Source organism: Actibacterium sp. D185-2, from assembly GCF_054954595.1.
On the sequence record NZ_JBPWNX010000001.1, the window covers coordinates 497,205 to 699,180 of the forward strand.

Here is a 201,976-nt window from a genome sequence, read left to right on the forward strand (position 1 = left end):
GAAGCTTTTGACCTTCCAGCCCGGCTCGAACCCGTAGTCTGCCATGAAGGGCAGTGAATCGCGGTTCGGATAGACCTCGAAGCTTTCGGGTTGCGGCAGGGGTGCGGTATAGCTGCTGATCGCATCCCAGGGCCGCGCCACATCCAGCGTCGAAAAATCCCGGATCGAGCGCGAGGCGGAGCGCAGCGCCTTCAGCACGCCCAGCGGCGACCAGCTGAACTTGTAGCGGAACGGGTTCGGTTCTTTCGGCACCCCGCCGCAATACGAAATGAATTCATATTCATTGGCGGCATTATAGCTGCCCGAGGCGCGGTAATCGGCCATCAGCCAATGCGCCATGACATGGTCAATGCCGGGGTCCAGCCCGACCTCGTTGACCAGCGCCACACCTGCCGCGCGCGCGGCATCGTCCAGCGCGCGCATCTCGGGCGCGATATAGCTGGAGGATACGAAATGCGCGCCCTTGGCGATCGCCAGTTCGGCCAGCGGCACATGCCATTCGGCGGGCAGCATGGACACCACCACATCGCCCTTGGCCAATGCCTCGGCCAGATCGTCGATGGCGAAGATGCGGATGTCGGCGGTCAGGTCGCCCACTGCCGCCTGCGCCTTGTCGCGCGTGCGGTTCCAGACGGTCACATCATGGCCCGCTTCGATCAGCCGCCGCAGGCCGGGAATGGCGGAAAGGCCGGTGCCGCACCAATGGATTGTCATTGTGTTGTCCTTTATGCCGTCACTTATAGATCAGTTTGGCCAGAACGATCGCCCCGACCAGAAGAACCGAGATCACATTAGCAATGATCAGCGGCCAGGAGGCCAGCAGAATGCCATAGGCAAGCCAAAGGCTGACCGTCATCAAAATCAGCAGATTGGTCCAGAGCGAAAGGTCCCTGGTCGCTTTGGTCTTCCAGGTTCTGAAGGCCTGCGGCAACCAGCAGATCGTGCCCAGCCCAGCCGCTGCAAAGCCGATGACATCGGTGGTGTTGGCCATGTGACCTTCCTCAGACATTTTTGACATGCATGTCGAACTCGGCCTTGGCCCGACCCCAGAGACCTGTGTCCAGAGTGTCGAGCGTCAGCAGCGAAGGCAAGAGCTGCCCGGCGTAATCTTGCGACGATTCGACCGGCAGCATCGACGGCAGGTTGTCGATCGCCATCACATCCAGCACCGGGTCGGTGGCCACGCGCAGAACGGGGGCTTCCCATGTGGTGGCGCGGTCATAGACGGGGACCGGGTTATAATCGCTGTCGGGGTCGCAGGCGACATCGCCGATGGCGGTCAGCCTGCGCTCGGCCGTCAGGGCCGAGGCGGGCACGAAAACGGGCGTGCCGGGGCGCGCGAAGATGCAATTGAGGAACAGGTCATGGGTCAGCAGCTCGGGGAAGGGGCCACCGCTGGCGGTTTCGGCCATGTCCCATTTGGTAACGGCGACGCCCATTGCTTCGCACAGATCCGCAGCCCCCGTGCCGACGCGCCCCAGCGCGCCGATGACGATGGCCCTGGGGCGGGCGGCGTCGCCGAGATCCATGGCCAGATCGGCCAGCAGGGCCTCTTTGCCGGGATAGGCACCGACCGGGCCGCAGATTGCGCCGCGCTGCTGGGCGGCCCAGGCCTTCAGCGTGACCGCAGCACCGGCATAGCCCGCCCAATAGCCGAAGGCGGCGACGCGGCGCCCGGCCTCGTCCACCAGATATTCCAGATCATACAGGGTGCCGCCGCCGGCCTTGAACCGCTGCAACAGCGCCTTGCCCGAATGCTGCCCCTTGTAGGCGTGGCCGAACATGATGTGGCGGTGCGGCAGGGGGGTGCCATCCTCGGGCAGTTCTTTCAGGCCAAAGATGATCGCGTCCTGCGGCGCGTCGGGCCAGGCGTTTTCGGGGGCGATGCCGCAGCCTGCGGCGCGGTAGCCGTCGATCGGGATCGCGCGGGTTGCGCTTTGCTCGACCGTCACGCGAATACCCTTGTCCAGCAGCGCCCTGGCCCCATCGGGGGTCAGGCCCACACGTTCCTCATGCGGGCGCTGTTCGGCCCGGACCCACAGATGCGTCATCGGCTGTCTCCTTCGTCTTCACATCCTCCCTAGGCCATTGATCGGGCGGGGCCAAGGGTTGGCGTTTCGTGCGCGTGGCTGTTAGGTCTGGGCGCAGACCCTTCCCCGACCGCAGGTGTGCCATGACCCCCGATCCCGACCGTTTCCTTGCCAGTCTGCACGCCTTGCGCCGGATCGGCGCGGTGGGCGACGGCGTGGTGCGCCCGGCCTATTCCGACAGCGATATCGCGGCCCGAAAATGGCTGGCGGATCAGTTCGCCGCGGCCGGGCTGACACCGTATTTCGATCCCGTGGGCAACCTGTTCGGGTTGGCCGATGGACCCGGCCTGCTGATAGGCTCGCACAGCGACACGCAGCCCGAAGGCGGCTGGCTGGACGGTGCTTATGGCGTGATGGCGGCGCTGGAGATCGCCCGCACCGCGCGGGCGGCCGGCGGGCCGCCGGTTTCGGTCGTCAGCTTTCAGGACGAAGAGGGCCGGTATGGTGTGACCACCGGCAGTACCGTCTGGGCCGGCGGGCGGACATTGGCCGAGGCCGATACGCTGATCGCGCCCGATGGCAGCAACTTTGCCGCGGGGCGGGCCCGGATGGCCGATCTGGTGACGGGCGATTTCATATCCCCCGCGCGGTTCACCGGGTTCATTGAGGCGCATATCGAACAGGGCCCCTATCTGGACACGGCGGGCGCGGCGATCGGCGTCGTGCGGTCGATCGTCGGGATCCGCGACATGCGGATCACGTTCGAGGGCCAGCAGAACCATGCCGGCACCACGCCCATGCATCTGCGCCGCGATGCGTTTCAGGGGTTGGTGGCGTTCAACGCGCGGATCAACGCGCGGTTCAGGAATGTCGTTTTGCCCGAAACCGTCTGGACCATTGGCCATGTCACCCTGTCGCCCAACGGCGCCTCGGCGGTGCCGGGCAAGGCGGTGTTTTCGATGCAGTGGCGCGACGGCGACAGCGACCGCCTGACCCGGATGGAGGCGATCATCCGCGACAGCGCGGCAGAGGTGGCCGCCGAGCGCGGGTTGAGCCTGAGCTTTGGTCCGATGCTGGGGCTGGAGCCGGTGGCGATGGATGCGCGGCTGGCGGGTGCGCTGGCGGAGGCGGCCGAGGCCGAGGTGCCGGGCCGCTGGCGGCACATGCCGTCGGGCGCGCTGCACGACACCACCAACCTGGCGCGGCACATGCCGGTGGCGATGCTGTTCGTGCCGTCGATCGGCGGGGTGAGCCACAGTTTCGACGAGGATACGAAAGAGGCTGATCTGGTGACCGGGCTGAAGGTGCTGGCCGGGGCGGTGGCGCGGCTGGGCTGACCGGATCGACGCCCTGCGGGCGACGCCTTTGCATGCCGCGCGCGGGCGCGCGGGACAGGGGGCTTCTGCCCCCTCAGGCCCTGCCGGGCCTTTCACCCCCGAGGATACTTGTACGAAAAAGAAGCGGGGTCAGGTCCAGGCGACATCGCCCAGAAACAGATAGCCCGCGCCGTAGATCGTTTTGATCAGGCGGGGGTTGCGCGGGTCTTCGTCCAGCTTGGTCCGCAGACGCGAGATGCGCACATCCATCGCCCGGTCAAAGCTTTCGCCGGCCGCGCCGCCCAGCGATTCCTGCATCTGCGCGCGCGAGATCAGGCGTTTGGGGCTTTCGAGGAAGAGGCGCAGCACCTCGCCCTCGGCGTGGGAGAAGGGCACGTCGCGCCCGTCGGGCGCGGTCAGCACATAGCGGTCGAAATGCGCGGTCCAGCCTTCGAACCGGGCGGTGGCGGCGGTGGGGCCGGTCTCGCGCCCCTTGCGCAGGCGGGCGCGGACGCGGGCCACGACCTCGGCCGGATCGAACGGTTTGATGATGTAGTCGTCGGCGCCCAGTTCCAGTCCTGTCACCCGGTCCTGCACCTGCGCGCGGCCCGAGATGATGATGATCGCGGCACCGGATTCGAGGGCCAGCCGGTGTACCAGCGCCAGCCCGTCGCGGTCGGGCAGGCCGAGATCGACAAGGCAGACATCGGGCGCGGTGCGGGGCAGGGCGGCCTCGAATTCCGTGGCGCGGGCGAAGCTTGCGGTGCGAAAGCCCGCATCGCCCAACGCTTCGGACAGCATCTGCCGGATTTGCGGCTCGTCGTCCAGAATCGCGATCATCGGGGCGGTGGTCATGTGGTGGGCTCCGGGGACAGGAAGCGGGCCAGTTCCTGTGCGCTGAAGGGTTTGGCGATCAGCGGATGCCGCGTGGCGGCGGCGCGGCGCAGGCTGTCGGCGGCGGGCAGCGCGCTCATCAGCAGGCGCTGGGCTGGGTGATCCTTGGCCGCCAGCGCATCGAGCAAGGCCGCGCCGGTCCGCCCGCCGCCCAGCATGATATCCGACAGCACCAGATCGATGCCGGGCAGATCGGCCAGCGCCTCGGCTTCGTCGGCGCGGGCGGCTTCGATCACCGCATGGCCCAGCCCGATCAGCATCTCGCGCACGGTTTCGCGGATTTCCGGCGAATCCTCGACCAGCAGCACCAGTTTCGGGTCGGCGCCTTCGACCGCCAGGCGCAGCGGCAGGCGCAGGGTGACGCAGGCGCCGGCCGGGCCGTTGCCCAGCGTGATGCGCCCGCCGCACAGTTTGGTCAGGTCATAGACCACCGACAGGCCCAGGCCGGTGCCGTCCTGCCCCTTGGTGGAAAAGAACGGATCGAGCGCATGGATCAGCGCTGCGTCGCTGAAACCGGGGCCGGTATCGGTGACGGTGATTTCGGCCCAGGTATCGCCCAGCGCGCGGGCGGTCAGGCTGATCTGGCCGGGCCCTGTGCCGATCGCGTCGCGGGCGTTCAGGATCAGGTTCAGCAGCGCGTCCTGCAGCGCACCCGCGTCAAGCATCAGGGGGCCAGGGAATGGACCGGTTTCGATATGCAGGGCCATGCCGTCGGGCAGGGCGGGGGCGGCAAGGGTGTGCAGATCGGCCAGAAAGACGGCCAGGTCGGTGGGTTCGGGGCGCATCTGCCGCTGGCCCGAGATCGACGCGATCCGGTCGAGCAGCGTGCCGCCGCGCCGGGCCGCGGCCTGGGTGGCGGCGATCAGCTCTTGCGCGCGGGGGGCGGGCGCGACCCGTTCCAGCCGGCTTTGCAGTCCCAGGATGATGGTCAGAAGATTGGCGAAATCATGCGCCATCCCCGAGGTCAGATGCGCGGCCAGTTCGCGCTTGTGGGTCTGGGTCAGGGCGGCGCGGGCCTGGGTTTCTTCGGTGACGTCCATCGACAGGATATAGACCCCGTTCACCGCCCCGTCGGGGCCGAGTTCGGGGGTGAAGGCCGCGCGGATGCGGCGGCCGCTTTCCTCGTGGTTGAATTCGAACACGCTGGGTTCGGCGGCCAGGGCGCGTTGCAGGTGCGGGGCGATCTTGGCGAAGGCCTCGTCGCCCAGGGCCTGGGCCGCGTGCAGCCCGACGATATCGTTGGGGCGGCTGGGCATCACCATGCCAAGGCGGCGGTTAGAATAGGTGTAATGCCCGTCGGTGCCCAGATGGGCGATATGGGCGGGCATCATTTCGGTGACCATCCGGGTGCGCGCCTCCATCTCGGTCAGCTGGCGCTTGGCCTCTTCAAGCGCGGCATTGGTGGCGGCCAGTTCGCGGTTGGTCTGGGCCAGTTGTTCGGCATGGGACAAAAGCTGATCCGACAGCTCCTCTGACCGGGTACGCAGCAGTTGTTCCTGACGCTTGATCCCGGTGATGTCGGTATAGACCGTGACCCAGCCACCCTGCGGTAGCGGGCTGCCCTCGACGCTGATGGTGCGGCCGTTGGCGCGGGTGCGTTCCATGTAATGGGCCTGAAAGGCGCGGGCCTGATCGACCCGGTCCGCAACAAAGGTGGCGGGGTCGTCGACCTCGCCGTATTCGCCGCGTTCGACCAGAAAGCGGATCGTATCCCGGAAACCGGCGCCGGGGGTGACCAGGGCGCTGGGCAGGTCGAACATTTCGCGGAACATGCGGTTGCAGACCGCCAGCCGCAGATCGGCGTCATAGATCGACAGCGCCTGCTGAATCAGGTTCAGCCCGGCCTCTGTCATACGCGCGCGGTCTTTTGCGACTGTCTGCATCCTGTTGTCCTCCCGCCCCTTGGCTAGCATCGCGGCGAGGGCGCGAAAAGCAAATCCGCGTGCTGTTACAATTCGTAAGAATTGCGCAAAAGTCAGGAAAAGTTTGACCGTCACTCAGAAACAGTCACGCTAAGTGGACGCAAGAATCGCAACGAAATGCGATCGGCGCCGCCGGAACCTCGGCGCAGGGAGGAGAAGTCTTGACCACGCAAACAGCGCCTTCGGGCGAATTGTGTTCCGTGCCCGCATTGCTGGCGCGCAACGCCCGTATCCACGGTGCAAGCCCCGCCTACCGGGAAAAGGAATTCGGGATCTGGCAAAGCTGGACCTGGATCGAAGCGGCCGAAGAAATCCGCGCGATGGCGCTGGGCTTTCTGGCGCTGGGGATGGACCGCGGGGATTACGTGGCGATCATCGGCCGCAACCGGCCCGCGCATTACTGGGCGATGGTGGCGGCGCAGATGTGCGGTGCGGTGCCCGTTCCGCTGTATCAGGATGCCGTGGCCGAAGAGATGGCCTATGTGCTGGACAATTGCGGCGCGCGCTTCGTGGTGTGCGGCGATCAGGAGCAGGTCGACAAGGTCATCGACGTGCAGGACCAGATCCACCATATCGAGCAAGTTTTATATAACGACAAGCGTGGGATGCGGAAATACGACCATACCCATCTGAACTGGTTGCACGACATCCAGGCCGAGGGGCGCGCCGCCCACACCCGGCTGGAGGCGGAGCTGGACGCGCGCATCGCCGAGCTGACCTGGGATCATACCTGCGTGATGCTTTACACCTCGGGCACCACGGGTAAGCCGAAAGGCGTGGTCCTGTCGAACCGCAACATCATCGAGACCTCGAAAAACACCGCTGAATTCGACCATCTGACCCACACGGACGAGGTGTTGGCCTATCTGCCGATGGCCTGGGTCGGCGATTTCATCTTTTCCGTCGGTCAGGCGATGTGGACGGGGTTTTGCGTCAACTGCCCCGAAAGCCCCGACACGATGATGACCGATCTGCGCGAGATCGGGCCGACCTATTATTTCGCCCCGCCGCGCATCTTCGAGACCCAGCTGACCAATGTGATGATCCGGATGGAGGATGCGGGCGCCTTCAAGAAACGGCTGTTCGACAGGTACATGGCAGTGGCGCGCAGGGTCGGCCCCGCCATTCTGGACGGCAGGCCGGTGGGCGGGCTGGACCGGCTGCGCTATTGGCTGGGCAATTTTTTCGTTTACGGGCCGCTGAAGAACACGCTGGGTTTTTCGCGGGTCCGGGTGGGCTATACTGCGGGCGAGGCGATCGGCCCCGAGATTTTCGAGTTTTACCGCAGCCTCGGGATCAATCTGAAACAGCTTTACGGTCAGACCGAGGCCAGCGTGTTCATCACCCAGCAGCCCGACGGCCAGGTGCGCCCCGATACGGTCGGTGTGCCCAGCCCCGGCGTCGAGGTGAAGATCGGCGAGAATGGCGAGGTATACTATCGCAGCCCCGGCACCTTCGTTGAATATTTCAACAACCCCGAAAGTACGGCGGACACCAAGGATGCCGAAGGCTGGGTCGCCACGGGCGATGCGGGATTCTTCGAGGAAGGCACCGGCCACCTGCGGATCATCGACCGCGCCAAGGATGTGGGCAAGATGGCCGATGGCAGCCTGTTCGCGCCGAAATATGTAGAGAACAAGCTGAAATTCTATCCCGATATCCTGGAGGCCGTGGTTTTCGGCAATGGCCGCGAGATGTGCATCGCCTTCATCAATATCGACCTTACGGCGGTCGGCAACTGGGCCGAGCGTAACAATATCGCCTATGCGTCCTATCAGGAACTGGCCGGTCATCCGCGGGTGCTGGACACGGTCCAGGCCCATGTCGAAGAGGTGAACCGCAGCGTGGCCGAAGATACGATGCTGTCGGGTTGTCAGATCCACCGCTTTCTGGTGCTGCACAAGGAACTGGACGCCGATGACGGCGAGCTGACCCGCACCCGCAAGGTTCGCCGCACCATCATCGCCGAGAAATACGCAGACCTCATTGCGGCGCTCTATGACGGGTCGGCCAGCGTCCATACCAAAACCGAAGTGACGTATGAGGACGGGCGCAAGGGCGCGATCACCGCAACGCTGGAGCTGCGCGACGCGGCTGTGGCCGAGCCTCAGCACAAGAGGATGGCGGCGGAATGAAAGACATGACCGAAGGGTACACCACTGCAGATGGCCGCAAGATCGGCGGCGTTCTGATGGAGATGCGCAATATCACCCTGCGTTTTGGCGGGGTGGTGGCGATCAAGGACATCTCCTTCGACATCCGCGAAGGCGAGATCCGCGCGATCATCGGCCCCAATGGTGCGGGCAAGTCGTCGATGCTGAACGTGATTTCGGGCTTCTATGTGCCAAGCGAGGGCGAGGTCTGGTTCCACGGGCAGCGCCGCCCGCAGATGAAGCCCTATCAGGTGGCGCGTCAGGGCATTGCCCGCACGTTCCAGAACATCGCGCTGTTCAAGGGCATGAGCACGCTGGACAACATCATGACCGGGCGCATGACGCTGATGAAAACCGGGATGGCGGCACAGGCGCTGTGGTGGGGCCGCGCCCAGCGCGAGGAAAGCGAGCACCGCGAGAAGGTCGAAAAGATCATCGACTTTCTGGAAATTCAGACGATCCGCAAGACGCCGGTGGGTCGTCTGCCGTACGGGCTGCAAAAACGGGTCGAACTGGGCCGCGCGCTGGCCGCCGAACCGCGGCTGTTGCTGCTGGACGAACCCATGGCCGGCATGAACGTCGAGGAGAAAGAGGATATGAGCCGCTTCATCCTGGATGTGAACGACGAATTCGGCACCACCATCGCCCTGATCGAGCATGACATGGGCGTGGTGATGGATTTGTCCGACCGGGTGGTGGTGATGGATTACGGCAAGAAGATCGGCGACGGCACCCCGGCCGAGGTGCGCGGCAATCAGGACGTGATCGACGCCTATCTGGGGGTAAGCCATGACTGACGGCACATATCCCGGCCCGGTGGAACACCTGACAAGGGGGGCACGACATGCCTGAGCAACTTCTTTTCGCGATAGAGGTCACGCTGAACGGCCTGATGGCGGGTGTGATGTATGCGCTGGTGGCGCTTGGCTTCGTTCTGATCTTCAAGGCAAGCGGCATTTTCAACTATGCACAGGGCGTGCTGGCGCTGTTCGCGGCGCTGACGCTGGTCGGGCTGCAACAGGGCCAGGTGCCGTTCGCGCATCTGATCAACGCGATCTTCGGCACCGATGTGCATCACTTCGGCTGGCACCTGCCGGGGCTGGTGGCGATCGTGCTGACCGTGGGGGTGATGGTGCTGCTGGCGATTGCCATCAACAAGTTCATCCTGCGGCATCTGGTCAACCAGGAACCGATCATCCTGTTCATGGCCACGATCGGTCTGGCCTATTTTCTGGAAGGTTTCGGCGACATCATGTGGGGGGCCGAGATCAAGAAGCTGGATGTCGGGCTGCCGCAGGGCATGTCGGAAATCATCGACAACGTGACCTATAACATCTTCGGTTACGGGTTCTTCATCGACCGGCTGGATATCGTGGCCACGGTGATCGCCGCGCTTCTGGTCGTGTCGCTGACGCTGTTTTCGCAATACTCGAAACAGGGCCGGGCGTTGCGCGCGGTGGCCGACGACCATCAGGCGGCGCTGTCGGTCGGCATCTCGCTGCGCTTCATCTGGGTGCTGGTCTGGTCCATCGCCGGGTTCGTGGCGCTGGTGGCGGGCATCATGTGGGGCACGAAATCGGGGGTGCAGTTTTCACTGTCGCTGATCGCGCTGAAGGCGCTGCCGGTGTTGATGCTGGGCGGCTTCACCTCGATCCCAGGCGCGATTGTCGGCGGGCTGATCATCGGGGTGGGCGAAAAGCTGTTTGAATTCACCATCGGCCCGATGATGGGCGGCGCGACCGAGAACTGGTTCGCCTATGTGCTGGCGCTTCTGTTTCTCGTCTTCCGGCCGCAGGGCCTGTTCGGCGAAAAGATCATCGAGAGGGTGTAAGCCATGTTCTATCGCGAAGCAGGTGACTTCAAGACGTCCTACGCTGAGGACAGCCAGACCTTTCCGATCAAGTTCGACCGGATGCGCTATTACGTCGTGCTGGCGGTGGCTTTCGGGATCATTCCCTTTGTCATCAACGACTATTGGGCCAATGCGGTTCTGCTGCCGTTTCTGATCTATTCGATCGCCGCAATCGGGCTGAACATCCTGACCGGCTATTGCGGGCAGGTCAGCCTTGGCACCGGCGGTTTCATGGCGGTGGGGGCCTATGCCTGCTACAAGCTGATGACGGCCTTTCCCGACATCAGCATCTTTATCCATGTGCTGCTGGCGGGCGGTGTCACGGCGCTGGTCGGGGTGGCGTTCGGGTTGCCCAGCCTGCGGATCAAGGGGTTCTATCTGGCGGTTGCGACGCTGGCCGCGCAGTTCTTTCTGGTGTGGCTGTTCAACAAGGTGCCGTGGTTTTACAATTATTCGGCCTCGGGCCAGATCAATTCGCCCGAACGCACATTGCTGGGCGTGGCGATCACCGGCCCCAATGCCACCGCCATGGCGAAATACCTGTTCTGTCTGGTGATCCTGGTGGCGCTGGCCTGGGTGGCGCGCAACCTGACGCGCGGTACGGTCGGGCGCAGCTGGATGGCGATCCGCGACATGGACATCGCGGCGGAAATCATCGGGGTGAACCCGCTGAAGGCCAAGCTGACCGCCTTTGCGGTATCATCCTTCTTTGTCGGTGTCGCGGGTGCGCTGTTCTTCAGCGTCTATCTGGGCGCGGTCGAGGTGGGCGAGGCCTTCGGCATCCAGAAATCGTTCCTGATCCTGTTCATGGTGATCATCGGCGGGCTTGGGTCCATCTTCGGCAGCTTTGCGGGCGCGGCGTTTCTGGTGCTGCTGCCGGTGCTGCTGAAGAACGTCTTCGTCGGCGCACTGGGCTGGCCCATCGATCTGGCCGCACATCTGGAACTGATGATCCTGGGCGCGCTGATCATCGTCTTTCTGATCGCCGAGCCGCACGGGCTGGCCCAACTGTGGCGCGTGGCGAAAGAGAAGCTGAGACTTTGGCCCTTTCCGCATTAGGGCGGGGCCGGAATTGGGCAGAGCGCCGGGAACAGGCGCCTGTCACCCCCGCGAAACGGGGCATATCGGACAACCCAATGGGAGGAGAAAACCGATGAAGATGAAACTGGCAACTATGGCGTTCGGGGCGGTCATGGCCGCGGCACCGGCGATGGCGGATCTGGTGTTTCCGTCGCTCAGCTATCGCACCGGGGCCTATGCGGCGGGGGGCATCCCCTATGCCGACGGCTATGCCGACTATTTCACCCTGGTCAACGAGCGTGACGGCGGTATCGGCGGGGTCAAGGCGAAGGTCATCGAATGCGAGACCGCCTATAACACCGAAAAAGGCGTGGAGTGTTACGAGGCCACCAAGGGCGAGGGCGCGCTGGTCTATAACCCGCTGTCGACCGGGATCACCTATCAGCTGATCCCGAAGGTCACGGCGGATGGCATTTCGCTGTACACGCCGGGTTACGGGCGCACCTCGGCCGCCAATGGCAAGGTGTTTTCCAACGTGTTCAACTTTCCGGCCAACTACTGGAACGGCGCGTCGCTGGTCGTCAACCACCTGCTGGATATCAACGGCGGTGACATCAACGGCAAGAAGATCGCGCTGATCTATCACAACTCGGCCTATGGCAAAGAGCCGATCCGCACGCTGGAGGAGCTGTCGGCCAAGCACGGGTTCGACCTGACCACCATCGCGGTGGATCATCCGGGCCAGGAGCAAAAGTCGCAGTGGCTGCAGATCCGGCGCGAGCGGCCCGATTACGTGGTCATGTGGGGCTGGGGCGTGATGAACCAGGTCGCGGTGCAGGAGGCCGCCAATATCCGCTTTCCGATGGAAAACTTCATCGGCGTGTGGTGGTCGGGTGCCGAGCATGACGTGATGCCGGCGGGCGACAAGGCCGATGGCTACAAGGCGGTGACCTTCCACAATGTGGGCGCCGATTTCCCGGTCTTCGACGATGTGCAGACCTATGTCGTGGACAAGGGGCTGGCCGCCGGCGCGGGCAACAATATCGGCACCGCGGTCTACAACCGGGGCTTCTATGCCGCGATGCTGATGACCGAGGCCGCCCGCAAGGCGCAGGAGATTCACGGCACGCCGAATATCGACGCGGCGATGATGCGCGACGGGATCGAGGCGCTGGAGATCACCGAAGAGCGGATGACCGAGCTGGGCATGCCGAATTTCGGTCCGGCCTTCAAGGTGAGCTGCGAAAACCACGGCGGCCCCGGCACCGGCGCGATCCAGCAATGGGACGCGAAGGCGCAAAGCTGGTCGCTGATTTCGGACTTCGGGCCGTCGGACATGGCGGTGATCCAACCCCTGATCGACGCCGACAGCCAGGCCTATGCCGCCGAAAACGGCATCGCCGAGCGCTGCAACTAAGCGCTTTTTCCCGGCCGCCGCATTGCGTGGCGGCCGGGGATTTCGAGTATTTTTGCCGAGAAGAAGAGGGGGCGTCGGGCCTGTCCGACGACCGCCGCAACAAGGTGACAGACCATGCTGGATGCCGCACAGACCGACGAGACCCTTTTGGAGGTCAACAATATCGAGGTGATCTATAATCACGTGATCCTTGTGCTGAAAGGGGTCAGCCTGAGCGTGCCCAAGGGTGGAATTACCGCGCTTTTGGGGGGCAACGGGGCGGGCAAGACCACCACGCTGAAGGCGATTTCCAACCTGCTGCGGTCGGAGCGGGGCGAGGTCACCAAGGGGTCGATCATCTATCGCGGCGAGGGCGTGCAGGATCTGGCGCCGTCCGATCTGGTAAAGAAGGGCGTCATCCAGGTGATGGAAGGGCGGCATTGTTTCGAGCATCTGACGGTCGAGGAAAACCTGCTGACCGGCGCCTATACCCGGACCGGGGGCAAGGGTGCGATCGCCGCGGATCTGGAGATGGTTTACGATTACTTCCCGCGTCTCAAAGAGCGGCGCAAGAGTCAGGCGGGCTATACCTCTGGCGGCGAGCAGCAGATGTGCGCCATTGGCCGCGCGCTGATGAGCCGGCCCGAGATGATCCTGCTGGACGAGCCCAGCATGGGGCTGGCGCCGCAACTGGTCGAGCAGATCTTCGAGATCGTGAAATCGGTGAACGAGAAAGAGGGCGTCAGTTTCCTGCTGGCCGAGCAGAACACCAACGTGGCGCTGCGTTATGCCCACTACGGCTATATTCTGGAATCCGGGCGCATCGTGATGGACGGCCCGGCGAAGGAACTGCGCGAGAACCCGGATGTGAAGGAATTCTATCTCGGCATGTCCGATGAGGGACGCAAAAGTTTCCGCGATGTGCGCAGCTATCGGCGGCGCAAGCGGTGGTTGAGTTGAGAGGGGGCGGGCGCATGGCCTATTTCGACGATCTGGAAACCCGTTCGGCCGATCAGCGCGCCGCCGATCTGGCCCGCGTGCTGCCCCGGCAGATCGCCCGTGCGATGGGTGCGCCGGGGATCGCGGCCCTGTTGGGCGATGTGGAACCGGAGGCCATCACCGATATAGGGGCGCTGGCGGCGCTGCCGGTGATCCGCAAGTCGGAACTGAGCGCGGCGCAGGCGGCGAATGCGCCCTTTGGCGGATTCACCACCGCACCGGCGGCGGGCTTCGATCATATCTTTCAGTCGCCGGGGCCGATCTATGAGCCCGGCCGGGTCAGCGACGACTGGTGGCGGATGGGCCGGTTTCTGAACGCCTGCGGCATCGGTCGGGGCGATATCGTGCAGAACTGTTTCGGCTATCATCTGACGCCTGCCGGGATGATATTCGAGAATGGCGCACGGGCGGTGGGGGCTGCGGTGCTGCCCGCGGGCACCGGGCAGACCGAGTTGCAGGTCCGCGCGGCGCATGACGTGGGGGTGACCGCCTATGCCGGAACGCCGGATTACCTGAAGGTGATCCTGGACAAGGCCGATGCGATGGGGCTGAATCTGTCGCGTCTGACGCGGGCGGCGGTGGGTGGCGGCGCGCTGTTCCCCAGTCTGCGGCAGGAATACGCGGATCGCGGCATTGCCTGTCTGCAATCCTATGCCACCGCCGATCTGGGCAATATCGCTTATGAAAGCCCGGCGATGGAGGGGATGATTGTCGACGAGGGCGTGATCGTCGAGATCGTGACCCCCGGCACCGGCACCCCGGTGGCCCCCGGCGAGGTGGGCGAGGTTCTGGTGACCACGCTGAACCCCGACTATCCGCTGATCCGCTTCGCCACCGGCGATCTGTCGGCGGTGATGGGCGGGCAAAGCCCCTGCGGACGCACCAATATGCGCATCAGGGGCTGGATGGGCCGGGCCGATCAGACCACCAAGATCAAGGGCATGTTCGTGCGTCCCGAACAGGTGGCGGCCTTCGTCGCGCGCCATGCCGAGGTGGCCCGCGCCCGCGTTATCGCCACCCGCGAGGGCGAGATGGATGTGATGACCGTGCAGGTGGAAACCGATGCCAGCGATCCCGCGCCCTATGCCGCCTCGGTGTCAGAGGTTCTGAAGCTGAAGGGCCGGGTTGAGATCATGGGCCGGGGCAGCCTGCCCAATGACGGCAAGGTGATCGACGACCAGCGCGATTACCGCAAATAGGCGGATGGATTTCGGGCCCTGCTTTTCGCGCAAAGCAGGGCCCGAATATGGTATTTCACGACGACCCGCCCTCTGACTGGCGGGGGCCTATTTCTGATAGATATAAGTGCCCGGCGCATCGTCCATCGGCGGCAGGCCCATATCGGGCGCACCCATCGCGGGCGGCGTGACATTTTCCCCGTTGTTCTTGCTGTGCAGCCATGCGCCCCAGTCTTCCCACCAGGAACCGGGTTTCTTTTCATGCTGGCTGATCCAGGTGTCGGGATCCATATAAAGCTTGCCCGCCGTGCGGTGGCCGATCCGGTAGTGCCGGCCCCTGTGCCCCGGCTCGCTCAGGATGCCGCCATTGTGGCCGCCCTTGGTCAGCACGAAGGTCAGTTCGCTGTCGGTGAACAGCGCGGTTTTATAAACCGAATGCCAGGGCGCGATATGATCCTTTTCGGTGCCCACCACGAAGAAGGGCGCGGTGATGTCCTTCAGCGCGATCACCCGACCCTCGACCGCGAACCGGCCCGAGGTCAGGCGATTTTCCAGAAACAGTCCGCGCAGATATTCCGAATGCATCCGATAGGGCATCCGCGTGGCGTCGGCATTCCAGACCGAGATGTCGAATTCCTCGTCTTCGGCACCCAGCAGGTAACGGCGCACCGCGCGGGTCCAGATCAGATCCTCGGCCCGCAGGGCACGGAAGGTGCCGGCCATCTGCTCTTGCTTCAAAAAGCCCTGATCCCACATCATGTCTTCCAGAAAGGCGATCTGGCTTTCATCGAGGAACATCATCAGTTCGCCCGCTTCGGTGAAATCGGTCTGGGCCGCCAGCAGCGTGATCGAGGCCAGCCGGTCGTCGTGGTTGCGCGCCATGGTGGCCGCCGCGATCGACAGGATGGTGCCGCCCAGGCAATAGCCGCAGGCATGGACCTTTTGGTCGGGGATGATTTTCGTCACCGCGTCCAAGGCCGCCATCACCCCGTCTTCGCGGTAATCGTCCAGCGACAGTTCACGTTGATCGGCGGTGGGGTTGCACCACGAAATCATGAAGACGGTAAAACCCTGCCCGACCAGATAGCGCACAAGCGAGTTTTCCGGGCTGAGGTCAAGAATGTAGTATTTCATGATCCAGGCCGGCACGATCAGAACCGGCTCGGCCCGGACGGTCTCGGTCTGCGGGCTGTACTGGATCAGCTCGAACAGCTCGTTGCGGTAAACCACCTTGCCCGGGGTGCAGGCCAGGTTTTCGCCCACCTGATAGGTGCTCGAAGCGGTTGGCGGTTCATGGGTGATTTCGCGCATCATATCTTCGACGAAGTTGCGGCTGCCTTCCAGCAGGTTCCGGCCGCCGGTTTCCATCGTCTTTTCGATGATTTCGGGGTTTTGCAGCGGCGAGTTCGAGGGCGAGACCACATCGAGCATCTGCCGCGCCATGAAGGCCACGCGATCTGCGCTTTGCTTGCGGGTGCCGCGGACCTGTTCGGTGGCGCTGCCCCACCAGTCCTGAGTGGCCAGGAAGGACTGTTTCCAGAAGCAGAATGGCGGCTTGTCCCATCCGACGTGGTCGAAGCGGTGGTCATCGGGATGCGGATCGAAGGGCGGTGATTCCAGGTCGCTGCCCGGCATCCCGAGCGTATAGGCAAACAGTTTCCACAGGTTGGTCTGGGCGCGTTCGGCCAGTTCGATCTGGCGGCCCGGGGCGCGCGACAGGTGCAGCAGCCAGTCGGACAAAGCGGCGCTCGAGGCGTGGACCGACACGCCGTTGGTCACCCGCGCGGTCATTGCCCGCGCGGCGCGATCCAGCGTGTCCATCGGATGCGGATTGCCGGGGACGGGGTTTGGGCGCGGCAGTTTGTGCTTGGTCACCACAGCGGGGAGTTTCGGGACTTCGATGGTGGTGGGGGCGGTCTCGGCAGGATCGGAGGTGCTCATGGGTCACTCTCGGCATGGAATGGGGACTTGCCTTTATCAGATGGGAAAAGCATCTCACTTTTGCGACGGGCACACCTTGAGATGGCGCAAGTTTTCGCCTGGGCCGTGAAGATAAGTCGCAGGTGACCGGCGGGCCGGCGCTAGCCTTGCAGCACCAGCGCGGGCGGCGTCACCGCCAGGCCCAGTGCCGCGCCGACGGCGGCATAGGTCAGCTTGCCCGCATGGGTGTTGAGCCCGGCCAGAAGATGCGGATCGTCGGCGCAGGCCTGTCGCCAGCCCTTGTCGGCCAGCGCCAGCAGGAAGGGCATGGTGGCGTTGCCAAGCGCGATGGTCGCGGTGCGCGCCACCGCACCCGGCATGTTGGCCACGCAGTAATGCAGGATGCCGTCCACCGCATAGATCGGGTCTTCGTGGGTGGTGGCGTGCGAGGTTTCGAAACAACCACCCTGATCAATAGCCACATCGACGACCGCCGCGCCGGGCTTCATCGTTTTCAGATGCGCGCGGGTCACCAGCTTGGGCGCCGCCGCGCCGGGGACCAGCACCGCGCCCACCACCAGATCGGCCTCGGCCACCAGATCGGCCAGCGCCCCGGCCGAGGAATAGCGGGTGGCGATCTGCCCGCCGAACACATCATCCAGATAGCGCAGCCGCGGCAGCGAACGGTCCAGCACCGTCACGTCCGCGCCCATCCCGGCGGCCACCCGCGCGGCATGGGTGCCGACCACGCCGCCGCCGATCACCAGTACGCTGGCCGGGCCGACGCCGGGCACACCGCCCAGCAGCACGCCGCGCCCGCCATTGGCCTTTTGCAGGGTCCAGGCGCCGACCTGCGGCGCCAGCCGCCCGGCCACCTCGGACATCGGCGCCAGCAGTGGCAGCCCGCCCTGCGCGTCGGTCACGGTTTCATAGGCTATCGCGGTCACGCCGCTGTCCAGCAGGTCGCGGGTCTGATCGGGATCGGGGGCAAGGTGCAGATAGGTGAACAGAACCTGACCTTCGCGCAGGCGCTTGCGTTCGACGGCTTGCGGCTCCTTCACCTTCACGATCATGTCGGCGCGGGCAAAGACCGCCTCGGCGGTGTCGACAATTTCGGCCCCGGCGGCGATATACGCCTCGTCACCAAAGCCCGACCCGGCGCCGGCCCCGGTCTCGATCAGCACGGTGTGGCCGTGGCTGACGGCCTCGGTCGCCGCATGGGGCGTCATGCCGACGCGGTATTCCTGCGGTTTGATTTCCTTCGGGCATCCGATAATCATTCTGCGTCTCCCTGCATATGGATTCATCCTGCGCTTCTGCGTGTCGAATTCCATTGTTATTTGCAGGCTGCCCCTTGCTGGCGGCGTGAAGATTCGTGCATTCTATGGCGAATTAATCGAAGGATCATGCGTGCAGATGGAACTGGACGAGACGGACCACCGGATTCTGGCCGTGCTGCAAAAGGCCGGGCGCATTTCCAACGCCGAGTTGTCGGAGCGGGTGAACCTGTCGCCCTCGGCCTGTCACCGGCGGGTGCACCGGCTGGAAGCGGCGGGCTTTATCCGCGATTATGTGGCCTTGCTGGATGCGCGCAAGATGGGCCGCCCCACCACCGTGTTCGTCGAGATCACCCTGTCAAGTCAGGCCGACGATCTGCTGGACCGGTTCGAGCGCGAGGTGGCGCTGATCCCCGACGTTCTGGAATGCCACCTGATGGCGGGCAGTTTCGACTATCTGCTGAAGGTGGTGGCCAAGGACAGCGAGGATTTCGCGCGCATCCACCGCCGCTATCTGACCCGGCTGCCCGGCGTGGCCCAGATGCATTCGGGGTTTGCGCTGAAAACCGTGTTCAAGACCACCGCCCTGCCGATCTGAGCCCTTACCAGCGCCAGAAACGCGGCATCAACAGCACGAAGACCGACAGCAGCCCCAGCCGCCCCATCAGCATCGCCAGCACCATCAGCCATTTCGCCGGCGCCGGGAAATCCACCATGGTGCCGGTGCGCTGTACCAGCGGCCCGAAGCCGAAGCCGATATTGCCGATCGAGGTCCAGATCGCGAAAAGCGCCGATTCCTCGTCGACGCCGACCATGTCCATCCCGATGGTCAGCACGCCCAGCGTCAGGATATAGCCGCCGACATACAGCACCAGCGCATCCAGCACGTCGCGCTCGACCTGGCGTCCGTCATATTTGATGATACGGATCGCAGAGGGGGCATATAGCTGCGCCAGCCGGGTGCGGATTTCCAGAAAGGTCAGCTGCCAGCGGAACACGCTGATACTGGCCGAACTGGACGAGGTGCAGCCGCCGATCATCCCGACCAGAAAGGCGATGACGACCGGAAAGGCGCCCCAGGCCGCCACATTGGCCGATCCGAACCCGGTGCCCGAAAAGATCGACACGATGTTGAACAGGCTTTCGCGCAGCACCGTCTCGAACGGATCCTTGCCTGTGGCGACGCGAAACGCCACGACCGCGCCCACCGCATAAAGCAGCCAGCGCAGATAGGCCCGCACCTGCGGGTCGCGCAGCAGCGGCCGGGCCGAGCCGGACAAAAGCTGCACGAAGCGGATATAGGGCAGGCTGGCCAGGATCATGAACAACGCGCCCACATATTCCGCCGGGCCGCTGTATTTGCCAAAGGACGCGTCCGAGGTGGAAAAGCCGCCGGTCGAAATCGTGGCGAAGGCGTTAACCACTGCGTCCAGCGGCGTCATGCCGACCAGCAGATAGGCCAGCACGGCCGCGCAGGTCAGCCCGGCATAGATGATTACCAGCATCCGGGCGATATCCTTGGCCCGCGGCAGCACCTTGCCCAGCGTGTCGAATCCTTCGGTGCGGAAGAACTGCATGCCGCCGACCCGCATCACCGGCAGAAAGATCATCGCGACGAAGGCGATGCCAAGCCCGCCGATCCAGTTCAGCATACCGCGCCACAGCAGCACGCCCACCGGCAGCGTATCGAGCCCGGTAAAGACCGAAGAGCCGGTGGTGGTGATGCCCGAGACCGCCTCGAAATAGGCATTGGTGAAACTGGCATGGGGCGCGCCTTCCATGAAGGGCAACGCGCCGAAGACCGGCATGACGGTCCAGATGCCGGCGGTCAGCACGAAGGCCTGGCGCAGCGACAGGCTTTGGCCCAATCCGTTGCGGCAGGCCATGGCCAGCACAGAGCCCGCCAGCAGGGTCTGGATCGCGGTTTCCAGAAAAGTCTGCCAGTTCGGATCGCCCATGGCCAGATTCAGCGCCATGGGAAGCAGCATCAGCCCGCCGAGCGCAACGAGCAATTGACCGATGACATATCCGACCGGGCGCAGATCAAGCATGATGCGCAACGCATGAGCGCATCCCCGGACCAAGTCAAGCGATGTCGGATCGTGGCGCGGTTGGCGGGGGCTGCCCTTCGGACCGGTTTTCTGACACAAAATGTTCAAACCGGGCTGCTAGCGACGACTCGGACCCCATACAGCGCCCGCATCCGTGGCAGCGAACCCAGGAGAGACCCAGAATGGACAGGCCGGAAGAGGACACGACACGAGACTGGCTTGAAGCCGAGCTGGAAGACACGCTGGACGAAGATTTCGAGATCGAGTTCAACGAGCCGATGCTGTCGATGGAGATCCGCAAGATCTATAACAAGCAGCACCCCGAAATGCTGGACCGCAAGGTGTATTTCCGCAACCTGCTGCGGCTTCAGGCCGAGCTGATCAAGTTGCAGGACTGGGTGCAGCACACCAACGCCAAGGTCCTGGTGATCATGGAGGGGCGCGATTCGGCCGGCAAGGGCGGTGTGATCAAGCGCATCACCCAGCGGCTGAACCCGCGCGTGGCGCGTGTGGTGGCCCTGCCGGCGCCGTCCCGGCGCGAGCAGAGCCAGTGGTATTTCCAGCGCTACGTGCCGCACCTGCCCGCCGGCGGCGAGATCGTTCTGTTCGACCGTTCATGGTACAACCGCGCCGGGGTGGAACGGGTGATGGGCTTCGCCACCGACGATCAGGTCGAAACCTTTTTTCAGGACGTTCCCGAATTTGAGCGGATGTTGGTGCGGTCTGGCGTGATCGTGCTGAAATACTGGTTCTCGATCACCGACGAGGAACAGCAGCTTCGCTTCCTGATGCGGATCCACGATCCGATGAAACAGTGGAAACTGTCGCCGATGGATCTGCAAAGCCGGGTCCGGTGGGAGCAGTACACCAAGGCCAAGGAAGATATGTTCCTGCGCACCAACATCCCCGAGGCGCCGTGGTACATCGTCGAAGGCAATGACAAGAAGCGCGAGCGGCTGAACTGCATCGAGCATCTTTTGTCGAAGATTCCGTATGAGGAGGTCCCCTCCGAAAAGGTCGCGCTGCCCGAACGGGTGTTCAACCCGGACTATGAGCGCAAGGTGCTGCCCGACGAGCTGTATGTGCCGAAGGTGTATTGAGGGGCGGTCGGAAAACGGGCGAACCCCGGCGGGTTTCGGCCGCAGTTCGTGTCGGGCGGCTATGGGGAGGGGCGGAGCGGGCTTTGGTATGCGGCTTCAAGTGCTGTCGGCCCATGCGGCCATTGTGGGGATGTTCTGGTTTTGCGTCGCGAAACCCTGAACCGGCCATTCACACGCTGGCGCGGAAAAGCCGGTTCATAAATTAGGCTCGGTGGCCCGAAGTATCCGTGCAGTGACATTGGGTATCTGTTGTCCTCGGATCGCCGCTCCGTTCACTTGTCAGATCCGGTTGAAACGGATCAGACAAGCCTGTGGCCCCCATCGACGACAAGGGAAATGCCATTCACGAACCCGTTGTCGATCAGGAATGCCACCGATTTGGCGATGTCTTGCGCAGTGCCGATGCGTTTGACCGGCAGCGCGCCCGCGATATCGTTTTTCACGGCTTCGGCCATCTCATCGCCCATAATTCCTTCCCACACGCCGGTGTCGATCACGCCGGGGACAATCGTATTCACGCGAATCGGGGCCAGTTCGAAGGCGAAGATCCGGGCCGCGGCCTCTGTTGCGGCTCCGGCGGCCGCGAACATTGTGCTACCGGCAAGGGGTTTTTGCGTAACCGTGCCAGAGAACAATGTCATCGAACCCGTTTCGCTGATCTGTTTCACGCCGTGATGGACGCACAGCATCTGGCCCCATTGCTTGCTGTCCACCAAGGCGTGCGCCGCGGTCCAGTCCATGTCGCGGATCGGCGCGAACATCCCTGTTGCGGCCGGGGTGACGAGGTGGTCGAAGGCGCCGACGGTGGCGAAAAATGCGGCGACCTCGTCCGGTTTCGTGACGTCCATGACATGGCCGGAAATCTTCCCCTCCAAGGGCGCAATGGCAGTATCCAGCTTGTCTTGCGAACGGGCCGAGACGACGACCTCGGCGCCCTGCGACAGAAGCAACCTGGCGGTTTCCTGCGCGATGCCTCCCGTGATGCCCGTGATGATAATCTTCTGTGACGTAAGATCGGTGATCATTTTCATACTTTCTTTAGGTGTTGTGTTGGGCGGCTCCGGTGGCGACGTCGCCGTAACCGGAAAGGGTCAGACCGCAGGGGGCAGGGCGAAGGGCTTTACGGGCCCGTCAAGTTCGGTATGGGCAAGGGCATTGGTGAAGTTCGACAGGGTCTTGGCCGCGATCCCGACAAGCACCTCAAGCGCCTGCTTCTTGCTGTATCCGGCATCGAGAAACGCCTTGAGGGCGCCGTCACCGATGTGACCCCGCTTTTCGACCAGGTTCTTGGTGTAGACGCGCAGCGCCTCCAGTGCGGGATCCGCAAGGGCACGACCGTCCCGCAGCGCATCAATCGTCTCTTGCGGGGTCTTTGCCATCGTCAGCATCATCGAATGGGCTGCGGTGCAGTAGTGGCATTCATTGATGACGTTGACGGTCATCATCACCACCTGCTGTTCCAGACTGGAAAATTCCGATTGTTCGGTGAAGAGCCGATACGTCTCCTGATATGCCTCGTAGATAATCGGCGCCTCGGCCATCACCCGGTGCAGCATCGGGTGGAAGCCATAGACCTTCTTGGATTGTTCCAGCAGCGGCACAGAGGCTTCGGGGGCGGTTTCAGGGGTATGGTAGTCAAACATGATTTCGCTTTCCAACTGGTTGCGGGGCCGCTGACTGCCTCAGTGGCGAGCGGTATCTTTGCAGGCCCGTAGAGTTTTGTTCATTTATGTATAAAATGGAGTTCAGCGTTTTGTCCACACATGGATAAAACCTTTGAAATCACAAGGCAGTGATGCGGATGCCGCCGCTCTGGCTGGCCGTCGATCACGAAGGCAAGGCGCAGGAACCCAATGTCACGAAGCGATGAGATCGCAACGTGGCGTTGAGTTTCTTAAGGAAATTAATGAAAGGATATGGTCGGATGCATGCCATCGTGACCGACAGGTTTGGGCCTTGCAGCGTCGCGGTGAAGGTCATCGTCAACGTCGACGAGCTGGAAACCGGCCGCCGGTTGAACATTCGCTTCGAAAAAATCTGGCTGCACGACCAAGTACTGCGGCGAAAGTCAGACTGCCGCCCACCGATGATCAACGCACCATCCTCCGCCGCACATGCGCGTCGTGGATAAATCACCCCAACCGGCACCCCAAAAACAACAAACCCCCGGGCATTCGCACGGGGGTCGTCGCAACGAAGGCCGAAGCCTCGGTTCGCCTTGTCGAAAAGGGGCCTTAAAGACCGTTCTCGCGCTGGGCCTTTTTACGGGCGAGCTTGCGGGCACGGCGGATGGCCTCGGCCTTCTCGCGTGCTTTCTTCTCGGACGGCTTCTCGAAATGTTGCTTGAGCTTCATCTCGCGAAACACACCCTCGCGTTGCAGCTTCTTCTTCAGGGCGCGAAGCGCCTGATCGACATTGTTGTCGCGAACACTAACCTGCATGTGGTTTTCACCACCTTTCTAGTCTGGAGTTTCGGTAAATTGCAGGAGGTGGCCGTATAGCAAAGCGATGCTAGCTTGTCTACACTCAAGCTGTAAATGAAGTGAGGCCGACATGACCCCGCACACCCCCGACCCCAAACAGCAGCTTCTAAAGGCCGCGCTGACCCATGTGCCGTTCGACGGCTGGGGCGCGGCCACGTTCCGCGCCGCCGTGGCCGATACCGGGCTTGACCCCGCGCTGGCCGATGCGGTTTGCCCGCGCGGGGCGGTCGATCTGGCGCTGGCCTATCACCGTCAGGGCGACGTGGCGATGGCGGCGCGGTTGAACGCGACCGATCTGTCGGCGCTGCGGTTTCGCGACCGGATCGCCATGGCCATCCGGTTCCGGCTGGAGGCCGCAGGCGACCGCGAACTGGTGCGCCGGGGCACGACGCTGCTGTCCCTGCCGCATCACGCCGCCGACGGGGCCAGGGCGATCTGGGACACGGCCGATCTGATCTGGACCACGCTGGGCGATACCTCGGGGGATGCGAACTGGTACACCAAGCGCATGTCGCTGTCGGGGGTCTACGCGTCCACCGTGCTGTTCTGGCTGGGCGATGACAGCCCCGGCTATGAAAAGACCTGGGCCTTTCTGGACCGGCGCATCGGCGATGTGATGGCGTTTGAAAAGCTCAAGGGCCGGGTGCGTGCCAACCCCCTGCTGAAACCTTTCCTTGCCCTGCCCGAACGCGCGCTCGGCCGGATCAGGCCCCCGGCGCGGACCCCGCGCACGGATTTGCCCGGAACCCTGACCGCCGAAGGGGCCCAGCACCCATGACCCTGCCTCAAACCATGCGCGCCGTCGAAATTTCCGAACCCGGCGGTCCGGCGGTTCTGCGCCTGACCAGTCGCCCGGTGCCCGTGCCCGCACCCGGCGAGATCGTGATCCGGCTGGCCTATGCCGGGGTGAACCGGCCCGACGCGTTGCAGCGTGCGGGATCCTATGCGCCGCCGCGCTGGGCGTCGGACCTGCCGGGGCTGGAAGGCGCGGGTACGGTGGCGGCGCTGGGTGCCGGGGTACACGGCTGGGCCGTGGGCGATCAGGTCTGCGCCTTGCTGCCCGGCGGCGGTTACGGCGAATACGTGGCGACGCCCGCGGCCCATGCCCTGCCGGTGCCCGACGGCATGACGCTGAAACAGGCCGCCTGCCTGCCTGAAACCTTCTTTACCGTCTGGTCCAATGTGTTCATGCGCGGCGGGTTGCGGGCAGGCGAGCGGTTCCTGGTGCATGGCGGCTCAAGCGGCATCGGTACCACGGCGATCCAACTGGCCAACGCCTTCGGCGCGCGGGTCTTCACCACCGCCGGATCGGCCGCCAAATGCAAGGCCTGCCTGCGGCTGGGCGCGGAACGGGCGATTAATTACCGCGACGCGGATTTCGTCAAGGTGTTGCGCGACGAAGGCGGCGCCGATCTGATTCTCGACATGGTCGGGGGCGACTATATCCCGCGCAATATCAGGGCACTGGCCGATGATGGCCGACTGGTGAACATTGCCTTCCTGTCCGGCCCGAAGGCCGAGCTGAACTTCGCCCAGATCATGGCGCGGCGGCTGACGGTCACCGGCTCCACCCTGCGCCCGCAATCGAACCTGGCCAAGGCGGGGATCGCCGACGCGCTGCGCGAACAGGTCTGGCCGCTGTTGGCGGCCGGGCGCGTGGCCCCGGTGATGGATTCCGAATTTCCGCTCGATCAGGCCGCCGCCGCCCATGCCCGCATGGAAAGCTCGGCCCATATCGGCAAGATCGTGCTGAAAATTACCTGATCGCTTCTTCTCGGCGCAAATACTCGAACCTGAGACGCCGAAGGCGGCGAGGTGAAAAAATGACCGCCCCATCGGGGCGGTCTCCGCTTTGAAAAAACTCCGGCGCTCCTAACGGATTTCCTCCAGCAACGCGTCCGTCATCCGGCAATCGTTTACCACACCGCTGCCACAGTCGCGGATCTCCAGATCCCGGGTCAGGCAGACCCGCGCCTCCTGTATCCGCCCGGATTTGCAGGTGATCGTCACCATGTCGGGGGTCCAGCCGGGGTTGGCTTGCAGAAACGCCTCCTCGACCACGGCGGCGGGCAGTTTCACCGGCCCGGTCAGTTTGCGGAATACTTCGGGCCGGGTGACCGCCTCATAGGCGCGGCGGGCCGTGTCGAAATACGCCTCGGCCGACAGGCCCGAGCAGCGGCCATGCTTTTTCCACTGATACCAGGCCAATCCGCTGGTCCCCATGATATCGGCCATCGCAGTGGTCAGGCCGCGCGGCGGGTCCCGTTGCACCGTTCGGCAATAGCTGGGATAGCCATAGTTATATTGCGGCCACAGCCCGTGCAGGACCCAGCCGAAATCCTGTGCCGGATCACATTGCGGTGAGCTGCGGGCGTCCCCCTCCAGGGCGCACCATGTGGGCGACCAGGACAGCGACAGCACGTAATAGTCGAAATCCCCGGCCCGTTCACCATCGGCCAGCGCCAGCCGCGTGGACAGAAGCAGGATCAGAAACCAGCGCATTTTCTCTTTTCTCCGGGGCAAGGCGTGCTTATATACGGGCCAAACCTCCCCGAAAACGAGGATAAGGTCCAGCCGGACCAGCCGTTTTCCCGGCGCGGGAGAGATTTGTGTAAAGGAGTAGGTCCATGGACAAACCGATCATGGCGAAGGCCACCGCCGTCTGGCTGGTGGACAACACGACGCTGACCTTCCGGCAGGTCGCAGATTTCTGCGGTCTGCACGAGCTAGAGGTACAGGGCATCGCCGATGGTGATGTGGCCGCCGGCGTCAAGGGGTTCGACCCGATCGCCAACAACCAGCTGACCCAGGAAGAGATCGACAAGGCCGAGGCCGATCCGCTGCACAAGCTGAAGCTGAAATTCAACGCCGCCGCCGTGGGCGAGGAAAAGCGCCGCGGCCCGCGGTATACGCCGCTGTCGAAACGCCAGGACCGTCCGGCCTCGATCCTGTGGCTGGTCAAGTTCCACCCGGAACTGTCCGATGGCCAGATTTCCAAACTGGTGGGCACCACCAAGCCGACCATTCAGGCGATCCGTGAACGCACCCACTGGAACATTTCCAACATTCAGCCGATCGATCCGGTTGCGCTGGGCCTGTGCAAACAGTCCGAACTGGATGCTGCCGTGCAGAAGGCCGGCGCCAAGAAGGCCGCCGACGGTGCCGCGATGAGCGATGACGAGCGCCGCAAGCTGCTGTCGACCGAGCAATCGCTGGGGATGGAGGCAGAGGCGCGGATGCCCACCGCGATTTCCGGGCTGGAGACCTTCTCGCTGTCCAGCAACGACGAGGACGAAAAAGAAGCGCCGCTGCCCGATGCCGACAGCTTCTTCAACCTGCCCGATAATGACGAAGACGACGAAGACGACGACGCATAGCCCGCAGGTTCCGCACTACGCGCACGAAAGCCCGGCTTGAATGCCGGGTTTTCTTTTTGTCCGTACGCCTCGGGCTTTGCTTTTGTGCCGCCCGCTTTTAGGCTTGGGCGGAATTTGCGAAAGGTGGCGGTATGGCGATTGCGGTTCTGGGGCGCGGGCTGATCGGGTCGGCGGCGGCGCGGCATTTGGCCTGTGCGGGCGAAGAGGTGGTGCTGATCGGCCCGTCCGAGCCCGCCGACAAGACCAGCCACACCGGCGTTTTTGCCAGCCATTACGACGAGGGCCGGATCACCCGCGCGTTGGACCCCTGGCGGTTCTGGAGCAAGGTCAGCCGCGCCTCGATCGCCCGCTATGCGCAGATCGAGGCCGACAGCGGCGTGCGGTTCTTTTCGGATGTGGGCGCGATGATGGCGGGCCCGGCGCGGGGCGATTTCATTCGTCAGGTCGATACGGTGCGGGCCGAGGCGGGGATCGTCGCCGAACGCTATGGCGGCGCGGCGCTGGCGGCGCGGTTTCCCTATTTCGATTTCCCCGAAGGTACGCTTGCGCTGTATGAGCCCTCGGGGGCGGGCTATATCTCGCCGCGCAATCTGGTGCGGGCGCAGGGCGTGGCGGCGCAGCGCGCGGGCGCGCGGATCATTGATGCCACCGCGACCGGGATCACCGAGGATGCGGCGGGCGTGACGGTCCAGACCGATGCGGGGCCGGTTGTCGCCGATCGGGTTCTGGCGGCGGCGGGCGGCTTCACCAACATGATCCTGTCCCGGCCGCTGCCGCTGCGGGTCTATGCCCGCACCGTGGCCCTGTTCGAGATCGACGCCCAGGAAGAGGCGCGGCTGGCCGGGATGCCGTCGCTGATCTATCTGAAACCCAATGGCGAAGATCCTTATCTGCTGCCGCCGATCCGCTATCCCGATGGCAAGACCTATCTGAAACTGGGGGGCGACCCCGCAGATGTGCCGCTGGCCGATGCGGCGGCGGTGAAGGCCTGGTTTCGCAGCGGCGGTTCTGCGGACGTGGCTGAACGGCTGACGGCGCAGATGCGCGAACGGATGCCGGGGCTGGCGATCCGGTCGGTGCAGCGCGCGGCCTGCGTGACCACCTATACCGACCGCGACGTGCCGCTGATCGACCGGCTGTCGGATCGGGTGGCGGTGGCCGTGGCGGGGTGCGGGCGCGGGGCCAAATGCTCGGACGAGCTGGGCCGGCTGGGGGCCGAGGCCGTGCTGGGCCGCTGCGACCCGGAGCTCAGCCTTTAGGGCGTATCAGAAGCTTTTGCGCGCCTTCAGCGCGGCGCTGATCGTGCCGTCATCCAGATAATCCAGCTCTCCGCCGATCGGCACGCCCTGCGCCAGCGAGGTGACGGACACACCGCGCCCGTCCAGCTGATCGGCGATGTAATGGGCGGTGGTCTGGCCGTCGACGGTGGCGTTCAGCGCCAGGATCACCTCGGTGATACTTTCGGCGGCGATCCGGTCCAGCAGTTTGGGGATGCGCAACTCGTCCGGGCCGATGGCGTCCAGCGCCGACAGCGTTCCGCCCAGAACGTGATAGCGCCCCTTGAACGCCTGCCCGCGTTCCATCGCCCAGAGGTCGGCCACGTCTTCGACCACGCAGATCTGGCCGGTGGCGCGCTTTTCGCTGGCGCAGATGTCGCAAATCTCTGACGTGCCGATATTGCCGCAGTTCAGGCATTCGCGCGCCGTGGCGGCGACCTGATGCATCATATCGGCCAGCGGCGTCATCAGCACTGCACGTTTCTTGATCAGGTGCAGCACCGCGCGACGGGCCGAGCGGGGCCCGAGCCCCGGCAGCCGGGCCATCATGTCGATCAGGTTTTCAATGTCGCGGGTGGCGTCGTCGGACATGGGGGGCCTTGTGTGGCGGTTCCCCGCTTTCGCGGGGAATGGCAGGCGATAGGTTTCAGGGGGGGGCGACACTGACCCGCCGCGCAAGCGGAGGTCAGAACGGCAGGTTCATATCCGCCGGCAGGCCCAGGGCCTCGGCGATCTTAGACATTTCTTCCTTGGCGCGGTCGCTGGCCTTGGATTGCGCATCCTTGATGGCGGCCAGGATCAGGTCTTCGACCACCTCCTTGTCGTCCCCGGAAAAGATCGACGGGTCGATATCCAGGCTCAGCAATTCGCCCTTGGCGGTGGCCACGGCCTTGACCAGCCCGGCACCGCTTTCGCCGATGACGTGGATGTTGTGCAGGTCTTCCTGCATGGTCGCCATCTTGCCTTGCATTTCCTGCGCGGCTTTCATCATCTTGGCCATGTCGCCAAGGCCGCCAAGTCCTTTGAGCATGTCTTTCTCCTTACTCTTCCTCGAACGGATCCCATTCATCCTCGACCTCTGGCAGCGCGTCTTGCGCGGCGGATTGGGCCAGGTCTTCGGGGGTTCGGATTTCGATAATTTTTGCCGTGGGGAAGGCCGCGAAAACGGCCTGAACCAGCGGGTGTTGCTTGGCCTGCGCCTCCAGCGCCAGCTGGTCGGCGTCGCGCTCTTCGGCGATCGTCTTGCCGCCGCCGGTGCCGGTGACGGACACTGCCCAGCGTGCGCCGGTCCAGACCTGCAGGCGGCTGCCCAGCCGCGCGGCCAGATCGCGGGGCGCGTCGGCGGTGGGTTCGAATTCGATCCGGCCGGGGGAATAGCTGACCAGCCGCAGGGTGGTTTCCACCTCGACCAGCAATTTCACGTCGCGGTTGGTGCGGATCAGTTCGACCACCTGATCGAAGCGGGCATAGCGGGCCAGCGCGCTTTCGGGGACCTGCGCCAGCGCAGCCACCGGGCCGCCGCCGCTGGGTGCCCCGCTGGCGCGGCCGGTGGCATAGGCGGTGGCGCCGCCCTGCGACGGGGCGGGCGCAGGTGCGCCGGGGCCGGGGCTGGGCGGTAGTGGCGGCGGGGTGTCTTGCAGCTTGCGCACCAGATCCTCGGGCGCGGGCAGGGTAGAGACGTGGGTCAGCCGGATGATCGACATCTCGGCCGCCATCATCGCGTTCGGGGCCTGCGCCACCTCTTCCAGCGCTTTCAGCAGCATCTGCCACATTCGCGTCATGGCCCGCATCGGCAGCTTTTCGGCCATGGTCAGTCCGCGCGCGCGTTCATCGGGCGAAACGGTGGGGTCCTCGGCCGCTTCGGGGGTGATCTTGATCACGCTGACCCAATGGGTGATCTCGGCCAGATCGCGCAGCACGGCCATCGGATCGGCGCCATCGGCATATTGCGCCGACAGCTCGTTCAGCGCGCCGGCCGCGTCGCCGGCCATGATCATGTCGAACAGGTCCAGCACCCGGCCCCGGTCGGCCAGACCCAGCATGGCGCGGACCTGTTCGGCGGTGGTTTCGCCCGCGCCGTGGCTGATCGCCTGATCCAGCAGGCTCATCGCGTCGCGGACCGACCCTTCGGCGGCACGGGTGATCAGCGCCAGCGCGTCCTCGGCGATCTGGGCGTTCTCCTTTGCCGCGATGCCCTGCAGATGGGCGATCATCACCTCGGGCTCGATCCGGCGCAGATCGAACCGCTGACAGCGTGACAGGACGGTGACCGGCACCTTGCGGATTTCGGTGGTGGCGAAGATGAATTTGACGTGGGCGGGGGGCTCTTCCAGCGTCTTGAGCAGCGCGTTGAACGCGCTGGTGGACAGCATGTGAACCTCGTCGATGATGTAGATCTTATAACGCGCCGAGGCCGCCCGGTAATGCACCGAATCGATGATTTCGCGAATGTCGCCCACCCCGGTGCGCGATGCGGCGTCCATTTCCATCACGTCCACATGGCGGCCTTCGGCGATGGCTACGCAATGCTCGCACACGCCACAGGGATCGGTCGTCGGCCCGCCGGTGCCATCCGGCCCGATACAGTTCATTCCCTTGGAGATGATCCGCGCGGTGGTGGTTTTGCCGGTGCCGCGAATGCCGGTCATGATAAACGCCTGCGCGATGCGGTCGGCGGCGAAGGCGTTGCGCAGGGTGCGCACCATCGGCTCCTGCCCGATCAGATCGGCGAAGGTCGCGGGGCGGTATTTACGGGCGAGCACCTGATAGCCGGTGCCGGGGGTGTCGGACATGGGGCCTCTCGGATTCGAAGCAAGTGGCAGAGTAGGCGCTGGCTTGTCCGGCGTCCAGCGCTGGGCTATGGTATCAGTGGCCGTACGGGGTTCGGCCACCTGATCCGCGGAAAGCCGTATCGGCACCCCTTTCGACGAACCGACCACATCTTTCGGTTTTGCTCAGGCCCGGGCAGCGGATTATCGGGCGTTCTGATGAGGAAGCCGATGACACTTTCCCTGGAAAGACTGCGCCGTTCTGCGAAGGCGCTGAAACTGGACTATGAGGCCGGCGCCCCCGCCGCCGCCGCCCGTCTCCGCATGCACCCGCCCCGGCCCGCCGGTACGCCGTTGCGCCATGCCGATTTTCTGCATGTCGTGGCGCGCGAAAACGGGTTCGAAAGCTGGCCGCGCCTGAAATTCGCGGCCGAAACCGTGGGGCTGGACCGCGCGGCGAAACAGCAGCGGTTGAAGATCGCGCTTTTTCACGGACAGAATTGGGTGGTCGAGCAACTGCTGGCCGATACGCCCGATCTGGCGCAGGGGCTGCTGGGGTTGCAGGTGGCGCTGTATGACCGCGCGGCGGTCGCGGCGGCGCTGGCGGTCGATCCGGGGGCGGCCATCCGCGACTACGGGCCGCGCCGCCCGATCCTGCATCTGGCGTTTTCGCGCTATATCCATGCGCGCCCCGATCTGCGTGACGACATGCTGGCCATTGCCGACATGCTGGTGGCGCATGGGGCGGATGTGAACGACGGCTATCCGGCCAGCCCCGGCGATGATCATATGCTTTCGGCGCTGTATGGCGCCATTGGCCATGCCGACAACATGGTGCTGGCGCGGTGGCTGCTGGAGCAGGGGGCCAACCCGAATGACGGTGAATCCCTGTATCACGCGACAGAGCTGGGACATCACGAGGGGCTGAAGCTGTTGCTGGATCATGGCGCCGACCCGCGCGGCACCAATGCGTTGTTGCGGGCGCTGGATTTCAACGATCACGGCGCGGTGCGGATGCTGCTGGACGCGGGCGGGCTGGCCGACGAATTCAACGGCGCGCCCGTGGGCGGGGAACGCCCCTGGGTGCTGCCCGCGCTGCATCAGGCGGCGCGGCGGATGTGCGACGACGAGATGGTCGCGCTGTTGCTGGACGCAGGCGCCGATCCGGCACGGGTGTATGACAGGGCGACGGCCTATGGCTTTGCCCGCGTGTTCGGAAACGATGCGCTGGCCCGCGCGATCGCGGTGCGCGGAACCCCGCCCGCGCTGAGCGCGGAGGAGGAGGCCCTGGCGCTGGCCGCCGATGGGGTGGATACGGCGGGGCGGTTCATCGATCCAGGAAAGCTGCCCGACAGCTATCGCAATATCCTGCGCATGATCGTGCACCTTCCCGGCAAGCTGGATCATATGAAACGGCTGGTGGCGCTTGGCGTGGAATACGACCGCCCCGATGCCGAAGGTCTGACGCCGGTGCAGGTCGCCGGGTGGGAAGGCTTGCCCGCGGTGATGGCCTGGCTGCTGTCGCTGCGGCCCGATCTGAGCCATGTGAACGGATATGGCGGCACGCTGCTGTCCACCATCATTCACGGGTCGGAAAACTGCCCGGCGCGGGCTGGGCGCGATCATGTGGAATGTGCCCGCCTGGCGCTGGAACAGGGCGTGGCTCTGCCGCGCCGGGCGCCGGATCAGGCCGGGCAATCCGACATGGCCGCGTTTCTGGCCGATTGGGCGGATCGCTATCCGGGGCAGGTGGTCGATGGCAGCGTCTGAGCCGCGCTTGCCGCCGGGGGCCGGGCTGGCGGGGATGGGTCCGCTGCCCGGCCGGGGGGTTATTCCCATTCCATCTGGCTGAAGACTTCCTGCGCGTTGCGGCGCGACAGCATCTCGAAATCCTGAAGATAGGCGAACGCCTGCTGGTCGACCCCGACCGCGCCGATGATGTCGCCGCCCGCGTCGATATGCGCGGCCATGCGGGCGCGCAGGTTCACGAGGTAGTCATAGGTGTCATGGGTCGCCGTGGCCAGATCGGTGGCGGGGCCGTGGCCGGGAACCACATGGGCGGGCTGATGGGCCGCCATCGCGGCGAAACTGTCCACCCAGTCGGCGGAGGAGGAATATTCCATCACCCCAAGGATCCGCCCGACATAGACGATATCGCCGGTGAACATGACCGACGCGGCGGGCAGCCATACGAAACTGTCGCCGGACGTGTGGGCGGGGCCGGGATGGGTGATGTCCAGCACCACCCCGCCAAGGGTCAGCTCATAGTGGTCCGCGAAGGTGATATCGGCGAAGGCAGGCTCGGTGCCCGCCACGCCGTCGCCCACAAGCTGGGTCAGCATCGTCAGTTGCATCGACGCGCGCGCCGCCTGATCGGCCACCGCCGCGTCCGAGGCGATGACCGTGGCGCCCTGTTGCTTCCAATAGCCGTTACCAAGCCAGCGATGATCCTGCCCGCCGGTATTGATGACAAAGCGCACCGGTTGATCGGTCACAGACTGCACAGCCATATCCAGCGTTTTGGCCCCGGCCCATGTGCCGCCGGTGTCGATCAGCACCGCGCCTGCGTCGGTCACGACCAGCCCGAAGGTGGCGTTGTTGCCCAGATTGTCCGGGTCGCGCTGGCCGAAGGGGCCGGTGATGGCGAATACACCCGGCGTGACCTGCGTGACGGCAAGCGGCGCCTCGGCGCGGGCGAATGTGGCACTGATGGTCAGGGCCAGAATGGCCAGAATGATACGCATGATGTCCTCCCGACGGATGGCCAAACATAGGGCGCGGGCGCGGCGGCGCATAGGCTGCGATATGTCGCGCCGCATCGCGGGATATGATAATGTGGCGCCATGAACGAGCCCCCGACCACCCGCACCCCCCTGACGATCTGGATCGCACTGGCCCTGTGGGCCGGGGCGTTCACCTATTCCTTCTGGATATTCCAGACCACGCAGCCGCTGGGCGACGGGTTTACCCGTGGCATGAACCGGATCACCGGATTTCTGGGCTGGCAGGTTTTGTCGACGGTGTTGGCGCTGATGGTGTTCGGGCTGGGGCGGCGGTTGCCTGCGGGACCCCAACGCCGGATGAGCGCGCTGCCGCTGGTGCTGGCCGGGCTGCTGGCCGCGGGGATCGCGGCGCTGATGCTGTGGGCGGCGCTGGCCCATCCGTAAGGGGAAAGGGTGAGAGGCTGGACAACGACCCAAGCGGGGCTCGTTACGGCTGCTTCCTTCCGGACCTGACCGGGTTGGCGAGGTGCCTGCCCGCGCCAACCTCTCGATCCGTTACATAGGCCCCGCGCGCCGGATTCGCAAGAGCGGCCGGAACCAGGGCGCGGCGCGGCCGTTGACAGGGGGACAGCACTGAAAAAGGGGGCGGTTATGGCACCGTATTTTCGTTTCATGGCAATGATCGCGACATCGACTGCGGTGATGCTGGGTCTGATGTATCTGAATACCTATGCGCCGGATCATGTGTATTGGAGCGAAACCCGGTTCTACATGGCGCTTCTGATGGGCGCGGTCATGGCGGTGGTGATGCTGACGTTCATGCGCGATATGTACCGGAACCGTGCGGTGAATCGGGGCATCTATATTCTCAGCATCGCGGTTTTCGCGGTGTCGCTGTATCTGGTGCGCAGTCAGCGGACGGTTCAGGATATGGCATGGATGAAGGCGATGATCCCGCACCATTCCATCGCTATCCTGACCAGCGAGCGGGCCAAAATCACGGATCCGCGTGTGCGCGATCTGGCCAACGGAATCATCGCGACCCAGCGTCGTGAGATTGCCGAGATGAAGTCGTTGATCGCCGATCTGGACGACTGACGCGGCTTATTGCGCGGGCCGTTCGGCCCAGCCGGCAAAGACTTTCTCCAACACGACGACGATATAGTAAAGTACGATCCCCAGAAACGCGAGTGCCAGAAGCACCGCGAACATCAGCGGATAGTCGGCGCTGATCTTGCCACTGTCGAACAACGCGCCCAGGCCCCGGCCATGCGGGCTGACGATCTCCATCAGGTTGGTGCCGATGAAGGCCAGCGTGACCGCCACTTTCAGCGCGCCGAAGAATTCCGGCAGGGTCTTGGGCAGGGCGATCTTCCAGAACACGGTCAGTTGCGACGCGCCGAGCGACCGCAGGATGTCGCGATATTCGGGCTCCAGCGTCGACAGGCCGATCGAGACCGACACCGCGATCGGAAAGAACGAGATCATGAAGGCGACCAGGATCGTGTTCAGATTATGCTGACCCACGAACATCAGCGCCAGGATCGGCACCACGGTGGCCTTTGGAATGGCGTTGAACCCCACCAGAAGCGGATACAGCGCGTCACGCATCAGGCGCGAAAAGCCCATGATCATGCCCAGAAAGGTGCCGACGACAATCGCCAGCAGCAGCCCGGCCACGGTGCGCCACAGTGTCTGCCAGCCATATTCGAGAAACAATCCGCGGAATTTCCAGAACGCCGGAACGATGTCCGAGGGCGACGCCATCTTGTAATTGGGCCAGCCGTTGACCCAGACGATCCATTCCCAGAACGCCAGGAATAATACAACGGCAGTCAGCGGCACGGTGATCTGGCCCAGCTTGCGGCGCATCACGCGGCCCCCAGGCTGGCCGGGGCACGGCCCTGGGCGATCTGGATCTGGTGGCGCAGCGTGGCCAGGTATTCCACCGCGCGGGCGGTATAGAGCACCTCCAGCGCGCGGGGGCCGGGCAGTTGCACATCCAGCACGAATTGCGCGGTGGCGGGGCGGCCCGACAGCACCACCACCTCGTCGGCCAGATAGACGCTTTCGCGCAGGTCATGGGTGATCAGCAGCGTGGTAAAGGGTTCCTCGGCGCGCAGGGCGTGCATGGTCTGCCACAGATCCTCGCGCGTGAAGGCATCAAGCGCGCCGAAGGGTTCATCCAGGATCAGCACATCGGGCTTGTGCACGATGGCGCGGCACAACGAGGCGCGCTGGCGCATCCCGCCCGACAGCTCGGACGGGCGCTTGTCCTCGAACCCTTCAAGGCCGACCAGTGTCAGCAGTTCCTCGGCGCGGGCGATCCGGTCGCGCTTGGGCATGGTGGGGGCGACAATCTCCAGCGGCAGGATCACGTTTTGCAGGATCGTGCGCCATTCCAGCAGCACCGGGTTCTGAAACGCCATGCCCACTGTCTTGCGCGGCGAGGTCACCTGTTTGCCATGCAGCCAGACCTCGCCCTGATCGGGGCGCATCAGCCCGGCGATCAGGCGGGTCAGCGTGGACTTGCCGCAGCCCGACGGGCCGACGACGGCGGTAAAGGTGCCTTCGGGAATGGCGATGTTCAGATCCGCCAGAACCGGCAGCGGGCCGGATGCGGTCTTGTAGGCGTGGGTGACGCCCTTGATGTCGATAAGCTGTGTCATGGGATCGCCAGAAAGGGGCGCGGGCGGGGGTGTCGGCCCGCCCGCGCCGGGCCTTAGTTCAGGGGAAAGTTGCCGTCCGGCAGATAGGCGTCGGTGAAATAGAGCGCCGCGTCGGGGGCGGTCTTGAACTCATAGGTTTCGGCGATCTGTTCCAGCGCCTTGGCCATGCGGTCGGGGTCGATATTGCCCATGCCGTTGGCCCGCGTGTAATCGGTCACCACATTGGTGTCGATCACCAGTTGCAACCGGCGGGTTTCCAGCGCCAGATCGGCGGCCGGGTTGCGCTTCATCACCATTTCGGCACCCGCCTCGGGGTCGGCGATGGCATAGGTCCACCCCTTGGCGACGGCGGCCAGGAAGCCCTTGACCAGATCGGGGTTGGCGGCGGCGAAATCGGTATTGACGATGATCGCGTTGCCATAAAGCGCAAGGCCGTAATCGGCCATCAGGATGGTGCTGACGTCCTCTTCCGGTACGCCCAGACGTCCGAGATTGAGAACGGAGGAGAAGGCATAGCCGGTCACGGCGTCCACCTTGCCCTCGGCCAGCATCGGTTCACGGGTGGGAAAGCCCACGGGTTCGACCGTGATCTTGCTCATGTCCAGGCCGTTGGCGCCGGCAAATACCGGGAACTGCGCCCAGGCGCCATCGGGGGGCGGGGCGCCCAGGATCTTGCCTTCCAGATCCTTGGGGGCGTTGATGCCCAGCGATTTGCGGCCGATCACGGCGAAGGGCGGCTTGTCATAGGTCATCATGACCGCGATCACCGGCGCGCCGGGGTTCTGATCCAGGAACTTGACCAGCGAGTTGATGTCGGCAAAGCCGATCGGATAGGCACCGGTCGCCACTTTCGGGATCGCATCAAGCGAGCCCTGACCGGCGGTCACCTCGACCTCCAGCCCGGCATCGGCAAAGTAACCTTCGTCGATGGCGGCGAAATAGGGGGCGGCGGGGCCTTCGAATTTCCAGTCCAGCGCGAAGGGCACTTTCGTGTCCGCCAGCGCGGCGGTGGCACCAAGGGCCAGCGCGGCAAGAGTTGCCAGTGATTTTTGCAGCATGTGAGTCGTCCTTGCGTGAAGTCCGACCTATTTCTGCCCACAGGCGCGCGGCTGCGCGAGATATCGCGGGGATCGCGCACACGCGGTGCGGGAAATGCCACAAATCCAGCCGTTTGGATCGACTGGTGCCTGCCGTTTAGGCGAACCGCGCGAGAAGTCCACAGGCCCGCGCCCCGTCCATCAGGGTGTCGGCGCGAAAATGAGCGTGATCGGTGGCGGGCGGCAGCATATCCGGCACCTGCACCACGGTCATGCCTGCGGCCACGGCGGCGCGCACGCCGGTGTCGCTGTCCTCGAACGCCAGACAGCGCGCGGGATCGGCATCCAGCAGGGCGGCGGCGCGCAGGTACGGGTCGGGTGCGGGTTTGGGGCTGGCGATGCAGTCCATGCTCACCACGAAGGTGAACCTGTCGGCCAGCCCGGCGGCCTGTAGTTTGCTTTGTGCGCTGGCGCGGCGGCTGGAGGTCGCGATCGCGCGCGGCAGGCTCATCACATCCAGCAGGTCCAGCAACTCGGTCACGCCGGGCTTCAGCGGGATGCCTTGCGCAAACAGCGGCGCACAGGCCTTGTCCCAGGCGGCATTGATCGCCTCGGCCTCCAGCGCCACGCCCAGATGCGCGGACAGAAGGGCGGCGCTGGTGGTGTCGTCGATACCGACCAGCGTGTGAAAGAATTCCGGCGCGACCTCATGACCCAGGGTACGGCAGGCCGCGACCCCGGCGGCGATCGCGATGCTTTCGGTATCCAGCAGCAGCCCGTCCAGATCGAAAACGACGGCGTCGAACATCCCTAATCCCCTTGCATGTGAAAGGCGGCCCGGACCCCGGGCCGCCGCCAGCGCGTTGCGCCGGATCAAAGCGCGATGCGGAAGCGCGCGAACCCGTCCGGCCCGTCGCCGGCCGGTGTGATCTGCATTCCCGGCACCTTGTCGGCATAGGCCGCAGCCTTCGGTCCGGTGTCGAACAGCACCGACGTCCCCGGCATCGGGGCAAAGCGCCAGTTGGCATCGGCCGTCGGGTTGATGGTGCTCTGCTCGACGATATAGCGCACGATCACGTCGCGGTTGGTATCGGGCGCCTCGAACACGGTGGTGGAGCCATCGGCGCCGGGGAAATGCCCGCCGCCACCCGCGCGGTAGTTGTTGGTGGCGACGATGAAGTCCTGCGCGGGGTCCACCGGCTGCCCCTGCCAGGTCAGGTTTTTGATCCGGTTCGCGTCGGGGTTTACCACCTCGCCGGTGCTGGAATGGTATTTCGAGGGCTGGCTCAGGTCGATTTCGTACTGCACACCGTCGATCACGTCGAAATTGTAACTGGGAAAATCGGGGTTCAGCAGAACCTGATCGTCCTGCCCCGGCGTGATCTGGTTGAACATGCCGGCACTGCGTTCCAGCCATTCCTTGACCTGCGCGCCGGTCACCCGGACTGCCCGCACGGTGTTGGGGTACAGATACAGGTCGGCCACGTTCTTGATCGCCACATCGCCCACCGGCACGTCGGTGTAATAATCCGCCCCGCCCCGGCCCCCGGCCTTGAAGGGGGCAGCGGCCGACAGGATCGGCAGACCCTCATGCGCGGTGCCCTTCATCATCTGCTCAATATACCATTTCTGCGCGATCGAGACGATCTGCACCGACGGATCATCGGCCACCAGCGCGAAATAGGAATGCAGCGGCGCGGCCGTCTTGCCCACCGCGCGGCGGACATAGGCCAGGGTTTCGCCATGCTCCTTGGCGACAGCGTTCAGCACATATTGCTGGCTTTCGACCAGCGGGGTGATCTTGCGATCCTCGCCGCGCTGATAGATCGGCCGCACCTCGGAGCCGTGGCTGACGATCTTCCATGCATTGCCCGAGCGTTCGAGCATCAGATCGATCAGCCCCATATGCGAGCCCCAGAACCCGCCCATGACGGCGGGTTTGCCGTGGATCGTGCCGGCGGCCACATCGACGGCGGCATAGCCGTCGTAGGTCGAAGAGGGGAACACCAGGTGGCTGTGTCCGGTCAGAACGGCGTCAATCCCGTCGATCGCGGCCAGCGGGACAGAGGCGTTTTCCATTCCCTCGGTCAGGGTGGCCGACCCGATGCCGGAATGCGACAGCGCGATGATGATATCGGCGCCTTCTTCCTTCATCTGCGGGACATAGGCGCGCGCGGTTTCAACGATATCGCGGGCGGTGACCTTGCCTTCCAGATGGCGACGGTCCCAGTTCATGATCTGCGGCGGCACGAAGCCGATCAGCCCCACGTTGATCGGGTGGGCCTGGCCCGCGCCGTCGGTCAGCTCCCGCCGAAGGATGATGTAGGGCTTGACCAGCGTGACATCCCCGGTGGGATCGGCCCCGCGCTCCTTGACCACATTGGACGACAGGACCGGGAAATCGGCCCCGGCCAGCGATTTCATCAAGAAGTCGAGCCCATAGTTGAATTCGTGGTTGCCCAGCGTCGAGGCATCGAACCCGACCGCGTTCATCGCGGCGATGACCGGGTGCATGTCGCCCTCTTTCATGCCGCGTTCATAGGCGATGTAATCGCCCATCGGATTGCCCTGCAGGAAATCGCCATTGTCGAGCAGCATAGAGTTCGTGGCCTCGTCGCGGATCGCCTTGATATGGCTGGCGGTGCGGGCCAGGCCGACCGTGTCGACGGGTTTATCGGAGTAATAGTCGTAGGGGTAGACATGCACATGCAGGTCGGTGGTTTCCATCAGGCGCAGATGCGCCTGGTTCGCGGCCGCCCGGGCCGAAAATGGATGCAGCGCGATCAAGGACGCCCCCGCGACAGTGCCGGCAAGAAATCCCCGGCGGTTCATATTGAACGTCCGATGGTGGGTCATGATAGCCTCCGATGCATGGGATACAGCTTGGCTAGGATACCACCGTGACGGCATCATGACACTAGGGCGGTTTTCGTCGCAGGGCGAGGCTCAATTCATCTTTAAGGCGAGTTTTCCGGCATTGCTTAGACGGGCGGCGCGTGGCACTCACGCTCGCAAACGAAAGGGCGGGCGATGCAGGATGCGGAACAGGTGACATTCGGCGGTTCAGGGCTGGACCGGGCGGCGCATCTGCGTGGCGACGGGGCGGCGCTGGCGCGGCTTTGGGCCGGGGATGCGGCACGGGTGCTGCCGCTGTGGCGCGGCAAGCCGTTGTTTCGCGGGCCGGATCGCGACCGGCTGGGCTGGTTGGCGGCGGCGCATCCGGTGATCGCGGGCCGCGTCGGGGATGCGGTGTTTTTGGGGCAGGAGGAGGACGGCGCAGCCAGATTCGCGGTGGATCTGTCCGGCTGGCAGCCCGATGTGGCGCCCGAGGCGCTGAACAGCTTTCTGGACGACAGCGAACAGCGGCACCCCGACCTGCCCGCCGACACCGCCTTTGCCGAGCTGCGGTTGGTGATGACGCGGCTGACCCCGCGCGACGCCGAACTGGCCGCCACCGCCAAGGCGATCCTGGGCTGGCATCGCACCCATGGGTTCTGTTCGCGCTGCGGCGCACAATCGGCGCTGTCGATGGCGGGGTGGCAAAGCACCTGCCCGGCCTGCGGCAGCCACCATTTTCCGCGCACCGACCCGGTGGTGATCATGCTGATCACCCACGGCAATTCGGTACTGATGGGCCGCTCGCCGGGGTGGCCCGAGGGGATGTATTCGCTGCTGGCGGGGTTTGTCGAACCGGGCGAGACGATCGAGGCGGCGGTGCGGCGCGAAGTGTTCGAAGAGGCCGGTGTGCGGGTGGGCGAGGTCGGCTATCTGGCGTCCCAGCCCTGGCCGTTTCCGGCCTCGCTGATGATCGGGTGCCGGGGCCGGGCGCTGACCCGCGAGATCCAGATCGACCCGACCGAGATAGAGGAGGCCCGCTGGCTGAGCCGGGAAGAGATGCTGGCGGTCTTTGCCGGCGGCCATGATGGTGTGCTGCCCGCCCGGCCCGGCGCAATTGCACGGTTTTTGCTGGAGAACTGGCTTGCGGATCGTCTGGATTGACGCATAAAGGAACGCGGCGGGGCAGACGGCTGGACATATGAAATTTTCGACCAGAGAAGACATCGCAGCGCCCATGAGCCAGGTTTTCGCGGCGGTTTCTGATTTCGACGTGTTCGAGCGCGCCATCCTGCGCCGCGGCGTCGAATTGTCGCGCACCGACATGTTGCCCGGCCCCGGCCCCGGCATGACCTGGAAAAGCCGCTTCACCTATCGCGGACGACCGCGCGAACTGACCGCGGAACTGACGCATTATCAGACGCCGGAACTGTTGGTCATGAAGTCCCACAGCGCCGGGCTGGACGGTGCGCTGACGGTCGAGCTGTTGCAGCTGTCGCCGCGTCAGACGCGCATGGCGGTTGCGCTGGATCTGAAGCCCAACACGATCACCGCGCGCCTGTTCCTGCAATCGCTGCGGCTGGCCAAATCCAGCCTGACCCGGCGCTACAAGAAAAGCGTGCACATCTTCGCCCGCGATCTGGAGACACGGCTTGGCGCGGGCCCGCGACCGGGCTGAGGGTCAGCGCCGCCGCGGATCGGCCGGATAGACGCCGAGCAGCGCCACATGCGACGTGAAGTAATCCAGCTCTTCCAGCGCAAGTTGTACGTTGCGGTCGTCGGGATGGCCTTCGATATCGGCATAGAACTGAGTCGCGGTGAATGACCCGTCCACCATGTAGCTTTCCAGCTTGGTCATGTTGACGCCGTTGGTCGCGAACCCGCCCATCGCCTTGTACAGCGCGGCGGGGATGTTGCGCACCCGGAACATGAAGGTGGTCATCATCCCGGCGCTGCCCCGGCGTTTCAGGTCCATTTCGCGCGACATGATCAGGAACCGGGTGGTGTTCTTGTCGTGATCCTCGATATGGCGGGCCAGCACGTTCAGCCCGTAAATCTCGCCCGCCAGTTCGGATGCCAGCGCGGCCCGGCTGGCGATGCCCTCCTCGGCCACATGCTGGGCGGATCCGGCGGTATCGGCGCCGGTGACAGCCTCGATCCCGTGTTCGCGCAGAAAGCTGCGGCACTGGCCCAGCAGCACGGTATGGCTTTGCGCGGTGGTGATTTCCTCCAGCCGTGCGCCGGGCACCCCGAGCAGGTTGATATGCACCCGCACGAAGGCTTCGTCGATGATATGCAGGCCGGATTCGGGCAGCAGGCGGTGGATGTCGGCGACCCGGCCATAGGTCGAATTCTCAATCGGCAGCATCGCCAGATCCGCGGTGCCCTTGCGCACCGCCTCGATTGCGTCCTCGAAGGTCTTGCACGGCAGCGCCTCCATGTCGGGGCGGGCTTCGTGACAGGCCTGGTGGGAATAGGCGCCGGGCTCGCCCTGAAAGGCGATCCGCCCTGTGATCCGATCATTCATGTGTTTTCTTCACTTCTTGCCGACTGTTGGCGGTAACTACACCTTGCATCATGGCGATGGAAGCGCATAGATACGCGGCAAAACGGGACGGAACGGGAGCGCGTCATGTTCGACACAATGACCATTACTAAGATCGTTGGCGGGTTCTGTGGCGCCCTGCTGATTTTCCTGCTGGGGAGCTGGGCCGGGGATGCGCTGTACAGCACCGGCGGCGGCCATGGCGACGAGGGTCATCAGGCCTATGTGATCGATACCGGGGAAGACGAAGGCGGCGCCGAAGAAGCCGTGGCCGAAGTGCCCTTCGCGGACGTTCTGGCATCGGCCGACGTGGCCAAGGGCGAAAAGGTCTTTTCCAAATGCAAGGCCTGTCACAAGATCGACGGCACCAACGCCACCGGCCCGCATCTGGACGGTGTCGTCGGGCGCCCGGCGGGTGCGGTCGAGGGGTTCGGCTATTCCGGCGCACTGACCGCGGTGGTCGATGTCTGGACGCCCGAGCATATCAGCGATTTCCTGATCAACCCAAAATCTTTTGCGCCGGGCACCAAGATGTCCTTCGCCGGCCTGAAGAAGGTCGAGGATCGCGCCAACCTGATCGCCTATCTGGAAACTCTTGGCGGCTGATCCGCTATCACCGCATGGATTTCAGGGCCGCCCCGAAAGGGTGGCCCTTTTTCATGGGCGATCACCGGCGTTCACGGAATCTCAACTTGAACAAGCTGCGGCAGGCCCGTTAGCGTGTGTGACAACGGCGTGACCGCGCCCGGCCCCACGACACGACCCGCCCAGACAGGAGGACCTTGATGACCAAGACCCATGCCGTCCACGCCGTTTCGCTTTGCCCGACGCGCCGGACGACGACGCACCTGGCGCTGGTTGCAACAGTCTTCATGCTTGCCTTGCTGTGGTCGGCGCTGTTCGCACGCGCCGAGGAGCACATCATAAAGTCGCATGGGTATTCGACCTTCGGCGAGCTGAAATACGGGCCCGATTTCACGCATCTCGACTATGTGAACGCCGATGCGCCGAAGGGCGGAGAGATCTCGATCTGGGCGCCGGGCACGTTCGACAGTTTCAATCCGTTTTCGCGCAAGGGCCGTGCCGGGCAGCTTTCCAGCATCTCGATCGAACGGCTGATGATCGATGTGGCGGATGAGCCGGGCACCTCTTATGGCCTGGTCGCGGAAACCCTGGAATACCCCGAAAGTCAGGATTGGGTCATTTTCAATCTTCGCCCCGAGGCGCGGTTTTCCGACGGCACGCCGATCACCGCAGAGGATGTGAAGTTCACCTTTGATCTGCTGCTGGAACAGGCGTTTCCGTCTTACCGGGAAGCGATCAAGAAACTGGTGGAATCGGCCGAGGTACTGGGGCCGCACCGGGTGAAATTCACCTTCCGGCCGGACGTTCCGCGCGACGGGCTGATCAGCCAGATGGGGTCCAATCCCGTGATGTCGAAAAAGTGGTTCGAGGACACCGGCGCGCGGCTGGACGAAAGCAGCCTGGATCAGGTGATGGGATCGGGCCCGTACCTTCTTGACAGCTATGAAATCAACCGGCGGATCGTCTATCGCCGCAATCCCGACTATTGGGGCAACGATCTGCCCATCAACCGGGGCCGCAACAATTTCGACCGGATCCGGGTCGAGTATTTCAGCGACAGCATCGCCGCGCTGGAAGGGTTCAAGGCCGGGGCCTATACCTTGCGGGTCGAGGACAGTTCGAAAACCTGGGCGACGGGCTATGATTTTCCGCTGGTCCAGAAAGGACTGGTGATCAAGACCGAGTTGCCCGACGGCAATCTGCCCCCGGCGGCCGGCTTCATCTTCAATCTGGAACAGGAAAAATTTCAGGATGTTCGGGTGCGTGAGGCCCTGAGCCTGATGTACAATTTCGAATGGACCAACAAGACCCTGCAGTTCGGCCTGTTCCAGCAGCGGAACTCGTTCTGGGAAAACAGCGATCTGGGGGCCGAAGGCGTGCCGGAAGGGGCCGAGCTGGAGTTGCTGAAATCGCTGGGCGATCTGATCGATCCGTCGCTTCTGACCGAACCGGTGGTGATGGCGCATACATCCGGCGACCGACAGCTTGACCGGCGCAACCTGCGGCGCGCCGGCGATCTGCTGGACGAGGCAGGCTGGATAGCTGGCGAGGACGGGTTGCGCCGCAATGCCCGGAACGAGGTGCTGAGCGTCGAGATCCTTGACGAAAGCCCGGTCGTGAAACGTATCGCGCTGCCCTATGTCGACAATCTGAAGCGGCTTGGCGTCGACGCCTCGTTCAGCCAGGTGGATTCGTCGCAGTTCACCAACCGCCAGCGCGCCCGCGATTATGACATGATCCTTGATCAGTATGGCACCAACCTTGTGCCCGGCCTGGGAATGGAACAGCGGTTCGGATCGGCCGATGCCGCCTATAGCCTGTTCAACCCGGCCGGGTTTGCGAACGAGGCGGCGGACAAGCTGATGAAAAAGCTGATCGCCGCCAAGACGCGCGAGGATTTCAAGGTGACCACCAAGGCGCTGGACCGGTTGTTCCGGGCCGAACGCTTTGTCGTGCCGACCTGGTACAAGGCGAATTACTGGGTCGCGTATTACGATATGTATGAATACCCCGATCCGTTGCCCCCATATGATCTGGGGTATCTGGATTTTTGGTGGTACAACGCCGACAAGGCAGAAAAGCTGAAGACCGCCGGGGCCTTCTGAAAGAAACGAGCAGCGAATACCTTATGGGCGCCTATATTTTCCGGCGATTGTTGCTGATCATCCCCACGCTTCTGGGGATCATGATCATCAATTTCGCGTTGACGCAATTCGTGCCCGGCGGGCCGATCGAGCAGATCATCGCCCAGATGCAGGGCGGGGGCGATGTGTTCGAGGGGTTCGCCGGATCAGGCAGCGATGTGGCCCAGAGCAGCCAGGAGGAACGCTATCTGGGCGCGCGCGGCCTGCCGCCTGAGTTTCTGGACCAGCTTGAAATCGAGATGGGCTTTGCCCGGATCGTCTGTGCCGAAGGCTATACCGGCCCCCCCGACATCGAAGCGCCGGGGTGCGAAAAACAGCCGATCGGCATGGTCGAGCGCTTTTTGATCCTGATCGGCAACTATGCCACCTTCGATTTCGGCGAAAGCTACTTCCGCTCGGTGTCCGTCATCGATCTGGTGCTTGAAAAGATGCCGGTGTCGATCACGCTGGGCCTGTGGTCGACGTTGATCGCCTATCTGATCTCGATCCCGCTGGGCATTCGCAAGGCAGTCAAGGACGGGTCGAGCTTCGACACCTGGACCAGCGGCGCGATCATCGTGGGCTATGCGATCCCCGGCTTTCTGTTTGCGGTGCTGCTGCTCGTGCTGTTCGCCGGCGGGTCCTATTTCAAATGGTTCCCGCTGCGCGGCCTGACCTCGGACGGGTGGCAGGATTTGAGCCTGTTGGGCAAGATCGCCGACTATTTCTGGCACATCACCCTGCCGGTGGCCGCCTCGACCATTTCCAGCTTTGCCACGCTGACGCTGCTGACCAAGAACTCGTTCCTGGACGAGATCAAGAAGCAATATGTCATCACCGCCCGCGCCAAGGGGCTGAGCGAAAAGGCCGTGCTGTACGGCCATGTGTTCCGCAACGCGATGCTGATCGTCATCGCGGGGTTTCCGGGCCTGTTCATTTCCGTCTTCTTCGGCTCGTCGATCATCATCGAGACGATCTTTTCGCTGGACGGTCTTGGCCGGTTGGGGTTCGAGGCCGCGGTGGCGCGCGATTACCCGGTGATCTTCGCCACGCTGTATGTTTTCGGGCTGATCGGGCTTCTGGTCGGGCTTTTGTCGGATCTGATGTATGTGCTGGTCGATCCGCGGATCGACTTTGAAAGCCGGGAGACCTGACAATGCCTGTCCTGTCCCCGCTCAATCAACGCCGCTGGCGCAACTTCACCCGCAACCGCCGGGCCTATTGGTCGCTGATCATCTTCGCGGTGCTGTTCGGCCTGTCGCTGTTCGCCGAAGTGTTGGCCAACGACAAGCCGATCTTCGTGCGGTATCGCGGCGAGAGCTTCTTTCCGGTCTATAATTTCTATCCCGAAACCACCTTTGGCGGCGATCTGCGGACCGAGGCGGTGTATCGCGACATCGAGGTGAAGTGCCTGATCGTGACCGGCGGCCTGCCAGAGTGCTGGGACGACCCCGAGGCGCTGATCGAGGATGCCGGGGACGGTGTGATCGACGGCACGGCAATCGAAAAGGGCTTCGCGCTTTGGCCGCCGATCCCCTACAGCTATGGCACGATCAACGATATCGGCGGCACCGCACCCTCGGCCCCTGACGGCGATCACCTGCTGGGCACCGACGACACCGCGCGCGATGTGCTGGCGCGGGTGATCTATGGCTTTCGGCTGTCGATCCTGTTCACCATCATCGTGACCAGCGTGGCCTCGGCCATCGGCATCGTCGCGGGCGCGGTGCAGGGGTTTTTCGGTGGCTGGGTCGATCTGATCTTTCAGCGGATCATCGAGATCTGGACCTCGACCCCGCAGCTTTACATCATCATCATCCTGTTCGCGATCCTGGGGCGCAGTTTCTGGCTGCTGGCGTTTCTGACCGCGCTGTTCGGCTGGCCCGCGCTGGTGGGCGTGGTGCGCGCCGAATTCCTGCGCGCGCGCAACCTTGAATATGTCCGCGCGGCCCGCGCGCTTGGGGTCAACAACATCACGATCATGTTCCGCCACATGCTGCCCAATGCGATGGTGGCCACCCTGACCTTGTTGCCCTTCATCATCACCGGCACGATCGGCACGCTTGCGTCGCTTGATTATCTCGGGTTCGGGCTGCCCTCCTCGGCCCCCAGCCTGGGCGAGATGGCGTTGCAGGCCAAACAGAACCTTCAGGCGCCCTGGCTGGCCTTCACCGCGTTCTTCACCTTCGCGATCATGCTGTCGCTTCTGGTGTTCATCTTCGAGGGGGTGCGCGATGCGTTCGACCCCAGAAAGACGTTTCAATGAGCGGTGTGCTGGAGGTTCGGGATCTGGTGGTCAGCTTCCGCCAGGACGGCAAGGATCATGTCGCCGTCAACGGTGTCTCTTTCGATGTGGGGCAGGGCGAGACCGTGGCGCTGGTCGGCGAAAGCGGCTCGGGTAAGTCGGTCACGGCGTTGTCCACGGTGTCCTTGCTGCCCGAAAGCGCGACCGTGTCGGGGTCTGTCACCTATGGCGGCGCGCAGATGGTCGGCGCCGACAAGGCCACGCTGCGCAAGGTGCGCGGCAACGATATCAGCTTTATCTTTCAAGAGCCGATGACCTCGCTCAACCCGCTGCATACGCTGGAAAAGCAGTTGGCCGAAAGCATCCAGCTGCATCAGGGGCTGACCGGCCCGGCGGTGCGCGTACGGATTCTGGAGCTGCTGGAAAAGGTCGGTATTCGCGACCCCGAAAGCCGCCTTGGCGCCTATCCGCATCAGTTGTCGGGGGGGCAGCGGCAGCGGGTGATGATCGCCATGGCGCTGGCCAACGGGCCGGACCTGCTGATCGCTGACGAACCTACAACCGCGCTGGATGTGACCATCCAGGCGCAGATCCTGGCCCTGCTGGCCGATCTCAAACGCGAAGAGGGGATGAGCCTGCTGTTCATTACCCATGACCTTGGCATCGTGCGCAAGATCGCCGACCGGGTCTGCGTGATGAAGGATGGCGAGATCGTCGAGACCGGCCGGACCGACGCGATCTTTGCCAATCCGCAGCACCCCTATACCCAAAAGCTGTTGGCGGCCGAGGCCGCGGGCCTGCCCGATCCGGTGGCCGCACAGGCGCAGGAGGTCGTGCGCACCGATGCGCTGCGGGTCTGGTTTCCGATCCAGCGCGGGCTGATGCGGCGTGTGGTGGGCCATGTGAAGGCGGTGAACGAGGCCAGCATTTCGGTGCGCGCCGGCGAAACGCTGGGCATTGTCGGTGAAAGCGGATCGGGCAAGACCACGCTGGCACTGGCGATCATGCGGCTGATCTCTTCCACCGGCGGAATCCATTTCGCGGGCCACGATATTCAGGGTTGGAAGTCGCGCCAGCTGCGCCCGTTGCGGCGCGACATGCAGATCGTGTTTCAGGATCCTTACGGCTCTCTCTCGCCGCGGATGACTGTCGAGCAGGTGGTGGCCGAGGGGCTGGGCGTGCACGGGCTGGAACCGGGGCAGGACCGGCGCCAACTGGTGGCCGATATCCTGATCGAGGTGGGGCTGGACCCGTCGCTGATGCACCGCTATCCGCACGAGTTTTCCGGCGGCCAGCGCCAGCGCATCGCCATTGCGCGGGCGATGATTTTGCGGCCCAAGCTGCTGGTGCTGGACGAGCCCACCTCGGCACTGGATATGACGGTGCAGGTGCAGATCGTCGAATTGCTGCGCGATCTGCAGCGCCGACACGGGCTGGCCTATCTGTTCATCAGCCACGATCTGAAAGTGGTGCGCGCGCTGGCCCATAAGGTGATCGTGATGAAACAGGGCGATGTGGTCGAGACGGGCGACAGCGCCACGATTTTTACCAATCCGCAAAGCGACTATACCCGCACCCTGATGGAAGCGGCGTTCGACCTGAAACCGGGGCAGGCGCTGGGCACCTAGATCGCCGAACTGTGCCCCGCTTTCGACAGGGCATAGGCGTCGAAGCCGCGCGCGATCATCCGGGTCAGGGGGCGGTTATCGGACGGTATGGCGAACCCGTCCGATGACAGTTCGACCACGCCGGGAAATTTCGCGGCGACCTCGGCGAACAGGGATTGAAGTCTGTCGTCCGCGATGCCGAACCGCTCTTTCATCTCGGTGGCGTCAATGCGGAAATCGCACATCAGCGCCTCGATCATGCGGCCGCGCAGCTTGTCGTCTTCGGTGAAGACGTGGCCGCGCCCGGTAGCAAAGCTGCCCTCGCGGATCCGGGCGGTGTAATCCGACGTGGCCGACAGGTTCTGCGCATAGCCTTGCGGAAACTTCGAGATCGACGAGGCACCCAGCCCGATCAACACCTCGGCGGTGTCGTCGGTATAGCCCTGAAAGTTGCGGCGCAGATGCCCGCTGCGCTGCGCCACTTCCAGCCCATCACCCGCGCGCGCGAAATGGTCGATGCCGATTTCGTGGTAATCGTCCCACAGGAACAGCCGCCGGGCGGTTTCGAACAGTCTTAGCCGTTCTTCGGGGGTTGGCAGCGCGTCGGACGGGATCATCTGCTGGCGCTTGGCCATCCAGGGGACATGCGCATAGCCGTACAGCGCCACCCGGTCGGGCGACAGCGACAGCAGCTTTTGCACGCTTTCGGCGACCCGCTGATTGGTCTGATGCGGCAGGCCGAACAGGATGTCGGCATTCAGGCTTTCGACCCCGCGCTCGCGGATCATGTCGGCGGCTTTGCGGGTCACGTCATAGCTTTGGATCCGACCGATGACCGACTGGATTTCGGGGTTGAAATCCTGCACCCCGATCGAGGCGCGGTTCATCCCGGCGGCGGCCAGTGCGTCCAGCCGCTCGGCGTCGATTTCATTCGGGTCGATCTCGACCGAGAATTCGGCCCCTGCGCCCATCGGCACCACCGCGAAGATCGCGTCGGCCAACTCGCGCATCATGTCGGCGGACAGCAGCGTCGGCGTGCCACCCCCCCAGTGCAGCCGCGACAGCCGCACCCCGTCGGGCAAGGCGCGACCGAGTGCCGCAATCTCGGCCTTCAGCGTATCAAGGTAGGTCCGGACCACCGAATCCGACCGCGTTCCCTGTGTGCGACAGGCGCAAAACCAGCACAGCCGACGGCAAAACGGCACATGGATGTAAAGGGAAATGGGCGATCCTGGCGGAATCCGGTCGATCCAGCCTGAAAAGTCGGCAGTATCCACTGACACGGAAAAGTTTGGTGCCGTCGGGTAACTGGTGTACCTTGGCACACGCGCGTCAAATAGACCAAGCCGTGCGAGTTGCGATTCGTTGCTCATTGGCCTACGTCTACGGAGGAGTGGCGCGTTGAACTTTGATCGAAATCAAAAAAGAAGTCCGATATGGCTGTGCAGGATATGTCTTTGACCCATGTGGAATGCGGCAACTGCCCGATCCGCCACCGGGCCGTCTGTGCCCGCTGTGAGCAGGACGAACTGCAATTCCTTGAGGAAATGAAATATTACCGCAGCTTCGAGGCCGGGCAGACCGTGATCTGGTCGGGCGACAAGATGGATTTCGTGGCCTCTGTGGTCGAAGGTATCGCCACCCTGACCCAGGCAATGGAAGATGGCCGGACCCAGATGGTGGGACTGCTGCTGCCGTCGGATTTCGTGGGGCGCCCCGGGCGCGACCACGCCGCCTATGATGTGGTTGCGACGACCCGCCTGACGATGTGCTGTTTCCGGAAGAAACCGTTCGAAGAGCTGATGATCCGCACCCCGCATATCGGCCAGCGCCTGCTGGAAATGACGCTGGATGAACTGGACACCGCGCGCGAATGGATGTTGCTGCTGGGCCGCAAGACCGCGCGCGAGAAGATCGCCAGCCTTCTGGCCATCATCGCCCGGCGCGACGCGACGCTGAACCTGACCACGTCATCGGGAAAGATCGTGTTCAACCTGCCGCTGACGCGCGAAGCGATGGCCGATTATCTGGGCCTGACGCTGGAAACCGTCAGCCGCCAGATTTCGGCGTTGAAGCGCGACGGCGTGATCGAACTGGAGGGCAAGCGCCACGTGACCGTGCCCGACATGGACCGTCTGATGGACGAAACCGGCGACGACACCGACGGCGGCATCCTGACCTGACACCGCCGCCGACCCGTTTTTACCCGATCAATGCGCCATCAGCACCGGGACCGAGGTGTTTTCCAGCATGTTGCGGGTCGCGCCGCCCATGATCGACTCGCGGAAGCGCGAATGGCCGTAGGCCCCCATCACCACCATATCGGCGCTGATGTCCTTGACATGGCGGTCCAGAACATCCGCTACACGCGGCATGGTCTTGGCCAGCACCGAAATTTCCGCCTTCACGCCATGGCGCCCCAGCATCTGCGACACCAGCCCGCCGGGATCGGACCGATCGGGCCCGTGCTGCGGCGGGTCGATCACGGTGATGTTCACCATATCGGCAGCCTGCAACAGGGGAAGGGCCGACCGCACCGCCGTCAGCGCCTCGGTGCTTTGGTTCCAGGCGATCACCACGCGTTCGCCGATCGTGTTCACATCGGCTTTGTCGGGCATGATCAGCACCGGCACCTTGCCGTCGAACAGCGCCGCCTCGACCGCGGCTTCATCTTCGACCCCACGGCCTTCGCCGTAAGGTTTCGGCATCACCACCAGATCCGAGAAGCGGGCGCGCTGTGCCACCAGATGCGCCAGGCCGGCGATTTGCGCCACGACGGCCTCGGACGCCCAGCGTATCGTTTCCGACGCCATGCGCTTTGCCACGGCCGCTTCGGTCGCGGCGGCATCTTCCTGCGCCCGTTGCAGGGTTTCCTGCAACAGCATCGCATTCGCTCCGGCATAGTAATAGCCGGTCTGAGTGCGATCTACGCCAAGGCACAGAATATCGAGGTGGGCATCCTCACGCCCCGCCAGCGCAATCGCCGAGTCCAACGCCGCCTTGGTCAGGTCGGGACTGGTCACAATCGTAAGTATCGTTTTGTAAGCCACCGGAGAGCTCCTTTGGGTTCGCGTCGACATTAGGGGCATACTAGCCCTGCGACATGTCGACAGCTTTGACCAAGATCAAGCCTTGCGCATAGTGGCTTTGACATGGATCAAGGCGGTCACCAGACACGCCAGCCATACCGAAAACGTGAAAAATTGACTCATCCCGCAACGAATCGGGATGGGAACGGTGAAGGGATGCAGGATGTGGGACTATGCGAAAATGGTCGTATACGGTGTGATTGCGGTGCTTGCCGCGATTGCAGCGAACTACGCCCGTGATGTTGCCTATCAGGTTCACGCGATAATCGTGATGCTGGTAGCCGCCGGTCTGTTCGTATGGACAGTGCGCGGCACAGGGGAAGCAAAGGCCGTCGATACCGGCAGCTATCTGGACGGTGTCGTCCGGGCCGGCGTCATCGCGACGTGTTTCTGGGGGGTTATCGGTTTTGCGGTGGGGACGTTCATCGCGTTTCAGCTGGCCTTTCCGGTGCTCAACTTCGACTGGGCCGCGGGATATGCGAATTTCGGCCGGTTGCGGCCGCTGCACACTTCGGCGGTGATTTTCGCGTTCGGGGGCAACGCCCTGATCGCCACATCCTTCTACGTGGTCCAGCGTACCTCGGCGGCGCGGCTGTGGGGCGGCAACGCCGGCTGGTTCGTCTTCTGGGGCTATAACCTGTTCATCGTGCTGGCCGCCACCGGCTATCTGCTGGGCGCCACCCAATCCAAGGAATATGCCGAGCCCGAATGGTATGTGGACCTGTGGCTGACCATCGTCTGGGTGACGTATCTGATTGTTTTCCTTGGCACGATCTTCAAGCGTAAGGAAAAGCACATCTACGTGGCGAACTGGTTCTACCTGAGCTTCATCGTCACCATCGCCATGCTGCATGTGGTCAACAACCTGTCGATCCCGGTGTCGATCTTCGGCTCCAAGTCGGTACAGGTCTTTGCCGGGGTGCAGGACGCCATGACGCAGTGGTGGTACGGCCATAACGCCGTGGGCTTCTTCCTGACTGCGGGCTTCCTGGGGATGATGTATTACTTCGTGCCGAAACAGGCCGAACGCCCGGTTTATTCCTATAAACTGTCGATCATCCACTTCTGGGCGCTGATCTTCCTGTATATCTGGGCCGGTCCGCACCACCTGCATTACACAGCACTTCCCGACTGGGCCTCGACGCTGGGCATGGTGTTCTCGATCATGCTGTGGATGCCGTCCTGGGGGGGGATGATCAACGGTCTGATGACGCTGTCGGGCGCGTGGGACAAGCTGCGCACCGATCCGATCATCCGCATGATGGTGGTGTCCGTCGGCTTCTACGGCATGTCCACGTTCGAGGGCCCGATGATGTCGATCAAGGCGGTCAACAGCCTGTCGCACTACACCGACTGGACCATTGGCCACGTGCATTCCGGCGCGCTGGGCTGGAACGGCATGATCACCTTCGGCGCGCTTTACTTCCTGACCCCGCGCCTGTGGAACCGTGAGCGGCTGTACAGCCTGTCGCTGGTCTCGTGGCACTTCTGGCTCGCGACCATCGGCATCGTGCTCTACGCTTCGTCGATGTGGGTGTCGGGCATCATGGAAGGCCTGATGTGGCGCGAAGTCGATGCGCAGGGTTTCCTGGTGAACTCGTTCGCCGACACCGTGGCGGCCAAGTTCCCGATGTATGTGGTTCGCGCCCTGGGTGGTGTGCTCTACGTCACCGGCGGCCTGATCATGTGCTACAACCTGTGGAAAACCGTATCCGCGGCGCCGGCCAAGGCCGAAGCCCCGCTTGCGGCCCCGGCTGAGTAAGGAAGATAGCAATGGGTATCCTCGACAAACATAAAATCATCGAGAAGAACGCAACGCTGCTTCTGGTCTTCAGCTTTCTGGTTGTGACCATTGGCGGGATCGTGGAAATCGCGCCGCTCTTCTACCTCGAAAACACCATCGAAGAGGTCGAAGGCGTGCGGCCCTATTCGCCGCTGGAGCTGGAAGGGCGCAACATCTATGTGCGCGAAGGCTGCTATGTCTGCCACAGCCAGATGATCCGCCCGATGCGTGACGAGGTGGAGCGGTACGGCCATTACAGCCTGGCGGCCGAGTCGATGTATGATCATCCGTTCCAGTGGGGGTCCAAGCGGACCGGGCCGGATCTGGCCCGCGTCGGTGGCCGCTATTCGGACGAATGGCATGTGGACCATCTGCGCGACCCGCAGTCGGTGGTGCCGGAATCGGTGATGCCGAAATATGCGTTCCTGGAGCGCAAGATGATCGACGGCAAATACATCGAGGACACGATGCGCACCAACCGCATGGTCGGGGTGCCCTATACGGACGAGATGATGGAAAGCGCAGCGGCCGATTTTGCGGTGCAGATCGACCCTTGGGGCGATACCGACGGCCTGCTGGAACGCTATCCGGGCGCGCAGGTGCGCAATTTCGACGGTGCGCCGGGGATCTCCGAGATGGACGCGCTGATCGCCTATTTGCAAATGCTGGGCACGCTGGTCGATTTTTCGACCTTCGAGCCCGTGGCGAACCGATAAGGAGGGGAAGATGGATACCTATTCCCTGCTTCGCGAATTCGCCGACAGTTGGGCGTTGCTGGTTTTGTCGGTGTTCTTTGTCGGCGTGATTGTCTGGGCGTTCCGCCCCGGCAGCACGGCCGAGCACCTGGACAGCGCGAACATCCCGTTCCGCCATGAGAAGAAACCCGCCTGCGACGACGATGAAAACGGCGCGCATATCAAGGAGGCGCGGACATGAGCACCGAAAACAACAAAAAGCCGGGCGAGGTCGAAACCACCGGCCATTCCTGGGACGGGATCGAAGAGTTCAACAACCCGCTGCCGCGCTGGTGGCTGTGGACCTTCTATGCCTGCATCGTCTATGCGCTGCTTTACACGATCGCCTATCCGGCCTGGCCGCTGCTCAAGGCCGCAACGCCCGGCATCCTGGGTTATTCGACCCGCGCCAACGTGGCCGAGGAAATTCAGCACTTCGACGCGATCAATGCCCCGACCGAGGCCAAGCTGGTCAATGCCGAACTGACAGAGATCGCCGCCGACCCGGAACTGATGAACTATTCGGTCAATGCCGGGGCCGCCGTCTTTCAGACCTGGTGCGCCCAGTGCCACGGGTCGGGCGCGGCCGGGGTTCAGGCGTCGGGTTATCCCAACCTGCTGGACGATGACTGGCTGTGGGGCGGCACGATCGAAGACATCCACCTGACCATCACGCATGGCATCCGGAATGAGCAGGACGAAGACGCCCGCTATTCGGAAATGCCGAAATTCGGCGAAATCCTGGAGCCCGAGCAGATTCCGCAGGTGGTCAACTATGTGCGCAAGCTTTCGGGTCAGGACTTCGACGCCGCGCTGGTCACCGAAGGCGAGACTGTGTTCCTCGACAACTGCGCCGCCTGCCACATGGACGATGGCACCGGCGACCGTTTCCAGGGCGCGCCGGACCTGACGGATGCGATCTGGCTGTATGGCGGTGATGTCGATGCGCTGACCGAAACAGTTACAAATGCCCGCTTCGGCGTGATGCCCACTTGGCAGGCACGTCTGAGCGAGTCTGACATTCGCGCCGTGGCCACCTACGTCCACCAGCTTGGCGGCGGCGAGTAAAACGGCTTCCGGGGGCCCTGCAAGGCCCTTGGTTGAGAGCACCGGTCCCCATCCTGTTCGCGCGTTTCCAGGGGGCCGGTGCTTATTTTCTACGAAATCGAACCGTTTGCGTCCAGTGCAGAGATTTTCCCGTTCCGCGTCCCATTCGCGCCGTATCGGGATATTCCTGTATTTGTCAGATAGGTTTGATCCACGTCAAGGAAGCGCACCCCCCGCCCCTGCCACAAGGGCGTAATCTGCGAATAGGAAGCCGGAGTGATTCCGTGAGCTCGACCGAAGACCATCCCGAACAACTCTATGCCGCCCGCGAACCGATTTTCCCGCGTCGTGTCAGTGGTAAATTCCGCACCCTCAAGTGGTGGATCATGGCGCTGACGCTGGGCGTCTATTACCTGATGCCGTGGATCCGATGGGATCGTGGCCCCAACCTGCCGGATCAGGCGGTTCTGATTGACCTGGCGAACCGGCGCTTCTTCATGTTCTGGATCGAAATCTGGCCGCACGAATTCTATTTCGTGGCCGGGCTGCTGATCATGGCGGGCTTGGGGCTGTTCCTGTTCACCTCGGCGCTGGGCCGGGTCTGGTGCGGTTATACCTGCCCACAGACGGTCTGGACCGATCTTTTCATTCTGGTCGAACGCTGGATCGAGGGCGACCGCAACAAGCGCGTGAAGCTGTGGAACGCGCCGTGGAGCGCGCGCAAGGCGCGGTTGCGGATCACCAAATGGGTGCTGTGGCTGCTGATCGCGGTGGCCACCGGCGGTGCCTGGGTATTCTACTTTGCCGACGCGCCGACCCTGTTGAAGGATCTGGCGACCTTCAGTGCCGATCCCGTGGCCTATGGCACGGTGCTGGTGCTGACGCTGACCACCTTCGTTTTCGGCGGCTTTATGCGCGAGCAGATCTGCATCTACATGTGCCCCTGGCCGCGGATTCAGGCCGCGATGATGGATGAGGACACGCTCACCGTCGCCTATCGCGACTGGCGCGGCGAACCGCGTGGCAAGCACCGCAAGGCCAATGATGCCGATCAGCTTGGCGATTGCATCGACTGCAACGCCTGCGTCAACGTCTGCCCGATGGGGATCGACATCCGCGACGGGCAGCAGCTTGCCTGTATCACCTGCGCGCTGTGTATCGACGCCTGCGACGACGTGATGGCCAAGATCGGAAAGCCGCGCGGGCTGATCGACTATATGGCCCTGACCGACGAGCCGCGCGAACGTGCCGGCATCGCGCCGAAATCGATCTGGAAGCATGTGTTCCGGGTCCGCACCATCCTGTACACTGCCCTGTGGTCGGCAGTGGGGATCGGCCTGTTGGTGGCGCTGTTCATCCGGTCTGACATCGACCTGACGGTGTCGCCGGTGCGCAACCCGACCTTCGTCACCCTGTCCGACGGCACGATCCGCAACACCTATGACGTGCGGTTGCGCAACAAACAGGGCGAGGATCGCGCATTCAGCATCAAGGTGACCGCCGATGCGCCATTCGGTGTGGCGTTGGAAGGATCGCAGGATCATACTGTTATCGTGCCCGCCGACGCGACCAAGCTGCAGCGGGTCTATATCACCGCCCCACCGCACAGCGATGCCGCGCAGGCGGCGCGCACCGAGCTGCGGCTTTGGGTCGAAGATCCGATCGCGCAGGAACGCGCCTATAGCGACACCGTTTTCAACGGGAGAGGACAATGAGCGACAAACCCCTGACCGGTCGCAAGGTTCTGTTCATCACGGTCTCTGCCTTTGCCGTGGTGATCGCGGTGAATCTGACCATGGCCTTCATGGCGGTGGACACCTTTCCGGGGCTTGAGGTCAAGAATTCCTATGTCGCCAGTCAGGAGTTCGACACCCGCCGGGACGCCCAGGAAGGGCTGGGCTGGGTGATCGACAGCGGCTATGCAGACGGCACGCTGACCGTTGCTTTCCGGCAGGAAAACGGCAGTCAGGTCACGCCAAAGGACTTTACCGTCCTTGTGGGGCGCACGACCGAGGCGCGCGATGACATCCGCCCCGAATTCACCGGCTATGCCGGGCACTACAGCGCCCCGGTCGAACTGGGGCGCGGAAAATGGATGATGCTGGTCGAGGCGGTGGCGGATGACGGCACGCCCTTCCGCCAGCGTCTGGAACTTTTCGTCAAGGGATAGCCATGACGGCAGCCTTTCCGCAACGACCTTCGGCCTGTCCGGCCTGCGCGGTGGCCCCCGCGGCCGAGGATCTGGCCCGGGCCAATGAACCGGTCGAGGCACGGCTGCTGCTGTCGCTTCCGACGATCCATTGCGCGGGCTGTATCTCGGCGGTGGAGCGCGGGCTGGCGGCTGAGCCTGGTGTGCGCGCGGCCCGGGTGAACCTGACGCTGAAGCGCGTCAGCGTCGAGGCCGACCCGGACGTGACCGCCGAGGCGCTGATCGGCGCGCTGGACCGGCTGGGATACGAGGCGCACGAGCTGGACGCCGGCGTGATTTCGGCCACCGCGACCGACCGGGCCGGGCGCGACATCCTGATGCGGCTGGCCGTGGCCGGGTTCGCGATGATGAACGTGATGCTGTTGTCGGTGGCGGTCTGGTCGGGGGCGGCAGATGCCACGCGCGATCTGTTCCACTGGGTTTCGGCGGCGATCGCGCTGCCCACCATCGCGTTTTCGGCGCAACCCTTCTTTCGCAATGCCTGGTCGGCGCTGCGGGCCGCGCGGTTGAACATGGATGTGCCGATCTCGCTGGCGATCCTGCTGGCCGGGGCCATGTCGCTGTATGAGACGATGCAATCGGGCGAACATGCCTATTTCGACGCGGCGCTGTCGCTGACCTTTTTCCTGTTGGCGGGGCGGTATCTGGATCACCGGACCCGCGCCGTGGCCCGTTCCGCCGCAGAAGAGCTGGCCGCGCTCGAAGTGCCGCGCGCGTTGCGCCTTGCTGCGGGCGGCGAAGAGGTCGTGGCGATTTCCGAACTGGCGGTGGGCGATATCGTGCGGGTCAAACCCGGTGCGCGGGTACCGGTGGACGGTGTGATCGTGGCGGGGCAGTCGGAAATCGACCGCTCGCTTCTGACCGGCGAAACCCTGCCCGCCTTCGCGGGCGAGGGCACGGCGGTCTGCGCGGGCGAGGTCAACCTGACCGGCCCGCTGGAGGTGCGGGTAACGGCGGCGGGCGAGGACAGTTCGCTGCACCGCATGGCCGATCTGGTGGCGATCGCCGAAAGTTCCAGGAACCGCTATACCTCGCTGGCCGACCGGGCCGCGCGGATTTATGCGCCGGGGGTACATCTGATCTCGCTGGCGGCCTTTATCGGCTGGCTGGTAATGTCTGGTGGCGACATGCGGCTGGCGTTGAATGTCGCGGTGGCGGTTCTGATCATCACCTGTCCCTGCGCGCTGGGGCTGGCGGTGCCTGCGGTCACCACCGCGGCGTCGGGCCGGTTGTTCAAGCGCGGGATGCTGATCAAGGACGGCACCGCGCTGGAACGTCTGGCCGAGGTCGATACCGTGGTGTTCGACAAGACCGGCACCTTGACCCTTGGCGCGCCCGAGCCCACAAATCTGGGCGACCATCCCCGCCGCGATCTGGAGGTGGCACTGGGGCTGGCCGCCGGATCGGCGCATCCGCTGGCCGTGGCGCTGACCACGGCCGCCCGCGCCGCCGGGATCAAACCTGCCCGTGTCACCGATGTGCATGAGGTGCCCGGCTATGGGGTCGAGGGCACGCTGGCGGGGAATACGGTGCGCTTTGGCCGCGCCACCTGGCTGAGCGCTGAAACCGGACGGACCACGGCGGCCTGGCTGCGTATCGGCGATGCGGTGCCCACCGAGTTCACCTTCGCCGACAGCCTGCGCCCCGGCGCGGAAACCGCCGTGGCCGCGCTGAAGGCGCAGGGTATGGCGGTGCACCTGGTGTCGGGCGACGCGCCTGGCCCGGTGGCCGATCTGGCCCGCCGGCTGGGCATTGACAATTGGGTGGCCGGGGCCCTGCCGCAGGACAAGGCGGCGTTCGTACAGGCGCAAAGCGATGCCGGGCGCCGCGTGCTGATGGTGGGTGACGGGTTGAACGATACCGCCGCGCTGGCCGCGGCGCATGTGTCGATCTCGCCCGCCACAGCGCTGGATGCGGCGCGGGTGGCGTCCGATATCGTGCTGCTGGGCAAGGATCTGGCGCCGCTGGGCGAGGCAACCGTAACTGCCCGCAAGGCCACCCGCCGGATCAAGGAAAACTTCACCATCGCCGCTGGTTACAACATGATCGCGGTGCCCATCGCCGTGATCGGGCTGGCCACGCCGCTGGCGGCGGCCTTGGCGATGTCGGCGTCTTCGATTACCGTCTCGCTCAACGCATTGCGGCTGAGGTAACCCCGATGGAAATGCTGGTCTATCTGATCCCGATCTCGCTGTTTCTGGGCGGGCTGGGGCTGGCGGCGTTCTTCTGGGCGTTGCGGAGCAAACAGTTCGACGACCCCGAAGGCGACAGCCAGCGCATCCTCAGCGACGATTGGGACGACAAGCCGAAACCCTGAGCCGGGGTCGGGGCCGGGCGTGCGGCTCAGGACGGGCCGAACGGGGTGCAGTCGGTGCCGGTTGCAGTCAGCCGCAGACAGGCCTGGGCCGCCTGATCCTGGGTCATCCCCACGAAATTCGCATCGAACCCGCGGCTGGTCGGGTTCACCTTGCGTAGCGCGTCATCCAGCGTGCCCAGTTCCTTGAGCGCGGTTTTCAGCAGCACCCGCTCGGCCTGATAGCGGGTATTGTAGCGCCCTACATTGATCCCCCAATGCCGCCCGCCAGAGGTCGAAACGCGGATCACGACCTCCTGTGCCGTGTCGCTGCCCTGCGGGAGCGAGGCAAGGGTCAGACCTTCGGGGCGCGGTTTGGGCAGCATCTTTTCGACGGGGCTGGGGGCCGCCGGGGCAGGAGCGGTCGCAACCGCGATGAGTTCGGGGGCGGGCTTCGGTGCGGGGGCGGCGTCGGGCGCGACCTTTTCTTCGGGGACTGCAATCGCCTGTTCCACGGCATCGCGGATATCGCTTTGCATTGCGACAAGCAGCTCTTCGGGCGGTGCGGCCGGGGTCAGACCGGGCCGCGGTCGCGGCCGCGCCGCAGGATTGACCGTCGTGACAAGGCGGATGGTCTTGCCCGCAGACGCCCCCCCGCCGCCCACATGGCCGGCATAGGCGGGGCGGTTCGGCGCGCGTGTCGCCACCCGGGTGGGCGCGCGGCTGAAGCCCAGATCCAGCAACTCGGCCACCTGAGCATTGCGCGAGGCAGAAGAGCGGCCGCCGAACACGGTTGCGATAATCCGTTCATTGCCGCGCTCGGCCGACGCCACGAGGTTGAAGCCGGCGGCGCGGGTATAGCCGGTCTTGATCCCGTCCGCGCCCTTGTAGCTGGACAGGAACCGCCGGTTCGAGCTGGCGACCGTCTTGATCCCGGCATCGGTGGTGACGCGCGAAAACAGATTGTAATACTCGGGGTAGTCGAAGAACAGGTGCCGGCCCAGCGTGGTCATGTCCCGCGCGGTCGACAGGTGGCCCTCTTCGGTCAGGCCATTGGCGTTCTTGAAGGTGGTGCGGCTCATGCCCAGGGCCGTGGCGGTGCGGTTCATGCGGCGGGCAAAGGCGGCCTCGCTGCCCTCGATCGCCTCGCCGATGGCGGTGGCCGCGTCATTGGCCGATTTCACCGCCGCCGCCCGGATCAGATAGCGCAGCTTTATCGTCTGCCCGGCGCGCAGGCCTAGTTTCGAGGGCGGCTCTGCCGCGGCCTTTTGGGAAATTCGCACGTCGGTATCAAGGGAAATCTCGCCATTCTCGACCGCCTCGAACGCGATATAGAGGGTCATCATCTTGGTCAGCGAGGCCGGATGCAGCCGGGTATCGGCATTGCGCGAATGCAGAACCTCGCCGGTGCGGGCGTCGATCACAATGGCCGCATAGGGCGCCGCCACAGCGCACATCGGCAGAGCCGTGGCCATCAATGCCAAAATGACGAATATCAGCCCATAACGGACGTAGTGCCGGAAAATCTGCACGGCGCTTGCCTTCTGTCTGCCTCATACCGCCCGGTTTTCCGGGTCGGCCTTTTTCGTTACGGACAGCGTAGCACAACCCAAGAGGTCAGAAAATACCCTAATTTCAAGGCGTTTAGCTGTGCTTCTTAAGGGTGGTCCATATGTAGGGATAGGGGGCCGAGCATCCACAACATGTCACCCCACGGCGCGCACCAGCGGCGGCAACGCGCCAAGGTCGGAAAGTTCGCGATAGCGGTTTTGCATAATTGGAGGTTCGGCATGTTCCAGCGCCCAGGTCAGGCCGTGCGGCACATAAATGCCCCAGGCGCCGGCCTCGATCGCGGGGATCACGTCGGACCGCAGCGAATTGCCGACCATCATCGCCCGCTGCGCGCCGTCGCCGTGGCGGCTGAAAATCTCGTCATAAACCGCGCGGGTCTTGTTGCTGACGATCTCGACCCCATCGAACAGCTCGCCCAGACCGGACTGCGCCAGCTTGCGTTCCTGATCCAGCAGATCGCCCTTGGTGATCAGAAGGATCCGATAGTCGCCGGCCAGTGCTTCCACTGCGTCGCGCGCATGGGGCAACAGTTCGATCGGGTGGCGCAGCATGTCCTGCCCGGCCGCCAGCAGCTGTCCGATGATGGCGGCGGGGACACGTTCATCGGTCACCTCGATCGCCGTCTCGATCATCGACAGGACAAAGCCCTTCACGCCGAATCCATAATGGCCCAGGTTGCGCTTCTCGGCCTCCAGCAGCCGTTCATGCAGGTGATCGGGCTCGGCGAAATCGGCCAGCAATTCGGCGAATCGCTCCTGGGTCATGCGGAAGAACTGTTCATTCTGCCACAGCGTGTCATCCGCATCGAAGCCGATTGTCGTCAGCTTTGGGGCCATTTGGGCGTTGCTCCTTGCCAGTTGGGGCCGATGGCGGGCCTTCGGCGTGCCCGCCCCCTTTTCAGAGGACCCGTGCGCCATATATATGTGGCGTCGAACCGAAACCATCCGAAACACGCGGAGCCCGTCTGTATTGACCTTCCGACCCGTCACCCTGTCCGACAAGAAGGACCAAAGCGATGATGACGCCAGCGTCATCACCAAGACGCGGCCAAAGACGCAGCGGCCGCCGCTTTACAAGGTTCTGATCCTGAACGACGACTACACGCCGATGGAATTCGTCGTGCATGTGCTGGAACGGTTCTTCGGGCTGAGCCACGCGCAGGCGTTCGAGCTGATGCTGACCGTGCACAAGAAGGGGCTGGCCGTGATCGGCGTGTTCTCCTTCGAGGTGGCCGAAACCAAAGTGGCCCAGGTGATGGATTTCGCCCGCCGCCACCAGCACCCGCTGCAATGCACGATGGAAAAGGAATAGGGCGCCGCCCGCCTGTATCATGCGTGAAAGCCGTCTCTCCCTTGCTGTGGAAACCGGGGCCGTCATCCTGCCGGATGCCGGGCCGATTGCCGTGTTCCGCCCCCGCGCCGATACCGACCTGTCGGCCCTGCCGAAAGAGCGGGTGCAGATCATTCAGGGCTTCAAGCCCGATCACGACGCCTGGGCCGCGCGCGGCTATCGCTGTTCGGTCGCGCCCGAGGAGGCCTTTGCCGCCGCGCTGATCTTTGTGCCCCGTGCCAAGGCCGAGGCCCGTGCGCTGGTGGCGCAGGCCGTGGCGCTGGTCGGGGGCGGGCCGGTTTTGCTGGACGGGCAAAAGACCGACGGGATCGACAGCCTGTTGAAAGAGTGCCGCGCGCGGGCCGATGTCGGCGCCCCCCTGTCAAAGGCGCATGGCAAGATTTTCGCCCTGACCGCCGCCCCCGGGGCATTCGCCGATTGGGCGGTCGGGGGCACGCAACTGCCGGGCGGGTTTTGCACCGCGCCGGGGGTGTTTTCCGCCGATGCGGTGGATCGGGGCTCGGCCTTGCTGGCCGACGCGCTGCCGGCCGCGATCAAGGGCCGGGTGGCCGATCTGGGCGCGGGCTGGGGCTATCTGGCGGCGCGGGCGCTGACCCGTGACGGCATCACCGAAATGCACCTGATCGAGGCCGAACATGCGGCACTGGACTGTGCGCGTGCCAATATCGACGATCCGCGCGCCCGGTTCCACTGGGCCGATGCCACCATGTTCACGCCCGAGCAGCCCTTTGACGTGATCGTGACGAACCCGCCGTTCCACACCAGCCGCGCCGCCGACCCGGCGCTTGGTGTGGCATTCCTGACGGCGGCCGCGCGGATGCTGACCCCGGCCGGGCAGCTTTGGCTTGTGGCAAACCGGCACCTGCCCTATGAGCGCAGCCTTGCGGCGCTGTTCCGCGATGTTGAAGAGGTGGCAGGCGATGCGGGGTTCAAGATCCTTCATGCGGCGCGCCCCCTTGCGGCGGGTCGCCGGACGCGCTGAAACGCTCTAACCTGTCCATTGAGAATCAGGAGCTTAGCCCATGAGTTTTTCGATCGCAGGCAAGACCGCCATCGTTACCGGTGCCGCGAATGGCGTGGGTCTGGCCATTGCCCGGCATTTCGCCGATCAGGGCGCGAATGTGATGTTCGCCGATATGGACGAGTCGCGGCTGCTGGATGAAGTGTCCGAAGAGGCCGCGACCGAAGGCAATATCCGCTATTTCGCCGGTGATCTGCGCGAACGTCTGACCATCGCCAATCTGCTGTCGGCCACGCTGGATGCGTTCGAGCGGGTCGATATCCTGGTCAATGCCAGCCGCCAGATGATCCCGTCCGATCCGCTGAACCCCGATGACGACGCGGTAGAGCAGTTGCTGGAGCAAAACCTGCTGACCAGCCTGCGGCTGAGCCAGTGTGTCGCCCGGCGGATGATCAAACAGGCCGAGGAGACCGGGCAGGAAGAGGGCACCGTGGGCGCCATCGTCAACCTGTCGTCGATCGCGGCACGGCGCACCCATTCCGATCTGCTGGGTTATTCGGTCAGTTGCGCCGCGCTGGATCAGATGACGCGCTCGCTGGCGGTGGCGCTGGCGCCGCATCGCATCCGGGTGAACGCGGTGGCCTTCGGCTCGGTGCTGAGCACCAGCCTGAACAGCGCGCTGAAGGAACATTCGGATTACCGCGCGGATATCAAGGATCACACCCCGCTGGCGCGGATCGCCGAGCCCGGCGAAGTGGCCGAGGCGGTGCAGTTCCTTGCCTCGGACGGCGCGCGGTTCATGACCGGGCAGATCATGACCGTGGATGGCGGGCGCACCTTGCTTGATCCGGTGGGCGCCCCGGCGCATTAACCTTCGGGGTATTTCGCGTCGCAGATCGCCAGCGCCTGAAGCGCCTGCTGCTTCAACTCGGTCCGCTTGGCCTGCAGCGCGGTCAGCTTCGCCTGCTCGGCGGCCACGTCGATCGCGACCGGCTTTTCCACCACATAGGTTTCGGTGGTGTTGCAAAAGACGATGCCGACGTGATCGTCATCCCGATGGTTCCCATAGCAGAACTGCACATGCGGCCGCTCGCGCACCTCGCGATCGATCGCATAGCCGCGGGCCAGATTCTGTTCGATTTCCACGATCAGGGCACTGACCACCTGCAGATCTTCGGTCGCGGCGCGTTCGCATTGCTGGCGCGGGGTGGCGCAGGCGGCAAGCGGCAAGAGCAGGGCAAGGGCAAGGCGGCGCATGGCGGGATCCTTTGACGGTTTGCGCCGACTATAGGGCCGCCGCCGCGCCGGCACAAATCCGATCGCTGGCTGCGGTGCAAGGCTGGCGAGGCTATGCCAAACCTGCTAGGCCCTTCGCCAAATGGACGGAGGACCCCGGATGAGCGATCAATTCGACGACCGCAAGGTGCGCGCGGCAGCCTGGTTTCGCGACTTGCGGAATCAGATCGTGGCCGCCTTCGAGGCGCTGGAGGACAGCCAGACCGAAGGCCCCTTTGCCGCCCTGCCCGCGGGCCGGTTCGAGGTGACGAATACCACCCGCACGTCCGAGGACGGATCGGATGCCGGCGGCGGGCTGATGAGTGTGATGCGCGGTGGCCGGGTGTTCGAAAAGGTGGGCGTGAATGTGTCCACGGTCTATGGCCGGCTTGGCGCGCGGGCGCAAAAGGCGATGGCCGCGCGGGGCATTCCCGGCATGGCCGACGATCCGCGCTTCTGGGCGTCGGGGATCAGCCTGGTGGCGCATATGCAGAACCCGCACTGCCCGGCGGTGCATATGAACACCCGGATGTTCTGGACGCCCCATGCCTGGTGGTTCGGCGGCGGGTCCGACCTGAACCCCTGCATCGAATATGATGCGGATACGGCCCATTTCCACGCGGTGCAGAAAGAGCATTGCGACCGCCACGATCCCGCCTATTACCCGCGCTTCAAGGCCTGGGCGGATGAGTATTTCTTCATTCCGCACCGGGGCCGGGCGCGCGGTGTGGGCGGCATCTTTCTGGACGATCACAACACCGGCGACTGGGAGGCGGATTTCGCCTTTATTCAGGATGTGGGCCGCGCGTTCCTGCCGGCCTTCCTGCCGATCACCGAAAAGCGGCGCAACATGCCGTGGACCGAGGCCGACAAAGAGGCGCAACTGATCCATCGCGGGCTCTATGCGGAATATAATCTGGTCTATGACCGGGGCACCAAGTTCGGGCTGGAAACCGGCCATGACGCCAATGCGGTGCTGATGAGCCTGCCGCCGCTGGCGAAATGGGTCTGAGTCGCGCCGGATAAAGCGGGGGCGGGCCCGGTCAGGTCACCGCCTCCAGCCGCTCTTTCGACAGTTCGCCGGGCACGATGGTCATCGGAATCGGCAGCGACCCCGCACTTTTCGTCAGTTGCGACACCAGCGGCCCCGGCCCCTTTTTGCCACTGCCCGCACCCAGCACCAGCACGCCGATAGCGGGGTCTTCACGCACCTGCGCCAGGATCTCCTCTACCGGCACGCCTTCGCGGATCACCAGTTCGGGCTCGATCTTGTGCTTGTCGCGCATCCACTTGGCGAAAACCTCGAAATGCGCCTCGATCCGCTCGCGGGCCTCTTCGCGCATGATATCCGCCACGCCGATCCAGTGATTGAATTCTTCCGGCGGGATGATCGACAGGATCAGCACGCCGCCGCCGGTATTCTCGGCGCGCATCGCGGCGAACCGCATCGCGTTCAGGCATTCGCGGCTGTCATCCAGCACAACCAGAAACTTACGCATCTTGGGCGCCCCCCTTGTCGTGGCCGATCTTGGCGGCAGGCCCGATCCGTTGCAAGTGTGGCGTCACTTGGTCGAATGCGCCCAGTCCCAGTAAAGGTCGCGCACCCGGCGGGTCATCGGGCCGATCTGATAGTTGGTCTCGTCGAAGGCGGTGACCGGCGTGACCTTCGACATGTTGCCTGACAGGAACACCTCGTCGGCCTGATGGAAATCGTCGAAGGTCAGCACGGTTTGATGCACCTTGATCCCGTCGGCGGCCAGATTGTCGATATGGCGCGCGCGGGTGATGCCGGCCAGAAAGGTGCCGTTGGCGACGGGGGTGAAGACCTCGCCGTCGCGGACCATGAACACATTGGCGCTGGCGCTTTCGGCGACATTGCCCAGGGCGTCGGCGACCAGCGCATTGCCAAAGCCCTTGGCGCGGGCCTCGGCCAGCATCCGGGCGTTGTTGGGGTAAAGGCACCCGGCCTTGGCGTTGATCACCGCATCCTCCATCACCGGACGGCGGAACCGGGTGGTGGTCAGCGTGGTGCCTGCGCTGGGCGGGGCCATCGGGATTTCTTCCAGACAGATGGCAAAGCCGGTGGCGTCGGGCTTCGGCATGATGCCGGCATGGCCGCCGTCCAGTGCCCAATACATCGGTCGGATATAGACGGCGGGTGTGCCGGCATAGGCGTTCAGCCCTTCCCACACGATCTGATACATATCCTCTGTGCTGACGGTGGGCGTGATCATCAGTGCCTCGGCCGAGCGATTGACACGGGCGCAATGGGCCATCAGATCGGGCGCTATGCCTTCGAAATAGCGCGCGCCGTCAAAGACGGTGGTGCCAAGCCAGCTGCCGTGATCGGCGGCCTTCATCACCGGCAGATCGCCGTCATGCCATGTGCCGTTGAAATACGTGCGGATATTTGTGCCGGTCGCCATCTCGTCCTCCGATGTTGGGCGCACGGTAGCCGAGGCAACCGGGCCGCACCACCCCCCTGAGGCGAAACGCCCCCAGCGGCAGGGCTGGGGGCGCTGGCGCTCGGGGTGGGGTAACCGCAGAGCAGCCGGATAGGCCGGGGGGTGGGCCGAAGAAACTCCGACCGCTCTTGGGGATGACGAGAGGCAGCCCCCGGGCAGGCCGTTGGACGTACGACCGGGCAAGACAGAGCGTATGAGGGCCCCGAATCCTTTTGGTGACGCTTGTGAAACGGTTTCGTGACGCTAGATGCGCCGTTCGGCCAGAAGTGCCGCAAGGTCAAGCGGTGCGTTGCGCATGGCCAGCGCGCCGTCGGCGGTTCGCGGCCAGTCCTGCGGCGCACGGTCGCGGTACAGCTCGACCCCGTTTCCGTCGGGATCGCGCAGATAGATCGCCTCGCTCACCCCGTGATCGGCGGCGCCGTCCAGCGGGATATTCGCGGCCATGACCCGGGCCAGCGCATCGGCCAGTTCGGCCCGGTCGGGATACAGGAACGCGGTGTGATACAGGCCGGAATGCCCCGGCGGCGGCGGGGTGCCGCCCCGGCTTTCCCAGGTGTTCAGGCCGATATGGTGGTGATAGCCGCCGGCGGACAGAAAGGCGGCCTGGCTGCCGTACCGTTGCTGCAGCTCAAAGCCCAGAACGCCGGCGTAAAAGCCGATGGCGCGGTCCAGGTCGGCGACTTTCAGATGCACATGCCCGATGCGGGCAGCGGGGTGGACGGGGGTGATCATTGGCGGGCTCCTATAGCGTTGCCGCCAAAGATACCCGGTGCGAAGAATGACAAAACCCCCGCGAATGCAGGGGTTTTGTGCAGAAATACAGGGGGTGTTACCGCGACCGCACCATCCCGACGATATCATAGGTCCGCTCCAGAATCGGGGCGGCAATCTCCTGCGCGCGTTCGGCGCCGCGGCCCAGGATGCGGTCGATCTCGGTCGGGTCCTGCATCAGCCGGGCCATTTCGCCGGAAATCGGCGCCAGCTTGGCCACCGCCAGATCGGCGAGCGAGGGCTTGAACGTGCCGAACTGCTGCCCCGCATGGTCGGCGATCACGGCTGCGGGGGTGGTGTCGGCAAGGGCCGCGTAGATGTTGACCAGATTGCGCGCCTCGGGGCGGCCTTCCAGCCCCTCGATGCTGTCGGGCAGCGGTTCGGGGTCGGTTTTGGCCTTGCGGATCTTCTTGGCGATCGTGTCGGCATCGTCGGTCAGGTTGATCCGCGACATATCCGAGGGATCGGATTTCGACATTTTCTTGGACCCGTCGCGCAGGCTCATCACCCGCGTGCCCGCGCCTTCGATCACCGGCTCGGGGATGGGGAAGAAATTGACACCGTAATCGTTGTTGAACTTGATCGCGATGTCGCGGGTCAGCTCGACATGCTGTTTTTGATCCTCGCCCACCGGAACGTGGGTGGCGTGATACAGCAGAATGTCGGCGGCCATCAGCGCCGGATAGGCAAAGAGGCCCAGCGAGGAATTCTCGGCATTCTTGCCGGCCTTGTCCTTGAACTGGGTCATCCGCTTCATCCAGCCCATGCGCGCGACGCAGTTGAAGATCCAGGCCAGTTGCGCGTGCTCGGGCACCTGGCTTTGGTTGAACAGGATGGATTTTTCCGGATCGACGCCGCTGGCGATGAAGCCCGCGCACAGCTCGCGCGTAGCGCGGCGCAGCTTGTCGGGATCCTGCCAGACGGTGATCGCGTGCAGATCGACCATGCAATAGATCGTCTGCGCGCCCCCTGCATCCTGGGTCTGGGCAAAGCGTTTGAGCGCGCCCAGATAGTTGCCAAGGGTCAGGCCGCCCGAGGGCTGGATGCCTGAAAAGACGCGCGGTGTGTGGACCACCTCCGTCATGATGCGTTCTCCGTCTGGAATTCCATGTCCTGCTCGCTTACCCATGCGGGGAAAGCCCGTCAACCAGAGGCCCCATATGACCCAGGATCCCAACGCCCCGCCGATCAATCCGCTGCCGCCGGTGGTGTGGCTGCTGGCATTGCCCATCGCGGCGGTCGAGCTGATCCTGAGCGCCGGCGCGCGCGGGCTGATCGGCGGCCCGGCGGCGCTGGGCTGGCGCACCGGCGCGATCGAGGATTACGGTTTCTTCAACGTCCTGTTTGACCGGATGCTGGCCACCGGCGATGTCACCGCCGGCGGGCTGCTGCGCCTTCTCAGCTATGCCTTCATCAATTACAGTTTTACGCAGACGATCTTTGTCATCGTGTTCATCCTGGCGCTGGGCAAGATGGTGGGCGAGGTGTTTTCCACCGCCGCCGTGGTGTTGATCTTTGCGGTATCGGCGATTGCGGGCGCGGTGGCCTATGGGCTGATCCTGAACGATCCGCATCCGCTGGTCGGCGGCTATCCGGCGGTTTACGGGCTGATTGGCGCGTTCACCTTTTTGCTGTGGGTCAATCTGGCGGCGCGGGGCGACAATCAGTATCGCGCCTTCATGCTGATCGGGTTCCTGCTGGGGATCCAGCTTTTGTTCCGGGTGCTGTTCGGCGGTAGCAACGACTGGCTGGCCGATGTCGCGGGGTTTGCCACCGGGTTTGTGCTGTCCTTCGTGGTCAGTCCCGGCGGCTGGGGCCGGGTGCGGGCGCGGATCAGGCGCCGTTAGCCCCGGCGCATCGCCCGGCGGAATTCCGACAGGCGAAACGCGCCGAGCAGGTGGCCCAGGCCGAAATAGCTGACCATTCCGAAGACCACCAGCAGCATCAGCGCCAGATAGCGTATCCGCCCCGCCGACAGCCACGGCGCCAGCACACCCGCCGCGCCGTACAGCAGCACACCCATCAGGGCCGAGGTTGCGATGATCCGCACGATTCGCCGCTTGAAGCGGTCATCCAGCACCGCCGCGTCGCCCATCCGGCGCGAACCACGCCAGAGCACAGCCACCATCGCCCAGGACGCCACCGTGGTGCCGCAGGCCGCCGCCAGATAGCCGATCATCGGCGCCAGCCCCACGGCCACGGCCACATTCACCACCAGCGAGATCAGCGCGTAATAGAACGGCCGGCGTGTGTCTTCGCGTGCGAAGAACAGCGGCTGCAACACCTTCTGGATCACAAAGGCAGGCAGGCCCAGCCCATAGATCGCGACCGCCGCCGCCGTGGCAGCCGTATCGCTGGCGTCAAACGCGCCACGCTGAAACAGCACACCGATCAGCGCGCCGGGAATGGCGATCAGCGCCACCGCCGCCGGGATTGTCAGCGCCAGCGACAGTTCGCCCGCGCGGTTGAACGCATCGCGGCCGCCCGCCGTGTCGCCCGCCCGCAGGCGGCGCGACAGATCGGGCAGCAGCACCACGCCGATGGCGATGCCGACCACGCCCAGCGGCAGCTGATACAGCCGGTCGGCATAGTTCAGCCAGGCAATCGCGCCGTCGAAAAAGCTGGCCACCTGACGCCCGACCAGCAGGTTCACCTGTACCACGCCCCCGGCCAGCGCGGCGGGGCCCGCGATGATCGCCAGCCGTTTCAGCTCGGGCGTCATGCGCGGGCGGCGCAGGGTCAGGCGGAACCCGGCGCGCGACGCGGCCACCCAGACCAGCGCCATCTGCGCCAGCCCCGCCACCGGAACCGTCCAGGCCAGCGTGTCGCCGATCGGCCAGCCCGCGAAGCTGGCCACGGTCATCGCCGAGATAAAGAGGATGTTCAGCAGCACCGGCGCGGCGGCGGCGGCCACGAAGCGCCCGACCGAATTCAGCACCCCCGACAGCAGCGCCGCCAGCGAGATGAACAGGATATAGGGGAACGCGATCCGCCCGAAGGTCACCGCCAGATCGAACCGCTCGTCAGCCAGAAACCCCGACGCCATGGCCAGCACCAGCCAGGGCATGAACAACTGCGCCAGCAGGGTAAAGACGATCAGGATGCTGGCCAGCCCGGTGAAGGCGTCGCGCGCGAAGCCGGTCGCATCCTCGCCGCCTTCCAGCTTTTTGGAAAACATCGGCACGAAGGCCATGTTGAACGCGCCTTCGGCAAAGAAGCGGCGGAACATGTTGGGCAGGGAAAAGGCGATCAGGAATGCCTCGGCCACCGGGCCCGAACCCAGATAGGCCGCGATCAGGATGTCGCGCACGAACCCCAGCACCCGGCTGAGAAGGGTCCACATGCCCACGGTCAGAAAGCCTGACACCAGACGGATCGGTTGCATCAGGCGCGCGCCCGTTCCGCGCCAGCCTCGATCGCCGCGCGCAGCTTCTTTTCCAGGCTTTTCTGACGGCTGTGGGAATAGAGTTTCAACCCGAACAGATCCTTCACATAGAACGTGTCGACCACCTGTGCGCCGTACGTCGCAATCATCGCCGAGGCAATGGAAATATTCGCATCCGCCAGGACCCGGGTCAGATCGAACAGCAGGCCGGGCCGGTCGCGGGTGTCGACCTCGATGATCGTGTAAATCTCGGAGCCGGAATTGTCGAAGGCGATGGCGGTCGGAAACTGAAAGCCACGCTCGCGTTTCGACAGCTTGTCGCGGTCGGCCAGCTTGTCGCGCGGCACCACTTCGCCCGCCAGAGTCTTCTTGATCATCTGGCGCAGGCGGGGCAGGCGGCTGGCCTCATAGGGCGCGCCTTCGGCGTCCTGGACCCAGAACACCGCGGTGGCATAGCCATCGGACGAGGTATAGGTGCGCGCATCGACCACATTCGCCCCCACCAGGGCCAGCGCCCCGGCAAGGCGCGAGAAGATGCCGTGGTGATCGGCCAGCGCGAAACAGGCGCGGGTGGCGTCGCGGCCTTCGTCCGGTTTCAGGTCGATGCGGATTTCATCGTTTGAAATTTCGCGCAGCAGCCCGGCGAAAATGACATGGGTGTCGGTTTGCAGCCCCTGCCAGTAGGGGCCGTAATGGCGCGCGGTTTCGGTGCGCAGATCCTTCTTGTCCCAATCGGCCAGCGCCTCGCGCAGCGCCTTCTTGGCCTCGGTCTCGCGGGTTTCGCGATTGAGCGCTTCCAGCCCGCTTTCCAGCGCGCTGGCGGTCTGCCGGTACAGCCCGCGCAAAAGCTGGGCCTTCCAGTTATTCCACACACCGGGTCCGACGCCGCGAATGTCGCAGACCGTCAGCACGGTCAGCAGATCCAGCCGCTTGCGCGTCTTCACCAGTTTGGCGAAATCGCGCACGGTGCGCGGATCGGAAATATCGCGTTTTTGCGCCGTGTCCGACATCAGCAGATGATAGCGGACCAGCCATTCCACGGTTTCGCATTCATCGGGTTTCAACCCCAGTCGCGGCGCGACCTTGCGCGCGATCTGCGCACCGAGGATCGAGTGATCCTCGGGCCGGCCCTTGCCGATGTCATGCAGCAGCAGCGCCACATACAGCACCTTGCGATTGACGCCTTCCTTCAGGATGCGGCTGACCACGGGCAGCGGTTCTATCAGTTCGTCCCGCTCAAGCTGCGCCAGAACCGATATGCACTGGATCGTGTGTTCGTCCACCGTGTAGTGGTGATAGACGTTGAACTGCATCATCGCCAGGATCGGCTCGAATTCCGGGATGAAGGCGGCCAGCGCGCCCAGCTCGTTCATCCGGCGCAGCGCCCGTTCGGGGTTGCCGTGTTTCAGCAGCAGGTCAAGGAAGATGCGCTGCGCTTCCTTGTCGTTGCGCATGTCGTCGTCGATCAGATGCAGATTGGCCGAGATCAGCCGCATGGCGTTCGGATGGATCAGCGTGCCGGTGCGCAGCGCTTCTTCGAAGATGCGCAGGATATTCAGCCGATCGTCGAAGAATGTGGCCTCGTCGGCCACGCTCAGGCGGTTCTGGACGATTTCATACCCCGCCTTCGCCTTCTTGCGGCGCCGGAACAGGCCGGTCAGCATCGGTTCGCTTTTCACATGGCGGGCTTCCATCGCGGTCAGGAAGATGCGCGTCAACTCGCCCACATGGGTGGCGTGGCGGAAGTAGTCCTGCATGAAATGCTCGACCGCGCGGCGCCCGCCATGGTCGGTATAACCCAGGCGCTCTGCCACCTCGACCTGCATGTCGAAGGTCAGCTGATCCATCGCCCGGCCCGCGATCAGGTGCAGGTGACAGCGCACCGCCCACAGGAAATTCTCCGCCAGCGCGAAATCGCGCAACTCGTCGGGGGTGAATACACCCAGGTCGACCAGCGCGGCGGTGTTTTCGACCTGGTGCACGTATTTCGCGATCCAGAACAGCGATTGCAGATCGCGCAGCCCGCCCTTGCCCTCTTTGACATTGGGTTCCAGCACATAGCGCTGGCCGCCCTGCTTGCGGTGTCGTTCCGACCGTTCGGCCAGCTTTGCCTCGACGAAATCCGATGCGGTCGAGCTGAACAGATCATCCCAAAGCCGTTGTTTCAACTCGTCGGCCAGGGGCGCGTGCCCGGCCAGAAAGCGATGTTCCAGCAGGGCGGTGCGAATGGTGTAATCCTCGCGGCCCAGGCGGATGCAATCCTTCACGGTGCGGCTGGAATGGCCGACCTTCAGATGCAGATCCCACAGCATGTAAAGCATCGATTCGATGACGCTTTCGGCCCAGGGGGTGATTTTGTAGGGGGTCAGGAACAGCAGATCGACATCGGAATGGGGCGCCATTTCCGCCCGGCCATAGCCGCCGACGGCAATGACCGCGATGCGCTCGCCCTCGGTCGGGTTTTGCAGCGGATGCAGGGTGGTGGTGGCCACGTCCAGTACGGCGCGCACGATGCAATCGGTCAGATAGGCATAGGAGCGCACGACCTGACGCGCGGCCAGAGGTTCGGCCGCGAAGGCGGCGGCGATGGCGGCATCGCCGGCCTTGCGCGCCTCCTGCAGCAGCCGCACGGTTGCCGCGCGGATGCCCGGCGGGGCGGTCTCTGTCGTCAGTGCATCGGCCAGCGCCCGGTCGAACGCGGCCTGGTTGAAAATAGCATTGGCCGGCAGGATCAACCCGCCCGCTTCAGTCTGTATCGGTTCGGGGCGGGCCGGGTCAGAAACCGGCGCCACCGAAGCTTCTTGGGGCAGGGTCAATCACAACCACCTGATTGTTGCGGATTTCAGCGACGGCAAGGCCGCGCTCGTTTGTGCCGTCGGGAAGAAGACGGAAGACACCGTTGACGCCGACAAAGCCTGCGCCCTGGGTCAGGGCGGATGCGGTCAACGCATTGGACTGGCCTTGCTTGACCAGCGCGCCGATCGCCGCGATCCCGTCATAGGACAGGCCCGCGATCGGGTGCGGCGATGTACCGAAGGCGGCTTGATAGCGGGACCGGAAATTCTGATTCAGATTGGGGTCGGGCAGTGCGAACCAGCCGCCCTGAACCCCGGGCAGTGCCAGGGTGGCGGGCGGAATGTCCCAGCGGGTCAGGCCAACGAACTTGACAACAGACGGGTCCACCCCGTTTTCCGGCAAAAGCTGCGCCAGAAGCGGCAGCGCACCGGCGGTGTCGGCGGTCAGGAACAGGGCCTGGGCGCCAGAGCCCTGTGCCGTGGCGGCGATGGTCGGCACGGCCTGAACGACCCCGTTTTGCGAAAATTCATAGGAGGCTTCGCCGACCAGATTGGCGCCGCTGCGGGCGACGGCCGTGCGGATGGCCTGGGCCCCGGCCTCGCCCGCCACGGTCTGATCGCGCACGATCATGATGTTCGGGCGGCCCTGTGCGGCGGCATAGCGCACCAGCCGGCTGGCGGTGTTGTCAAAGGTCGGGCCCAGCACGAAGACGTTGCCGCCGGCGATTTCGGGGTTGTTCGAGAAGCTCAGCACATTGACGTTGCGCCCGGCCACGGCGACGCCGACGGCATTCGCGGATTGGGCATAGACCGGGCCAAGGATGATCTTGGCGCCCTCGTTCACGGCCCGTGTGGCGGCGGATGCGGCCTGACCGGCATTGCCGGCGGTGTTGTAGACCCGCAGGTCGATCTGCACCCCGTCCAGATCCGCGATTGCCAGCCGCGCGGCATTTTCCAGGTTTCTGGCCAGTGCATCGTCGCCCGCCTGACCCGACCCGCCAGGCACCAGCAGCGCGACCGGCACAGGCGCGTCGGTGTTGATTCTGGGGCCGCCGCCCGCGGTGGTGATCGGCTGGCAGGCGGCCAGCATGGCCAAAGCCGCAAGGGCCAGGCACAGCCCTTGGATCGGCTTGCGTGCGGTCCTGAAAACGGCGAACATGGCGAAACCTCCTGAACTTCCGGACCGGGGCCCGCTATTGGCCCGGAGCCTAAGCGTTCCGGCGCCCCAAGTAAACGTCAGAGAAGGCTTGCCACCACCCGTGAAAATAGAGATAGCCCCCCTTTCGCCCGGCCTGTATTTCGTCGCGACGCCCATTGGGGCCGCACGCGATATCACGTTGCGCGCGCTCGATATCCTGGCCTCGGCAGATGTGATCGCGGCCGAGGATACCCGTACGGCGAAACACCTGATGCGCCTGCACGGGATCGCATTGGGCGACCGGCCGGTTGTCGCCTATCACGACCACAGTGGCCCCGCGATGCGCCAGAAGATCGTGCAGATGATCACGGACGGAAAATCGGTGGCCTATGCCAGCGAGGCGGGCACGCCGCTGGTGGCCGACCCCGGCTATCAGCTTGGCCGTGCGGTGATCGAGGCCGATCTGCCGGTGACGGCGGCGCCCGGCCCCTCGGCGCTGCTGGCGGCGCTGACCATTTCGGGACTGCCCAGCGACAGGTTTCTGTTCGCGGGTTTTCCGCCATCAACCGGCAGCGCGCGGCGCAAATGGCTGGCAGATCTTGCCGGAATCGGTGCGACGCTGGTGCTTTATGAATCACCCAGACGTGTTCAGGGATTGTTAGGGGATCTTGTGCAAAGCTTCGGAGGCGAGCGGGAAGCTGTGGTTTGCCGGGAACTGACAAAACGGTTCGAAGAGGTGGCGCGCGGCTCCCTTGCCGAACTGGAGGCGGCCTTTGCCGATCGCACGGTAAAAGGCGAAGTTGTGGTTCTGGTGGATCGTGCCGGTGCCGCAGTCGCGGATGACGCGATGCTTGAGGATGCGCTGCGGGCGGCCCTGGCGGAAAAATCCGTCAAGGACGCGGCGGCGGATGTGGCGGCGGCCCTGAACCTGCCCAAGCGGCAGGTCTATCAGGCGGCCCTGAAACTGGAGGATGAAACATGAGCGGTGTGGTTTCCTATCATGCGGGGCGCGTGGCCGAAGACAGTGTGGCGCACGATTATCAGCGCCGTGGGCTGGCCATTGCCGGGCGCCGCTGGCGTGGCGTGGGCGGCGAGATCGACCTGATCGCGCGGGATGGCGATGGCCTTATCTTTATCGAGGTGAAAAAAAGCCGCTCTTTCGCCAGTGCCGCGGCGCGGGTGTCACGCCGCCAGATGGGGCGGATCATGACTGCGGCATCGGAATTCGTGGCCGGTGAGCCGCGCGGGCAATTGACGGATATGCGGTTCGATGTGGCGCTGGTGAATGGGCACGGGCAAATCGAGATTCTGGAAAACGCATTCGCGGCCTGATGTGAAACCGTCATTGCATCGGGGCGCGTGGCGGGCCATGTAAACCCTGAAGCTTCGGAGGGGTTCTCATGCCGCTTAAGATCGCCATTCAGATGGACCCGATCGGTCTGATCAATATCGATGCCGACAGCACGTTCCGTCTGGCCGAAGAGGCCCAGAAGCGCGGGCATCAGTTGTTTTACTACACGCCAGACAAATTGTTCTGGAATGACGGTCGCGTGATGGCCCGGGGGTGGCCGCTGGAGGTGCGCCGGGTGAAAGGCGACCACTTCACGCTGGGCGAAGAGGTCGACGTGGATTTGGCAGACTGGGATGTGGTCTGGCTGCGCCAGGATCCGCCCTTCGACATGGGCTATATCACCACCACCCATCTGCTGGAGCGTATCCATCCGCGAACCCTTGTGGTGAATGATCCGTTCTGGGTGCGCAATTTTCCGGAAAAGCTGTTGGTGCTGCGATTCCCCGATTTGATTCCGCCGACCCTGATTGCCCGCGATCTGTTGACGATCCGGCAGTTCAAGGATGCGCATGGCGATATCATCCTGAAGCCGCTTTACGGCAATGGCGGAGCCGGGGTGTTCCGGCTGGATCCGAACGATCGCAACCTTGCTTCGTTGCACGAGATGTTCACCGGACTCAGCCGCGAGCCGCTGATCGCGCAGAAATTCCTGCCCGATGTCTCGAACGGCGACAAGCGGATCATTCTGGTGAACGGGGACCCCGTGGGCGCGATCAACCGGGTGCCCGCGCTGGGCGAGACGCGGTCGAACATGCATGTCGGCGGACGGCCTGAAAAGATCGGCCTGACCCCGCGCGATCTGGAAATCTGCGCGGCGATCGGCCCGACGCTGCGCGACCATGGTCAGATATTCGTCGGCATCGATGTAATCGGTGACTATCTGACCGAGATCAACGTGACCTCGCCCACAGGCATTCAGGAACTGGAACGCTTCGACGGCACCAATGTGGCCGAGAAGATCTGGCAGGTGATCGAGGCAAAGCGCGGGCTATGAGCCTGATGCGTCCAGTGCTGAACCGCTGGCTTGCACTGTTCGAGCGGCGGTTTCTGGCCAACATAACCGACCCGGCGGCGGCGCGCGCGGCGTTCGAGCGCAAGGCGCGGTTCTGGTTCCGGCCCCCGCGCGGCACCCGATTCGCGCCGGGTCAGCTGTGCGCGCCGGGCCGTCAGGTGCCGGTTCTGTGGGCGCGGGGGCAGGGCTGTCGCGACGATTGCGCGATTCTCTATTTTCACGGGGGCGGCTATTTCATGGGGTCGGCCCGGACCCACAGCGCGATGCTGGCGCATCTGTCGAACTTCGCCGGGGTGCCCGCCTGTCTGGTCGATTATCGCCTGGCGCCGGAACATCCGTTTCCCGCCGCATTCGACGACGCGATGCTGGCCTATCGGGGGTTGCTTGCGCAGGGCTATGCCGGGGATCGGATCATTCTGGGCGGCGACAGCGCCGGCGGCGGGTTGGTCCTGTCGCTGTTGTCGGCGATTTGTCGGGAAGGGCTGGATCAGCCGCTGATGACCTTTGCCTGGTCGCCGCTGACCGACATGACCCTGTCGGGCGCTTCGCACCGCTCCAATCTGCGCAGCGATGTCATGCTGCCTGGGGAGCGGATGCCCGAGGTGCGTGAACGCTATCTGCAGGGGGCCGATCCGAAGGATCCGCGCGCCTCGCCCCTGTTCGGGGGCTTTGGCGGGGCCGCGCCGGTGGTTTTGATGGCCAGCGATTCAGAGATTTTGTTGGATGACACCCGGGCGCTGGAAACCCTGCTGGCGGGGCAAGGGGTGCGGGTGGTCAGCCATATCGAGCCGGGCCTGCCGCATGTCTGGCCGATGTTCCACGGGCTGCTGCCCGAGGCGGTCGCGACGCTGAAGGAACTGGGGGCGCAGATCCGGGGCGCGCTCGGCGCTGCGGGGCTGCAAAACCGCTAACCGCCCACCGCCAGGCGGAAACTGGCGGCCTCGGCCACATGGGGTTTGTGCACACCGTCCGATCCGTCCAGATCGGCGATGGTGCGGGCCACGCGCAGCACCCGATGATAGCCGCGTGCGGACAGGCCGAACCGTTCAGCCACTTTTGCCAGCAATGCGCGGCCTTCGGCGTCGGGTGTGGCGATCTGTTCCAGCAGCCGACCCTCGGCATCGGAATTGCAGCGCATCCCGTCATGGTCCGCGAACCGCGCCGCCTGTATGGCCCGCGCCCCCGCCACGCGCGCGGCCACCTGTGCCGAGTTGTCACCCGATTCGGGCAGGTCAAGATCGGTATAGGCCACCGGCGGCACCTCGATGCGCAGATCGAACCGATCCATCAGAGGGCCGGAAATGCGGCCCAGATAATCCTCGCCGCAGGCGGGAACGCGGGCGCAGGCGCGGGCGGCGTCGGCCAGATAGCCGCATTTGCAGGGGTTGGCGGCGGCCATCAGCAGGAACCGGCAGGGATAGCGCATATGGGCGTTGGCGCGGGCGACCACGACCTCGCCGGTCTCGATGGGCTGGCGCAAGGTTTCCAGCACGGCGCGGGAGAATTCGGGGAATTCGTCCATGAACAGAACGCCGTTATGGGCCAGCGAAATCTCGCCCGGTTTGGCCCCGCGCCCGCCGCCGACGATGGCCGCCATCGAGGCTGTGTGATGTGGTTCGCGGAACGGCCTTGTCCGCGAAATCCCGCCCTCGTCCAGCAGACCCGACAGCGAATGGATCATCGAGGTTTCCAGCGCCTCGGCCGGGGTCAGGGGCGGCAGGATGCCGGGCATTCGGGCGGCCAGCATGGATTTGCCCGATCCCGGCGCGCCGACCATCAGCATGTGATGCCGCCCGGCGGCGGCGATTTCCAGCGCGCGCTTGGCGCGTTCCTGGCCTTTCACGTCGCGCAGGTCGCGGGCCTGGGGGCTGGTCGTCACCTCGCCCGGATCGGCGGGGGGCAGGGGGGCCTGTCCGGTGTAATGGCGCACCACGTCGCCCAGCGTGGCGGCGGCCAGTACCTGGGTGCCACCGACCCAGGCGGCCTCGGCCCCGCAGGCGTGCGGGCACAGCAGGGCGCGGTCGGCCTCGGCCGCGGCCATGGCGGCGGGCAGGGCGCCGATCACCGGCACCAGTGATCCGTCCAACGACATCTCGCCCAGGGCGACGGTGCGTTCCACCGCGTCGCGCGGAATGACATCCAGCGCGGCCAGCAGCGCCAGCGCAATCGGCAGGTCGAAATGCGAGCCCTCTTTGGGCAGGTCGGCGGGCGACAGGTTGACGGTGATGCGTTTGGAGGGCAGCGCCAGCGCCATCGCGGTCAGGGCGGCGCGCACCCGGTCGCGGGCTTCGCTGACGGCCTTGTCGGGCAGGCCGACGATGGAAAAGGCGGGCAAGCCGGCGGTGATGGCGCATTGCACCTCGACCAGCCGGGCCTCGACCCCCTCGAACGCCACCGTATAGGCCCGTGACACCATTCCCGCCGCCTCCGCTTTCATCTTGGTTAACGGCTACGGCGGGAAGGTTTACGATTGGTAAATTTCCATGAAGGCGGGATAGGCTGCCGGGTCATTTACCGTCTTGTCGCGGCAAAACGCGTTACAAAAACCGAAAATCCGATCGTCCAGATTCATGAAATGGGTCACCGGCTTGCCCGAATAGGGGCAGGTGACGTTTTCCGACGGGCCATTGGCCACCGCGCGGGCCGGCAGCGGCACGGGGCCGGGCCAGGCGCGCGGGGGCAGGTCCATCGCATAGGGTTCGGGGTCATAGGATTTCGTCAGCCCTTCGGCCCGCCAGCGCCGGAAGGCGGGATCGGCCAGATGCGCCGCGACATAGGCGGCAGCCGCATCGCCGACCGGCAGGCCGTACCCGGCGATCCGGGCCGCGACGGGGGCATAAAACACATCGGCCAGCGAATAGGCGCCGAACAGCCATGGCCCCGCGCCGCCGAAGCGGTCGCCTGCGGTGGACCAAAGCTGCTCGATCCGCGCCAGATCGGCCAGCACCGCGTCCCCGGGTTGAAACCCCTCATAGGCGCGTGCCAGATTCATCGGGCAGTCGCTGCGCAATGCGCCAAAGCCCGAGTGCATTTCCGCCGCCAGCCAGCGCGCCAGGATGCGTGCCGACGGGTCTGTGGGCCACAGCCCGGCCTGCGGGTGCCGCTCGGCCAGGGTTTCGGCAATGGCCAGCGTATCCTGCAGCGGATCGCCTTCCGGGGTGCGGATGACTGGCACCAGACGGGCCGGGGCCAGAGGCGCCAGATCCTGCGCCATTTTGCCGGAATAAAGCCCCACCATCGTGACACGGACGGGAAGGCCGAATTTTTCGAACATCAGCCAGCCGCGCAGCGACCAGCTGGAATAGGTTTTGTCGCCAAGGAAAAGATCATATGTCATGGCGGAAGGGTAAGTCGGCCCGCGCCATTTCCAAAATGAGGTTTTGTGCGCATCTGCATAAATCTTCGTGATGCGTGTGTGGCAGGGCACAACCACTGTGCGCAGATGTTCCGCGCCGGGCCTTAAGGTTTCAGCGAAAGTGCTGAAAATATTTCAATTTCCTTTGTAGAACAAATGGTTGCAATGGCGCTCTTGCCGGAATTTTGGGCAAATTCGCCATGTGTGGAACCCGTTTGGCCAATATTCGGCATATGCCGTGCAACTATTCGTGAACCTGCGATGTTGATCTTTCACAGACAGGCGCGAAGTTACACCATGAAGACGCCGACGCGAACAACCCAAGGGGGCGCCCATGGCACTTGATGGATATCCCGATCAATCCTTCACCCGCCGCGCGATGAAGGCCGAACTGCTGGATGCGGAAACGGAGCGGCAGTTGGCCTATGCGTGGCGCGATCAGCGTGACGAACAGGCGCTGCACCGCCTGATCACCGCCTATATGCGGCTGGCCATTTCCATGGCGGGCAAGTTCCGGCGCTATGGCGCGCCGATGAACGACCTGATCCAGGAGGCCAGCCTTGGCCTGATGAAAGCCGCCGACAAGTTCGACCCCGACCGCGGCGTGCGGTTTTCGACCTATGCGGTGTGGTGGATCAAGGCCTCGATCCAGGACTATGTGATGCGCAACTGGTCGATGGTGCGCACCGGGTCCACGTCGTCGCAGAAATCGCTGTTCTTCAACATGCGCCGGGTGCAGGCCCGGCTGGAGCGTGAGGCAAGCGCGCGCGGCGAAACGCTGGACGGGTATCAACTGCGCCAGATGATCGCGACCGAGGTCGGCGTTTCGCTGGGCGATGTCGAGATGATGGAGGGGCGGCTGTCGGGCTCTGACTTTTCGCTCAATGCCACGCAATCCTCTGACGAGGAGGGGCGCGAATGGATCGAAGCGCTGGAGGATGACAGCGCGCAGGCGGCCGAGTTGGTGGCGCAGGAACACGACGCCGAAGCGCTGCGCGGCTGGCTGGCCGAGGCGATGTCGCTCCTGAACGAGCGCGAGCGTTTCATCGTGCGTGAACGCAAGCTGCGCGACGTGCCCCGGACGCTGGAAAGCCTGGGCGGCGAGTTGGGCCTGTCGAAGGAACGGGTGCGGCAGTTGGAAGCGGCGGCCTTTGCCAAGATGCGCAAGAGCCTTGAAGCGCAAAGCAAGGAGGTGCATGAGTTCCTCTTGTGAGGCATTTCATGCACATATTTGCGGTTTGCGCCGCCATCGCGGCTGTGCCCGGCCGGGCCGGTGAAATTGCGCCGGATGCGCTGACCGATCTGCCCGCCGCCGATGTGATCGTGCTGGGCGAAGTGCACGACAACCCGATTCACCACGAAAACCAGGCCCGCGCGGTGGCGGCGCTGCATCCTGCGGCGCTGGTGTTCGAGATGCTGACGCCCGGCCTTGCCGCACGGGCGACGCCCGATCTGATGGGCGACGCGGCGGCGCTGGGCAAGGCGCTGCATTGGCAAGAGTCCGGCTGGCCGGATTTCACCTTCTACTATCCGATCTTCACCGCGGCCCCCGGCACCCCGATTTATGGCGGCGCGCTGCCGCGCGGCGATGTACGCCGCGCCATCGGCGCGGGGGCCGCGGCGGTGTTCGGCGACGGTGCTGCGGCCTATGGGCTGGCCGCCGCGCTGCCCGACGATGTTCAGGCCGCCCGCGAAGAGCTGCAACAGATCGCCCATTGCAATGCCCTGCCGCCCGAAATGCTGCCCGGAATGGTCGAGGCGCAGCGCCTGCGCGACGCCGCCCTGGCCCGCGCGGTGGCACAGGCGCTGGCGGAAACCGGCGGCCCGGTCGCCGTGATCACCGGCAACGGCCATGCGCGCAGGGATTGGGGGCTGGCCGCGGCACTGGCGCAGGCCGCGCCCGAGGTCACGCTGCTGTCGGTCGGGCAGTTCGAAGAGCCGCCCGAAGAGCCCGCGCCGTTCGATCTGTGGCTGGTGACCGCCCCGGCCGAACGCGAAGACCCCTGTGCGGGCTTCGCCACCAACTGAACTTGTCTCACCCGCCGGGCCGTCCTAGACAGGGGCGGGGACGTGAAAGGGGCGACCATGCTGGCAGGCAAACGCATCTTGTTGATCATCGGCGGCGGGATCGCGGCGTTCAAGTCGCTTGATCTGATCCGCCGGTTGCGCGAACGCGGCGCGACCGTGACGCCGGTGTTGACCCAGGCGGCCGAGCAGTTCGTGACCCCGCTTTCGGCCTCGGCCCTGTCGGCGCAGAAGGTGTACCGCGACCTGTTCGATCTGACCGATGAGGCCGAGATGGGCCATATCGAGCTGTCGCGCGCCGCCGATCTGGTGGTGGTGGCCCCGGCCACGGCGGATCTGATGGGCAAAATGGCGGGCGGGCTGGCCAACGATCTGGCCTCGACCCTGTTGATGGCCACCGACAAGCGTGTGTTGATCGCACCCGCAATGAATGTGCGGATGTGGCAGCACCCCGCGACCCAGCGCAATATCGCCACGCTGAAGGGCGACGGCATCCTGTTCGCCGGCCCGAACGAGGGCGACATGGCCTGCGGCGAATACGGCCCCGGCCGGATGGCCGAACCGCTGGAGATTGTCGCCGCGGTCGAGGCTGCACTGGCCGGTGGGCCGCTGAAGGGCAAGCGCGTCATCGTGACATCCGGCCCGACGCATGAACCGATCGACCCGGTACGTTATATCGCCAACCGATCTTCGGGCGCGCAGGGCACGGCGATTGCGCGGGCGCTGTCGGCGCTGGGGGCCGAGGTGGTGTTCATCACCGGCCCCGCCGATGTGCCGCCGCCCGCCGGGGTGGCGGTGGTACGGGTCGAAACCGCGCGCCAGATGCTGGACGCGGTGCAAGGCGTGCTGCCCGCCGATGCGGCGGTGTTTGCGGCGGCGGTGGCCGACTGGCGCGTGGCCAACAGCGCGGGCTCGAAAATGAAGAAGGACGGCAAGGGCAGCCTGCCCGCGCTGGAATTTGCCGAAAACCCCGACATTCTGGCCACGGTCGCGCAGATGGAAACCGGACGGCCCGCGCTGGTGGTGGGGTTTGCCGCCGAAACCGACGATGTGATCGCCCATGCCACCGCGAAACGCGCGCGCAAGGGATGCGACTGGATCGTGGCCAATGACGTCTCGCCCGCCACCGGCATCATGGGCGGCACGGAAAACGCGGTGACGCTGATCACCGACGCGGGTGCCGACAGCTGGCCGCGCATGGGCAAGGATCAGGTGGCCAGCCGTCTGGCGCAACTGATTGCGGAGGCGCTGACATGATCCCGACCATCCGCATCCTGTGGGACGAGGGGGCCGACACCACGCTGCCGCTGCCGGCGTATGAGACCGCGGGGGCGGCGGGGGCCGACCTGCGCGCCAACCTGCCGCCCGCGATCCGTGCGCAGGGCTTTACCCTGCACCCGATGGAACGCCGCATCGTGCCCACGGGCTTTCGCATGGAATTCCCGCATGGGTTCGAGGTGCAGATCCGGCCGCGTTCGGGGCTGTCCTTGAAACACGGGATCACCCTGCCCAACACGCCCGGCACCATCGACAGCGATTATCGCGGCCCGTTGGGGGTGCTGTTGGTGAACCTCGGGGATGTGCCCTATACCGTGCGCCACGGCGACCGCATCGCGCAGATGATCGTGGCGCCGGTGGTGCAGGCGGCGTTCGAGGTGGTTGGCGATTTGTCCGAAACCGGACGCGGCACGGGCGGGTTCGGCTCTACCGGACGGGGCTGATTGATGGGGCTGGTGCTGATCCTGGCGGGGGCGCTGTGGGGCATCGGCTATGTGCTGAATGTGCCGGTGCGTGCGCGGCTTTTGATGCTGGCGCTGCTGTACGTCGCCGTTCTGATCGTGCAGGTGGCGTTCCCCGAGGGCCACGCGCTGCGCCAGGCCACCGGCGGGTCGAAAGAGCTGTGGCTGGCCCTGGGGGTTCTGGGCGCGCTGGTGGCGGGGTATCGCGCGCTGCTGGTTGGGCTTCGGGCCCGTGCCCGCCCGCCGCAGGTTCAGGCAAAAGCCGGCAGTTTCAGCGATGCAGAGCTGGAACGCTACGCCCGCCACATCGTGCTGCGCGAGGTTGGCGGTCCGGGGCAGAAGCGGCTGAAAGAGGCGAAGGTTCTGGTGATCGGCGCGGGTGGGCTTGGTTCGCCCGCGCTGCTGTATCTGGCCGCTGCCGGGGTCGGGACCATCGGCGTGGTCGATGACGATGTGGTGGATGCCTCCAACCTGCAGCGGCAGGTGATCCACACCGACGCCCGGATCGGCATGCCCAAGGTGTTTTCCGCCGAAGCGGCAATGCGAGCCCTGAACCCTTTCATCACCGTGCGTCCCTATCGGTGCCGTCTGGCGGCCGACACGGCGGCAGAGCTGTTCGCGGGCTATGATCTGATCCTGGACGGCACCGACACTTTCGACACCCGCTATATGATCAACCGCGGGGCCGTGGCCACGGGCAAGCCGCTGATCGCGGCCGCGATCACCCAGTGGGAAGGGCAGATCAGCCTGTATCACCCGGCCTCTGGCGCGCCGTGCTATCAGTGCATCTTTCCGCAGGCCCCGGCGGCGGGGCTGGTGCCCGGCTGTGCCGAGACGGGCGTGATGGGCGCGCTGCCCGGCGTGGTGGGCGCGATGATGGCGGTCGAGGCGATCAAGGAGATCACCGGCGCGGGCCAGAGCCTGCGCGGGCGGCTGCAGCTTTACGATGCGCTTTACGGCGAGAACCGGCAGATCGCGCTGAAACCGCGCACCGATTGCCCGGTTTGTGGCGGCTGAGGCTGGACCTTGCCGCGCGCCGTGCCTAGCTTCTGTGCAAAGGAGTCCCCCATGACAAACCCGCTTTTGACCGACTGGTCCACGCCCTTTGAACTGCCCCCGTATGCCGTGATCGGGGACGCGGATTTCGCGCCTGCCTTCGATGCCGCGATGGCGCAGGCACGGGCCGAAATCGCGGCGATCGCCGACAACGCCGCGGCCCCCAGCTTCGCCAACACGATCGAGGCGCTGGAAGGGGCGGGCAAGCGGCTGGACCGGATGCTGGGTGTGTTCTATTCGCTGGCGGGTACCGATGCCAACGATGCGCGCGACGCGCTTCAGCGTGAATTCGCGCCGAAACTGTCGGCCTATTCGTCGGAAATCACCATGAACGCCACGCTGTTCCAGCGGATCGAGGAGTTGTGGCAGGCACGCGACAGCCTTGACCTGACAGAGGAGCAGGCCCGCGTTCTGATGCTGACCCGGCGCAGTTTCGTACGGGCGGGGGCGCTGTTGGAAGGCGCGGCGCGCGACCGGCTGACGGCGGTGAAATCACGGCTGGCGGTGCTGGGGACCGAGTTCAGCCAGAACCTGCTGGCTGATGAGCGTGACTGGTTCATGGAACTGGCCGAAGACGATCTGGACGGGCTGCCGGATTTCGTGATTGCCGCTGCCCGCGCGGCGGGGGCGGAAAAGGGCGTGGGGGGGGCGGTGGTGACGCTGTCGCGTTCGTTGATCGTGCCGTTTTTGCAATTCTCGCCCCGGCGCGAACTGCGTGCAAAGGCGTATGAGGCCTGGACCGCGCGCGGCGCCAATGGCGGGCCGACCGACAACCGCGCCATTGCCGCCGAGATCCTGCAATTGCGGCACGAACGTGCGCAACTGTTGGGTTACAAGGATTTCGCCAGCTACAAGCTGGAAACCGAAATGGCCAAGACGCCCGACCGGGTGCGCGCGCTGCTGATGGCGGTGTGGGAACCCGCCAAATCCGCCGCCACTGCCGATGCCGGGGTGCTGGAGGCAATGATGCACAAGGACGGCGTCAATGGCCGGCTGGAAGCCTGGGACTGGCGCTATTATTCCGAACAGCGCCGCAAGGCCGAGCATGATCTGGATGAGGCCGAACTGAAACCCTATCTGCAGCTCGACCGGATGATCGAGGCCGCGTTCGACGTGGCGCACCGGCTGTTCAATCTGGAATTTCGCCCGCTGGACGTGGCGCTTTACCATCCCGACGCCCGCGCGTGGGAGGTGACCCGCGACGGCGCGCATGTGGCGGTGTTCATCGGCGATTATTTCGCGCGCGGCTCGAAACGCTCGGGCGCGTGGTGTTCGGCCAGCCGGTCGCAGCACAAGCTGGGCGGCGCGGTGCAGCCCATCGTTCACAACGTGTGCAACTTCGCCAAACCGGCGGCGGGGGATCCCGCGCTGCTGTCCTATGACGATGCGCGCACTTTGTTCCACGAATTCGGCCACGCGCTGCACCAGATGCTGTCGGATGTGACCTATGAATCGATTTCGGGCACCTCGGTTGCGCGCGATTTCGTCGAGCTGCCCAGCCAGCTTTACGAGCATTGGCTGGAGGTGCCCGAGGTGCTGTCGCAATACGCCACCCATGCGAAAACCGGCGAACCGATGCCCCAGGACATGCTGGACCGGCTGCTGGCGGCGGCGAATTACGACATGGGGTTCCAGACGGTGGAATATGTGGCCTCGGCGCTGGTCGATCTGGCGTTTCACGAAGGCGAGCCGCCCGCCGATCCGATGGCCGCGCAGGGCGCGGTTCTGGATCGGCTGGGGATGCCGCATGCCATCCGGATGCGCCACGCCACGCCACATTTCGCGCATGTGTTTTCCGGTGACGGCTATTCCAGCGGCTATTACAGCTACATGTGGTCCGAGGTGATGGATGCCGACGCGTTCGAGGCGTTCCAGGAGGCCGGCAGCGCGTTTGATCCGGCGACTGCGGAAAATCTGGAACGGTTCATCCTGTCGGCGGGCGGCTCGCAAGAGGCCGAGGCGCTTTATACCCGGTTCCGGGGCCGCTTGCCGGGGGTCGAGGCGCTGTTGAAAGGGCGGGGATTGCTGGACGCGGCTTAACCCGCGTCGCGCACCGGATCCTTGTGGATGATGACCTGGGCCTGCGGATAGGCCCGGATGATCGCGTGTTTCAGCCCGGCGCCGATGTCGTGCGCCTCGGTCAGCGGCAGGGTGCCGTCAAGGTCGATATGCAGGTTCACGAACAGCTTGCTGCCCGCGGTGCGGGTCTGCAGGTCGTGATAGCCGTGCAGGCCAGGCCATTCGGCGGCGATCTTTTCGATACCGGCCACGATTTCGGGATCGGCGGCGCGGTCCATCAGCGCGTCCATCGCGCCCTTGCCGATATTCAGCGCGCCCACCGCCATCATCGCCGCCGCGCCCAGTGCCACCACGCTGTCCACCTGATTCAGCCCGAACCGGGCCGAGGCCCACAGCGCCAGGATCGCGCCCAGATTGGGCAGCAGATCACCCAGATAGTGCAGCGAATCGGCCTGAACCACGCGGCTGCCGGTTTTGCGCGCGACATAGCGCTGCCATAACAGCAGCAGCACCGTCAGCACCACGGAAATGGCCATTACCGCCATGCCGCGCCCTTCGGCGGCCAGATGCATCGGCGCATCCGACAGCAGGCGGCGCAGACCGGCCCAGAAGATCACGCAGGCGGAAATCAGGATGAACAGCGCCTGTCCCAGCGCGGCCAGATCCTCGGCCGAGGTGTGGCCGAAGGTGTGATCCTCGTCCGGGGGGCGCATCGCATAGATCAGCGCGCCCAGCGCGCCCAGCGACACCATCAGATCAAGCCCGCTATCGGCCAGCGAGGCGGCAACCGACAGCGACTGGGTTGCGCCCATCGCCCAGAGCTTGAGCAGCACCAGCGTCAGCGCCACACTGGCAGAGGCCAGCCCGGCCGAGATGTTCATTCTGTTCGGGTCGCGCGGCATTGGCGGGCGACGCTCCTGTTCGGTGGGATCGTCTGTCGCCTAGCGTAGCCGGGGGCGCGGGGCAAGGGGCGGTTAATCCAGAATTTCGTCGGGGAAGACACCCCAAAGCGCGGTTTTCGGAACCCAGCCGACCTGTCCGCCGGCGCTGATCCGGCACCAGTCGAGGGTGCATTTCTCCAGCCGGGCAACCACGCCCATTTCGGCATTGGCGGCGATCGGCGCATCGTGCTGGGGCGCGCGCCGCAACGCCAGCAGGTCGGCCTCGACCAGTACGGTCCGCACTCCTGACAGCAGCGAGTAATGCATCCAGCCGCCCGCCCCGTCATGATCGCGCACCCGGCGCCAGTGGCCGTATTCGCCGGTGACTTCCAGCGGCTGGTTGCGATGCTTGTAGACCCAGTCGATCCGGTGGGTCTTGCCCGGGCCGTGCCGCGCATAGCCTTCGCTGGCTTTCAGCGACACGAAACGCGGGATCGGCAGGTTGGTGACCGGCCCGCGCTCCTGTGCCATGGCCCCCGTGCCGGCCGTCGCCAGCATCAGCGCCAGTCTTATCAGAAACGCCCGCATGTTTGCCTCGATCGTCCCGCGCCGGGGACATATTGCCTCATTCGCGACGGGGTCTTGTGCATCGCCCCGTTCTCGGACAGTTTGCCATTACGAACGCGGTTTGGAAAGAATGGGGAGGCACCGGATGCCCGGTCAACGTCTGAGTGTTGTCGTCACGCGACGGTTGCCCGAGGTCGTTGAGACCCGGTTGAAGGAACTCTTCGACGTGGAACTGTCCGAGACCGACGAAAAGATGTCGCGCGAGGCATTGGTCGAGGCGATGCAGCGCGCAGATGTCCTGGTGCCCACGGTGACCGACACCATTGATCAGGGAATGCTGTCGCGCGCCGGCGACCGGCTGAAGCTGATCGCCAATTATGGCGCGGGCGTGGATCATCTGGATGTGCAGACCGCGCGGCAGCGGGGCATTCTGGTGGCGAACACGCCCGGCGTCGTGACCGAGGACACCGCCGACATGACCATGGCGCTGATGCTGGCGGTGCTGCGGCGCATCCCCGAGGGGCTGGCCATGATGCAGTCCGGCAAGTGGGAAGGCTGGGCCCCCACCGCGTTCATGGGCGGGCGCGTCGGCGGGCGGCGTCTGGGCATTCTTGGCCTGGGCCGGATCGGTCAGGCCGTGGCGCGCCGGGCCACGGCGTTCGGCATGCAGATCCACTATCACAACCGCCGCCGCCTGCACCCCGAGATCGAGCAGGAGCTGCAGGCGACCTATTGGGAAAGTCTGGATCAGATGGTGGCGCGGATGGATGTGATTTCGGTCAACTGCCCGCACACGCCCTCGACCTTCCATCTGATGAATGCGCGGCGGCTGAAGCTGATGAAGCCCGACGCGGTGATCGTGAATACCTCGCGCGGCGAGGTGATAGACGAGAATGCGCTGACGCGAATGCTGCGCGCGCGTGAAATTGCCGGCGCGGGCCTGGACGTGTTCGAACATGGCCATGAAATCAACCCGCGTCTGCGCGAATTGCCCAATGTGGTTCTGCTGCCGCATATGGGCTCGGCCACGGTCGAGGGGCGGATCGAGATGGGCGAGAAGGTGATCATCAACATCAAGACCTTCGCCGACGGTCACCGCCCACCCGATCTGGTTGTCCCGGCAATGCTGTGAGCCGCGCGGTGGCGATGGCCCCCTCGGCCCGCGACACCCGTCTGGCGCGGTATTTCCTGCTGATAGTCTTCGCCTATTTCGCCGCGCATACGGTGGTGCGGACGGTGCTGGGCGGCTCGTTCGAGGTGGACGAGGCCGAGATGCTGGTGCTGGGGCAGGATTTCCGGCTGGGCTATGGCCCGCAACTGCCGCTTTACAACTGGATGCAGGCGGCGTTCTTCAAGATCTTCGGGGTGAGCACCTTCGCGATTGCGTCGCTGAAGAACCTGTTGAACTTTGCCACCTATGCCCTGCTGTTTTGCGCCCTGCGCGTAGCGTTTCCGCTGCGGCTGGCGATTTTGGGCACGGTGTCGCTGATGCTGCTGCCCAATGTGGTGTGGGAGGCACAGCGCGCAGGCACCCATTCGACCGCAATGGCGGTGGCGATCTTCGGGTTTCTGGGCGCGTTCCTGCGGCTGCTGCGGGGCGGCGGGGGCTGGCGCGATCATGCGATGCTGGGGGTCTGGCTGGGGCTGGGGGCGCTGTCGAAATACAATTTCTGGTTCTTCGCCCTGCCGCTGTTTCTGTCGGCGCTCAGCTTCGCGCCACTGCGGGCGCGTCTGATGTCGTGGCGGTTGGTGGTGTCGGGGGTGATCGCGGCGGCGATGATCGCGGCGCCGGCCTGGTGGTTCATCCGCAATGCCCACGCGGCGCTGGCCTCGACCCAGAAGTTCTATGCGCAGGATATTGCGGGGATTGCCAATCCGCGGCTGGAAGGGCTGGCAGAGTTCGGGGCGAATCTCGTGGGCGGGATGCTGTTCGTGATCCTGTTCGCGCTGTTTTTGCGCTTTCCGCGCGGCGCGGTGCCCGGGGCGGTGCCCGGGATGGTGACCGAGGCGGATGAACGCCTTGTATCGCGCATGATGCTGCGCGCCTTCTGGATCTCTGCCGCGGCGCTTCTGGCCGGGTTGCTGGCGGCGGGTGTCAGCGACGTGCAGGGGCGGTGGCTGTTGCCGGCGTTTTTCCTGTGCACGCCGGTTCTGATCATCGAGGCCGGGCGCCATGCCGCACGCTGGAAGCACAGGGTGGTCTACGGGTTTGTCATCTTCCTTGGCCTGGCGGCGCTGGCGGCGATGGCGGATATCCGGCTGCGCGGGGCGGGCAACGATTCAATGCGGGTCGATGTTCTGGCAGATGAGTTGGACAAGCTGCTGCCGGGGCGCCCGGTGGTGATCAGCGGCTTCTATTTCACCGGCAATCTGAAATACCACCGGCCGGACTGGACCGTGCTGCCGCCGCAGCCCGCGGGCACCGGGGCGCTGGACAGTGACACGCTGGTGCTGATCGAGCCCGGCGACGATCAGTGGATCGCGGGCGTGCTGGCGGGGTACGGCGTGACGTTGCCCGATCTGAACGCGGCGATGACGCGCGGCCAGATCATCGTGCCCTACCGTTTCGAAGATGTCGAAACCGCGACCGTCCGCTATGCGATCATTCGCCTGCCGGATCCGCAGGGCTGACCGCCGAAAATACCGGGCAGGTCGGATTTGCGATACAGGAGGTCGGCGTTAACTGTCCGGCCCCGGTGCAAACGGGCATGTTTGGCGCAGCGGTAAGCAAAGAGAGTCGTGCCCGATGAAAACCCATGTCAAAGCTCTGGTCGTTGGTGGTGGTGCGGTGGGCACCTCGATTGCATATCATCTGGCCCGGGCGGGCTGGTCCGATGTGATGCTGCTGGAACGTGATGAGCTGACCTCGGGCTCGACCTGGCACGCGGCGGGGCTTTTGCCCTATTTCAACATGTCCTTTGCGACGACCCATATCCACGACTATTCGATCCGGTTCTACAAGACGCTTGAGGAAGAAACCGGCCTGATCGCGGGCTTTGCGGTGGTCGGCAATCTGCGCATGGCGCAGACGGATGCGCGCATGGACGAATACATGCTTTATGCCACCACTGCCGAAACCTGCGGCGTGCCCTATGAGTGGCTGACCCCCGCCCAGATCGAGGCGCGCTGGCCGCTGGTGCGCACCGAGGATCTGAAAGGCGCGATCTATCACCCCACCGATGGTTATACCAATCCGGCGGATGTGACCCAGGCCATGGCCAAGGGCGCCCGTCAGCGCGGCGTGGTGATCGAGCGTAAGTGGCAGGTGGACGGATACCGCTGGACCGGGTCGGACTGGATCGTGACCTGCACCAAAATGGCCGACAAGGGCGGTAATCTGGTGCCGTTGGACGAACGGATCGAGATCACCGCCGAGCATGTGGTGACCGCTACCGGCAACCACGCCCAACGTACCGCGCGTCTGCTGGGGCTGAAGATTCCCGCCATTCCGGTGGAGCATCAGTTCATCGTGACCGAGCCCGACCCGGCGCTGGTGGCGTACCGCAAGACCCACGGCGAACACCCGGTGCTGCGCGACGCCGATGCCAAATGGTATGTGCGCGAGGAACGCGGCGGCTGGATCCTGGGCCCCTATGAGCGCGGCGCGCCGGCGCGGTTCGAATACGGCTGCCCCGACACATTCCGCGCCGATCTGTTCCCGCTCGACCTGGACCGGATCGAGGAGGAATACCTGTCGATGATCCACCGGATTCCGTCGTCGGAAACCGTGGGGCTGAAGGACGATTTCAACGGCCCGATCTGCTATACGCCCGATGGCAACCCGTTGCTGGGTCCCGCGCCGGGACTGCGCAACATGTGGCTGGCCGAAGGTTTCAGCTTCGGCATCACCGCGGCGGGCGGGGCCGGTCACTATCTGGCGCAGCTGATGGTGGACGGCGAGGCCGAGATCGACATGGCCTCGCTCGATCCGAAACGCTTTGGCCCATGGATGACGACCGAATATGCCGCCCGCAAGAACGAAGAGGCGTATGAGCATGTCTATATCCTGCACCACCCGGACGAAGAGCGCCCCGCCTGCCGCCCGCTGAAAACGGCGCCCTGTTATGACCGCATGGCGTCGCACGGGGCGCAGTTCGGCTGCGTGAACGGGTGGGAGCGGCCGAATTATTTCGCCCCGCAAGGCTTCGACGATCACGCCGCGCGCAGTTTCCGCCGGGGCGGCTGGTGGGATTATGCGGTGGACGAGGCGCGCGCGATCCGCGACGGCGTGGGCCTGATCGACGCCACCGCGTTCACCAAGCATGTGGTCAAAGGCCCCGGGGCGACCGCGTTTCTGGACTGGTTCACCACCAACAAGCTGCCCAAGGTCGGCCGGATCAACCTGACCTATGCGCTGACCGGCGCGGGCACCACGCGCAGCGAATACACGATCGTGCGGCTGGGGGAGGATGAGTATTACCTGGTCTCGGCCGGGGCCTGGCAGGCCTATGACGCCGATTTCCTGCGCAAGGCGGCCGCGGACAAGGCGCCCGAATTCGGGTATATCGAGGTTCAGGACGTTACATCGCAATGGGGCGTCTTCGCGGTCGCGGGGCCGAAGGCGCGCGATGTGCTGAACGGGCTGGTCAAGGATGCCGCACCCGAAACCGTGTTGTCGAACAAACGCTTCCCGTGGCTGTCGATGCGCGGGATCGAGCTGGGCATGTGCCCGGTCCGCGCCATCCGCGTGGCCTATACCGGCGAGTTGGGGTGGGAACTGCACCATCCGATGGAGATGCAGAATTACCTGTTCGACCGGCTGATGACGGCGGGGGCTGCGCATGGGCTGAAACTGGTCGGCGCGCGGGCGCAAAACTGGCTGCGGCAGGAAAAATCCTATCGCGCCTTCGGCACCGAACTGGGCCGCGACGCGACCCCGCTGGAGGCCGGGCTGGACCGGTTCGTCGATCCGGGCAAAGAGTTTCACGGCAAGGCCGCGATGCTGGCCAAGGGGATCCGCAGCCAATGCGTCACCCTGCTGATCGACGGCCCCGCGGATGCCGACCCCTGGGGGCGCGAGGCGCTGTATAGTGGCGAGACGCGGGTGGGGCGGCTGACCTCGGGCGGCTATTCGGTGGCGTTCGGCAAAAGCATCGGCATGGGCTATGTCCGGCCCGATCTGGCCGTGCCGGGCACACGGTTGCAGGTGCGGATGTTCGACCGGCTGTGGCCGGCCGAGGTGACCGAAGACAGCCCCTATGACCCGGCCAACGCCACGATCCGCGTGGACGGATAGGGGCCGCTTCGGCCGTGCGGATCAGCCGCGCGGGCCGAAATCGTCGGTGGTCACGACCCCGTCGCCATTGCTGTCGATCATCGACAGCCAGTCGGCGGTATGGGCGATGAATTCATCCTGACTGACCTGCCCATCGCCATCGGTATCGTTGAAGATCAGCGACATGCCGTTCGCGGCCTGCTGCAGCGCCCGGTTGGCGCGGCCCTGGGCCATGGTCTGCATGTCATTGGCGCGGGCTTCGTCGAAGAACACATATTCCTCGGCCGAAAGCATGCCATCCTCATCCGCGTCGAAGGTATAGAACACATCGCCGCGCCGTTCCTCGGCCTCGGTCAGTGTCACCTGACCGTCGCCGTCCAGATCCCAGTTTTCGACGAAGTGAATCCCCGGCGCGCCCTGCGCCAGGGCGGGCGCGGATGCGAGGGCCGCAACCGCAACGGTCACAAACAGCGTCTTCATCGGACCCTCCCTATTCACCCTCTTTTTCCGCGACCAGTTCGTCATAGCATTCCATCGCCTTGGCGGCGTACATCATGGCCGGGCCGCCACCCATCTGCATCGCCATGGCCAGGACATCGCCGACCTCTTCGCGGCTGGCCCCGGCGCCGATCAGCGCCTCCATATGCAGCACGATGCAGGATTCGCAGCGCAGGGCGATGGCGATGCCAAGGGCCACGAATTCCTTTTCCTTGAAGTCCAGCGTTCCGCCCTCTTTCACCGCCTTGCCCAGCGCACCAAAGGCACGGGTGGCGTCGGGGATGGTTTTGTTGAGGCGGCGCAACTGGTTTTTGGTGTCGTCGCGTTTCTGGGTCCAGCTCATCTGATCACTCCTGTTCAATTCAGGGTCACCAAGATCAGCCCGTGGGCGATCCGGCCTTGATCCGGGTCAAAAAGATGAATGCGAACCTATGAATATTTCTTGCGGGCCAGAAATGTCAGGTTATTTGCCGGCATTTCAATCACATCGACGGGGGCAAAGCCCGCGCTGGCCAGGGCCGCCCGCACTGCGCCCACATCCTTGTAGCCTATATCGGGGTCCTGCGCGGCCAGTCTGGCGTGGAACGCCGCGTCGCCGTCCGACGCGAACCCGCTGTCGCGCCGGAACGGGCCATACAGAAACCACAGCCCGCCGGGGGCCAGCGCGCGGGCCGCTTCGGCCACGATCGCGTGCATTTCCTTTCCGCCGATCAGGTGCATCAGGTTGACCGTCACGATCAGGTCAAGCGGGCCATGCGTGGCGGCCCAGCCCGGTGCGGCGGCATCCATCAGCACCGGGGCGGCCAAGTTCGGCAGTGCGCCCTGGGCCGCCCAGGCGCGGATGCTGTCCATGTTTTCGGGGGCCAGATCGGTGGGTTGCCACATCAGGCCGGGGAATGCCGCGGCGAAGGCGCGGATATGCTGCCCGGTGCCCGAGGCGATTTCCAGCGCCCGGCCGGTTGCGGGGGCGTGTTGGTGCAACAAGTCCAGGATCGGGGCCAGGTTCCGCCCCGCCGAAGGGGCGAAGCGGCGGCCATCGCCGGTGATTTCGCTGGCCGCGACCGTATCGGGCAGGTGCAGCTTGCGCGGCGGCCGGGTCATCGGCGCAGCCGTGCGGGCGACAGCTGTGCCGCCAGATCGGCCCCCAGTTCGGGCGCGCGTCCGGCCACCAGATCGGCGGCAAGCTGGCTGGCGGCGGGGGCGGTCTGAAAGCCATAACCGCCCTGACCCGCGTGCCAGAAAAAGCCGGGGGTGTCAGGATCGAACCCGATCACCAGCGCCCGGTCCGGCGCGAAGGTCCGCAGCCCGGCCCAGCTTGTTTCCAGCCGGATGACGGGCTCGGTCACCATGGCCTCGTACCGCGCCAACCCCTCGGCCAGCACCATGTCGTCGGGCCAGGCGTCGAAGGGTTCCATCGGATCTTCCTCGGCGGGTGAGACCAGCAGCTTTCCGGCATCGGGCTTGGCGTACCAGCTTTCGCCGACGCCAAACATCATCGGCCAGTGCCGCAGATCGTGCCCGCCCGGCGCGGGCAGCCGCGCCATCGAGCGGCGGTACGGCGTGAAGCCCAGCGGCGCGACCCCGGCCATGGCCGCGATCTGATCGGCCCAGGCCCCGGCGGCGTTGACCAGAAGTGCCGCGCCGAACACGCCCTGCGTGGTCTGCACTTGCCAGTCCGCGCCTTGCCGCGTGATCGCGGTGACGCGCTGGCCGGTCAGCACCGCGCCGCCATTGTCCCGGATGTCCCGCGCGAAGTTCTGGATCAGACGGTCGGTGTCCAGATCCCAGGCATCGGATCTGTGCCCGGCCCGCGTCACGGTCTGCGGGTTCAGGATCGGCACCATGGCGCGCGCGTCGTCCAGCGACAGCTCGGCCAGTTCCATCTGGTCCAACTCGTCGGCGAATTGGGCATCCTGCCCGGCACCTGCCACCAGCATCAGCCCGCGCGGCGATGTCACGCCGCCGTTGGCGGTCATGTGATAGTCGCGGCTGGCGCGGTTCAGCGCGACGGTCGAGGGCAGGCCGTAGGTTTCCTCGAACATCGCGGCGGACCGGCCCGAGGCGTGGTAACCCAGCGCGGTTTCGCCCTCCAGCACGGTGACCTTGCCCAGATGCGACAGCCGGGCCCCGGCGGAAATGCCGGCGATCCCCCCGCCGATGACAATGATATCGCTCATAGGGTTTCCTCCAGCCGGTCGGTTGCGGGGGGCGGCGTTGGTGTCAGCGCGCTGACGCGGGCATACAGCGCCGCGTCCATGTCGAACCGCATCGCCGCCAGCGATGGGACAAGCTGCTCGACGTTGCGCGCCGACAGGATCGGGCCGGTGACGGCGGGGTTGTGCGCGACCCAGGCCACGGCCAGCGTCGCGGGGGCGATGCCCAGCTCGGCCCCCAGTGCGGCCAGCGCGGCGGCGGCGTCATGCATCCAGCCCTGACCGTAACGCGCCTTGTAACGGTCATCCTCTGCCAGGCGTCCCGCCCCGCCAGCGGCGTATTTCCCGGTCAGCAGCCCGCCACCCAGCGGTGAATAGGGCGCCACGTTGAACCCTTCGGAGGCGGCCATCGGCAGCAGCTCTACCTCGGCCTGACGTTTGACCAGATTATACATCGGCTGCAGGATCGAAACGCTCAGCCCGAACCCGGCGGCCACGCGCACGGCCTTCATCACCTGCCAGGCGGCAAAGTTGGACAGGCCGATATGGCCGATCTTGCCCGCGTCTTTCAGCGTGGCCAGCGCGGCGAAGCTTTCCTCCAGCGGGGTCGCGCCGTCCCAGCGGTGCAGATACAGGATATCGATGTAATCCATGCCCAGCCGGGTACGGCTTTCGTCGAATTCCCGCGCGATGGTGGTGCCGCCGCAGCCGCCCTGTTCCATCCCGGTCTTGGTGGCGATCACCAGCTTGTCGCGTTCAGGCGCCGCGAACTGGCCCAGCAGAGTTTCGGCGCGGCCTTCGTTATAGATATGGGCGGTGTCGAAAAAGCTGATCCCGGCATCGCGGCAGGCGTCATAAAGCGCGCGCGCGGTGGTTGCGTCGGCGGTGCCGCCGAATTGCATCGTGCCGAAGGAAAAGGCGCTGGCGGGGCTGCCGTCGGGGGCGGTCAGAGCGGGGGGGATGGGCATGGCGTACCTTCTGTGCGGATAGTCCAGACCTATCCGGCGTGGGGCGGCGGGGCAAGCGCGCGCCGGGCTGGGCAAACCGGATGTTTCTGGTACATCTGCGGGCATGACGGAATTGCCGGAGGGGCACATGCTTATCAAATCCATTCGCGACATCCTGGGCGGGCGGCCCCTGTTCCATGTCCCCACCGATACATCGGTGCGCGCGGCGTGCACGCTGATGGACGCCCGCAATATCGGCGCGGTGGCGGTGCTGGGCGCGGGCGGTGCGCTGGCCGGTATCCTGAGCGAGCGCGACGTGGTGCGCCGCGGCGTGGCACGGGGCCTGCCGCTGGACAGCACGCCGGTGGCGATGATCATGACGCCCGACCCGGTGACGGTGGATATCGACGAGGCCCTGAGCGAGGCGCTGGCCGCAAAGATCGGCGGCGCGTTCCGCCACCTGCCGGTAATGGACAACGGCGCGGTGGCGGGCATTCTATCGTTTCGCGAGATTCCCACCGAATACCGGATGATGTTCGAGCGGTTTCAGGACCTGACGCATTAGCGGGCCGAAGCCCGCGTTCCGATGCAAATCTTTGGGGAGAACGCTCTTGTCAGCGCCGAATGCCATTTACTGTAACAAACCCGAACCGCCCCATCCCGGTCTGGGCGCGGCCTTTCGGATCTGGGCGCGGGTGGGGCTGCTGAGTTTCGGCGGCCCGGCCGGTCAGATCGCCATGATGCACCGCATCCTTGTCGAAGAGCAGAAATGGCTGGGCGAGAAGCGGTTCCTGCACACGCTCAATTTCTGCATGCTTTTGCCGGGGCCCGAGGCGCAGCAGCTTGCCGTCTATATCGGCTGGCTGATGCACCGGACGCCGGGCGGGATCATCGCCGGGGTGCTGTTCGTTCTGCCGGGTTTGGTGACGATCATGGCGCTGAGCTGGGTCTATGCGCTTTATGGCGGCCTCGGCATCGTGGGCGCGCTGTTTTTCGGGCTGAAAGCGGCAGTGCTGGCCATCGTGCTGCAGGCGGTGATCCGGATCGGGGGCCGGGCGCTGCACAATCGGGTGATGCTGGGGATCGCTGCGGCCTCGTTCATTGCGATCTTTGGGTTCGATGTGCCCTTTCCGGCAATTATCGCCGCTGCGGGGCTGACTGGTTATCTTGGTGCGCGGGCGGGGCTGCGGGCGTTTCAGGGCAGCGGCGCGCACGGGGGCGTGGGCAAGGTGCAGGTCGCCGATGCCGACACGGTGTTGGGCGAGGAGGTCCCCGAGCATGTGCGCGTCAACCGCGCCTGGGTCTTTCGGATCGCGGCGATTTTCCTGACCCTTTGGCTGGCACCGACCGCGGTTTTGCTGCTGACGCTTGGCCCCGGCAACGTGTTTTCGGCCATCGCGCTGTTTTTCAGCAAGATGGCGGTGGTGACCTTTGGCGGGGCCTATGCGGTGCTGGCCTATGTCGGTCAGGAAGCCGTCAGCGGGTATGGCTGGCTTGCCCCGGGCGAGATGCTGGATGGGCTCGGCATGGCCGAGACGACGCCGGGGCCGCTGATCATCGTCACGCAATTCGTGGGGTTCATGGGCGCCTTTCGCGCACCCGGCGCGCTGTCGCCGCTGCTGGCGGGAACGCTGGGCGGTCTTTTGACCACATGGGTGACCTTCACGCCCTGTTTCCTGTGGATCTTCCTTGGTGCGCCTTTCATCGAACGGCTGCGCGACAACAGGGCGCTCAGTGCCGCGCTGGCTGCGATCACCGCTGCGGTGGTCGGGGTGATCCTGAACCTGGCGGTCTGGTTCGGGCTGCATGTGGTGTTCGATCAGGTCACGGGGGTTGCGGGTTACGGTCTGCAGATCGACCTGCCCGTGCTTGCCTCGGTCAATCCGGCTGCGGCCCTGCTGGTGGCGGCGGCAATCGTCGCGGTGTTCCGGTTCAGGCTGGGCACGGCCACCGTACTTGCCGGCTGCGCTGCTGCGGGGGTGCTGATCCATCTGGTCGGCGCGGCATGACCCCGGCGCGATATGGACCAAAAAAGCCGAGTGTCCCTAACAAAAAGGCCCGCGTGATGCGGGCCTTTGTCGTTTCGTGCCTGAACGCCGCGCTTATTGCGGGATGTCGCCGGTGATGCCTTCGACATAGAAGTTCATGCCGGCCAGCGTGCCGTCATCGGCCACTTCGCCTTCGGCCAGCCAGGGGGTGCCGTCCTGCTTGTTCAGCGGGCCGGTGAACGGGTGGTATTCCCCCGTTGCGATTGCGGTTTTCAGCGCCTCGGCCGCGGCGCGCACATCTTCGGGGATGACGCCGGAGAACGCACCGATGCCGACCATGCCGTCGCCGATGCCCTGCCAGGTGTTCACGCTTTCCCAGGTGCCGTCGATCACCGCCTGAACCCGGTCGATGTAATAGGGTGCCCATTCGTCGATGATCGACGAAATCCGCGGGGCGGGGGCGTATTCGGCCATGTCGGCCGCCTGGCCAAAGCCATAGCCGCCCGCCTTTTCAAGCACGGCCAGCGGCGCGGTGGAATCGGTATGGGCCAGAACCACGTCGACACCCTGATCCAGAAGCGCCTGCGTCGCGTCCGCCTCTTTCGCCGGGTCGAACCAGGTGTTGATCCAGATCACCGAAAGCTGAACATCCGGGTTGGCTTTTTTCGCATGGATATAGGTCGAATTGATGCCGCGAATGACCTCGGGGATGGGGAAGGAGGCGATATACCCGATCTTGTTCGATTTGGTCATCTTCCCGGCCAGGAACCCGGTCACGGCGCGGCCTTCGTAAAAGCGTGCCGAATAGACCGACACATTGTCGGCGGTCTTGTACCCGGTGGCGTGCTCGAACTTCACGTTGGGGAATTTCGACGCGACATTGATGGTGGGATCCATGTAGCCGAAGGAGGTGGTGAAAATCAGGTCGGCCCCGGACAGCGCCATCTGCGTCATCGTGCGTTCCGCGTCGGCACCTTCGGGCACGCTTTCCTGATAGACGAAATCGATCGCGTCGCCGAAATGCTCTTTCATCTTCAGCGCGGATTCGTGGTGGTGCTGGCTCCAGCCGCCATCGTTGCTCGGGCCGACATAGACGAAGCCGACCTTGATCTTGTCTTCGGCAAAGGCGGCACCGGCGGTCGCCAGGCCAAGCGCCATGGCCGAAGCGGCCAGCAGTGTTCTGCGTTTCATATGGTTTTCTCCCATGTAGGTGCGGGCGTTTCGCCCGGGTTGGCAGCTTTGCCTCTAGCTTGAGGCATGGAATACACGGCCCAGCGACGCAGGCGCGTTCAACGCGGTGCGGCTTCGGTCCGCGGACATGATGACCAGCACGATGATGGTTATCAGATAGGGGGACATCGACAAATACTCGGCCGGGATGGCCAGCCCGGCGGCCTGCAGGTTCAACTGCAGCACGGTGACCCCGCCGAACAGATAGGCGCCCAGCAGGACGCGCCCCGGCTTCCACGAGGCGAAGACGACGATGGCCAGCGCGATCCAGCCGGCCCCGGCGGTCATTCCGTTGGTCCACTGCGGCACCCGGATCAGCGACAGATAGGCCCCGCCCAGCCCGGCGCAGGCGCCGCCGAAGGCGATCGCCATCAGACGAATGCGGACAACCTTGTAGCCAAGCGCATGGGCCGCATCGTGGTTTTCCCCCACGGCGCGCAGGATCAGCCCCAGCCGCGAATAGCGCAGCATCGCCCAAAGCCCCGCCACCAGAACCAACGAGACATAGACGACCGGATCGTGCGAAAACAGCACCCGCCCCAATACCGGAATATCGGACAGCGGCCCCAGATCCAGCTTGGCGACGGGCGGCGGCTTCAGCCCGACATAGCCCTGGCCCAGCAGCGCCGACAGGCCCAGCCCGAACATGGTCAGCGCCAGCCCGGTTGCCACCTGATTGGACATCAGAACCTGGGTCAGAAAGCCGAAGACCAGCGAAATCAGTGCGCCCCCGGCCATGGCCGCCAGAAAGCCCAGCCCGGGGCTGCCGGTTTCCACAGCGATGGCAAAGCCGCAGATCGCGCCGGTGATCATCATCCCCTCGACGCCCAGATTCAGAACGCCGGCTTTTTCGACCACCAGCTCGCCCAGCGCGGCCAGCAGGATCGGCGTGGCCGCGACCATCAGCGAGGCGACAAGGATGACAGGGTTGATTGCGGACAGGTCCATCACGCGGCCTCCGATCTGCCGATGCGAATACGGAAATTGCTCAGCACATCCACGCCCAGCAGGAAAAACAGCAGCATCCCCTGAAACGCCTGAATGGCGGCGGCGGGCAGGCCCAGCATGAACTGTGCCAGATCGCCGCCGATATAGGTCAGCCCCATCAGCAGCCCGGCCAGCAGAATGCCCACCGGGTGCAGCCGGCCCAGAAAGGCCACGATGATCGCGGTAAAGCCGTATCCGGTATTGAAATCGATGCTGATCTGACCGGCCGGGCCGCTGACCTCGAACAGCCCCGCCAGCCCGGCCAGTGCCCCCGACGTGCCAAGGCAGAACAGGATCAGTGCATTCGGATTGACCCCGGCAAACCGCGCCGCGCGCGGGCTTTCGCCGGTCAGCCGGATCTGAAAGCCCAGAATATGCCGGTTTAGCAACACATAGGCCGCGATCACCGACACGAAGGCCGCAACCAGCCCCCAATGCATCCCCGTGCCCGCGATCAGTTCGGGATTCGCGGCGGTGGGATATTGCTGCAGATTGCGCGAGCCGGGAAAGCCGCCGCCCTCGGGGTTGCGCATCAGCCCCAGCGCCATCGAGGCCAGCAATTGCTCGGCCACATAGACCAGCAGCAACGACACCAGAATTTCATTGGTGCGAAAATGGGTCTTCAGCAGTGCGGGGATCATCGCCCAGGCCCAGCCGCCCAAAGCCCCGGCAAGCACCATCAGTGGAAACACATACCAGGCCTCAAGCGGATAGAAGGCCAGCCCGACGCCCGCGCCGCAGATCGCGCCGACGATATACTGCCCCTCGGCGCCGATGTTCCAGATGCCCGCGCGAAAGCCCAGCGACAGCCCGATCGCGATCAGGATCAGCGGCCCGGCCTTCACCAGAAGCTGCGGCCGCGAATAGCTGGCGAATTGCGCGTTGAACAGCGGATCCCAGAAAATCGTGCGGATCGCCTCGAACGGGTCCTTGCCCAGCAGGGCAAACAGCAAACCACCCGCCACCATGGTCAGGGCCACCGCCAGGATCGGGGTGGCCGCCGTCCAGAACCGCGATGGTGCGGGCCGTTTCTCCAGCCGGATCATCGCGCGCCCCCTGCTTGCGGCTTCTTTTTCGTGCAAATATCCCCGCCGGAGGCAAGAAAACTCTGTTCAGGTCTCGACATGGGCCACCTCCATGTCATGGGCGCCACCCATCATCAGGCCGATCTCTTCCATCGTCAGGCCGCGGCTGCGGCGGGCGGGCGACAGCCGCCCTTCGTTCAGCGCGGCGAAGCGGTCCGAAATCTCCATCAACTCGTCCAGATCCTGGCTGATCACGATCACCGCTGTGCCGTTTTCGGCCAGATCGAGGATCGATTGCCGGATTGCCGCGGCGGCGGCCGCATCGACGCCCCAGGTGGGCTGGTTCACCACCAGCACTTCGGGGCGCTGCAGCACCTCGCGCCCGATCACGAACTTCTGCAGATTGCCGCCCGAAAGTGAGCGCGCGGCATTGCCGGGGCCGGGGGTGCGCACGTCGAACTGGTGGATGATCTTTTCGGCAAAGGCCCGCGCGGCGGGCCATTTCAAAAAGCCGCGCGCGGCCAGCCCTTCGCGGATCGCGCCGGTCAGCAGGGCATTTTCGGTCAGGCTCATGTCGGGGGCGGCAGCATGACCCAGCCGTTCCTCGGGGGCGGTCAGCACGGCGATATGGCGGCGCGGGTTGGGGCCCATGTCGCCAATCGCCGCGCCGTGCAGTTTTATCGCACCCGCAGGCGCCAGCGCCTCGCCCGACAGGGCGGCCAGCAGCTCGTCCTGGCCGTTTCCGGCTACGCCACCGATGCCCAGAACCTCGCCCGAATGCAGGGTGAAACTAATATCCTTCAGCGAGGTGCCGAACGGATTGGCCGACCGGATCGACAGATCCATTACCTCCAGCACGACTTCGCCCGGGGCCGCCGCGGGCCGGCTGGGCGTGTGCAGCTTGCTGCCCACCATCATCTCGGCCAGTTCGGCGGCGGATTTTTCGCGTGGGCTGCAACTGTCGACCACGCGGCCCCGCCGCAGGATCGTGGCGTTGTCGCACAGCGCGCGGATTTCTTCCAGCTTGTGCGAGATATACAGGATCGCCGTCCCCTCGGCCGACAGTTTGCGCAGCGTGGTGAACAGGATTTCGACCTCCTGCGGGGTCAGAACGCTGGTCGGCTCGTCCATGATCAGCAGCTTGGGGTCCTGCAACAGGCAGCGGATGATTTCGACCCGCTGCCGCTCGCCCGCCGACAGATCGCCCACCATCCGGTCGGGATCAAGCGGCAGGCCATAGGTTTCGCTGACCGCGCGGATGCGCGCGGCAAGCTGGCGCTGCGGCGGCGGGTTTTCCATGCCCAGCGCGATGTTCTCGGCCACGTTCAGCGCGTCGAACAGTGAAAAATGCTGAAACACCATCGCCACGCCAGCGGCCCGGGCGGCGCGGGGTTCGGATGGCTCATAGGGCTGCCCGCGCAGCGTCATCCGGCCGCTGTCTGGCTTCACCAGCCCGTAGATCATCTTTACCAGTGTGGATTTTCCGGCGCCGTTTTCACCCAGCAGCGCGTGAACCTCGCCTTTGGAAATCTTGAAAGACACGTCATCATTGGCCACAACGCCGGGATAGGCCTTGGTCAGGCCCTCGATTGTTAAAAGAGTCGTCACCCCGCCGCGCCCCTTGCGCTTTTTGCCGCGTTTTCATGCGACAATAGCGTCGCGGCGACGCCCAGGGCAATGGCCTGGGGGTGTTTGCCAAGCTCAGGATGCCCAATCGGACAGCGGATGCACGAAATCCGGGCATCCGAATGGCCAAGCTGGGTCAGTCGTTTGCGGAACCGCGCCCATTTTGTGGTCGATCCGATCAGGCCCGCCCCCCCGAACCCATGGGTCAGAACCTGGTGGCACAGATCCAGGTCCAGCGCATGAGAATAGGTCAGGATCAGGTGCTGCGCGTCGACCGGGGCGAAGCGGACCAGATCGGCGGGGTTGGCCGCGATCAGGCGAGTAACATTATCGGGGACCGCATCGGGAAAGCGTTCGGGGCCGGTATCGACCCAGGTGATCGCGAAATCGGGCAGCGGCGACAGGGTGGCGACCAGCGCCCGACCCACATGCCCGGCACCATAGATCCAAAGCGGCGTGGCGGTGGGCATGACGGGTTCAATCATCCAGCCCTGCACAAGCTGCGGTCGGGGCGGCTGGCCTGCGTTGCGCAGGTCGGCCAGCGCCCGCCGGACCGGCAAGGGCGGCGTGGCGGGGCCGTCGATGTTGCGGGCAAAGACATGGTCCGGCACGGTGTTCAGCGTGGCGGCATCGAACACCTCGCTGACCAACGTCACCGCCCCACCGCAGCATTGCCCCATCGCGGGACCCAGCGCGATCCGGTCCAGCCGGGCGGCGCGCCTGTCGGCCAGCATCCCGCGTGCGGTTTTTGCGGCCTCGAATTCCAGGGCGCCGCCGCCGATCGTGCCCGATTGCCCGTCGGCCCAGACAAGCATCGCGGCGCCAACCTCGCGCGGGGCGGAACCGTCGACATGGGCCACGACCACACGCACAATGCGGTCCCGTGCCGCCACGGCCCGGGTCACGGCCTCGCGGTCAAAACTCACGCACGCACCATTTGAACGGCGTTCAAGATGCGCTCTGCCGTCGCGGGGGCATCCAGCGCGGGATAGGCCGGGCCACAGCCGGCGACCGCGTCCGACAGTGCCATCAGCGCCGAAATGCCCAGCATGAAGGGCGGCTCGCCCACCGCCTTGGAGCGATAGATCGTTTCCTCGACATTCCGGGCCTTGTCCCACAGCGCCACGTTGAAGATATCGGGCCGGTCGGAACAGGCGGGGATCTTGTAGGTCGAGGGCGCATGGGTGCGCAGCCGCCCCTTGGCGTCCCAGATCAGCTCTTCGGTGGTCAGCCAGCCCGCGCCCTGCACGAACCCGCCTTCGACCTGTCCGATATCCAGCGCCGGGTTCAACGAGGCGCCGGCGTCATGCAGGATATCGGTGCGCAGGATCCGGTTCTCGCCGGTCAGCGTGTCGATCACCACCTCGGTCACCGCCGCGCCATAGGCGAAATAGAAGAACGGCCGCCCGCGCCCGGCAATCCGGTCCCACGCCAGTTTCGGCGTCTTGTAGAAGCCGGTGGCCGACAGCGGCACCCGCGCCTGATAGGCGCTGGTCGCGGCGGCGGCGAATGTCATTTCGTCATCGCCGACGAATACCTTGCCGCCCTCGAAATGCACCCGGCGCGGGTCGGTCTGATGGGTCTGGGCCAGATGTTCGGCGATCCGGTCACGGATCGTGTCGCAGGCGGCCTTCACCGCCATTCCGTTCAGATCCGACCCCGAAGACGCCGCCGTGGCCGAGGTGTTGGGCACCTTGGCGGTATCGGTCGCGGTGATTTTTACCGTCTCGACCCCGACCCCGAAACAGGAGGCCGCGACCTGTGCCACCTTTTGAAACAGGCCTTGCCCCATCTCGGTGCCGCCATGGTTCAGGTGAATCGATCCGTCCTGATAGACATGCACCAGCGCGCCCGCCTGATTGAGATGGGTCAGCGTGAAGGAGATGCCGAACTTGACCGGGGTCAGCGCGATCCCCTTTTTCAAGATCGGGTTGGCGGCGTTCCAGTCCGCAATCGCGGCGCGGCGGGCGTGGTAATCGGCGGTGTCGATCAGCGCCTCGGTCATTTCGTCCAGCACGAAATCCTCGACCACCATGTGATAGGGTGTCTTTTGCCCGTTGCGGTAGAAATTCGCGCGCCGCACTTCAAGCGGGTCCTTGCCCAACTCATGCGCAATGTGGTCCAGCACCCGTTCGATTCCGACCATGCCTTGCGGTCCGCCGAAGCCGCGAAAGGCGGTGGCCGATTGGGTGTGGGTCTTCAGCCGGTGGCTTTCGATCCGGGCATGGGGCAGGTAATAGGCGTTGTCGGCATGCAGCATCGCCCGGTCCGCCACCGGCAGCGACAGGTCTTGCGACCAGCCGCAGCGGGCATATTGAACAAAGTTCACACCAGCAATCTTGCCATCCTGATCCACACCTGCGCGATAGGCGATGCGAAAATCGTGACGCTTTCCGGTGATGGTCATGTCGTCATCGCGGTCATAGCGCATCTTGACGGGGCGGCCTGTCATCCGTGCCACCACGGCGCAGGACACGGCCAGTGCGTTGCCCTGACTTTCCTTGCCGCCAAAGCCGCCGCCCATCCGCCGCACCTCTACCCGAACGGCGTTCATGGAAAGGTTCAGGGCCTCGGCCACCTTATGTTGAATCTCGGTCGGGTGCTGGGTCGAGGAATGCACCAGCATGTCGCCACCTTCCAGCGGCACCGCCATTGCCGCCTGGCTTTCGAGATAGAAATGCTCCTGTCCACCGATGTCTATCACGCCCTCGACGATATGGGGGGCGCCGGCGATTGCCGCGTCGGCATCGCCGGTCTGATAGATCCGCGGCCCTTCCTCGAACCGGCTGTCGGCGGCCAATGCGTCGTCGATGGTCAGCAGCGCGGGCTGTTCGTCATAGGTGATGTCGCCCAGCCGCGCGGCCTTGCGCGCCGCAAGGTGGCTTTCGGCGACCACCAGGAACAGCGGCTGGCCAAGATAGAACACCTCGCCCTCGGCCAGCATGGGTTCGTCATGCGCCGAGGGCGAGGTATCGTTGGCGCCCGGCAGGTCCCATGCGGTCAGCACCGCCACCACGCCCGGCGCCGCGCGCACCGCGTCCAGATCCATCGACAGGATCGTGCCGCGTGCGATTTCCGACAGGCCGAAGGCCAGATGCAGTGCCTGTCCCGGTGTCGGGATGTCGTCGACATAGCGTGCCTGGCCGGTCACATGCAGTTGCGCCGCGTCATGGGGCAGCGGTTTGGTCACGCTCATGGCGTCACCTCCAGCACCCGTGCGGGCGCGCCCCGGTCTTCCAGGAAATACCGGGTCAGCAGGGCGCGGGCGGTGTTCAGGCGATAGTCGGCCGAGGCGCGCATGTCGCTCATCGGGGTGAAATCGCACGCCCATTCGGGCGCTGCGCGCGTGATCGCGTCTTCGTGCCAGGGCTGTCCGATCAGCGCCGCCTCGACATGGGTGGCGCGTTTCGGGATGCCGGCCATGCCGCCAAAGGCGATACGGGCGTCTGTCACCACCCCGTCCGCGACGGTGATGTTGAAACAGCCGCAGACGGCGGAAATGTCCTGATCGAACCGTTTGGTCAGCTTGTAGCATTTCAGCCGGTCCGGTTGACGCGGGATGCTGACCGCCGTGACGAATTCACCGGGGGCGCGGTCCTGTTTGCCATATTCGAGGAAGAAATCCTCAAGCGCGATTGAACGACGTTCATCGCCTTTGCGCAGATGCAGTTGCGCGCCCAGTGCGATCAGCGCGGGCGGGCCGTCGCCGATGGGCGAGCCATTGGCGATATTGCCGCCGATCGTCGCCGCGTTGCGCACCTGAGTCGATCCGTAGCGGCGGATCAGTTCGGCGAAGTCGGGGTGGTGACCGGCCATCAGCGCCCCCAGATCGGTGATCGTGACCCCGGCGCCGATACGGATTTCGGTGTCGGTCACCAAGACCTGTTGCAAATCCATGCAGCCACCCAGAAACGCCACCGGCGACAGATCGCGCAACTCTTTCGTGACCCAAAGCCCCACATCCGTGGCGCCCGCGATCAGCGTGGCGCCAGGGTTCTGTTGATACCACGCGGCCAACTGGTCGCTGGTTTCGGGGCGGCAGATGTCGGCGCCGATGGGGGGCTGTCTGCCCCCCACACCCCCCGAGGATATTTGTGCGGAAAAGAAGGCAGGATCGGTTTCCCGTTTCAGCCAGTCCGGCACGGGCTGATCCGCGGCGGCCCGTGCCGCACGGATGATCGGGGCATAGCCGGTGCAACGACACAGGTTGCCGGCCAGTTGATCGTCGTAATTCGTGGCGCCGTTCAAATGCGCGGTTGCCATCGACGCGATGAAACCCGGTGTGCAGAATCCGCATTGCGAGCCGTGATGCTCGATCATGGCTTGCTGGACCGGATGCAATGCGCCGTCCGGCCCGGCGATGCCTTCGACCGTGCGAACGGCCTTGCCGTGAAGCTGCGGCAGGAACAGGATGCAGGCGTTCAGGGCGCGCGCGCCCTGCGCATCGCTGACCATGACCGTGCAGGCGCCGCAATCGCCTTCGTTGCAGCCTTCCTTGGTCCCGGTCAGGCCGCGGCACTCGCGCAGCCAGTCAAGCAGGGTGCGGGTGTGCGGCTCATCGTTCACGCACATGGTCTCTCCGTTCAGAAGAAACGCGATTTCCATTCACGAAACCCGCCGCTTTCTTTGCGTCAGCCCCAAAGCGCCCCTGCCCGATGCGGCAGAAAGCAGGTGCGCGGGTTTTAGATGCCCAGCAAAACGGCAAATCGCGCGATTGGCAAGGCCACGACCCGCCTGATTGCCGTGTTCTGCGCCGGGTGGTCAAGAATTGGGCGCTGTGGCCAGTGGCGGGGCTTTGTCTGGCGGCTGGTGTGGGGATAGGGTGTAGTCGACCGCATCTGGCACGAGGGATCGGAATGAAACTTGCCGCGCTTCATCATGTTCAGCTTGCCATGCCCGCCGGCAAAGAGGCCGCGGCGCGCCGTTTCTATGGCGATGTGCTAGGTCTGGCTGAGCGCGCCAAGCCCCCGGTTCTGGCGGCCCGCGGTGGCGCGTGGTTCGAGGCCGAGCCGGTGCGGCTGCATCTGGGGGTCGAGGCAGATTTCCGCCCCGCGACAAAGGCCCACCCGGCGCTGGTGGTTGACGGGCTGACGGCGCTGGCCGCGCGGCTGGGCGAAGCGGGCTTTCCGGTGGTCTGGGACGATGACCTGCCCGGCTTTCGGCGATTTTATACCGCCGATCCCTTCGGCAACCGGATCGAGATGCTGGAACCCGACGCCGTGCCCGGATAGTTTGGCCGGATGAGCAGCGCACCCCGATTCATCCACCTTCGCCTTCACACCGAATATTCGCTTCTTGAGGGGGCGGTTCGGGTCAAGAAACTGCCAGACATGTGCAAAGCCGCGGGGATGCCGGCGGTGGCAGTGACCGACACCAACAACATGTTCGCGGCGCTGGAATTTTCCGTGGGCGCCAGTGGTGTCGGCATTCAGCCGATCATCGGGTGCCAGGTGGATCTGGCCTATGACCCGCCCGCGCCGGGCGAAAAGCCGCGCGTACCCGCGCCTGTGGTTCTGCTGGCGCAGAATGAGGCGGGGTATATGAACCTGATGAAGCTGAACTCGTGTCTTTATCTCGACACGGGGGGGCAGTTGCCGCAGGTGGCGGTGGCGGAACTGGCGCAGTATTCGGACGGGCTGATCTGCCTGACCGGCGGCCCCGAGGGACCGGTGGGCAAGCTGTTGCAGGCCGGGCAGCGCCCGAAGGCCGAGGCGCTGATGACCCGGCTGGCGGCGATCTATCCCGCCCGCCTTTATGTCGAGTTGCAACGCCATCCCGGCGAGGGCGGGCAGGTGACCGAGGCCGAGCAGGCGACCGAGCGCGGCCATGTGGAAATGGCCTATGCGATGGATCTGCCGCTGGTGGCCACCAATGACGTCTATTTCCCCAAGACGGACATGTACGAGGCGCACGACGCGCTGATCTGCATCGCCGAGGGGGCCTATGTCGATCAACAGGCACCGCGCCGCCGCCTGACCGCGCAGCATTATTTCAAATCGCCCGAGGAAATGGCCGCGCTGTTCGCCGACCTGCCCGAAGCGCTGGAAAACACTGTGGAAATCGCCCGCCGCTGTGCGGTGAAATCTGAACGGCGCGATCCGATCCTGCCGAAATTCGCCGATGACGAGGTCGAGGAGCTGCGCCGTCAGGCCAAGGCCGGGCTGGCGGCGCGGCTGGCGGTGATCCCCCACGCGGCCCCGGTCGAGGAATACGAGGCGCGGCTGGAATTCGAACTGGGTATTATCGAGGGCATGGGTTTTCCCGGCTATTTCCTGATCGTGGCCGATTTCATCAAATGGGCCAAGGATCACGATATTCCGGTGGGGCCGGGGCGGGGGTCGGGTGCCGGTTCGCTGGTGGCCTATGCGCTGACCATCACTGACCTTGATCCGCTGCGCTACAGCCTGCTGTTCGAACGCTTCCTGAACCCCGAGCGGGTGTCGATGCCCGACTTCGACATCGACTTTTGCATGGATCGCCGTGAAGAGGTGATCCAGTATGTGCAGGAGAAATACGGCCGCGAAAAAGTGGCGCAGATCATCACCTTCGGCGCGCTGCTGTCCAAGGCCGCTGTGCGCGATGTGGGGCGGGTGTTGCAGATGCCTTATGGCCAGGTGGATCGGCTGTCGAAGCTGATCCCGGTCGAGGGGGTAAAGCCCGTTTCCATCGCGCAGGCGCTGATCGACGAGCCCCGGCTGCGCGAAGAGGCCCGGAACGAGGAAGTGGTCGAACGCCTGCTGACCTATGGCCAGCAGGTCGAGGGGCTGCTCCGCAACGCCTCGACCCATGCTGCCGGTGTGGTGATCGGCGACCGCCCGCTGGATGAACTGGTGCCGCTGTATCAAGACCCGCGCTCCGACATGCCCGCCACCCAGTTCAACATGAAGTGGGTCGAGCAGGCCGGTCTGGTGAAGTTCGACTTTCTCGGGCTGAAAACCCTGACCGTCGTGCAAGGGGCGCTGAACCTGCTGAAACAGCGCGGCATCGACATTGATATCGGTCTGATCCCGCTGGATGACGAGCCCACCTATCGTCTGTATGCCAGCGCGAAAACGGTCGCCGTGTTCCAGGTTGAAAGCTCGGGCATGATGGACGCGCTGCGCCAGATGAAGCCCACCTGCATCGAGGATATCGTGGCCCTTGTGGCGCTGTACCGCCCCGGCCCGATGGAGAATATCCCGACCTATTGTCAGGTGAAGAACGGGCAGAAGGCGCTGGAATCGATCCACCCGCTGATCGACCATATCCTTGAGGAAACCCAGGGCATCATCGTTTATCAGGAACAGGTGATGCAGATCGCGCAGGAAATGGCGGGCTACAGTCTGGGCGGCGCTGACCTGCTGCGCCGCGCGATGGGCAAGAAGATTCAGGAGGCGATGGACGCCGAGCGCCCGAAGTTCGAAAAAGGGGCCGCCGAAAACGGTGTCGACAAGAAGAAGGCGACCGAGGTTTTCGACCTGCTGGAGAAATTCGCCAATTACGGCTTCAACAAATCCCACGCCGCCGCCTATGCGGTGGTCAGCTATCAGACCGGATATCTGAAGGCGAACTATCCGGTGGAATTCATGGCCGCCGTCATGAACTGCGATATCCACCTGACCGACAAGCTGAACACCTATGCCGAAGAGGTGCGCCGCGGCCTTGATATCGAGATCATCCCGCCTTGCGTCAACCGCTCGGGCGCGCTGTTCGGCGTGTCCGAGGGGCGGTTGGTCTACGGGCTGGGCGCGCTGAAGAATGTCGGCGTCGATGCGATGCGCCTGATCGAGGAGGGGCGCGACGGCAAAGCTTTTGCCACGCTTTACGATTTCGCCCGCCGGGTCGATCTGAAACGGATCGGCAAACGCCCGATGGAAATGCTGGCGCGGGCCGGGGCGTTCGATCAGCTTGATGCCAACCGCCGCCGGGTGTTCGACAGCCTGGATGCGTTGGTGAACTATTCCGCCGCCATTCATGAACAGCGTTCGTCAAATCAGGTCTCGCTGTTCGGCGAGGCGGGCGATGACCTGCCGGAACCGCGCCTGTCGCCGGTGGCCGACTGGCTGCCGAATGAGCGGCTGGCCGAAGAGCACAAGGCGATCGGGTTCTATCTGTCGGGTCATCCGCTGGACGACTACATGACCGCGCTGAGGCGCAAGAAGGTGATGACGCTGGAAGAGGTCGCCGCCAAGGCGCAGAATGGTCCGTTCATCGGCAAGCTGGCGGGCTCGGTTGCGGGCAAGCAGGAACGCAAATCGGCCAAGGGCAACCGCTTTGCCTTTGCCCAGCTTTCGGATCCGACCGGGCTGTATGAGGTCACGCTGTTTTCCGATGTACTCGAGGCATCGCGCGATTACCTGGAAACCGGGTCCAACGTGGTGCTGACGGTGAAGGCCGAGCTGGAAAGCGATCAGCTCAAGCTGTTGGCGCAGGCGATTCAGCCGATTGACAGCGTGGTGGCCGACGCGGGTTCGATGGGGCTGAAGATCTTTGTCGATGACGCGGGCGCGGTCAGTGCCGTGGCCGGGTTGCTGGACCGGGCAAAGGGCGAAAGCGGGATGCGCGGGCGCGGGCCGGTGCAGTTCTGCCTGATGGCGTCCGATCTGCCTGGCGAGGTTGAGGTGGCGTTACCCGATGATTATCCGGTGAACCCGCAGATCAAGGGTGCGATCAAGTCGCTGCCGGGGGTGATGATGGTGGAAGAGGTCTGAGCCCGCAGAGCCCTTGGCGCGGCCTTCGGTGCGATGCAACGCTCTTGCCGGTTGCCCGGATTCAATAGATTGATGGCGCGGTGAGTCTCTGGTGAAAGGCCCCTGCGGTCGTGGAAGAGTTTCTGCTGTTTGTTCTTGTCGGCTTTGTCGCGCAGCTTGCGGATGGGGCGCTTGGCATGGGGTTCGGTGTCATATCCTCGGCCATCCTTTTGGGGCAGGGCGTTACGCCCGCGCTGGTTTCGGCCTCCGTGAATGCCGCGAAGATCCCGACCGGGACGGTGGCGGCGCTGTCGCATCAGGCCAACCGCAACACCGATTGGCCGATGGCGCGCCGGCTGGCGGTATCGGGCATCGTCGGGGGGCTGGTCGGGGCGCTGGTCCTGTCGAACCTGAAGGGCGATCTGCTGAACCTGATGATCGCCAGCTACCTGTTGCTGATCGGCACGCTGATCATTCTGCGCGGTCTGCGGGGATCGGCGCCAAGGGTTCTGGGCACCACGCGTCTTGGCCTGATCGGCGGGGCGGGCGGCCTGGTCGAGGGGATCGGCGGTAGCTGGGGGCCGATCGTCAGCTCTGCGCTGCTGGGGGCAGGCGTCAACCCGCGCAACGCGATCGGCAGTTCCGCCTTTGCCGAACTTATGGTCTCTTTCGCGGTGTTCCTGACGCTTGGCGCGACATTCGCGGGCGGTATGTGGGGCGAGAATACGGATTGGTCCGACGTGGGCAGTTCGGTCGCCGGGCTGGTCGTCGGGGGGCTGCCCGCCGCGCTGATCGGCGGGCTTCTGGCGCGCCGGGTGCCCAAACGGCCGCTGACGGTCGCTGTCGGCATTCTGGCCTTCGGGATCGGGGTCCGGCGGATGCTGCTTCAGTTCTGAGCCCTACCAGTGCGGCGGCTTCTGATCGGCCAGCGGCACGGTGCCGCCCTGATCGAATTCGCGCTCGGCCTCACGCTCCATCAGCATCCGCACGCGGTTGGTCAGCAGCGCGATTTCGGTCGCCTGTGCCGCGACCACATCCGACAGATCGTCCACCGCTGCGGTCAGATGCGCGATCCGCTCTTCCAGAAGGGTCAGCCGGTTGTCGCTCATTGCAGGCTCCGATATGCGTGTTTGTCATATGGGACTCATATCGAACTCTCATGGAAATCACATGCCTGAATTCAGCCCCGCCTTGCCCCGCCGGTTCCCATCCGCTATGCCCCGCGCGAACCCGACGGAAGGGACGAAAAGCGATGGCCAAGGACAAGAAACCCCGGCGCCCCAAGGCGGAAACGCCCAAAGGCTTCCGCGATTATTTCGGCGCGGACGTGACCGAGCGCAAGCAAATGCTCGACGCGATTGCCGAGGTCTATCATCGCTATGGCTTCGATCCGCTGGAAACCTCGGCTGTGGAAACGGTTGAGGCGCTGGGCAAATACTTGCCCGATGTGGACCGCCCGAATGCCGGTGTCTTCGCCTGGCAGGAGGAGGACGGCGACTGGCTGGCGCTGCGCTATGACATGACCGCGCCGCTGGCCCGGGTCGCGGCGCAGTTCCGCAACGATCTGCCCACGCCCTACCGGCGCTATACGATGGGGCCGGTCTGGCGCAACGAAAAGCCGGGGCCGGGGCGGTTTCGCCAGTTCTATCAATGCGATGCCGACACGGTGGGCAGCGCGTCGGTGGCCGCCGATGCCGAGATCTGCGCGATGCTGTCGGACACGCTGGAGGCCGTGGGCATCCCGCGCGGCGACTACATCGTGCGGGTCAACAACCGCAAGGTTCTGAACGGGGTGATGGAGGTGGCGGGCGTGCTGGACCCGTCCGATCCCGACAAGTTTGCCCATGAGCGCGGCATCGTGATGCGCGCCATAGACAAGCTGGACCGGCTGGGCGAGACGGGCGTGCGCGCGCTGTTGGGGGCGGGCCGCAAGGACGAGTCGGGCGACTTTACCGACGGCGCCAATCTGAGTGCCGAACAGGCCGAAACCATCATGGGCTTCATGGCCGCCAAACGCGACAGCGGCGCCGCGACCTGTGCGCGGCTGGGTGAGTTGGTGCAGGGCTCGGATGTCGGCGTCGAAGGCGTGCAGGAGCTGGAAACCATCGCCGAGTTGCTGGCGGCCCAGGGCTATGGCCCCGAGCGGATCGAGATCGACCCAAGCGTCGTGCGCGGCCTGGGGTATTATACAGGCCCAGTGTTCGAGGCCGAACTGACCTTCGAAATCCTTGATGAAAAGGGTCGTCCGCGCCAATTCGGATCGGTTGCGGGCGGCGGGCGTTATGACGATCTGGTCAAGCGTTTCACCGGGCAGACGGTGCCGGGCACGGGCGTGTCGATCGGGGTGGATCGCCTGTTGGCGGCGCTGCGCGCCAAGGGCCGGATCGGCGGCACGATCCATGGCCCCGTTGTGGTGACCGTGATGGATCGCGACCGGATGACCGAATATCAGGCGATGGTCGGTGAACTGCGTTCAGCGGGCATCCGTGCCGAGGTCTATCTGGGCAATCCGAAGAATTTCGGTAACCAGCTGAAATATGCCGACAAGCGCAATTCGCCGGTCGCGGTCATTCAGGGCAGCGACGAGGCCGCGCGCGGCGTGGTGCAGATCAAGGATCTGATCCTGGGCGCCAAGATCGCCCAAAGCGCCAGCCTGGAGGAATGGAAGTCCCAGCCCGCGCAGTTCGAAGTGGCGCGTGGCGATCTGGTGGCCGAGATCCGCAGGATCATTGACGGGGCAGCGGAATGAACGCAGCGTCGAAAGCGGCGATCCGGGCCCAGGCAGAACGCCTGCTGGGGTTCTTTCAGGCCGCCGGCGGCCTGCCGGTCGAGGCCGCGATTCTGCAACCCGCCGACACGCTGCTGGATCTCTATGGCGAGGATATTCGCGCGCGGGCCTATATGACCTCGGACCCGCTGCGCGGCGAGATGATGCTGCGCCCGGATTTTACCGTGCCGGTGGTGCAGATGCATATGGCGGACGGCGCCGAGCCCGCGCGCTATACCTATATGGGCGAGGTGTTCCGCAAACAGGAGCACGAGCTTGGCCGCGCCAGCGAATATTTTCAGGTCGGCTATGAGGTGTTCGACCGCGCGGATCCCGAAGCCGCCGATGCCGAGGTTTTCGCGCTGTTCGCCGAGGTTCTGTCGCCGCTCGGGCTGCATGCCGCGACCGGTGATATCGGTATCCTGCTGGCCGCGATCGAGGGGCTGACAACGACCGACCGGCGCAAGGCCGCGCTGAAACGGCACCTGTGGCGGCCGCGCCGGTTTCGGGCGCTGCTGGATCTGTTCGGCGGTCGCACCCCGATGCCCGAGACGCGGACACGGCTTTTGAACCAGGTTCAGAAAAACGGCGCCAAGGCTGTCCTGGATCAGGCGGGCCCCGAAATCGGTTTGCGCAGCCGGGCCGAAGTCGCGGCCCGCATCACAGCGCTGGAAGAATCCGCCGCGACGCCGCCGTTGACCGGGGCGGAACTGGAAATCCTCGACCATATTCTGGGGCTGCGCGAAACCTCGACCAACGCGCTGGAACATCTGCGCGATGTCGCGGTCGATCTGCCCGATATCCTGCCCGCCGTCACCCGGTTTGAACGTCGGCTGGATGCGCTGGCGGGGCAGGGGGTCGATGTGGCGGCGCTGGATTTCGAGGCCAGCTATGGCCGCACGACGATGGAATATTACGACGGCTTCGTATTCGGCTTCTATGCCGAGTCCCGGCCCGATCTGCCGCCGGTCGCCACCGGCGGGCGCTATGACGCGCTGACGCGGGTTCTGGGCCAGGGCCGGTCGATCCCGGCGGTGGGCGGTGTAGTGCGCCCCGCGCAGGTGCTGATGCTGACGACGGAGGCGGGGCAATGACGCTGAAACTGGGCGTGCCCTCCAAGGGGCGGTTGATGGAAAAGACCTTCGACTGGTTCGCCGATCACGGTATCAGCCTGCGCCGCACCGGATCGGAACGCGAATATGCGGGCGCGGTCGAGGGGGTCGACGGAATCGAACTGGTGCTGCTGTCGGCCGGGGAAATCCCGCGCGAACTGGCCGCCGGGCGGATTCAGATGGGCGTGACCGGATCGGATCTGGTGCGCGAAAAGATCGCCGACTGGGAAGACAAGCTGCGCGAGCTGGAACCGATGGGCTTTGGCCATGCGGACCTGATCATCGCAGTGCCGAAATGCTGGGTCGATGTGGATACGCTGGACGATCTGGATGGGGCGGCGGCGGCGTTTCGCGCCACGCACGGATTCCGCCTGCGGATTGCCACCAAGTATCACCGATTGGTGCGGGATTTCCTGCGCGAGGCCGGCGTGGCCGACTATCAACTGGTGGACAGCCAAGGCGCAACCGAGGGCACGGTCAAGAACCTGACTGCCGAGGCGGTGGCCGACATCACCTCGACCGGCGAGACGCTGCGCGCCAACCATCTGAAGGCCCTAACGGATGGTTGTGTGCATCAAAGCCAGGCCACATTATTCCGAAGCCGCCGGGACGGCTGGAGCGACGAGATGCGAGCCACCTATGCCGTGCTGACGGCCCGTCTGGGGATCGAGGATTAACGCCCCGATCGCGGACGCTGTACTGCGGACCTTGCCCCCACAACCCATGTCGCCGGGGGCAAGGCCGAAGATACGCCTTAGAAGGACATCAGATACATCAGCCGGAGCGACACCGCCTGATAGTCGGGTTTGTACAGATCGGCGGGCTTTTCGCCGGTGTTTCCGAAATCGTCATAGATCAACTCGTAACGCAGCTTGCCCTTTTGCATCATGTGCTGAAGGCCAAGGCTGACCGTGACGCCGCTATTCACGCCATTGTCGGTGCTGCCGTCACCGGCGACCGCGCCCTTGCCCCACATCACGCCGTAGCCAAGTGTGGCAAACCCTTCCAACTGCGGGGTGAGATCAGTGCCGATCACGCCGCGAAGACGCAGCGTCGCGTCATGTTCGCAGTAATAGGGCCCATTGGCGAAGCCGTCGCCGCATTCCGTGCCCTGATAATCGAGATTGCCGTCCAAGGACATGTCGGCGTCAATTTCGGCACCATAGAAGAAGCGATCAGCCTCGGCGCGGTAACCCGCCGTCAGGGCCACCATCGGCAAGGCACCTTCGGAAGTGCCACCGAATTCGGCCTGAGATTCCATATCTGTCAGGCCAAAACCAAAACCGGCATAGAACCCCTCTTCGGCGTTCGCGGCTCCGGTAAGAAACAGTGCTGCAATGCATGTGCAGGTCGCCAACTTGGTGATCATCGATCATACTCCTGTTGAACTTGAAACCTGCCTTTATTTTATACGATTTCCGCGTTGGCGGGTATCCGTCCGGGCAAATTTACCTGCGTCGTGGCTGATCTAGCACACGCCGATTTCGGCCAGCGCGGCCATCAGATCTGGGGGCAGATCGGTATCTTGCGCGCGCGCGCCGGACAGGTCGCGGGGGCTGTCCTCGGGGGTCAGATAGCGCCAGCCTTGAAACGGGCGGCGCGGGATGCCTTCGGTACGGATCACGACCGGATCCAGTACGATGCCGCAACGCAGGATGCCGTCGTCGCCCCGGACCTCTTCCAGTGCGACGACCCGCTGACGGGCCAGAATCATCCCCTTGAACACCCAATAGAGCGAGCCGCCATTCAGCAGTTCGTCGGCGCGTTTCGGCCGCATGCGGGTGACATGGCGCGGCGGCGCGCCAGTTTGCGCCTGACGCTGGGCCTGCCAGTCGATCAGGTCTTCGACCTTTTCGGCGCCAACGCAGAGCTTTACGAGGTTGATATGCGATGTGGTCACGAATCCCCCAAGATCGTGTTGAAGTAAAGTGAGCCTAGTCTAGGTGTTGCGAAAATCAAGGCGACGCCGTATCTTGTCCACCCCTCTCACCCGCGCCGAAGGACCCTCGAATGACCCGTTTCTCCGCCCCCATTGCCGAGCAGATCTGGGACATGAAATACCGCCTGAAACAGGCGGATGGCAGTCCCGTGGACCTGACGGTAGAGGACACCTGGCGCCGAATCGCCCGCGCCCTGGCCGCGCCCGAGAAACAGCCCGACGCGTGGGAGGATACGTTCTTTGCCGCGCTGGAGGATTTCAAATACCTGCCCGCGGGCCGGATCACCGCAGGGGCCGGTACGGCGCGGGCGGTGACGCTGTTCAACTGCTTCGTGATGGGCACGATCCCCGACAGCATGGGCGGCATTTTCGATATGCTGAAAGAGGCCGCGCTGACCATGCAGCAGGGCGGCGGCATCGGCTATGATTTTTCCACCATCCGGCCCAGGGGCGCGGATGTGAAGGGCGTGGCGGCGGATGCCTCTGGCCCGCTGTCGTTCATGGATGTGTGGGACGCGATGTGCCGCACGATCATGTCGGCGGGGTCGCGCCGAGGCGCGATGATGGCCACCATGCGCTGCGACCACCCCGATATCGAGGATTTCATCACCGCCAAGCAGGATCCGGCGCGGCTGCGCAATTTCAACCTGTCGGTGCTGGTGACGGATGATTTCATGGAGGCCGTGAAGGCCGACGGCAGTTGGGATCTGGTGTTCGATGACAAGATTTATCACACGGTCGAGGCGCGCGATTTGTGGAACCGGATCATGCGCGCGACCTATGATTATGCCGAACCCGGCGTGATCTTCATCGATCGCATCAACCAGATGAACAACCTGAGCTATTGCGAAACCATCGCCGCCACCAACCCCTGCGGCGAGCAGCCCCTGCCGCCCTATGGCGCCTGCCTTCTGGGCTCGATCAACCTGGCGCGGCTGGTGCGCAACCCGTTCGACGCCATCGCCGAGCTGGACGAGGCCGAACTGGATACACTGGTCGCCACCGCCGTGCGGATGATGGACAACGTGGTGGACGCCTCGCGCTTTCCGCTGCCGCAACAGGCCGAAGAGGCCGCGAACAAGCGCCGGATCGGGCTGGGGGTGACCGGGCTGGCCGATGCGCTGCTGATGGTCGGCCTGCGCTATGGGTCCGAGGAGGCCGCGCGCCAGACCGAACGCTGGCTGCACCGGATCGCGCGCGCCGCCTATCTGGCCTCGGTCGATCTGGCCAAGGAAAAGGGCCCGTTCCCCCTGTTCGACGCCGAGAAATACCTGGCCACCGGCCACATGATGCAGATGGACGCGGATGTGCGCGAGGCGATCCGCGAACACGGCATCCGCAACGCGCTGCTGACCTCGATCGCGCCCACCGGCACGATCAGCCTTTATGCGAGCAATGTCAGTTCGGGGATCGAGCCGGTCTTTGCCTATGCCTATACCCGCAAGGTGCTGCAAAAAGACGGCACCCGGACCGAGGAAGAGGTGGTCGATTGTGCGGTGCAGATGTGGCGCGAAAAGTTCGGGGACAAGGAATTGCCCGACTATTTCGTGAACGCCCAGACCCTGGCGCCGCTGGATCATGTGCGGATGCAGGCCGCCGCGCAGAAATGGGTGGATTCCAGCATCTCCAAGACGATCAATTGCCCCGAGGATATTTCCTTCGAGGCATTCAAGGACGTCTATATGGAAGCCTATGAGACGGGCTGTAAGGGCTGCACCACCTATCGGCCCAACGCTGTGACCGGCTCGGTCCTGTCGGTCTCGGAAAGCTCTGACAAAACGCCCGAGACTGATACCGGTGCCGAAGTCATCTATATGTCCGAACCGCTGGACCGGCCGCAGGCGCTGGAGGGCAATACCTACAAGCTGAAATGGCCCGATTCCGAGCACGCGATCTATATCACCATCAACGATGTGGTCATCAACGGCCACCGCCGCCCGTTCGAGGTGTTCATCAACTCCAAGAACATGGAGCATTTCGCCTGGACCGTGGCGCTGACCCGAATGATCAGCGCCGTGTTCCGGCGCGGCGGCGATGTGTCCTTCGTCGTGGAGGAGCTGAAAGCGGTGTTCGACCCGCGCGGTGGGGCCTGGATGCAGGGCAAATACATCCCCTCGATCCTGGCGGCCATCGGCGGGGTGATCGAGCGGCATCTCGTGACCATCGGCTTTATCGAGGGCGAAGGCATGGGCCTGAAAGCCGACCCCCAGGCAGAGGCGATGGCGGTGGGCGAACGCCCGCGCGGCCCGGCCTGCCCGGCCTGCGGCGCCTATGACATGCGGATGGTCGAGGGCTGCATGACCTGCGCCAGTTGCGGCCATTCGAAATGTCAGTGATCCGGGTTGGGTCTGTTTATTCTGACTACCAATTAATGGCCACCGGCCGGGTTAGAATGGCCATTTTGCAAGCATAAGAAGTCTATCGGGCGGAAACGCCCGATTTTCTTGTTTTTAGCCCCTGAAGCACGATGCCCAAGGTTCGAATCTGTCCCAAGGGATATGGTGCGGCAGGAATGCCGTCCAAAATCGATTAGAAGAAATTCCTGTCCAATCTGGAGTTTTCAAGAGCAGGGGGCAAACCCATTGCTCCTGGACGGAAGTGATGCTCTTGACGCCTGATCGGTGGACCGTCCGGAACAGTGTGGCTTCCATGAGAGCCACGTTTTGAATGGCGCGGTCGTGTCTGTTGACCAGGGCGATAGGTTGTCTCGAAGGGCAACTATACCCGGTGGGCCCCTTATCTGAGGTTCATGGCCTGAAACGCAAATGGGGCGGCCAGAAGCCACCCCATTGTCTATCAATTTATCTCTGGTCTACGTGAGGTTCGTTGTTCGTGCGCGCACCGCGGCTTCTATCCGTGCATAGGCAATGAGGATCTCGTGCTGCGAATGTCCGCCATCGGGTTCAAAGCTCATTGCTCCTTCGGCAGACATCAAGCGGTTGACGCCTATCCGGTGGGCCATCCAGAACACAGCGCGGCTTCCATGAGATGAAAACGTTGAAAGAGATGGTCGCGCCTGTTAGCCAAGCCCGCCGAACCGAGCCTTGTATTTGTAGAACGTCGCCGTGCTGACCCCATGCTTGCGGCAGACATTGGCCGTCGTCATTCCGGCCTCCTGCTCCTTCAGCATCCCGATGATCTGCTCTTCCGTGAACCTTGATCGCTTCATTGTCCGTCTCCTGGTTGGAGCGGACTCTACCTCAAAATGGAGGAAGAAACGGGTCTCAGGGCAATCGCTTGGCGGACTGGCTCCAGCCGTTTACGCCAATCTCAACCGCGCCACACGGCCTGCTTCGCTTGAGCTACGCAAGGGCTCCGCTCAGCAGGCCTTGACCGCAACCCTATCAACAGAAAGAAACAGGAACGGATTATACACCTGAACGGCCCGGAACAGGGGGCTGGGTCATGATGAACGAGATTTAGCCCGGCACTCCTGCCGGGCCGAAATATGACAGCATCACGCTTGTCGAATAATTGCCTTCAGGCTGTCGATGCCGACCACGAAGTTGGAAAAGCGTCGCTCGGGCTCTCCGGTGGTCTCGATGACCCACCCGCGCTTCAGGATCTCTTCCCACAGAACGCGAAGCTGAAGTTCGGCCATGCGGTTGCCCAGGCAGCGGTGGATACCAAACCCGAACGATACATGCTGGCGCGGGTTCTTGCGATCGATCTTGAACTCGTAAGGGTCTTCGATCACCTCGGGATCCCGGTTGCCCGAGCAATACCACATGATGACCTTGTCGCCCTTCTTGATCTGCTGGCCGTGAAACTCGATGTCTTCCAGCGCGGTGCGGCGCATATGCGCCACCGGGGTCACCCAGCGGATGATTTCCGGCACCATGCTTTCGACCAGCTCGGGGTTTTCGCGCAGCTTCTTGTATTCCTCGGGGAACTTGTTCAGCGCGTCCACGCCGCCGGAAATAGAGTTGCGCGTGGTGTCGTTGCCACCCACCATCAGCAGCACCAGCATGCCGACGAATTGCTGCGGCTCCATGTTCGCGGTCTCCTGCGAATGGGCCAGCATCGAGATCAGGTCGTTCTGCGGCGGCATGGCGGTGCGTTCGGCGAACAGTTCCTTGAACTTGATGATCATCGGCTTGAGCTTTTCAAGCTTGACGTATTCGTCCGTGATCTCGGTGCCGGCGTCGACATCGGTGTTCACGATGTCCGACCAGGTGGTCAGATCCATGCGTTCCTCGACCGGGAAGTCCATCAGCTCGCACAGAACACGGCCGGTCACCTCGACCGAAACGCGCTCCACCCAGTCGATCTCTTCGTTCAGCGGCAGATCGTCGAGCACCAGGGTAACGATGTCGCGGACTTTCTGCTCCATGTTGTGGAGGTTGGAGGGCGACACGATCGGGTTCACCACCTTGCGCTGCTGGTCATGCTCCGGCTGGTCGGCGGTCATGAAGCTTTTGCGGATGGTGTCCTTGGGCTGTTCCTTGATCCAGATGCCGCCATAGGCCGCATCGGAGGAAAACATCTTCGGGTTGGCTTCGACCTCGATGATGTCCTTGTACTTCGAGATCGACCAGAAGGGCCCGTACTGGGTGGTTTCGTGGAAATAAACCGGGGCTTCGGCACGCAGGCGGTCGAAGACCTCGAAGTGTTCACCGCTTTGAAAACGGGTTTGGACCGACGGGTCCAGATCGCTTAGCGGGATATCCTTGATGGCTGTCATGGCTTTCTCCTTCACGCGACAATCAGAATTGTTCGATCGGCAGGTGCACAACCAGGCCATCCAGCTCGTCGGTGATCTCGATCTGGCAGCCCAGGCGTGCGGTTTCGGCAATCTCGGGCAGGAAGGTCAGCATCGACTCTTCGTTTTCCGAACGGGCGCCGGTCTTGGCGAACCACTCCGGGTCAACGGTGATGTGGCAGGTTGCGCAGGCGCACATACCGCCGCAGTCGCCATCGATGCCCTGAATGTTGTTGTCGACCGCAGCCTGCATGACGTTGCTGCCCACCGAAGCTTCAACCTCGTGTTTGGTGCCGTCGTGGTCCACAAAAGTAATCTTAGCCATGTTTCCTCCTCCAAAGCTGCGGCGGTTTGATACCGCCTTGTCGGGTTGATCCGGTTGCTGCGGAACCCGATGTGATATTTGGCCTGATATACTAATGGCTGGACCATTATGTCAATTCAAGCCCCTGAGAGCCCCTGCGGCACAACCTTGCTGAAATGCCGCAGGAAAAGGGTGATTTTGGACTTTCCGACCCGGTCAGAAGGTCCAGCCGTAGGTGACGGCATAGGTGTCGATTCGGGTGTCCAGGTCGGTGCCTGTCGACAGGCCGGTGCCCGTCTGTTTGCGTGCGATGGCGCGGTTGAAGGCAAAGCTCCACTCGCGATCCTCGCGGGGTTTGTAGGTTGCGCCGATGGCGACGTGGGTGTCGGGCGTAACCGGGGTGAAATAGTTCAGGGCGTTATCGTCGGTTTCCCACAGGCGGCTTGATTTGCTGACGCCACCACGGACCGCCCACTGATCGTTCAGTTGGTACTGGGCGCCCAGTTTCAGGATGTGCTGTTCCTTCCAGCCGGTGCCGGGGCCGTCGGGCGCACCGAGAATGAAGCTGCCGGGAAAGGAATTGCCCAGCGGTTTGACATCGGCCCAGTTGATCCAGTGGTAGTCGGCCAGAAGGGTCAGTCGCGGGCTGGCATCGAAGGCCAGACCCAGGATCGCACGGGCCGGCAGGTCGATATCGGTTTCGTCCGCGAGGTGCCCTTCATACCCTTCCAGATCACCCATATGGATCTGGCTGAAATAGCTGGCGGAAACGCGAACCGTGTCAGTAAGCTGGCCCATATAGCCAATGCTGAAGCCCGCGCCGAAAGAACCTGTATCGCCGGGATCGCCAACGCCATAGGCCTGTAGCCCGGTCAGGTCGAAATACTGGCCCGCCAACAGCAGCGAAAAACCAACGGCGTGGTTCTCGTTCAGTCTATAGGCTGCCGAAGGGGCCAGGACGAGTTGCATCAACGTGGCGCCCGTGTCGGTGACGCCGGGGGCAGGCGGAATCGGTTCGCCATAATCCACCAGAACGCCCACGCCGTAGGTCGACAAACCAAAGGCCCACTTGTCGTTATACTGATACGAGACACTGGGCAGCACCGCCGGCAGCAGCGGGTCGTCATTGTAAGGCGCACCAAGGACGGTCGAATTGATGTCTACCGACAGCAGCGCGCCGGTGATGTCGACGCGGTTGCCGGTGAAGGCGAACCCGGCCGGGTTCACGGCGCCGATCTGCGAATCCGTAGGATTGGCGGCGCCCGCACCGGCCATGCCCAACGTGGTGGCGCTGTAGCCCGAGAACATAAGGCCGTCATTTGCCATCGCGCTGAGCGGCGAAAGCGTGATTAGTGCCGTGGTCAGCGCCAAGGCTTTTGCATGCGTGAATTTCATGAATTCCTCCCCTTCTTCCCAACGCATCCGGGCGGCTTCCTCCTCCGCCCGGATGCGCGTTCATTGTTTGTTACTGGCTAAAGAAAAGGCCGCCATCGACGATCAGGTTCTGGCCGGTGATGTAGCCGCCTTCGTCGCTGGCCAGGAAGGCCACGGCGTTGGCGATGTCCAGCGGCTCGGCCGAACGCTTGATCAGGCGCATCGAACTGGCCGTGCCTTCAAAGGCTTCGTGCTGTTCGGTATTGGCCTTGGCGTTTTCCGAGTGGGTGTAGCCGGGCGACACCGCGTTCACGAGGATGTTGCTTCCGGTCACAGCCATCTCGCGGGCCATGCCGCGGGTCATGGCGGCCACTGCGCCCTTCGAGCTGACGTAGTGCAGCATCATCGGAATACCCAGATGCGCGATCACCGAGGCGATGTTGACGATACGGCCATGTTCCGATTTGCGCAGCGCTGGCAGACAGGCCGAGGCACAGACCCACGGGCCCATGACGTTCACATCCATCAGCTTGCGCCAGTCGCTTTCCTCGATGGCTTCCATCGGGGTGTAGTTCAGGCCGGTGAAGATGCCCGCGTTGTTCACCAGGATGTCGATCCCGCCGAACTTTTCCTCGGCGGCTGCGGCTGCGGCGGTCATCGACTCCTTGCTGGTGACATTGGCTTCGACACCGATGGTGTTGCCACCCATCTCGGCCGCGGCTTCGGCGGCGCCTGCGATGTCGGCGATGACGACGTTGGCGCCCTCTTTCTGGAACAGTTCGGCGATGGCACGGCCGATGCCGGTGGCGGCGCCGGTGATCAGGGCGGTTCTACCTTGAAGTTTCATGTAGTCTTCTCTCCTTGGAATTCTGTGGTGTCTCAGCCGAACTGCTGGTCTTCCAGTGCTGCGACGACCGATTTGGTTTCGGTGTAAAGGCTGATGCCCTCTTCCGAGACTTCGCGGCCCCAGCCGGAAGACTTGAACCCGCCGAAGGGCATCGACGGATCGACGATGCCGTGGCAGTTGATCCAGACCGACCCCGCGTCCAGCTTGGCCGCGCTGGTATGGGCGGTGCGCAGATCGTTGGTCCAGATGTTGGCGGCCAAGCCATAGACCGAGTCGTTGGCTTCGGTGATGACGGCATCCATATCGTCGAACGGGGTGACAGACAGGACCGGGCCAAAGATCTCTTCCTTGACGATGGTCATGTCCTTGGTGGTGTTGCCGAAGATGGTGGGTTTGACGAAATAACCCTCGTCGCCCACGGTTTCGCCGCCGCAGATCAGATCGGCGCCTTCGGCCTTGCCCTTTTCGACAAAGCCCATCACGCGATCCTGCTGGGCTTTCGACACAAGCGGGCCGAGCATGGTGGTCGCCTCGCGGCCATTGCCCATCGGGAAGCTTTCCACCACTTGGGCCAAGCCGCCCACGACCGCGTCATAGACCGAGCGGTGCACATAGAGCCGGGTCGCGGCGAAACAGATTTGGCCGGAGTTGAAGAAACAGGCCAGCGCGGCGCCCGGGATGGCCTGCGCCAGATCGGCATCGGCGCAGATGATCGAGGGCGACTTGCCGCCCAATTCCAGGCTGACGCGCTTCATGTTGCCAAGGGCGGCGGTGGCGATCTTCTTGCCGGTGGCGGTCGAGCCGGTGAAGGCGATCTTGTCGACGCCTTCATGCGCGGCCATGGCCTGGCCGGCGATATGGCCAAAGCCGGTGACCACGTTGACCACACCCTCGGGCAGGCCGGCCTCGTGCATCAACTGAACCAGCCGCAGGGTCGACAGCGAGGTAACCTCGGACGGTTTCAGCACAACGGTACAACCGGCGGCCAGCGCCATGGCGAGTTTCCAGGATGCCATCGCCAGCGGATAGTTCCAGGGCGTGATCGCGCCGACAACGCCGACCGGCTGACGCAGGGTATAGGCGTGGAAGGCACGGCCATCGCCGCTGACCGGAATGGTCTTGCCGCCCAGTTTCGAACACCAGCCGCCCATGTAGCGGAAGATCTCGGCCGAGGCGGGCAGGTTGACCATCATCGCCATGCTGACCGGCATGCCGTTGTCATAGCTTTCCAGCAGGGCCAGTTCCTGTGCGTGCTCTTCGATCTTGCGCGCGATGTCTTCCAGCAGCTTGCCGCGGTCGATCGGGCGCATCCGGCTCCAGGCGGCACCTTCAAAGGCGGCGCGGGCGGCGGCGACGGCCCGGTCGACATCTTCTTCGGTCGCTGCGGCAAGCCGGGCGATCGTGGCGCCGTTCGACGGATCCTCGACAGGAATGGTTTCTTCCGATGCGGCGTTGACCCATTGGCCACCGATCAGCATTTGGCCGGTCGGCGTGTGGATCAGATCCTTGATGTCTGTCATGTTTCAGGTGCTCTCACAGGTAATGTTCCGTACCGTTCAGACACAGCTGGCCAATCCCCTGCATGTGATGAAGAGATCGGTTCGCGTGAATGGCGAAACAGGTGTTGGCCAACCCCTCGGGGTGACCGTCAGGTCAGATTTTCGGCGATTTGTTTGATTGTCGTCGCGCGCCGGTTCGAACCGGGTCGGTCATGATGGCTCCTCCCTCTTGTGGCTGCGTACCTGACATCCCGCGCGCCCTCCCTTGGCGTTTGATGGCGGGATGCACAGCTTGTGTACGCTGCTGTATCGGCGAGCAAGGTAGGCGGGGCAGGGCAATACTGTCAATAAAAATGCGTATCAGTAGAACGCAAACGATCCGTGCGCCATGGCCCGATGGGTTCCCAGCTTAAGGCAGATGTTTCCAACTTATTGAAATAAATTAGATATTTCTGTTTTGGTGAGTGATTCTGGTGTGGAATGTCTTTGAGAGCAGTGCTTTTTCTGGATTTATGGTGGCATGACGGGGGCTGTGCTGTCGTTTCCCGACACACCGAATCGGCCGATGCAGTACGACGATCATTTAAAGGATGATCCATAATCCATGAAGATTGAAGGGGCGGAACGCACGGTAAGATCCGGATCCGAAATATTGTAAGTGCAGCGAGCGTCGAAGCTAAATTCTTAAAAAGTAAATTAAAACAATAAGAAACCGTAATTCTGGCTTGGGTTTCGCGGCGTGCCGAAAGGGAGATCTGGCGGCAATATCCGCCGGGGATCAGGCCTGCCTGAAGAGGGCGCCAGGCCGAAAATACGGGAAAAGTTAAGCAGTATGTTGACGAAAGCCGATTTTGCCGCCTATTTTGCGTATATTGGATGCGCAAAATGGACAGGGAGGTCCAGCGCGTCGATGGGAGGAGAAATCATATGAATACCGCTACGAGTCTGAGCGGCGCCTGGCGGGCCAGGGGCCGGACGATCAGGTGAAGCCGTTGATTTCGCTTCTTGAGCTACCTGCAATCAGCGGTCGCCGCCTTCATCGGTGCGTGGCCTCTTCAGACATGGAGTTGAAATGTCTCAGACGATGATCCCCGCCGAGCTTGTGGCACCTTTGTTCAATCCGCTGACGTTTGGCATCGGCAAACGCGACCAGGCGCATGAAATCCTGAAAACTCTGCGCAAGGACTATCCGCTGGGCAAGGCCGAGGTGCCGGGTTTCGATCCGATGTGGATCGTGTCGCGCTACAGCGACGTGCGCGAGGTGCTGCGCAAGGACGACGTGTTCCGCTCGGCCATCGAATCCAAGACGCTGGTGCCGCAAAGCGGCAAGGAACTGGTGGCGCAATACACGGGTGGCAAAAAGAACATTCTGCGCACGCTGGTGCATATGGATGGTGAAGACCACATCAAGCACCGCAACCTGACCGCGCCGCAGTTCACCCCCGAGGGCCTGAGCAAGTTCAAACCGATGGTCGAAGAAAGCGCCGACCGCTGGATCAAGGTCATGGACGAGCAGGCGCCCGAGATTGACTTCGCCAAGGAGGTCGCGTTCCGCTACCCGCTCGAGGTCATGATGGATATCGTCGGGGTCGACCGCAAGGATCACCCGCGCATCCTGGAGCTGGTGCAGTGGTTCTTCAACTTTGCCGATCCCGATCTGATGCGCCCCGGCGCCGATCCGACCGACCCCACCGAGGTGGTGAAAACCTGGGATCTGGTCAACAACGAATTCGGCAAGATGTATTCCGAGGTGATCGCCGATCGCCGCGGCTGCCCGAAAGACGACGTCGCCACAATCCTGGCCAACAGCGACAAGCATGGCTGCCCGATGGATCCGAATACGATGATCTCGTATTTCCTGATCTTCTCGTCGGCGGGGCACGATTCGGCGGCGGCCACCACCGCCACCGGCATGTGGTATCTGGCCGAACATCCGGAGCTTCTGGCGGAGCTGAAGGCCGATCCCAAGCTGATTTCCGCCTTCGTGGAAGAAGCGATCCGCTGGACCTCGCCGGTGCAGCAGTTCATCCGCACCGCGAATGAGGATTACGAGCTGAGCGGCCAGAAGATCAAGAAGGGCGATCAGATGTATGTCTCGTACTTCTCTGCCAACTTCGACGAGGACATGTTCTCCGAGCCCTTCACGTTCAACATCCACCGCCGCCCGAACCGCCATATCACTTTCGGCGCTGGCAGCCACATCTGTGTGGGCGCCAACCTGGCGCGCATGGAACTGAAGGTCTTCTGGGAGAAGCTGATCCCGCGGCTCGAAAGCGTCGAGCTGGCCGGCGAGCCCAAAATGGCGAATTCAGAATTCGTCTGCGGGCCGAAAAGCGTGCCGATCCGGTACACGCTGACGGCCTGACCGGATTTCCCGGGCTTCGAAGAGGCCCGGGAGCCTTCTCGTCGGCGGTAGTGGCCGCCGGCGGATTTTTAAGGGCGCGTGACGCCCGTTCACGCGAACAGACAACGAGACACGACATGGAACGCTCGACCGAACAGAAAATCGTCATTCTTGGAGCAGGTCAGGCCGCAGGCACCGCCGTTGTGACGCTGCGCCAGATGGGGCACGACGGCCCGATCACCCTAGTGGGTGACGAACCCGCACCGCCCTATCAGCGCCCGCCGCTGTCCAAGGCCTATTTCAAGGGCGAGCTTCCCGAGGCGCGGCTCTATGTGAAACCTGCGGGCTTTTACGACGATCAGAATGTGACGCTGAAGCTGGGGCAAAGGGCGGTTTCGCTGGATCGCACCGGAAAGGCCGTGACGTTGGAAAGCGGTGAAGTGTTGCCCTATGACAAGCTGATCATCGCCACCGGGTCGCGCCCGCGCATGATCCCGGTTGCGGGGGCTGACCTCGACGGCGTCATGGTTCTGCGTACGCTTGAGGATGTCGACAAACTGCAACCGCTGGCCACCCGGGGCAAGCGCCTGGTGGTGGTCGGCGCCGGCTATATCGGGCTGGAGGCCGCCGCCGTCGCCCGCCAGCTCGGGCTGGAGGTGACCGTGCTCGAAGCGATGGACCGTGTGCTGGCCCGTGTGACCAGCCCGGTGATTTCCGAGTTTTATCAGGACGTGCATCGGAGCGCCGGGGTGGATGTGCGGCTTAACGCCCGGATGAAGGGCTTCGTCGGCGAAGACGGTCATCTGACCGGGGTCGAGATGGAGGATGGCGAGGTTATTCCCGCCGATATCGTGTTGGTCGGCATCGGGATTCTGCCGAACCAGGAACTGGCCGAAGAGGCCGGGCTGACCTGCGAGAACGGTATCAACACCGACGCGCAGGCGCGCACCACCGATCCCGATATCTATGCGATCGGTGACTGTGCGAACCGGGTCATCGTCCAATACGGTCATCGCGGGCGGCTGGAGAGCGTGCATAACGCCATCGAAACGGCCAAGATCGCGGCCGCGTCGATCTGCGGCAAACCGGCCCCGGCGCTGGATGCGCCCTGGTTCTGGTCGGATCAGTACGACATGAAATTGCAGACCGCGGGCCTGTTGACCGGGTTTGATCAGGCGGTGGTGCGCGGCGACATGAGTGCGCGCAAGTTCTCGGTCTGGTACCTCAGGGGCGGCGAGTTCCTGGCGCTGGACGCGGTGAACATGCCGGGCGAGTTCATGGCGGCCAAGCGACTGGTGGGCAAGGGTGTCAAGCTTGATGCCGAGGCGCTGAAAGACCCGTCTTCGGACCTCAAGCTCATGATTGCCGGCGCTATGGCCTGACCGGCCGGCACCTCCTCCCACGGCAATCATGCGCGGCGCCCTGACGGGCGCCGCGTTTTTATTCGGGTTTTCCGGGTGCTTCCGGGCCGATCTTCTTGAGGAAGCTCTTCAGGCGCAGCAGGCCGAAGAATTCCAGCATCAAGGACAGGGCCTGTTCCAGCATATCGACCGCCTTGTGCTCATCAATCCGGCCTTCGACGCGCTCACGGAAGAGGTGGGATTCATGGGTCGCGACATATTCCGCCGCGTGGCGGTAATAGCTGAGGATATCGGGTGAAAATCCATGCGCTTCGTCGAACCCCGCGGTGCGCATCTGCGACCATAGCTGAAGCATGCGCGCGTCAGACAGGCTGACCGTGGGCCCGTCCTTGCCGTTGATCATCGTCACGAGCCCGTGGTTGGCCATCAGATGCGCGTCGCTACGGGCCATCGGGTTCCGCTCGGCCAGACTATCGAGCGAGACGTTCCCGGTGCTGTCATATTCCACGCGCGTGGCAAGCAGCGTTTCAAGGTTCTGAAAGGCGCGCGCGTCCAGCCGGCGGTTCATTTGCTTGCCGCTCAGCACGTCGCGGATCTGTGGCAAGGTCATGCCGGATTGTTTTTGCAGATTGCGCACGGCGCGTATCGTCTCGACATGGGTTTCATCATAGTCGGCGACATTGCGCTTGGGGCGCGAGGGTTCTGGCAGCAAGCCGTGCCGGAAGTAGACTCGAATAGTCTCGCGGTTTACGCCAGTTTGGGCCTCGAGATCACGCATTTTCATAAGAGATATATATAAATTAACAGCGTACTGCGCCAGTCTTTTTCGCCTGTGCCGGCCCTGCAATGCCATCGCAATCTGCAAAGGGGATGCCATAGCTGCATGCGCATCCGATCGCTGTTCTTGTCCGGTAAATAGCGGTTTAGAGGTGGTATTTCCACTTGAGGCTCGTCTGAGGTTCAATGCCCCTGTGCCCGAGGGGCTGGGCCCTATCCGCGCTGCCATGGCGGGCCTGAAGGGTGGCCAGGCCGATAGGAATCGGCTGGATGCCCGAAGAATTTTCGGCTTGCGCCTCTCCGAGGCTGCCAGTTTCAGAAATTTTTACCTTAAATCAACGCCTTGTCGGATAGCGCCGATATGCCCGACGCGGATGAGCAAGGGGAATTGACATGCCTGCTCTGTTTTGTGTCTAATGGTCCGGCCATTAAAAAGAATGGGCCTTGGGAGGGGAAATGTCGGACACCCACTTTGATTATGTGGTGATTGGCGCCGGTTCGGCCGGCTGCGTGATCGCAAACCGTCTGTCGGCGGACCCGAACTTGCGCGTTGCGCTGATCGAGGCGGGGGAGTCCGACAAGCGTTTCCCTTTGAACCTGAAGGTCAAATTGCCGTTCGGAAACATCTTCCTGCTGCCCGATGATCGCTACAACTGGAAAGATGAATTCATCGCCTCCGAGGTGAACCCGGACAAGCGCATTCCATGCCCGCGCGGCAAGCTGGTGGGCGGATGTTCGGCCGTGAACGGAACCGTCTACATGCGCGGCCATTCGTCGGACTATGACGAATGGGAGGCACAGGGGAACCCCGGCTGGAGCTATGATGAGGTGCTGCCCGCCTTCATCGCGCATGAAAACTGGGGCCTCGACGTCAACGAAGGCTACCACGGCCACGGCGGCGAGTTGAACGTGGGCCCGGTGCCCACACCCAACGTGATTTCCGGCGCGATCATGGCGGCGGGCGAAGAGGCCGGCCACGCGGCCGTCGAAGATTTCAACGGGCCCGAGCAGGACGGGCTCGGCCTGTTTTCGGTGAACCAGAAAAACGGCATGCGGATGAGCAGCGCGCACGCGTTCCTGCATCCCGCCATGGGGCGGCGCAACCTGACGATCCTGGATCAGTCCCTGGTCGAGCGGATCAATGTTGAAAACGGTCGCGCCACGTCTCTGACCATTTCGCGCAAGGGCAAGCGCCAGACCGTTCGCGCCGCGCACGAGATCATCCTGTCGGCGGGAACCGTGAATTCCCCGCATTTGCTGATGCTCTCGGGTATCGGTCCGGCGGCCGAGTTGCAGAAACACGATATTCCGGTGGTCGCCGACCTTCCCGGCGTGGGCCAGAACCTGCAGGATCACCCCGCCGTTGGCGTCGCGTTCGAGGATATCTCGGGCAACACGCTGGCACTGTCGTGGAAGACCTTGCCGAAGCTGGCCGCGCAGGCGATGCGCTATGTCTTCACCCGCACCGGCGTCTTTGCCTCGAACGTGGCCGAGGTGGGCGGGTTCCTGCGCTCCAAGGCGGGGCTGAACCGCCCCGACGTGCAGGTCACCTGCCTGATGGGCCTGAAAACCGCCGCCTCTTTCATTCCGCGCCAGCACGGGTTCGTGACGCTGATCAACATCTGCCGGCCGGAAAGCCGCGGCCGGATCGAGCTGAAATCGGCCTCGCCGACGGATCGGCCGACGCTCGTCGCCAATTTCCTCGACAGTCAGAATGACGTCGATACGCTGGTGCGTGGCGTGCGCGAGGTTCGCAAGATCATGCGCAAACCGGCCATGGCGGCCTATGCGGGCAAGGAGCTGGTGCCCGGTGCCCAAGTCGACAGCGACGAGGCGCTTGAGGCCTACGTGCGCGAAACCGTGGCCACCGTTTATCACCCCGTGGGCACCTGCAAGATGGGCCCCGACACCGATCCGATGGCGGTCGTCGATGCGCGCCTGTGCGTGCGCGGAATCGGCGGGTTGCGCGTGGCCGATGCCTCGATCATGCCGTCGATCGTGGCCGGCAACACGTCGGCGCCCGCGATGATGATTGGCGAACGGGCGGCGGCCTTCATTCTGGAAGACCGCCAGGCCATGCGCCAAGTGGCCTGAACGCCATACTATTTTCCCCGCACTCATGCCGGGGCAGCATTCCAGGGAGAGACTCATGGGAATTCACGATCAACGCCTGCAGGATACGATCGCGCTGGCAAAATCCAAGCCGGGCCAGTTGCTGATCGACGGACAGTGGGTGAACGCGCTGTCGGGCGAGACCTTTACCACCGCGACGCCTGCCACCGGCCAGGTCATCCGCGAGGTGGCCAAGGGCGGCCCGGGTGACATCGACCTCGCTGTTGCCGCGGCCCGCCGCGCGCTGGAAGAGGGGCCGTGGTCCAAATTCTCGCCCTTCGAGCGGCAGGCGGTGTTGCTGAAACTGGCCGATCTGGTCGAACAGCACTGGGACGATATCGCCAAGCTGGACTCGCTCGATCTGGGCAACCCGATCACGCGCACCGCAGCCGGCAAGCGCCGGTCTGTCGGCCTGTTGCGCTACTACGCCGGGCTTGCGACCGCGATCCACGGCCACACCATCGAAACCTCGGCCCCCGGCAATCCGCTGGCCTATACGCTGAAAGAGCCGGTGGGCGTGGTCGGTGCGATCAACCCGTGGAACGGCCCCTTCGGCATGAGCGTGTGGAAAATCGCGCCCGCACTGGCCACCGGCTGCACCGTGGTGCTGAAACCCGCCGAACAGGCGCCCCTGTCGCCGATCTATTTCGGCCAGCTGTGCCTCGAGGCCGGCGTGCCGCCCGGCGTGGTCAACGTGATCTCGGGCATGGGCGATGCGGGCGCGCATCTGGCCGCGCATCCGGGCGTCGACAAGGTGGCCTTCACCGGGTCGACCCATGTGGGCCAGCGCATCATCGAAGCTTCGGCCGGGAACGTGAAGCGCGTGACCCTGGAACTGGGCGGCAAATCCCCCAACATCGTTTTCGCCGATGCCAATCTCGACAAGGCCGTGCCCGCCGCCGCGATGGCGGTGTTCCTGAACTCGGGCCAGATCTGTTCGGCCGGAACGCGCCTGTTTGTCGAAGAAGCGGTGTATGACGAATTCATCGAAAAGGTCGCCGCCTTCACCACGTCGCTGAAAGTGGGCGATCCGCTGGATCTGGAAACCCAGCTTGGCCCGGTGGTGTCACAAGAGCAGATGGAGCGTATCATCGGCTATCTCGACATCGGGCGCGAGCAGGGCGCGACGGTTTCGGCCGGGGGCGGCCGTATTCTGGAGGACGGTCTGGAGAAAGGCTATTTCCTGCAGCCGACGGTGTTCAGCGGCGTTGATGACGATATGAAGATCGCCCGCGAAGAGATTTTCGGCCCGGTTCTGTCGGCCCTGAAATTCACCGATATCGACGATGTCGTACGCCGTGCCAACGATACCAGCTTTGGTCTGGGCAGCGGTGTTTGGACCCGCGATATCAGCAAGGCCACCCAGGTGTCGCGCCGCCTGAAGGCGGGCAGTGTCTGGGTCAATTCCTATCAGTTGATGGATCCCGCGGTGCCCTTCGGCGGCTACAAGATGAGCGGCTACGGGCGCGAATCCGGGGTCGAGCACATTGAGGAGTTCCTCAATACCAAGGCGGTCTGGATTGCCGAGGGATAAGCCAAGCGGGCGGCGCACTGGGAGGTGCGCCGCCCGTTGAATTTTTGATTTCCATATGAGGGAGGTATTGGAAATGCTCACGAACAAACTGCTGCGGGCCCCGGCCCGCATTCTGGCCGCCGCCGCGTTTTGCGCCGGCACCATTCTGGGCGGCGCGGCCTTCGCGGCTGACGACGCGACAACCCTGTCGGTCTCGATCTTCACCCCGCCCAGCAGCGACCTGAACAAGCTGTTCCGCGTGATCGAAGAGCAGCTCGCTGTCGAAACCGACGGGAAACTGGAACTCGAACTGTTCGAGGCCAGCCAGATGGGCCCGGCCCCGCGCCAGTTCGATCTGGTGCGCAAGGGCGTGGCCGATATCTCTGTCGCCCTGCTGGGTCTGACCCCGGGCCGCTTCCCCAAGATGGAGCTGCTGGACATGGCCGGTGTGGTCGACACCGGCGTTGGCGCCGATGTTGCCGTGCCCGCCTCGGCCGCCGTTCTGGACCTGGCCGAAAGCCATCTGAAAAAGGAACTGGCCGGCGTCAAGTTGTTGAACATCACGGTTCTGCCCAACCCGATCATTCTGACCAAAGATGAAATCTCGGGGCTGGCCGAACTGAAGAATATGCGCATCCGCCACCCCGGCCCGGCGCATTCGAAAACGCTGGAAGCACTTGGCGCTGTTCCGACCTTCGTGCCTTCCACCGAAATGTCCGAGGCGCTGGCGCGCGGCACCGTCGACGGTGTGCTGACCGGCTATTCCGGCATTCGGTCCTTCAAGCTGATGGACAGCGCGAAATATGTGATCGAGCTGGCCTCGGGCGGGATGACCTTTGCCGTGGTGATGAACCAGAAATCCTACGACCGCATCCCGGACGATCTGAAGCCGGCCTTTGACAGGCACTTCGGCCCGCAGGGGCAGGGCGAATGGGGCCGCCTTCTGGCGCGCGACGAACTCGAGCAGCGCGGTCTGCTGGTCGAACAGGGGCTGATCGTGAAAAGCCTGTCCGACACTGATGCCGCCGCCTTCGCCGAGATTTCGGCGCAGTTGCGCGCGGATGCGGCACAGGCACTGGATGCCAAGGGCGTGGATGCCACGGAGTTTCTGACCGCGCTGGAAGCCGCCGCTGCAGCCTATCGCTAGTAGGGCAACCGCGATCCGCGGGGGTCCCCTCTGCGGATCGCGTTTATGCCGGAGAAAATCATGTTCCTTCTGTCCAAACTCAACCGCGTTATGCAAATCGGTGCCGCGCTGGCGATGTTCGCCATCATCGGGGTAACGATGTACGATGTAATATTCGGGGCGCTGACCGGGCGGCCTGTCAGCGGGGTCTACGACATCGTGGAAACCTGCCTGGCTTTCGTAATCTATCTCAGCGTGCCCGAAATTTTCCGGACCGAGGGCAATATTCGCATCGACCTGATCGACTATGCGTTGCCCACGCCGGTGTTGCGGGCCGTCATCCTGTTCGGTCGGGTGCTGACGCTGGCCTTCGCCATCCTGATCGCCGTCGCGATTGTTGCGCCGTTTCGCGATGCGATCGAATTCGGAGATGCCAAATTCGAGACTGGTATCCCGGTCTGGTTCATCTGGCTGCCAATTCTGGCGGGCTCGTTCCTGGCGGCCCTGAGCGCGATTGCGGTGCTGCTGTCACCCGACCACGACGCCAAAATCCAAAAGGACTGACCCTATGAGCGTTCAGATGATCGGCCAGCTTGGTATGCTGGCCCTTATTGCCCTTGTCTTCCTGCGGGTGCCGGTGGCCGTGGCCATGGGGCTGGTCGGCTTTGTCGGCTATGCCCTTATCAACGGCACGCAAAGCGCGTTGGAGGTTACAGGACACGTGCCCTATGACATTGCCACGAACTATACCCTGTCGCAGTTGCCCCTGTTCGTGTTGATGGGGGACCTGGCCGTGCGTTCGGGCATGTCGGCGCGGCTGTATTCCGCGGCGCGCCATCTTTTTGCCGGGCTGCGCGGCTCGCAAGCCTACGCGACGCTGGGCGCCAGCGCGGGATTCGGCGCGGTCAGCGGTTCGTCGATCGCCACAGCGGCGACAATGACCCGGGTTGCGGTGCCATCGATGCGCGCGGCCAGATATGATGACCGCCTGTCGGCGGGCAGCATCGCGGCGGGGGGAACGCTGGGCATCCTGATCCCGCCGTCGATCGCGCTGGTGATCTTTGCCATGATCGCCGAGCAATCGGTGCCACGGCTCTATGCCGCCAGCCTGATCCCCGGCCTGCTGCTGTGCCTTCTTTATATCCTGATCGTGGTGGTCCTGGTGCGTATCTCGCCCGAATGGGCCCCCGAACAGGATGAACGTATGGGGTTTCTGGCCCGCTTTCGCTCGCTCTGGCTGGTGTGGGAGATCGTCCTTTTGTTCGGCGTGGTGATCGGCGGGCTTTACGCCGGCATCCTGACCGCGACCGAGGCCGCCGCTGTCGGCGCTTTCGGGGCCTGGTTGCTGGGGGTGATCACCCGACAGTTGAACTGGGCGGATACCCGCGACGGTATTTTCGAAACCATCCGCACCACGGCGATGTTGTTTGTCATCCTGTGCGCGGCGCATATCTTCACCTATTTCGTGGTGCTGACCCAGATCCCGCAGGGCCTGGTGGGCGTGGTCGAGGGGCTGAATCTGAACCCCATCGTGCTGCTGTTGCTGATCGGCGTCTTCTACCTGATCCTTGGTTGTTTTCTTGAGGCCTTCGGCATGATCCTGATCACGGTGCCGATCTTGCTGCCGCTGATCCAACAGGCGGGGTTCGACCCGATCTGGTACGGTGTCTTTCTGGTGATCATGATCGAAACCGGCATGATAACGCCGCCGGTAGGCATGAATATCTTCGTGATGCAAAGCCAACTGCCGACGATGTCGCTGCTGCGCCTGTATCAAAGCGTTCTGCCCTTCGTGCTGGCGCCGGTATTCTTGGGCGTACTGATCATCTTCGTGCCAGAGATCGTAACCTGGCTGCCTTCGGTCCTATTCGATTGATCCCATGGCGTCTGCGCGGCGGAGAGGCCTGCCGCGCAGGGCTGGCGCTGACAGTTGCAAAGGGGGCAAAAAACAGAAAGATTGAATGGTCCGATTTATTTGCAGGGAATATGTGGCGTGTCAGACAAACAAGCGTTCAAACCCGTTCGCACCAAGCGCGCGTTCGAAGAGATCTGCGATCAGATTCGCCGCGAAATCCAGTCTGGCACGCTGACGGCGGGCGACAAGCTGCCCTCCGAGCGCGAGCTGGCCGAACAGTTCGAGGTCAGTCGTTCGACCGTGCGCGAGGCCTTTCGCACCCTGGAAATCGGCGGGGTTCTGTCGCTGCAGAAGGGGGTCAAGGGCGGGGCCATCGTGATGCAGGGCGATGTCAAGCCGATCACCCAGACGATGGAGGATCTGCTGTCGCTGGGCGGGCTGTCGCTGAAAGACTATACCGAGGCCCGCGTTATCCTGCAGCGTGAAATCATTCGCCTGGCCTGCGAGCGCGGCACCGAAGCGGATTTCGCCGCGATCGAGGCCAATATCGCCGAACTGCGTGCCGCAGGAGAAGGAATCAGCGGCGATGAACGGATGCGGCTGACCCAAGAATTCTATCATCTGCTGGCCCTGGCCACGAAAAACCGCGCCATTTCGGTGGTCATGAGCGCGTTTACCGAACCTCTGGGATACTACATCCGAAAAATCGGGCCGGACAGGAGCTGGGATGTGGCCGCCTCACGCACCAAATTCCTGGGTCATCTGAGGGAGCGCGACGTTGATGCCGCGATTGCCGAAATGGTGGATCACATGCAGCGTCTGCACAGCTATATACTGTCGCAAAACGCGGCGCCCGGGGCAGAGGCTTAGGGCCAGAACACCAGAAAACTGATGATCGCCACGGCCAGCGTGCCCAGGCAGAACAGGCCGTTCCATCGCAGCCCGATGGTGGCTGGTGTCTGATGCGCCGCCGATGACGTGATGGCGACGGTCGATGTCGCGGGCGACACGATCAGCGCCAAGGCCCATCCGGTCAGTGTCGAGAGCAGCAGAAGCGGCGGGTCGATCGCGATCTGGGCCGAGACGATGGCACTGACGCAGACGGTGGCGGCGATCATCGGGTTGAGACCGGCGATGGAGGTGATGAAAATCAGCAGGCTCAGGACGCAGGCCAGACGCGCGCCTTCCAGCCCGGTGAGCAGGGCGAACTGGACCACGGCCTCGTTCGGGATCAAGAGAGCGATCACCAGGCCGAGATAGCCGGCCGAAGCGATGATGGCGATCTCGTTGACCGCCGCCGGGCCCTGGCGCAGGGTCTGAACGCCCAGAGCCGCGATGGCCCGCTGCGGGGAAAGCCCCGTGGGGCGGGCAATCGCGGCCCAGCCGATGGCAAACACCGGCACGATCATCAGGATCGCGCCGCGCAGCGGCAGGCCGAGCGCGATTTCCAGCGCAGATGCGCCGCCGCTGATGGCCGTCAGAACCGCCAGCAAACCCAGCAATCCCCAAGGGCGCCCGGGGGTGTCCTTGGGGTGCGACTGGCGACCGGTGGGGCTTTGCAGCCGGTCGAAAACCCAACCGAGGCTCATGAAAACGGCGCTCGCGGTCAGGCCATAGGGCAGGAACTCGGTCCAGCTCAGCGCCGGCACCAGCGTCAGCAACAGGTTGAGGCCCAGCCCCAGCGGCGACCAGAAAATGTTCGCGCCAAAGCCGCGCAAAACGGCATTGGTGATCCGGCGGATCTGAATCCGCGCAACCCGCTCGTCCGGGCTGGCCAACGGCCTGCGCAGGGCCACATGTAGCAACAGCATGAGGCCGCCGATGTTCAGAAGAACCCCGAAGACATGGCCGCCGGTGGCCAACAGGGCAAAGCGGCGGGCCGGGGGTTGGTGCACCACGAAACGCCCGGCCTGATCGACCATCGCGCTGCTCATCGCCGAAATGCGCAGGGGCAGCAGCACGGTGATCAGCGCCGGCAGATAGGCCGCGCGGCTGGCGACCCCGGCCAGCGCGCCGGGCGCACGGCCGAGGATCAGATATGCGGCGGTGGCCGCGACAGCCGCCCCCAGCATCACCCGCGCGGCTAGGCCGGTTTTCCGCCAGCCCAGCAGAATATAGAAGGCAACCAGCGCCATGGCGGCGACGGCCCATTGGGCGTTGCCGGTCAGAACCTCGAGCAGCGACAGGCCCGCCGCCGCGAAAATGGATAGTGCCGATATCAGGATGGTCAGGGGCACGCGGTGGACTCCGAGTATTTCATATTGGTTCTACCAATTGTGGCGATTTGAACAATGCCAAGTTTGAGCTGAGTTCTGGAATGGAGGCGGGAGACTTGGTAAGAAATGAAGTGAACAGAGCCGAAGGGGCAGCGCTGTGCCTGCAAAAGAAGAAGACAATCTGGATGTCGCGTTCAAGCCTGTCCAATCCCACCGGACCTTTGAACTGGTGTGCGAACGTGTCCGCGAAAAGCTGTTGCGCGGCGAACTGACACCGGGTGACAAGCTGCCCCCCGAACGGGATCTGGCCGCGCAGCTTGGCGTCAGCCGGAATGTGGTGCGCGAAGCGTTGCGCAGTCTGGAAATTGCCGGGGTCGTGGCGCTGCGCAAGGGGGTGAAGGGCGGCGCCTTCATTCAGGAGGGCGCGGCAAGCCGGATCACCCAGGCACTGAGCGATCTGATCACGCTCAACGCTATCTCGCTCAAGGATTTGTTCGAGGCGCGGATTATGATCCTCGAGATGGTCATCGACCACGCCTTCAAGGACGGCGTGCGGCCGGATTTCTCGGGCCTCGAGGCGGTGGTCGAAGATACGAAGAAGGCCACGCTGTCGGGAGATATTCCGCACAGAATCAAATGCGCATACCTTTTTTATCATGAGCTGGCGGCGCTCACCGGGAATAGCGCGATCATCTTTACCGTCGATTCCCAGACGGAGCTCGTGCAGACATTCCTGCGCTATCGCGTGTCCGACATGCCGGCGCAGGCCCTGATTTCTTCGCGTGAGATTTTCCTGAAGCTGTTGAAAGCCGGAGAGATTGAGGCCGCGAAGATCGAGTTGCGGGCACATATGACGCGGGTTCACACCAACCTCTGGTAGGCCAAGGCCGCTTGCCGATATGCATGGTGGTCGCAAGGCAGGCGGCCCATGTGTGCGCAAAAAGGTAGCGCCTTTGATCCTTTGTCAAAGGGAGGAGCCACGCATGCTTGTTTCACAAGTCCGGCCCGCCGAGTTGGAAATGTTCCGTTATCGCCGTGGCCTGTCGGTCGCGTCACCCGGTCCTGCCGTACGCTGAATTCTTTGCATGCGGAAATGCCCGAAGGCATCTGTCTGGCGGGTGACTATTTTGCCATGCCGGGGTCGAGGCCGCCGTGCTGAGCGGCGAGCGGGCCGCGAATACACTGATGGAAAAGCGGGCCTGAGCGCGACAGGTTTCGTTCGCCGTGAAAAAAGGCCGGGGCGCATGTGCGTCCCGGCCTTCTTGACGTCCGAAACCGCCGCAGGATCAGAGATCCAGCACCAGCCTAGGCGTTTTCGACCCGGAACAGCACACCATCATGGTATCGCCTGCGGCGCGTTCCTCATCGGTCAGGATGGCGTCTCGGTGGTCGGGGCGGCCTTCCAGCACGCGGGTCTCGCAGGTGCCGCAGACGCCGTCATTGCAGGCAAAGGGCACCGACACACCGTTTTCGATCAGCACATCCAGGATGGACTTGCCGGCCGGGATCTCCAGCACCATGCCCGATTGCTCCAGCACGACCTCATAGCCGCCTTCCAGCGCGGCCTCTTCGGTGGCCGAGAAATACTCGACATGCACCTGGCTGCGATCCACCGCGCGGCCGGCCTTTTCATAGGCCGCCAGCATCGGCTCGGGGCCGCAGCAATAGAAATGCGCCTTCGGGGCCGAGGCAAAGATCGCGTCCAGATCCATCAGCGCGCCGCCCTTTTCATCGTCGAAATGCGTGATCACCTTGCCGCTGTCGGCGATGGCGGCGATGGCGTCCAGAAACGCCGCGTTCGCGCGGCTGCGCGCGCCGTAGTGCAGCTCCCACGGTTTGCCCAGCTCGGCCAGGCGCGCCAGCATGCACACCATGGGCGTGATGCCGATGCCCCCCGCGATGAAGATCGACTTTTCGGCATCTTCCTTCAGCGGAAAATTGTTCTTGGGCGTCGAAATCTTGATCTTGTCGCCCACGCGCAGCGTATCGTGGATGTATTTCGATCCGCCCCGGCTGTTCGGGTCGTTGTGCACCGCAACCGAATAGCTTTTTCCATCGGTATAGGGCTTGTAGAGCGAATAGCTGCGGCGCAGGTCCGGCTTCAGGATCAGGTCGATATGCGCGCCCGCCTCGAAGGACGGCAGCTTCGTGCCGTCCAGCGGCGTGACCTCGACCGATAGGATGGTCGCTGCCTCATAGCGGATCTGAGAGACCCGGACGGGAATTTCCTTGGCGGACATGGTTCTCCTCCTCTTGTCCTTGGCCCCCGGCGCATCACGCCGGGGGCAGTCGCCGGGTTACTGCAACAGACCCCTGTCGCGGAAACTGGCCAGATCGTCGGCGGTGAAGCCCAGGATCTCTGTCAGCACCTGATCAGTGTGTTCCCCAAGGCGCGGCGAGGCGGAACGCAGTTCGGCCGGGGTCTTGTTGTGGCGATAGGCGGGGCCGTTGTATTTCAACGTGCCCATCTCTTCGTGATGCAGCGGCCAGAAGTGATCGCGCGCCTCCAGGATCGGGTCTTCCAGCAGGTCCGAGCCCTTGTAGGCGACACCGGCGGGAACCCCGGCTGCGCGGCAGGCTTTCATCAGCTCGAAGGCGTCCACCGGTGCCGTCAGCTGCGCCACGCGGCTGTCAAGGGCGTCGCGCCCCTGGGCCCGTGCAGCGTTGAGCCCCTCGGCATCGTTCAGAAGCGCGGCCAGCGCCTCCCACTGCGTTTCGTCTTCGCATTCGAGCGTGATCCAGCGTTCGTCGCCCGCGCAGGGATAGACGCCGTGCAGGATGGCCCCGGGTTTGAAGTTGCCGGCACGCTGCGCCTCGGTGCCTGTCACCTGCAGATCGAGCAGTTGTGGGGCGACCAGTTGCGCGGTGGCCTCGATCTGGCTCATCTCGACATATTGGCCTTCGCCGGTTTTTTCGCGATGGATCAGGGCCGCCACCAGCGCCGAAAGCGCGTAGCGGGGCGAGACCGAATCCGAATAGGCGCCCTTGGGCACGGCTGGCGGCATGTCGGGCCAGCCGGTCATGTGCTGGATACCTGCAAGCGCCGCGCCCTGCGCGCCATAGCCGGGGTGCTGCGACCACGGGCCATCGGCGCCGTACAGCGACGAAGACAGCATGATGATGCGCGGGTTGATCTTGCGCAGGCTGTCGTAATCCAGCCCCCATTTCTTCATGATGCCGGGGCGGAAGCTTTCGGCGACGATATCGGCCCATTCGATCAGCGGGCGGATGATCTCCAGCGCTTCGGCGTGGTTCATATCAACACCGATGCCCAGCTTGGAGCTGTGGAAATCGGCGAAGAAGCCCGAGCGGTTGATCCCCGGCTTGTCGTCGATGAACGGCCCGCCCAGGCGGATCGAATCGGGATGCTTGAAGCTTTCGATCTTGACCACGGTCGCGCCGTTGTCGGCCAGCTGTTTGGTGGCGATCGGGCCGGCGGCGGCCCAGGTGAAATCGGCCACCTTCAGGCCCTCGAAGATACCTTTGGTCATGACGCCTCCTTTACCTTGCTCACGTCGGCCAGCAGGGCGTCCGTATCGGCGCCCACGGCCGGGGCCGGGGACATTTCCGCCAGGCCGGTTTCCGACATGCGCACCCAGTTGGCGGGCAGTTCGATATTCAGTCCCCGCGCTTCGTCATGCAGTGGTTTGAACAGGCCGCGGTCGCGGAACTGGACGTTCTCGTGGATGTCCTTGATCGAGTTGATCGGGGCCATCAGGATACGGTCGCGCACCGCGCGCGCGATCAGATCACCCGAGGTCTTGGTCTCGATGAAACCTTTGATCACCTCGGTCACGGCGTCGTAATCCTCTTGCGGGATCGCGAACTGGCCGTCGCCGTTCCAGTCGTGGCGGGTGAGGACTTCGTCGGTCACACCCTCTTCGGCCATCCATTTCAGCAGTGCTGCATAGGATTTCATCCGGGCCGAGCCGCCACCGCCGCCCACCGGGCCAAACACGACATAGCCGTCCTGGCAGGGCCAGACGAGGCGGGTGTAGAATCGGTTGGCGCGCTCCTTGCGGATGGCGCCGCCGCGCATTTCGTTCAGCGACAGGATCTGCCAGGCCATGGTGGTGTTCAGCAGGGTCCAGATCACCACTTCCTGCACCGACAGGTCCACACGCTGGCCTTCACCGGTGCGCAGGGCGTGGTAATAGGCCATCAGCGCCGCGTTGCTCGCCTCGGCCCCGGCCTGGATCAGGCCAACGGGCAGGCCGACGCGAACCGGCGGGCGATCGACCTCGCCGTTCAGGTAGAGGTGGCCACCCAACGCCTGCAGCGTGGTGTCGGTGGCGGGCATGTCTTCATATTCATGACCGCGGCCGAACGGCAGGATCTCGGTCCAGATCACGGCGGGGTTGGCCTTGCGCGCAATGGCTTCCAGTGTGTCCATCTCGCTCAGCGACAGGCGCTGGAAATCCGTCACGATGATATCGGCAGATTTCGCAAGATCGCCAAAGGCCGCGAGGCCGGCAGCCTCGTCCAGATCGGCCACAACGCTTTTCTTGCCGAAGTTATAGGCCAGCCAGCTTGCGCTTTCCTCGCCATTCGCCGTCGGGATCAAAGGCGCGTCGAAACGCGCCTTTTCACCGCCGGGCGGCTCGAGCTTGATCACCTCGGCCCCAAGGTCCGCGAGCACACGCCCGCAGACCGCGCCGGACAGTGAGGAGATCTCCAGCACGCGCACCCCCTGGAGTGCGCCGCCGGACTTCACTTTATCCTTGCTCATAGGGCGTAACCGAAGTCCTTGCCAATCTCGGCCTTCATGTGTTCGCTGCCGGATTCAGTCCACTTTTCTTCCTTGGGAAGGGTCAGCGAAACGGCGCGCACCATGTAAAGGTCGGGATCGTCGAACCGGTCGGGAAGTTCCCCCGTCTCGGCAAAGGCGCCCGCCACTTCCAGCAGCATTCGGCGGGTCATGGCGATGCCGGTATCGGAGGTGCAGAGGTTTTCCTTGCTGCGGTCATAGACTTGGGCAACCCCGGACTGACAGGCGGCATCCTGCACCCACAGGCCCGGCAGGCCAGAGAACCACTGCGTCTTCTGCAGTTCGTAGTCGAAATGGTAGCCGGTTTCGCGGCGGAATTTCGACACGTAGCGGCCGAACGGAACCTCGGGGCCCATGTTGTCATGCGACCCGACGGAATGATGCCCACCGTCACGGCCCTTGTAGCCTTCGTTGAAGACCTTGACCGATTTCGGATGCAGCGGCTCGACCGGGCGGTAAGAGAACATCAGGCAGATCGAGTTTTCGTCATCCATCGGCACCCAGGCATGGCCCGACAGTTCGTGGAACTCGCCGGCCTGCGGCGGGACCATGGAATAGAACGGCATGACGAACTGGTTCACACGCCAGTAGAGGTTGGCCTCGTCAACGACGCGGCGCGACGCGATGGACATGCCGAAATCCTGACGCACGGATTCAAACGTCGGGCGCAGATCGCGGGCCGCAACCCAGTCGTTGATATAGCCGCTGCCGTCGATACGGCCATGCAGGATCGGTGCGTGGGCCGAGTCGATCTCGCCTTCCAGCGCCTGAAGCCAGTTGCATTCCTGAACGCGGAAGGTGACGACCACGTTTTCCTCGGGCACCATGTTCCATTCGAAATTGGGCAGCGGCGGGCGGCTGGCCTCGTCTTCCTTGCCCATATAGGTCCAGACCACGCCGTTACGCTCAACGCAGGGATAGGACTTGATCTTGACGCGCTCTTTCAGGCGCGAGCGCACGGGCTCGGCCGGCATGTCGGTGACATTGCCTTTGGTGTCGAATTTCCAGCCGTGATAGACACAGCGCAGGCCGCAATCTTCGTTCCGGCCATAGATCAGCGGCGCGCCCCGGTGCGGACAGACGTTATCGACCAGGCCGACATCGCCTTCGCTGTCGCGGAAAACGATCAGGGTCTCGCCCAGCAGTTTCACGGTCTGCGGCTGGGCGTCTTTTTCCAGATCCTTCGACGCGAAGAAGGGGATCCAGTAGTTGCGGAACAGTTCGCCCATGGTGGTGCCGGGGCCAACCCGGACCAGGGTTTCGTTGTCTTCTTTGGAAAGCATGTTTTTCTCCTCTCAAGTTATGGGTCGGCCGCCTCCTCGGGGCCGGGAAGGGGTCAGGCGCTGGCGAGTTCCGTGGCGTCCTTGTCCAGAAGCCCGTCGACCAGATCGGAAATGCCCAGGAACGCGGCCCACCAGGCCGGATCGGCTGTTTCGAGCGGGGCGCGGGGCACGGGCGGCGGATCGCCGGCCTTCAGGCGCTTGACGATCTCGGCGTAACGCAGGCGCTCGATCTCCAGATAAACCTGCTCAACGTCTTGGCCCTCGGCCACGAAGTCACCCAGTTCGGGATAGGCCAGACGGCGCACCCATTCGCCTTCGCGCACTTCGTAAGGTTGCGCCTGAATGATGTAAGGAATTGAAAGATAATCTCTTAGTTTCATTGCGTTACCTCCTCATAACGTCGGGGATATGCGGCGTTGCGGCTCGGGGGTGAGCATCACGAAGGCCGAGTCATCGAACGGGCCGATCTGCACCAGACAGGGCCCCGATTTCGCGACCTGACGCGCGCCCGCCTTGCCGGCGGTTTGCAGATAGGCTTCGCGCAGGTGGCCCATGCCGTGCATGCGTCCTTCGCCCAAACTGCCGCCGAACGTGTTCAGGGGCAGGTCGCCATCCAGATTGGCGCGGCCGTCGCGGATGAAGGCGGGCGCGGTGCCCTCGGCACAAAACCCGAACCCTTCGAGCCACTCGTAGACCATCGACGAAAACCCGTCGTAAAGCTGCGCCTGCGTGACATCGGCGGTGCCAAGCCCGCTCATCTCAAAAACCGTTTTGGGGGTCTGAAACCCGGCCCAGCCGGACACATAGGCCGGGGTGGCGCCGGCGGGCAGATCCTCTGCCCGGCACATGACAAAGGCCGCGGCCCCGCAAACCGGCATGTCGCAATCGAACAGGCAATGCGGCGTCGCGATCATCTGCGCGTCCAGATAGGCGTCACGGGTGACTGTGCGGTCCTTCCAGATGGCATAGGGGTTCAGCGCGGCGTGGCGGCGGGCCAGTGCCACCACCTCGTAAAGATCCTCGCGGCTGATGCCATGCTGCGCCATGTAGCGCTGCGCGCGGGCGGCAAAACGGGCCCCGGCGATGTTATAGGCAAAGGGTTTGATGAACTGGTCATTGCCATAGGCCACCGGCACGTCGGCCGTGGCATAGTTGATGCCCTGAAGGTTATAGAGCGCGCGGACGCCGACGATATAGCGGCAATCGCCCGCGATCAGCGCGTGGGCGGCGCTGGCGACCATGTCGGCGGGATAGCGGCGGTAAAGGTCGGTGCCATAGCGCAGTCCCTTGAACCCCATCGCCGGCGCCATGGTCTTGACCGATACCTCGTCCCCGCCTTCGGCATGGGGCGAGCCGGCGTTGGTGGCAAACGGCGCGCCGATATAGCCGTCGATATCGTCACGGCTCAGCCCGGCGTCCTTGAGCGCCTCCAGAATGGCGTCTTGGGCGAAGGCAATGATGCCGCGGTCGGATTTGCGTTCGATCGACGAGGAACCGAACCCGGAAATAACGATGTCCTGGCTCATGACGTGGCCTGCGTATCGACGGTGGCCTGCGGGTATCCCCAGCCGTTGGCATCCAGGCGCATCGAAATCGTCAGCGGCGTGTCGGGCGCGTGGCCGCGCACCGAGCCGGTGTCATCGAGCATGGCGATCACGGTGCGCGGATCTTCGGCCAGGGTGCATTCGACGATGCAGATCGGACCCTCGCGCCCCGGCAGGGCGGGCAGGTGAATGTCGGTCCAGCCCTTCAGGGCAGCCTTGCCGGACAAGGCGATCCATTCCAGCCTGTCCGACAGGCAATCAGGGCAACGCGGGCGCGGCGGATAGGGGATGCGGCCACAATCGCAGCATTTGGCAAGCGTCAGCGTGCCAGCCTTTGCGCCATCCCAAAATGGCCTCGTCTCGGCGCTGGGGGCGGGAATGGGTCTTTGTGCTATACTCATCGATGCCGTGTCTGTTTGACTTTCTGCGGTCCTGTATATAATGGTCAGACCATTAGATCAATAACAAGTCCAGCCATCCGAAGGCGGGGAGATTGACAGCATGAAACCGCTTGAAAACCTGCATATCGTTGAGTTTTCCGGATTGGGGCCGGGGCCGTTCGCCGCGATGGCTTTGGCCGATATGGGGGCGTCGGTTACGCGAATTACCCGCCCAGGATCATCGGCGCCGAATCCCGCGCCTGGCACATTTCTGAACCGCGGGCGCCGCGATGTGCCGCTTGATCTGAAAACATCCGAAGGCATGGCCGTCGCGCGGGATCTGATCCGCGACGCCGATGCCGTGATCGAAGGGTTCCGGCCCGGCAAGATGGAAAGCCTGGGGCTGGGCCCTGACGACCTTTTGCCGCTGAACCCGCGTCTGGTTTATGGCCGCATGACCGGCTGGGGCCAGACCGGCCCGATGGCGCATCTGGCCGGGCACGACCTCAATTACCTGGGGCTGACCGGGCTGCTGAGCCTGATGGGCGAAGAGGGCCGCCCGCCGACACCGCCGCTGAACCTGATCAGCGACTTCGGCGGCGGCGGGATGTACTTGGCCTTTGGCCTGATATGCGCGATCTGGCGGGCGCACAGCACGGGGCAGGGGCAGGTGGTGGATGCGGCGATGATCCACGGCACCACCCATCTGGCCAGTTTCATCCACGGCAAGCGGGCGCAGGGCGCCTGGCATGAGGGGCGCGAAAACAACACCGTGGATGGCGGCGCGCCGTTCTACCGTGTGTATGAAACCCGCGACGGGCGCTATATGGCGGTGGCGGCGCTGGAGCCGGTCTTTTTCGCCACCATGATCCGCACTTTGGGCCTGGACGCACGGTTCATCGCCGGACAGGGCGATCGCGCGCTTTGGCCCGAAATGGCCGAGGCCTTGCGCCAAACCTTCCTGACCCGCGATTTCGATCACTGGGTGGCGCTGTTTGCCGATGTCGACGCCTGCGTCACCCCGGTTCTGAACATGGACGAAGCGCAGAGCCACCCGCAGATGGCGGGGTGCTTCATCACGGCGGGCGGTGTTGCGCAGCCCAGCCCGGCCCCGCGCATCGATCCCTGGACGCCCAAACCGTGAGCCGCCCGCTCCTTGACGCCTGCCTTGTGCTGGCGTTCGGCTATGCCACCGGGCTGGAGCTGGGAAAGATCGCCCCCTACGCGGTGCGTATCGCCGAAAATTACGGAACCGGGCTGGCCTTCAGCGGGCTGCTGACCTCGGTGATTACGCTGTTTGTCGCCCTGTTCGCCGCGTTTCTGGGGCGGCCCCTGGTGCGGATCGGGCTGCTGCCATGCCTGCGGGCGGCGGTGCTTTTGATCGTGGCGGGGGCGGGGCTGTTTGCCTTGCCGCTGGGGCCCGCGGGCATGATGGTCGCGCGACTGATCGAGGGGGCAGGTTATGTTCTGGCCGCCGTCGCCGCCCCGGCGTGGCTGGCCAATGCGCCGATCGGATCGGCCCGGCCGGTGTTCATGGCGCTGTGGGGCAGCGTGGTGCCGGTGGGGTTCGCGGCCGCCGCCGCCCTGGCGGGCGCTCTGCCTGCGCAGATGCCGATGGGGGCGCAACTGGCGGTTTTCGCCGTGCCGGTCGCGCTGCTGTCTTTGCCCGTGCTGGCGGTGCGCGGGGTCGCGCCCATCCGCACGGTTCAGGCCGATGTCGCCCGATGGGGCGATGTCGCGTGGTCGCTGGCGGTGGCCTTCGGCCTCTACGTCTTTCTATCCATGGGGTTCTTCTCTTTCCTGCCCGCCTTTGCGCAGGAAACGGGGCTTGCCGGATCGGGCCTTGTGCCGCTGATGGTGCCGTTGGGCAGCTTCGCCACCGCCGCCTTGCTGCCGGTTCTGCGGCGTGAAAACGGGCCGGCACTGGCGGTCGTGGGGTTCGCGATGGCCGCCCTCGGCGCGTTCTGGATGTTTTCCCACGGCAGCCTCGCGGCGCTGTTTCTTTATGCCTTTGCCTGCGGGGTCAGTTCCTCTGCGACGCTGGCGTCGGTTCTGGTGGCGGCGCCCGGCGAACACGCCTCGGCCCGCACCCTGGGCGTGATGGCCCAATGCGGCGGCGTGATCGCGTTTCTGGGGGTGCCCTTCGCCGGGGCCTTGCTGGACCATCTGGGGTGGGAGGCGCTGGGCGCGGCGCTGGCTCTTGCGGCTGGGGGTGCCGGGGCGATCCTGCTGGGCGCGCGGCGGGCGCGCTAGCTGTGAACTCTCAGCAGGTTGTTCATCCGATCCGGGTTTAGGCTTTTGTCGCCAAACACCAGCCGAGGAACCCGAAGGATGAACACCCCGCATCAAGGTGCCCGTCTCACCGTTCATAGTCGAGAATTGATTGTCGCTCGGCAACCGCGCAAGTGCGCCGGTCCGATCGCCGCACCGGCTGGGCGCGGCATGGGTGGCGCTGGTCCGCGGCCCATATTGCGATAGCCGTGACGCTAGGCTGTTACACTTTGCCGATAGATCTAGGATCAGGACGCGAGGGGTAAGGCGATGTTTTCACTTGCTGGCAAGAAGGCGCTTATCCTCGGGATCGCGAACGAGCAGTCCATCGCCTATGGTTGTGCACAGGCGTTGCGTGCCCAAGGGGCCGATCTGGCGGTCACCTATCTGAATGACAAGGCCGAACCGCATGTGCGCCCGCTGGCCGAACAGCTGGGGGCCGGGATCATCGCGCCGCTCGATGTGCGTGAGGACGGGCAGTTCGCCGCCCTGTTCGAGCAGATCGCCGCCCAATGGGGCCGGGTCGACATCTGCCTGCATTCCATTGCCTATTGCCCCCGGGACGACCTGCACGGGCGGGTGACCGATTGTTCGCGCGAAGGGTTCCTGACCGCGATGGATGTTTCGGTGGCCTCGTTCATCCGGCTGGTCCGCGCGGCGGAGCCGCTGATGCCGCAGGGGGGCACCTGCATGACGGTTTCCTTTTACGGTGCGGAAAAGGTGGTCGAGAATTACAACATCATGGGGCCGGTCAAGGCCGCGCTGGAATCGGTCACGCGCTATATCGCGGCCGAGCTGGGGCCGCAGGGAATTTCGGTTCACGCCCTGTCGCCCGGCCCGCTGAAGACACGGGCGGCGTCGGGGATCGGCCATTTCGACGAGTTGTTGGACGCCGCCGCTGCGCGCGCGCCGACCCATCATCTGGCCACGATCGAGGATGTCGGCGCTTATGCGGCCTTTCTGGCCAGTGACGAGGCTCGCAACGTCACCGGCGGCGTGCATCACATTGATGGCGGGTTCCACATCGTAGGATAAGACCATGACACAGCCGAAGGACACCTCTGGCGACCTGCACGGCAAACTGGCAGAGGTCGCGGATATCTGGCAAAAGGCCGATGCGCAGGTGAAACTGCTCGGCAGGCTGGGCGCCAGGCATGGCACCGAATTGACCAAGACGGCCATTGCCGACTGGTCACAGACCGTCAGCGCCGCCCAAACCCTGATCACGATGATGGACCCGCTGACCATGAGCAGCGAGTTGCGGGCCTATCTGGGGGATTTCCAGCAGCGCGGCATCCTGTTTCTGGATGCGTTGCGTCAGCGCAGCGATGCGGCCCTGGCGCGCGAGGCCGAAGGGCTGAAGCCGGTTCTGGTCTTCGATTACGAGATGGTGGTGGACGGCAGCACGCTTGAACGGCCGGTGAACTATTCGCTGGTGCGGATCCGTCCGCCCGCAGGGTTCCCGCCCACGCGCGAGGATGGCCGCCCCTGGGTGATCATCGACCCGCGCGCCGGCCATGGCAGCGGCATCGGCGGGTTCAAGGCGGAATCAGAGGTCGGCGTTGCGTTGCGCGACGGTCATCCGGTCTATTTCGTGATTTTCTTCCCGCATCCCGAACCCGACCAGACCCTTGCCGACGTGTGCGAGGCCGAGGCGATCTTTCTGCGCCGGATCGCCGCGTTGCACCCCGCCAGCCCCAAACCGCTGATCACCGGCAATTGTCAGGGCGGCTGGGCCGCGATGATCCTGGCGGCCACCCATCCCGATCTGACCGGTCCGCTGGTCATTGCCGGGGCGCCGCTGTCCTATTGGGCGGGCGAGGTGGGCAAGAACCCGTTTCGCTATTACGGTGGTCTGGCGGGCGGGGCCATGCCGGCGCTGCTGGCCTCGGATCTGGGGGGCGGCACGTTCGACGGTGCCAGCCTGGTGCTCAATTTCGAGGGGCTGAACCCGGCCAAGACCTGGTGGCGCAAGAACTATGACCTGTTCGCCGATATCGACGGCGGGACCGAGCGCTTTCTGGACTTCGAAAGATGGTGGTCGGGTTTTTATTTCATGAACGAGGCCGAGATACGCTGGATCGTCGAGAACCTGTTCATCGGCAACAAGCTGACCCGTGGGCAGGCGGTTCTGAACGACGGCACACCGGTCGATCTGACGCGCATCACCGCACCGGTTGTGGTCTTCGCCAGCCACGGCGACAATATCACCCCGCCGCAGCAGGCGCTGCACTGGATCGCCGATCTGTATGACACGACCGAAGAACTGCGCGCGCGTGGCCATGTGATCGTCTATACCCTGCATGACAGCGTCGGCCATCTGGGTATTTTCGTTTCGGCCAAGGTGGCCACGACCCAGCACAAGCAGATCACCTCTGTCGTGAAGACGATCGAGTCGCTGGCGCCGGGCCTTTACGAGATGATCATCGGCGAGGACGAGACCGGCTTTCAGGTGGCGTTCGAGGCCCGCGGGATCGAGCAGATCCGCGCCATGAGCGATGGGCCCGAGATCGAAGAGGAATTTTCGATCGTGTCCGAGTTGTCGGACTGGGGCACCAAGACTTATGAACTGACGCTGCGCCCCTGGCTGAATGCCATCGTCACGCCCGAACTGGCCGAGATGGGCCGCGCCCTGCATCCGATGCGCCAGCAGATGGCGCTGTTTTCCACCACCAGCCCGGCGATGGAAAACATTCGCGATCAGGCGCAGGTCGTGCGTGCCCGGCGCAGGCCGGCGCCCCAGGACAATATGTTCAAGGTCGCCGAGCATGCCTTTGCCGATCTGGTCGAGCAGGGCTGGGATTTCTACCGCGACAGCCGCGATGCCGCGATCGAGCTGGGCTTTCACGCGCTTTACGCGAGCCCGTGGATGCGCGGGTTGGCGAAGGCGGCCCCGCATACCCCCGCCGCCCATGACATTTCGCGCTTCCCCGAGGTGCGCGATGTGCTGAGCCATGTCGACAGGGGCGATTACCCCGAGGCCATCGTGCGGATGATGATCCTGCTGGCCCGCGCGCGCGGGTCGGTGCGACGCGAGCGGCTGGAGCGATCCAACGCGATGCTGCATTCGCGCCCGCCCTTCGACACGATGAGCGCGGAGCAGCGCAACCACCTGATCCACGAGCAAAGCCTGATCGTGGATCTGGCCGGCAAGCAGGCGATCCAGACCCTGCCCAAGCTGCTGCGCGATGATGTCGACCGGCTGCGTGCGATCAATCTGGTGCTGGATGTGGCCGGACCGGTGGGTGAAATGGACCCCGCCACCATCGCGATGTTCGAGCAGTTTCAGACGGTTTTGCGCACACGGGCGAAGAACTGGCAGAACCCGGTACACGGGATCGCGGCGTCCTGATGCCGCAGGGGGGCGTTGCCGACATATAGGCCGAACCAGCGGAAATCCGCGCAACACAACGGTGTCGGGCGGCGAAAGAAGGGGCAGCCAGACAAATCGGAATGCGTGCATTTCCCTGAAAATTGACATGTGCTATCAAAACTAAGCAGGCGTTCAGTTTGTCGTGGCGGGGCAGAAAACTGAATATAAATAATGAATTGTGGTGGAAAATGGGACAAGCTGAAATGCACGGGGCTCAAGATCCATGGTACCTGGCCCAGCTGAAGCCGAACTCTCTTCGGATCGCGGGCGACAATCTGCGGCGTCAGGGATTTCGGGTATTCTGCCCGCTTCAGGAAGAAACACGCCGCAAAGGCGGCCGATTTCAGAAAGAACTTCGGCCGTTGTTTCCGGGCTATCTTTTCATCGGTTTCGGGCGTGACGCGGCACCATGGCGCGCGGTCAACAGCACCTATGGCGTTGCGCGCCTTGTCAGCTTCGGCAGTGGTTTTCCAGAGAGAGTGCCATCGCGCCTGATAAGCAGCCTGATGACGCGTTGCGACAGGGACGACCGGCTGTTGCCGCCCGAGCAACTGCCCCCCGGCAGCGAGGTGCGCATGTCGGCCGGTCCGTTTGCGGATTTCGTGGCGACGGTCGAAGCAATCGCGCCGGATCAGCGGGTTTGGGTGCTGATGGACATCATGGGCCGGTCCACCAGAGTGGCGGTTGAAACAAAACACATGCAGAAGGTCTGATCAGATGCCGATTTGCACGCCAGCTGTTGGCATGAACGCGGGTATTCTTTACGGATCGAACCTAGGCGGCGGCAAAAAGATCGAGGGCCCGTAAGAATGACCCAGCGAACATCCGGTATCTTTCGGGGCGGTCTTCTTGCCGTGCATCTGGGATGTGCCGCCCCTGGGGCGCTGATGGCCCAGACCGTCGAGACGGCGTCGGGCACGTTGCTCAATACCTATGGCATGCCGGGTCTGCTGGATATGCCGTCGGCATTGACCATGCCCGATGCGGAACTGGCGACCACCATTGCCGCTATAGATGGATTGACGCGCAGCACGTTGGCGTTTCAGATCACCCCCAGGCTGACCGGCGCGTTCCGGTATACCATACTCGAAGATTACGGCGCGACCGGGAAGTCATTGTACGACCGGAGCTTCGATCTGCACTATCGGTTTTTGAACGAAGGCACCTGGCGCCCCGCGATGGCGGTGGGGCTGCGGGATTTGGCGGGCACCAGTGTCTATAGTGCGGAATATCTGGTCGCGACCAAGCACCTGACCCCGCGCCTGGCATTTTCCGGCGGGTTCGGCTGGGGGCGGCTGGGCAGCTTCGGCAGTTTCGACAACCCGCTGGGGGCGCTCGACGGATCCTTCGACACCCGCCCGGCCTCCAAGGACGAGGGCGGCCAGCCCAATGTGGATCAGTGGTTCCACGGGCCCGCCGCGCTGTTTGCCGGGGCACAGTGGCAGGCCACGGACAAACTGGCACTGAAGCTGGAATATTCCTCGGACGCCTATGAGCGGGAGGAGGGTCGGGGTCTGATCGACCGCGAGTCGCCGTTCAATTTCGGTCTATCCTATGGCTGGCTTCCCGGTGTGACGCTGGGCGCGCAGTATCTGCATGGCTCGGAACTGGGACTGACGGTCAATTTCACGCTCAATCCGCGCAAGTCCCCGCTGGGCGGCGACCACAGCCCGGCGCCGTTCCCGGTGGTGGTGCGCAGCGGTGCGGCAGACAGCTGGGACGGCGCGATTCTAGAGGATCCGGCGCAGCGCGCGGCGCTTGCCGATCTGCTGGCGCAGGCGTTGGCCGCCGAGGGGCTGGTGCTGGAGCGGCTGGAGCTGAGCCCCGACCATGCCCGGCTGCGGCTGCGCAATACCCGGTTCGACAATCCGCCTCAGGCGCTTGGCCGGACCGCACGCATCCTGACCGCGATATTGCCCCCTTCGGTCGAGCGGTTCGAGATCGAGCCGTCGGTCGAAGGCATGGGCGTGGCCCGCGTTACCCTGATGCGCAGCGATATCGAGCGGCTGGAATATGCGCCCGATGGTATCGCGCAAAGCTGGGCCGCCGCCCAAATCGGCCCGGCCGGCGCCGCGCCGGAAATGGTTGTAGAGCCGCTGCCCCGGTTCAGTTGGGGGTTGGGTCCCTATCTCGCCACCTCGTTCTTCGACCCCGATGATCCGTTGCGGGCCGATGCCGGTGTCGAGCTGCAGGCGCAGTATCACCTGACCCATAACCTGTCGCTGTCGGGGGCGGTGCGCGCCAAGGTGATCGGCAACCGCGACGACGCCACCCGGGTTTCTGACTCGGTGCTGCCGCATGTGCGCTCGGACGCCAATCTCTATGCCCGCAATGGCAAGACCGGCGTCGAATACCTGACGCTCGATCATTTCTCGCATCCGGCGCGCGATCTTTATGCCCGTCTGTCGCTGGGCTATCTCGAAGAGATGTACGGCGGGGTTTCGGGCGAGGTGCTGTGGAAGCCGGTCGAGAGCCGGCTCGCGCTGGGACTTGAGATGAACTATGTCCAACAGCGCGATACCGACAAACTGTTCGGCTTCGACGAATATGATTATGACGTCGTGACCGGCCATGCCTCGGCCTATTACGATCTCACAAACGGGTTCGAGGTGCAGGTCGATGCCGGGCGCTATCTGGCGGGGGACTGGGGGGCGACGCTCTCGCTGGACCGGACCTTTGACAATGGCTGGAAGGTGGGGGCGTTCGCAACGCTGACGGATGTATCCTCTGAGGATTTCGGCGAAGGTTCGTTCGACAAGGGGCTCCGCCTGACAATTCCGCAATCCTGGTTCATGGGCCAGCCGTCGCAGCGACGCGATACCGCAGTGATTCGCCCGCTGCAGCGGGATGGCGGGGCACGGCTGAATGTCCGGAACCGGCTGTATGAACAGGTGCGGGACTATCACGCGCCCGAGTTGGACGATCAATGGGGGCGGTTCTGGCGATGATCGAAACGAGCTTTCGCAAGTATGTCCGGCTGGCGGTTCTGCTGGGGTTGATGGCGGGGTGCGGAACCACGCGCGACGAGCCTCTGGCAGTGATCCTGGGCCAGTTGACCGCCGGGCGCGATGCGGCGGCCGATCCGCGTGCGATGATCACGCCGGAGTTTCTGGCCGGGATCGACCGGCCCTTGCTGTGGGCCGAAATTCCCACGCGCGACGCGGTGGCCACATTGGTCATCCTGGGCCGCAACGGCGACTGGCGCAGTTGGGTCAGCGGTGACGGTGTCGGGCTGAACCTTTACCGTGGCATTCTGGGCGGCACCCGGGGGTTGGGGCAGGATCTGATGATCGCCGATGTGTCCCAAGTGGTCCCCGCAGTGCGGCGGGGCAGCGGCAGTGCGCGCCGCGATCATCGCTATCTTGATGGGGAGAACCACGAGATCCGGCAGACCTATACCTGCCGCTATGTGACCCAGGGCAGTGAGTCGATTGTCCTGACCGGCGGCGCCGGGCACGCCACGCGGCGGATTCGGGAAACCTGTACGCCGGATGCCGGCGGCGCGGGGATGCCGGGTTTCGAGAATCTGTACTGGATCGGTACGGCGGACGGGCAGATATGGAAGTCGCGCCAGTGGGTCGGCCCGCAGATCGGCGAGATCTCGCTTGAGCATCTGCTGCTGTGACCCTGAGAAAGCGTTGCAATACGGTGTCGTCGGGGCCAGAGTTTCTTAGGCCGTGTTGTGCCACGCCGCGATTTTGAGTAGAGTTTAAATCAAGATAGAAAGTTTCAGGAGGCGTTTGCCATGAAAAAAATCTGCCTGTCCCTCGTTACCGTTGCCGCCCTTGCCGGCGCTCCGGTCGTAGCTCAAGCTCAGGCCGCTGGTGGTGCCGGCACCGGTGCTAGCGCTGCTGGTGGTGGTGCTGGCGCTGCTGGCGCCGGCGCCGGTGCTGGTATCGGTGCTGGTGCGGGGCTGGTGGGCGGCCTCAGCGTTACGACTCTCGCTGTCGTTGGCACTACGGTTTTGGTCGCCGGTGTCGCGGCTGCCAGCAGTTCGTCTTCGTCTTCGTCAACATCGGGCACTCGTTGATTGAGCGCCCCTGCTGCGGAATTGATCTGCCTTACCGGTCGGATGGTGTCCGCTTTGCCATTGATCGGGGATGAGGGGGATTTGCCATTCGTAGTTGCCGGGCGGGCTGCATCATCCTGATGTAGCCCGTGCTGTTACTATGGCGTGCGTCGTTTTCCCACCCACCGAGCCGCAGAACAGACGACACAAGTAAGATAAAGAGGCAGATAAATGCGTTACTGGACAATGGTTCTCATTGCCTGCTCGCTTCTGATGTCCTGCGGCATCACCAAGACTGACTTCCCGGTGCGGGAAGAGGCGCAAAAAGACAGCGTGGAAGCGCTTGGCACCAATGTGTCCATTGTCCAACTGACCGCGCAGAATATAAACGACTATAACAAGCCCCGGGTTCAGGGGCGCATCAAGACCACGCTGCCGTCCAATGGCGGCTGGAACTACCGCGTCGGTGTGGGCGACATTCTGGATGTCGTCGCCTGGGATCACCCGGAACTGACGCTGCCCGCGGGCGAGGGGCGCAGCCCGATCGATTCGGGGTTGCGGGTACAGGCAGACGGGACATTCTTCTATCCCTATGTCGGGCAGATTCCGGCACAGGGGCTGACCCCCGAAACCATCCGCACGAACCTGACGTTGGCGCTTTCAGAATTCATCCCGGATCCGCAGCTCGAAGTGCGGGTCGTGGGTTATAACTCACAATATGTTTCGGTCACGGGCGAGGTGGCCGCGCCGAACCGGCAGCCGCTGTCGGCGTCGCCGCTGACCCTGTTGCAGGCCGTGGATGCGGCCGGCGGGCTGACCGAAGAGGCCAACCCGCACGGCGTCACCATCCGCCGCGGCGGAGCGGTTTACAATGTCGATCTTCAGGCGTTTCTGGAGGCCGGGGCCAGCGCCAATAACCCGGTGCTGTACCATGGCGATGTGGTCAACGTGCCGCGACTGACGCTGGCCGAAGCCTTCCTTTTGGGCCAGATTGTCAAGCCCGCGACAATCGACCTGACGCGTGAGAATGTGAACCTGACCCAGGCGCTGACCCGTGTCGGCGGCCTGCGCGAGGATCGCGCCGATGCACGCGGTGTGTTTGTGTTCCGCGACAGCGATCAGGGAATCACGGTCTACCAGCTGGACGCGTCGACGCCGGTCGCCTTTCTGCTGGGAACGCGGTTCACCGTGCTGCCGCAGGACGTGATCTATGTCACAACCGCGCCGATTTCGAAATGGAACCTGCTGATCAGCAATCTGCTGCCCTCAGTGGCCGCCGCGCGGGCTGTGGACCAGTTGGGTGAGTAGGGCGGCATGATAAGTTCCGTTCTGGTCGTTTGTGTCGGCAACATCTGCCGCTCCCCTGCCGGTGAGCGGGTGCTGCGCAATCTGCTTCCGCAGCTTCGGGTCGAATCCGCCGGGCTTGGCGCGTTGGTCGGCCATCCCGCCGATCCGGTCATGTCCGAGGTGGCCGCAGCCCATGGGATTTCGCTGGACGGCCATGTGGCCCGGCAGTTTTCCGCGAAACTCGCGACCGATTTCGATCTGATCCTGGTCATGGAGCAGGGCCACCGCGCAGATGTCATCCGCACCGCACCGCACCTGTCTGGCAAGACCCTGCTGTTCGACCAATGGTCGGGGGGCAAGGGGATCGCCGACCCCTATCAGCGACGGCGCGAGTTTCACCAGAGAATTTTTGACGAGATAACCCAGGCAGCCCAGACTTGGGCAACCAAGCTGGACAGGTAGACGCAATGAGCAACGAGTCGCATGTAGCGGAAGCCGAAAACGACGAAATCAACCTTCTCGAATTTCTGGCGGTGATCTGGGGGGGCAAGATCTGGATTGGACTGACCGTCATGCTTGCGCTGATTGTGGGCCAGATCATGGTCATGCTGACGCAGCCGATCTACAGCGCCGACGGGCTGTTGCAGCTCGAGGAAAAGAGCAGTGGTCTGGCTTTGCCGCTGGCGGTGTCGGATCTGGCCGGGGAAAATCCGCGGGTGTCGACGGAAATCGAGATTCTGCGCTCAAGAATGGTTCTGGAACAGGTGGTCCGGGAGCTTGACCTGGGGGTCAGCGCCAGCCCCCGGCGTCTGCCGGTGATCGGCGAGGCGCTGACGCGCTATCCCCTGTCCGACCCCGGCTGGGATAGCCTGACCCCTTATGCCTGGAGCGATGAGCGCATCAAGCTGGGTGAACTTGTCGTGCCGGAGCACTGGATTGGTGAAGAACTGATCGTCACCTCGACAGGGGACGGCGGATATACGGTCAGATTGCCCGATGGCGCCGAGCGATCCGGCCAGGTACGCGAGCGGCTGGGGGATGACGCGCGGGGCTTTTCCATGCGCATAGACGAACTGGAGGGAAAGCCAGGGCGGGAATTCGTTGTCCGCAAGAGGAACGAAAGCCAGATGGCGCTGAACCTTCGGAACAGGCTTGCCGTAACTGAAAGCAGCCGCCAGTCCTCCATTCTGAAGCTTACGTTCACGGACGCCGATCCGCGCGAGGCCGAACGGATTTTGAATGCAATAGCGCAGGCCTATGTCGCACAGAACATTTCCCGCGGTTCTGCGGAAGCACGCCAAAGCCTGCAATTCATCGAAGAGCAGCTGCCGGCGTCCAAACAGGGGGTGGCCGAGGCACAGACCGCGCTGAACCTCTATCGTCAAGAACAGCAATCCGTCGATCTGAGCTATGAGACCCAGACCCTTTTGGATCGCGCGACGCAGCTTGAACAGGAACTGAGCGAACTTGCGCTACAGGAGGAAGAGTACAAGTCGCGCTTCACCGTAAATCACCCGTCCTATCAGGCGCTTCTAAAGAACCGGGAACGGATCGAAAGCCAGCTGTCGGAACTGCGTGAAGAAACCGGGGCGCTGCCGGAGACGCAAAAGGAAATCTTCAACCTGACGCGCGATCTGGAAGTGGCGCAGCAGGTCTATTTGCAGTTGTTGAACCGGGCGCAAGAATTGCAGGTCGTCCAGGCATCAAGCATCGGAAATGTCCGTATCATCGACAGGGCGCAGGCAAGCGTGCTTCCGATCAAGCCCAGGCAGGGGCGGGTGCTGCTGCTCGCGCTGCTGCTTGGGCTGTTCGCAGGGGCCGGGGCGGTTTTGCTGCGCAACATGCTGCGCCGTGGTGTGCTGGGCGCCGAGGAATTGGAAAAGATCGGCCTGCCGGTTTTTGCCACGATCAACTATTCCCACGACGCCGCCAATCACCGGGCCATGCGCGGGACCTTGCCGATTCTGGCCCTGACCAAGCCGGACGATCTGGTGGTCGAGGCGTTGCGGTCGCTGCGGACATCCCTGCATTTCGGAATGCTCGATGCCAAGACCAGTACGGTGATGTTCACGTCGGCTGCACCGGGGGCGGGCAAAAGCTTCAACGCTGTCAATCTTGCGGTGGTTTCAGCCCAGGCCGGTCAGAAGGTCTGTGTGGTCGATGCCGATTTGCGGCGCGGATACCTGCGGCGCTATTTCGGGCTGGAACGCAATACGCCCGGCCTGGCAGAGCTGCTGGCCGGCGAGAAAACCCTGGACGAGGTCCTGTGTCGAGGGCCAGTTGATGCGCTGGATGTGATCCCGTCGGGCCGGTTCCCGCCGAACCCGTCGGAACTTCTGATGCGCGCCACGTTCCCCGAGTTGCTGGAAGAGCTGAACACCCGCTATGATCTGATCATCATCGATTCGCCGCCGACGCTGGCGGTGACCGATCCGGTTATCATGGGGCGCAGCGTCGGGGCAACGATCGTCGTGGTGCGTCACATGGAAACTGCGATCAGAGAGGTCGAGGCCGTTCGCCAGATGTTTGAAACCGCCGGCAGTCGAATCGCTGGCGCGGTTCTGAATGGTTATACGGCGATGGGGGGGGCGTATGGCAGCCGACACTACTACTACAATTACCGCTATGCATATAAAACCGACGAGAAATAGCAGGATGACTGGTCAAGCGCTGCGTCATCCCGCGTTCTGCCTGCTGCCGGCCGCTTCCAATCGGCAAGAAGTTGCCGTTACGGCAATGTCTGCGCTGCCTGCGGCGTTTTGTGTGCGAGTGGAGGCGTGCCCCTGAGTTGCGAAGGATTTCTGTTACTGTAATGTTGTATGTAAGTTCGGTGGGGGCCGGTTTTATACCGGCGCATAAGCGTCTTTTTTCTTTCCGCTCGGCTGAGCAACATGCAATTGGATTTTGATATGCTTCCCTTCGCATCGTACGCAGCGATTAGCTGCGCGTTGATGGTCTCGTTTCTGGTTTGCCTGTTTCTGGTGATGTCGCGTGACATGCATGGGCATTTCACGATGGACAGCCACGAGGGCATTCAGAAAGTGCACAAGGCGCCGACGCCCCGGGTGGGTGGCATCGGGTTGGTTGTCGCGGCCATCATTGGTGGTCTGCTGCTGCCGGCCGAGGCGCAGGCCCTTTGGTGGCTGCTGTGCCTGTCGGCGCTGCCGGCCTTTCTGTCCGGCCTGGCTGAGGATCTGACCAAGCGGGTCGGGGTCAAATGGCGCCTGTCGGCGACTGCCCTGTCGGGGCTGATCTTTACGTTTCTGACCGGTTACAGCATTGATCACGTCAATATCCCAGGGGCGGACTGGCTGTTGGCTTTTCCCGCGTTTTCCCTGGTTTTCACAGCTTTTGCGATCAGCGGTATCGCCAACGCGATCAACATTATCGACGGGTTCAACGGGCTGGCGTCGGGCTGTTCGATCATTGTGATGGGTTGCTTCGCCTATGTCGCCTGGTCCGCCGGGGACACGGCGCTGTTCAACTGTGCCCTGTTGACCCTGGGGGCGCTGGCCGGGTTCTTTTTGCTCAACTTTCCGTTTGGCAAGATTTTCCTGGGCGACGCGGGCGCCTATTCGGTCGGATTTCTGCTGGCTGTGGTCGCGGTCGCCCTGCCTGCGCGCAATCCCGAGGTATCGCCGCTGATCGGACTCGTGGCGCTTTCCTATCCGGTCACCGAAACTATGGTGTCGATCTGGCGCCGGATGAAGCGGGATGGAACCGATCCCGGGCAGCCGGACCGGCTTCACCTGCACAGCCTGGTGCACCGCAGCCTGGCACGCGGACTGGCCAAGAGGATCGGCCACCCCGATCTGCGCAATCCGATGACCAGTGTCGTCATGTGGATATTTCCGCTGCTGTCGTCGCTGTTTGTCGTCATCGGCAATCAGGTGAACGCCAGCATCCCGGCGCTGGTGGCGGCAATCGTGATTGTCTATCTGCGGTTTTACCGCCGGGTTGCCCTGCTTGGCCCGATGGTTCCGGGATATTCGCGCTAACCCGTTTGCGCGCCGGTCAGAAGACCCCGGATCACGCCGACCTTTTCATCGATCAGCGCCGGGTTTCCCCGGCTTTCGAGGTTGAGCCGGACCAGGGGTTCGGTGTTCGACCTGCGCAGGTTGAAGCGCCAGTCGGCGAAGGTCAGGCTGACCCCGTCGGTATCGTCGCGCGACAGCGCATCGGGGGCCAGCGCCGCCACCACCGTTTCCATCGCAGCACCCGGATCGTCGAGGCGAAAGTTGATTTCGCCCGACGAAGGAAACGCCGCGCGCTGACTGCCGACCAGATCACCCAGCGACTGGCCGCTGCGGCCCATCAGTTCGGCGATCAGCAGCCAGGGGATCATGCCGCTGTCACAGCAGACAAAATCGCGGAAATAGTGGTGCGCGGACATTTCCCCGCCATAGACCGCGCCGGTGTCGCGCAGCGCCTGTTTGATGAAGGCGTGGCCGGTGCGCGACTGCACCGCCACCCCGCCGCCACGGGCCACCACATCCTGAGTGTTCCACACGACGCGCGGGTCATGGACGATCTGCGCGCCGGGCTCTTTGGCCAGAAACGCCGCCGCCAGCAGGCCCACGATATATTCGCCGTCGATGAAGTGACCGACGTGATCGAAGAAAAAGCAGCGGTCGAAATCGCCGTCCCAGGCGATGCCCATATCGGCGTTTTCCGCGCGCACCGCTTCGGCGGTCGGGCCGCGGTTTTCGGGCAGCAGCGGGTTGGGGATGCCATTGGGGAAGCTGCCATCGGGGCTGTGATGCATCCGGTGAAACCGCAGCGGCGCGCCACGCGCTGCAAGGGCTGCGGCGATGGCGTCGAAGGTGGGGCCCGCCGCGCCATTGCCGGCGTTGACCACGACCTTGAGGGGGCGCAGTTGTGCGATGTCGACGAAGGACAGAACCTTGTCGACAAAGGCCGCGCGGGCCTCGGTGCTGACATCCCGGCGGCTGCCGGTGCCGCGTTCGGGGCCGAAGGCGTCGGCCTCGGCCAGGGCGCGGATCTCGGCCAATCCGGTGGCGGCGTCCAGCGGGGCCGATCCGGCGCGGACCATCTTCATCCCGTTGTAATTCATCGGATTGTGCGAGGCGGTGATTTCGATCCCGGCGTCGGCTGCGAAATGGCTGGTGGCGAAATACATCTCTTCGGTGCCGCACAGGCCAAGGTCCAGCACCTCGGCCCCTTCGGCGCGCAACCCGGCCACGACCGCCTCGGTCAGCGCGATAGAGGAGGTGCGGATATCGCGGCCCACCACCACGCGTGTGGCCCCCAGCGCGCGCGCAAAGGCCCGGCCGATGCGATAGGCGATGGGTTCGTCAAGATCGTGGCCAAGGCGGCCGCGTATGTCATAGGCTTTGAAACAGGTCAGGGCGGGCATGTTAATTCTCGATTTGGGACAAATGAGACAATATGACGGGGCGTCGGGGGCTGCGCGGCACAGAGTTTTTCGGAGCGAATGAAATCTCCTTGCCCTGATAACCGCCGGCCCGCATCCCGATCAAGACCATCGGCAGCTTACCGGGGTTTTCTGCCGGTGGGGCCGAGGGTTCAGACCTGATAATACTGCCGATACCATTCGACGAACCCGGCCACGCCTTCGTCCACCCCGGTCTGCGGGGTATATCCAGTCAGGGATTTCAGCAGCGCCGCATTGGCCCAGGTGGCGGGCACGTCGCCAGCCTGCATCGGCATCAGGTTACGCTCGGCTGTGTGGCCGGTTGCGGCCTCGATCGCGGCGATGAAGTCGGTCAGCTGGACCGCGTTGGAGTTGCCGATATTGACCACCCGCCAGGGCGCCACCGGCGACAGGCTGTCGCCCTCGGGCACCACGCCATCTTCGGGGCGCTGCGGCACCGCGTCGATCAACAGGCGGATGCCGCGGACCAGATCCTCGACATAGGTAAAATCGCGCTTCATGTCGCCGTAGTTGTAGACGTCGATCGGGCGGCCCTCGAGGATCGCCTTAGTGAACTTGAACAGCGCCATGTCGGGCCGGCCCCAGGGGCCATAGACGGTAAAGAAGCGGAACATGGTGATCGGCAGATCGTACAGATGGGCATAGGAATGGGCCATGCCCTCGGTCGCCTTCTTGGTCGCGGCGTAGAACGACATCTGGTGATCGGCGCGGTCGGTCTCGGTATAGGGCATGTGGGTGTTGGCGCCGTAGGCCGAGCTGGTCGAGGCCAGCAGCATATGCTGGGGCGGATAGGCACGGGCGGCTTCCAGCAGCTCGAATGTGCCGACGATATTGCTTTCCAGATACGAGCGCGGGTTGTCGATCGAATAGCGCACCCCGGCCTGCGCGGCCAGGTGGATCACCACATCGGGGCGTTCTCGCGCGAACAGATCCATCAGCAAGTCGGGGGTTTCGACCTTGTCGTTGATCGCGGTGAAGCCCGGGCTTTGCAGCAGCATCTGCTGGCGGCGCTCTTTCAGCGTCACATCGTAATAGTCGCTCATCGCGTCCAGGCCGATGACGCGAAAGCCGTCTTCAAGCAGGCATTTGCAGGTGAAATATCCGATGAAGCCGGCCGAACCGGTCACAAGGGCGGTGCGCATGGGGGATCCTTTACGTGACGGGGTCAATCCGCGCCGAACAGGTCGCGCGTATAGATCTTATCGGCGACATCGGACAATTCATCCGTTGCGCGGTTGGCGACGATCACGTCGGCCTGCATCTTGAAGGCAGGCAGATCGTTCACCACCGGTGAGTTGAAGAAATCCGGTGTATCCAGCCCCGGCTCATAGACGATCACCTTGATCCCCTTGGCCTTGATCCGCTTCATGATGCCCTGGATCGAGCTGTCCCGGAAATTGTCCGATCCGGCCTTCATGGTCAGCCGATAGATCCCGACGATGCCGGGGCGCTTGGCGAGGATGCTGTCGGCGATGAAATCCTTGCGGGTCGAGTTGGCGTCAACAATGGCGCGGATCAGGGTCTGCGGGACCTGATCGTAATTGGCCAGCAACTGCTTGGTGTCCTTGGGCAGGCAATAGCCGCCATAGCCGAAGGACGGGTTGTTGTAATGGCCGCCGATCCGCGGGTCCAGGCCGACCCCCTCGATGATCTGGCGCGAGTTCATGCCATGCACCTGGGCATAGGTGTCCAACTCGTTGAAATAGGCCACGCGCATCGCAAGATAGGTGTTCGAGAACAGCTTGATGGCCTCGGCCTCGGACGGGTCGGTCAGCCGCGTGGGCACGTCCTTCTTGATCGCGCCTTCCTTCAGAAGTTCCACGAATGTTTCCGCCCGCGCCGAGCGTTCGCCAACCACGATACGCGATGGGTGCAGGTTGTCGTAAAGCGCTTTGCCTTCGCGCAGAAATTCGGGCGAGAAGATGATGTTGTCGTTGCCCATTTCCGCCGAGACACGCTTGGTATAGCCCACCGGGATGGTCGATTTGATGACGATCACCGCGTCGGGGTTGATCGCACTGACATCGGCGATCACCGCCTCGACCGAACTGGTGTCAAAATGGTTGGTGCGCGGGTCGTAATTGGTCGGGGTCGACACGATCACGAAATCGGCGCCGGTATAGGCGTCGTGTTTGTCCAATGTGGCCCGCAGGTTAAGCGGCTTTTCCGCGAGGAAGAGTTCGATCTCGGGGTCGATGATCGGGCTGCGGCGCTCGTTCAGAAGCGCGACCCGGTCCGCGCTGATATCCAGCGCGACGACCTCGTGGTTCTGGGCCAGCAAAATTGCATTCGAAAGGCCGACATAGCCTATCCCGGCAACGGCAATCTTCATGGATTTAACTCACATATAGAATTGGAATACAGTGCCTCTATTCTTTACGTGGCTTGAAAATGAGAGACAATACCAGACTGGACGGCGCAAGGGCCGATTGCCGCGCGTGGGCCAGTGCCCGTTTTTCGACAATGTCTGCGCAGAATTTGGGCTTTGCACCGTTTCCGGGTCAGATGGGGGGGCCCCGCGCCCTTGCGGCCCTCTTTCGTCGGCGCCGGAATGGTTGCTATGGTTGCGCGAAACCGGTGCAGAAAATGCACCGCTCAGGGGGCGCGCATGAAACATCTTCAGGATTTCAGCTTTATCGAAGCAGTGATGCAGGCAGGGTCCATCCGCAAGGCGGCGGAGGACATGAACATCACCGCCTCTGCCTTGAACCGCCGAATCAACCGTTTCGAGGATGAGTTCGGCTATGAGATTTTCGAGCGTCTGACGCGCGGCGTGCGGCTGAACCCGGCCGGCGAGCTGCTGATCCAGCATATCCGCGCCCAGAAATCCGATCTGGTACGGTTACAGTCGCAGGTTGCCGATCTGGCCGGGGAACGCCGGGGCCATGTCACCATCGCTTGTTCGCAGGCCTTGCTGCCCTATTTCCTGCCCGCCCAGATCGCCGAATACCGCAACGAGCATCCCGGCGTGACCTTCGGCGTCAACGTGCGCGACCGGGTGCAGGCCGAGATCGAGCTCAGCACCTTCCGCAGCGACATCGCACTGGTGTTCGAACCCCGGCATCTGGTCGATTTCGAGGTTCTGCATTCCGCCTCGCAGCCGATCCACGCGCTGATGCGCGCCAATCATCCCCTTGCCCGCAAGGAACGGCTGCGGATCCGCGATTGCCTGGCCTATCCGCATGTCGCGCCAAGCCCCCAATATGCCATCAGAATCTTGCTGGACGATGCGGCCAAGAAAACCAGCTCTTGCGCGGTGTCGCCGATTGTCGAGGCCGAGTCGTTCGATTTCATGCGCCATTATGTGTTGCATGAAAATGCGATCAGTTTTCAGTTCCCCATCGGGCTGCAGCCTGACGCGCTGGGCGGGATGGTGTCACGCGCGCTGTCGCCGCAGGATGTCGAGCCGGGTAACCTGCTGCTGGGGCAGCTTCGGGGGCGGACCTTGCCGGTGGGGTCGGCCAAGTTCGTGCAAAAGTTGATGCAGGCGCTTCAGGTGCACAGCCTGTAGAGGCGGCGGCCATGGGCGGTGCGTTTTTTTCACCGCTATTGACGAAAATTAGCATAAGTCAGAACCGCTTTTTCACATTAGGCTGCGGGCTGTCGAATGAAATCTGTTCGCGCTGTGCCGCCGGGCTGTCGATCCGGCACCCCGGCCCTGCGCGACCGCCAGGGAGCACCCGTATGTCAGACAGAACCACCCTTACCAGACGTCATTTTCTGGGCACCACCGCAGCTGCTGCCGCGGCACTGGCCAGCCCGTTTTCCACCCGCCCCGCGCAGGCCGCAGGCGGCCTGACCGTGGGTTTCATCTATGTCGGGCCGAAGGACGATTTCGGCTATAATCAGGCCCATGCCGAAGGCGCCGCCGCAGTCAAGGCCATGGACGGCGTGACCGTCGTCGAGGAAGAGAACGTCCCCGAAACGGTCGATGTGCAAAGCACAATGGAATCGATGATCAACTTCGACGGGGCATCGCTGCTGTTCCCGACTTCGTTCGGCTATTTCAACCCGCATATCCTGGAACTGGCCCCGAAATACCCCGATGTGCGGTTTGAACATGCGGGCGGGCTGTGGAATGCCGACACCGACCCCAAGAACGTGGGGTCGTATTTCGGCTATATCGGCATGGGGCAGTTCCTGAACGGGATCGCGGCGGGCCATGCGACCAAGACCAAGAAGATCGGTTTTGTCGCCGCCAAGCCGATCCCGCAGGTTTTGCTGAACATCAACTCGTTCCTGCTGGGCGCGCGTCAGGTGGATCCGTCGATCACCTGTCAGGTGATCTTCACCGGCGAATGGTCGCTGGCGGTGAAAGAGGCCGAAGCCACCAACGCGCTGGCCGATCAGGGCTGCGACGTGATCACCTGCCATGTGGACGGACCCAAGGTGGTGATGGAAACGGCCGCCGGGCGCGGTGCCTATATCTGCGGCTATCACGCGAACCAAAGCGCGCTGGCCCCCGACATGTATCTGACCGGCGCGGAATGGAACTGGGCCAGCGTCTATACCGACATGGTGCAGACCACGCTGGATGGCGGCGAGATCGGCAATTTCGTGCGCGGCGGGCTGGCCGAGGGTTTCATCAAGATGAGCCCGCTTGGCCCTGCGGTCTCGGACGCGGCGCGCGCCCAGTTCGAAGACACCAAGGCCAAGATTATGGCGGGCGGCTATGCCGTCATCACCGGCCCGATGAAGGATAACAAGGGCAACGTGATCGCGGCCGTGGGCCAGTCTTTCGTCGAAACCGACGTGGCGCTGGAAAGCATGGACTATCTGGTGGAGGGCGTGATCGGCTCGACCAGCTGATCCGGGGACATCATGCGCGATTCAGCGGCAACACCACCGGCGGCCCAGGGGGCATCGGCACTTCAGGTGCTGATGCCCAGGGCAGAGGCGGTCGTCATTCCCCTGGCGGCGCTGATCTGCGGGCTGCTGGTGTTTTCGCTGTTCTTGCTGGTGCTGGGCAAATCGCCGGCCGATTTTTATGGGCTGGTCTACAAGGCCGGGTTCAGCACGGCGTTTTCATGGCAGAATACCCTGTCGCGGGTGTCGCCGCTGTTGCTGGCGGCACTGTGCGTCGCGCTTCCGGCCCGGCTGGGGCTGGTGGTGATCGGCGGTGAGGGGGCGATTGCCCTGGGCGGGTTGGCGGCGGGCGTGGCCGGGCTGGCGGTCGCCGGGGCGCCGTCCGCCGTCGGGTTCGTCTGCATGGCGGTCGTGGCCGCGCTGGCGGGCGGCATCTGGATCGGCGCGGTGGGTCTGCTGCGGTTCCGGCGCGGGGTGAATGAAACCATCGCCTCGCTTCTGATGGCCTATATCGCGATCGCGCTGATGAATCATCTGATCGAGGGGCCGTTCCGTGACCCCACCAGTCTGAACAAACCCTCGACCGGGACGCTGCCCGCACATCTGCGGGTGGGCGACATGCCGATCGGGATCGACGTGCATTGGGGTTTTGCCGCCGGGGTTCTGGCCTGCATCCTGTGCTGGGTGCTGATCGAGCGCACGACAATCGGTTTCGCGGCCCGGATCGCGGGCGACAACGTGCGCGCGGCGCAGGTTCAGGGCCTGCCGGTGGGCAAGCTGATCGTCGGCTTCACCGCGCTGGGCGGGGCCTGTGCCGGGTTGGCCGGGTTCTTCGAGGTCTCTGCCGTGCTGGGTTCGGCCAATGCCTCGCTCGTGTCGGGCTATGGCTATACCGGGATCCTTGTGGCCTTTCTGGCGCGTCATAACCCGCTGGCCATCATTCCGGTGTCGATCCTGCTGGCCGGGTTCGAGGCCTCAAGCGGTCTGATCCAGCGGCGGATGGACCTGCCCGACGCCACCGTTCTGGTGCTGGAGGGGATCGTGTTCGTGATGATCCTGCTCAGCGAAACCCTGTATGGCCGCTTTCGCATCTTCACCGCCGCCTATTGGAGCCGGACATGAGCGCTGCCGCCGATATCGGCCTTTGGGGCGTGCCGCTGGCCATTCTGGGCGGCGCGATCCGGGTCTCGACCCCGTTTCTGTTCGTGTCGCTGGGTGAATGCCTGACCGAACGGTCGGGCCGGATCAATCTGGGGCTTGAGGGCACGCTGATCTTCGGCGCGATGACCGGCTATGCCATCGCTTTCGAGACCGGATCGGCCTGGCTGGGCGTGCTGGCGGCGGCGCTGGCCGGTGCGTTATTTGGCCTGTTTCACGGCTGGATCTGCAAGTTCCGGGGTGTCAATGACATCGCCATCGGCATTGCGATGATGCTGCTGGGCTCTGGCCTCGCGTTTTTTTTCGGCAAACCATATATTCAGCCGGTCGCGCCGGATCTGCCCGCGATCCCGCTGGGCTGGTGGTCGAGCGTCACGCAGGTGCAGGCGGCGCTGCAGGTCAATGCGCTGTTCCTGATCGGGGCGGCGCTGGCCGTGGCGCTGGGCTGGATGTTCAAATCCACCCGCATCGGGCTGACCATCCGGGTGGTGGGCGACAGTACCGATGCGGCCCGCGCCATGGGGCTGAACCCCGATCTGGTGCGCCTGCTGGCCACCGGCGCGGGGGGCGCGCTGGCCGGTGTCGGCGGGGCCTATCTGTCGCTTTACTATCCCGGCAGCTGGAACGAGGGCGTTTCGTCCGGTCAGGGCCTGATGGCGGTGGCGCTGGTCATCTTCGCCCGCTGGAGCCCGATGAACTGTTTCTGGGCGGCGCTGCTGTTCGGCGGCGCCGGCGCGCTTGGCCCTGCCCTGCAATCGGTCGGCGTGACCCAGGGCTATTACCTGTTCTTCGCAGCGCCCTATGTGCTGACGCTGGGTTTGCTGATTGCCACCTCTTCGCCGCACAAGGCGATGGACGGCGCGCCGGGCGAGCTGAGCATCACGAAATAGGAGCGCAAGATGGACAGTCCGACGGACATCAAGACAGCTAAAGGCGGCAGGACATGAGCTATATCGACGCCGACCCCTATAACTGGCCCTATAACGGCGATCTGCGGCCCGAAAACACCGCGCTGATCATCATCGACATGCAGACCGATTTTTGCGGCAAGGGTGGCTATGTCGATGCGATGGGCTATGACCTGTCGCTGACGCGTGCGCCGATCGAACCGATCAAGGCGCTGCTGGCGGCGATGCGCGACAAGGGCTATCTGATCATCCACACCCGCGAAGGGCACCGGCCCGATCTGGCCGATCTGCCACCGAACAAGCGCTGGCGCAGCCAGCAGATCGGCGCGGGCATCGGCGACCCCGGCCCCTGCGGGCGCATCCTGATCCGGGGCGAACCAGGCTGGGATATTATACCCGATCTCTATCCGCAGGCGGGCGAGCCGATCATCGACAAGCCGGGCAAGGGCAGTTTCTGCGCCACCGACCTGGAACTGCTGCTGCGTACGAAAGGAATCGAAAACATCATCCTGACCGGCATTACCACTGATGTCTGCGTGCATACGACGATGCGCGAGGCCAACGATCGCGGTTTTGAATGCCTGCTGGTCGAGGATTGCTGCGGCGCCACCGACAAGGGCAACCACGACGCGGCGATCAAGATGGTCAAGATGCAGGGCGGCGTGTTCGGTGCGGTCGCCAGCAGCGCGGCCCTGATCGCGCAACTGCCATGAGCCGCGCCCTGATCACCGAAAAAGGCGCGATCAGCGTCGAGGCCGTGGGCATGACCATGAAATTCGGCGATTTCACCGCGCTGAACAACGTGTCGTTGAACATCCCCGCCGGATCGTTCCATGCCCTTCTGGGCGAGAATGGCGCCGGGAAATCCACGCTGGTGAAATGTATCATGGGCTTTTACCACGCGACGGCAGGCGGCGTTCTGGTCGCCGGGCGCGAGGCCCGGATGAGCGACCCCAAGGTGGCGCATGGCCTGGGCCTTGGCATGGTCTATCAGCATTTCACGCTGGTGCCGTCGCTGACCGCCGCCGAAAACCTTGTGATCAGCCGGGCCGACGCGCCGGGCGTCATCAACTGGAAACAGGAACGCGCGGCGCTGGCGGATTTCATGCAAACCATGCCGTTCCATGTGCCGCTGGATCAGCCTGTCAGCCGCCTGGCCGCTGGCGAAAAGCAGAAGCTGGAGATCCTCAAGCAGCTTTACCTGGGGCGTCGGTTCCTGATCCTGGACGAACCGACCTCGGTCCTGACCCCGGTCGAGGCGGACGAGGTTCTGGGCCATGTGCGCGCGCTGACCCAGGCCGGGGAAATCTCGGTTCTGATGATCACCCACAAGTTCCGCGAAGTGACCCGTTTTGCCGATGACGTCACCGTTTTGCGCCGGGGGGCGCATGCCGGCGGCGGCGCGGTGCGGGATCTGAGCACTGACGACATGGCCCGGATGATGATGGGCGCCGACCCGGACCTGTCGCAGACCGTGCGCACGGGTGCCGCGGGCGACGTGGTGCTGGCGCTGGACGCGGTAAAGGCGGCGGATCGGTCCGGCCTGAAGACCATCGAGATCGACACGATCGCGGTGCGCGGCGGCGAGGTGCTGGGCATTGCCGGCGTGTCGGGCAACGGCCAGATGGAACTGATGGAGATCCTGACCGGCCAGCGCCCGCTGCGGGCCGGCACGGTGCGGGTCAAGGGCGTGCCTTTCGCCGCCACCCGGGCCGAAGCCAAGGCGCATAAGGTGCGCTATCTGCCCGAGGAACCGTTGCAAAACGCCTGCGCACCGAAGATGAGCGTGGCCGAAAACCTGGCCTTCCGCCTGTTCGACATCGGCCCCGGCGGGGCGCCGAAATTCTGGAAAAGCGGCCGCCAGATCGCCGCGAACGCGGATGACTTGATCGCGCAGTTCAAGATCAAGACCGCCTCGCCGCAAAGCCCGATCGCGTCGCTGTCGGGCGGTAATGTGCAGCGTGCGGTTCTGGCGCGCGAACTGACCGGCGAGGTGGATCTGCTGATCGTGTCCAACCCCTGTTTCGGGCTCGATTTCTCGGCCGTTTCCGCAATCCGAAAACGTATCATCGAGGCGCGCAACCGGGGTGTTGCGGTCCTGCTGATCAGCGAGGATCTGGACGAGATACTGGAACTCTCGGATCGCATTCTGGTGATGTCCGAAGGTCGGATCGCGTTCGAAACCTCCGCCGCGCAGGCCGACGTGGCGCAGATCGGGTTCCATATGGCGGGGCATGCGTGATGCCGGTCATTCCCGCCGACCCCTTCGATTTTCCGTTCGATCCGGCCAGCATCGGCCTTGTGGTGATCGACATGCAGCGCGATTTCATCGAACCGGGCGGTTTTGGCGCCTCGCTGGGCAATGACGTGTCGTTGTTGCAGGCGATCATCCCCACGACCCGGACCCTGATCGACGGGTTCCGCGCCGCCGGTCTGCCGGTGATCCACACCCGCGAATGCCACCGGCCCGATCTGTCGGACCTGCCCCCGGCCAAGCGTGACCGGGGTAACCCCGCGCTGCGGATCGGTGATCCGGGGCCGATGGGGCGCATCCTGATCGCGGGCGAAGACGGCGCCGACATCATCCCCGAACTTGCCCCCCTGCCGGGCGAGGTGGTGATCGACAAGCCCGGTAAAGGGGCCTTCTATGGTACCGATTTCGGCGCGGTGCTGCAGCAAAAGGGGCTGCAACAGCTTGTCTTTGCCGGGGTCACCACCGAGGTCTGCGTGCAGACTACCATGCGCGAGGCCAACGACCGCGGCTATGACTGCCTGTTGGCGACCGACGCGACTGAAAGCTATTTCCCAGACTTCAAGGCGGCCACGATCCGCATGATCCGCGCGCAGGGCGCGATTGTCGGCTGGACCGCCCAAACCGCGCAGATCGTCCGCGCATTGGCGGCGTCATGACCGATCCGCTGATCCTGCGCGCCTTGTTGAAGGATGGCTGGCGCGATCTGGATTTCGTGCCGTTCAGCGCCGGGGTCGAGGCGTATTGGCTGCGTCGCGCGGATCCGCAGATGGCGGTGCTGCGCTATGCGCCGGGTGCGGCGGTCCCGCGCCACCGCCATATCGGGCTGGAAACCATTCTGGTGCTGGACGGCGTGCAAAGCGATGATCGCGGCACCTATGTCCGGGGCGATCTGGTGCTGAATCCGGCCGGGTCCGAACACCGGGTCTGGAGCGATACCGGCTGTGTCGTCCTGCTTCAGTGGGAAAAACCGGTTCAGTTCCTCGGCTAGGGGTCGTTACTGAACAATATCCAGAAAGCTTTGGACCAGGCGCAGGTCATGCTTGTCGGCCGGGGTCACGACGCAGGTGCAGTGGGCCTCGGGCATTTCGATCACCGGGCGGGTGACGATCGCGGTCGAGGGGTGGGCGCTGTCGTCCAGAAACAGGCCGATGCCGACGCCGTGCAGCACCGCCTCCTGCATCACCGGAAAGGTCGTGGCGCGCACCAGCCGGGTCAGGGACAGCCCTTTGGCGGCGAGCTTGCGCTTGACCACCCGCTCGGTGAACGAGCCTTCCTCGGGCAGCAGCACCGTATCATGGGCCAGATCGGCCAGCGACACCTGCTGTGCCGCGGCCAGCGGATGGTCGGGCCGCATATAGGCGACATAGCGGGCATGGCCGACCGGGCGGCTGACGAAGGCGTCCAGCTTTTCGGGCTCGGTCACGATGGCCAGATCGACCTGCCGCTCGCGCAGCAGCCGCATGGCGCGGGTCCAGTCGTAAAGGGTGAACTGAATTTCGACATCCGGGTGGCGGGCGCGGTAGGCGGCGATATAGCCAAGCGCCGGGCGCGGCGCGTTGGCGATGATGCTCAGATGACCGGTGCCCAGATCGCGGTAGCCGTCGATCTTTTCCGATATCAGCTGATCGAGGGTCACCAGCCGGTCGGCCAGTTCATAGAACGTCTGGCCCGCGCGGGTCAGTTCGACCCCGTCGCGGCGGCGCAACAGCAGGCGGGTGCCGAGGGTGCGTTCCAGATTGTTCAGATGCTGGGTCACCGCCGACTGGGTCACGCCGATCCGGGCCGCGGCGCGCGACAGGCTGCCTTCGCGGGCGGCATGGGCGAAAGCCGCGAACTGATGAAAGTTGGGGCGCATTGGCATCTCTTCGTGGATGACTCGGACTGCCATAAGCTGCGCTAATATCACGTCACGAACATGACAATGAGACTGCGTAGTCTGCCCGTCGATGGAACCGGGCCACGGGGGGCTGCCATGACTGCGATCACGCTGGAGGGAATCGCCAAAAGTTTCGGCGACACGGCCGTGTTGGGCGGCGTCGATCTGGCCATTCGGCCGGGCGAGTTTCTGACGCTGGTCGGGCCGTCGGGCTGCGGCAAGTCCACGCTGCTGCGCATTCTGGCGGGGCTGGAAGCCCCCGATGCCGGGCGGGTCATGATCGGCGGGCAGGATGTGACCGCCATCCGGCCGGCGGCGCGCAATCTGGCGATGGTGTTTCAATCCTATGCGCTTTATCCGCATCTGACCGTGGCTGAAAACATGATGACGCCGCTCAGGCTGCGCGATCTGGGCCGGGCGCAGCAACTGCCGGTTCTGGGGCCGCTGCTGTCACGAGCCAAGCGGCGCGACATTCGCGATCAGGTGGTGCGCACCGCCGAGGTGCTGAAGATCGACCATCTGCTGGCCCGCAAGCCTGGCCAGCTGTCGGGCGGTCAGCGTCAGCGCGTGGCTTTGGGTCGCGCCATGGTGCGCCAGCCGGTGGCCTTTCTGATGGACGAGCCGCTGTCCAACCTCGACGCCGCGCTGCGGGTTCATATGCGGGCTGAGCTGAGCCAGTTGCACCGCGATCTGGGCACGACCTTCATCTATGTCACCCATGATCAGGCCGAGGCGCTGACCATGTCCGACCGGGTGGCGGTGATGATGGGGGGCAGGGTGCTGCAACTCGGGTCGCCGGATGCGATCTATGCCGATCCCGACACGCTGGAGGTGGCGGCCTTCATCGGTTCGCCCCGGATCAACCTTTTGCCTGCCGAATGCGATGGCGCGGGCCGGGTCAGCGTCGGCGACTATGTGCTGCCGGTCAGCAGCGATGCCGGGCGCGGCCCGATCACGGCGGGGCTGCGGCCCGAGCATATTCATGTGGCCCCCGCGGGTGCGCCCGGTCTGCGCGGCCATGTGGTGCACCGCGAAAATCTGGGCTCGGACATCTTCGTCCATGTCGGGATCGACGGGCTGGGGCAGCCGCTGGTGGTGCGGCTGCATCCGGGCGATGCGCCCGCGATCGGGCAGGCGATCTGCCTTGCCGCCAAACCCGACAGCCCGGTTCTGCTGTTCGACGCCGCGGGCCACCGCCTGCGCCGCCCGGCACGCCAAAGCGTCGTCGAGGTGGCGTGATGCAGGGCCGTGCGCATCTGTGGTTCATCGGTCCGGCGCTGATCCTGATGCTGCTGATCCTGATCCTGCCGATCGGTATCGCCGGCGCCCTCAGCCTGACCGACTATTCGCTGGGCAACTCTGGCGCGCATTTCGTCGGGCTGACGAATTACGAACAGATCTTTACCCGGTCCACCTATGAAAAGATGTTCGGTGCCACGTTCCGCTATGTCTTTGTGGTGGTGCCGCTGACCGTGGGGCTGGGCCTTGGCGCGGCCTTGTTGATCCATTCGCTGACCCGGTTCGGGGATCTGTACAAGACGATCTATTTCCTGCCGGTCATGGCCGCGCTGATCGCCATGGCCATCGTCTGGGAATTCGCGCTGCACCCCACCATCGGCATCATCAACGCCACGCTGGAACGTGGCTGCGGCACCTGGCTGGAAGGCTGGGGCTGGTATGCCGGGGGCTGCGCGCGCAGCTTTCCGCTGTGGCTGAGCGACCGCGATTACGCGATCTGGACGGTGGCCTTCATCGGTGTGTGGCAGGGGTTCGGCTTCAACATGGTGCTGTATCTGGCCGGGCTGACCGGCATCCCGCGCGAGCTCTATCACGCGGCCGAACTGGACGGCGCCACGCGCGGCTGGCAGCGGTTCCGCCTGGTCACCTGGCCGATGCTGGGGCCGACCACGGTGTTCGTCGTCACCATCAGCCTGATCCGCTCGTTTCAGGTGTTCGATACGGTCGAGGCGTTTTATCCCCAGGGCGGCGGGCCGTCCAAAAGCGTCTATGTGATGATGTTCGCGATCTACGAAAAGGCGATCCAGCAGAACCTGATGGGGATCGGCGCGGCGATCACGATGGTGTTTTTGGGTTTTGTCATGCTGCTGACGCTGCTGCAACGCCGGCTGATCGAAAAGAGGACGCATTATGTCTGACGCCACGTTGACCGCCGCGCCGGCGGCCACGCCCGCCTTTCGCTTTTCGACCACCGAGACGCTGAAACATGTGGTGCTGATCCTGGGCGCTTTGGTCGTGCTGCTGCCGTTCTATGTGATGGTCAGCTATTCGCTGAAAAGCCCGGCCGAGATCATGCAGAACACCGGCGGCTTTTTCGGCACACAGGCGCCGTTCCGCGATGAATACTGCATCAAGCTGGGCCATGCGGCGGCCGATTGCATGGTCACGCCCTGGATCTACAACTATACCACCGCATTTCAAAAGGCGCCCCTGCTGCGCTATCTGTTGAACGGGGTCGTTGTCACCGCGTCGATCTTTCTGATTCAGGTGCTGGTGGCGCTGCCGTGCGCCTATGCGCTGGCCAAGCTGCGCTTTTGGGGGCGCGAGGCGGTGTTCGGGCTGGTGCTGTTTTGCCTGCTGATCCCGGTCCATGCCATCGCCCTGCCGTTGTACATCCTGCTGGCCAAGCTGGGGCTGACCAACAGCTATGCCGCGCTGATCGTGCCCTGGACGGTCAGCGCCTTCGGCATCTTTCTGATGCGGCAGTTTTTCATGACCGTGCCCGACGATCTGATCGACGCCGCCCGCATGGACGGGATGAGCGAGCTGCGCATCGTCTGGCAGGTCATGCTGCCCACCGCCATTCCCGCGCTGCTGGCCTTCGCGATCTTTTCGGTGGTGGCGCATTGGAACGACTATTTCTGGCCGCGCATCGTGATCACCGGAAACCGCGATCTGTTCACCCCGCCGCTGGGTCTGCGTGAATTCAAGGGCGACACGGATGGCGACAATTTCGGCCCGATGATGGCCACGGCGGTGATCATCGTCACCCCGCTGATCGCGGCCTTTCTGGTGGCGCAGCGCCGGTTCATCGAGGGCATCACACTGACAGGAATGAAATAGGGGGCGCCCCGCAGGGCGCCCCCGATCACCGAAATCCCATGCGGGATCAACCTGGCTGGCAGAGTTTGGCGACCGCACCAGCCATACGGCAACTGGAGAAACGTTCCATGAAAACCACCCTGACTGCAATGGCCCTTGTGCTTGGCGCAAGCGCCGCTTTCGCCGAAGACAAGGTGACGATCGAATTCGGCTATCCCTATTCGCACCTGTTCGACGTGACCTATGAAAAGATCATGCCGATGTTCAACGCGAAATATCCGAACATCGACGTGAAGATGCGCGCGACCTATGAAAACTACGAGGACGCGTCGAACACCATCCTGCGCGAGGCCGTCGCGGGCGAACTGCCCGACGTCACCATGCAGGGCCTGAACCGTCAGGCGATGCTGGTCGAAAAAGGCATTGCCAAATCGCTGGAACCGTTCATCGCGAAAGAGGCCGACTTTGCCAAGGACGGCTATCACCAGGCGATGCTGGGCCTGTCGACCTTCGGCGGCGAAGTGCATGGCCTGCCGTTCTCGATCTCGCTTCCGGTCGGCTATTACAACATGGACCTGATGGCCAAGGCCGGGGTCGAAAGCGTCGATCAGCTGCCCAGGACTTGGGACGAGGTCGTGGCGATGTGCGGCAAGCTGGAAGAGGCCGGTATCGAAGTGCCGATGTTCTGGGGCTGGAACATTACCGGCAACTGGTTCCTGCAGGCGCTGATGTGGAGCCAGGACAAGCCGACCGTCATGGGCACCGATTTCACCCTGGACGAGTCCGAAGGCCGGGTTGCGCTGGACACGATGAAATCGCTGTTTCGTGGCTGCGACATGCCGAACTATGATCTGAAAACCGCGATGTCCAGCTTCTCGGCCGGTGAAATTCCGATGTATTTCTGGTCGACCTCGGCTGTTGGCACGGTCGAACGCACCAAGGCCGATTTCAACTTCGTGACCAACGAATTCCCCGGTCTGACCGAAAGCGGCCCGATGGGCCTGCCGGCGGGCGGCAATGCCGCGATGCTGGTTTCGGCCTCTGAAGATCCCGAAGTTCTGGACGCCGCCTGGAAATGGCTGAAATTCATCACCTCGGGCGAAGGCGCGGCCGAAGTGGCCCGCACCACCGGTTACATGCCGCCGAACAAGGCCGCGAACGAGATCATCCTGGTCGATTTCTACGCCGAAAACCCGACCAAGGCGACCGCCGTGCGCCAGCTGCCGCTGCTGCGCGACTGGCAGGCCTATCCGGGCGATAACGGTCTGGCGGCCACCCAGGTGATCTATGACAGCATCGAAGGTATCGTGACCGGCGAATACGACGACATGGAAGAGCTGCAGCAAGAGCTTTCCGAAGAGGTGCAGGATCTGCTGCCCTCCGGTTCGTAATCACCGCAGTCGGGCCCCTTCGCAGGAAGGGGCCCTTCTTCTGTCCGCAGGATCAAGACCAAGGGAGGCGCGGCGATGAAGCTGCTGCAACTGACCGATATTCACCTTACGACCCCCGGCCAGACGATCGGCGGGCGCGACCCCAACGCCAATTTCGAAAAGGCGCTGGATCACGCGATGGCGCTGCATTCGGATGCCGAGGCGTTGTTCATCACCGGGGATCTGTCGGATTGGGGCGACCGGGCCGATTACGAACGCCTGCGCGGCCTGATTGATCGGCTGCCGCTGCCGGTGCATCTGTGTATCGGCAACCACGACGACCGCGCCACCATGCTGTCGGTGTTTCCTGAACTGCGCGGCGAGGGCGGCTTTGTCCAGCAGGTGGTGCCGCTATCGGTCGGCCATGCGATCACCGTTGATACCTGGGGGGCCGATACCCATGCCGGGCATTTCTGCGGCGCGCGCGCGGCGTGGCTTGCGGCGCAGCTTGCGGTTCTGCCGGGGCCGGTCTGGCTGTTCATGCATCATAACCCGGTGCCGCTGGGGATCGCGCCGATGGACCGTATCATGCAACTGGACGCCGACCGGCTTGGCATCGTGATCGCGCCCCATGCCGACAAGATCGCGCATATCTTTCACGGCCATTGCCACCTGCCGCTGTCGGGGTCGTTCCACCGCATCCCGTTTTCCGCGCCGCGCGGCACCAACCACGCGGGCTGGCCCGATTTCAGCGCCGAACGGCTGCTGTCCTCTGCCGATCTGACCGAGGCCTATTCCGTCATCTTCGCCCGCGACGACGCCACGATGGTGCATATGGTCGAGTTCGGCTATTCCGGCCCGATCCGCGGGGAAGGGTCGCCCGATTACGCCGATTGGGACAAGCTGACCATGATCCGCTGACCGGGGGCAGGGCCCTACGGGCGGGAGGCGGCCATCAGCCGGCCGAACGGGCGACCCTGCGTGGCGATCCCGCCCAGCCACTGCATGTGCCAGGCCAGCGCCTGATTGCTGGCGATCACCGGGATCCCCAGCCGGGCCTCAAGCGCCGGGATGACCTCCAGCGCGCGCAGGTTGGTGCAAGACACGAAGATCGCGTCGCAAGGCGCGGCGGCGGCCACATGCAGGGCGGCATCGGTGATGGAGTTCGGGTCGATCCGGGCGCTGCGCTCGTCGCTTTCTTCCTCAAAACTGGCGAAGGCGGCGATCTTGCGGCCGTCCGCCTCCAGCGCGTCGCGCATCGCTTGCGAGACATCGGCGACATAGGGGGTGACAAAGCCCAGCTGTTTCACATTCAGCGCGTCGCAGGCGGCCTTTACCGCCGTCAGCGGATCGGTCACGAACCGCGCCTTTGCGCCTTCGCGAATTTTCGCGGCCACCTTTTGCGGCCCGATGACCGTGGCGCCGGAGGTGCAGCCATAGCCGATCACGTCGTATTCAAGGGAATGCGGCAGCAGGGCGGCGGATTGCGGCAGTGCCGCTTCCATCCGGGCCAGGGCGGGGGCTGTCACCTCTGACTCGCACGGGATGCGGGTGGTATAAAGCGCCACGCCCGCGGCCCCGATCAGGCGGCGGAAGTCGCTTTCGATCGTTTCGTCGGTGCGCAGCACGATCAGTCCGAAATTGGCGCGGTGGCCAAGCGGCGGGCCAAGAGTGGCAGACAGGTGGGTCACAGTATACCCTTCAGAACTGGCAGCTCGGGGGCCGCGCGCGGGGTCAGGAAACGTGCGCCGTTTTGGGCGATCACGATGTCCTCCTCATGTACCATGATGCGGCCCGGCGCAAGTTGAAGGCCGGGTTCCAGCGTCAGCACCATGCCGGGTTCCAGAACGGTCCGGTCCGACGCGATGAGCGAGGGCGGCTCGGTCAGCCGCATGCCCAGCCCGTGGCCCAGCCGCCCGCCGTCGCCCGCATCGCCGGCGCGGGCGATCACGGTCTGCATGGCCTGAAACACGTCGCCCGCGGTGGCGCCGGGCCTTGCCGCCGCGAACCCGGCCTCGGTCGCGTCATGCAGGATACGATAGGCCGCGCGCATCTGGTCCGAGGCGTGGCCGATGGCCCAGTTGCGGTCGAAATCGCAAAAATACCCGTGGCGCACCGCGCCTGTGTCGAGCATCAGCAGATCGCCCGGTTCGAGCGGCGCCGGCGTCGCGGGCGAGATCACGTCGGCATAGCCGCCCGGCCCGGCCCCACCCGCGACATAAGGCACCCAGTCGGCGCCTTCGGCCAGCAAGGCGATCTGAAAACCGCGGAACACGTCCGACAGTGGTTTGCCGGCCTGTGCGATTTCTGCCATCCGGTCGAAGGCGCGGCCGCCGATCGTGCAAATATCGGAAATCACCGCAATTTCGGCCTCGGATTTGACCATCTGCGCCTTGCGCAGGATCGCGGTGGCATCGTGAAAAGGCCGGGGCGCCAGCGCCGCGCGCAGCCGTGCGTAATCGGCCAGCGGCATCCGAAGTTGGGTTTCGTGCCCCATCGGCACCCCTATGGCGCCTTCGGGCCCCGCCAGTTCGTTCAGCGCATCCGACAAAAGCTGCACGCCGTCATCGTCGGGGCGCGGGGCGGGCCAGGTGCGGATGTCATCGACCCAGGTGGTGGCCATCAGTTCGGCGCCGATGGCGGGGATGACGGCAACCGGCTTGCCCGCCGCCGGCAGCACCAGAAACCAAGGCCGCGTCGGGCTTTCCCAGAACCGGGTCAGAAAGCCCGAAAAATACCGAAAGTCATGCGCGCTTGTCAGCAACAGCGCGCCCAGCCCGGCATCCCGCATCAAGGCCTGAACACGGCTGGTTCTGTCTGCATATTCCGACATGGAAAATGGCGGCGCACTTGTCATTTCGGGCTCCGGCTTGGGGCGGGGGTCTGTCCCATTGACGCGCAAAGCCGTGACCATGTCATCGCAGTTTTTGCGCATATCTGAGAAAGATACCCAAAGCTCCTGCTAAAGCCTGCTCAGTTTCTTCGCGAAGCGCCTGCATAATGCGCATATGTTGATCGAGAATTCGCACAAACCCTCCCGCAGCACGGGCTATCTGTTCACTGTGGCGGCCACGCGGCCGCTGGCGCTGCTGGCGTCCTGTCCCGTCTACGCGCCGACCCCCTTGCGGGAGATGCACACGCTTGCCGGTGCGGTGGATGTGGCGCAGCTTTGGGTCAAGGACGAAACGCAGCGAATGCGTCTGGGCAGTTTCAAGGCGCTGGGCGGCGCGTTCGCCGTTGCGCAGATGATCTGCGACGCGTCGGGCCGCACCGATCTGCTGGATCCGCAGGTCCGGGACCTGGCCGCCGGCATGACCTTCATCACCGCAAGTGCGGGCAACCACGGGCTGTCGGTGGCGGCGGGGGCGCGGATTTTCGGGGCGCAGGCGGTGATTGTTCTGTCCTCGACCGTGCCCGAAAGCTTTGCCGACCGCATTCGCGCGACCGGCGCCCGGGTGATGCGGGTTGACGGCACCTATGACCAAAGCGTGGCGCGCGCCAAGGCGGAGGCTGCCGAAAACGGCTGGCTGCTGCTGGCCGACGGGTCGTGGGACGGTTATATCGCGCGGCCCGCGCTGGTGATGGAAGGTTATACCGTTCTGGCCGAGGAATGCCGCCAGGTTTTCGCCCGGCAAGGGGTGTGGCCGACCCATGTGTTCTTGCAGGCCGGGGTCGGCGGGCTGGCCGCTGCGGTCGCCGCGCATATCCGCGTGTTCTGGGACGAGCAGCCGGTGATCGTCGTGGTCGAACCGGACGTCGCCCCCTGTCTGCTGCGCAGCATCCAGAATGGCCGGCTGACCCGGGCCGACGGGCCGGTATCGGTCATGGGGCGGCTCGATTGCAAGGACGCCTCGTTGATCGCCTTCGAGGCGCTGCGCGAGGATGCCGATATCTTCACCACCGTTTCAGACAGCGCGGCCAGCGCCGCGGCACGTGACCTTGCCCGCGCGGGGGTCGCGACCACCCCAAGCGGCGCGGCCCCGCTTGCCGCGTTGCGGGCCATCGCGCCGGGCCGGGACAGCCGCTGTTTGCTGATCGCATCGGAAGGGCCCGAAACCGTCTGACCGGACGCGCCGTCAGTCGATCAGCGGCACGTCCATCCCGACCTTGCTGCGGTCCATCACCACCGAGGTTCGGAACCGTTTTACGTTGCTGTCATCGAAGAACAGCCGCTGGGTCAGCTTCTGATAATCGTCCATGTCGCGCGCCAGCGCCACCAGCGCGAAATCGGCGTCGCCGGTGATGTAATAGCATTGCTGGACCTGCGGTTCCTGCTTCACCTTGCGCCGGAACGCATCCAGTTGGTCGATCCTTTCGCGTTCCAGTTCGACCAGAATGAGGAAGGTCATCGCATAGCCAAGCGCCTGCGGCGACAGTACAGCGGCGTCGCGCAGGATTACCCCGGCCTCTTTCAGCGCGCGAACCCGGCGCTGGACCGTAGCCACGGACATCCCGGCCTCGAAGGCGATGGTTTCCAGCCGCTCGCGCGCGTTCGCCTGTAGCATCCGCAGAATAACGCGGTCCGATTCGGTCAAGATCACTGTGATCACTCCTGCGCATATAGTTTTAGATATTGATATATTTTCTCATTATCCACGGGGTTGGGCTGAAATTCGATCAATTTGCTTTGGTAGCATGAGTTTCAACAACACAAACAATCTGCGTTGTCAAAGGGGGCGCACCCCCGCTTCAGCGAAAATAATCCCCGTCGCGGGCCACCCTGGCCCCGCCTTGAAACACGACCCAAGTCCGGAGCGTTCGTTCGCCCTATGCCGCATGTCCCCTGCCCAGATCCTCCAGGCCCAGCCTGCCTTGTGCCGCGACGGGGCGCGCGGCGCCCATGACGAACATCATCGAATTCCGCAATGTCCATAAGAGCTATGGCGATCTGAAGGTCCTCGACAACCTGAACCTGCATGTGCGGGCGGGCGAGAAGCTGGCCCTGATCGGGCCAAGCGGGTCGGGCAAGACCACGATCCTGCGCATTCTGATGACGCTGGAAACCATCAGCGCCGGCCGCGTGCTGGTCGACGGCGACTATCTGTGGCACGAATCCAAGGGCGGCGTTCTGGTCGATGCAAGCGAGGCGCATTTGCACAGGATGCGCAACGAGATCGGGATGGTGTTCCAGCATTTCAATCTGTTTCCGCACCTCACGGCCCTTCAGAACATTGTTCAACCGCAGGTTCTGGTGCGTAAGACCGCAAAACCCGAGGCGCGCGACAAGGCGATCGAACTGCTGGGACTGGTGGGTCTGAGCGACAAGAAAGACCATTTCCCGCATCAGTTGTCGGGCGGTCAGCAACAGCGCGTCGCCATTGCCCGATCATTGGCGCTGGACCCCAAGATCATGCTGTTCGACGAGGTCACATCGGCGCTGGATCCCGAACTGGTGGACGAGGTGCTGACCGTGCTTACGCGGCTGGCGTCGGATTCGGACACCACCATGCTGACCGTCACGCATGAGATGAATTTCGCCCGCGAGTTCGCCGACCGCGTGCTGTTTTTCGACAAGGGGCAAATTGTCGAATCCGGGGCGCCCGAGGAGATCTTCACCACGCCGGCGGAACCCAGAACCCGGAGCTTCCTGAGCAAGTTCATAACGATTTCCTGACTTCAGAACCGGAATTAACCAGAAAAATGAAAGGGACAGTAAAAATGAAATTCTTCTTGAAAACCGCGGGCTTTATGGCCGTTGGTGCGGCTGCGGCGCTGCTTGTGGCCGGGCCGGGGCAGGCGGATACGCTGGAAAAGCTGCGCAAGCAGGGATATGCCACCGTCGCCGTCGCGAACGAGCCGCCCTATAGCGATATCCGCTCGGACGGCTATGTGACGGGGGCCGCGCCCGATGTCGCGCGCGCGGTGATGGCCAAGCTGGGCGTGCCCGAGCTGAAATCCCAGGTCGTGCCCTATGGTTCGATGATCCCGGCGCTGCTGGCCCGGCGGGTCGATATGGCCACCTCGGGGCTTTACATCAAACCGAACCGGTGCGAGTCGATCATCTATTCCGAACCCGATCTGTGCGGTGCCGAGGCTTTTGCCGTCGCCGCGGGGAACCCCTTCGGGATCAAGACCTACGAAGACATCGCCGCGAACCCCGAGGTCACCATGACCACCTGCGCCGGCTGCGCCGAAGAGTTGTATGCGCTGGAACGCGGGGTGAAGCCCACGCAGATCAAGGTGTTCACCGATCCGCCCAGCGGCATCAAGATGCTGCAACAGGGCCGGGTCGATGTGTTCGCCCTGTCGGGGCTGGGCACCAAGGCGCTGCTGGAAAAGTCCGCAGATCCCAGCATCGAACTGGTCATGCCGGTGATGGGCGTGCCGATGGGATGTGCCGGTGCGGCCTTCAACCCCGAAGATACCGCCTTTCGCGAGGCCTATGACGTGGCGCTGACCGAGTTGAAGGAAAGCGGCGAATTCACCGCAATCATCGAGCCGTACGGCTTTTCGGCCGACGCGACCTTTTCGGTCAAGCGCGATGATTTCTGCCCGGGCAACTAAGCTGCGCCCCTGATGATCCTCTGACCCGAAGACTGCCCCGCCCGTGGGGCAGTCTTTGACAGGTGCCGCCATGCATGACGTCCTCGAATTCACGCCTCTGTTGATCAAGGGCACGCTGATGACGATCCAGCTGACGCTGGCCAGCGCGGTTGTGGCGCTGCTCATCTCGTTCGCCGTCGGGCTGGCCCGGCTGTCCAGATCGCGCGCGGTGCGCGTGGCGGCGATTGTGTATCTGGAATTTTTCCGGGGCACCTCTGCGCTGGTGCAGATGTTTTTCATGTTCTACGTGCTGCCGCTTTGGGGGGTGACGCTCAGCCCGTTTCTGGCCGGTGTCATCGCCTGCGGGTTCAACCTGGGCAGCTACGGATCCGAGGTGGTGCGCGGCGCGATTCAGTCCGTCGGGCCTCCGCAGCACGAAGCGGCCCAATCGCTGAACTACACGGTGTTTCAGAAATACCGCTATGTGCTGATCCCGCAGGCCGTTCCGATGATGATCCCGCCCTTCGGCAACCTGCTGATCGAGTTGATGAAGCTGACCGCGGTCACGTCGCTGATCACGATTTCGGATCTGACCTTCGTGGCTCAGATCATCCGCGCGCAGACCGCCCTGACGCTGGAGCCATTTCTGGTTATCCTGCTGATCTATTTCGCGATCTCGTCGGTGCTGGTCGGGTTCACCGACCTGCTGGGCCGCAAGATCGCAAAAGACCGCAACATGACGCCGGCAGCGGGGAAATAACCATGGACTGGAGCTGGACCGTCGCCGCCGATGTCTTGCCCCGCCTTCTGGCCGGGCTTGTCGTCACGGTCGAGGCAACCTTTCTGGGCGCGGCCGTGGCCTATGCGCTGGGGCTGGTGCTGGCCATTCTCAGGCGGTCCCGCGTGCGGGCCGTGTCGGTCATCACCTATTGGCTGTCCGAATTCATCCGGCGCACGCCGCTTCTGGTACAGCTTTATTTCCTGTTCTATGTGCTACCCGATTTCGGGGTGTTCCTGTCGCCCTTCGTGGCCGGGGTGATCGGGCTGGGTGTGCATTTCAGCACCTACACGTCCGAGGTGTTCCGCGCCGGTATCGAAAACGTGCCGAAGGGGCAGTGGGAGGCGGCGAAATCGCTGAACTACAACCCGGTGCAGACCTGGTGGCATGTGATCTTGCCGCAGGCGATCCCGCCGATGTTCCCGCCGCTGGCCAACTACCTGATCACGATGTTCAAGGAGACCCCGCTGCTGGCCGCCATCACCGTGGTCGAGCTGTTCAATGCCGCCAACATCTACAGCAACAGCTATTACAAATACCTCGAACCGATGACGCTGGTCGGTGTGTTGTTCCTGATCGTGTCGATTCCCACCGCGATGCTCGCGATCCGGCTGGAACGGAAATACGCGCGCAAGCGATAGCTGTTGGGGATGGCCCGTCAGGGTTTTCCGGCCCGCCCGTGGGTACGCGCCAGCGCGTGGCGGCAGGACAGATCGATTGCTGCGTGCAAGGCCAGCGCGAACAGCGCCAGAACGATAAGCGCCGCAAACATCAGGTCGGTTTTCGCGCGGCCGTTGGCCAGCAGCATCAGGTATCCCAGCCCGCGCGAGGCCCCGACCCATTCGCCGATGATCGCGCCGATCGGGGCATAGACCGCCGCCAGCCGCAGGCCCGATGCAAACCCGGGAAGGGCGGCGGGAATACGGATATGCCACATGATCCGCCCCCGCCGCCCGCGCATGACAGCGGCAAGGTCGAGCAAGTCGTGCGGGGTACGCATCAGCGCGTCGAAAAAGGCGGATGTGACCGGGAAATAGATGATCAGCAGTGCCATCGCCACTTTCGACCATAACCCATAGCCAAGCCAGAGCGTCAGGATGGGCGCCAGCGCGAAGACCGGGATCGCCTGGCTGAACACCAGCATGGGCCGCAGCAGCGTCCGGGCCAGCGGTGACGCGGCCAGCCCGATGGCCGACAGCCCGCCCAGCAGCGCGCCCAGGCCCAGGCCGATCATCACCTCGGCCATGGTGATCAGCGCGTGTTCGGCGATCAGCGCCCGGCTGGCCCACAGGGTTGTGGCCACCCGAAGCGGCCCGGGCAGGATGAACGGCGGCAGATCACCCAGTGTGACCGCAGCCTGCCACAGCAACAGGGCCAGCCCGCCGGCGGCGAGCCCCGCAAGGATCCGGCCGGTCATGCGGCACCCGCGCGCAAGTGTGACAGCAGTCGGCCCTGGGTGCGCAGCATGTCGGGGTCATCCACCGCGCGCGGGGCCGGGCCGCCGGGGGCCGGGAAGGCCTGCAATCCGGTCTCAGTCAGGATATGGATCGCATGCCCCAGCCGCGCGGCTTCGCCCGGATCGTGCGTCACCAGCAGGACGGTACGCCCGGCCAGCAGTTCGGCCGTCAGGTCCTGCATCTGCGACCGGGTGCGGGCATCGAGCGCGCCAAAGGGTTCGTCCAGCAGCACGACCGGACGATCCTCCATCAAGGTTCGGGCAAGGGCCACGCGCTGGCGCTGGCCACCCGACAGCGCGCCGGGTTTGCGGGCGCGGCAGTCCAGCAGCCCGACCCGTTCCAGCACGGTCTCGGCCCGGTCGCGCGCGGGCCGCTGCCCGCGCAGCCGCGCGCCCAGCATCACGTTTCCCAGCACCGTCAGCCAGGGCAGCAACAGATCGCTTTGCGCCATCAGCGCCACCCGGCCGATCAGCGGGGCACCATCCGAGGCACTGATCCGCCCGTCGAAATCGATCCCCTGATCCAGACCTGCGCACAGGCGCAGCAGGGTGGATTTGCCCACGCCCGACGGCCCCAGCAGACAGCTCCAGCCCCCCGCCATCACGGTCAGGTCCAGCGGGCCGAAGATCGGCACGGTACCGATCCGGGCCGATCCGCAGATGCGCAGCCCCGGCGCATCTGTCATGGCCGAAGCCCCATCGCCCAGAACCCGGCCTCCAGCCGGGTGGCGGTTTCGAACCGGGCACACAGCCCGGCCCAGCGTGGGCTTGCCACCGGATCGTCGCCCAGACGGCGGCGCAGGGCCGCGTCGATCAGCGCGCCGGTCTGGTGGCAAAGGTCCTGATAGGCCGTGCCGGCATAGGTCGCGATCCAGTCGCCGTAAGGGGTCTGCCCGGTCTCGGCCGCCAGCCGCGCGCCGATTTCGCCGTAGCCCAGCACACATGGGGCAAGCGCGGCCAGCAGATCCAGAAAGTCGCCCGAATGCCCGGCATCCAGAACATAGCGCGTATAGGCGATCGTCTCGGGCGCCTCTGCGGCAGTGAAAAGTTCGGCCTCGCACAGGCCCGCCCCGGCGCAGGTCCCGATATGCAGCGCGATTTCCTCGTTGATCAGCGCATCGACCGTCGCGGCGCACAGCCGCATTTCATCGACCGTGTCGGCCTTGGTCACCGCAAGCGCCCAGGCGCGCGCGAAATGGATCAAAAAGATGTAATCCTGCGTCAGATAGGTCAGAAAGGCCGCGCGCGGCAGGGTGCCGTCGCCCAGCCGTTCGACAAAGGCGTGGCGGGTATAGGCGTGCCAGTGATCGCCCGCCGCCGCCCGCCACAGCGGAAAAGTCGTGCCATAGCCGGTCATTGCGCGCCCAGATCGATGGCCAGCGCCGAAACCGGCCGGGTGCCGGTGACCAGCCCGGCCTCGTTCAAAAACGCCTCGAACCGGGCATAGCGCCCCTGGTCCAGCGCTTCGGGGCGCAGGGCAAAGCGGGGCAGGGTGTCGGCCCAGGCCTTTTCATTCAGCGCGTCCTGCAATTCGGCCGAGGTGGCGGCGAAAATTTCCCAGCTTTGCTGCGGATGGTTGACGATGAACTGCGTGGCCTTCTCGGTCGCGTGCAGAAAGCCGCGGATCATGTCCTTATCCATGCGGTCGGGGTTGGCGACATAGATCAGTTCGTCATAGGTGGGTACGCCTTCCTCCTCGATGTAAAAGCAGCGCCCGTCGATGCCTTCGATTTCCATCTGGTTCAGCTCGAAATTGCGAAAGGCGCCCAGCACCGCATCCACCTGCCCGGACATCAGCGCGGGCGACAGCGACCAGTTCACATTGACCAGCTCGATATCGTCCATCCCCAGGCCGTGATTGCCCAACACCGCCGACAGCAGGGCCTCTTCGACCCCGGCGACCGAGAAGCCGATCTTGCGGCCCTTCAGATCGGCGATCCGCTCGATTGGGCCATCCGCCAGCACCAGAAGGCAGTTCAGCGGCGTGGCCACCAGCGTGCCCACCCGGATCAGCGGCAGGCCCTCGGCCACCTGAAGGTGCAGCTGCGGCTGATAGGAAATCGCCAGATCGGCCTGCCCGGCGGCCACCATCTTGGGCGGGTCGGACGGGTCGGCGGGGGCGATGATCGCGACGTCGAGCCCCTGTTCGGCGAAATAGCCCTGTTCCTGCGCGATGATGACGGGGCCGTGGTCGGGGTTCACGAACCAGTCCAGCATCAGGGTCAGCCTGTCCTGGGCCAGCGCCGGTGTGGCAGCCAGAAGCCCGGCAAGGATGAGGTAAAGTCGTTTCATATCGTGTCTCCTTCGGTGTCGCCCAGGGCGATCAGTGCAATCTCTCCGTGCCAGACGGATCGCAGGCGGGTGGCGGCCTGCCAGGCGCGCAGGCCCGAGCGGCAGGCCAGAACCGCCCGTTGGCCGGGGGGCGGGCAGGGGCCGTCAGGCCCGAAATCATCCACGCCATGGCGGGTGGCGTGCGGCAGGCGGGGGCCGGGTTCATCGGGCGCGCGCAGGTCGATCAGAAAATCATCGGGGGCGATCTGTGCGGGCGCGATGAAGCGGGGGCCATGGCCGTCGGCCCCGGCCGCGTCGAACCGGAAACCGCCAAAGCGAAACGTCACCCCGTCGAACGTGACAAGCTGGCCCAGCGGCGACGGGCGCATCCCGGTCAGAACCGAAAGCGCCATCTGTGCCTGAAGGGCGCCGATCACGCCGACCACGGGGCCAAGCACGCCGTTTTCATCACAGCTTTCCAGACGCTGCGGCAAATCGGGGAACACGGCGCGCAGCGGCGGGGCCGTGCCGCAAAACCCGCCGCAATAGCCCGCCGTGCCGACGACCGACGCGCTGATCAGCGCCACGCCCGCCGCCGCGCAGATATCCGACAGGATATAGCTGGCCGCGAAACTGTCGGCGCAATCGAGCACCAGATCGGTTTCCGCGCACAGCTCTGCCGCGTTGGCGGGGTCAAGGCGGGCGATGTGGGGCGTGATCCGGCAGTCGGGGTTCAGCGCGGCCAGATGCCGGGCGGCAGCCTGCGCCTTGGCCGTGCCGATATCGGCCTCGCGGAACAGGGTCTGGCGGTGCAGGTTGCTGGGGGCGACATGATCGGGGTCGACCAGCCGGATATGCGCGACCCCGGCCCCGGCCAGATATTGCAGCACGGGGGCCGCCAGCCCGCCCGCGCCGACCACAAGCAACCGGGCCGCGCGCAGTTTCGCCTGCCCGGCGGGGCCCAGTTCGGGCACCGCGATCTGGCGGGCATAGCGGGTCATTGCGTGGCCTCCAGCCACTGTCTCACGCGGGCCTCTGGGGCGTCGTTCAGGGTGATGTCGGTGACGGCCGAAACGATGTCGGCCCCGGCCGCAAACGCCCCGGCGGCGCGCGCGACCGACATGCCGCCGATGGCGACCAGCGGAATATCCCCGATCAGGCCCTTCCATTCGGTCAGCTTCGCCAGCCCCTGCTGCTGCCATTTCATCTGTTTGAGGATGGTCGGATAGACCGGGCCTAGCGCCACATAATCCGGGGTCAGCGCCAGCGCGCGGTCCAGTTCGGCCCGGTCATGGGTGCTGATCCCCAGCTTCAGCCCGGCGCGCCGGATCGCGCCAAGGTCGGCCTCGTCCAGATCCTCCTGCCCCAGATGGACCCAGTCGCAGCCCGCATCGATGGCGATCCGCCAATGGTCGTTGACCACCAGCACCGCCCCGTGCCGCCGGCACAGCGCCTGGGCCCGCACAATCGCATCGCGCAACGCGGCGTCTGGCCGGTCCTTGATCCGCAACTGCACCAGTTTCACCCCAAGCGGCAGCATCCGCACCAGCCAGCCGGGGTCGTCGAAAATCGGATAGAACCGTGCCAGGGTCATGCCAGAAACGCCTTTCCAGGAACCGGGGTCGAGGGCGCCGCCATGTCGCGGGGATCCATCGGATCGGCGGCATGGGCCAGCGCCCCGGCCTCGACCGCCTTGGCGAAACCTTCGGCCATCGCCGCCGGATCGCCCGCCTTGGCGACGGCGGTGTTCAGCAGCACCGCGTCATAGCCCAGTTCCATCGCCCGCGCGGCCTGACTTGGCAGGCCCAGCCCCGCGTCGATTACCAGTGGCACCTCGGGGAAATGGGCCCGCAGGCTGCGCAGCCCGTAGATGTTGTTCAGCCCCAGCCCGGTGCCGATCGGCGCGCCCCAGGGCATCAGCACCTGACAGCCCGCCGACAGCAGCCGGTCGCACAGCACCAGATCCTCGGTGCAATAGGGAAATACCTGAAAGCCGTCATCGCTCAGGATACGGGCGGCTTCGACAAGGCCGAACGGGTCGGGCTGCAATGTGTCGGCATGGCCGATCACCTCCAGCTTGATCCAGGACGTGCCGAAGATCTCGCGCGCCATCTGCGCGGTGGTCACCGCTTCGCGCACCGAATGGCACCCGGCGGTGTTGGGCAGCACCGCCACCCCCAGATCGCGGATCAGGGCCCAGAAATCCTGGCCGGTACGATCGCCGCCCGCTTCGCGCCGGACCGAAACGGTGGCGACGCCCGCGCCCGAGCGGCGGAAGGCCTGCGCCATGATCGCGGGTGACGGATATTGCGCGGTGCCCAACATCAGCCGCGAGCGGATTTCCACGTCATAGAAAACCGGCATGGCTCAGCCCCCCTGCCGCGGCGCGACGATTTCCAGCCGGTCGCCGGGGGCCAGTCGATGCGCGGCGCGGGCGCCGGCGGGCACGAAGGTCTCGTTTACCGCGGTGGCGACCCTGGCGTCGCCATGGCCCAACTCGTGCACGATGTCGTGCAGGGTTTCGGCCTGCACCTCGGTCGGGGTGCCGTTAACCGTGATCTTCATCCATTACCTCCGGTATTTTGCCGTCCAGCAGCAGGTCGGCCACCATGCGGGCCAGCGCCGGGGCCAGCAGAAAGCCATGCCGGTACAGCCCGTTCACGAAAATCGTGCCGCCCCGGCGCCGGATGCGCGGCATGTTGTCGGCAAAGGCCGGGCGCGCATCGACGCCGATCTCCAGCAGCTCCGCCTCGCCAAAGGCGGGGTGCAGCGCATAGGCGGCCGAAAGCAGTTCCAGCACCGAGCGCACGGTGGCGCGGCTGCGGTCGGCGCTTTCGATCTGGGTTGCACCCAGCATGAACACCCCGTCGCCGCGCGGCACGATGTAAAGCGGAAAGCGCGGATGCAGCAGCCGTACCGGCCGGCGCAGCGCGATGTCGGGGCTGCGCAGCACGACCATTTCGCCCTTCACGCCGCGCAGATCGGTCAGCCGGTCGCGCGCCGCCAGGCCGCGGCAGTCGATCACCGGGTCCTGCGGCGCGGGGCTGGCGGGGCCGAACCGCACGCCGCCGGCCGCCAGCCGGTCGCGCAGGCCGGACAGGGCGGCGCGCGGATCGAGATGCGCCTCGTCCGGGAAATACAGCGCCCGGTCGAACCGGCCATCCAGATCGGGTTCGCACGCGGCCAGCGCCACGTGGTCAAGCGGTCGGTGTCCGTGGCTGCGCCGCGCGAAGCGGTCCAGTTCCTGCCGGTCGCGCCCAAGGGCGACCACGAGCGAGCCGTTGCGCACCACGCGCGCGCCTTGGCGGGCCCACCAATCGGCGGCCTCCTGGCCCAGACGCACCACCGGCGGCTCGGCGGTTTCGCCTTCGCAAAACGGCGCCAGCATCCCGCCGGCCCACCACGAACAGGCATGGGGGCCGGGCCGGGCCGCCGGATCGTGCAAGGTGACGGGCACACCGCGCGCGGACAGTTCGGCCGCGACGCACAGGCCCGAGACCCCGCCGCCCAGAACGGTGACGGGCGCGGTCATGCCCAGACCTCATGAAAGTGATGCACCGGACCGTGGCCAGTGCCGATCTCAAGGCTGTCAGCCGCCCGGATCGCCCCGTGAAGCCAGCCATGGGCGCGGCGCAGCGCGGTTTCCAGCCCGGCCCCCTTGGCCAGTTCGGCCGCGATCGCCGAAGAAAGCGTGCACCCGGTGCCATGGGTGTTGCGGGTGGCAATGCGCGGGGCTTCCAGGCAGATGGCGCCGGCATCGGTCACCAGCCAGTCCACGCAGATGTCGCCCGCAGCATGGCCGCCTTTCATGACGACGGCGCGGGCGCCTAGCGCACACAGGCGCGCGCCCTGGCTGCGGACCTCCTCGGCGGTATGGGCCATGGGGGCATTCAACAGCCGGGCCGCTTCCGGCAGGTTCGGGGTCAGCACATCGGCCCGCGGCAGCAGGATCCGCACCAGCGCCTCTGTTGCGCCGTCGGGCAACAGGGCCGCACCGGATTTCGCGACCATCACCGGGTCCAGAATCACCGGCCCCTCGAACCCGCGCAGCGCCTGCGCCACGGTTTCGATCAAAGAGGGGGCACCGAGCATCCCGATCTTGATGGCATCGATCCGAATATCGTCAAGCACCGCCCCGATCTGCGCGGCAACCATGCCGTCCGGCACCGGCGTCACCGCGATCACGTCGCGCGTGTTCTGCGCGGTGATCGCGGTGATGGCGCTGGTGCCGAACACGCCGAGGGCGGAAAACGTCTTGAGATCGGCCTGAATGCCCGCGCCGCCGCCGCTGTCGGATCCGGCAATTGTCAGGGCTGATGGTGTCATCTTGCGCTCTCTCTTCCAATCTTGCCGGGGCACGAACGAAGGAAGAGCGGCGCGGTATACGCGCGGTGACTGTGCTCCGTTCCCTCCGCCGGTACTGACCGGATCAGGTTCGATGGGTTGGCGCTTTGGCCTCTCAGCCCCTTGCGGGGCACCCCAACGGATAGCTGCGGATTAGCAGCAAAATGGCGGGCTGGCAAGAAACCCGCGCGGCCTTGACCGCAGCGCCGGGGCCGATCACAACCGAAGGCGGATACAGGCGCGGATTCGGGAAGGCAGATTCAGCTTCGCGGACTTTTATATGCGGCGCATCAAGCGCCTTCTGCCGCTGACATTTCTGGTCGTGGTCGCGACCGTCGGGGTGGGGCAGGTCATTCTGCTCAACGAGGATTTTGCAAAGCTGATCGAGTCCGCTTTCGCGACGGCTACGTTCTGGGCCAACATCTTTTTTTGGCGCGATGGCGGGTACTTCGGAGCTCCGGACAAGGTCAAACCTCTGCTGCATATGTGGTCGCTCGCGGTGGAAGAGCAATTCTATATCATGTTCCCGGCGCTTTTCTGGTTGTTTATCGTTCGCCTAAGGCTGCGTCCCGCAGGTCTACTGGTGGCCGTGTCCGCACTCACACTGATCAGCCTTGGCGTCTATCTGGGTCTGCGTCAATTTGGTGGCGACTCCCCCGCGTTTTTCCTGATGCCAACCCGGGCCTGGCAATTGGGCTGCGGGGTGCTGGCCGCGCTGATCGTTGCCGGCGGCTGGCGACGAGACAACGCAACCCTGTCGGCTTTGGCATTGACCGTTATGGCGTTCAGTTTCTTTTTCGCGGACAAAAGCTTTCCAAGTGAAATCGTTGTTGCATGTTCGGCGGCGATTTATCTCGCTACTACGCGCGGTGCGTTCAGTCTTGACAAGGTGCTGGCGGCCCCAGTCATGACCTATTTGGGACGCAGGTCTTTTTCGCTGTATCTTTGGCACTGGCCCATCGTCGCTTTCCTCAACTACGCATTTGTCGGCGAAACTCCGTTGGCATGGAAGCTGGGAAGCCTAGCACTGATACTGGTGTTGTCAGAGCTGGGCTTTCAGTTGGTCGAGAAGCCGTTCCGATACCGCCTTCCGCTGCGCGTTTCGATCAGCTTCATCGCATCGTGTTGTGCGCTGGTGATCGCCATGAATGTGTTTTCTAATAAGCGCAACACCGATGGTCTGTCGGAACGTCTGGCAGCGCAGGTCCAGACTAACTATCGGTGTGGAATTTCAGACTACGTTGCGTACGGCTCATCGCGGGCGTGTGTCCTCAAAAAGATCGCGCCATCGGGGAATGTAGCCATCATGGGGAATTCTCACGCCCAGATGTATGCCGATGCGATCCTCGACCTTTACAAGGATAAACCGGCGGGGGTGCTGCTGATCCCTTTGAACAGCTGTACGCCAACCCCGCATGTCAATGTGTCGCCGCGCTGCGCGCAAATGGCTGCGACCAACCTGAATGTAGTCCTGGCCGACGACACAATATCGACGGTCTTCATCGGTACGACCTACGGTCACGAGGTTGTGGTCCAAAGCGACGGCACGGTCATTGAAGATCCCAGGGGCGAGCATTTCACCGATGCCTTGCTGGATCTCATCAACTCGCTGAAGCACGAAAAAGAGATGGTCTATTTGATTGGGCCCATCCAAACGCCAGGATACAATCTTCCTAGCGAACTTGCGCGTCAGCTGAAATTCGGCTGGATTTCCGAAATCGATGCGAAAGGGGCGTTCGAGATACCGCGAAGCATTTTTGACTTAGAGTTCAGTGACACGATCATTGCCCTTTCAAAGAAGTTAGGGTCGGAAATGCTCAGGCCGGACATTTGGCTCTGTGACGCCGACCACTGCAGGTTCGCGGATGAAAATGGCAGCTACTTCGCAGACAGCAACCACCTGAGCCACTACGGAATCGACACCGTTCGCCCGATGTTCGAGGCAGTACAGCCTCTGATATTGCCATGACAGAGCGGCGCTCTGGGAAGCGAAGAGCCTAACTGAACAGTGGAGAAAATACTACACTAAGAAGAGACCACACAATCTTCTAGGTGACCACGCGCCGGCTCCGGCAACCATCGTCCAGATGAACCGGAAGCTGGTCATGCACTATCACTCAAGCTGGACCACTCAGGTGGGGCTGATCCTCTTAAATGTGCGTTTCAGTCTCTAGTGCCATCAAATCTGCTAAGTTTTCAGGAGCAGTTATGAATTTTCCCGTGCCTTCGAATGCATCGCGTTTCATTGAATTTCGTCCTGACATTGATGGGATGCGCGCGATCGCTGTTCTTTCCGTCGTTGTCTTCCACATGGGGTTTTCAGTCTTCTCGGGTGGCTATGTTGGCGTCGACGTGTTTTTTGTCATATCGGGGTACCTCATCACCCAAGATATTGTGAATCGTATTGCACAAGGGCGCTTCAGCCTGGTGGAATTCTATATGCGCCGAGTAAGGCGCATCTTCCCGGCCTTGTTCGTTGTCCTTTCCGTGTCCGTGGTAGCGGCCCTGCTCATCTTGCTGCCTTCGGAGTTGACACGATTCGCCAAAAGCCTGATCGGGGCCTCCATGTCGGTTTCCAATATCGTCTTCTACCGGCGTGACAGTTACTTCGGAGTAACCTCTGAGGAATCGCCCCTTCTGCACACATGGTCTCTTGGAGTAGAGGAGCAGTTCTATCTGTTGTGGCCGATCCTGCTGATATTGGTCATCCGAAGCATTGGGAGCCGTTATCTTCTTCCCGTGATGGCCGCCGTCATTCTGATTAGCCTGGTAGCTTCTCAGGCCCTATTGGACACGAACCCGACTTTTTCGTTCTACATGCTTCCAACCCGCGCATGGGAGCTTGCGATCGGTGGTGTCCTAAGCGCCCTAGTCAATGCGAAACCTTGGTTGAATCGCTACTTCGCCGGTGCAATCGTCGGCATGGGCTTGGGGGCGCTCAGTTATTCTGTTTTCTTCTATACATCTCTGACTAGATTTCCGGGACTGAGCGCCTTGGTGCCTTGCCTCGGAGCCGTTGCAATTATCTATGGCGGCCAGTTTGAGAACCCGATCTCATCCATCATTGCGAGCCGCCCGATGACCTTCATCGGGCGCCTTTCCTATCCCTTATACCTCGTTCACTGGCCTATCATCGTTTTCTGGGAACTGGCGTCCCCTCGGGAAATCGGTTTGGCGACCCAAATTCTTCAGATCGTGCTGATGTTCCTCGCGGCCTACCTGATCCTGATCTTCGTGGAGCCTCCATTCCGTCGCCGCTCCGCAACCAAGAGCAAATTGATCTTCTGGGGGACAGTTGCACTCGTGCCAGTGATCGCAACTGGGTTCCTTGCGGTAGCCCTGATTAAGACAGGGGGGCCTACCAGCGCGCCAGGACATGCCCGACTGGATCCTCCAAGCCAACGCAGAGAGTCGCGCGTTTCGAGACAATCCATGCCTGATGCGAGATGGAGCCCTGCCCGATGACAGCGCATGCGTCATAGGCAATCCATCAATGGAGCCCACTCTTGTGCTCTGGGGGGATTCCCATGCCGCCCAACTCATACCCGTATTTCGCGCCTTCGTCACGGAATCCGGCACGGCCGCCCTTATCCTGACCAAGGCGGGTTGTGCCCCGCTTCCGAATGTGGAAATGCTTCCGAACAACGAAATGCGCAGCACCTGTTCCCAGTTCAATGAGCGGGTTCTCGAAAAGCTTCAGAGCCTTCCGGACCTTCAGGCTGTAATCCTTGCGGGCCGCTGGTCAATCTACCTTTCTGGTGCAGGGTATCTCAGCGATGGAACGTCTCGGGTCGACCTTCCACATTCGCTCGCGATTTTCCAAAAGACACTTCTGGTCACGTCGCAAGATATTTCTGCGATGGGAGCACGCCCGATTCTAGCGACGGTGGCACCAACCGGCGAGCGCATATTTTCCTGCGTTGCCCGGGCAGACTATTTGGGGCTCGACCCAAACCCCTGCAGCACCAAGGTCTATGAACAAACATCAGACCAGATGGAGCAGTTGCTTCATTTGATTCCCGGAGAACAGGCGATCGGTCTGCTGCGGTATCTTCCAACGTTGTGCCCTTCGGAAAGCTGTCAGCTCTTCGATCACAATAACTATGGATTGCTGGATGACGTCCATCTTTCAAAGCACAGCGTTACGCAACTCATGCCGCAACTCAGACAGCTCTTTGCCCCAGGGCCAAGTACAGTCATCCAATAAGCCATTCCCCTTCAGTAACTACCGTGTGGCGATCAGAACGCGCTAAATGTTTCCGCGCCTTTCATGCTGGGCGCGCTCGCGCATCCAAGTACTCCTTGACGACGCAGTGCCGCGGTAATCCCCCCCGAAAGTAAGGGGCTGCATAAGTAGAATTTTCTCGGCAAGATGAACGAGGAGATTTCGAATGAAGACAAGCAGATACACTGAGGCTCAGATTATCGCGATCCTGCGGCA

General features: G+C 64.0%; 186 protein-coding genes, 1 other RNA gene, 1 pseudogene and 1 riboswitch (1 of these 189 running past the window's edge). Of the genes and pseudogenes, 102 read left to right on the forward strand and 86 right to left on the reverse strand.

Annotation, left to right across the window (positions count from 1 at the left end):
- The 3 genes in view from ACSR1C_RS02500 to ACSR1C_RS02510 are tightly spaced (at most 19 nt apart) and all read right to left on the reverse strand, a layout consistent with a single transcriptional unit that may run on beyond the window.
- Positions 1 to 714, reverse strand: partial view of a saccharopine dehydrogenase C-terminal domain-containing protein gene (locus ACSR1C_RS02500; RefSeq protein ID WP_460257737.1) — the 5' portion only. It extends 432 nt beyond the left edge of the window; the window shows 714 of its 1,146 coding nt (coding positions 1-714); the start codon lies at positions 712 to 714; its stop codon lies off the left edge, out of view.
- 19 nt (positions 715 to 733) lie between these two features.
- Positions 734 to 991 carry a SemiSWEET family sugar transporter gene (locus tag ACSR1C_RS02505; protein WP_460257738.1) on the reverse strand — a complete coding sequence of 86 codons (258 nt, stop codon included), beginning with the start codon at positions 989 to 991 and terminating at the stop codon, positions 734 to 736.
- A 10-nt stretch (positions 992 to 1,001) separates the two neighbouring features.
- A complete protein-coding gene (locus tag ACSR1C_RS02510) occupies positions 1,002 to 2,051 on the reverse strand; it encodes a saccharopine dehydrogenase (RefSeq protein WP_460257739.1) in 1,050 nt (349 codons plus the stop codon).
- 122 nt (positions 2,052 to 2,173) lie between these two features.
- Here ACSR1C_RS02510 and ACSR1C_RS02515 point away from each other — a divergent pair, with 122 nt between their 5' ends.
- Positions 2,174 to 3,367 (forward strand): hydantoinase/carbamoylase family amidase, encoded by a 1,194-nt coding sequence (locus ACSR1C_RS02515; protein ID WP_460257740.1) that lies wholly within the window; start codon positions 2,174 to 2,176, stop codon positions 3,365 to 3,367.
- A 129-nt stretch (positions 3,368 to 3,496) separates the two neighbouring features.
- On the opposite strand, the gene ACSR1C_RS02520 is transcribed toward ACSR1C_RS02515, so the two are convergent.
- Positions 3,497 to 4,201 carry a response regulator transcription factor gene (locus ACSR1C_RS02520; protein ID WP_460257741.1) on the reverse strand — a complete coding sequence of 235 codons (705 nt, stop codon included), beginning with the start codon at positions 4,199 to 4,201 and terminating at the stop codon, positions 3,497 to 3,499.
- Positions 4,198 to 6,123, reverse strand: coding sequence for a PAS-domain containing protein (locus ACSR1C_RS02525; RefSeq protein ID WP_460257742.1), 1,926 nt, complete (start codon positions 6,121 to 6,123; stop codon positions 4,198 to 4,200). The genes ACSR1C_RS02520 and ACSR1C_RS02525 overlap by 4 nt, the downstream gene beginning before the upstream one ends.
- Positions 6,124 to 6,323: 200 nt before the next feature.
- On the opposite strand from ACSR1C_RS02525, the gene ACSR1C_RS02530 reads away from it, so the two are divergent.
- The 7 genes from ACSR1C_RS02530 (at position 6,324) to ACSR1C_RS02560 (ending at position 14,781) form a co-directional block, all read left to right on the forward strand.
- Entirely contained in the window at positions 6,324 to 8,297 is a 1,974-nt protein-coding gene (locus tag ACSR1C_RS02530; protein ID WP_460257743.1) for an AMP-binding protein, read from the forward strand.
- On the forward strand, positions 8,294 to 9,112 hold the full coding sequence (locus tag ACSR1C_RS02535; protein ID WP_460257744.1) for an ABC transporter ATP-binding protein: 819 nt from the start codon (positions 8,294 to 8,296) through the stop codon (positions 9,110 to 9,112). The genes ACSR1C_RS02530 and ACSR1C_RS02535 overlap by 4 nt, the downstream gene beginning before the upstream one ends.
- 47 nt (positions 9,113 to 9,159) lie before the next feature.
- A complete protein-coding gene (locus ACSR1C_RS02540) occupies positions 9,160 to 10,146 on the forward strand; it encodes a branched-chain amino acid ABC transporter permease (protein WP_460257745.1) in 987 nt (328 codons plus the stop codon).
- Between the two features lie 3 nt (positions 10,147 to 10,149).
- Positions 10,150 to 11,226: a branched-chain amino acid ABC transporter permease gene (locus ACSR1C_RS02545; protein WP_460257746.1), complete on the forward strand. Its 1,077-nt coding sequence runs from the start codon at positions 10,150 to 10,152 to the stop codon at positions 11,224 to 11,226.
- A 94-nt stretch (positions 11,227 to 11,320) separates the two neighbouring features.
- Positions 11,321 to 12,604: an ABC transporter substrate-binding protein gene (locus ACSR1C_RS02550; protein WP_460257747.1), complete on the forward strand. Its 1,284-nt coding sequence runs from the start codon at positions 11,321 to 11,323 to the stop codon at positions 12,602 to 12,604.
- Positions 12,605 to 12,718: 114 nt separating this feature from the next.
- Positions 12,719 to 13,543: an ABC transporter ATP-binding protein gene (locus tag ACSR1C_RS02555; protein WP_460257748.1), complete on the forward strand. Its 825-nt coding sequence runs from the start codon at positions 12,719 to 12,721 to the stop codon at positions 13,541 to 13,543.
- Positions 13,544 to 13,557: 14 nt separating this feature from the next.
- Positions 13,558 to 14,781: a phenylacetate--CoA ligase family protein gene (locus ACSR1C_RS02560; RefSeq protein WP_460257749.1), complete on the forward strand. Its 1,224-nt coding sequence runs from the start codon at positions 13,558 to 13,560 to the stop codon at positions 14,779 to 14,781.
- An 87-nt stretch (positions 14,782 to 14,868) separates the two neighbouring features.
- Here ACSR1C_RS02560 and ACSR1C_RS02565 read toward each other — a convergent pair whose 3' ends face one another.
- Both ACSR1C_RS02565 and ald read right to left on the reverse strand, forming a co-directional pair.
- Positions 14,869 to 16,701: a PHA/PHB synthase family protein gene (locus ACSR1C_RS02565; protein ID WP_460257750.1), complete on the reverse strand. Its 1,833-nt coding sequence runs from the start codon at positions 16,699 to 16,701 to the stop codon at positions 14,869 to 14,871.
- Positions 16,702 to 16,841: 140 nt separating this feature from the next.
- Entirely contained in the window at positions 16,842 to 17,960 is a 1,119-nt protein-coding gene (gene ald, locus ACSR1C_RS02570; protein ID WP_460257751.1) for an alanine dehydrogenase, read from the reverse strand.
- 136 nt (positions 17,961 to 18,096) lie between these two features.
- Here ald and ACSR1C_RS02575 point away from each other — a divergent pair, with 136 nt between their 5' ends.
- Positions 18,097 to 18,555 (forward strand): Lrp/AsnC family transcriptional regulator, encoded by a 459-nt coding sequence (locus tag ACSR1C_RS02575; RefSeq protein ID WP_460257935.1) that lies wholly within the window; start codon positions 18,097 to 18,099, stop codon positions 18,553 to 18,555.
- Positions 18,556 to 18,559: 4 nt separating this feature from the next.
- Here ACSR1C_RS02575 and ACSR1C_RS02580 read toward each other — a convergent pair whose 3' ends face one another.
- Positions 18,560 to 20,008, reverse strand: a complete 1,449-nt coding sequence (locus ACSR1C_RS02580; protein ID WP_460257752.1) for a TrkH family potassium uptake protein — start codon at positions 20,006 to 20,008, stop codon at positions 18,560 to 18,562.
- Positions 20,009 to 20,190: 182 nt separating this feature from the next.
- Here ACSR1C_RS02580 and ppk2 point away from each other — a divergent pair, with 182 nt between their 5' ends.
- Positions 20,191 to 21,108, forward strand: coding sequence for a polyphosphate kinase 2 (gene ppk2, locus ACSR1C_RS02585; RefSeq protein ID WP_460257753.1), 918 nt, complete (start codon positions 20,191 to 20,193; stop codon positions 21,106 to 21,108).
- A gap of 299 nt (positions 21,109 to 21,407) precedes the next feature.
- Here the strand turns inward: ppk2 and ACSR1C_RS02590 are convergent, their stop codons facing one another.
- Together ACSR1C_RS02590 and ACSR1C_RS02595 are read right to left on the reverse strand one after the other, a co-directional pair.
- The gene (locus ACSR1C_RS02590) at positions 21,408 to 22,133 is read right to left on the reverse strand and encodes an SDR family oxidoreductase (protein ID WP_460257754.1); all 726 of its coding nucleotides are present in this window, start codon (positions 22,131 to 22,133) and stop codon (positions 21,408 to 21,410) included.
- 66 nt (positions 22,134 to 22,199) lie between these two features.
- A complete protein-coding gene (locus ACSR1C_RS02595) occupies positions 22,200 to 22,751 on the reverse strand; it encodes a carboxymuconolactone decarboxylase family protein (protein ID WP_460257755.1) in 552 nt (183 codons plus the stop codon).
- A 281-nt stretch (positions 22,752 to 23,032) separates the two neighbouring features.
- Between ACSR1C_RS02595 and ACSR1C_RS02600 the strand changes: the two genes are divergently transcribed.
- Entirely contained in the window at positions 23,033 to 23,239 is a 207-nt protein-coding gene (locus ACSR1C_RS02600) for a hypothetical protein (RefSeq protein WP_460257756.1), read from the forward strand.
- Between the two features lie 103 nt (positions 23,240 to 23,342).
- On the opposite strand, the gene rpsU is transcribed toward ACSR1C_RS02600, so the two are convergent.
- Complete coding sequence (rpsU, locus tag ACSR1C_RS02605) at positions 23,343 to 23,549, reverse strand: 30S ribosomal protein S21 (RefSeq protein ID WP_071470372.1); 207 nt, start codon at positions 23,547 to 23,549, stop codon at positions 23,343 to 23,345.
- Positions 23,550 to 23,661: 112 nt separating this feature from the next.
- Between rpsU and ACSR1C_RS02610 the strand changes: the two genes are divergently transcribed.
- Together ACSR1C_RS02610 and ACSR1C_RS02615 are read left to right on the forward strand one after the other, a co-directional pair.
- Positions 23,662 to 24,369, forward strand: a complete 708-nt coding sequence (locus ACSR1C_RS02610) for a COQ9 family protein (protein ID WP_460257757.1) — start codon at positions 23,662 to 23,664, stop codon at positions 24,367 to 24,369.
- 2 nt (positions 24,370 to 24,371) lie between these two features.
- A complete protein-coding gene (locus tag ACSR1C_RS02615) occupies positions 24,372 to 25,355 on the forward strand; it encodes an NAD(P)H-quinone oxidoreductase (protein WP_460257936.1) in 984 nt (327 codons plus the stop codon).
- Between the two features lie 108 nt (positions 25,356 to 25,463).
- On the opposite strand, the gene ACSR1C_RS02620 is transcribed toward ACSR1C_RS02615, so the two are convergent.
- Complete coding sequence (locus tag ACSR1C_RS02620; protein WP_460257758.1) at positions 25,464 to 26,093, reverse strand: ribonuclease T2 family protein; 630 nt, start codon at positions 26,091 to 26,093, stop codon at positions 25,464 to 25,466.
- Between the two features lie 125 nt (positions 26,094 to 26,218).
- Between ACSR1C_RS02620 and ACSR1C_RS02625 the strand changes: the two genes are divergently transcribed.
- Together ACSR1C_RS02625 and ACSR1C_RS02630 are read left to right on the forward strand one after the other, a co-directional pair.
- Complete coding sequence (locus ACSR1C_RS02625) at positions 26,219 to 26,968, forward strand: DUF1013 domain-containing protein (RefSeq protein WP_460257759.1); 750 nt, start codon at positions 26,219 to 26,221, stop codon at positions 26,966 to 26,968.
- Between the two features lie 131 nt (positions 26,969 to 27,099).
- Complete coding sequence (locus ACSR1C_RS02630; RefSeq protein WP_460257760.1) at positions 27,100 to 28,227, forward strand: FAD-dependent oxidoreductase; 1,128 nt, start codon at positions 27,100 to 27,102, stop codon at positions 28,225 to 28,227.
- 6 nt (positions 28,228 to 28,233) lie between these two features.
- Here the strand turns inward: ACSR1C_RS02630 and recR are convergent, their stop codons facing one another.
- From recR to ACSR1C_RS02645, 3 genes are all read right to left on the reverse strand, one after another.
- A complete protein-coding gene (recR, locus tag ACSR1C_RS02635; RefSeq protein ID WP_460257761.1) occupies positions 28,234 to 28,836 on the reverse strand; it encodes a recombination mediator RecR in 603 nt (200 codons plus the stop codon).
- Positions 28,837 to 28,930: 94 nt separating this feature from the next.
- Positions 28,931 to 29,275 carry a YbaB/EbfC family nucleoid-associated protein gene (locus tag ACSR1C_RS02640; RefSeq protein WP_460257762.1) on the reverse strand — a complete coding sequence of 115 codons (345 nt, stop codon included), beginning with the start codon at positions 29,273 to 29,275 and terminating at the stop codon, positions 28,931 to 28,933.
- Between the two features lie 10 nt (positions 29,276 to 29,285).
- Positions 29,286 to 31,037 (reverse strand): DNA polymerase III subunit gamma/tau, encoded by a 1,752-nt coding sequence (locus ACSR1C_RS02645; RefSeq protein ID WP_460257763.1) that lies wholly within the window; start codon positions 31,035 to 31,037, stop codon positions 29,286 to 29,288.
- Positions 31,038 to 31,244: 207 nt separating this feature from the next.
- On the opposite strand from ACSR1C_RS02645, the gene ACSR1C_RS02650 reads away from it, so the two are divergent.
- Positions 31,245 to 32,783 (forward strand): ankyrin repeat domain-containing protein, encoded by a 1,539-nt coding sequence (locus ACSR1C_RS02650; RefSeq protein WP_460257764.1) that lies wholly within the window; start codon positions 31,245 to 31,247, stop codon positions 32,781 to 32,783.
- A gap of 59 nt (positions 32,784 to 32,842) precedes the next feature.
- Here the strand turns inward: ACSR1C_RS02650 and ACSR1C_RS02655 are convergent, their stop codons facing one another.
- Entirely contained in the window at positions 32,843 to 33,757 is a 915-nt protein-coding gene (locus ACSR1C_RS02655; protein ID WP_460257765.1) for an MBL fold metallo-hydrolase, read from the reverse strand.
- Between the two features lie 99 nt (positions 33,758 to 33,856).
- On the opposite strand from ACSR1C_RS02655, the gene ACSR1C_RS02660 reads away from it, so the two are divergent.
- Positions 33,857 to 34,180, forward strand: a complete 324-nt coding sequence (locus ACSR1C_RS02660; RefSeq protein ID WP_460257766.1) for a hypothetical protein — start codon at positions 33,857 to 33,859, stop codon at positions 34,178 to 34,180.
- An 8-nt stretch (positions 34,181 to 34,188) separates the two neighbouring features.
- Here ACSR1C_RS02660 and ffs read toward each other — a convergent pair.
- Positions 34,189 to 34,285: signal recognition particle sRNA small type (gene ffs / locus ACSR1C_RS02665), an RNA gene on the reverse strand.
- A 102-nt stretch (positions 34,286 to 34,387) separates the two neighbouring features.
- On the opposite strand from ffs, the gene ACSR1C_RS02670 reads away from it, so the two are divergent.
- Positions 34,388 to 34,834 carry a DUF305 domain-containing protein gene (locus ACSR1C_RS02670; protein WP_460257767.1) on the forward strand — a complete coding sequence of 149 codons (447 nt, stop codon included), beginning with the start codon at positions 34,388 to 34,390 and terminating at the stop codon, positions 34,832 to 34,834.
- Between the two features lie 6 nt (positions 34,835 to 34,840).
- On the opposite strand, the gene ACSR1C_RS02675 is transcribed toward ACSR1C_RS02670, so the two are convergent.
- The 5 genes from ACSR1C_RS02675 to ACSR1C_RS02695 all read right to left on the reverse strand — a co-directional run bounded on the left by ACSR1C_RS02675 (position 34,841) and on the right by ACSR1C_RS02695 (position 40,298).
- Positions 34,841 to 35,608, reverse strand: coding sequence for an ABC transporter permease (locus tag ACSR1C_RS02675; protein ID WP_460257768.1), 768 nt, complete (start codon positions 35,606 to 35,608; stop codon positions 34,841 to 34,843).
- Positions 35,608 to 36,405, reverse strand: a complete 798-nt coding sequence (locus ACSR1C_RS02680) for an ABC transporter ATP-binding protein (RefSeq protein WP_460257769.1) — start codon at positions 36,403 to 36,405, stop codon at positions 35,608 to 35,610. Before ACSR1C_RS02680 ends, ACSR1C_RS02675 begins: the two co-directional genes overlap by 1 nt.
- A 53-nt stretch (positions 36,406 to 36,458) precedes the next feature.
- Positions 36,459 to 37,463 carry an ABC transporter substrate-binding protein gene (locus ACSR1C_RS02685; protein ID WP_460257770.1) on the reverse strand — a complete coding sequence of 335 codons (1,005 nt, stop codon included), beginning with the start codon at positions 37,461 to 37,463 and terminating at the stop codon, positions 36,459 to 36,461.
- Positions 37,464 to 37,599: 136 nt separating this feature from the next.
- Positions 37,600 to 38,250: an HAD family hydrolase gene (locus ACSR1C_RS02690; RefSeq protein ID WP_460257771.1), complete on the reverse strand. Its 651-nt coding sequence runs from the start codon at positions 38,248 to 38,250 to the stop codon at positions 37,600 to 37,602.
- 65 nt (positions 38,251 to 38,315) lie between these two features.
- Complete coding sequence (locus ACSR1C_RS02695; RefSeq protein WP_460257772.1) at positions 38,316 to 40,298, reverse strand: bifunctional 2',3'-cyclic-nucleotide 2'-phosphodiesterase/3'-nucleotidase; 1,983 nt, start codon at positions 40,296 to 40,298, stop codon at positions 38,316 to 38,318.
- 174 nt (positions 40,299 to 40,472) lie between these two features.
- On the opposite strand from ACSR1C_RS02695, the gene nudC reads away from it, so the two are divergent.
- Both nudC and ACSR1C_RS02705 read left to right on the forward strand, forming a co-directional pair.
- Complete coding sequence (gene nudC / locus ACSR1C_RS02700; RefSeq protein WP_460257773.1) at positions 40,473 to 41,441, forward strand: NAD(+) diphosphatase; 969 nt, start codon at positions 40,473 to 40,475, stop codon at positions 41,439 to 41,441.
- 37 nt (positions 41,442 to 41,478) lie between these two features.
- Positions 41,479 to 41,955, forward strand: a complete 477-nt coding sequence (locus ACSR1C_RS02705) for an SRPBCC family protein (protein WP_460257774.1) — start codon at positions 41,479 to 41,481, stop codon at positions 41,953 to 41,955.
- Positions 41,956 to 41,958: 3 nt separating this feature from the next.
- On the opposite strand, the gene ACSR1C_RS02710 is transcribed toward ACSR1C_RS02705, so the two are convergent.
- Positions 41,959 to 42,792 (reverse strand): prephenate dehydratase, encoded by an 834-nt coding sequence (locus tag ACSR1C_RS02710; protein ID WP_460257937.1) that lies wholly within the window; start codon positions 42,790 to 42,792, stop codon positions 41,959 to 41,961.
- A gap of 117 nt (positions 42,793 to 42,909) precedes the next feature.
- Here ACSR1C_RS02710 and ACSR1C_RS02715 point away from each other — a divergent pair, with 117 nt between their 5' ends.
- From ACSR1C_RS02715 to ACSR1C_RS02735, 5 genes are all read left to right on the forward strand, one after another.
- Complete coding sequence (locus ACSR1C_RS02715) at positions 42,910 to 43,428, forward strand: c-type cytochrome (protein WP_460257775.1); 519 nt, start codon at positions 42,910 to 42,912, stop codon at positions 43,426 to 43,428.
- A 179-nt stretch (positions 43,429 to 43,607) separates the two neighbouring features.
- Positions 43,608 to 45,512 carry an extracellular solute-binding protein gene (locus ACSR1C_RS02720; protein WP_460257776.1) on the forward strand — a complete coding sequence of 635 codons (1,905 nt, stop codon included), beginning with the start codon at positions 43,608 to 43,610 and terminating at the stop codon, positions 45,510 to 45,512.
- A gap of 23 nt (positions 45,513 to 45,535) precedes the next feature.
- Positions 45,536 to 46,684 carry a microcin C ABC transporter permease YejB gene (locus ACSR1C_RS02725; RefSeq protein ID WP_460257777.1) on the forward strand — a complete coding sequence of 383 codons (1,149 nt, stop codon included), beginning with the start codon at positions 45,536 to 45,538 and terminating at the stop codon, positions 46,682 to 46,684.
- 2 nt (positions 46,685 to 46,686) lie between these two features.
- On the forward strand, positions 46,687 to 47,796 hold the full coding sequence (locus ACSR1C_RS02730) for an ABC transporter permease (RefSeq protein ID WP_460257778.1): 1,110 nt from the start codon (positions 46,687 to 46,689) through the stop codon (positions 47,794 to 47,796).
- On the forward strand, positions 47,793 to 49,403 hold the full coding sequence (locus tag ACSR1C_RS02735; RefSeq protein ID WP_460257779.1) for an ABC transporter ATP-binding protein: 1,611 nt from the start codon (positions 47,793 to 47,795) through the stop codon (positions 49,401 to 49,403). The genes ACSR1C_RS02730 and ACSR1C_RS02735 overlap by 4 nt, the downstream gene beginning before the upstream one ends.
- Here ACSR1C_RS02735 and hemN read toward each other — a convergent pair.
- Positions 49,400 to 50,755, reverse strand: coding sequence for an oxygen-independent coproporphyrinogen III oxidase (gene hemN / locus ACSR1C_RS02740; protein ID WP_460257780.1), 1,356 nt, complete (start codon positions 50,753 to 50,755; stop codon positions 49,400 to 49,402). The two genes, ACSR1C_RS02735 and hemN, sit on opposite strands and share 4 nt — an antisense overlap.
- A 63-nt stretch (positions 50,756 to 50,818) precedes the next feature.
- On the opposite strand from hemN, the gene fnrL reads away from it, so the two are divergent.
- Positions 50,819 to 51,565: a transcriptional regulator FnrL gene (gene fnrL / locus ACSR1C_RS02745; protein ID WP_460257781.1), complete on the forward strand. Its 747-nt coding sequence runs from the start codon at positions 50,819 to 50,821 to the stop codon at positions 51,563 to 51,565.
- A gap of 27 nt (positions 51,566 to 51,592) precedes the next feature.
- Here fnrL and ACSR1C_RS02750 read toward each other — a convergent pair whose 3' ends face one another.
- Positions 51,593 to 52,432: a universal stress protein gene (locus ACSR1C_RS02750; protein ID WP_460257782.1), complete on the reverse strand. Its 840-nt coding sequence runs from the start codon at positions 52,430 to 52,432 to the stop codon at positions 51,593 to 51,595.
- A gap of 202 nt (positions 52,433 to 52,634) precedes the next feature.
- Between ACSR1C_RS02750 and ccoN the strand changes: the two genes are divergently transcribed.
- The 8 genes from ccoN to ccoS all read left to right on the forward strand — a co-directional run bounded on the left by ccoN (position 52,635) and on the right by ccoS (position 60,561).
- Positions 52,635 to 54,233 (forward strand): cytochrome-c oxidase, cbb3-type subunit I, encoded by a 1,599-nt coding sequence (ccoN, locus tag ACSR1C_RS02755; protein ID WP_460257783.1) that lies wholly within the window; start codon positions 52,635 to 52,637, stop codon positions 54,231 to 54,233.
- A gap of 11 nt (positions 54,234 to 54,244) precedes the next feature.
- Positions 54,245 to 54,970 (forward strand): cytochrome-c oxidase, cbb3-type subunit II, encoded by a 726-nt coding sequence (ccoO, locus tag ACSR1C_RS02760; RefSeq protein ID WP_460257784.1) that lies wholly within the window; start codon positions 54,245 to 54,247, stop codon positions 54,968 to 54,970.
- Positions 54,971 to 54,980: 10 nt separating this feature from the next.
- On the forward strand, positions 54,981 to 55,190 hold the full coding sequence (locus ACSR1C_RS02765; protein WP_460257785.1) for a cbb3-type cytochrome c oxidase subunit 3: 210 nt from the start codon (positions 54,981 to 54,983) through the stop codon (positions 55,188 to 55,190).
- Positions 55,187 to 56,056: a cytochrome-c oxidase, cbb3-type subunit III gene (gene ccoP, locus ACSR1C_RS02770; protein WP_460257786.1), complete on the forward strand. Its 870-nt coding sequence runs from the start codon at positions 55,187 to 55,189 to the stop codon at positions 56,054 to 56,056. Before ACSR1C_RS02765 ends, ccoP begins: the two co-directional genes overlap by 4 nt.
- A gap of 263 nt (positions 56,057 to 56,319) precedes the next feature.
- Positions 56,320 to 57,750 (forward strand): cytochrome c oxidase accessory protein CcoG, encoded by a 1,431-nt coding sequence (gene ccoG, locus ACSR1C_RS02775; RefSeq protein ID WP_460257787.1) that lies wholly within the window; start codon positions 56,320 to 56,322, stop codon positions 57,748 to 57,750.
- Entirely contained in the window at positions 57,747 to 58,205 is a 459-nt protein-coding gene (locus ACSR1C_RS02780) for a FixH family protein (RefSeq protein WP_460257788.1), read from the forward strand. The genes ccoG and ACSR1C_RS02780 overlap by 4 nt, the downstream gene beginning before the upstream one ends.
- A gap of 2 nt (positions 58,206 to 58,207) precedes the next feature.
- Complete coding sequence (locus tag ACSR1C_RS02785; protein WP_460257789.1) at positions 58,208 to 60,397, forward strand: heavy metal translocating P-type ATPase; 2,190 nt, start codon at positions 58,208 to 58,210, stop codon at positions 60,395 to 60,397.
- 5 nt (positions 60,398 to 60,402) lie between these two features.
- The gene (gene ccoS, locus ACSR1C_RS02790) at positions 60,403 to 60,561 is read left to right on the forward strand and encodes a cbb3-type cytochrome oxidase assembly protein CcoS (RefSeq protein ID WP_460257790.1); all 159 of its coding nucleotides are present in this window, start codon (positions 60,403 to 60,405) and stop codon (positions 60,559 to 60,561) included.
- 26 nt (positions 60,562 to 60,587) lie between these two features.
- Here ccoS and ACSR1C_RS02795 read toward each other — a convergent pair whose 3' ends face one another.
- The gene (locus tag ACSR1C_RS02795; protein WP_460257938.1) at positions 60,588 to 62,012 is read right to left on the reverse strand and encodes a D-alanyl-D-alanine carboxypeptidase family protein; all 1,425 of its coding nucleotides are present in this window, start codon (positions 62,010 to 62,012) and stop codon (positions 60,588 to 60,590) included.
- 231 nt (positions 62,013 to 62,243) lie between these two features.
- Positions 62,244 to 62,945, reverse strand: coding sequence for an HAD family hydrolase (locus ACSR1C_RS02800; RefSeq protein WP_460257791.1), 702 nt, complete (start codon positions 62,943 to 62,945; stop codon positions 62,244 to 62,246).
- 133 nt (positions 62,946 to 63,078) lie between these two features.
- Here ACSR1C_RS02800 and clpS point away from each other — a divergent pair, with 133 nt between their 5' ends.
- Genes clpS through ACSR1C_RS02815 form a run of 3 tightly spaced genes read left to right on the forward strand, consistent with a single transcriptional unit; the run spans position 63,079 to position 65,291 of the window.
- Positions 63,079 to 63,420 (forward strand): ATP-dependent Clp protease adapter ClpS, encoded by a 342-nt coding sequence (gene clpS, locus ACSR1C_RS02805; RefSeq protein ID WP_460257792.1) that lies wholly within the window; start codon positions 63,079 to 63,081, stop codon positions 63,418 to 63,420.
- Positions 63,421 to 63,439: 19 nt separating this feature from the next.
- Positions 63,440 to 64,441 (forward strand): class I SAM-dependent methyltransferase, encoded by a 1,002-nt coding sequence (locus ACSR1C_RS02810; RefSeq protein ID WP_460257793.1) that lies wholly within the window; start codon positions 63,440 to 63,442, stop codon positions 64,439 to 64,441.
- Positions 64,442 to 64,481: 40 nt separating this feature from the next.
- The gene (locus tag ACSR1C_RS02815; protein WP_460257794.1) at positions 64,482 to 65,291 is read left to right on the forward strand and encodes an SDR family NAD(P)-dependent oxidoreductase; all 810 of its coding nucleotides are present in this window, start codon (positions 64,482 to 64,484) and stop codon (positions 65,289 to 65,291) included.
- Here ACSR1C_RS02815 and ACSR1C_RS02820 read toward each other — a convergent pair.
- Positions 65,288 to 65,677 carry a hypothetical protein gene (locus ACSR1C_RS02820; RefSeq protein ID WP_460257795.1) on the reverse strand — a complete coding sequence of 130 codons (390 nt, stop codon included), beginning with the start codon at positions 65,675 to 65,677 and terminating at the stop codon, positions 65,288 to 65,290. The genes ACSR1C_RS02815 and ACSR1C_RS02820 overlap by 4 nt on opposite strands.
- A gap of 139 nt (positions 65,678 to 65,816) precedes the next feature.
- Here ACSR1C_RS02820 and hemF point away from each other — a divergent pair, with 139 nt between their 5' ends.
- A complete protein-coding gene (gene hemF / locus ACSR1C_RS02825) occupies positions 65,817 to 66,707 on the forward strand; it encodes an oxygen-dependent coproporphyrinogen oxidase (protein ID WP_460257796.1) in 891 nt (296 codons plus the stop codon).
- A 31-nt stretch (positions 66,708 to 66,738) separates the two neighbouring features.
- Here the strand turns inward: hemF and ACSR1C_RS02830 are convergent, their stop codons facing one another.
- From ACSR1C_RS02830 to trpS, 4 genes are all read right to left on the reverse strand, one after another.
- The gene (locus ACSR1C_RS02830) at positions 66,739 to 67,194 is read right to left on the reverse strand and encodes a universal stress protein (RefSeq protein WP_460257797.1); all 456 of its coding nucleotides are present in this window, start codon (positions 67,192 to 67,194) and stop codon (positions 66,739 to 66,741) included.
- Between the two features lie 63 nt (positions 67,195 to 67,257).
- Complete coding sequence (locus ACSR1C_RS02835; RefSeq protein ID WP_460257798.1) at positions 67,258 to 68,121, reverse strand: branched-chain amino acid aminotransferase; 864 nt, start codon at positions 68,119 to 68,121, stop codon at positions 67,258 to 67,260.
- Positions 68,122 to 68,403: 282 nt separating this feature from the next.
- Positions 68,404 to 68,892: a VOC family protein gene (locus tag ACSR1C_RS02840; RefSeq protein WP_460257799.1), complete on the reverse strand. Its 489-nt coding sequence runs from the start codon at positions 68,890 to 68,892 to the stop codon at positions 68,404 to 68,406.
- A 97-nt stretch (positions 68,893 to 68,989) separates the two neighbouring features.
- The gene (gene trpS / locus ACSR1C_RS02845) at positions 68,990 to 70,015 is read right to left on the reverse strand and encodes a tryptophan--tRNA ligase (RefSeq protein ID WP_460257800.1); all 1,026 of its coding nucleotides are present in this window, start codon (positions 70,013 to 70,015) and stop codon (positions 68,990 to 68,992) included.
- 76 nt (positions 70,016 to 70,091) lie between these two features.
- Between trpS and ACSR1C_RS02850 the strand changes: the two genes are divergently transcribed.
- Positions 70,092 to 70,778 carry a rhomboid family intramembrane serine protease gene (locus tag ACSR1C_RS02850; protein ID WP_460257801.1) on the forward strand — a complete coding sequence of 229 codons (687 nt, stop codon included), beginning with the start codon at positions 70,092 to 70,094 and terminating at the stop codon, positions 70,776 to 70,778.
- Here the strand turns inward: ACSR1C_RS02850 and murJ are convergent.
- From murJ to ACSR1C_RS02865, 3 genes are read right to left on the reverse strand one after another with little or no spacing between them, the layout of a single operon-like run.
- Complete coding sequence (murJ, locus tag ACSR1C_RS02855; protein ID WP_460257802.1) at positions 70,775 to 72,316, reverse strand: murein biosynthesis integral membrane protein MurJ; 1,542 nt, start codon at positions 72,314 to 72,316, stop codon at positions 70,775 to 70,777. The genes ACSR1C_RS02850 and murJ overlap by 4 nt on opposite strands.
- A complete protein-coding gene (locus tag ACSR1C_RS02860) occupies positions 72,316 to 75,132 on the reverse strand; it encodes a [protein-PII] uridylyltransferase (protein WP_460257803.1) in 2,817 nt (938 codons plus the stop codon). The genes murJ and ACSR1C_RS02860 overlap by 1 nt, the downstream gene beginning before the upstream one ends.
- Positions 75,092 to 76,270, reverse strand: coding sequence for a penicillin-binding protein activator (locus ACSR1C_RS02865; RefSeq protein WP_460257804.1), 1,179 nt, complete (start codon positions 76,268 to 76,270; stop codon positions 75,092 to 75,094). The genes ACSR1C_RS02860 and ACSR1C_RS02865 overlap by 41 nt, the downstream gene beginning before the upstream one ends.
- A gap of 100 nt (positions 76,271 to 76,370) precedes the next feature.
- On the opposite strand from ACSR1C_RS02865, the gene rsmI reads away from it, so the two are divergent.
- From rsmI to ACSR1C_RS02885, 4 genes are all read left to right on the forward strand, one after another.
- Positions 76,371 to 77,231 (forward strand): 16S rRNA (cytidine(1402)-2'-O)-methyltransferase, encoded by an 861-nt coding sequence (gene rsmI, locus ACSR1C_RS02870; protein WP_460257805.1) that lies wholly within the window; start codon positions 76,371 to 76,373, stop codon positions 77,229 to 77,231.
- On the forward strand, positions 77,228 to 77,581 hold the full coding sequence (locus tag ACSR1C_RS02875; protein ID WP_460257806.1) for a YraN family protein: 354 nt from the start codon (positions 77,228 to 77,230) through the stop codon (positions 77,579 to 77,581). The genes rsmI and ACSR1C_RS02875 overlap by 4 nt, the downstream gene beginning before the upstream one ends.
- A 68-nt stretch (positions 77,582 to 77,649) precedes the next feature.
- The gene (gene gshB / locus ACSR1C_RS02880; protein WP_460257807.1) at positions 77,650 to 78,594 is read left to right on the forward strand and encodes a glutathione synthase; all 945 of its coding nucleotides are present in this window, start codon (positions 77,650 to 77,652) and stop codon (positions 78,592 to 78,594) included.
- Positions 78,591 to 79,523: an alpha/beta hydrolase gene (locus ACSR1C_RS02885; protein WP_460257808.1), complete on the forward strand. Its 933-nt coding sequence runs from the start codon at positions 78,591 to 78,593 to the stop codon at positions 79,521 to 79,523. The genes gshB and ACSR1C_RS02885 overlap by 4 nt, the downstream gene beginning before the upstream one ends.
- Here the strand turns inward: ACSR1C_RS02885 and ACSR1C_RS02890 are convergent.
- Complete coding sequence (locus ACSR1C_RS02890; RefSeq protein WP_460257809.1) at positions 79,520 to 81,028, reverse strand: YifB family Mg chelatase-like AAA ATPase; 1,509 nt, start codon at positions 81,026 to 81,028, stop codon at positions 79,520 to 79,522. The two genes, ACSR1C_RS02885 and ACSR1C_RS02890, sit on opposite strands and share 4 nt — an antisense overlap.
- 48 nt (positions 81,029 to 81,076) lie before the next feature.
- Positions 81,077 to 81,949, reverse strand: a complete 873-nt coding sequence (locus ACSR1C_RS02895) for a glutathione S-transferase (protein ID WP_460257810.1) — start codon at positions 81,947 to 81,949, stop codon at positions 81,077 to 81,079.
- A 352-nt stretch (positions 81,950 to 82,301) separates the two neighbouring features.
- On the opposite strand from ACSR1C_RS02895, the gene ACSR1C_RS02900 reads away from it, so the two are divergent.
- The 6 genes from ACSR1C_RS02900 to ACSR1C_RS02925 are packed head-to-tail and all read left to right on the forward strand — an operon-like array spanning position 82,302 to position 88,827.
- Positions 82,302 to 83,180 carry an RNA polymerase factor sigma-32 gene (locus ACSR1C_RS02900; RefSeq protein WP_460257811.1) on the forward strand — a complete coding sequence of 293 codons (879 nt, stop codon included), beginning with the start codon at positions 82,302 to 82,304 and terminating at the stop codon, positions 83,178 to 83,180.
- Between the two features lie 8 nt (positions 83,181 to 83,188).
- Positions 83,189 to 83,995, forward strand: a complete 807-nt coding sequence (locus tag ACSR1C_RS02905; protein ID WP_460257812.1) for a ChaN family lipoprotein — start codon at positions 83,189 to 83,191, stop codon at positions 83,993 to 83,995.
- A gap of 57 nt (positions 83,996 to 84,052) precedes the next feature.
- Complete coding sequence (coaBC, locus tag ACSR1C_RS02910) at positions 84,053 to 85,249, forward strand: bifunctional phosphopantothenoylcysteine decarboxylase/phosphopantothenate--cysteine ligase CoaBC (RefSeq protein WP_460257939.1); 1,197 nt, start codon at positions 84,053 to 84,055, stop codon at positions 85,247 to 85,249.
- Positions 85,246 to 85,713: a dUTP diphosphatase gene (gene dut, locus ACSR1C_RS02915; protein WP_460257813.1), complete on the forward strand. Its 468-nt coding sequence runs from the start codon at positions 85,246 to 85,248 to the stop codon at positions 85,711 to 85,713. The genes coaBC and dut overlap by 4 nt, the downstream gene beginning before the upstream one ends.
- Before the next feature lie 3 nt (positions 85,714 to 85,716).
- Complete coding sequence (locus ACSR1C_RS02920; RefSeq protein ID WP_460257814.1) at positions 85,717 to 86,748, forward strand: HesA/MoeB/ThiF family protein; 1,032 nt, start codon at positions 85,717 to 85,719, stop codon at positions 86,746 to 86,748.
- A gap of 51 nt (positions 86,749 to 86,799) precedes the next feature.
- A complete protein-coding gene (locus ACSR1C_RS02925; RefSeq protein WP_460257815.1) occupies positions 86,800 to 88,827 on the forward strand; it encodes a M3 family metallopeptidase in 2,028 nt (675 codons plus the stop codon).
- On the opposite strand, the gene ACSR1C_RS02930 is transcribed toward ACSR1C_RS02925, so the two are convergent.
- Together ACSR1C_RS02930 and ACSR1C_RS02935 are read right to left on the reverse strand one after the other, a co-directional pair.
- Positions 88,824 to 89,708, reverse strand: a complete 885-nt coding sequence (locus ACSR1C_RS02930) for a cation diffusion facilitator family transporter (RefSeq protein ID WP_460257816.1) — start codon at positions 89,706 to 89,708, stop codon at positions 88,824 to 88,826. The genes ACSR1C_RS02925 and ACSR1C_RS02930 overlap by 4 nt on opposite strands.
- A gap of 72 nt (positions 89,709 to 89,780) precedes the next feature.
- Positions 89,781 to 90,275, reverse strand: coding sequence for an SH3 domain-containing protein (locus tag ACSR1C_RS02935; RefSeq protein WP_460257817.1), 495 nt, complete (start codon positions 90,273 to 90,275; stop codon positions 89,781 to 89,783).
- Between the two features lie 124 nt (positions 90,276 to 90,399).
- On the opposite strand from ACSR1C_RS02935, the gene ACSR1C_RS02940 reads away from it, so the two are divergent.
- From ACSR1C_RS02940 to ACSR1C_RS02950, 3 genes are all read left to right on the forward strand, one after another.
- A complete protein-coding gene (locus ACSR1C_RS02940) occupies positions 90,400 to 91,386 on the forward strand; it encodes a 2-hydroxyacid dehydrogenase (protein ID WP_460257818.1) in 987 nt (328 codons plus the stop codon).
- Complete coding sequence (locus ACSR1C_RS02945) at positions 91,383 to 92,885, forward strand: ArnT family glycosyltransferase (protein WP_460257819.1); 1,503 nt, start codon at positions 91,383 to 91,385, stop codon at positions 92,883 to 92,885. Before ACSR1C_RS02940 ends, ACSR1C_RS02945 begins: the two co-directional genes overlap by 4 nt.
- A 115-nt stretch (positions 92,886 to 93,000) precedes the next feature.
- On the forward strand, positions 93,001 to 95,490 hold the full coding sequence (locus ACSR1C_RS02950; protein ID WP_460257820.1) for a GcvT family protein: 2,490 nt from the start codon (positions 93,001 to 93,003) through the stop codon (positions 95,488 to 95,490).
- A 21-nt stretch (positions 95,491 to 95,511) separates the two neighbouring features.
- Here the strand turns inward: ACSR1C_RS02950 and ACSR1C_RS02955 are convergent, their stop codons facing one another.
- The 5 genes from ACSR1C_RS02955 to ACSR1C_RS02975 form a co-directional block, all read right to left on the reverse strand.
- Positions 95,512 to 95,949 (reverse strand): EF-hand domain-containing protein, encoded by a 438-nt coding sequence (locus ACSR1C_RS02955; protein WP_460257821.1) that lies wholly within the window; start codon positions 95,947 to 95,949, stop codon positions 95,512 to 95,514.
- 10 nt (positions 95,950 to 95,959) lie between these two features.
- Complete coding sequence (locus ACSR1C_RS02960; protein ID WP_460257822.1) at positions 95,960 to 96,310, reverse strand: carboxymuconolactone decarboxylase family protein; 351 nt, start codon at positions 96,308 to 96,310, stop codon at positions 95,960 to 95,962.
- Between the two features lie 86 nt (positions 96,311 to 96,396).
- Positions 96,397 to 97,068: a DUF938 domain-containing protein gene (locus ACSR1C_RS02965; protein ID WP_460257823.1), complete on the reverse strand. Its 672-nt coding sequence runs from the start codon at positions 97,066 to 97,068 to the stop codon at positions 96,397 to 96,399.
- Entirely contained in the window at positions 97,065 to 98,144 is a 1,080-nt protein-coding gene (locus tag ACSR1C_RS02970) for an NAD(P)/FAD-dependent oxidoreductase (RefSeq protein WP_460257824.1), read from the reverse strand. The genes ACSR1C_RS02965 and ACSR1C_RS02970 overlap by 4 nt, the downstream gene beginning before the upstream one ends.
- Positions 98,141 to 99,088, reverse strand: a complete 948-nt coding sequence (locus ACSR1C_RS02975; RefSeq protein ID WP_460257825.1) for an aldo/keto reductase — start codon at positions 99,086 to 99,088, stop codon at positions 98,141 to 98,143. Before ACSR1C_RS02975 ends, ACSR1C_RS02970 begins: the two co-directional genes overlap by 4 nt.
- 127 nt (positions 99,089 to 99,215) lie before the next feature.
- Here ACSR1C_RS02975 and ACSR1C_RS02980 point away from each other — a divergent pair, with 127 nt between their 5' ends.
- Together ACSR1C_RS02980 and chrA are read left to right on the forward strand one after the other, a co-directional pair.
- Positions 99,216 to 99,632, forward strand: coding sequence for a CBS domain-containing protein (locus tag ACSR1C_RS02980; RefSeq protein ID WP_460257826.1), 417 nt, complete (start codon positions 99,216 to 99,218; stop codon positions 99,630 to 99,632).
- A 46-nt stretch (positions 99,633 to 99,678) separates the two neighbouring features.
- On the forward strand, positions 99,679 to 101,076 hold the full coding sequence (gene chrA, locus ACSR1C_RS02985) for a chromate efflux transporter (protein ID WP_460257827.1): 1,398 nt from the start codon (positions 99,679 to 99,681) through the stop codon (positions 101,074 to 101,076).
- Between the two features lie 93 nt (positions 101,077 to 101,169).
- On the opposite strand, the gene ACSR1C_RS02990 is transcribed toward chrA, so the two are convergent.
- The 7 genes from ACSR1C_RS02990 to xdhA all read right to left on the reverse strand — a co-directional run bounded on the left by ACSR1C_RS02990 (position 101,170) and on the right by xdhA (position 110,528).
- Positions 101,170 to 102,246, reverse strand: a complete 1,077-nt coding sequence (locus ACSR1C_RS02990; protein WP_460257828.1) for a BMP family ABC transporter substrate-binding protein — start codon at positions 102,244 to 102,246, stop codon at positions 101,170 to 101,172.
- 54 nt (positions 102,247 to 102,300) lie between these two features.
- Entirely contained in the window at positions 102,301 to 103,233 is a 933-nt protein-coding gene (locus tag ACSR1C_RS02995; protein ID WP_460257829.1) for an ABC transporter permease, read from the reverse strand.
- Positions 103,233 to 104,318: an ABC transporter permease gene (locus ACSR1C_RS03000; protein ID WP_460257830.1), complete on the reverse strand. Its 1,086-nt coding sequence runs from the start codon at positions 104,316 to 104,318 to the stop codon at positions 103,233 to 103,235. Before ACSR1C_RS03000 ends, ACSR1C_RS02995 begins: the two co-directional genes overlap by 1 nt.
- A gap of 66 nt (positions 104,319 to 104,384) precedes the next feature.
- The gene (locus ACSR1C_RS03005; RefSeq protein WP_460257831.1) at positions 104,385 to 105,905 is read right to left on the reverse strand and encodes an ABC transporter ATP-binding protein; all 1,521 of its coding nucleotides are present in this window, start codon (positions 105,903 to 105,905) and stop codon (positions 104,385 to 104,387) included.
- The gene (xdhC, locus tag ACSR1C_RS03010) at positions 105,902 to 106,849 is read right to left on the reverse strand and encodes a xanthine dehydrogenase accessory protein XdhC (protein WP_460257832.1); all 948 of its coding nucleotides are present in this window, start codon (positions 106,847 to 106,849) and stop codon (positions 105,902 to 105,904) included. Before xdhC ends, ACSR1C_RS03005 begins: the two co-directional genes overlap by 4 nt.
- Entirely contained in the window at positions 106,846 to 109,119 is a 2,274-nt protein-coding gene (gene xdhB, locus ACSR1C_RS03015; protein WP_460257833.1) for a xanthine dehydrogenase molybdopterin binding subunit, read from the reverse strand. Before xdhB ends, xdhC begins: the two co-directional genes overlap by 4 nt.
- Positions 109,116 to 110,528, reverse strand: a complete 1,413-nt coding sequence (gene xdhA / locus ACSR1C_RS03020; protein WP_460257834.1) for a xanthine dehydrogenase small subunit — start codon at positions 110,526 to 110,528, stop codon at positions 109,116 to 109,118. Before xdhA ends, xdhB begins: the two co-directional genes overlap by 4 nt.
- 251 nt (positions 110,529 to 110,779) lie before the next feature.
- On the opposite strand from xdhA, the gene ACSR1C_RS03025 reads away from it, so the two are divergent.
- The 3 genes from ACSR1C_RS03025 to ACSR1C_RS03035 all read left to right on the forward strand — a co-directional run bounded on the left by ACSR1C_RS03025 (position 110,780) and on the right by ACSR1C_RS03035 (position 115,488).
- Positions 110,780 to 111,154, forward strand: a complete 375-nt coding sequence (locus tag ACSR1C_RS03025; protein ID WP_460257835.1) for a VOC family protein — start codon at positions 110,780 to 110,782, stop codon at positions 111,152 to 111,154.
- Between the two features lie 9 nt (positions 111,155 to 111,163).
- Positions 111,164 to 114,613 carry a DNA polymerase III subunit alpha gene (gene dnaE / locus ACSR1C_RS03030; protein WP_460257836.1) on the forward strand — a complete coding sequence of 1,150 codons (3,450 nt, stop codon included), beginning with the start codon at positions 111,164 to 111,166 and terminating at the stop codon, positions 114,611 to 114,613.
- A 110-nt stretch (positions 114,614 to 114,723) separates the two neighbouring features.
- Positions 114,724 to 115,488 carry a sulfite exporter TauE/SafE family protein gene (locus ACSR1C_RS03035; protein ID WP_460257837.1) on the forward strand — a complete coding sequence of 255 codons (765 nt, stop codon included), beginning with the start codon at positions 114,724 to 114,726 and terminating at the stop codon, positions 115,486 to 115,488.
- Between the two features lie 3 nt (positions 115,489 to 115,491).
- Here ACSR1C_RS03035 and ACSR1C_RS03040 read toward each other — a convergent pair whose 3' ends face one another.
- Entirely contained in the window at positions 115,492 to 115,701 is a 210-nt protein-coding gene (locus tag ACSR1C_RS03040; protein WP_460257838.1) for a SlyX family protein, read from the reverse strand.
- A gap of 143 nt (positions 115,702 to 115,844) precedes the next feature.
- Between ACSR1C_RS03040 and hisS the strand changes: the two genes are divergently transcribed.
- The 3 genes from hisS to hisG are packed head-to-tail and all read left to right on the forward strand — an operon-like array spanning position 115,845 to position 119,148.
- The gene (gene hisS / locus ACSR1C_RS03045; RefSeq protein ID WP_460257839.1) at positions 115,845 to 117,341 is read left to right on the forward strand and encodes a histidine--tRNA ligase; all 1,497 of its coding nucleotides are present in this window, start codon (positions 115,845 to 115,847) and stop codon (positions 117,339 to 117,341) included.
- Entirely contained in the window at positions 117,338 to 118,453 is a 1,116-nt protein-coding gene (locus tag ACSR1C_RS03050) for an ATP phosphoribosyltransferase regulatory subunit (protein ID WP_460257840.1), read from the forward strand. Before hisS ends, ACSR1C_RS03050 begins: the two co-directional genes overlap by 4 nt.
- On the forward strand, positions 118,450 to 119,148 hold the full coding sequence (hisG, locus tag ACSR1C_RS03055) for an ATP phosphoribosyltransferase (RefSeq protein WP_460257841.1): 699 nt from the start codon (positions 118,450 to 118,452) through the stop codon (positions 119,146 to 119,148). Before ACSR1C_RS03050 ends, hisG begins: the two co-directional genes overlap by 4 nt.
- A gap of 77 nt (positions 119,149 to 119,225) precedes the next feature.
- Here the strand turns inward: hisG and ACSR1C_RS03060 are convergent, their stop codons facing one another.
- Complete coding sequence (locus ACSR1C_RS03060; protein WP_460257842.1) at positions 119,226 to 119,840, reverse strand: outer membrane protein; 615 nt, start codon at positions 119,838 to 119,840, stop codon at positions 119,226 to 119,228.
- Between the two features lie 99 nt (positions 119,841 to 119,939).
- Positions 119,940 to 120,371 (reverse strand): DUF1489 family protein, encoded by a 432-nt coding sequence (locus tag ACSR1C_RS03065; protein ID WP_460257843.1) that lies wholly within the window; start codon positions 120,369 to 120,371, stop codon positions 119,940 to 119,942.
- Positions 120,372 to 120,481: 110 nt separating this feature from the next.
- Here ACSR1C_RS03065 and ACSR1C_RS03070 point away from each other — a divergent pair, with 110 nt between their 5' ends.
- Positions 120,482 to 122,746: an adenosylcobalamin-dependent ribonucleoside-diphosphate reductase gene (locus tag ACSR1C_RS03070; RefSeq protein WP_460257844.1), complete on the forward strand. Its 2,265-nt coding sequence runs from the start codon at positions 120,482 to 120,484 to the stop codon at positions 122,744 to 122,746.
- 689 nt (positions 122,747 to 123,435) lie between these two features.
- On the opposite strand, the pseudogene ACSR1C_RS03075 reads toward ACSR1C_RS03070, so the two are convergent.
- The 6 genes and pseudogenes from ACSR1C_RS03075 to ACSR1C_RS03100 form a co-directional block, all read right to left on the reverse strand.
- Positions 123,436 to 123,579: pseudogene (locus tag ACSR1C_RS03075) on the reverse strand (transposase); the annotation flags it as partial.
- Positions 123,580 to 123,867: 288 nt separating this feature from the next.
- The gene (locus tag ACSR1C_RS03080; protein ID WP_460257845.1) at positions 123,868 to 125,094 is read right to left on the reverse strand and encodes a cytochrome P450; all 1,227 of its coding nucleotides are present in this window, start codon (positions 125,092 to 125,094) and stop codon (positions 123,868 to 123,870) included.
- A 22-nt stretch (positions 125,095 to 125,116) separates the two neighbouring features.
- Positions 125,117 to 125,437, reverse strand: coding sequence for a 2Fe-2S iron-sulfur cluster-binding protein (locus ACSR1C_RS03085; protein WP_460257846.1), 321 nt, complete (start codon positions 125,435 to 125,437; stop codon positions 125,117 to 125,119).
- A 195-nt stretch (positions 125,438 to 125,632) separates the two neighbouring features.
- Complete coding sequence (locus ACSR1C_RS03090; protein WP_460257847.1) at positions 125,633 to 126,811, reverse strand: OmpP1/FadL family transporter; 1,179 nt, start codon at positions 126,809 to 126,811, stop codon at positions 125,633 to 125,635.
- Positions 126,812 to 126,881: 70 nt separating this feature from the next.
- On the reverse strand, positions 126,882 to 127,637 hold the full coding sequence (locus ACSR1C_RS03095) for an SDR family NAD(P)-dependent oxidoreductase (RefSeq protein ID WP_460257848.1): 756 nt from the start codon (positions 127,635 to 127,637) through the stop codon (positions 126,882 to 126,884).
- Between the two features lie 32 nt (positions 127,638 to 127,669).
- Positions 127,670 to 129,157 carry an aldehyde dehydrogenase family protein gene (locus tag ACSR1C_RS03100; RefSeq protein WP_460257849.1) on the reverse strand — a complete coding sequence of 496 codons (1,488 nt, stop codon included), beginning with the start codon at positions 129,155 to 129,157 and terminating at the stop codon, positions 127,670 to 127,672.
- Between the two features lie 1,051 nt (positions 129,158 to 130,208).
- Here ACSR1C_RS03100 and ACSR1C_RS03105 point away from each other — a divergent pair.
- Entirely contained in the window at positions 130,209 to 131,501 is a 1,293-nt protein-coding gene (locus ACSR1C_RS03105; RefSeq protein WP_460257850.1) for a cytochrome P450, read from the forward strand.
- A gap of 116 nt (positions 131,502 to 131,617) precedes the next feature.
- Positions 131,618 to 132,862 carry an NAD(P)/FAD-dependent oxidoreductase gene (locus ACSR1C_RS03110; RefSeq protein ID WP_460257851.1) on the forward strand — a complete coding sequence of 415 codons (1,245 nt, stop codon included), beginning with the start codon at positions 131,618 to 131,620 and terminating at the stop codon, positions 132,860 to 132,862.
- 58 nt (positions 132,863 to 132,920) lie between these two features.
- On the opposite strand, the gene ACSR1C_RS03115 is transcribed toward ACSR1C_RS03110, so the two are convergent.
- Entirely contained in the window at positions 132,921 to 133,694 is a 774-nt protein-coding gene (locus tag ACSR1C_RS03115; protein ID WP_460257852.1) for a MerR family transcriptional regulator, read from the reverse strand.
- A gap of 380 nt (positions 133,695 to 134,074) precedes the next feature.
- Between ACSR1C_RS03115 and ACSR1C_RS03120 the strand changes: the two genes are divergently transcribed.
- The 6 genes from ACSR1C_RS03120 (at position 134,075) to ACSR1C_RS03145 (ending at position 141,094) form a co-directional block, all read left to right on the forward strand.
- Positions 134,075 to 135,712 (forward strand): GMC family oxidoreductase, encoded by a 1,638-nt coding sequence (locus tag ACSR1C_RS03120; RefSeq protein WP_460257853.1) that lies wholly within the window; start codon positions 134,075 to 134,077, stop codon positions 135,710 to 135,712.
- 55 nt (positions 135,713 to 135,767) lie between these two features.
- Positions 135,768 to 137,264, forward strand: a complete 1,497-nt coding sequence (locus ACSR1C_RS03125) for an aldehyde dehydrogenase family protein (protein WP_460257854.1) — start codon at positions 135,768 to 135,770, stop codon at positions 137,262 to 137,264.
- Between the two features lie 73 nt (positions 137,265 to 137,337).
- A complete protein-coding gene (gene dctP, locus ACSR1C_RS03130) occupies positions 137,338 to 138,390 on the forward strand; it encodes a TRAP transporter substrate-binding protein DctP (protein WP_460257855.1) in 1,053 nt (350 codons plus the stop codon).
- Between the two features lie 60 nt (positions 138,391 to 138,450).
- Positions 138,451 to 138,933, forward strand: coding sequence for a TRAP transporter small permease (locus tag ACSR1C_RS03135; RefSeq protein ID WP_460257856.1), 483 nt, complete (start codon positions 138,451 to 138,453; stop codon positions 138,931 to 138,933).
- Positions 138,934 to 138,937: 4 nt separating this feature from the next.
- On the forward strand, positions 138,938 to 140,245 hold the full coding sequence (locus ACSR1C_RS03140) for a TRAP transporter large permease (RefSeq protein ID WP_460257857.1): 1,308 nt from the start codon (positions 138,938 to 138,940) through the stop codon (positions 140,243 to 140,245).
- 117 nt (positions 140,246 to 140,362) lie between these two features.
- Positions 140,363 to 141,094, forward strand: a complete 732-nt coding sequence (locus ACSR1C_RS03145) for a FadR/GntR family transcriptional regulator (RefSeq protein WP_460257858.1) — start codon at positions 140,363 to 140,365, stop codon at positions 141,092 to 141,094.
- Here the strand turns inward: ACSR1C_RS03145 and ACSR1C_RS03150 are convergent.
- On the reverse strand, positions 141,091 to 142,461 hold the full coding sequence (locus ACSR1C_RS03150; protein ID WP_460257859.1) for a hypothetical protein: 1,371 nt from the start codon (positions 142,459 to 142,461) through the stop codon (positions 141,091 to 141,093). The genes ACSR1C_RS03145 and ACSR1C_RS03150 overlap by 4 nt on opposite strands.
- A gap of 208 nt (positions 142,462 to 142,669) precedes the next feature.
- On the opposite strand from ACSR1C_RS03150, the gene ACSR1C_RS03155 reads away from it, so the two are divergent.
- Entirely contained in the window at positions 142,670 to 143,320 is a 651-nt protein-coding gene (locus ACSR1C_RS03155; protein ID WP_460257940.1) for a FadR/GntR family transcriptional regulator, read from the forward strand.
- Positions 143,321 to 143,726: 406 nt separating this feature from the next.
- Here the strand turns inward: ACSR1C_RS03155 and ACSR1C_RS03160 are convergent, their stop codons facing one another.
- Genes ACSR1C_RS03160 through ACSR1C_RS03190 form a run of 7 tightly spaced genes read right to left on the reverse strand, consistent with a single transcriptional unit; the run spans position 143,727 to position 150,436 of the window.
- Entirely contained in the window at positions 143,727 to 144,680 is a 954-nt protein-coding gene (locus ACSR1C_RS03160) for a PDR/VanB family oxidoreductase (protein WP_460257860.1), read from the reverse strand.
- Positions 144,681 to 144,737: 57 nt separating this feature from the next.
- Positions 144,738 to 145,931 (reverse strand): CaiB/BaiF CoA transferase family protein, encoded by a 1,194-nt coding sequence (locus tag ACSR1C_RS03165; protein ID WP_460257861.1) that lies wholly within the window; start codon positions 145,929 to 145,931, stop codon positions 144,738 to 144,740.
- Positions 145,928 to 147,169, reverse strand: a complete 1,242-nt coding sequence (locus ACSR1C_RS03170) for a CaiB/BaiF CoA transferase family protein (RefSeq protein WP_460257862.1) — start codon at positions 147,167 to 147,169, stop codon at positions 145,928 to 145,930. The genes ACSR1C_RS03165 and ACSR1C_RS03170 overlap by 4 nt, the downstream gene beginning before the upstream one ends.
- Positions 147,166 to 148,491: a Rieske 2Fe-2S domain-containing protein gene (locus ACSR1C_RS03175; protein WP_460257863.1), complete on the reverse strand. Its 1,326-nt coding sequence runs from the start codon at positions 148,489 to 148,491 to the stop codon at positions 147,166 to 147,168. Before ACSR1C_RS03175 ends, ACSR1C_RS03170 begins: the two co-directional genes overlap by 4 nt.
- A gap of 53 nt (positions 148,492 to 148,544) precedes the next feature.
- Entirely contained in the window at positions 148,545 to 148,871 is a 327-nt protein-coding gene (locus tag ACSR1C_RS03180; protein ID WP_037204423.1) for a hypothetical protein, read from the reverse strand.
- 12 nt (positions 148,872 to 148,883) lie between these two features.
- Complete coding sequence (locus ACSR1C_RS03185) at positions 148,884 to 150,017, reverse strand: thiolase family protein (RefSeq protein ID WP_460257864.1); 1,134 nt, start codon at positions 150,015 to 150,017, stop codon at positions 148,884 to 148,886.
- Complete coding sequence (locus ACSR1C_RS03190) at positions 150,014 to 150,436, reverse strand: Zn-ribbon domain-containing OB-fold protein (protein ID WP_460257865.1); 423 nt, start codon at positions 150,434 to 150,436, stop codon at positions 150,014 to 150,016. The genes ACSR1C_RS03185 and ACSR1C_RS03190 overlap by 4 nt, the downstream gene beginning before the upstream one ends.
- A gap of 100 nt (positions 150,437 to 150,536) precedes the next feature.
- Between ACSR1C_RS03190 and ACSR1C_RS03195 the strand changes: the two genes are divergently transcribed.
- From ACSR1C_RS03195 to ACSR1C_RS03245, 11 genes are all read left to right on the forward strand, one after another.
- Positions 150,537 to 151,559 (forward strand): CaiB/BaiF CoA transferase family protein, encoded by a 1,023-nt coding sequence (locus ACSR1C_RS03195; protein WP_460257866.1) that lies wholly within the window; start codon positions 150,537 to 150,539, stop codon positions 151,557 to 151,559.
- The gene (locus tag ACSR1C_RS03200; protein WP_460257867.1) at positions 151,556 to 152,668 is read left to right on the forward strand and encodes a hypothetical protein; all 1,113 of its coding nucleotides are present in this window, start codon (positions 151,556 to 151,558) and stop codon (positions 152,666 to 152,668) included. The genes ACSR1C_RS03195 and ACSR1C_RS03200 overlap by 4 nt, the downstream gene beginning before the upstream one ends.
- 288 nt (positions 152,669 to 152,956) lie before the next feature.
- Positions 152,957 to 153,721, forward strand: coding sequence for an enoyl-ACP reductase FabI (fabI, locus tag ACSR1C_RS03205; protein ID WP_460257868.1), 765 nt, complete (start codon positions 152,957 to 152,959; stop codon positions 153,719 to 153,721).
- 4 nt (positions 153,722 to 153,725) lie between these two features.
- Positions 153,726 to 156,038: a DUF3141 domain-containing protein gene (locus tag ACSR1C_RS03210; RefSeq protein WP_460257869.1), complete on the forward strand. Its 2,313-nt coding sequence runs from the start codon at positions 153,726 to 153,728 to the stop codon at positions 156,036 to 156,038.
- A gap of 158 nt (positions 156,039 to 156,196) precedes the next feature.
- Complete coding sequence (gene nusG / locus ACSR1C_RS03215; protein WP_460257870.1) at positions 156,197 to 156,772, forward strand: transcription termination/antitermination protein NusG; 576 nt, start codon at positions 156,197 to 156,199, stop codon at positions 156,770 to 156,772.
- A 96-nt stretch (positions 156,773 to 156,868) separates the two neighbouring features.
- Positions 156,869 to 159,007 (forward strand): YjbH domain-containing protein, encoded by a 2,139-nt coding sequence (locus ACSR1C_RS03220; protein WP_460257871.1) that lies wholly within the window; start codon positions 156,869 to 156,871, stop codon positions 159,005 to 159,007.
- Positions 158,986 to 159,684 carry a YjbF family lipoprotein gene (locus tag ACSR1C_RS03225; RefSeq protein ID WP_460257872.1) on the forward strand — a complete coding sequence of 233 codons (699 nt, stop codon included), beginning with the start codon at positions 158,986 to 158,988 and terminating at the stop codon, positions 159,682 to 159,684. The genes ACSR1C_RS03220 and ACSR1C_RS03225 overlap by 22 nt, the downstream gene beginning before the upstream one ends.
- 615 nt (positions 159,685 to 160,299) lie before the next feature.
- A complete protein-coding gene (locus ACSR1C_RS03230) occupies positions 160,300 to 161,376 on the forward strand; it encodes a polysaccharide biosynthesis/export family protein (protein ID WP_460257873.1) in 1,077 nt (358 codons plus the stop codon).
- A 6-nt stretch (positions 161,377 to 161,382) separates the two neighbouring features.
- Positions 161,383 to 161,817, forward strand: a complete 435-nt coding sequence (locus ACSR1C_RS03235) for an arsenate reductase/protein-tyrosine-phosphatase family protein (protein ID WP_460257874.1) — start codon at positions 161,383 to 161,385, stop codon at positions 161,815 to 161,817.
- A 5-nt stretch (positions 161,818 to 161,822) separates the two neighbouring features.
- Entirely contained in the window at positions 161,823 to 164,006 is a 2,184-nt protein-coding gene (locus ACSR1C_RS03240; RefSeq protein WP_460257875.1) for a polysaccharide biosynthesis tyrosine autokinase, read from the forward strand.
- A gap of 300 nt (positions 164,007 to 164,306) precedes the next feature.
- A complete protein-coding gene (locus ACSR1C_RS03245) occupies positions 164,307 to 165,353 on the forward strand; it encodes an MraY family glycosyltransferase (RefSeq protein ID WP_460257876.1) in 1,047 nt (348 codons plus the stop codon).
- Here the strand turns inward: ACSR1C_RS03245 and ACSR1C_RS03250 are convergent.
- The 3 genes from ACSR1C_RS03250 to ACSR1C_RS03260 form a co-directional block, all read right to left on the reverse strand.
- Positions 165,350 to 166,732, reverse strand: coding sequence for a phosphohexomutase domain-containing protein (locus ACSR1C_RS03250; RefSeq protein WP_460257877.1), 1,383 nt, complete (start codon positions 166,730 to 166,732; stop codon positions 165,350 to 165,352). The two genes, ACSR1C_RS03245 and ACSR1C_RS03250, sit on opposite strands and share 4 nt — an antisense overlap.
- Before the next feature lie 170 nt (positions 166,733 to 166,902).
- A complete protein-coding gene (locus ACSR1C_RS03255; protein WP_460257878.1) occupies positions 166,903 to 167,913 on the reverse strand; it encodes an SDR family NAD(P)-dependent oxidoreductase in 1,011 nt (336 codons plus the stop codon).
- A gap of 23 nt (positions 167,914 to 167,936) precedes the next feature.
- Entirely contained in the window at positions 167,937 to 169,103 is a 1,167-nt protein-coding gene (locus tag ACSR1C_RS03260) for a nucleotide sugar dehydrogenase (RefSeq protein ID WP_460257879.1), read from the reverse strand.
- A 276-nt stretch (positions 169,104 to 169,379) separates the two neighbouring features.
- On the opposite strand from ACSR1C_RS03260, the gene ACSR1C_RS03265 reads away from it, so the two are divergent.
- The 8 genes from ACSR1C_RS03265 to ACSR1C_RS03300 all read left to right on the forward strand — a co-directional run bounded on the left by ACSR1C_RS03265 (position 169,380) and on the right by ACSR1C_RS03300 (position 176,885).
- Positions 169,380 to 170,282: a LysR family transcriptional regulator gene (locus ACSR1C_RS03265; protein WP_460257880.1), complete on the forward strand. Its 903-nt coding sequence runs from the start codon at positions 169,380 to 169,382 to the stop codon at positions 170,280 to 170,282.
- A 173-nt stretch (positions 170,283 to 170,455) separates the two neighbouring features.
- Positions 170,456 to 171,580 carry a BMP family ABC transporter substrate-binding protein gene (locus tag ACSR1C_RS03270; RefSeq protein ID WP_460257881.1) on the forward strand — a complete coding sequence of 375 codons (1,125 nt, stop codon included), beginning with the start codon at positions 170,456 to 170,458 and terminating at the stop codon, positions 171,578 to 171,580.
- Positions 171,581 to 171,592: 12 nt separating this feature from the next.
- Entirely contained in the window at positions 171,593 to 172,699 is a 1,107-nt protein-coding gene (locus ACSR1C_RS03275) for an ABC transporter permease (protein WP_460257882.1), read from the forward strand.
- Complete coding sequence (locus tag ACSR1C_RS03280) at positions 172,696 to 173,625, forward strand: ABC transporter permease (RefSeq protein ID WP_460257883.1); 930 nt, start codon at positions 172,696 to 172,698, stop codon at positions 173,623 to 173,625. The genes ACSR1C_RS03275 and ACSR1C_RS03280 overlap by 4 nt, the downstream gene beginning before the upstream one ends.
- 53 nt (positions 173,626 to 173,678) lie before the next feature.
- Positions 173,679 to 174,356: a biuret amidohydrolase gene (gene biuH, locus ACSR1C_RS03285; protein ID WP_460257884.1), complete on the forward strand. Its 678-nt coding sequence runs from the start codon at positions 173,679 to 173,681 to the stop codon at positions 174,354 to 174,356.
- A complete protein-coding gene (locus tag ACSR1C_RS03290; RefSeq protein ID WP_460257885.1) occupies positions 174,353 to 175,885 on the forward strand; it encodes an ABC transporter ATP-binding protein in 1,533 nt (510 codons plus the stop codon). The genes biuH and ACSR1C_RS03290 overlap by 4 nt, the downstream gene beginning before the upstream one ends.
- Positions 175,885 to 176,553, forward strand: a complete 669-nt coding sequence (locus tag ACSR1C_RS03295) for a cysteine hydrolase family protein (protein ID WP_460257886.1) — start codon at positions 175,885 to 175,887, stop codon at positions 176,551 to 176,553. Before ACSR1C_RS03290 ends, ACSR1C_RS03295 begins: the two co-directional genes overlap by 1 nt.
- Complete coding sequence (locus ACSR1C_RS03300) at positions 176,550 to 176,885, forward strand: cupin domain-containing protein (RefSeq protein ID WP_460257887.1); 336 nt, start codon at positions 176,550 to 176,552, stop codon at positions 176,883 to 176,885. Before ACSR1C_RS03295 ends, ACSR1C_RS03300 begins: the two co-directional genes overlap by 4 nt.
- Positions 176,886 to 176,891: 6 nt before the next feature.
- Here ACSR1C_RS03300 and ACSR1C_RS03305 read toward each other — a convergent pair whose 3' ends face one another.
- On the reverse strand, positions 176,892 to 177,752 hold the full coding sequence (locus ACSR1C_RS03305; RefSeq protein WP_460257888.1) for a LysR family transcriptional regulator: 861 nt from the start codon (positions 177,750 to 177,752) through the stop codon (positions 176,892 to 176,894).
- A gap of 117 nt (positions 177,753 to 177,869) precedes the next feature.
- Between ACSR1C_RS03305 and ACSR1C_RS03310 the strand changes: the two genes are divergently transcribed.
- The 5 genes from ACSR1C_RS03310 to ACSR1C_RS03330 all read left to right on the forward strand — a co-directional run bounded on the left by ACSR1C_RS03310 (position 177,870) and on the right by ACSR1C_RS03330 (position 183,124).
- Complete coding sequence (locus tag ACSR1C_RS03310; RefSeq protein ID WP_460257889.1) at positions 177,870 to 179,012, forward strand: ABC transporter ATP-binding protein; 1,143 nt, start codon at positions 177,870 to 177,872, stop codon at positions 179,010 to 179,012.
- Complete coding sequence (locus ACSR1C_RS03315; protein ID WP_460257890.1) at positions 179,012 to 179,929, forward strand: carbohydrate ABC transporter permease; 918 nt, start codon at positions 179,012 to 179,014, stop codon at positions 179,927 to 179,929. Before ACSR1C_RS03310 ends, ACSR1C_RS03315 begins: the two co-directional genes overlap by 1 nt.
- Positions 179,922 to 180,854 carry a carbohydrate ABC transporter permease gene (locus tag ACSR1C_RS03320; RefSeq protein ID WP_460257891.1) on the forward strand — a complete coding sequence of 311 codons (933 nt, stop codon included), beginning with the start codon at positions 179,922 to 179,924 and terminating at the stop codon, positions 180,852 to 180,854. The genes ACSR1C_RS03315 and ACSR1C_RS03320 overlap by 8 nt, the downstream gene beginning before the upstream one ends.
- Positions 180,855 to 180,961: 107 nt before the next feature.
- The gene (locus ACSR1C_RS03325; RefSeq protein ID WP_460257892.1) at positions 180,962 to 182,224 is read left to right on the forward strand and encodes an extracellular solute-binding protein; all 1,263 of its coding nucleotides are present in this window, start codon (positions 180,962 to 180,964) and stop codon (positions 182,222 to 182,224) included.
- Positions 182,225 to 182,299: 75 nt separating this feature from the next.
- A complete protein-coding gene (locus ACSR1C_RS03330) occupies positions 182,300 to 183,124 on the forward strand; it encodes a phosphodiesterase (RefSeq protein WP_460257893.1) in 825 nt (274 codons plus the stop codon).
- Positions 183,125 to 183,138: 14 nt separating this feature from the next.
- Here the strand turns inward: ACSR1C_RS03330 and ACSR1C_RS03335 are convergent, their stop codons facing one another.
- Positions 183,139 to 183,894 carry a maleate cis-trans isomerase family protein gene (locus ACSR1C_RS03335; RefSeq protein ID WP_460257894.1) on the reverse strand — a complete coding sequence of 252 codons (756 nt, stop codon included), beginning with the start codon at positions 183,892 to 183,894 and terminating at the stop codon, positions 183,139 to 183,141.
- Positions 183,891 to 185,060: a M24 family metallopeptidase gene (locus tag ACSR1C_RS03340; protein WP_460257895.1), complete on the reverse strand. Its 1,170-nt coding sequence runs from the start codon at positions 185,058 to 185,060 to the stop codon at positions 183,891 to 183,893. The genes ACSR1C_RS03335 and ACSR1C_RS03340 overlap by 4 nt, the downstream gene beginning before the upstream one ends.
- A gap of 151 nt (positions 185,061 to 185,211) precedes the next feature.
- Between ACSR1C_RS03340 and ACSR1C_RS03345 the strand changes: the two genes are divergently transcribed.
- Positions 185,212 to 186,267 carry a diaminopropionate ammonia-lyase gene (locus tag ACSR1C_RS03345; RefSeq protein ID WP_460257896.1) on the forward strand — a complete coding sequence of 352 codons (1,056 nt, stop codon included), beginning with the start codon at positions 185,212 to 185,214 and terminating at the stop codon, positions 186,265 to 186,267.
- 12 nt (positions 186,268 to 186,279) lie between these two features.
- On the opposite strand, the gene ACSR1C_RS03350 is transcribed toward ACSR1C_RS03345, so the two are convergent.
- Complete coding sequence (locus tag ACSR1C_RS03350; RefSeq protein WP_460257897.1) at positions 186,280 to 186,744, reverse strand: Lrp/AsnC family transcriptional regulator; 465 nt, start codon at positions 186,742 to 186,744, stop codon at positions 186,280 to 186,282.
- Between the two features lie 299 nt (positions 186,745 to 187,043).
- Here ACSR1C_RS03350 and ehuA point away from each other — a divergent pair, with 299 nt between their 5' ends.
- The 4 genes from ehuA (at position 187,044) to ehuD (ending at position 190,105) form a co-directional block, all read left to right on the forward strand.
- Positions 187,044 to 187,817 carry an ectoine/hydroxyectoine ABC transporter ATP-binding protein EhuA gene (gene ehuA, locus ACSR1C_RS03355; RefSeq protein WP_460257898.1) on the forward strand — a complete coding sequence of 258 codons (774 nt, stop codon included), beginning with the start codon at positions 187,044 to 187,046 and terminating at the stop codon, positions 187,815 to 187,817.
- 44 nt (positions 187,818 to 187,861) lie between these two features.
- Complete coding sequence (ehuB, locus tag ACSR1C_RS03360; protein WP_460257899.1) at positions 187,862 to 188,707, forward strand: ectoine/hydroxyectoine ABC transporter substrate-binding protein EhuB; 846 nt, start codon at positions 187,862 to 187,864, stop codon at positions 188,705 to 188,707.
- A gap of 70 nt (positions 188,708 to 188,777) precedes the next feature.
- Positions 188,778 to 189,446: an ectoine/hydroxyectoine ABC transporter permease subunit EhuC gene (gene ehuC, locus ACSR1C_RS03365; protein ID WP_460257900.1), complete on the forward strand. Its 669-nt coding sequence runs from the start codon at positions 188,778 to 188,780 to the stop codon at positions 189,444 to 189,446.
- A gap of 2 nt (positions 189,447 to 189,448) precedes the next feature.
- Positions 189,449 to 190,105 carry an ectoine/hydroxyectoine ABC transporter permease subunit EhuD gene (ehuD, locus tag ACSR1C_RS03370; protein ID WP_460257901.1) on the forward strand — a complete coding sequence of 219 codons (657 nt, stop codon included), beginning with the start codon at positions 189,449 to 189,451 and terminating at the stop codon, positions 190,103 to 190,105.
- Positions 190,106 to 190,122: 17 nt separating this feature from the next.
- Here the strand turns inward: ehuD and ACSR1C_RS03375 are convergent, their stop codons facing one another.
- Genes ACSR1C_RS03375 through thiD form a run of 10 tightly spaced genes read right to left on the reverse strand, consistent with a single transcriptional unit; the run spans position 190,123 to position 197,517 of the window.
- Positions 190,123 to 190,881, reverse strand: a complete 759-nt coding sequence (locus ACSR1C_RS03375; protein WP_460257902.1) for an ABC transporter permease — start codon at positions 190,879 to 190,881, stop codon at positions 190,123 to 190,125.
- Positions 190,878 to 191,606: an ABC transporter ATP-binding protein gene (locus ACSR1C_RS03380; protein WP_460257903.1), complete on the reverse strand. Its 729-nt coding sequence runs from the start codon at positions 191,604 to 191,606 to the stop codon at positions 190,878 to 190,880. Before ACSR1C_RS03380 ends, ACSR1C_RS03375 begins: the two co-directional genes overlap by 4 nt.
- On the reverse strand, positions 191,603 to 192,277 hold the full coding sequence (locus ACSR1C_RS03385; RefSeq protein ID WP_460257904.1) for a TenA family protein: 675 nt from the start codon (positions 192,275 to 192,277) through the stop codon (positions 191,603 to 191,605). The genes ACSR1C_RS03380 and ACSR1C_RS03385 overlap by 4 nt, the downstream gene beginning before the upstream one ends.
- Positions 192,274 to 193,212, reverse strand: coding sequence for an ABC transporter substrate-binding protein (locus ACSR1C_RS03390; protein ID WP_460257905.1), 939 nt, complete (start codon positions 193,210 to 193,212; stop codon positions 192,274 to 192,276). Before ACSR1C_RS03390 ends, ACSR1C_RS03385 begins: the two co-directional genes overlap by 4 nt.
- A complete protein-coding gene (locus ACSR1C_RS03395) occupies positions 193,209 to 194,192 on the reverse strand; it encodes a ThiF family adenylyltransferase (RefSeq protein WP_460257906.1) in 984 nt (327 codons plus the stop codon). Before ACSR1C_RS03395 ends, ACSR1C_RS03390 begins: the two co-directional genes overlap by 4 nt.
- On the reverse strand, positions 194,189 to 194,785 hold the full coding sequence (locus tag ACSR1C_RS03400; RefSeq protein WP_460257907.1) for a thiamine phosphate synthase: 597 nt from the start codon (positions 194,783 to 194,785) through the stop codon (positions 194,189 to 194,191). Before ACSR1C_RS03400 ends, ACSR1C_RS03395 begins: the two co-directional genes overlap by 4 nt.
- The gene (locus ACSR1C_RS03405) at positions 194,782 to 195,555 is read right to left on the reverse strand and encodes a thiazole synthase (RefSeq protein ID WP_460257908.1); all 774 of its coding nucleotides are present in this window, start codon (positions 195,553 to 195,555) and stop codon (positions 194,782 to 194,784) included. Before ACSR1C_RS03405 ends, ACSR1C_RS03400 begins: the two co-directional genes overlap by 4 nt.
- A 3-nt stretch (positions 195,556 to 195,558) precedes the next feature.
- Positions 195,559 to 195,756, reverse strand: coding sequence for a sulfur carrier protein ThiS (thiS, locus tag ACSR1C_RS03410; protein ID WP_460257909.1), 198 nt, complete (start codon positions 195,754 to 195,756; stop codon positions 195,559 to 195,561).
- Positions 195,740 to 196,723, reverse strand: coding sequence for an FAD-dependent oxidoreductase (locus tag ACSR1C_RS03415; protein ID WP_460257910.1), 984 nt, complete (start codon positions 196,721 to 196,723; stop codon positions 195,740 to 195,742). The genes thiS and ACSR1C_RS03415 overlap by 17 nt, the downstream gene beginning before the upstream one ends.
- Complete coding sequence (gene thiD, locus ACSR1C_RS03420) at positions 196,720 to 197,517, reverse strand: bifunctional hydroxymethylpyrimidine kinase/phosphomethylpyrimidine kinase (protein ID WP_460257911.1); 798 nt, start codon at positions 197,515 to 197,517, stop codon at positions 196,720 to 196,722. The genes ACSR1C_RS03415 and thiD overlap by 4 nt, the downstream gene beginning before the upstream one ends.
- A gap of 63 nt (positions 197,518 to 197,580) precedes the next feature.
- A riboswitch (TPP riboswitch) is annotated at positions 197,581 to 197,683 on the reverse strand.
- A 96-nt stretch (positions 197,684 to 197,779) separates the two neighbouring features.
- Between thiD and ACSR1C_RS03425 the strand changes: the two genes are divergently transcribed.
- The 3 genes from ACSR1C_RS03425 to ACSR1C_RS03435 all read left to right on the forward strand — a co-directional run bounded on the left by ACSR1C_RS03425 (position 197,780) and on the right by ACSR1C_RS03435 (position 201,742).
- A complete protein-coding gene (locus ACSR1C_RS03425; protein WP_460257941.1) occupies positions 197,780 to 199,504 on the forward strand; it encodes an acyltransferase family protein in 1,725 nt (574 codons plus the stop codon).
- 239 nt (positions 199,505 to 199,743) lie between these two features.
- Complete coding sequence (locus tag ACSR1C_RS03430) at positions 199,744 to 201,000, forward strand: acyltransferase family protein (RefSeq protein WP_460257912.1); 1,257 nt, start codon at positions 199,744 to 199,746, stop codon at positions 200,998 to 201,000.
- 28 nt (positions 201,001 to 201,028) lie between these two features.
- Positions 201,029 to 201,742 carry an SGNH hydrolase domain-containing protein gene (locus ACSR1C_RS03435; protein ID WP_460257913.1) on the forward strand — a complete coding sequence of 238 codons (714 nt, stop codon included), beginning with the start codon at positions 201,029 to 201,031 and terminating at the stop codon, positions 201,740 to 201,742.
- Positions 201,743 to 201,976 lie beyond the last annotated feature (234 nt).

Coding starts and splice junctions, on each gene's coding strand:
- ACSR1C_RS02505 (WP_460257738.1), bottom strand. CDS start 991: ATGGCCAACACCACCGATGTCATCGGCTTTGCAGCGGCTGGGCTGGGC.
- ACSR1C_RS02510 (WP_460257739.1), bottom strand. CDS start 2,051: ATGACGCATCTGTGGGTCCGGGCCGAACAGCGCCCGCATGAGGAACGT.
- ACSR1C_RS02515 (WP_460257740.1), top strand. CDS start 2,174: ATGACCCCCGATCCCGACCGTTTCCTTGCCAGTCTGCACGCCTTGCGC.
- ACSR1C_RS02520 (WP_460257741.1), bottom strand. CDS start 4,201: ATGACCACCGCCCCGATGATCGCGATTCTGGACGACGAGCCGCAAATC.
- ACSR1C_RS02525 (WP_460257742.1), bottom strand. CDS start 6,123: ATGCAGACAGTCGCAAAAGACCGCGCGCGTATGACAGAGGCCGGGCTG.
- ACSR1C_RS02535 (WP_460257744.1), top strand. CDS start 8,294: ATGAAAGACATGACCGAAGGGTACACCACTGCAGATGGCCGCAAGATC.
- ACSR1C_RS02540 (WP_460257745.1), top strand. CDS start 9,160: ATGCCTGAGCAACTTCTTTTCGCGATAGAGGTCACGCTGAACGGCCTG.
- ACSR1C_RS02545 (WP_460257746.1), top strand. CDS start 10,150: ATGTTCTATCGCGAAGCAGGTGACTTCAAGACGTCCTACGCTGAGGAC.
- ACSR1C_RS02550 (WP_460257747.1), top strand. CDS start 11,321: ATGAAGATGAAACTGGCAACTATGGCGTTCGGGGCGGTCATGGCCGCG.
- ACSR1C_RS02555 (WP_460257748.1), top strand. CDS start 12,719: ATGCTGGATGCCGCACAGACCGACGAGACCCTTTTGGAGGTCAACAAT.
- ACSR1C_RS02560 (WP_460257749.1), top strand. CDS start 13,558: ATGGCCTATTTCGACGATCTGGAAACCCGTTCGGCCGATCAGCGCGCC.
- ACSR1C_RS02565 (WP_460257750.1), bottom strand. CDS start 16,701: ATGAGCACCTCCGATCCTGCCGAGACCGCCCCCACCACCATCGAAGTC.
- ald (WP_460257751.1), bottom strand. CDS start 17,960: ATGATTATCGGATGCCCGAAGGAAATCAAACCGCAGGAATACCGCGTC.
- ACSR1C_RS02575 (WP_460257935.1), top strand. CDS start 18,097: ATGGAACTGGACGAGACGGACCACCGGATTCTGGCCGTGCTGCAAAAG.
- ACSR1C_RS02580 (WP_460257752.1), bottom strand. CDS start 20,008: ATGCTTGATCTGCGCCCGGTCGGATATGTCATCGGTCAATTGCTCGTT.
- ppk2 (WP_460257753.1), top strand. CDS start 20,191: ATGGACAGGCCGGAAGAGGACACGACACGAGACTGGCTTGAAGCCGAG.
- ACSR1C_RS02590 (WP_460257754.1), bottom strand. CDS start 22,133: ATGATCACCGATCTTACGTCACAGAAGATTATCATCACGGGCATCACG.
- ACSR1C_RS02595 (WP_460257755.1), bottom strand. CDS start 22,751: ATGTTTGACTACCATACCCCTGAAACCGCCCCCGAAGCCTCTGTGCCG.
- ACSR1C_RS02600 (WP_460257756.1), top strand. CDS start 23,033: ATGCATGCCATCGTGACCGACAGGTTTGGGCCTTGCAGCGTCGCGGTG.
- rpsU (WP_071470372.1), bottom strand. CDS start 23,549: ATGCAGGTTAGTGTTCGCGACAACAATGTCGATCAGGCGCTTCGCGCC.
- ACSR1C_RS02610 (WP_460257757.1), top strand. CDS start 23,662: ATGACCCCGCACACCCCCGACCCCAAACAGCAGCTTCTAAAGGCCGCG.
- ACSR1C_RS02620 (WP_460257758.1), bottom strand. CDS start 26,093: ATGCGCTGGTTTCTGATCCTGCTTCTGTCCACGCGGCTGGCGCTGGCC.
- ACSR1C_RS02625 (WP_460257759.1), top strand. CDS start 26,219: ATGGACAAACCGATCATGGCGAAGGCCACCGCCGTCTGGCTGGTGGAC.
- ACSR1C_RS02630 (WP_460257760.1), top strand. CDS start 27,100: ATGGCGATTGCGGTTCTGGGGCGCGGGCTGATCGGGTCGGCGGCGGCG.
- recR (WP_460257761.1), bottom strand. CDS start 28,836: ATGTCCGACGACGCCACCCGCGACATTGAAAACCTGATCGACATGATG.
- ACSR1C_RS02640 (WP_460257762.1), bottom strand. CDS start 29,275: ATGCTCAAAGGACTTGGCGGCCTTGGCGACATGGCCAAGATGATGAAA.
- ACSR1C_RS02645 (WP_460257763.1), bottom strand. CDS start 31,037: ATGTCCGACACCCCCGGCACCGGCTATCAGGTGCTCGCCCGTAAATAC.
- ACSR1C_RS02650 (WP_460257764.1), top strand. CDS start 31,245: ATGACACTTTCCCTGGAAAGACTGCGCCGTTCTGCGAAGGCGCTGAAA.
- ACSR1C_RS02655 (WP_460257765.1), bottom strand. CDS start 33,757: ATGCGTATCATTCTGGCCATTCTGGCCCTGACCATCAGTGCCACATTC.
- ACSR1C_RS02660 (WP_460257766.1), top strand. CDS start 33,857: ATGAACGAGCCCCCGACCACCCGCACCCCCCTGACGATCTGGATCGCA.
- ACSR1C_RS02670 (WP_460257767.1), top strand. CDS start 34,388: ATGGCACCGTATTTTCGTTTCATGGCAATGATCGCGACATCGACTGCG.
- ACSR1C_RS02675 (WP_460257768.1), bottom strand. CDS start 35,608: ATGCGCCGCAAGCTGGGCCAGATCACCGTGCCGCTGACTGCCGTTGTA.
- ACSR1C_RS02680 (WP_460257769.1), bottom strand. CDS start 36,405: ATGACACAGCTTATCGACATCAAGGGCGTCACCCACGCCTACAAGACC.
- ACSR1C_RS02685 (WP_460257770.1), bottom strand. CDS start 37,463: ATGCTGCAAAAATCACTGGCAACTCTTGCCGCGCTGGCCCTTGGTGCC.
- ACSR1C_RS02690 (WP_460257771.1), bottom strand. CDS start 38,250: ATGTTCGACGCCGTCGTTTTCGATCTGGACGGGCTGCTGCTGGATACC.
- ACSR1C_RS02695 (WP_460257772.1), bottom strand. CDS start 40,298: ATGACCCACCATCGGACGTTCAATATGAACCGCCGGGGATTTCTTGCC.
- nudC (WP_460257773.1), top strand. CDS start 40,473: ATGCAGGATGCGGAACAGGTGACATTCGGCGGTTCAGGGCTGGACCGG.
- ACSR1C_RS02705 (WP_460257774.1), top strand. CDS start 41,479: ATGAAATTTTCGACCAGAGAAGACATCGCAGCGCCCATGAGCCAGGTT.
- ACSR1C_RS02715 (WP_460257775.1), top strand. CDS start 42,910: ATGTTCGACACAATGACCATTACTAAGATCGTTGGCGGGTTCTGTGGC.
- ACSR1C_RS02720 (WP_460257776.1), top strand. CDS start 43,608: ATGACCAAGACCCATGCCGTCCACGCCGTTTCGCTTTGCCCGACGCGC.
- ACSR1C_RS02725 (WP_460257777.1), top strand. CDS start 45,536: ATGGGCGCCTATATTTTCCGGCGATTGTTGCTGATCATCCCCACGCTT.
- ACSR1C_RS02730 (WP_460257778.1), top strand. CDS start 46,687: ATGCCTGTCCTGTCCCCGCTCAATCAACGCCGCTGGCGCAACTTCACC.
- ACSR1C_RS02735 (WP_460257779.1), top strand. CDS start 47,793: ATGAGCGGTGTGCTGGAGGTTCGGGATCTGGTGGTCAGCTTCCGCCAG.
- hemN (WP_460257780.1), bottom strand. CDS start 50,755: ATGAGCAACGAATCGCAACTCGCACGGCTTGGTCTATTTGACGCGCGT.
- fnrL (WP_460257781.1), top strand. CDS start 50,819: ATGGCTGTGCAGGATATGTCTTTGACCCATGTGGAATGCGGCAACTGC.
- ccoN (WP_460257783.1), top strand. CDS start 52,635: ATGTGGGACTATGCGAAAATGGTCGTATACGGTGTGATTGCGGTGCTT.
- ccoO (WP_460257784.1), top strand. CDS start 54,245: ATGGGTATCCTCGACAAACATAAAATCATCGAGAAGAACGCAACGCTG.
- ACSR1C_RS02765 (WP_460257785.1), top strand. CDS start 54,981: ATGGATACCTATTCCCTGCTTCGCGAATTCGCCGACAGTTGGGCGTTG.
- ccoP (WP_460257786.1), top strand. CDS start 55,187: ATGAGCACCGAAAACAACAAAAAGCCGGGCGAGGTCGAAACCACCGGC.
- ACSR1C_RS02780 (WP_460257788.1), top strand. CDS start 57,747: ATGAGCGACAAACCCCTGACCGGTCGCAAGGTTCTGTTCATCACGGTC.
- ACSR1C_RS02785 (WP_460257789.1), top strand. CDS start 58,208: ATGACGGCAGCCTTTCCGCAACGACCTTCGGCCTGTCCGGCCTGCGCG.
- ccoS (WP_460257790.1), top strand. CDS start 60,403: ATGGAAATGCTGGTCTATCTGATCCCGATCTCGCTGTTTCTGGGCGGG.
- ACSR1C_RS02795 (WP_460257938.1), bottom strand. CDS start 62,012: ATGGCCACGGCTCTGCCGATGTGCGCTGTGGCGGCGCCCTATGCGGCC.
- ACSR1C_RS02800 (WP_460257791.1), bottom strand. CDS start 62,945: ATGGCCCCAAAGCTGACGACAATCGGCTTCGATGCGGATGACACGCTG.
- ACSR1C_RS02810 (WP_460257793.1), top strand. CDS start 63,440: ATGCGTGAAAGCCGTCTCTCCCTTGCTGTGGAAACCGGGGCCGTCATC.
- ACSR1C_RS02815 (WP_460257794.1), top strand. CDS start 64,482: ATGAGTTTTTCGATCGCAGGCAAGACCGCCATCGTTACCGGTGCCGCG.
- ACSR1C_RS02820 (WP_460257795.1), bottom strand. CDS start 65,677: ATGCGCCGCCTTGCCCTTGCCCTGCTCTTGCCGCTTGCCGCCTGCGCC.
- hemF (WP_460257796.1), top strand. CDS start 65,817: ATGAGCGATCAATTCGACGACCGCAAGGTGCGCGCGGCAGCCTGGTTT.
- ACSR1C_RS02830 (WP_460257797.1), bottom strand. CDS start 67,194: ATGCGTAAGTTTCTGGTTGTGCTGGATGACAGCCGCGAATGCCTGAAC.
- ACSR1C_RS02835 (WP_460257798.1), bottom strand. CDS start 68,121: ATGGCGACCGGCACAAATATCCGCACGTATTTCAACGGCACATGGCAT.
- ACSR1C_RS02840 (WP_460257799.1), bottom strand. CDS start 68,892: ATGATCACCCCCGTCCACCCCGCTGCCCGCATCGGGCATGTGCATCTG.
- trpS (WP_460257800.1), bottom strand. CDS start 70,015: ATGACGGAGGTGGTCCACACACCGCGCGTCTTTTCAGGCATCCAGCCC.
- ACSR1C_RS02850 (WP_460257801.1), top strand. CDS start 70,092: ATGACCCAGGATCCCAACGCCCCGCCGATCAATCCGCTGCCGCCGGTG.
- murJ (WP_460257802.1), bottom strand. CDS start 72,316: ATGCAACCGATCCGTCTGGTGTCAGGCTTTCTGACCGTGGGCATGTGG.
- ACSR1C_RS02865 (WP_460257804.1), bottom strand. CDS start 76,270: ATGTTCGCCGTTTTCAGGACCGCACGCAAGCCGATCCAAGGGCTGTGC.
- ACSR1C_RS02875 (WP_460257806.1), top strand. CDS start 77,228: ATGAGCGGTGTGGTTTCCTATCATGCGGGGCGCGTGGCCGAAGACAGT.
- gshB (WP_460257807.1), top strand. CDS start 77,650: ATGCCGCTTAAGATCGCCATTCAGATGGACCCGATCGGTCTGATCAAT.
- ACSR1C_RS02885 (WP_460257808.1), top strand. CDS start 78,591: ATGAGCCTGATGCGTCCAGTGCTGAACCGCTGGCTTGCACTGTTCGAG.
- ACSR1C_RS02890 (WP_460257809.1), bottom strand. CDS start 81,028: ATGGTGTCACGGGCCTATACGGTGGCGTTCGAGGGGGTCGAGGCCCGG.
- ACSR1C_RS02895 (WP_460257810.1), bottom strand. CDS start 81,949: ATGACATATGATCTTTTCCTTGGCGACAAAACCTATTCCAGCTGGTCG.
- ACSR1C_RS02900 (WP_460257811.1), top strand. CDS start 82,302: ATGGCACTTGATGGATATCCCGATCAATCCTTCACCCGCCGCGCGATG.
- ACSR1C_RS02905 (WP_460257812.1), top strand. CDS start 83,189: ATGCACATATTTGCGGTTTGCGCCGCCATCGCGGCTGTGCCCGGCCGG.
- coaBC (WP_460257939.1), top strand. CDS start 84,053: ATGCTGGCAGGCAAACGCATCTTGTTGATCATCGGCGGCGGGATCGCG.
- dut (WP_460257813.1), top strand. CDS start 85,246: ATGATCCCGACCATCCGCATCCTGTGGGACGAGGGGGCCGACACCACG.
- ACSR1C_RS02920 (WP_460257814.1), top strand. CDS start 85,717: ATGGGGCTGGTGCTGATCCTGGCGGGGGCGCTGTGGGGCATCGGCTAT.
- ACSR1C_RS02925 (WP_460257815.1), top strand. CDS start 86,800: ATGACAAACCCGCTTTTGACCGACTGGTCCACGCCCTTTGAACTGCCC.
- ACSR1C_RS02930 (WP_460257816.1), bottom strand. CDS start 89,708: ATGCCGCGCGACCCGAACAGAATGAACATCTCGGCCGGGCTGGCCTCT.
- ACSR1C_RS02935 (WP_460257817.1), bottom strand. CDS start 90,275: ATGCGGGCGTTTCTGATAAGACTGGCGCTGATGCTGGCGACGGCCGGC.
- ACSR1C_RS02940 (WP_460257818.1), top strand. CDS start 90,400: ATGCCCGGTCAACGTCTGAGTGTTGTCGTCACGCGACGGTTGCCCGAG.
- ACSR1C_RS02950 (WP_460257820.1), top strand. CDS start 93,001: ATGAAAACCCATGTCAAAGCTCTGGTCGTTGGTGGTGGTGCGGTGGGC.
- ACSR1C_RS02955 (WP_460257821.1), bottom strand. CDS start 95,949: ATGAAGACGCTGTTTGTGACCGTTGCGGTTGCGGCCCTCGCATCCGCG.
- ACSR1C_RS02960 (WP_460257822.1), bottom strand. CDS start 96,310: ATGAGCTGGACCCAGAAACGCGACGACACCAAAAACCAGTTGCGCCGC.
- ACSR1C_RS02965 (WP_460257823.1), bottom strand. CDS start 97,068: ATGACCCGGCCGCCGCGCAAGCTGCACCTGCCCGATACGGTCGCGGCC.
- ACSR1C_RS02970 (WP_460257824.1), bottom strand. CDS start 98,144: ATGAGCGATATCATTGTCATCGGCGGGGGGATCGCCGGCATTTCCGCC.
- ACSR1C_RS02975 (WP_460257825.1), bottom strand. CDS start 99,088: ATGCCCATCCCCCCCGCTCTGACCGCCCCCGACGGCAGCCCCGCCAGC.
- ACSR1C_RS02980 (WP_460257826.1), top strand. CDS start 99,216: ATGCTTATCAAATCCATTCGCGACATCCTGGGCGGGCGGCCCCTGTTC.
- ACSR1C_RS02990 (WP_460257828.1), bottom strand. CDS start 102,246: ATGAAACGCAGAACACTGCTGGCCGCTTCGGCCATGGCGCTTGGCCTG.
- ACSR1C_RS02995 (WP_460257829.1), bottom strand. CDS start 103,233: ATGGACCTGTCCGCAATCAACCCTGTCATCCTTGTCGCCTCGCTGATG.
- ACSR1C_RS03000 (WP_460257830.1), bottom strand. CDS start 104,318: ATGATCCGGCTGGAGAAACGGCCCGCACCATCGCGGTTCTGGACGGCG.
- xdhB (WP_460257833.1), bottom strand. CDS start 109,119: ATGAGCGTGACCAAACCGCTGCCCCATGACGCGGCGCAACTGCATGTG.
- xdhA (WP_460257834.1), bottom strand. CDS start 110,528: ATGGAAATCGCGTTTCTTCTGAACGGAGAGACCATGTGCGTGAACGAT.
- ACSR1C_RS03025 (WP_460257835.1), top strand. CDS start 110,780: ATGAAACTTGCCGCGCTTCATCATGTTCAGCTTGCCATGCCCGCCGGC.
- dnaE (WP_460257836.1), top strand. CDS start 111,164: ATGAGCAGCGCACCCCGATTCATCCACCTTCGCCTTCACACCGAATAT.
- ACSR1C_RS03040 (WP_460257838.1), bottom strand. CDS start 115,701: ATGAGCGACAACCGGCTGACCCTTCTGGAAGAGCGGATCGCGCATCTG.
- hisS (WP_460257839.1), top strand. CDS start 115,845: ATGGCCAAGGACAAGAAACCCCGGCGCCCCAAGGCGGAAACGCCCAAA.
- ACSR1C_RS03050 (WP_460257840.1), top strand. CDS start 117,338: ATGAACGCAGCGTCGAAAGCGGCGATCCGGGCCCAGGCAGAACGCCTG.
- hisG (WP_460257841.1), top strand. CDS start 118,450: ATGACGCTGAAACTGGGCGTGCCCTCCAAGGGGCGGTTGATGGAAAAG.
- ACSR1C_RS03060 (WP_460257842.1), bottom strand. CDS start 119,840: ATGATCACCAAGTTGGCGACCTGCACATGCATTGCAGCACTGTTTCTT.
- ACSR1C_RS03070 (WP_460257844.1), top strand. CDS start 120,482: ATGACCCGTTTCTCCGCCCCCATTGCCGAGCAGATCTGGGACATGAAA.
- ACSR1C_RS03080 (WP_460257845.1), bottom strand. CDS start 125,094: ATGACAGCCATCAAGGATATCCCGCTAAGCGATCTGGACCCGTCGGTC.
- ACSR1C_RS03085 (WP_460257846.1), bottom strand. CDS start 125,437: ATGGCTAAGATTACTTTTGTGGACCACGACGGCACCAAACACGAGGTT.
- ACSR1C_RS03090 (WP_460257847.1), bottom strand. CDS start 126,811: ATGAAATTCACGCATGCAAAAGCCTTGGCGCTGACCACGGCACTAATC.
- ACSR1C_RS03095 (WP_460257848.1), bottom strand. CDS start 127,637: ATGAAACTTCAAGGTAGAACCGCCCTGATCACCGGCGCCGCCACCGGC.
- ACSR1C_RS03100 (WP_460257849.1), bottom strand. CDS start 129,157: ATGACAGACATCAAGGATCTGATCCACACGCCGACCGGCCAAATGCTG.
- ACSR1C_RS03105 (WP_460257850.1), top strand. CDS start 130,209: ATGTCTCAGACGATGATCCCCGCCGAGCTTGTGGCACCTTTGTTCAAT.
- ACSR1C_RS03110 (WP_460257851.1), top strand. CDS start 131,618: ATGGAACGCTCGACCGAACAGAAAATCGTCATTCTTGGAGCAGGTCAG.
- ACSR1C_RS03115 (WP_460257852.1), bottom strand. CDS start 133,694: ATGGCATTGCAGGGCCGGCACAGGCGAAAAAGACTGGCGCAGTACGCT.
- ACSR1C_RS03120 (WP_460257853.1), top strand. CDS start 134,075: ATGTCGGACACCCACTTTGATTATGTGGTGATTGGCGCCGGTTCGGCC.
- ACSR1C_RS03125 (WP_460257854.1), top strand. CDS start 135,768: ATGGGAATTCACGATCAACGCCTGCAGGATACGATCGCGCTGGCAAAA.
- dctP (WP_460257855.1), top strand. CDS start 137,338: ATGCTCACGAACAAACTGCTGCGGGCCCCGGCCCGCATTCTGGCCGCC.
- ACSR1C_RS03135 (WP_460257856.1), top strand. CDS start 138,451: ATGTTCCTTCTGTCCAAACTCAACCGCGTTATGCAAATCGGTGCCGCG.
- ACSR1C_RS03140 (WP_460257857.1), top strand. CDS start 138,938: ATGAGCGTTCAGATGATCGGCCAGCTTGGTATGCTGGCCCTTATTGCC.
- ACSR1C_RS03160 (WP_460257860.1), bottom strand. CDS start 144,680: ATGTCCGCCAAGGAAATTCCCGTCCGGGTCTCTCAGATCCGCTATGAG.
- ACSR1C_RS03165 (WP_460257861.1), bottom strand. CDS start 145,931: ATGACCAAAGGTATCTTCGAGGGCCTGAAGGTGGCCGATTTCACCTGG.
- ACSR1C_RS03170 (WP_460257862.1), bottom strand. CDS start 147,169: ATGAGCAAGGATAAAGTGAAGTCCGGCGGCGCACTCCAGGGGGTGCGC.
- ACSR1C_RS03175 (WP_460257863.1), bottom strand. CDS start 148,491: ATGCTTTCCAAAGAAGACAACGAAACCCTGGTCCGGGTTGGCCCCGGC.
- ACSR1C_RS03180 (WP_037204423.1), bottom strand. CDS start 148,871: ATGAAACTAAGAGATTATCTTTCAATTCCTTACATCATTCAGGCGCAA.
- ACSR1C_RS03185 (WP_460257864.1), bottom strand. CDS start 150,017: ATGAGCCAGGACATCGTTATTTCCGGGTTCGGTTCCTCGTCGATCGAA.
- ACSR1C_RS03190 (WP_460257865.1), bottom strand. CDS start 150,436: ATGAGTATAGCACAAAGACCCATTCCCGCCCCCAGCGCCGAGACGAGG.
- ACSR1C_RS03195 (WP_460257866.1), top strand. CDS start 150,537: ATGAAACCGCTTGAAAACCTGCATATCGTTGAGTTTTCCGGATTGGGG.
- fabI (WP_460257868.1), top strand. CDS start 152,957: ATGTTTTCACTTGCTGGCAAGAAGGCGCTTATCCTCGGGATCGCGAAC.
- ACSR1C_RS03210 (WP_460257869.1), top strand. CDS start 153,726: ATGACACAGCCGAAGGACACCTCTGGCGACCTGCACGGCAAACTGGCA.
- ACSR1C_RS03220 (WP_460257871.1), top strand. CDS start 156,869: ATGACCCAGCGAACATCCGGTATCTTTCGGGGCGGTCTTCTTGCCGTG.
- ACSR1C_RS03225 (WP_460257872.1), top strand. CDS start 158,986: ATGGGGGCGGTTCTGGCGATGATCGAAACGAGCTTTCGCAAGTATGTC.
- ACSR1C_RS03230 (WP_460257873.1), top strand. CDS start 160,300: ATGCGTTACTGGACAATGGTTCTCATTGCCTGCTCGCTTCTGATGTCC.
- ACSR1C_RS03235 (WP_460257874.1), top strand. CDS start 161,383: ATGATAAGTTCCGTTCTGGTCGTTTGTGTCGGCAACATCTGCCGCTCC.
- ACSR1C_RS03240 (WP_460257875.1), top strand. CDS start 161,823: ATGAGCAACGAGTCGCATGTAGCGGAAGCCGAAAACGACGAAATCAAC.
- ACSR1C_RS03245 (WP_460257876.1), top strand. CDS start 164,307: ATGGTCTCGTTTCTGGTTTGCCTGTTTCTGGTGATGTCGCGTGACATG.
- ACSR1C_RS03250 (WP_460257877.1), bottom strand. CDS start 166,732: ATGCCCGCCCTGACCTGTTTCAAAGCCTATGACATACGCGGCCGCCTT.
- ACSR1C_RS03255 (WP_460257878.1), bottom strand. CDS start 167,913: ATGCGCACCGCCCTTGTGACCGGTTCGGCCGGCTTCATCGGATATTTC.
- ACSR1C_RS03260 (WP_460257879.1), bottom strand. CDS start 169,103: ATGAAGATTGCCGTTGCCGGGATAGGCTATGTCGGCCTTTCGAATGCA.
- ACSR1C_RS03265 (WP_460257880.1), top strand. CDS start 169,380: ATGAAACATCTTCAGGATTTCAGCTTTATCGAAGCAGTGATGCAGGCA.
- ACSR1C_RS03270 (WP_460257881.1), top strand. CDS start 170,456: ATGTCAGACAGAACCACCCTTACCAGACGTCATTTTCTGGGCACCACC.
- ACSR1C_RS03275 (WP_460257882.1), top strand. CDS start 171,593: ATGCGCGATTCAGCGGCAACACCACCGGCGGCCCAGGGGGCATCGGCA.
- ACSR1C_RS03280 (WP_460257883.1), top strand. CDS start 172,696: ATGAGCGCTGCCGCCGATATCGGCCTTTGGGGCGTGCCGCTGGCCATT.
- biuH (WP_460257884.1), top strand. CDS start 173,679: ATGAGCTATATCGACGCCGACCCCTATAACTGGCCCTATAACGGCGAT.
- ACSR1C_RS03290 (WP_460257885.1), top strand. CDS start 174,353: ATGAGCCGCGCCCTGATCACCGAAAAAGGCGCGATCAGCGTCGAGGCC.
- ACSR1C_RS03295 (WP_460257886.1), top strand. CDS start 175,885: ATGCCGGTCATTCCCGCCGACCCCTTCGATTTTCCGTTCGATCCGGCC.
- ACSR1C_RS03300 (WP_460257887.1), top strand. CDS start 176,550: ATGACCGATCCGCTGATCCTGCGCGCCTTGTTGAAGGATGGCTGGCGC.
- ACSR1C_RS03305 (WP_460257888.1), bottom strand. CDS start 177,752: ATGCGCCCCAACTTTCATCAGTTCGCGGCTTTCGCCCATGCCGCCCGC.
- ACSR1C_RS03310 (WP_460257889.1), top strand. CDS start 177,870: ATGACTGCGATCACGCTGGAGGGAATCGCCAAAAGTTTCGGCGACACG.
- ACSR1C_RS03315 (WP_460257890.1), top strand. CDS start 179,012: ATGCAGGGCCGTGCGCATCTGTGGTTCATCGGTCCGGCGCTGATCCTG.
- ACSR1C_RS03320 (WP_460257891.1), top strand. CDS start 179,922: ATGTCTGACGCCACGTTGACCGCCGCGCCGGCGGCCACGCCCGCCTTT.
- ACSR1C_RS03325 (WP_460257892.1), top strand. CDS start 180,962: ATGAAAACCACCCTGACTGCAATGGCCCTTGTGCTTGGCGCAAGCGCC.
- ACSR1C_RS03330 (WP_460257893.1), top strand. CDS start 182,300: ATGAAGCTGCTGCAACTGACCGATATTCACCTTACGACCCCCGGCCAG.
- ACSR1C_RS03340 (WP_460257895.1), bottom strand. CDS start 185,060: ATGACAAGTGCGCCGCCATTTTCCATGTCGGAATATGCAGACAGAACC.
- ACSR1C_RS03345 (WP_460257896.1), top strand. CDS start 185,212: ATGTTGATCGAGAATTCGCACAAACCCTCCCGCAGCACGGGCTATCTG.
- ehuA (WP_460257898.1), top strand. CDS start 187,044: ATGACGAACATCATCGAATTCCGCAATGTCCATAAGAGCTATGGCGAT.
- ehuB (WP_460257899.1), top strand. CDS start 187,862: ATGAAATTCTTCTTGAAAACCGCGGGCTTTATGGCCGTTGGTGCGGCT.
- ehuC (WP_460257900.1), top strand. CDS start 188,778: ATGCATGACGTCCTCGAATTCACGCCTCTGTTGATCAAGGGCACGCTG.
- ehuD (WP_460257901.1), top strand. CDS start 189,449: ATGGACTGGAGCTGGACCGTCGCCGCCGATGTCTTGCCCCGCCTTCTG.
- ACSR1C_RS03375 (WP_460257902.1), bottom strand. CDS start 190,881: ATGACCGGCCGGATCCTTGCGGGGCTCGCCGCCGGCGGGCTGGCCCTG.
- ACSR1C_RS03380 (WP_460257903.1), bottom strand. CDS start 191,606: ATGACAGATGCGCCGGGGCTGCGCATCTGCGGATCGGCCCGGATCGGT.
- ACSR1C_RS03385 (WP_460257904.1), bottom strand. CDS start 192,277: ATGACCGGCTATGGCACGACTTTTCCGCTGTGGCGGGCGGCGGCGGGC.
- ACSR1C_RS03390 (WP_460257905.1), bottom strand. CDS start 193,212: ATGAAACGACTTTACCTCATCCTTGCCGGGCTTCTGGCTGCCACACCG.
- ACSR1C_RS03395 (WP_460257906.1), bottom strand. CDS start 194,192: ATGACCCGCTATGCCCGCCAGATCGCGGTGCCCGAACTGGGCCCCGCC.
- ACSR1C_RS03400 (WP_460257907.1), bottom strand. CDS start 194,785: ATGACCCTGGCACGGTTCTATCCGATTTTCGACGACCCCGGCTGGCTG.
- ACSR1C_RS03405 (WP_460257908.1), bottom strand. CDS start 195,555: ATGCCGGTTTTCTATGACGTGGAAATCCGCTCGCGGCTGATGTTGGGC.
- thiS (WP_460257909.1), bottom strand. CDS start 195,756: ATGAAGATCACGGTTAACGGCACCCCGACCGAGGTGCAGGCCGAAACC.
- ACSR1C_RS03415 (WP_460257910.1), bottom strand. CDS start 196,723: ATGACCGCGCCCGTCACCGTTCTGGGCGGCGGGGTCTCGGGCCTGTGC.
- thiD (WP_460257911.1), bottom strand. CDS start 197,517: ATGACACCATCAGCCCTGACAATTGCCGGATCCGACAGCGGCGGCGGC.
- ACSR1C_RS03430 (WP_460257912.1), top strand. CDS start 199,744: ATGAATTTTCCCGTGCCTTCGAATGCATCGCGTTTCATTGAATTTCGT.
- ACSR1C_RS03435 (WP_460257913.1), top strand. CDS start 201,029: ATGGAGCCCACTCTTGTGCTCTGGGGGGATTCCCATGCCGCCCAACTC.